Genomic DNA, 226,682 nt, shown 5'->3' on the forward strand with positions numbered 1-226,682 from the left:
CGCACTGTCGAACAGCAGCCCCACGACCTCGCTGCGTGCGGCTCTTTTCACCGTGTCGCGGTAGCTGGGGTAGGCAATGCCCGCCAGAATGCCGACCACGGCGACGACAATCAACAGTTCGATCAGGCTCAGGCCCTGATGAGTTCGCGGCATGTTGTGCGCCCCTAGTGGATCTGCCGCCACAAGATACGTTGCGCCGGCCATTCAGCCGACACCACTGGCTGCGCCAGCACGCTCTCCAGAACCACCCGCGCCTGCTGCTGACGCCCCACGGCAGTCACCCGAAGCAGCTGCACCTCAAGGCCGTCCGGCAGCCGCGCGGGGCGCGAGCTGCGGCCCAGGTTCTGTACCAGGAAGAAGCCAGGCCCTTGCGCCTGCCAGCCCAGCCCGGAGCTTGGCCCCGCCCCGCCCTGCACACCGGCGGCGCGTACCCTGGGTGCCTCCGGCGGCGGCAGGCAGTACACGCACGGGCCCGGTGGCTCAAGCCCCGCCAGCACACGGGCCTCGGCGAGCCGCAACGTGGCTTCCGCCGCTTCGAACGCCTGCAATGCCATCACCAGGTTGCCGGCCATGCGTGCCTGCAAGGCGGCACTGTGCAGCACCGAAACACCCAGCAGGCCGCACAGCAGCATCAGCACCAGGCACACCAGCAGCGCCATGCCCCGTTGCAGCTTCATGGCAGGCGGTTACGCACGGCGGCGACCATCTGATAGGTTTGCGCGCGCACCCGTTCAGCGGGGTGGTCCAGGGTCAGGCGCAGGCGGATGCTGCGAATGCGCGAAGGGTCGGGCACCGCCGTCATCCAGGCCAGCTCACCGCCCTCGCCCGCCACGCCCAGGTCAACCTGCAGCCGGCTGACATGTTCGATCAGCACCGCGTGGCTGCCCCCACTGGCGAGCAGCAGTTGCCCGTCCACCAGGCGGTACACCTGCTGACGAACCGGCAAGGCGAACTGGTGTGGCCCGGGCAACCGCTCGCCTGCCTGCACCTGGGCGGTGCTCAGGCAGTCGGTGAGCAGCGTCCAGTTGGGCGGGCCACCGGCCTCCCCACCCTGCACGCCAACCAGGCTCAGGCTGCGCAGGGTGCCGTCAGGCTCGAGGCTGACACTGATCGGCAGGGCAAATGTCGCGGCAATGGCAGGGTCAGCAAAGCTGATTGCCTCGCGCCGCAGGCAGCCGAATGCGCCGGCCATGCGGATGTCACGGGCCATGCGCTGCAGCGCAAAGCGCGCATCCTCCTGCAACTGCGCAAGTGCGCCCTGCGCCTGCCAACCCTGCAGCACACCGATGAACAGACGGCTGCCGGCCAGCACCAGCAGCACGCCCAGGCTCAACGCCAGCAGCGCCTCGACCAGGCCGAAACCGGTGTCGCGCCTCATGGTCCCACCTGCCCCTGCACAGCAAGGCCACCGCCCTGCCAGTGCAGGTCGAGTGCGAGCCCATTGCCCGCCTGGCGCACCTGTGCCTGCGCGGACGCGCCGGCCACCTTCATCAGCTCGCGCTGCAAGGCGCTGGCCTCCCCGGCCGTCAGCCCGCCCGCAGCGCGCGCGCCTTCGAGCAGGGCCTGGGCCAGGTACAGCGCCTGGGTGGTACGCAGCGCGCCGTCGGTGCCGTGCAACGCCCGCCCTTGCAGCGCAGCCGCCGCCATTCCCCCCAGTGACAGCACCAGCAGCGCCACCATCACTTCGATCAGGGTCATGCCCTGCTGCAGCCTCCTGGCCATGTTCGCCTCCTGCGAAATTTCCCCATGTGATTGCCTACCCGGCCGACTGTACGCCCAACCGAGCGGCACTGAATCTACAGAGAAGCACTTCCAGGGAGGGATGCACGATGGGGCAACAGGGCGTAACACTGATACAAATGATGTATGCGCTGGGGCTGATCGCGGCGCTGACGCAGTTAGGGCTGCCGGCCTACAGCGCCATGAGCGTGAGCCTACAGCGCGAGGCCAGCGCGCAGAACCTTGCCCAGGCCTTGCGCAGCGCCCGCAGCGAAGCCCTGCTGCGCAATCAGCGAGTCAGCCTGACGGCCTTTGAGGGCGACTGGAGCAAGGGATGGCGAATGAGCGCCGACGATGAAGGCTTGCTGCACGAGTACCGTGCCAGCGGGAAGGTTCGTGTGGTGGGCAATCAGCCGCTGGCGCGGCAGGTGCATTTCAGCGGGCTGGGGGTACCGCTGCAGGCGGGCGGTGCGTTCCAGGCCGGGACCCTGCACGTGTGCGAAAGTCCCGGAACCCGGAGCCTGCATCAGGTGGTGCTGTCACGCACCGGGCGGGTCAGCCTGCGCCACCTCGCCACCGATCAGCCGCTGTGCGCGGCCGCCGGGTCAGATCAGTGAACGCACCCTCAGCTCCTTGGGCATCGAGAACGTTACATTCTCTTCGCGACCATCGAGCTCGTCGGCACCTGTGGCGCCCCACTCCTGCAACTGCGCGATCACGCCACGCACCAGCACTTCGGGGGCGGAGGCGCCGGCGGTGATGCCGATACGCTCGACACCGTCGAACCAGCTGCGCTGCATGTCTTCTGCACCGTCGATCAGGTAGGCCGGGGTGGCCATGCGCTCGGCCAGCTCACGCAGGCGGTTGGAGTTGGAGCTGTTCGGGCTGCCCACCACCAGTACCACGTCGCACTCGTCAGCCAGTTGCTTGACCGCATCCTGGCGGTTCTGGGTGGCGTAGCAGATGTCGTCCTTGCGCGGCCCGCCAATGCTGGGGAAGCGCGTGCGCAGCGCATCGATGACACGGCTGGTGTCGTCCATCGACAGGGTGGTCTGGGTCACGAAGGCCAGGCGTTCGGGGTCACGAACCTGCAGGTTGGCGACATCTTCTTCGTCTTCGACCAGGTAGATCGAACCGCCATTGCTGGCGTCGTACTGGCCCATGGTGCCTTCGACCTCGGGGTGCCCTTCGTGGCCGATCAGGATGCATTCCTTGCCATCGCGACTGTACTTGGCCACCTCGATGTGCACCTTGGTCACCAGCGGGCAGGTCGCGTCGAAGACCTTGAGGCCGCGCCCCGCCGCTTCCTGGCGCACGGCCTGGGAAACGCCGTGGGCACTGAAGATGACGATGACGTCATTGGGCACCTGGTCGAGCTCTTCGACGAAGATCGCCCCGCGCGCGCGCAGGTCTTCGACCACGAACTTGTTGTGCACCACTTCGTGACGCACATAGATCGGCGGGCCGAACACCTCGAGGGCGCGATTGACGATTTCGATCGCCCGGTCCACGCCGGCGCAGAAGCCGCGTGGGTTGGCGAGTTTGATCTGCATGGCTGACTCCTGGCTCAAAGGGCCTTGACTGCGAGGATTTCCACCTCGAAGTTCAGGGTCTTGCCGGCCAGCGGGTGGTTGAAGTCGATGGTCACTTGCGCGTCATCGAACGCCTTCACCACGCCGGGCAACTCGGCGTTGGCCGCGTCGTTGAAAATCACCAGCAGGCCCTCGGACAACTCCATGTCCTGGAACTGCGAGCGGGGAATGATCTGCACGTTCTGCGGGTTCGGCTGACCGAAGGCATTCTCCGGTGCCACGCTGACGGTGCGCTTGTCGCCGGCCTTGAAGCCGAAGATAGCGGCTTCGAAGCCCGGCAGCAGGTTGCCGTCGCCGACCTTGAACACCGCCGGAGCTTTCTCGAAGGTGCTGTCGACAGTATCACCGTTTTCCAGGTGCAGCGCGAAGTGCAGGGTGACTTCGGTGTTCTGGCCGATACGGGTATCAGTCATGGACGGGTTCTCCGGACTTTTTGCTCTTGAACATATCCAGCGCCAGCATCACGGCGCCCACGCTGATGGCGCTGTCGGCCAGGTTGAAGGCCGGGAAGTACCAGCGGTTCTGCCAATGCACGAGGATGAAGTCGACCACGTGGCCGAGCACGATGCGGTCGTACAGGTTGCCCAGCGCACCGCCCAGCACCAGGGCCAATGCAACGGCCAGCCAGGTGTCGTCGCGGCCCAGGCGCTTGAGCCACACCACCAGCACCGCACTGACCACCAGGGCGATCAGGGCGAACAGCCAGCGCTGCCAGCCGGAGCTGTCGGCCAGGAAGCTGAAGGCCGCACCGGTGTTGTAGGCCAAGGTCCAGCTGAAGTAGTCGGGGATGACCACGATCTGCTGGTACAGGCTCAGCGCGCCTTCGAAGTAGTGCTTGCTGGCCTGGTCCAGGACCAGTACCAGCAGGCTCAGCCACAGCCAGGCGAGGCGCCCGAAGCGCCCCACGTTGGGGTTAGGCATAGTGACGCACCTCACCTTTGCCGCTGATGTTGTCGACGCAACGACCGCAGATTTCCGGATGCTCCGGGTTCACGCCCACGTCGGCGCGGAAGTGCCAGCAACGGCCGCACTTGGCGTGACCCGACTTGACCACCTTGAGCTTGAGGCCGGCCACTTCGGTAACCACGGCATCGGCCGGGGCTTCGACGAATGGCGCCACGCTGGCTGCCGAGGTGATCAGCACGAACCGCAGTTCGTTGCCCAGCTTGTTCAGGTCGGTGCTCAGGGCCTCATCGGCGAACAGGGTGACTTCGGCTTGCAGGTTGCCGCCGATGGCCTTGGCCGCACGCTGGTTCTCCAGCTCCTTGTTGACCGCAGCCTTGACGGCCATCACGCGGTCCCAGTAGGTGCGGTCCAGCTCGATGCCTTCCGGCAGCTCGGTCAGGCCCTGGTACCAGGTGTTGAGCATGACCGACTCGTTGCGCTCGCCCGGCAGGTACTGCCACAGCTCGTCGGCGGTGAACGCCAGGATCGGTGCGATCCAGCGCACCAGCGCTTCGCTGATGTGGTACAGCGCGGTCTGGCACGAGCGGCGCGCGACACTGTTGGCGCCGGTGGTGTACTGGCGGTCCTTGATGATGTCGAGGTAGAAGCCGCCCAGCTCCTGCACGCAGAAGTTGTGGATCTTGGAGTAGACGTTCCAGAAACGGTACTCGCCGTAGTGCTCTTCCAGTTCGCGCTGCAGCAGCAGGGTACGGTCGACCGCCCAGCGGTCCAGCGCCAGCATGTCGTCGGCCGGCAGCAGGTCGCGGGCCGGGTCGAAGCCGGACAGGTTGGAGAGCAGGAAGCGCGCGGTGTTGCGGATGCGCCGGTAGGCATCGGCGCTGCGCTGCAGGATCTGGTCGGAAACCGCCATCTCGCCGGAGTAGTCGGTGGCCGATACCCACAGGCGCATGATGTCGGCACCCAGGGTGTCGTTGACCTTCTGCGGCTCGATGGTGTTACCCAGCGACTTGGACATCTTGCGGCCGTTCTCGTCCACGGTGAAGCCGTGGGTCAGCAGCTCGCGGTACGGCGCATGGCCGTCGATGGCGCAGCCGGTGAGCAGCGAGGAGTGGAACCAGCCGCGGTGCTGGTCGGAACCTTCCAGGTACAGGTCGGCGCGCGGGCCGCTTTCGTGGCCGATGTTGTGCGAGCCACGCAGCACGTGCCAGTGGGTGGTACCGGAGTCGAACCACACGTCCAGGGTGTCGGCGATCTTGTCGTACTGGCCGGCTTCGTCACCGAGCAGTTCGGCGGCGTCCATCTTGAACCAGGCTTCGATGCCCTCGAGCTCGACGCGCTGGGCCACCTGCTCCATCAGTTCGACGGTGCGCGGGTGCAGTTCGCCGGTCTGCTTGTGCAGGAAGAACGGGATCGGCACACCCCAGTTGCGCTGACGCGAGATGCACCAGTCCGGGCGGTTGGCGATCATCGAATGCAGGCGCGCCTGGCCCCAGGCCGGCACGAACTTGGTTTCTTCGATGGCGTTGAGGGCGCGCTTGCGCAGGGTTTCGCCGCTGTCAGGCTGCTTGTCCATGCCCACGAACCACTGCGCGGTGGCGCGGTAGATCAGCGGGGTCTTGTGGCGCCAGCAGTGCATGTAGCTGTGGCTGATGGTGTCGGTGAACATCAGCGCGCCGACTTCGGCGAGCTTGTCGACGATGTGCGGGTTGGCCTTCCAGATGAACTGGCCACCGAAGAATTCCAGCGAGTCGACGTACACGCCGTTGCTCTGCACCGGGGTGAGGATGTCGTCGTTGACCATGCCGTAGCGCTTGCAGGTCACGAAGTCGTCTTCACCGTAGGCCGGGGCCGAGTGGACCACGCCGGTACCGGCGCCCAGCTCGACGTACTCGGCCAGGTAGACCGGCGACAGGCGATCGTACAGAGGGTGACGGAAGTTGATCAGCTCCAGTGCAGAGCCCGGCGCGGTGGCGATCACCGAACCTTCCAGCGAGTAGCGCTTGAGGCAGGCTTCGACCAGCTCTTCGGCCAGCACCAGCAGCTTGTCGCCGACGTCCACCAGGGCATAGCTGAACTCGGGGTGCACGTTCAGCGCCTGGTTGGCGGGGATGGTCCACGGGGTGGTGGTCCAGATCACGATGGCGGCGGGCTTGGCCAGCGACGACAGGCCGAAGGCCTGGGCCAGCCGCGCTTCGTCGGCCACGTTGAAGGCCACGTCGATGGTCTGGGACTTCTTGTCGGCGTATTCGACCTCGGCTTCGGCCAGGGCCGAACCGCAATCGAAGCACCAGTTCACGGGCTTGAGGCCCTTGAACACGAAACCGTGCTTGACCATTTCGGCCAGGGCGCGGATTTCGCCGGCTTCGTTGGCGAAGTCCATGGTCTTGTAGGGGTTGTCCCAGTCACCCAGCACGCCCAGGCGGATGAATTCCTTCTTCTGCCCTTCGATCTGCTCGGCCGCGTAGGCACGGCACAGCTCGCGGGTCTTGTCCGCGGTGAGGTGCTTGCCGTGGGTCACTTCAACCTTGTGCTCGATCGGCAGGCCATGGCAGTCCCAACCCGGCACGTACGGCGCATCGTAGCCGGCCAGGGTCTTGGACCGCGAGATCATGTCCTTGAGAATCTTGTTGAGCGCGTGACCGATGTGGATCTTGCCGTTGGCGTAGGGCGGGCCGTCGTGCAGCACGAACTTCGGACGATCCTTGCCAATTTCGCGCAGCTTCTGGTACAGGCCAATGCTGTCCCAGCGCTGCAGGATCTGCGGTTCGCGCTGTGGCAGGCCGGCCTTCATCGGGAAGGCGGTGTCCGGAAGGTTTAGCGTGGCTTTATAGTCGGTCATTTCAGGCTCTTCGTTAGCGGTTGACCGTGCCAATGGGCACGTGCGGCGGCGATATCCGCATCGATCGCCGACTTCAGCGCCTCCAGGGAGGCGAATCGCTGCTCATCGCGCAGCTTGTGGTGGAATTCCACCGTGAGACGCCGGCCATACAGATCGCCGGCAAAATCCAGGAGATGCACTTCCAGGTGGGCGCGGCCATCACCTGCAACGCTGGGGCGCACGCCGATGTTGGCGACACCCGGCCACGCCTGGCCATCGAGTTCAACGCTGACCAGGTACACCCCGGTGAGCGGTACGCGATGACGCTTGAGTTGTATGTTGGCCGTGGGCCAACCCAGCTGGCGCGCCAGCTTCTGCCCATGCAGCACCCGGCCGCGGATGCGGAACGGGCGGCCCAGCAGACGCTCGGCCACGGCAAAGTCGGCACGCGCCAGTGCTTCGCGCACCTGCGTGCTGCTGACCCGCAGGCCCTCGAGCTCCACGGTTTGCGCCGCTTCCACGGTGAAGCCGTGGCGCAGGCCGGCCTGCTGCAGGAACGTGAAGTCACCCACCCGGTCGCAGCCGAACCGGAAGTCGTCACCGACCTCCAGGTGCTGCACGCCCAGGCCGTCGACCAGGATGGTGTCGACGAATTCGGCTGCGCTGAGCTTGCACAGGCGCTGGTTGAACGCCAGGCACAGCACCCGGTCGATGCCTTCGGCGGCCAACAGGGCGACCTTGTCGTGCAGGCGGGCCAGGCGCGCAGGCGCGGTGTCCGGTGCAAAGTACTCACGCGGCTGTGGCTCGAAAATCACCACGCAGCTGGGTACGCCCAGCGCTACCGCGCGCTCACGCAAACGCGCCAGGATAGCCTGGTGACCGCGGTGAACACCGTCGAAGTTGCCGATAGTGGCAACACAGCCCCGATGCTCGGGGCGAAGGTTGTGAAGGCCTCGAACCAGCTGCATAACGCGCTTCTTGCTCATAAAGTGGTCGATTATAACCACACCCGGGCGCCGACGACAGGCAGCAGCGCGATGCCAGGGCGTCTAAAACACAAAACCGACGCCTGACCCGCGCCGGCCATCAGTGCAGCGCCTTGCGGGCGAAGTCCCGTGGACGAAAACCAAACAGGTACAGGCAACCGAAATAGGTCACCACGCCTGCGCCAATCAGTACGCCCAGCCGCAGGAACCGCTCGAGCATGTGCCCCTGCTCCCAGGCAGGCATGTACCACATGCCGGCCACCAGCACACCGGCCATCAGCAGTACGGCCACCAGCAACTTGAGCAGGTAGGCGGTCCAGCCCGGCTGCGGCTCGAACAGGTTCTGCTGGCGCAGCTTCCAGTACAGCAGGCCGGCATTGAGGCAGGCGCCGACACTGATCGCCAGGGCCAGCCCGGCATGCTGCAGGTAGCCGATGAACACCAGGTTGAGCAGTTGCGTGGCCACCAGGGTGAAGATGGCGATCTTTACCGGTGTACGGATGTTCTGCTGGGCATAGAAGCCAGGGGCGAGCACCTTGACCAGAATGATGCCGAGCAGGCCGACCGAGTAGGCGATCAGCGCGCGCTGGGTCATGGCGGCATCGAAGGCGGTGAACTTGCCGTACTGGAACAGGGCCACCGTCAGTGGCTCGGACAAAATTGCCAGGGCAAAGGTGCAAGGCAACACCAGCAAGAAGCACAGGCGCAGGCCCCAGTCGAGGATGCGCGAATACTCGTGGCGATCCTTGCTGGCGTAGGTCTTGGCCAGGGTCGGCAGCAGGATGGTGCCCAGCGCCACGCCCAGCACCCCGGAGGGCAGCTCCATCAGGCGGTCGGCGTAGTACATCCACGACACCGAGCCGGCCACCAGAAACGAGGCGAAGATGGTGTTGATGATCAGCGAGATCTGGCTTACCGACACCCCGAGGATGGCTGGCAGCATCTGCTTGAGCACGCGCCATACCCCGGTATCGCGCAGGTTCAGGCGGGGCAGCACGAGCATGCCGATCTTTTTGAGGTGCGGCAGCTGGTACAGCAGCTGCAACAGGCCGCCGGCCAGTACCGCCCAGCCCAGGGCCATCACCGGCGGATCGAAGTACGGGGTGAGGAACAGCGCGAAGAAGATCATCGCGACGTTGAGCAGGGTCGGCACGAAGGCCGGTACCGAGAAACGGTTCCAGGTGTTGAGGATGGCGCCCGCCAGGGACGACAGCGAGATCAGCAATATATAAGGAAAGGTCACGCGCAGCAGGTCGGTGGTCAGCTCGAACTTCTCGGCGCTGTCGACGAAGCCCGGCGCGGTGACCCACACCACCCAGGGTGCGGCCAGGATCCCCAGCGCCGTGACCACCGCCAGCACCAGGGTCAGCAGGCCGGCGACATAGGCCACGAAGGTGCGGGTCGCCTCCTCGCCCTGCTGGCTTTTGTATTCGGCCAGGATCGGCACGAACGCCTGGGAAAACGCCCCCTCGGCAAAGATTCGCCGCAGCAGGTTGGGCAGCTTGAAGGCAATGAAAAAGGCGTCGGTGGCAACACCGGCGCCGAAGATGCGCGCCAGGATGGTATCGCGGACAAAGCCCAGCACGCGCGACACCATGGTGATGGAACTGACTGCAGCCAGGGACTTGAGGAGATTCATCGAAAGATTTTCATGCCATATGGATGAAGGAGAGGCCTAAACGGCATCCAAGTATGCGATACTCCGCCGCGCAAAGCAGACAGAGCAAAACTCCCGAGTTTACAGGTCATGCGCCAGAAGGGAATCATCCCCTCCAGCGAATCGACCGCTCAGCGGAACCTAACAAGCGCCCTTGACAACCGATCAACTCATCGGCATGATTCGCGGCCTATTTTGTTTGCTATTTACCAAGTCTTTCGAGGAGCTCGACGGTGGCCAACTCACCTTCCGCCAAAAAACGTGCAAAACAGGCTGAGAAGCGTCGCAGCCACAACGCCAGCCTGCGTTCCATGGTTCGCACCTACATCAAGAATGTAGTCAAGGCCATCGACGCAAAAGACGCCGAAAAAGCGCAAGCTGCTTACATCCTGGCTGTTCCAGTTATCGACCGCATGGCCGATAAAGGCATCATCCACAAGAACAAGGCTGCTCGCCATAAAGGCCGTCTGAATGGCCACATCAAGGCACTGAAGATTGCTGCAGCTGCCTAAGCGACGCTTGTTAAAAAACCGACCCTAGGGTCGGTTTTTTATTGCCTGCGATTTGATGATGCCGGGAAGACAGGGCCGCTCCCTTCGCCGACCAGGCTGACTCCTGCAGGAGACGGCCTGGTCGGCGAAGGGCTATGCCTTGCCTACTTGCCGAGCGGGATCTTCGGCGCCCATTGCAGCCATTCGTCCTCGGCCTTGTCGAACAGGGCAAAGGTCTGCTGCGGCAACGCTGCGTTGCCCATCTTGTCGCCGTCTGGCGTGGCGAAGGCAATGCCACCCTCGATCAGGGTCTCCAGCGACTCGGTACGCACCGTAGCGCCCTTGAACAGGCCGATATCGAAGCCGAAGCCACTGCTGTTCCAGAAACGGCTGCCACCGCGCACAAGCGAGGCGTAGCGTGGCTCGATCAGGATATGGATCAGCACGCGATCCGCTGTCTGCCCCAGTTCGTACCCCGTGACCTTGCCCACCGGCACTTCACGGTAGGTGACCGGCACACCGACCTTGATCGACCCGCGTCGAGCAGCGCTGAGCACCACCGGCAGGCCAGCCTCGCGAGCGGTCAGGTCCGGTGGCTCGGGCAAGGCCACGAAGTTGCGCTGCGAGCCCTGATTCTTCGCCGCCGGTTGCACTTCAAGGTACTGACCGGTGACCAGCGTCTCCAGGTTGGCCGTCTTGACGATACCCAGCGCCGGCTTGACTACCCAGAACTGCGTGCCCACACGCGCAATACGCTCGGGCACCTCGGTGATCTGCGCCTTGAGCGTCACCGATTGCAGGTCCTCCGCCAGGTCCACCGCTTCGACCTTGCCGACATCCAGCCCCTTGAAGCGTATGGGGGTGCCGACCTTGAGGCCGTCCGCACGGTCCACCTTGATGGTGATGCTGGTGCCCTTGCGATCCGCCGCTTCCTGGTTGGCCAGCAGGCGGAAGGTGGGGATACGACGCTTGAGCGGTACATTCTGTTTCGGCGTATCGAAGGCGATGCCACCGGCCATCAGGCTCTGCAGCGACTCGCTCTTGATCTGGATGCCCGACAGGCCGCCAGTCAGGGTAATGCCGCTGGCGTTCCAGAAACGCGTCGAACCATTGACCAGGTTGGCGTACTCGGGCTCGATGTGCACGCCAATCAGCAGGCGTTGCTGCTTCCTGGAGAACTGGTAGCTTTGCACGCTACCCACCTTTACCTGCCGATACAGGATCGGGCTGCCAACCTCGAGCGAGCCCAGGTTGTCGCTGAACAGCACAAGGTGCAGGCCGGGCGCCTTCAGATCGAGGGGCGGGGCCTTGGCCCGGGCTTCGAATTCACGCTGAGGCGAGGCGCCCTTGTCGCCGGGACGGATAGCAATGTAGTTGCCCTTTACCAACGCCTCCAGGCCGGTGATACCCGCCAGGGAGATCGACGGCTTGACCACCCAGAACTGGGTGCCTTCGACCAGGTAGTCCTCGGCCAGCGGGTCCAGGGTCAGCTCGGCCATGGCGCTGGAGAGGTCGGCATCGACCTTCAGGGCTTTCAGCGAACCTACCTGTATACCTTTGTACATGACCGGCGTACGGCCCGCCTGCAGGCCCTCGAAGTCGCTCAGCTTGACCTTGACCCGGATACCCGCCTGGGCGGCGTCGAAGTCTTCGAAAAGACGGAACGGCAGGTTCGGGTCGGTGGGCGGGCTGTCCTTGCGGTGCTCGGGGGTAGCGAATGCGATACCGCCGGCAACGATGCTGGCCAGGGACTCGCTGCGCACCTTCACGCCCGACAGGTTGGCATCGATGCTCACGCCGCTGGCGTTCCAGAAACGCGTGTGCTTGCGCACCAGGTCGGCATAGCCCGGCTCGATGAACACCTTGATCTCGACCGTACCCTGGTCGTCGGAGAGCTTGTAGCTCTTCACCCGGCCAACCTGGATCTGCTTGTAGAACACGGGGCTGTCACGGTTGAGCGACCCCAGACGATCGGCCTTGAGGGTCAGATGCAGGCCGGGCACGCTGTCGGACATCGGCGGTGCTTCGCTCAACGCATTGAAACGCTTGCTCGGCTCGCCATCGCCCGGGCTCACGGCAATGTAGTTGCCTGATACCAGCGTCTCCAGCCCGGTGATCCCGGCCAGGCTCACGTTTGGCTTGACCAGCCAGAAGCGAGTGTTCTTGCGCAGGTGCTCCTCGGCCACCTGGTTCATCTCGATGGTGGCGATGACACCTTTGTTGCGGCCTTTGTCATCGAGCACCAGGCTCTTGACCTTACCCACCGACATGCCCTTGTAGACCACCTCGGTCTTGTTGGCGACGATACCCTCGCCGCTCTCGAAGCGAACCTCGATGTTCACCCCCGCTTCACGGTAGGCCTGCCAGCCGAGCCACCCACCGATCACCAATGCGATCAGGGGCAGAATCCAGATGGCCGACCAGTTCGAAGCTGGGCGGGTTTTAGCCGTAGGCAAATCACTCATGGTCGTCATCCGACTCCGTGTTATCCCAAATCAGTCGGGGATCGAAAGTTACTGCAGCAAGCATTGTCAGAATCACCACACTGGCAAAGGCGACCGCCCCCAGGTTGGCTTCGACACTGGCAATCCGGCCGAAATTCACCACCGCCACCAGGATCGCGATGACGAAGATATCCAGCATCGACCAGCGGCCGATGAATTCGATGAAGCGATACATCACGATGCGCTGGCGTGCCGACAGCGGCTGGTGGCGCTGCACCGAGTACAACAGCAGGGCGATGCCCACCAGCTTGAAGGTAGGTACCAGAATACTGGCGATGAACACCACGGCCGCGATCGGCAGCATGCCGTGCTGCATCAGGGTGATGACGCCGGACATGATGGTGTCGGGGCTGCCCTGCCCCAGGGTGCTGACCGTCATGATCGGCAGCACGTTGGCCGGTATGTACAGAATGGCCGCGGTAATCAGCAGCGCCCAGGTACGGGCCAGGCTGTTGGGCCGGCGTGCATGCACCAGCGCCCCGCAGCGTGTGCAGGTCTGGCTGCTGGCGCCCGCCTCCTGGCGGTTGAGCTCATGACACTCGGTACAGATCAGTATTCCTGCGTCAATCGCCCGCATGCACATCTTCTCCCGACAAGGCTACCCAGATCTGGTGGGGGGACATCACCACTTCCAGCCAGACCTGAACCAGCAACAAACTGACAAAACACAGCAAGCCAAGCCCTAGGCTGAGTTCGGCCATATCCACCAGCTTGACGATGGCGACCAGTACGCCCATGAGGTAGACCTCAAGCATGCCCCAGTCGCGCATGTGGTGATAAAAACGGTAAAGAAGCAGGCCGTAGCTGCGGCCCCTGTTCAAGCGGATGGTCAGCAACACGACCAGCTGACACAGCAGCTTGAGCAGTGGAATGGCCATGCTGCACAGGAACACCACCACCGCCACGCCACCCATGCCACTGTTGTACAGGCCGATCACACCGCTCCACACCGTGTCATCGGAGTTCTGGCCCAACAGATGGAGTTGCATGATCGGCAGAAAGTTCGCCGGCACGTAGAGCAGCAAGGCCGCCAGTACCAAGGCCAGGCTGCGCTCGACCACATTGTGCCGATGGGCGTACAACTCATAGCCGCAGCGCGGGCATTGCGCTTTTTCATCCGTCTTGAGCTCGGGCTTGCGCAGTAGCAGGTCGCATTCGTGGCACGCCACCAATTGATCCAGCGGCAAGCCTGCGAGTGAATCGCGATCGTCAGGGTCGGGCATAGAAGGGTTCTGAGAAAAAAAACGTCGGGGCCTATTCTAGTGTCGTTGCCCCAATTGTGGGAGCACAACCGCGCAGGAGCCAGCCTTGGCGCAGAACAGGCCACAAAGACAAAACCCCTACCTGCAGATGCAGATAGGGGTTTCGGAATTTAATCTTGACGATGACCTACTCTCACATGGGGAAACCCCACACTACCATCGGCGATGCATCGTTTCACTACTGAGTTCGGGATGGGATCAGGTGGTTCCAATGCTCTATGGTCGTCAAGAAATTCTGTTGCCAGAAGGTCTTGTTCAGACACTCCAGCGAATCGGGTATGTGATGTTTGTGAGTTACAAATCTTCGGCTTACTGTGTCTTCACAACACCGCAATCTGGTCGTTCGACGCAAATTGCTTGGGTGTTATATGGTCAAGCCTCACGGGCAATTAGTATTGGTTAGCTCAACGCCTCACAGCGCTTACACACCCAACCTATCAACGTCGTAGTCTTCGACGGCCCTTCAGGGAGCTCAAGGCTCCAGTGAGATCTCATCTTGAGGCAAGTTTCCCGCTTAGATGCTTTCAGCGGTTATCTCTTCCGAACATAGCTACCCGGCAATGCCACTGGCGTGACAACCGGAACACCAGAGGTTCGTCCACTCCGGTCCTCTCGTACTAGGAGCAGCCCCTCTCAAATCTCAAACGTCCACGGCAGATAGGGACCGAACTGTCTCACGACGTTCTAAACCCAGCTCGCGTACCACTTTAAATGGCGAACAGCCATACCCTTGGGACCGGCTTCAGCCCCAGGATGTGATGAGCCGACATCGAGGTGCCAAACACCGCCGTCGATATGAACTCTTGGGCGGTATCAGCCTGTTATCCCCGGAGTACCTTTTATCCGTTGAGCGATGGCCCTTCCATACAGAACCACCGGATCACTAAGACCTACTTTCGTACCTGCTCGACGTGTCTGTCTCGCAGTCAAGCGCGCTTTTGCCTTTATACTCTACGACCGATTTCCGACCGGTCTGAGCGCACCTTCGTACTCCTCCGTTACTCTTTAGGAGGAGACCGCCCCAGTCAAACTACCCACCATACACTGTCCTCGATCCGGATAACGGACCTGAGTTAGAACCTCAAAGTTGCCAGGGTGGTATTTCAAGGATGGCTCCACGCAGACTGGCGTCCACGCTTCAAAGCCTCCCACCTATCCTACACAAGCAAATTCAAAGTCCAGTGCAAAGCTATAGTAAAGGTTCACGGGGTCTTTCCGTCTAGCCGCGGATACACTGCATCTTCACAGCGATTTCAATTTCACTGAGTCTCGGGTGGAGACAGCGCCGCCATCGTTACGCCATTCGTGCAGGTCGGAACTTACCCGACAAGGAATTTCGCTACCTTAGGACCGTTATAGTTACGGCCGCCGTTTACCGGGGCTTCGATCAAGAGCTTCGCGTTAGCTAACCCCATCAATTAACCTTCCGGCACCGGGCAGGCGTCACACCCTATACGTCCACTTTCGTGTTTGCAGAGTGCTGTGTTTTTAATAAACAGTCGCAGCGGCCTGGTATCTTCGACCGGCATGAGCTTACGGAGCAAGTCCTTCACCCTCACCGGCGCACCTTCTCCCGAAGTTACGGTGCCATTTTGCCTAGTTCCTTCACCCGAGTTCTCTCAAGCGCCTTGGTATTCTCTACCCAACCACCTGTGTCGGTTTGGGGTACGGTTCCTGGTTACCTGAAGCTTAGAAGCTTTTCTTGGAAGCATGGCATCAACCACTTCGTCGCCTAATGGCAACTCGTCATCAGCTCTCGGCCTTAAGATCCCGGATTTACCTAAGATCTCAGCCTACCACCTTAAACTTGGACAACCAACGCCAAGCTGGCCTAGCCTTCTCCGTCCCTCCATCGCAATAACCAGAAGTACAGGAATATTAACCTGTTTTCCATCGACTACGCTTTTCAGCCTCGCCTTAGGGACCGACTAACCCTGCGTCGATTAACGTTGCGCAGGAAACCTTGGTCTTTCGGCGTGGGAGTTTTTCACTCCCATTGTCGTTACTCATGTCAGCATTCGCACTTCTGATACCTCCAGCAAGCTTCTCAACTCACCTTCACAGGCTTACAGAACGCTCCTCTACCGCATCACCTAAGTGATACCCGTAGCTTCGGTGTATGGTTTGAGCCCCGTTACATCTTCCGCGCAGGCCGACTCGACTAGTGAGCTATTACGCTTTCTTTAAAGGGTGGCTGCTTCTAAGCCAACCTCCTAGCTGTCTAAGCCTTCCCACATCGTTTCCCACTTAACCATAACTTTGGGACCTTAGCTGACGGTCTGGGTTGTTTCCCTTTTCACGACGGACGTTAGCACCCGCCGTGTGTCTCCCATGCTCGGCACTTGTAGGTATTCGGAGTTTGCATCGGTTTGGTAAGTCGGGATGACCCCCTAGCCGAAACAGTGCTCTACCCCCTACAGTGATACATGAGGCGCTACCTAAATAGCTTTCGAGGAGAACCAGCTATCTCCGAGCTTGATTAGCCTTTCACTCCGATCCACAGGTCATCCGCTAACTTTTCAACGGTAGTCGGTTCGGTCCTCCAGTCAGTGTTACCTAACCTTCAACCTGCCCATGGATAGATCGCCCGGTTTCGGGTCTATACCCAGCGACTAAACGCCCTATTAAGACTCGCTTTCGCTACGCCTCCCCTATTCGGTTAAGCTCGCCACTGAATATAAGTCGCTGACCCATTATACAAAAGGTACGCAGTCACCTAACAAAGTAGGCTCCCACTGCTTGTACGCATACGGTTTCAGGATCTATTTCACTCCCCTCTCCGGGGTTCTTTTCGCCTTTCCCTCACGGTACTGGTTCACTATCGGTCAGTCAGTAGTATTTAGCCTTGGAGGATGGTCCCCCCATATTCAGACAAAGTTTCTCGTGCTCCGTCCTACTCGATTTCATGACTAAGAGATTTTCGCGTACAGGGCTATCACCCACTATGGCCGCACTTTCCAGAGCGTTCCGCTAATCTCAAAGCCACTTAAGGGCTAGTCCCCGTTCGCTCGCCACTACTAAGGGAATCTCGGTTGATTTCTTTTCCTCAGGGTACTTAGATGTTTCAGTTCCCCTGGTTCGCCTCTTGCACCTATGTATTCAGTACAAGATACCTGACTTATGCCAGGTGGGTTCCCCCATTCAGAGATCTCCGGATCAAAGTCTGTTTGCCGACTCCCCGAAGCTTATCGCAGGCTACCACGTCTTTCATCGCCTCTGACTGCCAAGGCATCCACCGTATGCGCTTCTTCACTTGACCATATAACCCCAAGCAATCTGGTTATACTGTGAAGACAACATTCGCCGAAAACTTGTAATTACTCACAAATTTTACCTTAGCCTGAACACACACCAGTGAAAGTGCTGTCCAGTCTATCTTTCTATCACATACCCAAATTTTTAAAGAACGATTCTGATAAAGTTCAGAAATCAATATTCGACGCGAATATTCATTTCTAAGCTTTGACAAACTGGCAAGCGGGGTGGTGGAGCCAAGCGGGATCGAACCGCTGACCTCCTGCGTGCAAGGCAGGCGCTCTCCCAGCTGAGCTATGGCCCCAGCAAATTGGTGGGTCTGGGCAGATTCGAACTGCCGACCTCACCCTTATCAGGGGTGCGCTCTAACCAACTGAGCTACAGACCCAATCGAAGGTTGCTAACCTAATCGTCTTCTTCAATGAATCAAGCAATTCGTGTGGGAGCTTATGAGACAGCTGATGTCGTCGATTAAGGAGGTGATCCAGCCGCAGGTTCCCCTACGGCTACCTTGTTACGACTTCACCCCAGTCATGAATCACACCGTGGTAACCGTCCTCCCGAAGGTTAGACTAGCTACTTCTGGTGCAACCCACTCCCATGGTGTGACGGGCGGTGTGTACAAGGCCCGGGAACGTATTCACCGCGACATTCTGATTCGCGATTACTAGCGATTCCGACTTCACGCAGTCGAGTTGCAGACTGCGATCCGGACTACGATCGGTTTTGTGAGATTAGCTCCACCTCGCGGCTTGGCGACCCTCTGTACCGACCATTGTAGCACGTGTGTAGCCCAGGCCGTAAGGGCCATGATGACTTGACGTCATCCCCACCTTCCTCCGGTTTGTCACCGGCAGTCTCCTTAGAGTGCCCACCATAACGTGCTGGTAACTAAGGACAAGGGTTGCGCTCGTTACGGGACTTAACCCAACATCTCACGACACGAGCTGACGACAGCCATGCAGCACCTGTCTCAATGTTCCCGAAGGCACCAATCCATCTCTGGAAAGTTCATTGGATGTCAAGGCCTGGTAAGGTTCTTCGCGTTGCTTCGAATTAAACCACATGCTCCACCGCTTGTGCGGGCCCCCGTCAATTCATTTGAGTTTTAACCTTGCGGCCGTACTCCCCAGGCGGTCAACTTAATGCGTTAGCTGCGCCACTAAAATCTCAAGGATTCCAACGGCTAGTTGACATCGTTTACGGCGTGGACTACCAGGGTATCTAATCCTGTTTGCTCCCCACGCTTTCGCACCTCAGTGTCAGTATGAGCCCAGGTGGTCGCCTTCGCCACTGGTGTTCCTTCCTATATCTACGCATTTCACCGCTACACAGGAAATTCCACCACCCTCTGCCCTACTCTAGCTCGCCAGTTTTGGATGCAGTTCCCAGGTTGAGCCCGGGGATTTCACATCCAACTTAACGAACCACCTACGCGCGCTTTACGCCCAGTAATTCCGATTAACGCTTGCACCCTCTGTATTACCGCGGCTGCTGGCACAGAGTTAGCCGGTGCTTATTCTGTCGGTAACGTCAAAACAGCAAGGTATTCGCTTACTGCCCTTCCTCCCAACTTAAAGTGCTTTACAATCCGAAGACCTTCTTCACACACGCGGCATGGCTGGATCAGGCTTTCGCCCATTGTCCAATATTCCCCACTGCTGCCTCCCGTAGGAGTCTGGACCGTGTCTCAGTTCCAGTGTGACTGATCATCCTCTCAGACCAGTTACGGATCGTAGCCTTGGTGAGCCATTACCTCACCAACTAGCTAATCCGACCTAGGCTCATCTGATAGCGCAAGGCCCGAAGGTCCCCTGCTTTCTCCCGTAGGACGTATGCGGTATTAGCGTTCCTTTCGAAACGTTGTCCCCCACTACCAGGCAGATTCCTAGGTATTACTCACCCGTCCGCCGCTGAATCGAAGAGCAAGCTCTTCTCATCCGCTCGACTTGCATGTGTTAGGCCTGCCGCCAGCGTTCAATCTGAGCCATGATCAAACTCTTCAGTTCAATACTGCTTGGGTTTTGAGAAAACCCTAAACTTGGCTCAGCATTCTCAAATGACTTACTTTCAAATCTTTCGATTTTCGTGCAGTCACTTGTGATGCTGATAATCTTTCTGACTATCAGTCTGAGCTCACAAGCACCCACACGAATTGCTTGATTCAGTTGTTAAAGAGCGGTTGGTCAAGAACTTTTCGTCTCAACCGAGGCGAGCATTCTACGCTTTCCTCAGAGTCTGTCAAGCGTTTATTTTGAAGTTTTTCGTTTCACTTCAAACACTTGACTCGCTTCGATCTCTCGTAGCGGGAGGCGAATTCTACAGCGTTACAACCTGCTGTCAACCACCTTTTTCACCGCTGCCGATCTTTCGATCGAAGCACCTCCAGCCTGACCTGAAACGTCCAACTCGTTGATATTCAAGGAGTTTTTCGTTTCGACTGCGCCGGAAGTGGGGCGAATTATAGAGAGATTAAATCGTGCGTCAAGGGCTAATTTGAAACTTTCGTCACCGATACACGCTTGCGCCCTCCCAGACGGGGAATGCGCCTCTCTATAGAAGGCACTCTCAGCAGCATCAACAACCCACCGATGACCGCGTACACCGTCCATTCCTTGAGGTCTGCCCGCACTATCCACAGAAAATGCAGCAGCCCCAGACCCAGGATCACGTAAACAAGCCGGTGCAGCTTCTTCCACCGCGCGCCCAAGCAGCGCTGGCTGTAGCGGTTGGAGGTCACCGCCAGTGCCAGCAGCCCGACAAGCGCCAAACTCCCAACAATGATGTAAGGGCGCTTGCGCAACTCGACGCCCAACTGCCCCCAGTCCAACCCGAGGATAAAGAACAGGTAGGCACACAAGTGCATCAGCACATAGGCAAAGCACCACAGGCCGAGCTGCCGGCGCACCACGATCCAGCCAGACCAGCCTGTCAGCTTCTGCAACGGCGTCATGCAAAGCGTTACCAGCAGCATGACCAGAGCACCCTGCCCCATCCTGTCCACCAGCACCTTGCCCGGATCGGGGCCCAGCGCATCGAGCACAGCCTGGGCCAGCCAGTACAGCGGCCAGACACAAGCCAACAGAAAGGCCGCGAAACGAAACAGTGGATAGCGCATCAGTAGTTCTTCCGCAGGTCCAGGCCGCTATATAAAGAAGCCACTTCGTCCGCATAGCCGTTGAACATCTGCGTATCGCGAACGTTGGGGCTGAACAGGCCGCTGGGCAGCCTGCGCTCACGGGCCTGGGTCCAGCGTGGGTGGTCCACCGTGGGGTTCACGTTGGCATAGAACCCGTACTCTTCAGGCGCGATGTTCTGCCAGGTGGTGCGCGGCTGCTGCTCGACCAGGCTGATACGCACGATGGACTTGATGCTCTTGAACCCATACTTCCACGGCACCACCAGGCGCAGCGGCGCACCGTTCTGGTTGGGCAGTTCGCGGCCATACATGCCCACCGCCAGGATGGCCAGCGGGTTCATCGCCTCATCCAGTCGCAGCCCTTCCACATAGGGCCAGTCGATCAGGGCGAAGCCCGAACGCTGCCCGGGCATGTGCTTTGGATCCTGCAGGGTTTCGAAGCGGATGTACCGGGCCTTGGAGGTCGGTTCCACCTGCTTGAGCAATGCCGAAATCGGAAACCCCAACCAGGGGATCACCATCGACCAGGCCTCCACACAACGCAGCCGGTAGATGCGCTCTTGCAACTGATAAGGCTTCATGAAGTCTTCGAGCGCATAGCGGCCCGGCTTACCGACCTCGCCATCCACCACCACCGTCCATGGCGAAGTCGGCAGCGCACCCGCGTTGGCAGCAGGGTCGCCCTTGTCGGTACCGAACTCGTAGAAGTTGTTGTAGTGCGTCGCATCCTTGAACGGCGTGATCGCTTCACCCTTGACCGTTACCGCCTGCCATTGGGTGCCCGGCAGTTTTTCGGCAAACCAGCTGGGGGCAGCACCGGCGTCGACGTCCGCATACTGCGAAACCTCGGCGGCAGCGGCCCAGCGCGGCAAGCTGCCGACCGCCAATGCAGCCGCAGTGCCACCCAGCAGAGCGCGTCGGGAGAGATAGAGGGACTCAGGCGTGATATCCGATTCTTTGCAGTCGGAAGGCCGGGACAGCTTGATAAGCATAAAGACTCCGTAGAACCGGTGAGCTGATGCACCAGTAGACTACGGAGCCTTGGGGAAATTACATCACTGCTCGGTGGTTTTCTTGCGACGCGAACGCAACAGGTACTGGATAGGACCCGACGCGGCATACGCGAGGAAAATCAGCAGCAGAATGCGTGGCGGATCGCTGAACACCACCGCGAACACCAGCACCACCACAAGGATCGCCACAAACGGCACCCGCCCCTTGAGGTCCAGCTCCTTGAAGCTGTTGTACTTGATGTTGCTGACCATCAGCATGCCGGCAGCCGCCACCAGCAGCGCCACCAGGAACGAGAGCTTGGAACCCTGGATGCCATAGTCGCTGAACGCCCAGACCGTACCCGCAACCACGCCGGCTGCCGCCGGGCTGGCCAGGCCGATGAAGTAGCGCTTGTCGGCCTTGCCGACCTGGGTATTGAAGCGTGCCAGGCGCAATGCCGCACCCGCCACATAGATGAAGGCAACCATCCAGCCGACCTTGCCCATGTCACCCAGCGCCCAGCCGAAGGCCAGCAACGCCGGGGCCACGCCAAAGGCGACCATGTCGGACAACGAGTCGTACTCGGCGCCGAAGGCGCTCTGGGTGTTGGTCATGCGGGCAACACGCCCGTCCAGACCATCGAGCACCATGGCGACGAAGATCGCGATGGCAGCGAAAGCGAAGTACTTGCTCGCTTCGCGCGGATCACCGGCACTCAGGGCGCTCTGCGCACTCATGGAGTTGATGATCGAATAGAAACCGGCGAACAGGTTCGCAGTGGTGAACAGGTTGGGCAGCAGATAGATGCCGCGATGCCGTACCTTGCGTCCTTCGGCGTCATGCCCTTCTTCAACATGCTCATCGATCGGTAGCAGGCTTTCGGCGTCAGAGGCCTTGTTCGGCTCTTCGGGACGTTCGCTCATGGACATTACCTTGCAACGGTTTGGAAAGTTTCGACAGACGTCTGCGACGAGGGTTCGCCGGCAAACGATGAAGCTTTATACCAGAAGCTGACTGCCTAAACGAAAAAACGCGGCCGAAGCCGCGTTTTCATCGCATCAGATCAAGATCAGTTCTTGGCCTTGTCGACGATTTTGTTCGCTGCGATCCAAGGCATCATCGAGCGCAGTTGCTCGCCGATGACTTCGATACCGTGGGCAGCGTTGTTGCGACGCTTGGCGGTCATCGAAGGATAGCCGGTAGCGCCTTCGCTGATGAACATCTTGGCGTATTCGCCGTCCTGAATGCGTTTCAGGGCATTGCGCATGGCCTGACGGGATTCGGCGTTGATGACTTCAGGGCCGGTCACGTACTCGCCGTATTCGGCGTTGTTGGAGATCGAGTAGTTCATGTTGGCGATACCGCCTTCGTACATGAGGTCAACGATCAGCTTCAGTTCGTGCAGGCACTCGAAGTAGGCCATTTCTGGCGCGTAGCCCGCTTCAACCAGGGTTTCGAAGCCGGCCTTGACCAGCTCGACGGTACCGCCGCACAGAACGGCCTGCTCGCCGAACAGGTCGGTTTCGGTCTCGTCCTTGAAGGTGGTTTCGATGATGCCGGTACGGCCGCCACCAACGCCTGCGGCGTAGGACAGGGCAACGTTCTTGGCATTGCCGGAAGCGTCCTGGTAGATAGCGATCAGGTCAGGGATACCGCCGCCTTTCACGAACTCGGAACGCACGGTGTGACCAGGCGCTTTTGGCGCGATCATGATCACGTCCAGGTCAGCACGTGGAACGACCTGGTTGTAGTGGATAGCGAAACCGTGGGAGAAGGCCAGGGTGGCGCCCTTCTTGATGTTCGGCTCGACTTCGTTCTTGTACAGCTGCGACTGGAACTCGTCCGGGGTCAGGATCATGACCAGGTCGGCACCGGCAACAGCGCTTGCCACGTCAGCCACTTTCAGGCCGTGGGCTTCGGCTTTGGCAACGGTGGCCGAACCTTTACGCAGACCAACAGTGACATCCACACCGGAGTCTTTCAGGTTGCACGCTTGAGCGTGGCCCTGGGAACCGTAACCGATGATGGCAACTTTCTTGCCCTGGATGATCGAAAGGTCGCAGTCTTTGTCGTAGAAAACTTTCATGAAAATACCCCTGGTTATCTCGGCCCTTTCAGGCCATTCGCTAATTTTTTGAGTTAGATGCTGAGCACTTTGTCGCCACGGGCAATGCCGGTGACACCACTGCGTACTGTTTCGAGAATGGACGCGGTACCAATCGACTGGATGAAGCTGTCCAGCTTGTCGCTGGTGCCCGACAGCTGCACGGTATAGACCGTGCTGCTGACGTCGACGATCTGCCCACGATAGATATCGGTGGTGCGCTTGATCTCGGCACGCTGCGCACCCGTGGCCTTGATCTTGACCAGCATCAGTTCACGCTCGATGTGCGCGCTTTCCGACAGGTCGACCAGCTTGACCACTTCAACCAGCTTGTTCAGGTTCTTGGTGATCTGCTCGATCACCTCGTCATGACCAACCGTGGTCAACGTCAGGCGCGACAGGGTCGGGTCTTCGGTCGGGGCGACGGTCAGGCTTTCGATGTTGTAGTTGCGCTGCGAGAACAGGCCGACCACACGGGACAAGGCACCTGGTTCGTTTTCCAACAGCAGGGAAATAATGTGCCGCATGATTAGGTCCGCTCCGTCTTGCTCAGCCACATATCGCGCATCGAGCCGTCTTTGATCTGCATCGGGTAGACGTGCTCGCTGTTGTCGACCTGGATATCGATGAACACCAACCGGTCTTTCATGGCGAAGGCTTCCTCGAGCTTGGGCTTGAGGTCCTTCAGGTCGGTGATGCGGATACCCACGTGACCATAGGCTTCGGCCAGCTTGACGAAGTCAGGCAGCGATTCCATGTAGGAGTGCGAGTGACGGCTGTTGTAGGCCATGTCCTGCCATTGGCGAACCATGCCCAACACGCCATTGTTCAGGTTGACGATCTTTACCGGCAGGTCGTACTGCAGGCAGGTAGAGAGCTCCTGAATGTTCATCTGGATGCTGCCCTCGCCGGTGACACAGGCAACGTCCTGGTCCGGGAAGTTCAGCTTGACGCCCATGGCCGCCGGGAAACCGAAGCCCATGGTGCCCAGGCCACCGGAGTTGATCCAGCGGTTCGGCTTGTTGAAGCGGTAGTACTGCGCCGCGAACATCTGGTGCTGACCCACGTCGGAGGTGACGAACGCATCCCCCTTGGTGACTTCGCACAGGGTTTCGATCACGGTCTGCGGCTTGATGACGCTGCCATCGCCCTTGTTGTACGGGAACATGATGCCGTCGCCACGCCATTCGGCAATCTGCTTCCACCAGGCATCCATAGCCGCCTGATCAGGCTTCTCGCCGATTTCGCGCAAGGTGGCGAGCATTTCGCTCAACACGCTCTCGACCGGGCCGACGATAGGCACATCGGCCTTGATGGTCTTGGAGATCGATGCCGGGTCGATGTCGATGTGGATGACCTTGGCATTCGGGCAGAACCGCGCCGGGCCGTTGACCACACGGTCGTCGAAACGCGCACCGACGGCAAGGATCACGTCGGCATGGTGCATCGCCAGGTTGGCCGTGTAGCTGCCGTGCATGCCGAGCATGCCCAGGAACTGACGGTCGGTGCCCGGATAGCCACCCAGCCCCATGAGGGTATTGGTGACCGGCAGGTTGAGCAGTTGCGCGACCTCGGTCAACGCAGCCGAGCCACCACCGAGGATCACGCCACCGCCGGAGTAGACGATCGGACGCTTGGCGGCCAGCAGCATCTCGGCGGCCTTGCGGATCTGACCCGAGTGCCCGCGAACGGCCGGGCTGTAGGAGCGCAGCTTGACCTTTTTCGGGTAGACGTACTCGAACTTCTCGGCCGGGTTGGTCATGTCTTTCGGAATATCGACGACAACCGGGCCAGGACGACCGGATTCAGCCAGGTAGAAGGCTTTTTTCAGGATTTCAGGAATTTCCGAGGCATGTTTGATCATGAAGCTGTGCTTCACGATCGGCCGCGAGATACCGATCATGTCGGTTTCCTGGAAGGCATCGGTACCGACCATGGTGCTGGGCACCTGACCGGAGAGGATGACCATCGGGATGGAGTCCATGTACGCCGTGGCAATACCGGTGATGGCATTGGTGGCACCCGGACCGGAAGTCACCAGTACCACGCCGGCCTTGCCGGTGGCACGGGCATAGCCGTCGGCCATGTGGGTTGCCGCCTGCTCGTGGCGAACCAGGATGTGGCTTACTTCCGGTTCCTTGAACAGGGCATCGTATACATGCAGGAGAGCACCGCCAGGGTACCCGTAGATGTGCTTAACGCCTTCGTCACGCAAAAAGCGGACGACCATTTCAGCGCCAGATAAAAGCTCCACGTTGTTCACCTCTAAAACGCCAGAATACCGTCCAGGCAGGACGGGTCTTAATAGGTTTACTGCCAAGCAGAGCATGAGCGACGAAATCGCCGACTACGTCAGCACTGACTGAGCAAGTATTGGGAGCGCCCCAAAGTGTTGCGGGGTTTTCCCACCCAGCGCGAGGTAACGCGTTGCGGGTGTAACAGGTCGGCGCGGGTGTGCGCCTCATGATCTGCTTAGCGGGTCTGCTTCTGGCAGTCCCTCTACAGCGGAAACTGGATTCTTCTGATTCTGCGCCTGCAAGTCAAGAAAAATTATTGCCAATTTTTCCAAATGACGATCCGCAGCCACCACGAATTACAAAGACAGCAGCAGAAAAACAAACTTCAGAAACAAAAAGAGCCACAATCTGCGGCTCTTAGGGTGAAAATAGGGAAATTCAGGCAGAAGCACTGATCAATTGGTCAAACTCTGCTAATAGACGACGCAACTCGCGACTTTCTTGCGGCCGATCCACGTACACCGTTTCAGCCATCACCAGGATGCCCGAGGCACTGGGCAGCGGCGCACCGCTTTCGAGTATCTGTTTCATCTTCGGCAGAAAGATCCACTGCAGCCACTGATCGAAGTTCATGGCGTCGACGGCGAACGGCGTGGTGCTGGCCAGGGCTTGCGCACTGGGCGCCTCGGCGGACCACCAGCCCTGCCTGTGCAGCTCGTGCTCTATCAGCAGCAGGTGGTCTGCAATCGCCAGAATGCGCGCCTCCATTACAGGCTGACCTTGGCTTTCTGGCGAGCCAGCGCGGCGCCGGCGGCGTCACCCTGCTTGTCGCGCGCCTGGGCGATGATGTCCCACAGGCCGGCCTGCAGATCGGGGCGACCGTTGGCGTAGGTCAGGGCACGGCGCGCCAGCTGTTCGGACTGCGCCGCATCGCCCTGGGCCAGTCGCACCTGGGCCAGACGGTAGAGTACCTGCGGTTCACGCGGGGCAATGCGCTGGGCACGCTCAAGGCTGGACGAGGCGCCGTTGAGATCGCCGCCGGTCTGCTGCGTCTGCGCCGTGGTCAACAGCGCCAGCACCGGGCCATCGAGCTGTTCGTCAGCCGAGAGGCCGCCGCTGCCGGTGTTCGAACTGGGGATGCCGGTGGGTGCGCTCGGTGCGCTGTAGCCACCGCTGCTGGTGCTCGGGAACGGCGCCGAATTCTGCGGGCCTGGGGTAATCGGCCCGGTGTCGATCGACGCGGGCCCGGTAGGCGCCGCAAAGGTCTGGATCGGCTCGGAGCCGGCGCCCTGGGGCACCATCACCGTCACCCCGGAATCCTGCGGCATCGCCTGCGCCTGGCGAGTACCGGTGTTCACGGCAGCGCCGGCACGGTTGGCCGATACCCGCTCGCTGTTGGAAACCCGCGTCCCTGAATCCACTACGGGGATCGAGCCACGCTGCACGCTGGCGCAACCTGTAAGCAAAGCCAGTGCCGTCAAGGCAGGAAACAACCACTTGTTCACGTCACACCCTCTTTGCTGTGCTTTGGCTTAATTCATCCAGCCCTTGACCCAGTCCATCACGGACTCGGCAGGTGCCTGCTCGCCGCCACAGGCGGCGCCGGCCACTGGCTCACTGCCGCGAATATACGGCATCTGTACCGCGCCCGGGCAGCTGGCATCGGAACCTTGGCCGGTATGCGGATCGACCCAGGCCTGCACCACGTTGTCAGGCTGTGGCATGTCCAGCGGCAGCGGGTCGGCCTTGCGCATGAAGCTGGTCCAGACCTGCAACGCGCCGGTGGCGCCGGTGAACGGTGTCTTGCCGTTGTCATCGCGACCCAGCCACACCACTGCCAGCAGGTCCTGGCTGAACCCTGCGAACCAGCTGTCACGCGAATCGTTGCTGGTACCGGTCTTGCCGGCCAGGTTCAACGAACTGGGCAATACACTGTAAACCGAGCGCCCGGTACCTTCACGCATCACCCGCTGCATGGCGTTCTGCACCAGATAGATGGAGCCCGGGTCGAAGGTCTGCTGGATCTGGAACGGGTAGCGCTTGAGCGGCTCGCCCTCGGCGGTCAGCACGCTGCGGATGCCTCGCATCGGCGTGTTGAAGCCGCCATTGGCCAGGGTCTGGTACATGGTCGCAACCTGCACCGGCGACATGCCCCCGGCACCCAGCAGCATCGACGGGAAGGCCGGCCAGTCGACGTTGACACCCAGGCGGCCAATGGTCTTGAGCACGTTGGGCACGCCCACTTCCAGGCCAAGCTTGGCGGTCGACAGATTGTAGGAATTGGCCAGCCCCTGGTACAGGAAGATCGTGCCATGGGCGCGCCGGTCGTAGTTCTGCGGCTTCCACACCTGGCCGTCGGCGCCCTTCACCGAGAAGGGTTCATCCTGCACCCAGCTGGTGAGGGTGAACTGGCTCGGTTTTTCCAGCGCGGTCAGGTACACCGCCGGCTTGACCAGCGAGCCGATGGGACGCACGGCGTCGATGGCACGGTTGAATCCGGCAAACCCGGCCTGGCGGCTGCCGATCAGTGCCTGCACCTCCCCGGTTTCCGGGTTGGTCACCACCATCGCCGCCTCGACTTCGTCCGCCCCCTTGCGCCCGCTGAGGCGCTTGAAGGTTTCGTTCATCGCCGCTTCGGACTTCATCTGCAGGATCGGGTCGAAGCTGGTGAAGATACGCAGCCCCTCCTCGGTCAAGTCTTCGTCACGGTAGTCCTGGCGCAACTGGCGCTTGACCAGGTCGAGGAAGCCGGGGAACGAGCTGTCCGCCAGGCTGCCGCGCTTGGTCACACCCAGTGGCATTTTCTTCGCGGCCTCGACCGCTTCGGGGGTCGCCACGCCCTGCTCGGCCAGCAGGTCGAGCACCAGGTTGCGACGCGTCAGCGCGCGTTCCGGGGAACGACGCGGGTTGTAGTAGGACGGCCCCTTGACCATGCCCACCAGCAGCGCCACCTGGTGCAGCTTGAGCTCGGACAGCGGCTGGCTGAAGAAGAACTGGCTGGCCAGGCCGAAACCGTGCACCGCACGCTGGCCATCCTGGCCCACGAACACCTCGTTGAGGTACGCCTCGAGGATGTCGCGCTTGCTGTAGTGGGCTTCGAGCAGCAGCGCCATCATCGCTTCGTTGAGCTTGCGGCTGAGGCTGCGCTCGTTGGTCAGGTAGAAGTTCTTGACCAACTGCTGGGTCAGGGTACTGCCGCCCTGGCGCATGGCGCCGGACGAGGTGTTGACCCAGATGGCCCGCGCAATCGACTTGGGCGACACTCCGAAGTGGTGGTAGAAGTCACGGTCTTCCACCGCCACCAGGGTTTCGAGCAGATAGGGCGGCGCCTGATCGAGCTTGATCAGGATGCGGTCTTCGAGGTTCTTCGGGTAGATGCCGCCGATCAGCAGCGGCTCCAGGCGCACCACGTCGAGCTTCGAGCCATTGGTACCGCTCAGGCCGGCAACGTAGTCGCCCGAGAAGCGTACGCGCACGCCCTGGGCTTTTTCCATGCCTTCATAGAACTGGAAGCCGCGGGTATTGAGGTCGATGGTGTTGCCGTTGACCGAGGCCGCGCCCGGGCCGTTGGCCACGCTTTCGCGGCGATAGCCCAGGGCATCGAGCTCGATCAGGAAGTCGTTCTTGCTCAGCTTCTGCCCGACGAACAGCTCGAGCGGGCGCGCGTAGACCTTGGCCGGGATGGTCCAGCGTTTGCCGGAGAATTTCTCCTGGACCACGGCATCGAGATAAACCGCAAAGCCGGCCAGCACCACAAGGCCGACCAGGCTGAGCTTGAGGGCCCAGCCCAACCAGGCGCGCGCGCGGCCAGAAGGGCGTTTTTTAGAGGTACGGGAAGATCGGGTACGAGTCATGGCGGCGGATTATACGCACTTTATGGCTTGTCGACAGACGCCCTCCGGCGGTTTGCAGCGGCCCCGCTTGCCGCCATAATGGTCGATTCGAATCTCCCACGACCCAGAAGGATCGACCGTGAGCCAAGCCTTGATCGCCGCCCTGCAAAACCCGGCCCTGTTTGCGCACCCTGTAAAGGAATTCCAGGTCATCGAGACGCACATTTCCTGGGTGCTGCTCACGGGCGAATACGCCTACAAGATCAAGAAACCGATGAACTTCGGCTTCCTGGACTTCACCGAGCTGTCGGGTCGCGCGCATTTCTGCGCCGAAGAACTGCGCCTCAACCAGCGCCTGACCGACGACCTGTACCTGGAAGTACTGCCCATCACCGGCAGCGTCGAGGCCCCGCAGCTGGGAGGTGACGGCGCGCCGATCGAGTACGCGCTGAAAATGCGCCAGTTCCCCCAGAACCAGATGCTCAGCACGCTGCAGGCCAATGGCGAACTGACCGCTGCGCATATCGACCAGATGGCCCGCCAGATCGCCCAGTTCCACCTGGCCGCACCGAAAGTGGCTGTCGAACACCCGCTGGGCACGCCCGACAGCGTGATGGCTCCGGTTGAACAGAACTTCGAACAGATTCGCCCGTTCCTCAGCGACAAGGCCGACCTGGTGCAGCTCGATGCGTTGCAGGCCTGGGCGCGCAGCAGCTTCGATCGACTGCATGGCCTGTTCGAAACGCGCAAGGCCGAAGGTTTCATACGCGAGTGCCATGGCGATATCCACCTGGGCAACGCCACACTGATCGACGGCAAGGTGGTGATTTTCGACTGCATCGAATTCAACGAACCCTTCCGCCTGACCGATGTGTACGCCGATACGGCCTTCCTGGCCATGGACCTGGAAGACCGCGGCCTCAAGTCGCTGGCGCGGCGCTTCATCAGCCAGTACCTGGAAATCACCGGCGATTACGCCGGCCTCGAACTGCTGAACTTCTACAAGGCCTACCGTGCGCTGGTGCGGGCCAAGGTCGCGCTGTTCAGCATGCCGGCCGACGCCGATGGCGTACAACGGGCCACCACCCTGCGTCAGTACCGCAACTACGCCAACCTGGCCGAGAGCTACAGCGCCATCCCGTCGCGCCTGCTGGCCATCACCCACGGTGTGTCGGCCGTTGGCAAAAGCCATGTCGCCATGCGCATGGTCGAAGCACTGGGTGCCATTCGCCTGCGCTCGGACGTTGAACGCAAGCGCCTGTTCGGCGAGCAGGCCGAGCAGGCCGCCGGTCAGCTGCAACAAGGCATCTACGCCGATGACGCCAGCCAGAATACCTACCAGCACCTGCATCAGCTGGCCGGAACAATCCTGCGCGCGGGGTTCCCGGTGGTGATCGATGCCACCTACCTCAAGCAGGCACAGCGCCAGGCCGCCGCCGACGTTGCCAGCGAAACCGGCGTTCCCTTCCTGATCCTCGACTGCAATGCACCGGACGCCGTGATCGCCAGCTGGCTGGCACAGCGCCAGGCCGACCAGAACGACCCGTCCGACGCCACTCTGGAAGTGGTCGCCGCCCAGCAAGCCAGTCGCGACCCGCTGACAGGCGAAGAGCTGCTCAAGGCCAAGCGCGTGGAAACCAACGAAAGCGGCAGCCTGGATGAACTGGTCAAGCAGATTCGCCAGCGCCTGCCCGGCCTTTAAAACGGCGAGGGCGTGAAGCAGTCCACACTTCACGCCTCTATCTCGGGCGCCTCCGCACAGTGGCACTATAATGCCATCATCAGGCCACACAAGGAGGCGCCCTCATGAACCAGCCACGCCAGCTCGACAGCGCGCTATACGCTCTGGTGCACAAGGAACACATCGCGGAATTCAATCGTGAGAAGCCCAGGAACGCCATTGTCGACTTCAAGGACGGTGACTTTCGAGGACTGGACCTGCGCAAGCTGGACACCGAGGGCATCGATTTCAGTGGCGCCTACTTTCGCGCCTCCGACCTGCGTGGGCTGGACCTGCGCGAGAACTGCCTCGAAGGTGCCAGCCTGGCCCACGCGCAGATCTCCGGCACCTACTTCCCCGCAGAACTGAGTGCCGACGAGATTCTGATGTCGGTCAATTTCGGCACCCGCCTGCGTTACCGCACCCGCTGAAAGCATCTGCCGACAGCTACCGCCTGGCAACGCCGGCGGTGGCTGCAGGCCCCGCCGTGCACCGCCCATGGCAAAACGCCGCGTATTTTCCAACTGCCGCTACACTCCTTCTTGACCTGCCCACGAATCAATCTCCAGGACCCGTTCAGCCGTCGCAAGGAGGCTTGATGAACGATGAACTTCAGCATCTGAAAAATCTTGGCAAGACGTCGGCGCAGTGGCTGCATGCGGTGGGCATCCACAGTCTCTCGGACCTTCGTCGGCTGGGCGCGGTGAACGCCTACCACGCGGTACGCAGCCGCGGCTTTCGTGCCTCGAAGGTGCTGCTCTACGCGATAGAAGGCGCGCTGCTGGATGTGCACTGGAACGACATCCCCGTTGAACGCAAGGATGCGCTGAACAAACAGCTGGATGCCAAGGCGCCCTGCAAAAATAATTGAAATAAGCAGAATGAAAGGATTGACTTCGAAATGAGAATCGTTATGATTATCACAACTGGTCGCGAGACTGGTTGGATATTCTGAAAGACCTTGGTTCGGACTCTCAGATTATCTCCTCATCAGGCTAATCACGGTTATTGACCCGGCACTTTGCCGGGTCTTTTTTTGCCTGGGATTTGAGTTGCCTGTCATGGCCTATGCACTGGCAAGCCAGCGAAAAAGGGCCACCACACATTCACAGCCTGTATCACCCGCCCTTGCGCAGGCTCGCGCAGTAATCCTGCTCGGCCACGCCAGCGGTAAACCACACGTAATCGGCCATGCCTGCGTCCACCTTTTCCCCCACCTGCGCCAGCATCAGCACGCTGGTGCCCTGCTCTACCCCCAGGTCCAGCAGATGCAAGGGCACGCCCAGGTCGTTGCGCACGTGATAGGCCCCCGCCAACAGCAGGGCCGGCGTCGGCGCCTGCATCAGGCGCTGGGCGATTCGCCGGTCACGCTGCTGCTGTACCGCCAGCATGGCCGGCATCTGCGATTCAGGCAGCAGCCCGCAATGCCCTTCACGTACCTGGTCGAGCAAGGCCTGGGTAACCGCAGCGGTCGTAGCGTGCTGCCCCTCCAACTTCGGTACCTGGCGGTAGATATCCCGCACCTCGGCGCGATCAAGGTTCGCCGCCAGCAACGGATAGGGCTGCCCCAGCGCATGGCGCACGATCGGGCCATACAGGGCCCAATCCCAACCTGATTGCCAGTGCAGCGCCGACACCAGGTCGACCGGCAGCGTGGGCTGCTGCTTGAGTGCATCCACCCGCGCCTGCTGCGCCGGCTCCAGCATCTCCAACAGCAGGCTGCCCTGCGGCCGTTGCTGCTCCAGCGCGCGTAACAACCACAACTGCAAGGCATGGTGATCGGGGTTGTCGTGCTGCTCCCCCACCAGCACCCGCGGTGCCGCAGCCAGGCGCCGGACCAGTTGCTCCGGTGTCAGTAACCGGCCTGTGCTCAACTCGCGGATCTGCCCCAGCTCGGCATGCTCGCGCCCCTGCGGGCCTTGCCACTGCGGCAGTGGCGCCAACGCTGCGCCGGACTGGCAAGCGCTCAGTCCCAACGCCAGCAGCAACAGGGTGCCAAACAGCAACGTGCGAGGCATGGGCGAGCTCCTAGCGGGCGATGATGAGCGGGTGCCCCCGCTCGGGGTGAGGTTGAACCAGTACTTCAAGGCCGAACACGGCGCGCAGCGCTTCGGGCCGAAGCACCTGTTCAGGGGTATCCAGCGCATGCGGGCAGCCACGCTCGAGCAGCAGGATGCGGTCACAATAGCGCGCCGCCAGGTTCAGGTCATGCAGGATCACCAGTACCGCCGCACCACGGTCGGCAAAGGCTCTGACCGCCTGCAACGTGGTGTGCTGATGCAGGGGGTCGAGCATGGACGTCGGCTCGTCGAGCAACAGCGTGCAGCCGTCGCCCCCTGGCCAGAGCTGCGCCAGCACCCGCGCCAGGTGCACTCGCTGACGCTCGCCCCCCGACAGCGCCAGGTAACTGCGCCCCACCAGGTGCCCGGCATCCGCCGCCTCCAGCGCCTCGGCCACGATTGCCTGGTCGCGCACCTGACCAGTGCGGTGGGGCAGTCGCCCCATGGCCACCACCTCCTCGACACGAAACGCAAAGCCCAGGCTTGAAGTCTGCGGCAGTACCGCCAGGCGTTGTGCCCGCTCATGCCCGCTCCAGTCGCCCAACGCACGCTCATCCAGCAGCACACGGCCATGATGGGCAGGCAATTCGCCGCACAACGCTGCGAGCAAGGTGCTCTTGCCAGCACCATTGGGGCCCAGCACACCCAGCACCTGCCCCGGCTCGATGCCCAGGGTGATGCCATCGAGCACCCAGGTCTGCCCGCGCACCACCTGCAGGTTCTCCACCCGTAGCATCAGGCACGCCCCCGTAGCAGCAGAAAAAGGAAGAAGGGGGCACCGATAAATGCAGTGACGATGCCAATCGGCAGTTCTGCCGGCGCCAGTGCCAGCCGCGCGATCAGGTCGGCGAACAGCAGCAGCGACGCTCCGGCCAGCAGCGACGCCGGCAGCAACACGCGATGGTCGGGGCCGGACAACAGTCGCACCATGTGCGGCACCACCAGCCCGACAAAACCGATCAACCCCGCCGCCGCTACCGCCGCCCCCACGCCCAGCGCGGTGCAGAACACCAGTTCGCGCTTGAGTGTTTCAACCTCGATACCCAGGTGGCGCGCCTCCGACTCACCCAGCAGCAGGGCATTGAGCGCCTCGGCCCGGCGTGGCAGCCACCAGGTCACCACCACCGCCACCAGCAACAACGGCCACAGGCGCGTGTAGCTTGCGCCATTGAGACTGCCCAGGTTCCAGAACGTCAGCGTACGCAGCGTGGCGTCATCGGCAAGATAAGTAAACAGCCCCACCACCGAGGCGGCCAGGGCGGTCAGGGCGATGCCCGCCAGCAGCATGGTGGCGACACTGGTCTGACCGTCACGCCGGCCCAACCGGTAGACCAGCGCCGTCACGCCCAGCCCGCCGAGAAAGGCGAAGATCGACAACAGATAGGGCGCGAACACCTCGGGCACGCCCCCCAGCCAGTTGCCGCCCACAATCGCCACCGCCGCCCCGAGTGCAGCACCGCTGGACACCCCGACCAGGCCGGGGTCGGCCAGCGGGTTGCGAAACAGGCCCTGCATCGCCACCCCGGAAATCGCCAGCACCGCGCCGACCACCAGCCCGAGCAAGGTGCGCGGCAGACGAATCTGGCCCAGGATCAGTTCGGCCTGCTCCAGCCCCTGGGCCTGAATCGGCACGCCTATCAGGCGCAGCCCGGCTCGCAGGGTGTCGAGCAACGGCAGGCTGACCGGCCCCAGTGCCAATGACAGCCACACCGCCAACAGGCACAGCAGGCTCAGGCCGATGAACAGAGCACGCGGTGGTACCAGTCGATTCATGGGGCCAGTTGCGCCTTGGCCGCCGGGTAGAAGGCTTGCGCCAGCGCTTGCAGGCTGGCCGGCTGACGCGGCCCGAGGCCGCCCACCAGCAAGGTCGGGTCAAGTTCGACCAGACGCTTGTCCCGTGCTGCGCGAGAGGCCGCCAGCGCCGGGTTTTCCTTGAGCAGGGCCTGCAGCGCCGCCTCGCCCGACAGGCTGCGATCGGCAAACACCAGCACCTGGGGGTTCAGCGCCGCCAGCGCCTCGACCGAGAAGTTCTTGTAGCCGTCATTGTCGGCTAGGTTGCGCCCGCCGGCCTGGCGAATCATCCAGTCGCCTGCGGTCCCCTTGCCCGCGATCATCGGCTTGGCACCGCCATGGCCCACCAGCAGAATCACGCCAGGGGCCGCCTGACTGCCCTGCACTGCCTTGATTCGTGCCGCCAGCCCGTCAAGCTGCTGCCGGTACTCGCCGAACATGCGCTCTGCCTGCGCCTCGTCGCCCATCAAGCGGCCCAATTGCCGGAGGTTGCCATGCACGGCCTGCAGCTCGGGCGTGCTCGAAAACAACTCCACCTTCACCCCGGCCCCCCGGAGCTGCTTGAGCACCTCTGGCGGGCCCATTTCCTCGGTGCCCACCAGCAGGTCCGGGCGCAAGCTGAGCACCCCTTCGGCCGACAGCTGACGCTGATAGCCGATGCTGGGCAGCGCCTTGAGGCTCGCCGGGTGCTGGCTGGTGGTGTCGACGCCCACCAGCCGCGACTCGCCGCCCAGCGCCACCACCCACTCGCTCAGCGCACCGCCGGCACTGACCCAGCGGGCGGCCAGGGGTTCGGCCTGGGCCGCCGAGTTGAAAACAAGCCCGATACACAGGGCGATCAGGCTGGCACGTCGGCGCATAGCAAGGCTTCCTTAGATGAAGGCGGACCGTTGTCCAGGTGGATAACGGTTGGGCAGTGCCCGTACTCGCGGTATAAAGACGCCGGGCACGGCTATTGCGGGCAATTTGATAATTATTTGCATTTGGACGTCAAGCCGACTCTCGTTTCTTCAAGTGAACCTACCCATGCACCTTCTTTGCCGCCCGTCCGAGCTGGGCGAGGGCCAGAGCCGCGGCTTCAAGGCCGCAGGCATCGACCTGTTCGGCGTACGTCGCCAGGGCCGCGTCTACCTGTACCGCAACCGCTGCCCGCATCGTGGCATCGGCCTGAACTGGGAGGCAGACCAATTCCTGGACCCCAGCGCCCAACTGATCGCCTGCGTTCATCACGGCGCACTGTTCGTGCCGGAGTCCGGTGAATGCGTGGCCGGCCCCTGTACCGGGGATGCATTGCAGGCCCTGGACTGCCGGGAAGACAGCCAGGGCATCTGGCTCATTACGTGAGCATCACCGGCAATGCGCGGTCGATGCTGATCTGCTCGCCGTCCAGGTGCACGCCGTAGGCCAGCACCTCGACACCTTCGGCTGCCGCTGCACGCAAGGCCGCGGCATAGGCGCTGTCGATTTCCTCGGCCGGGCGCACCGCATCGATGCCGCTCAGGTTCACGCAATACAGTTGCACCGCCCGCACACCCTGGCGCACCAGTGCCGACAGTTCGCGCAGGTGCTTGGCGCCACGTTGGGTCACCGCGTCGGGAAACGCCGCCACCCGCGAGCCGTCGAAGCCCAGGGTCACGCTCTTGACCTCGACATAGGCCGGCCCTGTGGGGTACTCCAGGCGAAAATCGATGCGGCTGCGTTCCTCGCCATAGGCCACCTCCCGCCGGAGCGCCGTGAAGCCGGCCAGCTCGGTGATGCGCCCGGCGTGCAGCGCCTCTTCGACGATGGCATTGGCCCGCCCGGTGTTCACACAGGCCAGCCGGCCTTGCGGGGTCTCGGCGATTTCCCAGGTGCCCGGCAATTTCCGCTTGGGGTCGCTGGACCGACTGAACCAGACCTTGCCGCCCTCCAGCATGCAGTTGAGCATCGACCCGGTGTTGGGGCAGTGGATGGTCATCTGTTCTCCGTTGGCCAGTTCGATGTCGGCCAGAAAACGTTTGTAGCGACGCAGCAGGCGCGCCTGCTCAAGTTCGGGGAAAAAACGCATCAGCCTTGCCAACTCCGCAAACCGCGGGCGATCCGCTCGACCGCCTGCTGCAGGCGCGGCAGGCTCTGGGTGTAGGCAAACCGCACATGGTGCCCGGCCTGGTGACGACCGAAGTCCAGGCCCGGGGTGAAGGCTACGTGCTCGGTTTCGAGGAAGTGTTGGCAGAACGCGAAGGCATCACCGCCGAACGCGCTGATATCGGCGTACAGGTAGAACGCCCCTTGCGGTTCCACCGCGATACCGAAGCCCAGCTCGCGCAGGGCCGGCAACAAGAAGTCGCGACGCCGCGCGAACTCGGCGCGACGCTCCTCGAAAATCGCCAGCGTGCGGGGTTCGAAACAGGCCAGCGCAGCATGTTGGGCCATGCTCGGCGCACTGATGTAGAGGTTTTGCGCCAGCTTCTCCAGGTCGGCGACCGCTGCAGGCGGCGCTACCAGCCAACCGAGGCGCCAGCCGGTCATGCCGAAATATTTTGAGAAACTATTCAGCACGAAGGCTTCGTCATCGACCTCCAGCACGCTGGGGGCGTCGATGCCGTAGGTCAGGCCGTGGTAGATCTCGTCGACCACCAGGTGGCCATTGTGCGCACGGGTGGCCTGCGACAGGCTGGCCAGTTGCTCGCGGTCGAGCACCGTGCCGGTGGGGTTGGCGGGCGAGGCCACCAGTGCACCGACGGTCTCGTTGTCCCAGTAACGCTCGACCAGGTCGGCATTGAGCTGGTAGTTGGCCTCGGGGCCGACCGGCACCAGTTGCGCACCGCCCTCGACCAGGCGCAGAAAGTGCCGGTTGCACGGGTAGCCCGGGTCGGCCAGCAGCCAGTGCTTGCCTGGGTCGACCAGCAGGCTGGCCGCCAGCAGCAATGCGCCCGAACCGCCCGGGGTGATCAGGATGCGTTGCGGGTCGATGTTCACCCCGTAACGCTGGGCATAGAACCCGGCAATCGCCTCGCGCAGCGCAGGCAGGCCGCGTGCCGCGGTGTAGCGCGTGTGGCCTGCGGCCAGGGCAGCCTGGCCGGCTTCGACGATGGGCGCGGCAGTGGTGAAGTCCGGCTCGCCGATCTCCAGGTGGATCACGTCATGCCCGGCTGCCTGCAGTTCGTTGGCCCGCGCCAGCAGCGCCATGACATGAAAGGGTTCGATGGCGCGACTGCGCGCACTGTAGGGCTGGGCCATGGCCTTCTCTCAAATGGGTCTAAAATGATGATTCTACCCATGCATGGGAACGAACGTGTGGGTAAAGCCGTGGTCAACCGGGGAGACAACCGGGAGTAGCGCGCCCCGATTCGATCTGGTAAGTTCGGCGGCTCGCAGTCGCAGGGCCGGCGGGCGCCGGAGATGGAGAAGCCTGCGCAATGGATTAGAAGAGTGAGAGGCGGTCTATTCATGTCCACCCAAGAAAAGAAACAAACCGTTCAAGCCGTTGGCGACTTCACCCCCTATGAAGCTGGTAAGGGTGAGGAGTACATGAGCGATGACATGCGGGCCCACTTTGTCTCCATCCTGAACAAGTGGAAGCAGGACCTGATGAAGGAAGTGGATCGGACTGTAGACCACATGAAGGAAGAGGCAGCCAACTTTGCCGACCCGGCAGACCGTGCCAGCCAGGAAGAAGAATTTGCGCTGGAACTGCGCAATCGTGACCGCGAGCGCAAGTTGATCAAGAAGATCGACAAGACGCTGCAACTGATCCAGGACAAGGACTACGGCTGGTGCGAAGACTGCGGTGTTGAAATCGGTGTGCGCCGCCTGGAGGCCCGCCCTACCGCCGACAAGTGCTTCGACTGCAAGAACCTTGCGGAAATCAAGGAAAAACAGGTCGGCAAGGCCTGACCTGAACAGAACGGGGCGCTCAAGGCGCCCCGTTTCATTTATGGCTGTCGGATCTACCCGCCTGTGATGAACACCCCGCGCTACATCGGGCGCTTCGCCCCCACCCCCAGTGGTTTTCTGCATTTCGGCTCGCTGGTTGCCGCCCTCGCCTCGTGGCTGGACGCACGCGCGGTGGGCGGGCAATGGCTGCTGCGCATGGAAGACATCGACCCGCCGCGCGAAGCCCCCGGCGCCCAGGCCGCCATCCTGCACACTCTGGAAAACTACGGCCTGCACTGGGACGACGCAGTGGTGTACCAGAGCCAGCGTCACGACGCCTATGCCGCCGTGGTGCAGCGCCTGTTCCAGCAGGGCCTGGCGTACGCCTGTACCTGTTCGCGCAAGCAGCTGGAAGGGTACAACGGTATCTATCCGGGCCTGTGCCGCAACCTGGGCCACGCCCAGGAGGACGCGGCCATTCGCCTGCGCGTGCCCGAGCTGAGCTATCACTTCACCGACCGTCTGCAGGGCCGCTTCGAGCAGCACCTGGGACGCGAGGTGGGCGACTTCGTGATCCGGCGCCGCGATGGCCTGTACGCTTACCAGCTGGCAGTGGTGCTGGACGATGCCTGGCAAGGCGTGACCGATATCGTGCGCGGCGCCGACCTGCTCGACAACACCCCGCGCCAGCTGTACCTGCAGGAGCTGCTGGGCCTGTCGCAGCCGCGCTACCTGCATGTGCCGCTGATCACCCAGCCCGACGGGCACAAGCTGGGCAAGTCGTATCGCTCGGCACCGTTGCCGGCGGACCAGGCCACACCCTTGCTGTTGCGGGCCTTGCGTGCGCTCGGCCAACCGGTCGAGGCGGGCATGGCGCTGGGTACGCCGAGCGAGGTACTCGCGCACGCCGCCCAGCACTGGAATACCGACGCCCTGCCCCGGCGCCTGAACGTGCCGGAAGCCGACCTTCATTGATCGCTGCCCACTGCTGATACAGGCGCTGAGCCCTTCGCTGGCAGGCCAGCGCCCATCGGTGCACCGTTGCCCTCCAGGCCAGTACAGAACCTGGACAGCGAAGAGGCCGGAACAGCTTGCACAAAGCCCAACAAATTCAATTCGTTGGGCATTCTGGCGAAGGTCGTTTGCAGGCACCGGCCCTTCCGTTACCATCGACGCCGATTTGCGCCAATAATAAGCCCAGGCACGCAGCGTCCACAGCCAACGAGGCCCGCATGTACATCTATCGCTTGGTCCTGCTTCTGGTAGTGGGGATCTACCTGTTCTCCCCGGCCATCATGGACTGGTGGATCGAACCCACCGGCGCCTGGTATCGCCCCTACCTGCTGTGGCTGATCCTGATCGTCGTGACCTTTATCCTGCAGAGCCAACGTGATGCCGATGAGCTTTAGCCTGACCCAGATGATCCTGATCAGCGCCGCCTACCTGCTGGTGCTGTTCGGCGTGGCCTGGATCAGCGAGCGCGGCATGATCCCGCGCTCGATCATTCGCCACCCACTGACCTATACCCTGTCGCTGGGCGTGTACGCCAGTGCCTGGGCCTTCTACGGCACAGTCGGCCTGGCCTACCAGTACGGCTACGGTTTCCTGGCCTGCTACCTGGGAGTGTCCGGTGCATTCCTGCTCGCCCCGGTGCTGCTCTATCCGATCCTGAAGATCACCCGCACCTACCAGCTCTCGTCGCTGGCCGACCTCATCGCGTTCCGCTTTCGCAGTACCTGGGCCGGCGCCCTCACCACGATCTTCATGCTGATCGGCGTGCTGCCGCTGCTGGCCCTGCAGATCCAGGCGGTGGCCGACTCCATCAGCATCCTCACCGGCGAGCCGGTCAAGAGTCGCGTGGCCCTGGCCTTCTGCGCCATGATCACACTGTTCACTATCTTCTTTGGCTCACGCCATATTGCCACCCGCGAGAAACACGAGGGGCTGGTGTTCGCCATCGCCTTCGAGTCGGTGGTCAAGCTGCTGGCGTTGGGCGGCATCGGCCTGTATGCGCTGTACGGGGTGTTCGGCGGCCCGCACGAGCTGGAGGTGTGGCTGCTGCAGAACCAGACCGCCCTCGCCGCGCTGCACACACCCTTGCAGGAAGGCCCGTGGCGCACCCTGCTGCTGGTGTTCTTCGCCTCGGCCATCGTGATGCCGCACATGTACCACATGGCCTTTACCGAGAACCTCAACCCGCGCTCGCTGGTCAGCGCCAGCTGGGGCCTGCCGCTGTTCCTGCTGCTGATGAGCCTGGCGGTACCGCTTATCCTGTGGGCCGGGCTCAAGCTGGGCGCCAGCACCAGCCCGGAATACTTCACCCTGGGCCTGGGCATCGCCGCCAACAATCAGGCTCTGGCGCTACTGGCCTACATCGGCGGGCTATCCGCTGCCAGCGGGCTGATCATCGTCACCACCCTGGCGCTGTCGGGCATGGCGCTGAACCACCTGGTGCTGCCGCTGTACCAGCCGCCGGCCGAAGGCAACATCTATCGCTGGCTGAAATGGACGCGCCGCGCGCTGATCGTGGCGATCATCGCCGCCGGTTTCGGCTTCTATCTGCTGCTCGGCGCCCAGCAGGACCTGGCCAACCTGGGCATCGTCGCCTTCGTTGCCACCCTGCAGTTCCTGCCAGGCGTGCTGTCGGTGCTGTACTGGCCCACCGCCAACCGGCGCGGCTTCATCGCCGGCCTGCTGGCGGGGATCCTGGTGTGGATGGTGACCATGCTGCTGCCGCTGGTGGGCAACCTGCAGGGCTTCTACATTCCGCTGCTGAACATGATCTATGTGCTCGACGACACCAGCTGGCACATGGCGGCGATCGCCTCGCTGGCGGCCAACGTGCTGCTGTTCACCCTGATCTCGCTGTTCAGCAACGCCAGCGCCGAGGAAGTCGCCGCCGCCGAGGCCTGCGCCGTGGATAACGTGCGCCGTCCGCAACGGCGCGAACTGCACGCCGCCTCGCCGCAGGAATTCGCCACCCAGCTGGCCAAGCCGCTGGGCGCCAAGGCCGCGCAGAAAGAAGTCGAGCAAGCCCTGCGCGACCTGTACCTGCCCTTCGACGAACGCCGCCCGTACGCCCTGCGACGTCTGCGCGACCGCATCGAGGCCAACCTGTCGGGCCTGATGGGCCCCAGCGTGGCACAGGACATGGTCGAGACCTTCCTGCCGTACAAGTCGGGCAGCGAAAACTACGTGACCGAAGACATCCATTTCATCGAGAGCCGCCTGGAAGACTATCACTCGCGCCTCACCGGCCTGGCCGCCGAGCTCGATGCCCTGCGCCGCTACCACCGCCAGACCCTGCAGGAGCTGCCCATGGGCGTCTGCTCGCTGGCCAAGGATCAGGAGATCCTGATGTGGAACAGGGCCATGGAAGAGCTGACCGGCATCCCCGCCAAGCGTGTGGTCGGCTCGCGCCTGACCACCATCGGCGAACCCTGGCGCGGCCTGTTGCTGGGGTTCATCAACGTGCCCGACGAGCACCTGCACAAGCAGCGCCTGGGCCTGGACGGGCAGACCCGCTGGCTCAACCTGCACAAGGCGGCCATCGACGAGCCCCTGGCACCGGGCAACAGCGGCCTGGTGCTGTTGGTGGAAGACCTCACCGAAACCCAGATGCTCGAAGACAAGCTGGTGCACTCCGAGCGCCTGGCCAGCATCGGCCGCCTGGCCGCCGGGGTCGCCCACGAAATCGGCAACCCGGTCACCGGCATCGCCTGCCTGGCGCAGAACCTGCGTGAAGAGCGCGAGGACGACGGCGAGATCACCGAGCTGAGCAGCCAGATCCTGGAGCAGACCAAACGCATCTCGCGCATTGTCCAGTCGCTGATGAGCTTCGCCCACGCCGGCAGCCACCAGCACAGTGACGAACCGGTGTGCCTGGCCGAAGTGGCGCAGGATGCCATCGGTCTGCTGGCCTTGAACCGGCGCAATTTCGAAGTACAGTTCTTCAACCTGTGCGACCCCGAGCACTGGGTCGACGGCGATCCGCAGCGCCTGGCGCAGGTACTCATCAACCTGCTGTCCAACGCCCGCGATGCATCGCCGGCCGGCACGGCGGTACGGGTCAAGAGCGAAGCCAGCGAGCACACCGTCGACCTGATCGTCGAGGACGAAGGCAGCGGCATTCCGAAGAGCATCATGGACCGGCTGTTCGAACCCTTCTTCACCACCAAGGATCCGGGCGAAGGCACCGGGCTGGGGCTCGCTCTGGTCTATTCCATCGTGGAAGAGCATTATGGACAAATCACCATCGACAGCCCGGCCGATACTCAAAGCCAGCGTGGCACCCGGATCCGTGTGACCCTGCCGCGTCATGTCGTAGCGACGTCCGCTGTGAACTGAGACCGTCGAGAGAATTGAATCAATGCCGCATATTCTGATCGTCGAAGACGAAACCATCATCCGCTCGGCCTTGCGTCGCCTGCTCGAACGCAACCAGTACCAGGTCAGCGAAGCCGGCTCGGTACAGGAGGCCCAGGAACGCTTCAGCATTCCGAGCTTCGACCTGATTGTCAGCGACCTGCGCCTGCCCGGCGCACCGGGTACCGAGCTGATCAAGCTGGGCGAAGGCAAGCCGGTGCTGATCATGACCAGCTACGCCAGCCTGCGCTCGGCCGTCGACTCGATGAAGATGGGCGCAGTGGACTACATCGCCAAGCCCTTCGATCACGACGAGATGCTCCAGGCCGTCGCCCGCATCCTGCGCGACCGCCAGAACGCCCCCGCCGCCCCTGCCGAGCGCAGCAGCGCCGGCGCCAAGGCGGCCCCGGCGGACAAGCCGGGCAATGCCAATGGCGAAATCGGCATCATCGGCTCGTGCCCGCCGATGCAGGACCTGTACGGCAAGATCCGCAAGGTCGCGCCCACCGACTCCAATGTACTGATCCAGGGTGAATCGGGTACCGGCAAGGAGCTGGTGGCGCGCGCGCTGCACAACCTGTCACGCCGGGCCAAGGCGCCGATGATTTCGGTCAACTGCGCGGCGATTCCCGAAAGCCTGATCGAGTCCGAGCTGTTCGGTCACGAAAAGGGCGCGTTCACCGGCGCCAGCGCCGGCCGTGCCGGCCTGGTCGAAGCGGCCGACGGGGGCACGCTGTTTCTCGACGAGATCGGCGAACTGCCGCTCGAAGCCCAGGCCCGCCTGCTGCGCGTACTGCAGGAAGGCGAGATCCGACGGGTGGGCTCGGTGCAATCGCAAAAGGTCGATGTGCGCCTGATTGCCGCCACCCACCGCGACCTGAAGAACCTGGCCAAGGTCGGCCAGTTCCGCGAAGACCTTTACTATCGCCTGCACGTGATCGCCCTCAAGCTGCCCGCCCTGCGCGAGCGTGGCGCCGACGTCAACGAGATCGCCAATGCGTTCCTCGCCCGCCAGAGCGCACGCATCGGGCGCAACGACCTGAAGTTTGCCCATGACGCCGAACAGGCCATTCGTCATTACTCCTGGCCGGGCAACGTGCGAGAGCTGGAAAACGCTGTGGAGCGCGCGGTGATCCTGTGCGAAAGCCCGGAAATCTCTGCCGACCTGCTGGGCATCGACATCGAGCTGGCCGACCTGGAAGACGATGACGTGTTCGCCGGCCTGCCGTCTGCCGGCGGCGCCGCCAGCAACACCAGCCACGAACCGACCGAAGACCTGTCACTGGAAGACTACTTCCAGCACTTTGTACTCGAACACCAGGACCACATGACCGAGACCGAGCTGGCCCGCAAGCTCGGTGTCAGCCGCAAATGCCTGTGGGAACGTCGTCAGCGCCTGGGTATCCCGCGGCGCAAGAGCGGGGCCACCAGCGAAAGCTGAGCCAGCACGCGCACCGGTGTTACCGGCAGGTAACACCAGGGCGTGTGAAAAAAATGTTACCTCACGCTGATCACGTAACAGAAACCGGGGCATACGGTAACGAATCCCCGGTTTTTTTATGCCCGCCAGACGCCCCCAAAACCGCCTAACCCCTTGTTTTACTGGGGTTTGCAAAAGTTGGCACGGCACCTGCTATATGTTCGGTACAAGAACAATAACAAGCACTGCAAAAGACAATAAAAATAAGACGAATCGGCTCACGCACAATAAGAACAAGACGGCGGAGGCGCAGCTAACTGATTCTTTTGGAGAGGAGTTGTATTTGGGGCTTGCCCCACAACCAGGCAGAGAACAACAAAAACTGCACTCAAGCAGGGCCTGAACTGGTTGGATCGCATGATCACTGCAACCTCAGCGACCAAAGCAATCCGTTTGCTCTTGACTCCCGGTTAGGGAGAACACCCACAAGCCTTGCGGTTTTGTGGGTAGGGCACTCAACAAAAACAAGAAGCCCGGCAAAAGAACAATAAGAGCATGCAACTACTTCTTGGGGAGCTTCGGCTCCCCTTGTAGTTTCCGGCTTTCAGCCCGCCCGATGCACCCGCCTACACCATCCTTCGAGTAAATGCTAGAATCCCCGCCCATCATGCGGCCATTCTTCGTTTTTGGCCGAACATTCCTTCAAACAGTGCATCCCATGCTGAAGAAGTTGTTCCAGTCATTCCGTCCTACCGTGCGTGGCCAGCACCACATTCGCACCACGCCCGAAGTGATCAATAGCGGCCAGCATTCACTGCAACGTGGCCAGTTCAGCCGCCACGCGGTGAACATCGTCGAGCGCCTGCAGAACGCAGGCTACCAGGCCTACCTGGTCGGCGGTTGCGTTCGCGATCAACTCCTGGGCATTACCCCCAAGGACTTCGACGTCGCCACCAGTGCCACCCCCGAACAGGTCCGTGCAGAGTTTCGCAACGCCCGGATCATCGGCCGGCGGTTCAAGCTGGTGCATATCCATTTCGGTCGCGAAATCATCGAAGTCGCCACCTTCCGCGCCAACCATCCCGAGGTCGAGGAAGAGAACAGCCACACCTCTTCACGCAACGAGAGCGGGCGCATCCTGCGTGACAATGTATACGGCACCCTGGAAGAAGACGCGCAGCGCCGCGACTTCACCATCAATGCCCTGTACTACGATCCGGTCAGCGAGCGCATTCTCGATTACGCCAACGGCGTGCACGATATCCGCAACCGTCTGATCCGCCTGATCGGCGACCCTGTGCAGCGCTACCAGGAAGACCCGGTACGCATGCTGCGGGCGGTGCGCTTCGCGGCCAAGCTCAACTTCGGTATCGAAAAGCACACCGTGCAGCCGATCCGCGAGCTGGCCCCGATGCTGCGCGAAATCCCTGCCGCACGCCTGTTCGAAGAAACCCTGAAGCTGTTCCTGTCCGGCTATGCGGCCGACACCTTCGAGATGCTGGTCGACCTGCAACTGTTCGACCCGCTGTTCCCGGCCAGTGCCCAGGCGCTGGAAGACCAGCCGACCTACACCCACACCCTGATCAGTCAGGCGCTGATCAACACCGACCTGCGCATCAAGCAAGGCAAGCCGGTCACCCCGGCCTTCCTGTTCGCCGCCATGCTCTGGCCGGCGCTGCCAGGGCGTGCCCTGCGCCTGCAGAGCCGCGGCATGCCGCCGATCCCGGCCCTGCAGGAAGCCGCCCACGAGCTGATCGCCGAACAGTGCCAGCGCATTGCGATCCCCAAGCGCTTCACGATGCCGATCCGCGAGATCTGGGACATGCAGGAGCGCCTGCCACGGCGCAGCGGCAAACGTGCCGACCTGCTGCTGGACAACCCGCGCTTTCGCGCCGGCTACGACTTCCTGCTGCTGCGCGAGAGCGCGGGCGAGGAAACCGACGGCCTGGGCCAATGGTGGACCGACTACCAGGACTGCAACGACAGCGAGCGCCGCGACATGATCCGTGACCTGGGCAGCCGCGACGACGGCGCAGGCGCGGGCCCGCGCAAACGCAAGCGCAGCCCGAGCAAGCGCAAGCGCGCCGACGGCGCAGGCGAGTAACGCCGCATGGTGCGTACCTACATCGGCCTGGGCAGCAACCTGGCCGACCCGCAACAGCAACTGCGCAGCGCCCTCGAGGCGCTGGGCCGGTTGCCGGGTTCGCAACTGGCCGGTGTGTCGTCGTTCTACGCCAGCGACTCGCTGTCGCCTGGCCAGCCGCGCTACACCAACGCGGTTGCGGCGCTCGATACCTCGCTGGCGCCGCTGGCGCTGCTCGATGCCCTGCAGGCCATCGAGGCCGACCAGGGCCGCGAACGCAAGGAACGCTGGGGCCCACGCACCCTGGACCTGGATATCCTGCTGTATGCCGATCAGGTGCTCGACGAGCCGCGCCTGAAGGTTCCCCACTATCACATGCACGCACGCCCGTTCGTGCTGTACCCCCTGGCAGAGCTGGTGCCCGGCGACTTCTGCCTGCCCGACCAGCGCCCCCTCGCGCGATTGCTGGCAGAATGCCCGTTCGTTGGCCTCGAGCGCCTGTAACCGGGCGCTCCCCCACGCGGTAACGCCCGTAACAGCGCCTTCGTAACAATGCGGTAACAGGGTAATTGACTTCAGTCTTCGTGCTCACGACTATAGGCGTCCCGCAGCGCCCCGGCGCCGCATAAGGCGTATATAGGCCTGGAACAGGGTTGTACTCCAAACACCACAATCGATGATGTGCTGTTCCAGTAGATGAATACACGCGTTGTACGCAGTCGTTTTTCACAGCGCCTGAACGAGGATTCCTTTCATGCCAGAAGTAACCCTGACCACCCTGCAAGGCCTCAAGGCCAAGGGCGAGAAAATAACCATGCTGACCTGCTATGACGCGACCTTTGCCAAGGTGGCGAGTCAGGCCGGCGTGGAAATATTGCTGGTGGGTGACTCCCTGGGCATGGTCCTGCAGGGCCATGACAGCACCTTGCCGGTGACCAACGCCGAAATGGCCTACCACACCGCCTGCGTCAAGCGCGGCAACCAGGGTGCGCTGATTCTGGCCGACCTGCCCTTCATGGCCTGCGCCACCACCGAGCAGGCCTTCGCCAATGCCGGCGCACTGATGCAGGCCGGCGCGCACATGGTCAAGGTCGAGGGCGCCGCCTGGCTGGCCGAGACCATTCGCCTGCTGGCCGAACGCGGCGTGCCGGTGTGTGCGCACATGGGCCTCACGCCGCAGACCGTGAACATCCTGGGCGGCTACAAGGTCCAGGGCCGCCAGGAGAACCAGGCACGGCAGATGCGCGCCGACGCCATCGCCCTGGAGCAGGCCGGCGCAGCCATGCTGCTGCTCGAATGTGTGCCCAGCGAGCTGGCGGCGGAAATCACCCAGGCCGTGACCATTCCGGTCATCGGCATCGGTGCCGGCAGCGCCACCGATGGCCAGGTACTGGTGATGCACGACATGCTCGGCCTGTCGCTCAGCGGCCGCGTGCCCAAGTTCGTGAAGAACTTCATGCTCGGCCAGCCCGACATTGCCGGTGCTTTCGGTGCCTACGTGCAAGCCGTCAAGGGCGTGACCTTCCCCGGCACCGAACATGGGTTCAGCGCATGAATACCGTCAAGACCATCCTTGAACTGCGCGCTGCGGTCGCCCGCGCACGCAGCGAGGGCAAGCGCATCGGCTTCGTGCCCACCATGGGCAACCTGCACAGCGGGCATGCCGCGCTGGTGACCAAGGCCGCGCAGCGGGCCGATTTCGTGGTGGCGAGCATCTTCGTCAACCCGCTGCAGTTCGGCGCCAACGAAGACCTCGACAAGTACCCGCGCACCCTCGCCGCCGACCAGGAAAAACTCCTGCAGGCCGGCTGCCACCTGCTGTTCACCCCCAACGTCGAAGAAATGTACCCCGACGGCATGGCGGCCCAGACCCTGGTCAGCGTGCCGCACCTGTCCGAAGGGCTGTGTGGCGCCAGCCGTCCCGGGCACTTCGAGGGTGTTGCCACGGTGGTCAGCAAGCTGTTCAACATGGTCCAGCCCGACCTGGCCGTGTTCGGCCAGAAGGACTTCCAGCAACTGGCGGTGATCCGCGCGCTGGTGCGCGACCTCAACCTGCCCATCCAGATCATCGGCGAGCCGACCGTGCGCGCCGAGGACGGCCTGGCCCTGTCGTCGCGCAACGGTTACCTGACCGACGCACAACGTGCCACTGCGCCCACGATCTACCGCACCCTGAGCCGGATCGCCCAGGCAATCGGCCAGGGCCGCCGTGACTTCGAGGTGCTGATCGCCGAAGGTCGGCAACAACTGGTGGAGGCCGGCTTCAAGCCCGACTACCTGGAAATCCGTCAGGCGCTGAACCTGCGCCCGGCAGGGGCGAACGACCGCGACCTGGTGATTCTGGTGGCAGCGGTACTGGGCGCCACGCGCCTGATCGACAACCTGCACCTGAACCTCGACGAACAGTGACAACGCACCCGGCCGGGCTGCCGGGCAATTAACCTGCCACACTGGAAACGGGCCCGTCTTTCCAGTGTCAAAGGCAGTTCACGTACCAAGGAAACCTGCAGCGATGGCGTACTACCGCACCCCCCACGATGTCACTACGCTGCCCGCCTGGCAGGCGCTCCAGCAACACCGCAGCGCCATGCAGGGCTTCAGCATGCGCGAAGCGTTCAACGCCAACCCGCAGCGCTTCGAGCAGTTCAGCCTGAGCAGCTGCGGGCTGTTTCTGGACTATTCGAAGAACCTCATCGACCGCCAGACCCGCGACCTGCTGGTGGGGCTGGCCAACGAAGTGGGCCTGCAGGACGCGATCAAGTCGCTGTTCGCCGGCGAAATCGTCAACGCCTCCGAAGGCCGCCCGGCCCTGCATACCGCGCTGCGGCGCCCGGTGGGCGACAAACTGAGCGTCAATGGCGTGAACATCATGCCCGACGTGCACAAGGTGCTGAATCAGGTCACCGAGCTGGTGGGGCGCATCCACGACGGCCTGTGGCGCGGCTACAGCGAAAAGCCGATCACCGACGTGGTCAACATCGGCATCGGCGGCTCGTTCCTCGGCCCGGAGCTGGTCTCCGAGGCCCTGCTGCCCTACGCCCAGCGCGGCGTGCGCTGCCACTACCTGGCCAATATCGACGGCAGCGAATTCCACGAGCTGTCGGCCAAGCTGCGTGCCGAGACCACGCTGTTCATCGTGTCGTCCAAATCCTTCAATACCCTGGAAACCCTGAAGAACGCCCAGGCGGCTCGGGTCTGGTACCTGGCCCAGGGTGGTTCGGAAGCCGAGCTGTACAAGCACTTCATCGCCGTATCGAGCAACAAGGCCGCTGCGGTGGCCTTCGGTATCCGTGAAGAGAACATCTTCCCGATGTGGGACTGGGTAGGCGGACGCTATTCGCTGTGGTCGGCCATCGGCCTGCCGATCGCCCTGGCCATCGGCACCGCCAACTTCAAGGAGCTGCTGTCGGGTGCCTACACCATGGACCAGCACTTCCAGACCGCACCGTTCGAGCAGAACATGCCGGTGCTGCTGGCCTTGCTGGGCGTGTGGTATGGCAACTTCTGGGGCGCCCAGAGCCACGCGATCCTGCCGTACGACCATTACCTGCGCAACATCACCAAGCACCTGCAGCAACTGGACATGGAGTCCAACGGCAAGAGCGTGCGCCAGGACGGCACTCCGGTCGACCACGACACCGGGCCGGTGATCTGGGGCGGCGTGGGCTGCAACGGCCAGCATGCCTATCACCAGTTGCTGCACCAGGGCACCCAGCTGATCCCGGCCGACTTCATCGTGCCGGTGGTGAGCTTCAACCCGGTGGCCGACCACCACCAGTGGCTGTACGCCAACTGCCTGTCCCAGAGCCAGGCGTTGATGCTCGGCAAGACCCGCGCCGAGGCCGAGGCCGAGCTGCGCGACAAGGGCATGGCCGAAGCCGAGGTACAGCGCCTGGCGCCGCACAAGGTGATCCCGGGCAACCGTCCGAGCAACACCTTGGTGGTGGAGCGCATCAGCCCGCGGCGCCTGGGCGCGCTGGTGGCGATGTACGAGCACAAGGTGTTCGTGCAGAGCGTGGTGTGGGGCATCAATGCCTTCGACCAGTGGGGAGTGGAGCTTGGCAAGGAACTGGGCAAGGGCGTGTACCAGCGCCTGACCGGCGGTATCGAAGAGCCGGCCGAAGATGCCTCGACCCAGGGCCTGATCAACTACTTCCGCGGGCGTCACCGGGGCTAAGGGCTACACTGTCGGGATGTTGTTATCCCCATCGCGGGCCAAGCCCGCTCCCACAGGTACGATGCACACCGCGTGGGAGCGGGCTTGGCCCGCGATGGGAGCGACACCTATCCAACAGGAAAGGGCCCCCCAATGTTCGATATCAGCGACTACCCCGAAGCCGATGCCGTCAGCAAGGCGGCACAACTCTCCCAGGCCGACTACCAGCGCCTGTATCGCCAGTCCGTAGACGATCCCGACACCTTCTGGGCCGAACAAGCCAGGCGCCTGGACTGGATCAGCCCCTGGTCGGCTGTTCAGCAGAGCGATCTGCGCACGGGCCAGGCAACCTGGTTCAAGGATGCCAAGCTCAACGTCAGCTACAACTGCCTGGACCGCTACGTGGCTCAGCGCGGCGACCAGCCGGCGATCATCTGGGAAGGCGACGACCCGCAGCAGTCCACCACCCTCACCTACCGCCAGGTTCATCAGCAGGTGTGCCGCCTGGCCAACGTGCTCAAGCAGCGCGGGGTGAAAAAGGGCGACCGGGTGTGCATCTACATGCCGATGATTCCCGAAGCTGCCTTCGCCATGCTGGCCTGTACCCGCATCGGCGCGATTCACTCGGTGGTGTTCGGCGGCTTTTCCCCCGACGCCCTGCGCGATCGCATCCTCGACGCCGACTGCCGCACGGTGATTACCGCCGACGAAGGCGTGCGCGGCGCCAGGAGCATTGGCCTGAAGAACAACGTCGACAAGGCCCTGCAAAGCTGCCCGGACGTCAGCAGCGTGGTGGTGGTACGCCGCACCGGCGGCCCGGTGGACTGGAACGAAGGCCGCGACCTCTGGTATCACGAGGCAATCAGCCAGGTGGGCGACGACTGCCCGCCCGAGCCGATGGATGCGGAAGACCCGCTGTTCATCCTCTACACCTCCGGCAGCACCGGCAAGCCCAAGGGCGTGCTGCACACCACCGCCGGCTACCTGCTGCAGGCCGCCCTGACCTTCAAGGTGGTGTTCGACTACCGCGACGGCGAGGTGTTCTGGTGCACCGCCGATGTCGGCTGGGTAACCGGCCACAGCTACATCGTCTACGGCCCGCTCGCCAACGGCGCCACCACCCTGATGTTCGAAGGCGTGCCCAACTACCCCGATGCCTCGCGCTTCTGGCAGGTGGTCGACAAGCACCAGGTGAACATCTTCTATACCGCCCCCACCGCTCTGCGGGCACTGATGCGCGAAGGTTCGGCGCCGCTCGACGGTACCTCGCGCAAGAGCCTGCGCCTGCTGGGCAGCGTGGGCGAGCCGATCAACCCGGAAGCCTGGGAATGGTACTTCGAGAAGGTCGGTGAGAAGCGCTGCCCGATCGTCGACACCTGGTGGCAGACCGAGACCGGCGGCATCATGCTCAGCCCGCTGGTCAGCGCCCGCCACATCAAGCCCGGTTGCGCCACCCGTCCGCTGTTCGGCGTGCAGCCAGTGCTGCTGGACGACAAGGGCGCGCTGATCGAGGGCCCCGGCAGTGGGCTGCTGGCGATCAAGGCCAGTTGGCCGGGGCAGATCCGCAGCGTATACGGCGATCATCAGCGCATGATCGACACCTACTTCAAACCCCTGCCGGGTTACTACTTCACCGGCGACGGCGCGCGCCGCGATGCCGATGGCGACCTGTGGATAACCGGGCGCATCGACGACGTGATCAACGTGTCCGGGCACCGCATCGGCACTGCCGAGGTGGAAAGTGCCCTGGTGCTGCACGACAGCATCGCCGAAGCCGCCGTGGTCGGGTACCCTCACGACCTGAAGGGCCAGGGCATCTATGCCTTCGTCACGCCCATGAACGGCGTGACCCCGGACGACCACCTCAAGCAGGCACTGCTGGCGCTGGTCAGCAAGGAGATCGGCAGCTTTGCCAAACCCGAGCTGATCCAGTGGGCGCCAGCACTGCCCAAGACCCGCTCGGGCAAGATCATGCGCCGCATCCTGCGCAAGATCGCCTGCAACGAGCTGGACAACCTGGGCGACACCTCGACCCTGGCCGACCCGAGCGTGGTCCAAGGCCTGATCGACAAACGCCTGAACCAATGAACGGTACCGCGGCGACGGTGCCTCAAGGTATCCATGGAAGCGCTACGCCGCCGTATCGAAACACAGTTGCTGAGCCTCACGGGCCTGGCCCTGGGCCAACTCGACCTCGAACAGCCCAAGGGCGACCCCGGGCTGTTCGGTCCGCGCAGCATCAGCTGGCAGGTGCACGGGGATTTCCCCAGCATGCTCATCGGCGGTATCAGCGCCTTGCTGCTGCAGGTGCTGCACCCGCTGGCCCTGGCCGGGGTGTGGGACCACTCCAGCTTTCGCCAGGACATCATCGGCCGCCTGCGCCGCACCAGCCAGTTCATCTCCGGCACCACCTTCGGCTCCACCCGCGACGCCGAATGGCTGATCGACAAGGTACGCACCATTCACCTGCAGGTGGTGGGGACCGCGGCCGATGGCCGCCCGTATGCCGCCAGTGACCCGGACCTGCTGACCTGGGTGCACGTGGCCGAAGTCAGCAGCTTCATGGCCGCGCACCTGCGCTACCGCAACCCGCACCTCTCGCTGGCCGACCAGGACGCCTACTACGCCGAGATCGCCCTGGTGGCCGAACGCCTGGGGGCTCGCAACGTGCCTCGTTCGCGCCAGGCGGTGGCGCACTACCTGCAAGCCATGCGTCCGCAACTGGTATGCGACGAGCGCAGCCGCGAAGTGGTGCGTGTGTTGCTGGAGGCCCCGGCGCCGAGCCGCCTGGCCAAACCGGTGGCCAACCTGATGATGCAGGCGGGGATCAACCTGCTGCCCGATTGGGCCGGCGAACTGCTCGAGCGCACGCCGCACCCGCTCAAGCGGCGGCTGGTAGGCCTGGGCATCGACAGCACGGCGCCGGTACTGCGCTGGGCCATGCGCGACAGTTCGCTGCACCGGGCCAGGCGGCGAGTGGGCTGCGCCTGAACAGGTGCAAGGCACCCGCCTGCTGTTAAACTGCACGCCCGCAAACCAAGGCTACGTGCATGTCCTCCTTGAATCAGGCGCTGCGCGCCGCCCTCGACGCCCGCCAGCAGCTTCTAAGTGAGCTGCACGCCCAGGGCACCGACTGTTACCGGCTGTTCCACGGCAGCCAGGAAGGCGCGGGCGGACTGACCGTCGACCGCTATGGCCCGCAGTTGCTGGTACAGAGCTTTCACCACACCCTCGAGCGCGATGCCCTGCTGGACCTGCATGGGCACATCGAGCGCGAACTGGGCCTGCCACTGCTGCTGGTGTACAACGACCGCTCCCAGGGCAACAGCCGCATCGACCGGCGCGACCCGGTCTACCAGCCCAGCGAGGCCGCGCTGGCCGACCTGGTCGGTCACGAGTGGGGCCTGAACTACCGCGTGCGCGGTCGCCATGCCGGCCAGGACCCGCTGTTGTTTCTGGACCTGCGCAATGCCCGTGGCTGGGTCAAGCAACACAGTGCCGGCAAACGCGTTCTCAACCTGTTCGCCTATACCTGCGGGGTAGGCCTGAGCGCTGCCGCCGGAGGTGCCAGCGCGGTGTGCAACCTGGATTTCGCCGAAGGCAACCTGGCCGTTGGCCGCGAGAACGGCGCACTCAACCCGCAACTGGCGCCCATGGAGTTCATCCAGTCCGACTACTTTCCGGCCATTCGCCAGCTGGCAGGCCTGCCGGTCAGCCAGCGTCGCGGGCACAAGCTGCCGGCCTACCCGCGCCTGGAGCCGCGCGAGTTCGACCTGGTACTGCTCGACCCGCCTGCCTGGGCCAAGAGCGCGTTCGGCACCGTCGACCTGCTGCGTGATTACCAGAGCCTGCTCAAGCCCGCCCTGCTGAGCACGGCCGAAGGCGGCGTGCTGATCTGCTGCAACAACCTGGCCAAGGTCGGCCTCGACGACTGGCGCGAGCAGGTGCTGCGTTGCGCACAGAAGATCGGCCGCCCGGTGCGGGAATGGCAGGTGCTCAAGCCGGCAGACGACTTCCCGTCACTGGACGGACAGCCGCCCCTGAAGTGCTTGATCCTGCAGCTGTAAGTGGAAAAAACCGCAGGTAGTCCGGTATTTCGGACTACCTTCGGAACCGAATTAACGTGCCATACTCCAAGCACTCCCGCTCTAGACAGACGACGCCGCACATGCCCAAAGGATTGAAACGCGCCCTCGGCGCCTTGTTGGCCGGCCTGGCCCTGTACAGCCTCCTCGGTTTCCTGATCCTGCCTGGCGTAGCCTTGCGCATCGCCAATCAGCAGTTGGCCAGTTACGCCACCGTGCCGGCGCACATCCAGCGTATCGAGCTCAATCCGTTCAGCCTCGAGCTGACGCTATGGGGCTTGCAGATCGGCGAGACCGGCAAGGAGCAGGTCGGCTTCGAACGCCTCTACGCCAACCTGCAGCTCGACAGCCTGTGGTCCGGTGCCCTGCACCTGGCAGCCGTCGAGCTGGACAAGCCGCGCACCGAGCTGCTGTTCGCCAAGGACGGCAGCCTGAACCTGACCCAGCTGTTCAAGCTGCCGCCCAGCGAGCCCAAGCCCGAGACGCCGGCAAGCGAACCGTTCCCGCTGCGCATCGGCAGCATCAAGCTGAGCGAGGGCTACCTGCACTTCCAGGACATGCGCCCGAGCGAGCCGATCGAGTTCCTCTACGACTCGATGAACCTGGAGCTGAAGAACCTCAGCACCCTGCCCGACGACAATGCCGACATGACCCTGGTGGCCGCCGGGCCAGAGGGCGGGCGCATCGACTGGACCGGCACCATCAGCCTGGTACCGATCGCCTCCGAAGGCACCCTCAAGGTCACCGACGGCAAGATGAAGGTGTGGTGGCCGTACGTGCGCGACGCCCTGCCGCTGGTGCTTGAAGACGGCGTGCTCAACCTGGACACCCATTACAAGCTCAACCTGTCGAAGGAAACCGAGCTGCTGCTGGACAACGCCTCGCTCAGCATCGCCCCCTTCGCGATCAAGGCCCCGGACGGTCGCCCGTTGGCCCGCCTGGCCCGACTGGACGTGAGTGAAACCACGGTCGACCTGGCCAAACAGCTGGTCACGGTCGGCAAGATCCGCAGTGAAAAGCTGGAAACCTGGGCTGCCCTGGAAGCCGACGGCCAGCTCGACTGGCAAAAACTCTTCGCCAGCCAGCCTGCCAAGGCCACCCCCAAGGAAAAGGCCGAGCCGGCCACTGCCGGGGCCGCGCCGCAGGAAGCCAGCGCCAAGGCCGCGCCCGGCAAGCCGTGGCAGGTGCTGCTGCGCGACGTGCAACTGCGCAACTACCAGGTTCATCTGGCCGATCGCTCGCAGAAAGAAGCGGTGGCGCTGGATGTCGGCCCGCTCAACCTCGACCTGCAGAACTTCGACAGCCTCAACAAGAGCCCCTTCACCCTCAAGCTCGACAGCGGCGTCGGCCGCCAGGGCAAGCTGCAGGCATCGGGTGAGGTCAACCTGGCACCGGTCAGCGCCCGGCTCAAGGTCAGCACACAGGACATCGACCTGCGGGTAGCCCAGGCCTACATCAGCCCGTTCATTCGCCTGGAGCTGCGCAGCGGCATGCTCGGCAGCGACCTGAACGTGGACCTGAAGAACACCGCCCCGCTGGCGTTCAGCGTCACCGGCAAGGCGCAGGTCAATCAGTTGCATACCCTGGACACCATCAAGGGCCGTGACTTCGTCAAATGGCAGCAACTGAACGTGGACGGCCTGGACTATCGCCACGGCGATGCGCTGAGCATTGCCAAGGTGACCCTGCAGCAGCCCTATGCCCGCTTCATGATCAACGAAGACCGCACCACCAGCGTGGATGACCTGCTGATTCCGCAGCCGGCCAACGGCGCCGCCAAGCCCCAGGGCAAGCGCACGGCCAGCAATGAAAAGCCCCTGGGTATCCGTATCGGTGGCATCGACATCAACGATGGCTCGGCCAACTTCGCCGACTTCAGCCTGACGCCCAACTTCGCCACCGCCATCCAGCAGCTCAACGGCCAGATCGGCACCATCGACAACCGCCAGCCACACCCGGCCAAGGTCGATATCAAGGGCAAGGTGGACCGTTATGCGCCCGTCACCATCAAGGGCGCGCTCAACCCGTTCGACCCGATGGCCAGCCTGGACATCGCCACCAGCTTCAAGCGTGTCGAGCTGACGACCCTGACGCCGTACTCGGGCAAGTTCGCCGGCTACCGGATTCGCAAGGGCCGCCTGAACCTGGACCTGCATTACCTGATCACCAAGGGCCAGCTCAAGGCCGAGAACAAGGTGGTGGTCGAGCAGTTGCAACTGGGTGAGAAGGTCGACAGCCCCGACGCCGTCAACCTGCCGATTCGCCTGGCGATCGCGCTGCTCAAGGACACCGAGGGCAAGATCTCCATCGAGCTGCCGGTGTCGGGCGACCTCAACAACCCGCAGTTCAGCGTAATGCCGATCGTGTGGCAGACCCTGCGCAACCTGGTGCTGCGCGCCGCCCAGGCGCCGTTCAAGTTCATCGGCGGGCTGGTCAGTGGTGGCGGTTCCGAAGACCTGGGCACCGTGTCCTTCGCCCCCGGCTCAAGCGAGCTGAGCAGCGATGCCCAGGGCTCGCTGGACAAGCTGGCGGCAGCACTCAAGGAACGCCCTGCCCTGCGCCTGGAAATCGAAGGCACCAGCGCCCAGAGCAGCGACGGGCCACTGATTGCCGCACAGCGTCTGGATCGTGAGTACCAGAGCACCTACTACAAGATCCTTCAGCGTCGCGGCGACAAGGTGCCGGCACAGGCCTCGCAACTGCAGGTGCCCGATGGCGACAAGCCGGCCATGCTCGAGGGCATCTACCGTACCCGTCTCAAGCAGCAGCCACCGGCCGAGTGGGAGCAGCTGGACCGTGCACAGCGTACTGCCAAGCTGCAGGAAGCGGTGATCAAGTCATGGGCCGAGAGCACCGTGCTGCTGCGTCAGCTCGGTCAGGCACGCGCCAGCAGCATCAAGGACTACCTGGTCGACAAGGGTCAGTTGCAAGACGACCGGGTGTACTTCATCGACGCCACGCTGGGCCAGGCCGAAGCGGATGGCCGGGTGATCTCGCCCCTGCACCTGGACGCCGAGTAGGGCTGGCGGGGAGCACTGGCGCCAGGCCAGTGTTCCAGCGCACAAAGAAAAGCCCCGGCTGACTGCGCCGGGGCTTTAGGGTTGACCACCTCCGTGTGGCCTTTCGCATGAACCGTCAGGATCAGCGAGCGAAACGCTTACTCAGCTTTCAGGCCATCAGCCGAAACGGCTTTCACGCCCTTGATTTTCTTGGCGATGTTCACCGCAGTGGTTTTCTGCGCTTCGGTGATCGCGGTGGTCGAGGACAGGGAAACCACACCTTTGTTGGTTTCGACCTTGATGTCGGTACCCGGGATGCCTTTCTCGGTGACCAGGTCGGCTTTGACCTTGGTGGTGATCCAGGTATCGGAAGTTTCTTCTTTGGCCTTGGTCATTTCACCAGCAGCCAGCATCATCGGTGCTTGCGATGCAGGTTGGGCTGCAAAGGCGGCGTTAGCCATGGTCAGGGTCAGCGCGGTGGCAGTAGCAGCAGCAATAGCGAACTTCTTCATACGAGACACTCCTGTTTTTCGAAAGGTCTGCGCCGTCATTCCTGGCAGCAGGTAACAGGGATATTGCAGAAGCTGTGCCAACCCGAATAAAAAATAAAACCTTTAAAAATCAACAGGTTAAAAATCACCAAAAAATAGCCCATCGTGCACATTGCATGCTTTGCGATGGATGCGCGTGCAAGTTGCATGTTCACAAAATACCGCCGCACCCATGCCCGGGAATCCAACGGGCGTTGCAATATGTACCACTGCCTGCAACAGGGCACCCTCTAACGTGGCAGGCGTCGTGAGCCGGATGAACCGGGTCCCCCGCTGCAGGAAACGCCATGATCGTGATGCCCTACTTTGAGCCCGGCACCTTGAGCGCAGGCTTCATCACCGCGCTGGAGACCGCACAGCGCGACCTGAGCCTGAGCATCATCGAAGCGCGGTGGCTGCGTCGCCTGGCCGATCAAACGTCCCTGCCGGCGAGCATGCGGGTGGAGGTGACAGGCAACCTGCAGCCACTGTCTGCCAATTGCCTGGTCATTCATCAGCGCGACCCGCTGCTTGAGGCGACCTACCTGTACAGCCCATTGCATGGCGTACAGGGCTTCAACACGCTGCAACAGCTTGAAAGTGCCCTGCAGGCACAGCTGACTCACCTGGGCGTGCCGAGCGAACCGCTGCAGTTCGTGAACCTGAGCGATGCCGTGTTCACCCGGTGGTCACACCACCTGATGCAACAGCAAATCGATCTGCTGCGGGGGCAATCCAGCGGGCTGGCCAAACTGCCCACCCTGACCGGTGTTCTCGACAGTTGCTTGAGCACAGCCTTCTCGACGCTGCTGGAGGGCGTCGACGACATCGCGCAACAACGGGTCCAGGTCATTGCCAGTAACGCCAGCGTGGTGCGCACGCAGGCCCTGGCCGATGTTGCACTGGACGCGTTCAGCGGCCAGCCGCTGGGCATCGACCTGAAGCGCCGCTTCGTACGCGATGGCACCGCAACGCACGACACGCCCGACCCGCTCGCCTGCGAGCAGGCCCTTGCCAGCACTGCCAAGGCCGTTCCGGGGGCCTTTGCACAGGCCCTGCGAAGCTATTGGAGCAGTGTCGACAACGACGTGGGCAGCGATAACCGCGAAGCCCTGGCTCTTGGCCTTGCCGACAACTACTGTCGTACGCTGTTGCGAGCGGCCAATGAACAACGCATCGACACCCCTCAGCTGCAATGGCTGCGTGAAGCGCTGATCCCCGACCTGGGCGCCTTGCGGGTGTGTAGCCTGGCGTTGGTGCCAGCGGCTCAGGACATGGGTAGGACGGTGCTGCTGGCCGACAGCCTGGCCCTGCAGCAACCGACCGATACCAGCAAGGGGGTGTTCCTGTTCAGCACACGAACCGGGTTCCAATACTTCGCCGATCAGGCCGCCCTTGAACGGCATTGCCAGGCCCTGCTCACACAACCTGCTTGCCCCGCCTCGATCAGCCGCGATGACTGGGAGCAGTTGCAAGCCAGCGCGACGCCTGTGGTCAGGCTGGTCGAGGTCGGTCAACCGATGTTCCTCGCACTTGCTGATGCGCTGATCGCACTGGTCAACCGGCGTCTTGCCCACGCACTACGCTTCCCCGGTGCCCAGAGCAGCACGGCCATGGCCGGGGTCGAAGATGCACTGGACATGCGCGCGCTGGTGGACAGGCGCCTGACCCACCTGGGGGTCAACGGTCGATGGCTGCCCGATGCACAGCCAGCAGTCGCCATGAGGCTGCCCGTGCCACCCAGCCAGAGCGTTACGCTGGTGGAGCGCCTCACCCGTGCCAGGGCACTGCATCAGCTGTTTCAATCCCTGGCCACCGCCCAGCCGAAGGTGCAGTCCTGTGTTCTGGACATGCTTGCCCCCAGCCTCGACGCCATCAGCGACGGCCAGTTGCACCCCTTGGACATCCAGCTCAAATGGGCAGAAAAGACTGGCACGGTGGTCGACAGGTTTCTCGAACAGCTGGGCGAAACAGGCAACCAGCACGCGCCGCAGGATCAGGTGCAGGACCGGCAAGGCTTGCCACTGTCGTGGCCGTCGGCACCCGTGATCCGGCAACAGATCGACACCCTTAAAGCGGGCTTTGCCTCGACCTACCTTGAACAACTCGAGGCGTTCGACACGGGTCGGTTGCGCCTGAAGGACAGTGTGGTGTCCCCGCTCACGAGCATGCGCAGCTTGTACGAAGCGCTGCTGCGCATCGAACTGGAGCAAGCCCGCGAGAACGGCGTGATCGATGACGCGCTGCTCGACCTGCTGCAGCAAGCATTGGACCGGCCGGGGCACAGTGCCATTCGCCTGCACAGCCTGAGCTTGTCGGTACCCGGCAAGGCCGGGCTGCTGCCACTGGCCGATGCATTCGTGCTGCAGCGGGCAACGGCCGACAATGACAGCCTGTTGCTCTGGTCACCGCTGGAGCCACTGAGTCAATTCAGCAGCGAAGCAGCCTTGCGCTCTGAAATGACCGGCGCATTCGACGACCCGGAGAAGCTTCATCAGTGGCTGAGCCTGGTGAACGCCGAAGACCTGCGCAACTGGCACACCCTGGCGCAGCTTCCAGGTGCCAGTCAGCCCAGCGTACGCCTCATCGAACAAAGCGAGCTGTTCGCGTTTGTTGAACACAGTGCGGCACGCTTTCGTGCTGCAACCCGGCGTTACTACCTGGGCTATGCCCTGCGCAGCAGGCTCGGCACCTCATTGCTGCAACGCTTCATCGATAACCAGGCCGCCAGGCACCCGTTCGAAGGGGCCTTGCAGCGGGTACGCGACAGCCTCGAGGTTCAGTATTTGCGCACCCTTCTACCGGCATGGCTATGCAACGCGACACCGCAGCAAATGAAAAACTACGCGCAACTGGTGCAGGCCTGCGCCCGTGTCAGCAACCCCAAGTTCAACTACCTGTTCTCGATCCCAACGCTCAACGACTTCGCCAACCAGCAGCTCAAGGCAGGGCTCGCCCAGGATTACCCGAGCGCACCGGACGATCCCGACCTGATTACCGTCACCTTCACGCACTTCACCCCCAACCCGGTAATGCCCGGCCAGACGCCCTCGCCGATTTCCTCGGACCTGGCCACCACCACCAAGACACTGAGCGAGTACGCCCTGACCCACAGCCGGTTGACCGGCACAGCGACAAGCATGAAGGTCAGCGTCACGCGACCAGGCATGGCACCTGAAGCGCTGGAAGCAGCCACCATCCGCAACATGATCGACCGCCTCGACGTGGCCAGTGCATACCGTGCCCTGCTCGAGAAGAAGTTAACCCCGCAGGATCCCGACTACCTCGAACGCCGTCATCGCTACACGCTGGTATCCACCGCCTACCTGATGGAAGAGGGGTATCAGCATTTTCTGGACAACAAACTATCGGCCAAGGCGCTTTACTACTTTTCCCATGTGCTGGCCAAGCCGGATGCCCTCGCCCGCGACCTGGTCGAGGGCAGGAAGATCACCCTGTGCCAATTGCAGCTACGGGCCGAGCAAGGGTTCGCCCCCGATACCGTGAGGGGCATGTATGTGATCGGCCCGCAGGGCGAACAGGACGGGCCCCTGGTGTTGTACTGCGCCTACCGGCCACACAAGATGTTGCTCGAGTTCAAGGACCAGGGCGCACTGCGCAGTGCCATCCTCTCGGACCCAGAGCTGCAACGAGATATTCTGAACCGGCTTCCCGACACGGTGCAGTCGCGATACGACCACAACGGCTTTCTTCACCCCCATTTGTTCTGGTCCTCATCGGACCTGTTCGATTTCTCGCCCACCCCCGGTGCGGTTCAACTGGTGCGCAGCGAGATCGAAGGCAATGCCCTTGACTACCTGTTCACCGAGAACGTGGCATTCCTGCGGGCACTGACCAAGGCACGCACGGTAACTACCGCCGAGGAATACTGGAATGTGCTGCGCTATGTAATGGGCCTTGCCATCGAGCAGAGTTCGTTTTTCCTGCCTGGAAAGCTGGCAGCCATGCTCAGCTCGCTACAAAGTGTCCAGTGGTTGCAGGCATCCGGTAACGCCGCTTTGCAGCACAACTGGGGCGAATCGCTTGCGGAGTTCGTCACCGCCCTGAGTGGCCTGGTCATGATGCGCCCAGGTGGCTCGAGCATAAGCAGGAAGACACCTAACGAGCCTTCACCCGTCACGCCTGCACTGGAACTGGACCCTGCCTGGAACGAGGTACTGCTCAACCCCCTGGTACCCAACCGGCTGAGTGACCTGCAGGCGCAGAACGTGCAACTCAAGGACATGGTCCGCAACACCACCCTGGGGCTTTATTTCGCCCCGGGTACCGAGCGTTTCTATTGCGTGATCGCGGGCCACGTCTATGAAGTGGCCAAGCCAGCACAGCAGTGGCAGATCATCAAGCAGGGCCGACTCGGGCCCACGCTGCAAAGAACGGGAAATCAGTGGCAGGTTGATCTGCAGGAAGGCTTGCGTGGCGGCGGTGCGGCCTACAGCAGTTTCGAAACGGCCCTGGCCGACGAAGACATATCCCTGCGCTACACCACGCTGGCTTCGGGGATGAAGAACATTGCCGCGCTCCAGCCGACCAAGTACCAGATGCTACTGCGTGCCCATGCCTTGAGCCGCCACTATCTGGACACCTGCCTGAAGAACCTCAACCTGTCTTCGCCCCAGGCGCCCCTGCCGCCCGAAACACTGAGCATCTTGCAAAACGTGTTCGACCACCCTCCCTCAGACCAGACAGTACGCCTGCTGCGTGACTATACCCAGCGGATACTGGACGAGCTGTTGTCGGCCTCGATGGACACGGTCACCTCCAAACGCCTCGTGGTGGGCATGAACATGCCCGATCAGCGCGATACCTACGGTTTCACCTACCACAACGACCCCGGCAAGCGGATCTTTCTCACCGAGCGCGTGTTCACCCTGCCATGGGACGTTTCGATTTACGCAACGCCACCGGCCATCGAGCTGCTCGCCCACCAGCAAGCAACGACGCTGATACACGAGCTGTCACACCAGGTACTTCGAACCGTGGATATCGCCTACGTGGAAGCCGCGGCCCCCTTCCCGGACCAGATCAGCCAGCACACGCGGGGCGGGCGTATCGCCTATCAGACGATCCTTGGCTACAAACAGAACGGGCTCTCGATCAACACCCCCGCCCAGGCGCTGTTCAGAACCTTCGACACCTCGAGCCAGACCTGGAGAGATATCAGGAAAAAGGATGGACGAGCCCTGCCCGCGATCTTTCGGCTAAGCAAGACAAACACCCTGGCAGCTGCACGCACTGCGTTCTACAGCGATCCGCAGGTACGCACCGACTTGATCCTGGCCAACGCCGACTCGCTGAGCCTGATCATCACCAACCTGGGGCGCAGGCGCTTTGCCGGCGCTGCCGGCTGAAAGCAAAAAAAATGCCCCGTATCCTGCGATACGGGGCATTGGCACTTCCGGGCAGTTACCTGCCCTGCTGCATCATCAGACGCCCGACGCCTTGGCGGCGGCAACGTCCTTGATCGACAGCTTGATACGGCCGCGGTTGTCCACGTCCAGTACCAGTACTTCGACTTCCTGGCCTTCTTTCAGGATGTCGGTCACTTTCTCGACGCGAGCATCGCTCAGCATGGAGATGTGAACCAGACCGTCCTTGCCCGGCAGGATGTTGACGAATGCACCGAAGTCGACGATGCGCTCGACCTTGCCGACGTAGATCTTGCCGATCTCGGCTTCGGCAGTGATGCTCAGAACGCGCTGGCGCGCAGCTTCTGCAGCATCCTTGGTTTCGCCGAAGATCTTGATCGAACCGTCGTCTTCGATATCGATCGACGCCTTGGTTTCTTCGCAGATGGCACGGATGGTTGCGCCGCCCTTGCCGATGACGTCGCGAATCTTGTCGGTGTCGATCTTCATCGCGATCATGGTCGGTGCGTTTTCCGACAGCTCGGTACGCGACTGGCCAATGATCTGGTTCATCTGGCCGAGGATGTTCAGGCGCGCTTCCAGGGCCTGGCCCAGGGCGATTTCCATGATCTCTTCGGTGATGCCGTTGATCTTGATGTCCATCTGCAGCGCGGTCACACCCTTGGCGGTACCGGCTACCTTGAAGTCCATGTCGCCCAGGTGGTCTTCATCACCCAGGATGTCGGTCAGGATGGCGAACTTCTCGCCCTCTTTGACCAGACCCATGGCGATACCGGCTACCGGCGCCTTCATCGGTACACCAGCGTCCATCAGGGCCAGGGAAGCGCCACAGACCGAAGCCATCGAGCTCGAACCGTTGGATTCGGTGATCTCCGACACCACGCGGATGGTGTACGGGAACACGTCGGCGGCCGGCAGCATGGCCTGGACCGAACGACGGGCCAGACGGCCGTGACCGATTTCGCGACGACCAGCACCGCCCATGCGGCCACACTCGCCCACCGAGAACGGCGGGAAGTTGTAGTGCAGCATGAAGGGGTCTTTGCGCTCGCCTTCCAGGGTGTCCAGCAGCTGTGCGTCACGTGCAGTACCCAGGGTCGCAACGACCAGGGCCTGGGTTTCGCCACGGGTGAACAGGGCCGAACCGTGGGTTTTCGGCAGCACGCCGACTTCGATGTTCAGCGGGCGCACGGTCTTGGTGTCGCGACCATCGATACGTGGCTTGCCGTTGACGATGTTTTCGCGAACGGTGCGGTATTCGATTTCACCGAAGATCTCTTTGACTTCAGCGGCAGTCGGCTGGCCTTCTTCGCCGGAGAACTTGGCGATGACCTGCTCGCGCAGCTCGCCCAGGCGAGCGTAACGGTCGGCCTTGACGGTGATGGTGTAGGCATCGGACACCGCGGCACCGAATTCGCCACGAATGGCGCTCAGCAGCGGGGTATTCTCGGCCTTGGCAGTCCAGTCCCAGGTAGGCTTGGCGGCTTCGGCAGCCAGTTCCTTGACGGCCTGGATCACGGCCTGGAATTCATCGTGGGCGAACAGCACGGCGCCCAGCATCTGGTCTTCGGTCAGCTCCTTGGCTTCCGATTCGACCATCAGCACGGCGTCGGAGGTACCGGCAACGACCATGTCCAGGCTCGAGGCAGCCAGTTGCTCGTAGGTCGGGTTCAGCAGGTAGCCGGTGCTTTCGTGGAAAGCGACACGGGCGGCGCCGATAGGGCCTTCGAACGGAATGCCGGAGATGGCCAGCGCAGCCGAGGTACCGATCATGGCAGCGATGTCCGGATCGGTTTTCTTGCTGGTGGAAACGACGGTGCAGACAACCTGCACTTCGTTCATGAAGCCTTCAGGGAACAGCGGACGGATCGGACGGTCGATCAGACGCGAGGTCAGGGTCTCTTTCTCGGAAGGACGGCCTTCACGCTTGAAGAAACCACCAGGGATCTTGCCGGCGGCGTAGGTCTTTTCCTGATAGTGAACGGACAGGGGGAAGAAGCCTTTGCCTGGATCGGCCTGTTTGGCACCGACCACGGTCACCAGCACGGTGACATCGTTGTCGACGGTGACCAATACGGCGCCGGACGCTTGACGAGCAATACGGCCCGTCTCGAGGGTAACGGTCGATTGACCGAACTGGAATTTCTTGATTACCGGGTTCACGGTTTCCTACCTTCTTCAGTGGCTCTGGGGGAACTGGTTCTTGCGAATTCTTGGGCAGCACAGGGAATCGGCCCTGTTGGCAGTCCAGATAAAACTAGAGGTTGGGAGCCTGCCCTGCCCTTGCGGTAAACCGCGCGGGCGAGGCAGACAGCCAACCTCATAGATACGCGCGGCGTGCTCACCCGCGCGGGGGCCGAAGCCCTCGGCGGATGACAGCAGCACGCCGTGCACACCACTGACCAGGCCGCTATTAGCGACGCAGGCCCAGACGACCGATCAGGGCGCTGTAACGAGTGGTGTCTTTACCTTTCAGGTAGTCCAGCAGCTTGCGACGCTGGTTTACCATGCGGATCAGACCACGACGGGAGTGGTGGTCTTTACCGTTGGCCTTGAAGTGGCCTTGCAGCTTGTTGATGTTGGCGGTCAGCAGGGCAACCTGCACTTCCGGGCTACCGGTGTCACCGGCTGCTTGCTGGTATTCGCCAACGATCTTTGCTTTTTCTTCAACGCTGAGTGCCATCTGGCTTCTCCAATATCAAGGGAAACCGTACACACGGTTTCCAATAGGCCAGGGACAGATCCCTGTATTTAAAAGTGAGGCGTGACCGTGCCTATTGACAGCCATCCTCTTGCCCGCCAGTGCCGGGCCTGAACCCGACACTGAAGGTTTCGATCATTCCGACCGAATCAGTCGACGTGGCGCAATGCGCCCGTCTTCGCTCACTTCACCGATACCGATGAAACGACCGTTGTGATCCTGCACGCGGACCATGCCGAACTTCGGCGCATCCGGTGCACGCACCGGCTGACCATGCAGCCAGTAGAACGCGCTGTGCTCGGAGAAGTGCAGCAACGGCCAGTCCTGCAACCCGCTGTCCGATGGCATCAGGAAGCGGTCGACCGCTTCGTTGCCACCTTCGGCGTGCACCTGCTCGAGCTCTTCGAGGGTGACGGTCTGGGCCAGCTCGAAGGGGCCGGCATGCGTACGGCGCAGTTCTGCAACATAGGCGCCGCAGCCCAGCTGCTCACCGATGTCCTCTACCAGCGTACGGATGTAGGTGCCCTTGCTGCAGCCTACCGAGAGGCGTACCCGGGTGCCTTCGCACTCGAGCAGCTCCAAGCGGTTAATAGTAACAGAACGCGCTTCACGCTCCACTACTTCGCCTGCACGTGCCAGCTTGTACAGCGGCTGGCCATCGCGCTTGAGCGCCGAGTACATCGGCGGTATCTGGCTGATTGGACCACGAAACTGTGGCAGTACGGCTTCAACGTCGCTGCGACCAACGGTCACTTCGCGGGTTTGCAGAATTTCGCCTTCGGCGTCGCCCGTGTTGGTGGTCTGCCCCAGTTGCATCACCGTCTCGTAGCCCTTGTCGGACTCGAGCAGGTATTGCGAGAACTTGGTCGCCTCGCCGAAGCACAGCGGCAGCACGCCACTGGCCAGCGGGTCGAGGCTGCCGGTATGTCCGGCCTTCTCGGCGTTGAGCAGCCAGCGCACCTTCTGCAGGGCAGCATTGGAGGTGAACCCCAACGGCTTGTCGAGCAGGATGATGCCGCTGACGTTACGACGGATACGCTTGACCTGAGCCACCGCTTACTCCTTGGTGTCCAGGGGGGTATCGTCGGACTTGTGCTGGCTGTCCTCGGCGACCGCGCGCTCGATCAGTGCCGACAGATGGGCACCGCGGGTCACGCTCTCGTCGTAGTGGAAGTGCAGTTGCGGCACGCTGCGCAGCTTCATTTCCTTGCCCAGTTGCATGCGCAGGAAACCGGCGGCGCTGTTGAGCACCTTGAGGCTTTGCTTGATGTCTTCTGCGCTGTCCTCGCCCATCACGGTGATGAACACCTTGGCGTGGCCGACATCGCGGCTGACGTCGACGGCGGTGATGGTCACCAGGCCGACGCGCGGATCTTTGACTTCGCGACGGATCAGTTGCGCCAGTTCGCGCTGCATCTGATCGCCGATACGTTGGGTACGGCTGTATTCTTTTGCCATGTTTTGCTACCTGTAACTAAAGCGGCAAACGCCCGGCCAGGCTTGGGCCTGACCGGGCGTTGCGTTCAGAGCCGCCGACCTGCGCCTTGCGGCGGGCGATCTGCGGCTCCCAAGCTCGCGGCTTAGAGCGTGCGAGCCACTTGGACTTTCTCGAAGACTTCGATCTTGTCGCCGACCTTGACGTCGTTGTAGCTCTTGACGCCAATACCGCACTCCATGCCGGCACGCACTTCGGACGCATCGTCCTTGAAGCGACGCAGCGACTCCAGTTCGCCTTCGAAGATCACCACGTCGTCGCGCAGTACGCGAATCGGACGGTTGCGGTAAACCACACCCTCGGTGACCATGCAGCCGGCGATGGCGCCGAACTTCGGCGAACGGAACACGTCACGCACTTCGGCGATACCCAGGATGTTCTCGCGAACATCGCTGCCGAGCATGCCGGTCAGGGCTTTCTTGACGTCTTCAATGATGTCGTAGATCACGTTGTAGTAACGCATATCCAGACCTTCCTGCTCGACGATCTTGCGCGCGCCGGCATCGGCACGCACGTTGAAGCCGAACAGTACTGCATTGGAAGCCAGGGCCAGGTTGGCGTCGCTCTCGGTGATACCACCGACACCGCCGCCGATCACGCGAACCTGTACTTCGTCGTTGCCAAGACCGCTGAGGGAGCCCTGCAGGGCCTCCAGAGAACCACGCACATCGGACTTGAGTACGATGTTGAGGGTCTTCTTCTCTTCCTGGCCCATGTTCTCGAAGATGTTCTCGAGCTTGCCAGCGTGGGCACGTGCCAGTTTGACTTCGCGGAACTTGCCTTGACGGAACAGAGCCACTTCACGGGCTTTCTTCTCGTCGGCAACCACGCTCAGTTCGTCACCGGCATCCGGGGTGCCATCCAGGCCGAGAATCTCGACCGGGATCGACGGGCCGGCTTCCTTAACAGGCTTGCCGTTCTCGTCGAGCATGGCCCGTACACGGCCGTAGTTCGAACCGCACAGCACCATGTCGCCCTGACGCAGGGTACCGTCCTGAACCAGCACGGTAGCCACCGGGCCACGGCCCTTGTCCAGGCGCGACTCGACCACGACACCACGGCCAGGGGCCGATGGGGTGGCCTTGAGCTCGAGGATCTCGGCTTGCAGCAGAACGGCTTCGAGCAGTTCGTCGACGCCGGTACCCATCTTGGCCGAAACCTTGACGAATGGCGTGTCGCCACCCCAGTCCTCGGAGGTCACGCCTTCGACGGCCAGTTCGTTGCGGATGCGGTCCAGGTCTGCACCTGGCTTGTCGATCTTGTTCACTGCAACGACCAGTGGAACACCTGCCGCCTTGGCGTGCTGTACCGCTTCACGGGTTTGCGGCATCACGCCGTCGTCCGCCGCGACCACCAGGATCACGATGTCGGTCGCCTTGGCACCACGGGCACGCATTGCGGTAAACGCGGCGTGACCCGGGGTGTCGAGGAAGGTGACCATGCCACGGTCGGTTTCCACGTGGTACGCACCGATGTGCTGGGTGATACCACCGGCTTCGCCGGCAGCTACCTTGGCACGACGGATGTAGTCGAGCAGGGAAGTCTTACCGTGGTCAACGTGGCCCATTACGGTCACGACCGGCGCACGGGAGAACGACTCGCCTTCGAACTTCAGGGACTCGGCCAGGGAATCTTCCAGCGCGTTGTCGCTGACCAGCGTGACCTTGTGGCCCAGCTCTTCGGCGATCAGCTGAGCAGTTTCCTGATCGAGCACCTGGTTGATGGTGACCGGAGTACCCATCTTGAACATGAACTTGACGACTTCAGCGGCCTTGACCGACATCTGCTGTGCCAGCTCGGAAACGGTGATGGTCTCGCCAATGGCCACGTCGCGGATAACCGGACCGGTCGGGCTCTGGAAGCCGTGGGCATTGCGCTTCTTCATCTTGCCCTTGCCACGGCCACCACGGCGGAAGCTGTCGCTTTCCTCTTCGGTGGTACGTGGGGCGGCACGTGGAGCTGGCGCCTTTTCCTTTTCCTTGACCTTGACCGATACGCGCGGGGCCTCGTTGCGGCGCTCGCCACCACGGCGGTCGTCGTCACGCGACTTGTCGTTGCGACGGGCGTCTTCGGCTTTCTTGCGCTCGACACCCGGGGCCGGAGCTGCAACCGGTTCGGCAGCTGCAGGCGCAGCTGTCACGGCCGGTGCTGCAGCGGCTGGCGCAGGGGCGCTGGCCGGCTGACGGCTGGCGGATTCTTCGGCACGTTTACGCGCTTCAGCTTCAGACTTTTCGCGTGCTGCGTTTTCAGCGGCACGACGTTCTTCCAGCTCGCGATTCTGCTCAGCCTGGATTTCTTCGGGGCTGCGCTGTACGAAAACTTTCTTCTTGCGTACTTCTACGCTGATGCTCTTGCTACCAGCAACACGCAGGGTGCTGGTGGTCTTGCGCTGCAAGGTAATCTTGCGCGGCTCTTCCACCTTCGCCTTGTGGCTGCTTTTCAAGTGGGTCAGCAGAGCCTGCTTCTCACTGTCGGTCACTACCTGACCGGCGTCGGTGTGCGGCAGACCTGCCTCACGCATCTGCTGCAGCAGGCGCTCTACCGGTGCAGCGACCTCTTGGGCCAATTCTTTCACCGTGACTTGCGTCATGCACTTCTCTCCTCAGGCCAGCCTACTTACTCGAACCAGTGGGCTCGGGCGGCCATGATCAACTTGCCGGCACGTTCTTCGTCGATGCCGTCGATGTCGAGCAGGTCATCAATCGACTGCTCGGCCAGGTCTTCGCGGGTAACCACGCCGCGCACCGCCAGTTCCGCCGCCAGATCCTTGTCCATACCCTCAAGCGAGAGCAGGTCTTCGGCCGGATGGGCGTCTGCCAGTTTTTCCTCAGTAGCGATGGCTTTGGTCAACAGGCGGTCCTTGGCACGCGCGCGGAGTTCGTTGACGATCTCCTCGTCGAAGCCATCGATGTTGAGCATTTCTTCCAGCGGTACGTAGGCAATTTCTTCCAGGCTGGTGAAACCTTCGTCAACGAGAACCTGCGCCAGCTCTTCGTCGACTTCCAGCTCTTCGATGAAGTTACGCAGAATGTCGCCGGTTTCAGCTTGTTGCTTGGCCTGGATGTCCGACTCGGTCATCACGTTCAGGGTCCAGCCGGTCAACTGGCTGGCCAGACGTACGTTCTGACCACCACGGCCAATGGCTTGCGCCAGGTTGTCCGCGGCTACAGCGATGTCCATCGCGTGGGCATCTTCATCAACGATGATCGCCGCGACTTCTGCCGGCGACATGGCGTTGATGACAAACTGGGCCGGGTTGTCGTCCCACAGGACGATATCCACTCGCTCGCCGCCCAACTCGCCAGACACTGCCTGTACGCGCGAACCGCGCATACCGATGCAGGCGCCTTGCGGGTCGATGCGCTTGTCCTTGGAGCGGACAGCGATCTTGGCGCGAGAACCCGGGTCACGGGAAGCCGCCATGACCTCGATAAGGCCCTCGGCGATTTCCGGCACTTCGATGCGGAACAGTTCGATCAGCATCTGGGGCGCGGTACGCGACAGGATCAGCTGCGGGCCGCGGTTTTCGGTGCGGATTTCCTTGAGCAGCGCACGTACACGCACACCGACACGGAAAGTCTCGCGGGAGATGATGTCTTCACGGGCCAGCAGCGCTTCGGCGTTGTTGCCCAGGTCGACGATCACGTTGTCACGGGTAACCTTCTTGACGGTACCCGAGATGATTTCGCCCAGACGCTCGCGATAGGCATCGACCACCTGTGCGCGCTCGGCTTCGCGGACCTTCTGCACGATGACCTGCTTGGCGGTCTGTGCAGCGATGCGGCCGAACTCGATGGACTCGATCTTCTCTTCGATGACGTCGCCAACCTTGGCTTCAGGATGGGTTTCCTGAATCTTGCTTGGCCAGGTTTCGATCGCAGGATCGTCAAGATCCTCTTCCTCGACCACCGTCCAGCGACGGAAGGTCTCGTAGTTACCGGTGTGGCGGTTGATCTCCACACGCAGGTCGACTTCATCTTCGAAGCGCTTCTTGGTAGCAGTGGCCAGGGCCACTTCCAATGCTTCGAAAATCACGTCTGCCGGTACACCCTTTTCATTGGATACCGACTCAACAACCAGCAGTACTTCTTTGCTCATCGTACGCCTCGCCTTTCGCAAGCCATTGGGTCCGCACGAACTATCGGACCCGGCATGTCTCAGTCAAAACTGGGAATAATGTTGGCCTTGTCGATCATGTCGATCGGCAGAAGGAATTCGTGGTCATCTACCTGCACCACGACATCCTGCTCTTCCACACCGCGCAGAAGGCCCTGAAAATTACGTCGACCTTCGAAAGGCGAGCGCAGTTTAATCTTCACCTGCTCACCGACATACTTTGCAAACTGTTCAAGTGTGAACAGCGGGCGTTCCATGCCAGGAGAGGAAACTTCAAGGGTGTATTCAACGGAAATGGGATCTTCGACATCCAGAATGCCGCTGATCTGACGGCTGACGATGGCGCAGTCATCCACCAGCACACCGCCTTCTTTGTCGATATAAACGCGCAACATTGAGTGGCGGCCTTGAGCCGAAAACTCGATACCCCAGCATTCATAGCCTAGGGCCACGACCACCGGGGCCAACAAGGCCTGCAACTCTTCTAGCTTGCTCGACACCTGAACCCCCTTGTGCATGCTATGCAAATAAAAAATGGGCGAAGCGCCCATCCCTGATACGCCGGGTGAATACCGGCGCTGAGAACTGATCAGCTAACAAAAAGCCCCTGAAAAGGGGCTCTGCTGAAACTGGTTGCGGGGGCTGGATTTGAACCAACGACCTTCGGGTTATGAGCCCGACGAGCTACCAGACTGCTCCACCCCGCGTCAAAGCTGGGGCGAAAGTATACGACCGAACCCCGCGAGGGGTCAATCTAACCTCCACCTACAAGAAAGCCCGCTGTAGCGGGCTGTCTTGTTTCAATTGGTACCGAGAAGGGGACTCGAACCCCTACACCCTATGGGCACAACCACCTCAAGGTTGCGTGTCTACCAATTCCACCACCTCGGCAATACTACTTTGAAACCCGTTACTTCTGCTCTTGAGCTGGAGGTACATCGCCGGTGTTGCTGGCGGGTGCCTGTTGCTCCTGGAGCACCGGTACATCATCTGTTGCCGGCTTTTGCTGCTTCACTTCAAGTACCGCTGGATCTGGAAGCCCTACCTGAGTCAGCTGATGAGCTTTCTCTTTAGCAAAGTAACCTAACCCTAGGGCGGTTATGAAGAAACTGGCGGCAAGTATAGCAGTAAACTTACTAAGAAAGGTAGCAGAACCTTGGCTTCCGAACACAGTATTTGAAGCCCCTGCGCCGAAAGATGCACCTGCTTCCGCACCTTTACCCTGTTGCAGCAACACCAGCACTACCAAACCCAGTGCGCCCAACAGATGAAAAACTACTACGACTGTTTCCAGCATTTTTCAGTTTCCTGCGGCGCGACAAATTGCACCGAATTCGTCTGCGTTCAGGGAAGCTCCACCTATGAGCCCCCCATCGATATCCGGCATGCCGAACAGCTCAGCCGCATTGGCCGCCTTCACGCTGCCGCCGTATAGAAGCCGCACATTCATCGCGACCTCTGAATTCTTTGCCGCCAGTTGCTCGCGAATGGCCTTGTGCACATCCTGAGCCTGTTGCGGGCTGGCCGTGAGGCCGGTGCCGATGGCCCATACAGGCTCATAGGCAATGATTGCACTGGCGAAGGCCTCAACACCGAATGCTTCGATGATGCTGCTCAACTGACGCCCTACAACCTCAAGCGTCTTGCCAGCTTCGCGCTCCTCCAGGGTTTCCCCCACACAGAGCACAGGCTTCAACCCGCAAGCCTGAGCCGCAGCGAACTTGCGATTCAGTACTTCGTGGCTTTCGCCCAGTATCTGGCGACGCTCCGAGTGCCCGATCAGCACCAGCTCACATCCCGCATCGACCAGCTGACTTGGAGCAACCTCACCGGTCAGCGCGCCTTGCTGGGGCTCTACCGCAGAATCCTGAGCACCCACGGCTATCGACTTGCCCTGCAACCCTTCAATCGCTTGATTGATGTACAGGCAGGGCGGGAACACCGCGACTTCAACACCGCTCGGCAGGGCTAGATTGCTCAAGCCCTTGATCAGCTCAGCGACGCTGGCGCGGGTACCGTGCATCTTCCAGTTACCAGCTACCATAGGGCGACGCATGCTGTACCTCGTCGGTCAAAGTGGGCGCAGATGTTACCCAACCCGATCACCACTGGCAAGCGCTAATCAGGCGCAAACTTCAGTTACCAGCTTTGCCAGTTCCTCGGCATAGCCGCGCACCTGACTTTCGTCATCACCTTCGACCATCACACGCACCAGTGGCTCTGTGCCGGACTTGCGCAGCAGCACGCGACCACGACCCGCCATGGCCTCGGTGACCCGCTCGCAGGCCTGTTTGACCGCCGGGTGCTCAACAGGGTCTACCTTGCTCTCGCCAAAGCGAACATTGATCAGCACCTGCGGGCATTTGCGCAGCGCCTGACGGGCCTGAGCCAGGGTTTCACCGCGACGCTTGAGCGCCATCAGCACCTGCAGGGCAGCGATGATCGCATCCCCTGTGGTGGTATGACTGAAGCACACCACGTGCCCGGAGTTCTCGCCGCCGATGTTCCAGTCGCGCTCCAGCAGTTCGGCCATCACATAGCGGTCACCCACCTTGGCACGCACAAACGGTATCGAGAGCTCCTGCAAGGCCAGTTCGAGGCCCAGGTTGCTCATCAGCGTACCCACAACGCCACCATTGAGCTTGCCACGCTCCTGGAGGTCACGGGCAATGATGAACAGCAATTCGTCACCATCGACGATCGCGCCGGTATGGTCGACCATCAGCACCCGGTCACCGTCACCGTCGAACGCGATCCCCAGGTCGGCATGCCCTACCAGCACCGCCGCCTGAAGCGACTCGATATGGGTCGAACCGCAGTTCTCGTTGATGTTGAGGCCATCCGGCTGCGCTGCCAGCACCGTGACATCGGCGCCGAGCTCGCGAAACACGCTGGGGGCCACCTTGTACGTGGCGCCGTGGGCGCAGTCGACCACCAGCTTGAGGCCGGCGAAATCGGTACTGGTCGGCACGCTGCTTTTGCAGAATTCGATGTAGCGGCCGGCCGCGTCGTTGATGCGCGACACCTTGCCCAGCTTGCTCGACTCGACCACGGTCATGGGCTTGTCGAGCAACTCCTCGATCATCTGCTCTACATCGTCGGGCAGCTTGGTGCCCTGACCGGAGAAGAACTTGATGCCGTTGTCGTCATGCGGATTGTGCGACGCACTGATGACGATCCCGGCTTCGGCATGAAAGGTGCGGGTCAGGTAGGCGATGGCCGGCGTCGGCATCGGGCCGAGCAGCAGCACATCTGCGCCCGCCGCAGACAGACCGGCCTCAAGGGCCGACTCGAACATGTAGCCGGAGATACGCGTGTCCTTGCCTACGAGCACCCGGCAGGCGCCGAGCTTGCGAAAGGCCATGCCTGCGGCCCAACCGAGCTTGAGCATGAAATCCGGCGTGATCGGGTATTCGCCGACACGGCCACGAATGCCGTCGGTACCAAAATATTTTCTGCTCATAGTGAAATGCTCCGTCACTCTTATTCGGCGGCTTCAACCGCTGCAATCATCCGTACCACGTCGACGGTCTCGGCAACATCGTGAACCCGCAGGATGCTCGCACCCCGAGTCATCGCCAGCGCAGCAAGCGCCAGGCTGCCATAAAGCCGCTCACCGACCGGACGCTCCAGCGCCAGGCCGATCATGCTCTTGCGCGAAACGCCCACCAGGAGGGGGCGGCCCAGGCGATAAAGATCCTGCATATGCTTGAACAGGCTGAGGTTGTGCGCAAGCGTCTTGGCAAAACCAAAGCCCGGATCGAGCACAATCTTTTCGGCGCCGATACCCACCGAAGCACAGGCTGCCATGCGCTGCTCGAGAAACATCGCCACCTCGACGGTCACATCGTCGTAGTGCGGGTTGTTCTGCATGTCGCCGGGCTCGCCGCGCATGTGCATAAGGCAGACCGGCAAACCGGTGGCTGCAGCGGCATCCAGCGCGCCATCGCGGGTAAGCGAGCGCACATCGTTGATCAGCCCCGCGCCCAGGCGGGCAGTCTCGCGGATCACCGCCGGCGTCGAGGTATCGACCGAGATGATGACATCCAGCTCGCGACTGATCGCTTCGACAATGGGTGCAACCCGCTCGAGCTCTTCGAGAGCAGTGACCACGCGTGCACCTGGCCGGGTGGACTCCCCACCGACATCGACAAGCGTAGCACCGGCCGCCACCATCGCTTCGGCATGGCGCAAGGCCGCATCACGCTGGGTGAAGCGACCGCCGTCCGAGAAGGAATCAGGGGTTATGTTGAGGATACCCATCACATGGGTACGGGAAAGGTCGAGAACCCGGTTGCCGCAAGGCAACCGGGTTGGGTACTGCTGTGAAGTCATGTCAACCCTTAGAGCTGCGCCGCCGGACCACCGATCGGGGACTCGGGGCGATCACCTTGCGTTGCAGAGGTGCCCGAAGTGCCCGAACCACCTTCCCAGTCACGGGGCTCACGCGGCTCGCGACCGGCCATGATGTCGTCGATCTGGTCGGCATCGATGGTCTCGTACTTCATCAGCGCATCGGCCATGGCATCGAGCTTGTCACGGTTTTCGGTGAGGATCTGCTTGGCAGTGGCATAGCACTGGTCGATGATGCTGCGCACCTCGGAGTCGATCAACTTGGCCGTCTCGCCCGAAACGCTGGCGTGCTGGGAACCGGCACTGCGGCCCAGGAACACCTCGCCTTCTTCTTCGGCGTACATCAGCGGACCGAGTTTTTCCGACAAGCCCCACTTGGTGACCATGTTGCGAGCGATCTGGCTGGCTCGCATGATGTCGTTGGAGGCACCCGTGGTAACGCCATCGAAGCCAAGGGTCATTTCCTCAGCGATACGACCACCGTACAACGAGCAGATCTGACTGATCAGCGCACGCTTGGACAGGCTGTAGCGGTCCTCTTCCGGCAGGAACATCGTGACGCCCAGGGCGCGACCGCGCGGAATGATCGAGACCTTGTACACCGGGTCGTGCTCGGGCACCACGCGACCCACGATGGCGTGACCCGCCTCGTGGTAAGCGGTGTTCTGCTTCTCTTTCTCGGACATGACCATCGACTTGCGCTCGGCGCCCATCATGATCTTGTCCTTGGCCAGCTCGAACTCCTTCATCTCGACCACACGCTTGCCGCCGCGCGCAGCGAACAGCGACGCCTCGTTGACCAGGTTGGCCAGGTCGGCACCGGAGAAGCCGGGCGTACCACGGGCGATCACGGCAGGGTTCACGTTGTCGCCGATCGGCGTCTTGCGCATGTGCACCTTGAGAATCTGCTCGCGACCACGGATGTCGGGCAGGCCCACGACCACTTGGCGGTCGAAACGGCCTGGACGCAGCAACGCAGGGTCAAGCACGTCCGGACGGTTGGTAGCGGCGATCACGATGATGCCGTCGTTCATTTCGAAGCCGTCCATCTCCACCAGCAACTGGTTGAGGGTCTGCTCGCGCTCGTCATGACCACCGCCCATGCCGGCGCCACGGTGGCGACCGACGGCGTCGATTTCGTCGATGAAGATGATGCACGGTGCGTGCTTCTTGGCCTGCTCGAACATGTCACGTACACGGCTGGCACCGACACCCACGAACATTTCAACGAAGTCGGAACCGGAAATGGTGAAGAACGGCACCTTGGCCTCACCCGCAATGGCCTTGGCCAGCAGGGTCTTACCGGTACCGGGCGGGCCGACCATCAGCACGCCGCGCGGAATACGACCACCCAGGCGCTGGAACTTGCCTGGATCACGCAGGAACTCGACCAGCTCGCCAACCTCTTCCTTGGCTTCGTCGCAACCTGCGACGTCGGCCAGGGTGGTCTTGACCTGGTCTTCGGAGAGCAGGCGCGCCTTGCTCTTGCCGAAACTCATCGGCCCACCCTTGCCACCGGCACCGCCCTGCATCTGGCGCATGAAGAACATGAACACGGCGATGATGACCAGGATCGGGAAGCTGGCGACCAGCAACTGGGTCCAGATGCTTTGTTGTTCAGGCTGCTTGCCTTCGACCACGACGTGGTTGTCGACCAGGTCGCCGATCAGGCCGTTGTCGGCGATCGCGGGACGCACGGTCTTGAAGCTGTCGCCGTCGGTACGTTTACCAATGATGACTGCACCGTCGACCGTCACACGCTCGACCTTGCCATCCTTGACCTGCTGAATGAAGTCGGAATAGTTGAGGGTCTGCGGCTCGTTCGGGCTGGAGAAGTTGTTCATCACGGTCACCAGGACCGCGGCGATGATCAACCACAGGATCAGATTCTTTGCCATGTCGTTCAATTAGCTACCCTCTGAGGCAGGCCTTAGGCGCAGCCGTGCCTCGCATGATAATCACCGGCTTAACTTACTACATTACCTACATGTCTGCAGGCGCCGTCTGTAACCCTTTGTGAAACCTAGACTACACGATGTTCATCCAGGTCAGGCAGGACATCCGATTGGAAATAGCTATCGGATACCCTGGAAGCTGCCGGCCTGAAGCCCTACTCGCCCTTGTAGCCACGCCCCAGCATGTACTGCTCGCGGGAGCGATCGCGTGAAGAATCGGGCTTGAGCATCTGCACCTTGTCGAATTTCTTGCGGGCGTCCTTGAGGTAGACGTCAAACCCCTCGCCCTGAAAGATCTTGATCAGAAAATCGCCACCCGGCTTGAGTACCCGGGTCGCCAGATCAAGGGCCAGCTCGCACAGGAACATGGCCTTGGGCATATCCACAGCGGGCGTACCACTCATATTGGGGGCCATATCGGAAATCACAAGGTCTACGTGCGAATTACCGACCGCCTCGAGAATCTGCGCGAGCACTTCATCCTGGGTAAAGTCGCCCTGGATGAAGGTAACGTCGGGAATACTGTCCATTTCGAGGATGTCGGAGGCGATCAGACGCCCCTGACCGCCAATCAGACGACTGGTCACCTGCGACCAGCCACCGGGCGCCGCGCCCAGATCGATCACACTCATGCCCGGACGGATCAAACGGTACTTTTCCTGGATTTCGAGCAATTTGTAGCTCGCGCGCGAGCGATATCCGTCCTTTTGCGCCTTTTTGACGTAAGGATCGTTGAAGTGTTCTTTCAGCCAGCCAAGGCTTGTCTTGGAACGCGCCACTGGGCACCTCGATGATAAGGGTCGTGATTAACTGGGCGGATCCACGGGCCCTCGGGTAAAATGGCCGCCATTTTTACAGAATCTAGACAAAGGGTCAGATTATGCCGCTCAATAACGAGCAGAAGAAACAGTACAAATCCATTGGCCACGATCTGAAACCAGTTCTGATTGTGGCAGGCAACGGCCTGACTGAAGGGGTTATCGCCGAACTCGAGCGCGCCCTGGCCGATCACGAACTGATCAAGGTAGAGATCCGCTCGGAAGACCGCGAAGAACGTGCCGCCGCCATTGCCGCACTGTGCAAGGCCGGTCGCGCCGAACTGGTGCAGACCATCGGCAAGAAGGCACTGATCTATCGCCGCAACCCGCAGCCCAACAAGCAACTGTCGAACATCCACCGCTACAAGTGATGTTCGCGCCGTTCAGTGGCGCGCCTTGCGCGCCCTGCCCGGCGGCGGCTGCAGCACCAGCAGCAAACCGCTGAGGCCCAGCACCAGGTAGCAGAACAGCTGCCAACGCAACTGCCCCGCCCCGCCAACCCGCAAGACGAAATACATCACGCACGCCGCCACTGCCATCAGCAGCAGTTGCCCACGCATGTCTCGCCACAGGCTGGTCATCCCTTCGGCCTGAATCAGTACCAGCACCTGCACGCCGCAGCCCGCCGCCGCAAAGGCGACCAGCAGCGACGCGGCCAGCACGCCAAAATCTTCGATCAACAGCGGCGCCACGCCAATCTGGCCCAGCACCGGCAGTACCGCAAAATGCAGCATCCACACGCCGCCGACCCAGAGCACCTGGGCCAGCTGCCAGATCACTGCCGACGCGGCAAAGCCGCGCGGGCGATCAAATGTGACGGACTTCGACAATCTCGTACTCGACTGTGCCGCTCGGCGTCTTGATCACCACAGTGTCACCCTCTTCCTTGCCGATGATGGCGCGGGCGATCGGAGCACCGACCGAGAGCTTGCCGTTCTTGACGTCCGCCTCGTCCTCACCAACGATCTGGTAGGTCACCTGATCGCCGGTTTCGGTGTTTTCAAGGTTCACGGTGGTACCGAAGATCACCTTGCCCGTGTGGGCAATGGTGGTAACGTCGATCACTACCGCATTCTGCAGGCGGCCTTCGATATCGCGGATACGCGCCTCGACCATGCCCTGTTCTTCACGGGCAGCGTGGTACTCGGCGTTTTCCTTGAGATCGCCCAGCTCACGGGCTTCGCCAATCGCCTGGCTCAGGCGCGGGCGTTCAGTCTTGCTCAGGAAGAGATGCTCTTCCTCCAGGGCGCGAGCGCCCTGAACGGTCATCGGGTATTTGGTAATACTCATGCTTTGAGTCCTGCATGTAGATCCTGCAAGCGACGTACGGTTTTTTCCGGACCGAACTTCAGCGCTTCGCAGATGGCTTCACCGGCCGCAATGGTCGTGGTGCAGTAGATCTTGTGCTGCAACGCATTGCGACGAATCGAGTAGGAGTCGGCAATCGACTGGCGACCTTCGGTGGTGTTGATGATCAGCGACACTTCGTCGTTCTTGATCATGTCGACCACGTGCGGACGACCTTCGGTCACCTTGTTCACGCGACGCACTTTCAGGCCTGCCGCCTCGATGATCTTGGCGGTACCGGCCGTGGCAACCACTTCGAAGCCCAGGTTGATCAGGTCGCGGGCAACGCCAGCCACCTGCGGCTTGTCGTCGTCACGCACGCTGATGAACGCGGTGCCGCCGGTCGGCAGCACTTCGCTGGCGCCCATCTGGGCCTTGGCGAAGGCTTCGCCGAAGGTGTCGCCGACACCCATGACTTCACCGGTGGACTTCATTTCAGGGCCGAGGATCGGATCGACGCCCGGGAACTTCGCGAACGGGAACACCGCTTCCTTCACGCTGTAGAAGTTCGGAATGATTTCCTGGGTGAAACCGATCTCTTTCAGGGTCTTGCCGGCCATGACGCGAGCCGCAATCATCGCCAGCGAGGTGCCGATGCACTTGGACACGAACGGTACGGTACGCGAAGCACGCGGGTTGACCTCGATCACGTAGATCTTGTCGCCCTGCAGCGCCAGCTGCACGTTCATCAGGCCGACAACGCCCAGCTCCAGTGCCATCTTCTTGACCTGGTCGCGCACTTCGTCCTGCACGTGGGCAGGCAGCGAGTACGGCGGCAGCGAGCATGCCGAGTCACCGGAGTGAACACCGGCCTGCTCGATGTGCTGCATGATCGCGCCGATCACCACGTCGGTGCCGTCGCAGACCGCATCCACGTCCATCTCGATGGCGCAGTTGAGGAAGTGGTCCAGCAGCACAGGGCTGTCGTTGGACACCTGCACCGCTTCACGCAGGTAGCGCTTGAGTTCGTCCAGTTCGTAGACAATCTCCATCGCACGGCCGCCCAGTACGTAGGACGGGCGCACCACCAGCGGGTAACCGATGACGCCGGCAGCACGAATCGCTTCGTCTTCGCTGCGCACGGTGGCGTTTGGCGGCTGCAGCAGGTTCAGGCGCTGAACCATCTGCTGGAAGCGCTCACGGTCTTCGGCGCGGTCGATGGAGTCCGGGCTGGTACCGATGATCGGTACGCCGGCTTCTTCCAGGGCACGGGCCAGTTTCAGCGGAGTCTGGCCGCCGTAGTGCACGATGACACCCTTCGGCTTCTCGACACGCACCACTTCCAGCACGTCTTCCAGGGTCAGCGGCTCGAAGTACAGGCGGTCGGAGGTATCGTAGTCGGTGGAGACGGTCTCCGGGTTGCAGTTGACCATGATGGTCTCGTAGCCGTCTTCACGCAGGGCCAGTGCCGCATGGACGCAGCAGTAGTCGAACTCGATGCCCTGGCCGATACGGTTGGGGCCGCCACCCAGGATCATGATCTTGTCGCGGGTCGACGGGTTGGCCTCGCACTCTTCCTCGTAGGTGGAGTACAGATAGGCGGTGTCGGTGGCGAACTCGGCAGCGCAGGTATCGACGCGCTTGTAGACCGGGAAGATCTCGAGCTTGTGGCGGTGACGACGCAGGTTCTTGTCGGTGATGCCCAGCAGCTTGGCCAGGCGCTGGTCAGAGAAGCCCTTGCGCTTGAGGCGCAGCATCAGTGCCTTGTCGATATCGGCCAGGCCCAGGGTCTTGACCTTCTCTTCTTCCTTGATCAGGTCTTCCATCTGCACCAGGAACCAGCGGTCGATCATGGTCAGGGCGAAGATTTCATCCACGCTCATGCCCGAACGCATGGCGTCGGCCACATACCAGATACGCTCGGCGCCCGGCACGGTCAGCTCGCGCTTGAGGATGCTGACAGCTTCTGGGCTGGCCAGGTCGACTTTCGGGTCCAGCCCGCATACGCCGACTTCCAGGCCGCGCAGGGCCTTCTGCAGCGACTCCTGGAAGGTGCGGCCGATGGCCATGACTTCACCCACGGATTTCATCTGGGTGGTCAGGCGGGCATCGGCTTTCGGGAATTTTTCGAAGGCAAAGCGTGGCAGCTTGGTGACGACGTAGTCGATCGAAGGTTCGAACGAGGCCGGCGTGCGACCACCAGTGATGTCGTTCTGCAGTTCGTCGAGGGTGTAGCCAACAGCCAGCTTGGCGGCGATCTTGGCGATCGGGAAGCCGGTGGCTTTCGAGGCCAGGGCCGAGGAACGCGAAACCCGCGGGTTCATCTCGATCACGACCATGCGGCCAGTGTCCGGGCAGATACCGAACTGCACGTTGGAGCCGCCGGTTTCGACACCGATTTCACGCAGCACCGCCAGCGAGGCGTTGCGCATGATCTGGTATTCCTTGTCGGTCAGGGTCTGTGCCGGTGCGACGGTGATCGAGTCACCGGTGTGCACGCCCATCGGGTCGAAGTTCTCGATGGAGCAGACGATGATGCAGTTGTCCTTTTTGTCGCGGACCACTTCCATCTCGTACTCTTTCCAGCCGATCAGCGATTCGTCGATCAGCAGTTCCTTGGTTGGCGACAGGTCCAGACCACGGGCGCAGATTTCTTCGAATTCTTCACGGTTGTAGGCGATGCCGCCACCGGTGCCGCCCATGGTGAAGGACGGGCGGATAATGCACGGGAAGCCCAGCTTCTCGAGCACCGCATTGGCCTCTTCCATGCTGTGGGCGATACCCGAGCGCGGGCATTCCAGGCCGATGGCCTTCATGGCCTTGTCGAAACGCGAGCGGTCTTCGGCCTTGTCGATGGTGTCGGCGTTGGCACCGATCATTTCCACGCCGAATTTTTCCAGGACGCCTTCGCGCTCCAGGTCCAGTGCGCAGTTCAGCGCGGTCTGGCCGCCCATGGTCGGCAGCAGCGCGTCAGGGCGCTCCTTCTCGATGATCTTGGCCACCGACTGCCACTTGATCGGCTCGATGTAGGTGGCGTCGGCCATGGCCGGGTCGGTCATGATGGTGGCCGGGTTGGAGTTCACCAGGATGACGCGAAAACCCTCCTCGCGCAGGGCCTTGCAGGCCTGGGCGCCGGAGTAGTCGAATTCGCAGGCCTGGCCGATCACGATCGGGCCGGCGCCGAGAATCAGGATGCTTTTGATGTCTGTACGTTTTGGCATGGGTTGTCACTCAAATCCGCGGGTCAGTGGGCAAGCTGTGTCGAACAATCCACTCGAGGAGCGCCTGAACGCGGCCTGTGCCGGTTCAGGGCTGCCTCCGGGGGGTGCTCAGCGGCGCTTGGCCATGGCATCGATGAAACGATCAAACAGTGGCGCGACGTCGGTCGGGCCCGGGCTCGCCTCAGGGTGACCCTGGAAGCTGAAGGCGCTCTTGTCGGTGCGCTCGATGCCCTGCAGGGTACCGTCGAACAGCGACTTGTGGATGGCGCGCACGTTGCCAGGCAGGGTCGCTTCATCTACCGCGAAACCGTGGTTCTGGCTGGTGATCATCACCACGCCGGTGTCCAGGTCCTGGACCGGGTGGTTGGCACCGTGGTGACCATGACCCATCTTGACGGTCTTGGCACCGGAGGCCAGGGCCAGCAGCTGGTGGCCCAGGCAGATACCGAACACCGGCACTTCGGTTTCGAGGATTTCGCGGATCGCCTGGATCGCGTAGTCGCAAGGCTCGGGGTCGCCCGGGCCATTGGACAGGAACACGCCATCGGGGTTGAGCGCGAGCACTTCGCTGGCCGGGGTTTGCGCTGGCACCACGGTGACGCGGCAGCCGCGCTCGACCAGCATGCGCAGGATGTTCAGCTTGACGCCATAGTCGTAGGCCACGACGTGGTACGGCAGCTCGGCGGCGTCGATGGTCGGGTGGCTGTCGGTCTTCAGGTTCCACACGCTGGAGCGCCACTCGTAGCGGCTCTTGGTGCTGACGACCTTGGCCAGGTCCATGCCCTTCAGGCCCGGGAAGCCGCGCGCGGCTGCGATGGCCGCCTCTTCAGAAATGTTGTCGCCAGCCAGGATGCAGCCGTTCTGCGCGCCCTTCTCACGCAGGATGCGGGTCAGGCGACGGGTGTCGATACCGGCAATGGCCACCACATTGTTGGCCTTGAGGTAATCGGACAGCGACATCGTGTTGCGCCAGTTGCTGGCGATCAGCGGCAGGTCACGGATGACCAGGCCGGCCGACCAGACCCGATCGGACTCGGCGTCTTCCGGCGTGGTGCCGGTGTTGCCGATGTGAGGGTAGGTCAGGGTAACGATCTGCTGCGAGTAAGAAGGGTCAGTCAGGATTTCCTGATAGCCGGTCATTGCGGTGTTGAACACCACCTCACCAACGGTCTGACCGTCGGCTCCAATGGCCTCACCGCGAAAAATGCTGCCATCGGCAAGGGCGAGTATGGCTGGCTTAGTCAAGAAGACCTCCCAAAAATAAAGCCTGAAGGGGCGATCGCAGGTTGCAAAAAAGCGGAATGACGTATAGACACGTCACCCCGCTTTCTTCGTCGAATTATCTGCGCGCTTTTAGTGGACACACTAAAGCTGTAGCTTACAGAAAAAGGCTTTTTCGGTCTACCACTGATGTGCCTGAAAGGCATGGGAATGCGACAGAAAGTCGCTTGTTTCAAACGCTCGGCCAGGGAGGCCGGCGAAGGGGCCGCATGGCAGCCCCTGGTGCAGCGATCAACGCAGGTCGAGCACGTCCTGCATGTCGTACAGGCCCGGCGCACGCCCATCCAGCCACAGCGCGGCACGTACCGCACCCTTGGCGAAGGTCATGCGGCTGGAGGCCTTGTGGGTGATCTCCAGGCGCTCGCCGTCAGCGGCGAACAGCACGGTGTGGTCACCCACCACGTCACCGGCACGCACGGTGGCAAAGCCGATGGTCTTGCGGTCCCGCGCACCGGTCTGGCCTTCCCGGCCATACACGGCCACTTCCTGCAGGTCACGGCCGAGTGCATTGGCCACCACCTCGCCCATGCGCAGCGCGGTACCCGACGGCGCATCCACCTTGTGACGGTGATGGGCCTCGATGATCTCGATGTCCACATCGTCGCCCAGCACGCGCGCCGCCATATCCAGCAGCTTCAGGCTGAGGTTGACGCCAACGCTGAAGTTGGCGGCAAACACGATGGGGATGTCCTTGCCCGCCTCGGCCAGCAGTTGCTTCTCTTCAACACTGAAACCGGTGGTGCCGATGACCATCGCCTTGCCCGCCTTGCGGCAGAACGCCAGGTTCTTCAAGGTCACCGAAGGATGGGTGAAGTCGATCAGCACATCGAACTCGTCGACCACCCGATCCAGATCACCCGACAGCGGCACACCAATACGCCCCAGCGCCGCCAGCTCGCCGGCGTCAGCCCCGACCAGCGTACTGTCCGGACGATCCACGGCGGCGGTCAGGCCCGCCCCCGGCGTCTGCTGCACTGCCTCGATCAGGGTCTTGCCCATCCGCCCTGCCGCGCCCATTACCGCTATACGTCGCATGCCCTGTTCCTTCTTACAGATCGCCGAAGAAGCGCTTCACGCCTTCGAACCAGCCATTGGCCTTGGGAGAATGGCAGCTGTCGCCATCCAGCGAAACACGCAACTCTTCGAGCAGCTCACGCTGACGACGACTCAGGTTGACCGGCGTTTCTACCGCCACCCGGCACATCAGGTCGCCCGCACCACCGCCACGCACCGGCGCAACGCCCTTGCCGCGCAGACGGAACTGCTTGCCGGTCTGGGTCCCCTCGGGGATCTTCAGCTTGACCCGGCCATCGAGGGTCGGCACTTCCAGCTCGCCACCCAGCGCCGCATCGGTGTAGCTGATCGGCACTTCGCAGTACAGGTGCTTGCCGTCGCGCTGGAAGATCGGGTGCTCGCGCACATTGATCACCACGTACAGGTCGCCGGTCGGGCCACCCTGGGAACCTGCCTCGCCTTCGCCCGACAAGCGAATGCGGTCACCGGTATCGACGCCGGCCGGCACTTTGACCGAGAGGGTCTTGTACTCTTCGACACGACCTTCGCCATGGCACGAATCGCACGGGTCGGTGATGATCTTGCCCTGGCCGTGACAGCGCGGGCAGGTCTGCTGCACCGAGAAGAAGCCCTGCTGCATGCGCACCTGGCCAATACCGCCGCAGGTCGGGCAGGTCGAAGGCGACGAGCCTTTCTTGGCACCCGAGCCATCGCACGGCGCACAGTTGACCAGCGTCGGCACACGGATATTGACCGTGGTGCCGCGCACGGCCTCTTCCAGGTTCAGCTCGAGGGTGTAGCGCAGGTCGCTGCCACGCTGAGCGCCACCGCGGCCACCGCCCCGGCCACCGCCGAAGAAGTCGCTGAACACATCACCGAAGATGTCGGAGAAGTTGGCGCCACCGAAACCGGCACCGCCGCCACCCATGCTCGGGTCGACACCGGCATGGCCATACTGATCATACGCAGCACGCTTGCTGGCATCGGAGAGCACTTCGTAAGCCTCGTTGGCTTCCTTGAACAGCTCTTCCGAGGCCTTGTCATCAGGATTACGGTCCGGGTGGTGCTTCATCGCCAGGCGACGATAGGCCTTCTTCAGGTCGGCCTCGCTCGAGCCGCGCTCGACTCCCAGAACCTCGTAATAGTCACGCTTTGCCATAATTCTTTGCACTCTTGAGGACGTTCGGCATACCTCGGCGCATACCGCGCTGTGCCGCCAGCATTCAAGCGCGCTCGAATGCTGTAAAAATTCGGGTATTCCAGACACGCCAACGCGGGAGCAAGCCCCCGCGCGGCGACATCCTACCAGTCACTGCCGAACAGCAGTCAACCGGGCGACAACCTGTAGCTATTACTTGTTGTCTTTTACTTCTTCGAACTCAGCGTCGACCACGTCGTCGTGCTTGGGCTCTTCAGCTTCTGGCTGAGCACCGCCCTGAGGCTGTTCGGCCTGCTCGGCGTACATCTTCTGAGCCACTGGCGCGGAGACCTTCGACAGCTCTTCGACCTTGGCTTCGATGGCAGCCTTGTCGTCGCCTTTTACAGCGGCTTCCAGGGCGACAACGGCAGCTTCGATAGCAGCCTTCTCGTCCGCGGTTACCTTGTCACCAGCGTCGGCGACCATCTTGCGGGTCGAGTGAACCAGCGCGTCCCCCTGGTTGCGGGCAGCGGCCAGCTCTTCGAACTTGCGGTCTTCCTCGGCGTTGACTTCAGCGTCACGCACCATCTGCTGAATTTCTTCCTCGGACAGACCCGAGTTGGCCTTGATCACGATCGACTGCTGCTTGCCGGTCGCCTTGTCCTTGGCACCTACGTGCAGGATGCCGTTGGCGTCGATATCGAAGGTCACTTCGATTTGCGGTACGCCACGTGGTGCTGGCGGAATCTCGGCCAGGTCGAATTTACCCAGCGACTTGTTCTGCGCAGCTTGCTTGCGCTCGCCCTGCAGCACGTGAATGGTTACGGCGCCCTGGTTGTCGTCGGCCGTCGAGAACACCTGCGACTTCTTGGTCGGGATGGTGGTGTTCTTCTCGATCAGCGCAGTCATCACGCCACCCATGGTTTCGATACCCAGGGTCAGCGGGCTGACGTCCAGCAGCAGCACGTCTTTCACGTCACCAGCCAGTACGGCGCCCTGAATGGCAGCACCCATGGCGACAGCTTCGTCAGGGTTCACGTCCTTACGTGCTTCCTTGCCGAAGAAGTCGGTCACCAGCTTCTGCACCAGTGGCATACGGGTCTGACCGCCGACCAGGATCACGTCGTTGATCTTGCTCACGTCGATACCGGCGTCTTTCAGCGCGATGCGGCATGGCTCGATGGTGCGCTGAACCAGGTCTTCGACCAGCGATTCCAGCTTGGCGCGGGAAATCTTCACGTTCAGGTGCTTAGGACCGGTGGCGTCTGCAGTGATGTACGGCAGGTTCACGTCGGTCTGCTGGCTCGAGGACAGCTCGATCTTGGCTTTTTCGGCAGCTTCTTTCAGGCGCTGCATGGCCAGCGGGTCACCCTTGAGGTTCATGCCGCTTTCTTTCTTGAATTCGTCGACGAGGTAGTCGATCAGACGAATGTCGAAGTCTTCACCACCCAGGAAGGTGTCGCCGTTGGTAGCCAGTACTTCGAACTGGTGCTCGCCGTCGACTTCAGCGATCTCGATCACCGACACGTCGAAGGTACCGCCACCCAGGTCGTAGACGATCACGGTGTGATCACCCTTGGCCTTGTCCATACCGTAGGCCAGTGCGGCTGCGGTCGGTTCGTTGATGATGCGCTTGACGTCCAGACCGGCAATGCGACCGGCGTCCTTGGTAGCCTGACGCTGGCTGTCGTTGAAGTAGGCAGGTACGGTGATGACCGCTTCGGTCACTGCCTCGCCGAGATAGTCTTCGGCGGTTTTCTTCATCTTTTTCAGAATTTCAGCCGAGATCTGAGGCGGAGCCATCTTCTGGCCGTTCACTTCCACCCAGGCGTCGTTGTTGTCAGCCTTGACGATCTTGTAAGGGACCATCTGGATGTCTTTCTGAACGACTTCTTCGTCAAAACGACGGCCGATCAGACGCTTTACCGCGTACAGGGTGTTGTGCGGGTTGGTCACCGCCTGACGCTTGGCCGACTGGCCGACCAGGATCTCGCCGTCATTGGCGTAGGCAATGATCGAAGGGGTGGTACGAGCGCCTTCGGCGTTCTCGATGACCTTGACGTTGCCGTTTTCCAGAATGGAGACACAGGAGTTGGTGGTCCCCAGGTCGATACCGATAATTTTGCCCATGTTAACTCTCCCGAAACTTTGGATTTGGTTGCCGCAGCGGTGGTTGCCAACTGCGGTAGCACTTAAACGCTTGACACTTAAATGGGGGCCGCCAGGCTAATTTCAAGCCTTCTCGTCAATCGAGGGCGAAACCGGAGCCGGAGCCTTGCTGACCACGACCATGGCCGGGCGCAGCAGACGCCCATTGAGCTGGTAGCCCTTCTGGAACACCTTGAGCACGCTGTTGGGCTCGACGTCCGCACTCTCCTGCATGGCCATGGCCTGGTGCAGTTCGGCGTTGAACGGTTCGCCGTGCGGGTCGATCGCCTCGAGGTTGTAGCGCTTGAGGGTGTCGTGGAACATCTTCAGGGTCAGCTCGATGCCTTCACGCATCGGGCGGATGCTCTCGTCTTCGGCGCTGGACAGCTCCAGGCCGCGCTCAAGGCTGTCGATCACCGGCAACAGGTCACCAGCGAATTTCTCAAGGGCGAACTTATGCGCCTTCTCGACATCCTGCTCGGCGCGACGGCGCACGTTCTGAAGGTCTGCGGCGGTGCGCAGGGATTGATCCTGGGCCGCCGCCAGTTGCTCTTCGAGCACCTGCACGCGCGTGCTCAGCTCATCGCCGGCCGCCTCGGCGTTCAGATTCTGTTCATCCAGCGTCTGTTCGTCAGCCATAAAATCTCTCCTTTGCAATTTCGTCAGCGAACTTACTCGCACGTCTGCCGGCTATATGGGGTCTGAAAATGCAGCTTCAAGGGCTGATGAACAGTCAGCAGCATTACCCTCATAACCCCTTGCGATCAAAACCCTTACCGAGCAACCGAATCAAACTAAGCACAAGCATTGTCAGGCGATTTCAAAACACTGTATAAATAACCAGACCTTACGCCTGGGAGCCGCCCCAATGCTGGTGCATCTTTCCGTACACAACTACGCCATCGTCGAACACCTGGACCTCGAACTCGCCCGCGGGATGAGCGTCATCACCGGTGAAACCGGGGCCGGCAAATCGATCATGCTCGATGCCCTCGGCCTCACCCTGGGTGATCGCGCCGACAGCGGCGTGGTGCGCCCCGGGGCAGACAAGGCCGACATCCTGGCCACCTTCGACCTGGGCGAAATTCCCGAGGCCCGCGCCTGGCTGGCCGAGCGCGACCTGGACACCGACGGCCCGTGCATACTACGCCGGGTGATCACCGCCGAAGGCCGCAGCCGCGGCTATATAAACGGCACGCCTTGCCCGCTGGGCGACCTCAAGGCCCTGGGCGAGCTGCTGATCGACATCCACAGCCAGCACGAACACCAGTCGCTGCTGAAGACCGACACCCATCGTCGCCTGCTCGACGAATACGCCGGCGCCACCGACCTTGCACGCCAGGTGCAGCTGGCGGCGCAGCGCTGGCGGCAGACCCGCCAGGAGCTCGAGCGGCTGAGCAACTCCGGGGACGAACAGCGCGCGCAGCACCAGTTGCTCAGCTATCAACTCGAAGAGCTGGAAAACCTCAACCTGGGCGAAAACGAACTTGAGCTGCTGGAACAGGAACACAAGAACCTGACCAATGCAGAGGCCCTGTTCGGTATCTGCCGCCAGGTCATCGACCATTGCAGCGAGAGCGACTCGGGCAATGTGCTCAGTGCGCTGACCGTCAGCCTCAATCGCCTGACCGCCGTACAGAATGCCCCCAAGGCGCTGGCCGAGGCGGCCAACATGATCGCCAGTGCGCAGATTCAGGTGGAAGAAGCAGTGGGCGAGCTCAACCGCTTTCTCGACCATTTCGACGCCGACCCCGCGCGGCTGCAGCAGCTGGAAGAACGTCTCGACGCCCTGTACACCCTGGCGCGCAAACACCGCGTGCACCCCAGCGAGCTGGCCGACCTGCAGCAACGACTGATGGAGGAGCTCGAAGGCCTCAACGCCAACGACGAGTCCATTGCCCGACTGGGTGACGAACTTGCCGCCTATGCCCGCCACTACCAGGAAAAGGCCTCGGAGCTGAGCCGCCTGCGCCAGCAGGCCGCGACCCAGCTGGCTGGCGCGGTGGAGCTTGAGATTCAGCGCCTGGGCATGCCTGGCGGACGCTTCAGCATCGAACTTCGCCCCAACAGTGGCGAAGACTTGTTGCCCCAGGGCCTGGAGCAGGTCGAACTGCTGGTCAGCGCCAACCCCGGCCAGCCGCTCAAGGCACTGGCCAAGGTGGCTTCCGGGGGTGAATTGTCACGGATCAGCCTGGCAATCCAGGTCATTACCGCTCAGACCTCGCGCATTCCGACCCTGGTGTTCGACGAAGTCGACGTGGGTATCGGCGGCCCGACTGCGGAAATCGTGGGGCAGCTGTTGCGTCGCCTGGGCGAGCGTGGGCAGGTATTGACGGTCACCCACCTGCCGCAGGTAGCCGCGCAGGGCCACCATCACCTGTTCGTGCACAAGGTGCGCAACAGCGATGCGACCCATACGGCGGTGGCGAGCCTGGGCAAACGTGAGCGGGTCGAAGAAGTGGCGCGCATGCTGGGCGGCATCGACCTGACCAAGGAATCGCTGGCGCATGCCAGAAAGATGGTCGTCACCAGCAAAGCCTGAGTGCCCCCGCAGGAGCCGGCCTTGCCGGCGTACAACATTACAGCCCCCACAAAGCACGAAGGCGACCCCAGGGTCGCCTTCAATGCCGTGCAATTCAAAGCAAAGTGCTTACTTTTTCTTGCGCACGTACAGCACGAGATTGTGATCTACCAACTCGTAGCCGTGCTCCAGCACGATTTCCTTCTGGCGCTTTTCAATTTCGGCATCGAAGAACTCGATGACTTCGCCAGACTCCACGTTGACCATATGGTCGTGGTGGCCGCCGTCGGCCAGTTCAAACACTGCATGACCGCCGTCGAAGTTGTGACGAACGACAAGACCTGCCGCCTCGAACTGGGTCAGAACACGGTAAACCGTGGCCAGACCGACGTCCTCGCCTGCCTCCATCAACGCCTTGTAGACGTCTTCAGCACTCATGTGGCGCTGCTCGGTGGAGTCGAGCATCTGTAGAATCTTGACTCGAGGCAGGGTCACCTTGAGACCGGCTTTGCGTAATTCGCTATTTTCAACCATGGTCAGCTTTCTCGCCGATGCTGCTTCGCAGCTTCTCTGAATACGGGTATGATCGGGGTTTACGTTGTCCAGCCAAGATAGTGGAAGTCGCCCACCGATGCAAAACACCAAGCTCTTGCTAACCAGCCTCACCTTTGTGGGACTGCTCGCACTCGCCGGTTGCTCGTTCCCCGGGGTTTACAAAATCGACATCCAGCAGGGCAATGTCGTCACGCAGGACATGATAGACCAATTGCGGCCGGGAATGACCCGCCGGCAAGTACGGTTTATCATGGGCAACCCTCTGATCCAGGACACCTTCCACACCAACCGTTGGGACTACCTGTACAGTCTGCAACCAGGTGGGGGCGAGCGCCAGCAGGAACGGATGAGCGTGTTCTTCAACGAGAACGACCAGCTCGCCAGCCTGTCGGGTGACTTCATGCCGGGTGTGAGCCGCGATCAGGAAATCCTTGGCGGCGCAGCGGGCACCACTGTCAGCCCTGCCGAAGGCGAGACACCTGCCAAGCAGGAAGCCCCCGCCAAGCCTGGCTCGCTGGAAGACACGATCCAGCGCGACGTCGATACCATCGAAGTCATCCCGGTTCCAGTGCCGGAACCGCTGGACACCTCGCCGCAGTAAGCAAGGCGCAGGCAATAAAAAGCCCGGATCATTCCGGGCTTTTTCATGCGCGGCGTTTCACCGCTTGGCCTTCTTGAACACCCTGGCTACCTTGGCCGCGCGCTGTTTGCGCACCTCCTTGGGGTCGATCAGCAGCGGCCGATAGAGCTCGATCCGATCACCCGCCTCGACCGGATGCTGCGACGCAACCACCTTGCCAAAGATACCCATCGGGCAATCCCCGATCGACACGCCCGGCAACTGCCCGGCGATGCCCGACAAGCGAACCGCCTCGCTCACCGACGTACCCGCTGGCACCTCCAGCGCCAGCAACAGCTGCTGCTCGGCGGTGGCGTAGACCACTTCGATGGGCAGCATCGGCTCAGCCATTGAGTTGCTTGGCCCGCTGGCAGAACGCATCCACCAGGGTGTTGGCCGCCTGGTTGAAGATCGGCCCCAGGGTGGCGCGCACCAGCGGCCCGGCGTAATCGAACGACAGGTCCAGGCTGATCTTGCAGGCCTTGTCGCCGAGTGCCTTGAACGTCCACAGCCCGTGCAGCTGATTGAACGGCCCCTCCTCAAGGTTCATCTCGATGGACTGCCCTGGCACCAACTCATTTCGCGTTACAAAACTCTGGCTCATGCCGCCCTTGGCCGCCTCGACTCGCGCTCGCATCAGGGTCTCGCTCTGCTCCAGCACCGTGCTGGAGGAGCACCACGGCAGAAACTCCGAATAGCGGGCGACGTCATTCACCAGGTCATACAGCGCCTGAGCGGGGTACGGCAACAGTGCCGAACGTTGAATATGGGTAGTCATCCAGGCGTCACTTCCAAAGCTGAGCGGTAAACACGATGCGAATGCCGAGGGGCGCCACATAGCGCATCAAGAGGAAAAACAGCGCGTATTGTCCGGGATTCACTCCAACGGCTCAAGCGTACCGCTACCCCGTAGCCGACAGCGCGACGACTGCCTATAATGCCGCCCCTATGGCTAAACAAAAGAAGCATCCGACAGGGACCATCGCGCAGAATAAAAAAGCGCGTCACGATTACTTCATCGAGCACAAGTTCGAGGCCGGATTGGTCCTGTCCGGTTGGGAAGTAAAAAGTCTGCGTGCCGGCAAGGCGCATCTTGTGGACAGCTACGTGCTGCTCAAGGACGGTGAAGCATGGCTGATGGGTTGCCATATCACCCCCCTGACCGCAGCCAGCACCCACGTGATCGCCGACCCGACCCGTACCCGTAAACTGCTGCTCAATCGCCGCGAGCTGGAGCGCCTGTTCGTGGGTGTACAGCAGAAGGGCTATACCTGCGTGGCCTTGTCGATGTACTGGAGCAAGCACTTGATCAAGTGCGAGATTGCCCTGGGCAAGGGCAAGAAGGAATACGACAAGCGCGATACCCAGCGCGAGCGTGATTCCGATCGCGAGTTGCAGCGCGCCGTGCGCAGCAAGGGCCGCGACGAGTAGGCACGCCTGCTCTAGCCACTTTGCCGGCAAGGCCGGCTCCTACAGGCCAAGCGAAACCCTGTAGGAGCCGGCCTTGCCGGCGAAAGCCGCAACGCTTGTCTAGCGCCCGTTGCGCCGCTCTGCCCGCGCGACCCGCTGCACTTCCTGACGCACCTCTTCGAGCACCTCCTGCACATACAGAATGTGCTGGCTCGACACCTCCCGTGCATCCTGCGCACGCCCTTCGACAATCGCCAGGTACAGGTCCCGGTGCTGCACAATCAGCATGTCGCGGGTCTCGCTGCGTTGCTTGTACATACCGCCGATGTTGGTCACCACGTTGCGCTTGAGCAGGTCGAACAACCCGCGAATGGTATGCAGCAGCACCGCGTTATGGCTGGCCTCGGCAATCGCCAGGTGGAACGACGCATCCGCCGCCCCTTCCTCGGCGCGGCTCACCTCATCGGCACGCGCATAACAGTCCTGCAGCGCATCGAACGCCACCTTCAACCGCTCGCGATCCACCGCGGTTGCACGCAATGCGGCGTAATAGGCACACGACGCCTCCAGCGTATGACGAAACTCCAGCAGGTCGCGTTCGACCTCCGGATTGTTCTCCAGCAATTGCAACAAGGGGTCGCTGAACGTCGAACCCATCGACTGGGCAACATAATTGCCGCCACCCTGTCGGCTCACCAGCATGCCCTTGGCTACCAGCTTCTGGATCGCCTCGCGCAACGACGGGCGTGACACCCCGAACTGCTCGGCCAGTTGCCGCTCGGCCGGCAACCGCTCGCCGGCGGTCAAGGTGCCTTCAAGAATCATCCCCTCAAGCCGCTCGACGATATCGTCGGACAAACGGCGTTGGCGGACCTGGTTGAAAACCATCACATGCTCTCCACAATCCCGAGTTCGTTCGGGGCCGCCTATTTTGGCCTATCGGTGCCCACGCCACACCCACCAGTTGGCGAATTTCGAAGCCGCTCAGCCGACCTTTTTTCAACCGTCCGACGAAAGTTTTAGCGGGGCAAATTGACACACCCACCACAGGGCTCTTAACCTAGCGGCTCGACATTGTAAATTGGTATGACCAATTAGCCAATGCCACTGCATGACCAACAACAATTAGGGGCCACCCCATATGCAAACCTGGCAACAACTCTATAGTCCGCTTGGTAGTCTCGGCCTGTCCGCCCTGGCGGCAGTCATCCCTATCGTGTTCTTCTTCCTGGCGCTGGCCGTGTTCCGCCTCAAGGGTCATGTGGCAGGCAGCATCACGCTGGCGCTGTCGATCCTGGTCGCCATCTTCGCCTTCCAGATGCCCGCCGACATGGCACTGGCTGCTGCCGGGTACGGTTTTGCCTATGGCCTGTGGCCCATCGCCTGGATCATCGTCGCGGCGGTGTTCCTGTACAAACTGACGGTCAAGAGCGGCCAGTTCGAAGTGATCCGCAGCTCGGTGCTGTCGATCACCGACGACCAGCGTCTGCAGGTTCTGCTGATCGGCTTCTGCTTCGGCGCCTTCCTGGAAGGCGCGGCAGGCTTCGGCGCACCCGTGGCCATTACCGCTGCACTGCTGGTGGGCCTGGGTTTCAACCCGCTGTACGCCGCCGGCCTGTGCCTGATCGCCAACACTGCCCCGGTGGCCTTCGGCGCCCTGGGTATCCCGATCATCGTGGCCGGCCAGGTCACCGGTATCGACGCCTTCAAGATCGGCGCCATGACCGGTCGTCAATTGCCGTTGCTGTCGCTGTTCGTGCCGTTCTGGCTGGTGTTCATGATGGACGGCCTGCGCGGCGTCAAGGAGACCTGGCCTGCAGCCCTGGTGGCCGGCCTGAGCTTCGCCGTCACCCAGTACTTCACCTCCAACTTCATCGGCCCGGAACTGCCGGACATCACCTCGGCACTGGCCAGCCTGATCTCCCTGACCCTGTTCCTCAAGGTCTGGCAGCCCAAGCGCTCGATGACCACCGCCACCGGCAGCGTCGGTGCAGCCGTGGTCAACGGTGGCGGCAGCCAGCCTTCGCCTTACAGCTTTGGCGAGATCTTCAAGGCCTGGTCGCCGTTCCTGATCCTCACCGTGCTGGTCACCATCTGGACCCTCAAGCCATTCAAGGCGGCCTTTGCCGCCGGTGGTTCGATGTACAGCTGGGTGTTCAACTTCGCTATCCCGCACCTTGACCAGCTGGTGATCAAGACCGCGCCGATCGTCGCCGCCCCGACCGCCATGCCGGCGGTGTTCAAGCTCGACCCGATCTCGGCCACCGGTACCGCGATCTTCTTCTCCGCGCTGCTGTCGATGCTGGTGCTGAAGATCAACTTCAAGACCGGCCTGACCACGCTGAAGGAAACCTTCTTCGAACTGCGCTGGCCGATCCTGTCGATCGGCATGGTGCTGGCCTTTGCCTTCGTCACCAACTACTCGGGCATGTCGTCGACCATGGCCCTGGTACTGGCCGGCACCGGCGCAGCGTTCCCGTTCTTCTCGCCGTTCCTTGGCTGGCTGGGCGTGTTCCTGACCGGTTCGGACACTTCGTCCAACGCGCTGTTCAGTTCGCTGCAGGCCACCACCGCGCACCAGATCGGGGTCAACGACACCCTGCTGGTGGCCGCCAACACCAGCGGCGGCGTTACCGGCAAGATGATCTCGCCACAGTCCATCGCCGTGGCATGCGCGGCCACCGGGCTGGTCGGCAAGGAGTCGGACCTGTTCCGCTTCACCCTCAAGCACAGCTTGTTCTTCGCCACCATCGTCGGCCTGATCACCTTGATCCAGGCGTACTGGCTGACCGGCATGCTGGTTCACTAAAGTGAAAGAGGCCGGGCGCCCCAAGGGCGCCCGGCAGCTGCCCCTTTCAACCGACGCTGCGAGACACCATGATCATTTCAGCCTCTACCGACTACCGCGCCGCAGCCCAACGCAAGCTGCCGCCCTTCCTGTTCCACTACGCCGACGGCGGCGCCTACGCCGAGTACACCCTGCGCCACAACGTCGAAGACCTGGCCAGCATCGCCCTGCGCCAGCGCGTTCTGAAGAACATGTCCGAGCTCAGCCTCGAGACCCGCCTGTTCGATGAAACCCTGAGCATGCCCGTGGCCCTGGCACCGGTCGGCCTGACCGGCATGTACGCCCGGCGTGGCGAAGTGCAGGCGGCACGTGCCGCGGCGGCCAAGGGCATCCCCTTCACCCTGTCGACCGTGTCCGTGTGCCCGATCGAGGAAGTGGCCCCGGCCATCGACCGGCCCATGTGGTTCCAGCTCTATGTGCTCAAGGACCGCGGCTTCATGCGCAATGCCCTGGAGCGTGCCAAGGCCGCCGGCGTGACCACCCTGGTGTTCACCGTGGACATGCCCGTACCCGGCGCACGCTACCGTGACGCCCACTCCGGCATGAGCGGCCCTAACGCACCGCTGCGGCGCATGTGGCAGGCCATGACCCACCCCCAGTGGGCGCTGGATGTAGGCCTGCTGGGCAAGCCCCACGACCTGGGCAACATCTCCAAATACCGCGGCAGCCCCACCGGCCTGGCCGACTACATCGGCTGGCTGGGCGCCAACTTCGATCCGTCGATTTCCTGGAAGGACCTGGAATGGATCCGCGAGTTCTGGGATGGCCCGATGGTGATCAAGGGTATTCTCGACCCGGACGACGCGCGCGACGCCGTGAAGTTCGGTGCCGACGGCATCGTGGTGTCCAACCACGGCGGTCGCCAGCTCGACGGCGTGCTGTCCAGCGCCCGTGCCCTGCCGGCCATCGCCGATGCGGTCAAGGGCGACCTGAAGATCCTCGCCGATTCCGGTATCCGCAGCGGCCTGGACGTGGTGCGCATGATCGCCCTGGGCGCAGACACCGTACTGATCGGCCGTGCCTTCCTCTATGCCCTCGCCACCGCAGGCGAAGCCGGCGTGAAGAACCTGCTCGACCTGTTCGAAAAGGAAATGCGCGTGGCCATGGTGCTGACCGGCGCCAAGTCCATCAGCGAGATCACTCGCGATTCGCTGGTACGCGAATTCGGCGCCTGACCGCCTGCCCCATCACCGCCTGATTGTCCGGGGCACGCGGCGCGATAGACGCCGTGGCCCCGCGAGGAGTTTGCATGAGCCTGCCCACCGCGTTTCTCGACTCGGTTGAACGCCTGATCCCCCGTGAGCGCCGCTTCGACGACCCCACGTCTACCCTGGCCTTCGGTACCGACGCCAGCTTCTACCGGCTGATCCCCAAGCTGGTGGTGCGCGTGGAAAGCGAAGACGAAGTGGTGGGCCTGCTCCAGCTGGCCCAGCGCGACCGCGTGCCGGTGACCTTCCGCGCCGCCGGCACCAGCCTGTCGGGCCAGGCCATCAGCGACTCGGTGCTGATCGTGCTGGGCGACAACTGGAACGGTCGCGAGATTCGCGAGCAAGGCCGGCAGATCCGCCTGCAACCTGGCGTGATCGGCGCCCAGGCCAACGCCTGGCTGGCGCCGTTCGGACGCAAGATCGGCCCCGACCCGGCGTCCATCAACGCCTGCAAGATCGGCGGCATCGTTGCCAACAACGCCAGTGGCATGTGCTGCGGCACCGCCCAGAACACCTACCACACCCTGGCCGGCCTGCGCCTGGTGCTGGCCGACGGTACCCGCCTGGACAGCGAAGACCCGGCCAGCGTCGCGGCCTTCCAGAGCAGCCATGCCGACCTGCTCGAATCGCTCGCGCGCCTGGGCCGCGAGACCCGCGCCAACACCGAACTGGCTGCGAAAATCCGCCACAAGTACCGGCTCAAAAACACCACCGGCCTGTCGCTCAACGCCCTGGTCGACTACGACCAGCCACTGGACATCCTCAACCACCTGCTGGTGGGCTCCGAGGGCACCCTGGGCTTCATCAGCGCGGTTACCTACGACACCGTGATCGATCACCCGCACAAGGCGTCGGCGCTGATCGTGTTCCCGGACGTGGAAACCTGTTGCACCGCCGTCACCGTGCTGAAAAGCCAGCCGGTATCGGCCGTGGAACTGCTCGACCGGCGCAGCCTGCGCTCGGTGCAGGACAAGCCCGGCATGCCGGCCTTCGTGCAGCAGCTGTCCGAGGGTGCGTGCGCCCTGCTGATCGAGTCCCGCGCTGCCACCCAGACACTGCTGCACGAGCAGCTGGGCCTGATCATGGCCTCGCTGGCGCAATTTCCGGTCGAGAAACAGGTCGACTTCACCGAAGACGCCAAGGAAAACGCCAAGCTCTGGGCCATCCGCAAGGACACCTTCCCGGCCGTCGGCGCCGTACGCAAGACCGGCACCACGGTCATCATCGAAGACGTGACCTTCCCGGTCGAGCAACTGGCCATCGGCGTCAACCGCCTGATCGAGCTGTTCGAGCGGCACCACTATGACGAAGCCATCCTGTTCGGCCATGCGCTGGAGGGCAACCTGCACTTCGTGTTCACCCAGGGTTTCAACAGTGCCGAAGAGGTCGCCCGTTACCAGGCGTTCATGGACGACGTGGCGCACCTGGTGGCGGTTGAATTCGGCGGTTCACTCAAGGCCGAACATGGCACCGGGCGCAACATGGCGCCGTTCGTCGAACTGGAATGGGGCCACGATGCCTACCAGCTGATGTGGACGCTCAAGCGCCTGCTCGACCCCAACGGTATCCTCAACCCGGATGTGGTGCTCAGCGACGACCCGCAGATCCACCTTAAAAACCTCAAGCCGTTGCCCGCCGCCGACGAGATCGTCGACAAGTGCATCGAGTGCGGCTTCTGCGAACCGGTGTGCCCGTCCAAGGGGCTGACCCTGAGCCCGCGCCAGCGCATCGTGATGTGGCGCGACATCCAGGCCAAGAAGCGCGCCGGGGTCGATACCACCGCGCTTGAACGCGACTACCAGTACCAGGGCATCGACACCTGCGCCGCCACCGGCTTGTGCGCCCAGCGCTGCCCGGTAGGCATCAACACCGGCGAACTGGTGAAGAAACTGCGCGCCCAGGCTGCCAGCCACGTGAAGACAGCCGACTGGCTGGCGGAGCATTTCCACACCGCGCTAAGCGGCGCCCGCCTCACCCTGCGCGCAGCCAACGGTGCCCGCCGCCTGTTGGGCGCGCCACGGCTGGCCCGCATCAGCCAGTCGTTGAGCAAAGCCAGCAACGGCCGCCTGCCGCTCTGGACGCCGGCCATGCCGCAGCCCCTGCAGCCCATCCAGTTCAGCCCCGCGAGCAACGATGCGCGGCCCCGCGTGGTGTACCTGGCGGCCTGCGTATCGCGCGTCATGGGCCCGGCCGCTGGCGATCGCGAACAGACCTCGCTGCTGGACAAGACCCGCGGCCTGCTGGAGAAGGCCGGCTACCAGGTGGTGTTCCCCGAGAACCAGGACAGCCTGTGCTGCGGTCAGCCGTTCGCCTCCAAGGGCTATGCCGAACAGGCCGAGCACAAGCGCCAGGAACTGATTGGCGCGCTGCTGCATGCCAGCCGCGGCGGGCTCGACCCGATCTACTGCGACACCAGCCCGTGCACCCTGCGCCTGGTGCAAGACCTCAAGGACTCGCGCCTGGACCTGTATGACCCGGTGCGCTTCATCCGCACCCACCTGGTGGACAAGCTGGAGTTCACCCCGCAGGACGCACCCATTGCCGTGCACGTGACCTGCAGCACCCAGCACCTGGGCGAGAGCCAGGCGCTGATCGACCTGGCACGGCGTTGCAGCAAAGAGGTGGTGATACCCGAGGGCATCCACTGCTGTGGGTTCGCCGGCGACAAGGGCTTCACCACCCCCGAACTGAACGCACATTCACTGCGCAGCCTAAAGGACGCCGTGCAGTACTGCAGCGAAGGCATCTCCACCAGCCGCACCTGTGAAATCGGCTTGAGCGAGCATGGCGGCATCGACTATCACGGCCTGGTGTACCTGGTGGACCGGGTGACCAGAGCCAGGGCGCTGTGAGCCAAGGCGGCTCCTGCACACCGGCAGGAGCTGGCCTTGCCGGCGAACAGGCCATCTGCCACAACATCCGTCTGAACCCCTGGCATTGGCCGCAGTCCATGCAAATAGGCCCCTTATCCTGAGGCCTTCCCAGCCAAGGAGATTCACATGAAGCGTACTGCGATTACCGGACTGTTCCTCAGCGCCGCACTGCTAGCCTCGCCTGTGTTCGCGGCGGATAAAGACCTGTGTACCAGCAACCTGCAGAAGATCGACGACCAGATGGCAACCATGGGCGCGACCTCCGAAGGGCTGGACGATGCGCTGAAGCAGCATGTGGCTGACGCCAAGGCCGCGCAGGCGGCGGGCAACGACAAGGATTGCATCACCATCAGCGCCAAGGTGCTGTCGCGCCTCGAGAAGACCGACAAGGGCGGCAACGGTCAGTAACCTCGGTGGGCGACCGGACCGGTAGTCGACGTCGCCCGACCGATGGCGTATACTCCGTCACATGCACCCGAAACGGTGCTAGCGCTAGAGCAGTAAAAAATGGGGCCGATTAGGATTCGACGCCGGTGATGAAACTCTAGGTGCATGCCGAGTTGGTAACAGAACTCGTAAATCCACTGTTGCAACTTTCTATAGTTGCCAATGACGAAAACTACGAGGGTTACGCTCTCGCTGCGTAAGCAGCCGAGCCCGCTCTCCTGGTAGCTTCGGCTCCAGCAATCACTAGGGGATGCCTGTAAACCCGAAGTGATTGTCATACAGAACAGGATCGTCGTGTAGCACGTTGGGGGCAAAGCGACTAAAACTTACCCAACTCGTCCAAAGCACCCTGCCCGTCGGGCGGCTGCGGATTAACTCAATAGACACGGCTAAGCATGTAGTACCGACAGCGGAGTACTGGCGGACGGGGGTTCAAATCCCCCCGGCTCCACCAAACGATCAAAAAAAGACGTCCACGGACGTCTTTTTTTGTGCCTGCGATCTAATAAATACGCGGCTTCCAGCGCTTTTGCGGTCTTTTCAGAGTTTTTGAGTTCCAGTCATTCGGGTATTCCAGACGGTATTCCACCTCACCCGGCGCTAATCTTTGGAATACCGAATCAGTGCTTGAGGACAATCTCATGCCTGCTCAAAACCACCGCCTCTCCGATCGACAGCTCAAGGGAGTCAAACCCGCGCCCAAGGATTACGTCCTCACAGACGGTGACGGTTTGCAGCTCCGAGTACGCAGCAACGGCTCGTTGCTGTGGAATTTCAACTACCGCGAACCGGTGACCAAGAAGCGTATCAACATCGGCTTCGGGACCTACCCCGAACTGTCACTGGCGAATGCACGAAAGAAGGCAGTCGAAGCGCGCGAGCTGCTCGCTCAGGGCATCGATCCAAAGGTGCAGCGCAATACGTTGAATGAAGCCAAACGCGCAGAAACGGAACACACCTTCGAGAACGTGGCCACCGCCTGGTTCGAGCTCTAGAAAGACTCGGTGACCCCGGCCTACGCCGAGGATATTTGGCGGTCACTCACGCTGCATGTGTTCCCCGATTTGAGGACGACACCACTGACGAAAATCACCGCGCCGATGGTGATCGGATTGCTTCGTCCAATCGAAGCGAAAGGTAGCTTGGAGACAGTGAAGCGCCTTAGCCAGCGGCTAAACGAGATCATGACCTACGGCGTGAACTCAGGCCTGATCTTCGCCAACCCTCTTAGCGGCATCAGGGCAGTATTCAAGAAACCCAAGAAAGAGAACATGGCTGCGCTCCCACCTGAGGAGCTCCCCGAGCTCATGCTGGAGATTGCGAACGCCAGTATCAAACGCACGACCCGCTGCTTGATCGAATGGCAGTTACACACGATGACTCGCCCCGCCGAGGCAGCGACTACTCGCTGGGCAGACATCGACTTTGAAAGGCGTGTCTGGACTATCCCGGCGGAGCGGATGAAGAAGCGGGGCCCACATAGCATCCCGTTGAGTGATCACGCTGTCGCACTGTTGGAGTCACTGAAAGCTCACAGCGGCCACCGCGAATACGTCTTCCCGGCAGACAGGAATCCACGCACTCATGCCAATAGCCAAACGGCCAACATGGCGTTGAAACGCATGGGCTTTCAGGACCGCTTGGTCAGCCACGGCATGCGCTCTATGGCCAGCACCATCTTGAATGAACATGGGTGGGACCCGGAGCTCATCGAAGTGGCACTGGCGCACGTCGACAAGGATGAGGTGAGGAGCGCCTACAACCGAGCCGACTACATCGAGCGCCGGCGCCCGATGATGGCGTGGTGGAGTGAGACATATTCGGCGGAGGTCACTACAGCACGGTCAAGGCGCACTGTGCCGTGTAGCCCCAAACAAATCTGCTCCCGAATCTTTCTTCAGCAGCTCGTACACCACCGTCAGGAACACCTCACGCGTCGATTCATCGCTGAGCAGCTTGGTCGCCATACTAGTGTGGCTGCTCATGGCGGCAGCGATGGCAGAGATGGCTTTTGAAGGCAGGTCCGCCTTCATGGTCTGTTCCATCGTGTTGTTCTGCACTTGGGCCATTACCACGCTGTCAGCGCGCAGCTTCTCGGATACGTGCACCGCGAAGGCCACCTGGTCAGTGTCGGTAATGTCCTTGCCGAAGGAGTTGTTGAGCTTCTCAATAAGCTCGGCGAGGTATTTTTTCTCGCGGTCGCGGGCGTCGCGCAGGCCGTTATCGGTCATACCATAGAGGCCAGGTGTTTCACCCAGGACGGCGACGCCACTGAGGTTACTGCCTTTTTTGATCTTGTAGTGGCTGAGTTTGAGGTCTCCCAGATCCACCTGCTCGGCAGTGATGCCCTTGAGCCGTTTACGCAGCAGGCGCGCATAGCTGGCAAAAGCTTCCAGGCTTGGGTCGCCGAAATCGATCAACTGGGCGATGTACTCGTAGCTGCGCACGAACTTGGTCAGGCTCTCACTGAAGATCATCAGTTCGTCGCGGGCCTTGCAATACTCCGAACGCCGCACATCGGCGTATTCCATGTCTTTGCCGCTACCCTCGTCATGGGCCTTCTCCCAGGCTTTTTCCCACTGGTCGATGGCATCGTTGAGCGTCTTCAACTTTCCGTTGAAGCGGTCGGTGGCTGACTGAGTAAGCGAGAACAGCTTCTGGTGCGTCACCTTCGGATCGACGATGGCATCACCGAAAGCCTCCACCTCAGCCTGCTCATAGATGAACATGCCATCCAAGCGCTGCTTGATGTCATAGACGATGTTCGGATCCTGGATGTCCGCCACCTGGGCATCACGATAGAAGGTCTTGAATGACGCCAGTATCTCGTCGGCCTTGTTAGCGAAGTCGATGACAAACGTCTTGTCCTTCCCGGGGAAGGTACGGTTCAGACGCGAGAGGGTCTGCACGGCCTCCACACCGGATATTTTTTTGTCCAGGTACATGGCCACCAGCTTGGGCTGGTCGAAGCCGGTCTGGTACTTGTTGGCGACGATCATCACCCGGTAGTCCGGAGTGTCGAACACCTTGCGCATATCGCGGCCATGCAGACCGGGGTTCAGGTTGGTTTCACTAAATTGGTGATCCTTGGGCAGGCTGGCCGCTTCCACATCCGTATTAGGCACCTCACCTGAGAAGGCCACCATCGCCAGCACGTTGTCATAGCCCTTGCGCTTGCAGTAGTCCTCCAGCGCCAGGTGGTACTTCACCGCTGCAGCACGCGAGCTGGTCACCACCATGGCCTTGGCGTGGCCACCGAGCAGGTGCGCGACGCTCTTGCGGAAGTGCTCGACGATCAGCTCGACCTTCTGTCCCACATTCACCGGGTTGAGCGACAGCCACTTGGCCAGTTTGCGCCCGGCGCTCTTCTCGTCCACGCGCTTGTCATCGACCATCTCGCTGCCAATTTTGAACGCCACTTCATAGCTGGTGTAGTTCTTCAGCACATCGAGGATGAAGCCTTCGTCGATCGCCTGCTGCATGGTGTAGAGGTGGAACGGTGCCGGCGGGTTGTCGGTGCTGACGGGCTGCGCCGGATTGCGCGGGCGACCGAACAGGCTCAGCGTCGAATGCTTGGGCGTGGCGGTGAAGGCGAAGTAGCTGGCATTGCCTGGGCGCGAGCGCGAGCTCTGCCACACGGACAACCGCTCCGCCTTGGAGAGTTTCTCCCACTCCGCCTCGCTCTGCCCGGTCAGTACATAGCGCAGGTCATCCGCCGTGCTGCCCCCGGTGGAGCTGTGCGCTTCGTCGATGATGATGGCGAAACGGCGATTGCGCAGGCTCTGCTCGCCGAGGATGGCCTTCTGCGCATAGGGGAACGTCTGTAGGGTACAGACGATAATCGGCACACCATCGAGCATGGCCTTGGCCAACTGCTGACTCTTGGGCAGGCTCGACTGTTGGCGGTCGATAGCGCACACCACGCCGGCCTGGTGCTCGATCTGCTGGATGGCATCCTGCAACTGCTGGTCCAGCACCTGGCGGTCGGTCACCACTATCACGCTGTGGAAATACGGCTCACCGTCCGGACGGCGCACACGAATCAGCGAATGCGCGGTCCAGGCGATGGTATTGGTCTTGCCCGAGCCGGCGCTGTGCTGGATCAGATACGGTTGCCCTGCCCCTTCTACCCGCACCGCGTCGATCATCCTCGTCACACCTTCCCACTGATGGAAGCGCGGGAAGATCAGGCCCTCTTTGAAGTAGGTTTTACCGTTGACGTCCTGGGCTTCCTTACGCTCCTGCAGCACGAAGCGGTGGAAGATGTGCAGCCAGTTGTCCTTTTGCAGCACCCGCTCCCAAAAGTAGCTCACCGGATAGCTACCGTTGTCACCCGGTGGGTTGCCGGCGGCGCCATCGTTGCCCCGATTGAATGGCAGGAAGAAGGTTGAGTCGCCGGCCAGCTTGGTGGTCATGCGTATGTCGCTATCGCTCATGGCGAAATGCACCACCGCGCCACGCTTGAAGGTGAGCAGCGGCTCCAGGCCACCGCTCTTGCGCTCAGGGCGACGGTCTATGCAGTACTGCTGCATGGCGGCCTGGACTGACTGGGTGAAGTCGGTCTTCAACTCCACCGTGGCAACCGGAATGCCGTTGATGAAGAAGGCCAGATCGATCTCGTCGGCTTTGTCCAACGAGTAACGCAGCTGCGGCACTACACGCAGACGGTTAGCCGCATAGCGGGCAGTCACCGTGTCGTTGCGCTCATCTTCAGGCAGCGCCTGGCTCATGGCTAAGGTTCCGCCGCCGGCCACGGAAAAGCCGTAACGCAGCACATTTACGGTGCCGCCTTCGACCTTGTTCTCCAGTTGCCTGACCAGTCGGTCCAGCACCAAATCGCGCGTGCCTACACCATTCATTGCTAGGATCTTAGCCATAGCCTGCGGCTGACTGTCCTCCAGCCAACCCAGCACATCGTCAGGGACTAGCGCCCGCCCTTGGTCATAGTCTGCAGACTTACCCACCAGCCAGCCGGCAGTTTCAAGCTGCTCGACGATATGGCGTTCCAATTCACACTCGTGGTGGATATGACTCATCGTTTCGTCCTTCAACGTCGCGGCCATCCTTGGGAACGGCCCATCAAATAATGTCTATCGGGCGTATTTACTGATACAGCTGGGGCACATCCACTCACCGTCGTTGTAGATGCCGCCAGCCACGTCCGTAAGTTGGTGGAACCAGCAAGATCAACCGCTGCGGCTGCTTGATCTTATTAATCGAGCGACTCGGTTTCTGGCTTCACACCAATACCGTTCAGTTGGCTGTCCTGCCAGGCGGCATAAGTTTCGGCACTACCCTCGACCAGCCAAGCGGTTCGACCACTGGCTGCACGCCCACACACAACCGCTGCTGCGGCACTCGGACTACTGAAGGCATAGTCGTCCTTGAACACCAGGTACTCACTTCCGTCACTGACAATCACACCATCACTCACCAACTGCTGGTACAGATTCCGGTAGTTGTGATCCGCAGTTCCTACCCACTGAGCGCGAGCCCGTGCCCCCTTCAGGACGAAGAACTCACCATCGACCTCTTGCGCCAGCGCGCGGTCCTTGCTCTTTGGAAGCTGTAATATAAAACGAGGCGACTGGCTAACCGGTTGCTCGACGGGTGCCATAACGAGCTTGGAGGGTTTGATCAGCTCGCGTAGGAAGTCGAAGCCCAGCACAGGTAGCACGATGCGAATCTGATCGAGGAAAAACGCCATGTCAGCGCGGTCTGACTCAGGCAGGTTGGTGTAGCTATGCGCTGTGCCATTGCCAACTACACAGCGACCGGTTTGACTGGCGATCTGGATAAGCTGGCTCTCTAGATACTTGGCATGGGCCTTGGTCAGGTTCTGGTCCTTGCTGGTAATAAGGCACACACGCTCCCAGAAATCCTTGCCACCCTGTTCTTGTGGCCGGTTATGTTGCTTCAACCGCTGGGCCACATCATCAGACTCGCCGATATACACCCGGGTACGCAGGCTGTCGTCCGGGTCGGGGCCGACAAGAAAGTACACGCCAGTACGCGCGCATTCAGGGCGCTGCACAAGTTCAGCCAGCTTAGAACGCGGGCCGGTCAGCACATGGCCGGTCCAATTCATGATCTCGGCGGTGAGCAGGCCATTAGGCGTGCCGTCCACCAGAAACAGACGAAGACTACGACCTTGGCTCATAGCGCGCTCCTTAGATCGACTTGCCCAGTAACCGCGGCGGAAATCAGGGCGGAGCGGCGTTCTTTTAAGAGGGCAATGCTGTACTCCGTTTTTTGCTTCAGCGCATCTATGCGGATGGTCTCCCGCTCAAGTCGAGCTACGATCGCACATTGCTCTCTGGGCACAGGCAGCGGAACCGGAAAATTTCGCGTGAACTCGTCAGGCACCCGTTTCAAGCCGCCAGCACCAGTCATTGCACCGGTACCGAAGGCTCGAAAACTGGAGCTTTGTACTACATAGCTGAGGTAATTTGCATCAGCAGCAGAATTGGGACGAAGCACAGTAAGTTCAGTCGTTCCAAACCCCGCCGCTCTCTTTAACCCTCGCATCAGGGCGCCCTTCCCATTTTCAAAACATGGCGTGACCTTGGCAAAGACCACGTCACCATCTTCAAAATAGGAATAGCCATTTCTCACATCGGCTACAGGGCGCACTTGCTCAAGACTCAGAGATCCATCTTCACCAATAGCCTCCATTGGTAAGAACGAAACATGTTGCTCGGGATCTTTCAACAAATCGTGGCGGACAGATGGATTCAAGGTAACGGCATAGCGCATACGGACAACTTGCCAATGCTGTGGCACTTCCCCCAGCCACTCCAGACCGGAGTCTTTCATCTTTACGTTCGAGTCAAAACCTTTGTTGACAGCATGCGTAATAAGCGCCTGCCGCTTTTCGCGCAACAGTTCAATAAAGCGGGTTTTCTTTTCAATCAGCGCATCCATGCGGGAAGTTTCGCGGTCAAGGTGGGCGGCAATGACTCTCTGCTCATCTAGCTCAGGAAGCGACACCGGAAAATTGCGCGTGAACTCATCTGGTACTCGCTTCAAGCCTCCCGCTCCGGTCATTGCGCCGACACCGAAGCATCGAAAGCTGGAGCTTTGAACTATGTAGTTGAGGTAGCGGGCATCTGCAGCCGCAGGATTCGGGCGAAGCACTGTAAGCTCGGTAGTGCCAAATCCAGCAGCGCTCTGCAGTCCTCGCATAAGGGCACCCTTCCCGTTCTCAAAACATGGCGTGACCTTAGCAAAGGCCACGTCGCCGTCCTCAAAATAGGAATATCCATTTCTCACCTCAGTTACCGCGCGTGCCTGTTCTAGGTTTAGCGAACCCTCTTCTCCGATAGCCTCCATAGGTAGGAAGGAAACCTTTTGATCAGGATTTTCCAACAAGTCTCTACGAACAGGTGGGTTCAGGGTAGCGGCATAGCGCATACGCACGACTCGCCAATGCTCCGGCACCCGCCCCAACCACTCCACCCCGGAGTCTTTATAGGTCGGATACGGTTTGTGCTGACTCACGCCGTCACCTCGCCCAACAAAGCAGCTATTTCGGACTCAACAGCCTTGAGGTCGGAATCAATCTCACTCAACCGGCGCGGCGGCTGGTAGACGTAGAAGTAACGGTTGAAGTTGATCTCGTAACCAACGATGCCGACCTGGCCGTCCTTCGCGTCCCTCTTGCCGCTGTCGATCCAGGCATCCTGCACATGAGGGAGCACTTCGTGAGCGAAGTAGTCGTCGATATTCTGATTGAGCGGCACACTCTCGAACTCGCGCAGGTCGGAATCGGCCTGCTGATTACCCTTGTCGTCCAGCACCGGCTGGGCGTTGGCATCACGCTCGCCAAAGCAGGCCAGTGCGGCCTTCAGCGCGCCCTTGCCGAGCTTATTGATGCCGGCAGCCTTGAGGAAGGCCGGCAGGTTGTCGAACTTACCCTGCACGCCGTCAAAGGCCTCTGCCTGGTCTGCACCCTTGGTATTCTGGTAGGCACCGAGTTTATCCGGCGTAACCGAGAAGCACAGGCGAAGCGGGCGCTCGACGGTGATGCGGCGGTAGCCAAAGTCGGTGGTGGCGAAGATCTTCGAATTCGGGCCCTCCTCAAACGCGTCGTGAAGCTTGGCGATTTCAGCGATCTGCTTGTCCGAGAGGTATTTGCGCTTGCTGCCCAGGCTCTTGCGCATCGGCGCGTGCATGGCAGTGGCGTCGATCAACTGCACCTTGCCCTTGCGAAGGGCGTCCTTGTGGTTGGACAACACCCAGATATATGTGCCAATACCGGTGTTGTAGAACAGATCTGTGGGAAGGGCGATGATCGCCTCCAGCCAATCGTTCTCAAGAATCCAGCGGCGAATCTCCGATTCGCCCGAACCAGCACCACCGTTGAAGAGCGGCGAGCCGGAGAGCACGATACCGATGCGGCTGCCACCCAGCTCAAGCGGTTTGCGCTTGGACAGCAGGTGCATGAGGAACAGCAGCGAACCATCGCCCACGCGCGGCAGGCCGGCGCCGAAGCGCCCGGCGAAGCCTTGCTGGCTGTGTTCGGCCTGCACCTGCTTCTGGACGTTCTCCCACTTCACGCCGAACGGCGGGTTGGCCAGGCAGTAGTCGAACTGCTCATGGGGCAGGTGATCGTCGGACAAGGTGTTGCCGAGCTTGATGTTACGTGTGTCGTAGCCCTGGATCAGCTTGTCTGCCACGGAGATGGCGTAGGTTTCCGGATTCAGCTCCTGAGCGTAGGGTACCAGGCGGGCATTGGAGTTCCACTCGTAGACCTGCTCGATCGCCGAAGACAAAAAGCCGCCCGTGCCGGCGGCGCAGTCGTACACGGTGCGCACCACACCATCGCCGTTGAGTGCCTGATGATCCGGCGCAAACACCAGGGTGGTGGCCAGGCGCACCACATCGCGCGGGGTAAAGTACTGCCCGGCATCATCGTTGGATGACTCGGCAAACTTGCGGATCAGGTGCTCGAAGACGAGCCCCATTTCGTGATTGCTGATCTTGTCCGGGTGCAAATCGACTGCTGCAAACTTCTGCGTGATCAGGTACAGCAGGTTGGCTTTCTCCAGCTTCTCCAGCCACCGGTCAAAGGCAAAGTGCTCGAACACCTGGCGGGCGTTGGCGGAGAACTTGGCGATGTAGTCTTCCAGGTTGGCTCGAGTGCTGGTGGAGCCCACGCTGTCAAGGGAAAACTGCGAGACGTTGTAGAAGGTTGCACCGGCCGTGGTCGGCAAGATCAGGTCCATGTCCACGCCACTGGCTTTCATCGCCTCATACTGGCTGCGTACCTTGCCGCGGGTGGGTTCCAGCACACATTCCAGACGACGCAGCACGGTGAACGGCAGGATGATGCGGCCGTACTCGGAGGGCTTGAAGGCTCCCAGAAGCAGATCTGCGATATTCCAGATGAAGGGGGCCAGGGTCTGCTGGTTCACGCGCACGTTCCTTACACAGAAGCAGGGAGGGCGTGCTCGCCGCATCCCTGAGAGGTATATGTGATCAATGCCACACCTTAACCCGTTGGATAGCTTCGAGCCAGTATCGGCAAACAGCTAAGGTGCTGATTTCATTCGCCTCGGCCATGAAACGCTCATGGTAGGTTTGCTTGCGCTTACAGGCGTACTCCAAATCGGAAAGCTCATCCGACTCACCGGGTGGCGCCTACTAAGGGTTGATGGAGAGCAACTCCGCACAGGTCATCTAACCAGTGCTAAATTGTTCAGAAGTGCCCTAGGTGGGTGCAACAGGAGGGATGCAACTCGGCGCCTACCGTCTTCTCTACGTCGTCAATCCGATACTTGCGTATTTCCAAACGGTATTCCAAATACATCCTCAAAAAAAAATAACCTTTAAAATCAACTTATTGGTCAAGCGGTTCAGATCACCCCGGCCCACCAAATAAAGAAAAGACGTCCTCGGACGTCTTTTTTTTTGCCTGAAATTCCGCAATACGGAATCTCAGGGCCGCTGGGGCTTTCTGAGTTTTGAGCTCCCACACAGGCTGGGAAGATGGGGAGACCAAAGTCAATCAGCACCACCCACTCTGATGGAACTGTGTCCAATCCGCCGATGATGGCACAAAAACATCACGCCCCCTGTAGAATCCGCCACGGCTCGGCCCGGAGGGGGCCGAGCGCGATTGGTACCAAAGGAATCCAGGATGTTCGCTCTTCGCAATTTGACGGCAGCCATGCTCATAGTATTGAGCACAGGCTGCGCAACCGGCCTCAATTCGGTCCAACAATCGGAACTCGCAAGTTACAAGGCAAGTAACCTCGCGGTTCAGGAGAAGAGCCCTGGCGTGGGAGCCGCACTTGGCCTCCTGCCTGGCGGGGGTTCCTTTTATGGACGCTCCTACGGCTTTGGCGTGGTCAACCTTTTGCTCTGGCCTATCTCGATCTTATGGGACCCTGTCAGCGGGTATGAAGCTGCAGAGTCGATCAACTATCAAGCCACTAAAGCGCACGTGTCCAACTTGAAGAGAAGCGAGATGGACAATCTCGACTCAAGGCTGGCCACGGATGAAATCGACCTGAAGCAGTACACGCTTGAAAGACGCAAGGTTGATGAGAAGTACGCACACAGCCTCTGACACGATCCCAGAAAGCCCGCCAAGCGCGGGCTTTTTCATGCCTGTATGACATCGCATGGCAAAAATCGACAGCGCCTCCGGGAGTGTCCATTGAACCCCCTCATCCATTCATAGTTTAGTAAACCCCAATCCAAGAATCGAAAAAGTCAGCTTTTACCCTCCTTACCCCCATGAAACCTTAGGGCACCACAAAATCACCTTAGGAGAACACTGCGCTGCGTGGCGAGCCTTGCTGTTGGCTGTGCGGTTTGCCCTGCAGCGCTGGAACGAGAACCGGATGTCTCTCGTCTGGGAGGACCGATTGATCCCGGTGTCTCGAGTGATGTGCAATCACCCTTGAACAGTAGGAGATAACAATAATGATCAAAGCTCTGAAATTCGCAGCACTCGCAACGGGGATAGTCACTGCCAGTCACGGCCTCGCGGCCGACCTCACCATCGTCTCCTTCGGTGGCGCCAACAAGGAGGCCCAGGTAAAGGCCTTCTACAAGCCCTGGCAACAAGCCCGGGGCAGCAAGATCATTTCCGGCGAGTACAACGGCGAAATGGCCAAGGTCAAGGCCATGGTCGATACCCGCAGCGTGTCCTGGGATGCCGTGGAGGTGGAGTCCGCCGAGCTCGCCCGGGGCTGTGAAGAGGGTATGTTCGAGACGCTGGACCCAGCTCAGATCGGCCTCGATACCAAGCATTTCGTTCCCGGCGCCATCCAGCCCTGCGGCATAGGGTTCCTGGTGTACTCGACGGTGCTGGCCTACAACACCAGCAAGCTGAAGCAAGCCCCCACCGGCTGGAAGGATTTCTGGGATGTGGAGAAATTCCCGGGCAAGCGCGGCCTGCGCAAGCTGGCCAAATCGACTCTGGAGTTCGCCCTGATCGCCGACGGGGTAGCGCACGCTGACGTCTACACGTTGCTGGCCACCAAGGCAGGCCAGGACCGCGCCTTCGCCAAGCTGGATGAGATCAAGCCGCATATCCAGTGGTGGGAAGCCGGTGCCCAGCCACCTCAGTATCTCGCCGCGGGGGATGTGGTGATGAGCTCGGTGTACAACGGCCGTCTCTCGGCCAAGCAGAAGAAAAAGTACGACCTGGACATCGTCTGGTCCGGCGGCCTCTACGAGTTCGATTCCTGGGCTATCCCGCGGGGCGCTTCGCGCCAGGAGAAAACCCGCGAGTTCATTGCCTTCACGCTCGACCCCGCGCAACAGAAAAGCTTCGCCGAACATATCGACTACGGCGCCGCCAACCTGCAGGCCATGCAACTGCTCGACAAGGACCGCATCGCCGAACTGCCCACCGCGCCAGCGAACCTTTCCCAGCAGGTGCCGGTAGACCCCCTGTTCTGGGCCGACCATGGCGAACAACTGGAGCAACGCTTCAACGCCTGGGCGTCGCGCTAACCCCCTGAACGGCCAGCCATGGGGCACTCCCCCCATGGCTTTCGGAATCTGCCGAGCACAAGGTCAGACCTCCGTCATCACCACCATCACCTCGGCGTCACTCCCCGCCTCGCCCTCAGCCAGGTAGATGTGCCCGATCGCGCTGTTGAAATACACCGTCTCCCGGCAACCAACGCTGACGGATTCACCCGTTTCGAACTGAATGCGCACACGGCCCGAAAGCACCACGGCAAATTCCTGCCCGGGGTGGCGAATGTAGTCTTCGAACTGGCTCATCTCACGCGCGCAGATGCGGGCATACATCGGCGTCATGTTGCGCCCGGGAAAATCCCCCGCCATCGGGTGGTACTCGTAGTTGCCCGTGCTGTAACCCGCGGCCGTATCGATGGCCGTGCTCACCACCGTGGGCTGTACCGCCCCCACGCTCACCTTGGCCGGGCTGAACAGCTGGGCGATGTCCACACCCAATGCCCGCGCTGCCGCCGCCAGCTTCTCGTAACTCACCGATACCTGCGCCAGCTCCATCTTCGACAGGGTCGACAACGCCACGCCTGAACGCTCGGACAATTGCTTGAGCGTGAGCTTCTGGTTCTTGCGTATGACACGAAGACGGGCACCCACCTGGGCGCGATCTATCAAGGGGTGGGCCGGGGAACGCGAGACTGGATCGGAGCTCATGCAAACTTCTCTGCCATACGGAAACGATGCCTGGGCCAAGCCGGGCAAGGGCCAAAAATAATACCTCAAGGTAATAGGTTGACTGGAAAATTCTCATATCTTACATTTCTCGTATCTGAGAATTACAAGAACAGCGGCGAAGACATTGCTTCTCCCACTCGGAACAGGAGGCACCTCGGTATGCACGACAGCGAATGTTTCGATTTCGCCATCATTGGCGGCGGTATAGCGGGGGCCTCTCTGGCCTATCGCCTGGCTGGGCAAGCCAGGGTCGTGGTGCTCGAGCGCGAGAGCCAGCCGGGCTATCACGCCACCGGCCGCTCCGCAGCCATGTTCATGGAAAGTTACGGAACACCGCAGATCCAGGCCTTGACCCGCGCCAGCCGCACTTTCTATGAGCAACCGCCCGCTGATTTCACCGAGCATGCGCTGCTGGAGCCTCGCGGTTGCCTGTATGTCGCAGGCCAGGGGCAACAGGCTCTGCTGGAACAGACCTTCGCTGTCGGTGCAGCACAGGCTGGCAATGTGTCGTTGATCGATACCGAGCATGCGCTCGCGTTGGTGCCGTGCCTGAACCCGGAAGCAATGGTTGGCGCGATGCTCGAAACCGACGCCCGCGATCTGGACGTGCATGCACTGCACCAGGGCTTCTTGCGCGCCATGCGCCGTGCCGGTGGTGTGCTGCAATGCGATGCGCAACTGAGCGTCGCCACGCGCGAAGGCGGTCACTGGCACCTGACCCTGGCCGACGGTCGCCAGTTGCGCGCGCGCACGCTGGTGAATGCCGCAGGCGCCTGGGCTGATGAGGTTGCGCAGCAGTGTGGCGTGAAGCCCATCGGCTTGCAGCCGTGCCGACGCACAGCCTTTACCTTCGACGGCCCCCAGGGCATGGATTTCTCGCGCTGGCCCACGGTGATCGGCATCGACGAAAGCTTCTACTTCAAGCCCGATGCCGGCCAGTTGCTGGGCTCCCCGGCCAACGCCGACCCCGCGCCGCCCCATGACGTGATGCCCGAAGAGCTGGACATCGCCACCGGCATCTACCACATCGAGGCCGCCACCTCCCTGACCATCCGCCGCCCGCGTCACAGTTGGGCCGGCCTGCGCTCGTTCGTCGCCGATGGCGACCTGGTGGTCGGCTGGGACAATCACCGCGAAGGCTTCTTCTGGCTCGCGGCACAGGGCGGCTATGGCATCCAGTCTGCGGCCGGCGTGTCGCAACTGGCCTGCGCCCAGTTGCTCGATCAGCCGCTGCCCCAAACACTGCTTCATCAAGGTGTCGAGCCACAGCGCCTGGCACCTGCCCGCTTGCGTTAATCATTCATCACCCACGAGGTTCAATGCCATGTCCGAACAACTGCAGCGTTACCCCAGCCATCTGCCCTACCCGTTCTCCAAGGCCATCCGTGTCGGCGATTTCCTGTTTCTCTCGGGGCAGGTACCAATGGACCCACAGGGCAACGTGGTGCTCGGGGATATCCGCGAGCAAACCGAGGCGGTCATGAGCCGTATCGGCGAAACCCTGACCGAGTGCGGTGTGGGGTTCGATCAGGTGGTCAAGGCCACGGTCTGGCTGACCGACATGCAACATTTCGCCGGTTTCAACGAGGTGTACAAGCGCTACTTCGACAATGGTTTTCCGGTGCGCTCCACGGTCGGCGGCAGCCAGCTGGCACTGGGGGTCGACGTAGAGATCGAAGTCCAGGCCTGGGTCGGCGCCCGCTAGCACACCCTTGCCGCCTGCCACTGCGATGCCCCGGCATGGCCACGGAAAGTGGCCCGCCCCATAAGCCCTAACAACAATAATTCGAGGGAAATCGTCATGAAAGAGAGCCTGAAAATAGCCGGCGCGTTCGTCGGTGTGATTGTCGGCGCCGGGTTCGCTTCCGGTCGGGAACTGCTGCTGATGTTCGTCGATTTCGGCGTATGGGGATTGCTCGGGGCAGTGGTCAGCGCCTCACTGTTCATCTTTCTCGGCATGGCATTGGCAGGCATGGGCAGCCGCCTGCGGGCCAGCTCCCATAAAGACGTCGTGAACGCCCTGTGCGGGCGCTACCTGGGCGCCTTCGTCGACCTGATGATCACCTTTTTCATGTTTGCGGTGACCGTGGTCATGCTGGCCGGTGGCGGTGCCCTGCTGGAGCAGCAGTTCGGCATCCCTGCCCTGTTCGGCAGCCTGGCGGTGACCGTGATCGTGGTCGCCATCGTGTGCCTGGATGTGCAGAAGGTGATTGGCATGATCGGCGCCGCCACCCCGCTGTTGATTCTCACGGCAGTAGCGGTGGCCCTGTATGGCGTGGCCACCCGAGGCCTGAGTTTCGGCGAGCTCGATCAACTGGCCAGCCAGCAGGACGCCGGCGCCAGCCATTGGCTGCTGGGGGCACTGTTGTACGTGTCCTACAACATCGTGGCCGGGGTGCCCTTTCTGTCGATCATGGGCGGCACCGCAAAGACCGAGAAGCACGCCATCTGGGGTGGCATCTTCGGCGGCGCGTTGCTGGGGGTGCTGATGCTGGTGATGAGCCTGGGGCTGTTGTCGCGCCTGGACAGCGTGGCCGACCTGCCCATGCCCATGCTGTCCATCGCCACCGAGATTTCACCGGTGCTTGGCCTGGTGATGGCCGTGGTCATTTTCCTGATGATCCTCAACACCGCCGTTGGCACCCTGTACTCCTTTTCGGCGCGATTGCTGCCAGCGGGCACCCGCACGTTCCGCATCGGCTCGGCGGCCGCTGGCGCCCTTGCGTTCGTTGGCAGCCTGGTCGGGTTCGTCAGCCTGGTGGGGCAGGTCTACCCGCTGTTCGGCTACCTGGGCTTCCTGCTGATTGGCGCGGTCGTGCTTGGCTGGCTACGCGTCGGCCGCCTGGCCCAGGCTTGAGCAATCGACAGTGACGCGCTGATCGGGCGCGTCACAAATTGCATCGAACCGGCCCTCTCGAAATCGATTGCCAGGCCGATATGCTTGGCAACCGAACTAGCAGCAGAGCAGGTCACCGATGAAAGTCTGCACAACCTACCGTGAAACCTTCTATCACGTACTCAACGCGGTGTTTACCGCCTATGGCAAGCAGCCGGTGGTAGCGGAACTGGGAGTGCTGCGCGGCGAAAACGCGATGAAGCTCTACCAGGCCCTGACCCCGGAAAAGATGGTGCTGATCGACAGCTGGAGCCCTGCCTCCAATGACGACTACAGCCCATTCGACCAGTTGCCGCCATGGGTCGAGCCGCCAGAGAAATACGCCTACTACTACGGCGGCCCGATGCATGAGCAGGCCACCTTCGACAACCTCTACCAGCAATGCCTGGACCGCTTCGCCGACAAGGACAACGTCACCGTCATCCGCGCCGACACCATCCGCGCCATCGACGCGATCCAGCCGCGTACCGGCATCGAGACCTTCGACGTGGTGTACATCGATGCCAGCCACCAGTACGAATTCATCCTGCGCGACCTGATGTACTACCAGGAACTGGTCGGCCCGGATGGCTTCATCCTGCTCAACGACTGCTGCCACAGCCCCAATGGCACCAAGCAGAACCTGGGCGTGCTCGAAGCCTTGAGCAGCTTCATGAAGCGCTCCGACTTCATCCCGCTGGCCATGACCAACACCGACTGGTCGGACGTGATCCTGGTGCGCAAGAACTCGATCATGGTGCAACTGGTGGACATCGCCCTGACCAACTCCGACATTCCGTTCGTGGAGATCCCGCACCAGCTGATCTCTGCCGCCAAAGTCGTTTACGGCCAGCAGCGCATCAACATCAGCTTCGCCTGATTGCGGTTGCAAGACGTCCTGGCCTTCGCCAGGACGACACCGGTCGACCCCACACGACCCATTAAATTCCCGCCAATCTGCCTGTTTTCCCTACAGATGCAGGCTGATTCACATTTTTCCGTGAAAAGCAGCCTACCCGGCTTTTGCTGCCGAATTGTCCTACAACCATCCTGTACAGTACCCAGCGCTTGATTCAGCACTCACTGACAAGCCGGCAGGGATGGCCGATACAGACGCAGCATGCGCTGGTTGTCCCGCGTCGGTTTCCGACCCTGGAAGGGACACCCTCTTGAATACTGCATCGCTGCGCCGCTCACTGCTGGCGCTTTCCATTGCCGCTGCTACAGCCACGGCCAATGCCTCTCCCGCTATCGACTTGAACCACGACCTCAGCTCCGGTGGCTACAGCAATACCGGCGATACCTTCAGCAGCGCTACCTTCAGCGGCACATCGCAGAACGCCGGCGTCGAGCTGATCGATGTCACTGTGCTGGGCAACCTGACCAACAGCGGCGCGATCAACCTCAGCGCGGCGAGTGCCACCGATATTCCCTCGGCCATTTCCCTCACCCTCGATTCCAGCATCGGCGGCAACCTGGTCAACCAGGGCAGCATCAACGTGACCGGCGAAGGCGCCATGGGCCTGGACCTGTACCTGGCCAATATTGCCGGTGATATGATCAACAGCGGCAGCATTGCCGTGACGGGCCAGAACGCCAACGGCATGATGATCACCTCCACCCAGTCGAGCATCATCAACAGCGGCACCATCACCGCGCGTGGCGCCGACTCGGCCGGTATCGAAGTCGAGAATGCCGTCTTCAGCGGGTCCATCACCCCGCCCTACAAAAGCAACATCAACAACAGCGGCACCATTTCGGCAGATGGCATCGGCATCCATCTGGTCAACCTGAGCGGCAGCAATCTGTTTTCGATCACCCAGACCGCCGGCCTGCTCGAAGGCGGCACTGCGGCGATTCTGGCCGAAGACAGCAACGCGCAGTCGTACTTCTACTGGTCCGGCGGCCAGGTAAAAGGCGATCTGCTGGGGCTGAGTGGCGTGCTGGTCAAAGGCGACGTGGCTTTCGGCGGTTCGACCATCCGTGCCGGCTACGTGGACATCGACGGTGGCACCCTGACCCTGCTGGCGCCGCACACCACGCTGGACGGCGATCTCGACCTCGACAGCGACACCGCCCGCCTGCGTCTGCTGCTGGATAACACGACGCTGCCCGATTCACCGATCCTCAAGGTGACCGGCAACACCTACTTCTCCGCAGGTAGCCAGATCGAGCTGCAAGCCCGCTCCGACGACTTCCGCACCCCGGCCCAGGGCACCCGCTACACCCTGCTGAACTCCGGCACCTGGGAAGAAGCGCAGAACCTGTCGGTGGTCTCGTCCTCGGCGCTGCTCGAAGTGAAAAACTTCGGCATCGAGGGCCAGGATGTGAAGGCGCTGGTCGCAACCCGCAGCGATGAAGCGATCGAGCAGACCCTGCTCGGCGCCCGTGCTTCGCGCAATGCGGTCAATGCCATACAACCGTTCAAGAACACCGTGATGGGCCGGCTCAGCGAAAGCGATCCGGTATTCCAGGCCTTCGCCAACGCCAGCAGCGATGCGCAGCTGGCCAGTCTCGCCGAAACCCTGACCCCGGATGTCAGCCGCGGCGTGATCAATGCCGCCACCAGCAGCCAGACCCTGGTAGGCAACGCCGTCACCCGCCGCTCCAGCAATGCCCGCAACGGCCTGTCGTCCGGTGAAGGCCTGTCGGGCACTGGCGTATGGGTACAGGCACTGTCCAGCGATGCCGATCAGGATCGTCGCCACGGTATCGACGGTTACGATGCCAACACCAACGGCATCGCCGTGGGCGCCGACGGCAAGCTCGACCCCGATACCACCGTGGGCCTGGCGTACAGCTACCTGACAAGCGACGTCAAATCCGACCGGGGCAACAAGACCGATGTCAGCGGCCATGCCCTGACCCTGTACGGCAACTGGACCCTCGACAACTACTTCGTCGACGCTTCGGTGATGTACGGCTGGAACGACAACGAGTCCAAACGCTACATCGCCGGCAGCCGCGCCAAGGCCGACTACGACAGCGAGATCTTCGGCGTCAACGCGCTGGCCGGCTACACCTTCCAGCTCGACCGCCAGGTAGTGCTCGAGCCGCAGATCGGCGCGCGCTACGCCAATGTCTCGATCGACTCGTACCGTGAAAAAGGCAGCTCGGCGGCGCTCAACGTCGGCAGCCAGCGTTACGAAATCGGCGAGATGGGCCTGGGCGCACGCCTGGCAGCCGCCTTCAACCTGGGCGTGGGCAGCCTGGAGCCGGAAGCCAAGCTGATGGCCTGGCATGACTTCATCGGCGACAAGGCCGGCACCACCTCCACCTTCGTGCTGGGTGGCACGCCATTCACCACCCGCGGCGCCACCCCGGCCCGCGACAGCTACGAGCTGGGCCTGGGCGCAACCTACCGCGTCGGTGCCTGGAGCGTGGGCGGGTCGTACAACTACCTGACCAGCAGCGGCTTCGATGCCGACACCTTCACCGCCAACGTGCGCTACGACTTCTGACCTCAACCGCCAGACACGACAAAGCCCGCCAGAAGCGGGCTTTGTCGTGGCGCTTATTCAGGCGCGCTGCAAGCGTATCGTACTACTCATGGTGACTCAGGTAGGCGGTCAATGCCCGGCGCGTCAGGTCGTTGAGCGAAATACTCTGCCGGTTGGCAACCACGCTGGCGGCCAAATGCAGGTCATGGCCAACCCTCACATTGAATGAGCCTTTACATGGGGTTTCGGGAGCCTGATGCAAGGTTGCACATGTGTGTAGATAGTCATCCACGGCCTCGCGAAATGCCGCGTCCAACTGTGCCACAGTCTCTCCTTCATAGCTCACCAGAGCCCGGATGAACTGCACCTTGCCGTATAGACAGTTGTCCTCTGGGCTGGCTTCAATGGAGCCGTGATACCCCCTGTAATGCAACAGTGTGCCCATCAAATCAACCCTCCGGCTTTCAAGTGTTCAATAACCTGGCATCTGATGTAAGCCTTCAGCTCGTTGCCGGGATGTGGCTTATGCAAGTTGATCATCGCCAGCGGATTCCCGTTATCGAACTTCACTCGGCTTCCGTTACCGTTGATCTGTCGATATCCAAAGCCGCTCAAAAGCGCGGTCAGCTCACCCCAGGTGAATACGGAATGCTTGTTGCTCAATTTGGCCAGAAGCTTTTCGTGGCGGGACATTGAACCTCCGACTGCGACTGATTTTAGTCGCAAGATTCCGCCAAGACAATTCATGCCTTTTCGCTCACCTGCAGACTCAGGCGCGCCAGGAAACCCCAGATGAACCGCTGTGAACAGCAGCCCCACAGTGGTCAAGACACCTCTCATCCCAATTGAGGAAACTGCCTACCCGCCTTACCTGATTTCCTCGTATCAGACACGACAAAGCCCGCCAGAAGCGGGCTTTGTCGTGTCGGGGCGTGCCTCAGATATCCAGCACGATCTTGCCGAAATGCTGGTTGGTTTCCTGATAGCGGAACGCATCGGCGATCTGCTCCAGGCCAAAGTGCTTGTCGATCACCGGGCGAAGGCCGTTGGCGTCGATGGCGCGCACCATGGCCTGCTGCTGGGCACGGCTACCCACCAGTACCCCCTGCAGGCGCAACTGGCGCACCAGCGCCTGCACCAGCGGCAACTGCCCCGCTACGCCGGTGAGGATACCGATCAACGAGATGTGCCCGCCAATGCGCGCGGCAATCATCGATTGCTCCAGCGTGGCCGGGCCGCCCACTTCGATCACATGGTCCACACCACGATTGTGGGTCAGGCTGCGCACCTGCTCGCCCCAGGCCGGGGTGGTGCGGTAGTTGATCAGGTGGTCGGCGCCCAGGGCCTTGAGGCGTTCGAGCTTGGCGTCGCTGGACGAGGTGGCGATCACCGTGGCACCCGCCAGCTTGGCGAACTGCAAGGCGAAGATCGACACCCCGCCGGTGCCCTGCACCAGCACCGTGTCACCTGGCTTGAGTGCATCGTCGGCCATCAGTGCACGCCAGGCGGTCAAGCCCGCAGTGGTCAGCGTGGCCGCTTCGGCGTGGCTCCAACCTTTGGGCGCATGGGTAAACGAAGTGGCACGGGCCGTCACCTGCTCGCGGGCATAGCCGTCGATGCCATCGCCCGGCACCGTGGCAAAGCCTTCGATCAGCGGCGCGCCATCCAGCCAGTCGGGGAAGAAGGTGCTGACCACCGCATCACCGACAGCGAACTCGCTCACCCCGGCGCCCACGGCCACCACTTCACCGGCACCATCGGCCATCGGAATGCGCGGCTCGGCAGGCCCCCACATGCCGCTGACCACGGCAAAGTCGTGGTAGTTGAGCGAGTTGGCACGCAGGCGCACGGTGATCTCGCCCGCCTGCGGCGCCAGCGCTTCGCACGTGCCCACCTGCACCTTGTCATATCCGCCGCCGGGTTGAACGTAAATGGCCTTGTGGCTCATGGGAAGCGCCTCGCTCGTGTCTGTAAAGGGTCAACCAGTCTTCGCCCGTGCCTGACGCAGGTCAAGCACCAGCACTTGCACAATCCGCCGGCAAACCACAATAATGCGACTAATTATCAATTACTCAGTATCCTCCGCGCCATGCCCGCACCCGATCACGCTGCCCTGCACGCGCTCTACAGCGAACACAACGGTTGGTTGAAAAGCTGGCTGCGCGCGCGCCTGGGCAACGCCAGCGATGCCGCAGACCTTGCCCAGGACACCTTCATCCGGGTGCTGACCGCACGCAATGCCCAGACCATTCGTGAACCGCGCAGCTACCTGGGCGCCATCGCCCATGCGCTGATGGTCGACAAGTTTCGCCGCAAGGCCCTGGAACAGGCCTACCTCGCCGAACTGGCCACCCGCCCGGAGCGCGTCGTCGAGTCGCCCGAAACGCGCCTGCTGATTCTCGAAACCCTGGTGGCCGTCGATACCCTGCTCGACGGCATGGGCGAACGCACCCGGCAGATCTTCCTGGCGGTGCAGCTCGAGGGCCTGAGCTACGTGGCCACCGCCGAGCGCATGGGCGTGTCGGTGACCACGGTGAAAAAACACATGATCCGCGCCATGACCCACTGCCTGCTGCTGACGGACGACTGACATGGCCCAGCCCCTGGACTATTCAACCCTGGAGGCGGCGGCCAGCTGGTACGTCAAGCTCAATGCCGCGCCGCCCAGCGAGGCCCAGGTGCAGGCCTGGCGGGACTGGCTGGGCAAGAGCCAGGCCCATGCCCAGGCCTGGGCGCGGGTGGAAAAACTGCAGCGCCAGCTTGGCCGCCTGCCCGCCGACGTGGCCCTGCCGACCCTGGCCGGTGTACGCGCACGACGCCGCGCCGTGCTCAAGACCCTGGCCCTGCTGATGGGCGTGGGCATCACCGGCTGGGCCGTGCGCGAAAGCGACACGGGCCGCGAGCTGATGGCCGGGCTGCGTACCGGCAAGGGCCAGCGCCGCCACGTGACACTGGCCGATGGCAGTCAACTGGAACTCAACACCGACACCGCGCTGGATATCGAATTCGACGGCCAGCAGCGCCTGCTGCGCCTGTACAGCGGCGAAATCATGGTGCAAACCGCCGCCGACGCCGCTGGCCGGCCCTTCCTGGTGCAAACTCCGGAAGGCAGCATCCGCGCCCTGGGCACCCGTTTCAGCGTGCACAGCGAGGGCGGCCTGAGCCGGGTCAGCGTACTGGAGCACGCCGTGGAGATCCGCCCCGCCGATCAGCCCGGGCAAGTGCTGCGCCTGGACAGCGGGCAAAGCGTGAGCTTCGACGCGCATCAGCTCGGAGCGGTCGGTAGCGCTGCCCCCGGCACCGGTGCCTGGACCGACGGCATGCTGACCGTGATCGAGTGGCGCCTGGCCGACTTCATCAGCGAGCTGCGCCGCTACCGTCCCGGCCTGCTGCGCTGCGATGAGCGTATTGCCGACCTGCGCCTGTCCGGCGCCTTTCGCATTGACGATACCGACACCGTCCTGCAGAACCTGGGCACCTCGCTGCCGGTCAAGGTGCGCTACCTCACGCGGTACTGGGTGAGCGTCGAGCCGGTCTGAAAAAACATCGAAAACCGGGTTGCCGATTTTCATTCTCATTCGGCTACGCAGTTAAAGCGGAAAAAAAAGCCGCGCCCCTGCCCAGCCAATCGAAGGAAAACCTGCATGTCCGCCCCTTGCCCGCGAGCGCCTCGCCCTCTGCTACGCGCCGTCCACCTGGCCCTGTTCAGCCTGCCGCTGGCACCGTTGCCGTTGCTGGCGGTGCTGCCGTCAAACGCCCTGGCACAAAGCGCAAGCACCCACTTCCAGATCGCCGCAGGCCCGCTGGGCACCGCGCTGAGCCTGTTCGCCACCCGCGCCAGCATCACCCTGTCGTTCGATGCGCGGCAAACCCAGGGCCTGCAATCGGCGGGCCTGCAGGGCAGCTACAGCATCGATGAAGGCCTGGCGCGACTGCTGGCGGGCAGCGGCCTGCAGGCCCAGCGCCAGTCCAATGGCGGCTACGTGCTGGTGCCAGCCGGCAACGACGGCGCCGTCGAGCTGGGGGCCACCAGCATCGAAAGCAATACCCTTGGCGAGACCACCGAAAACACCGGCGCCTACACCACCGCCGCCACCCGCACCGCCACCAAGCTGCCGCTGTCGATCCGCGAAACCCCGCAATCGGTCACCGTGGTCACCCGCCAGCAGATGGATGACCAGGGCGCGCAGAGCATCACCGACGTGCTGCGCAACACCCCCGGCGTCTCCGCCCAGGCCTACGACAGCGACCGTACCGAATTCTCCAGCCGTGGCCTGGCCATCACCAACTTCCAGTACGACGGCGTCAACACCATCTACGACGGCGTGTACGATGAAGGCACCGCGCATGTCGACATGGCGATCTACGACCACGTCGAAGTGCTCAAGGGGGCCACCGGCCTGATGACCGGCTCCGGCGACCCTTCGGCCACCGTCAACCTGATCCGCAAGAAACCCACCGCGCAGTTCCAGGCCTCGCTGTCGGGCAGCGCCGGCAGCTGGGACGACTACCGTGGCGAAGGCGATGTTTCCGGCCCGTTGAACGACAGCGGCAGCGTGCGCGGGCGCTTCGTCGGCGCGCAGCAGGACAGGAAGGGCTACCAGGACCACTACCAGCAGAAGAAAGAGGTGTACTACGGCATCCTCGAAGTCGACGTCACCCCCGACACCCTGCTGACCGTGGGTATCGACCAGCAGACCACCACCCCGCGCGGCACCTCCTGGACCGGCAACCCGGTGTACTTCGCCGATGGCGGACGCACCGACTTTTCGCGCCGGTTCAACCCGGGGGCCGACTGGAGCCGTCGCGACTTCCAGAACCGCACCTACTTCGCCTCGCTGGAGCAGGCGCTGGCCAACGACTGGAGCCTGAAGCTCAGCGTCAACCAGCTGCAGAGCGACCACGACACGCGCCTGGCCTCGGCCAGCGGCGGCAATCCCGACCGTGCCACGGGCGAAGGCATGTTCATGTTCTGGGGCCGCTGGGAAGGTCACCGGGTGCAGAACACCGCCGACATCAACCTGTCCGGCCCCTTCACCCTGCTGGGCCGCCAGCACGACCTGGTAATGGGTTTCAACGCGGCCAACTCGCGCCAGACCGGCGCCACCTGGGACACCAGCCTGGGCGGCACACCGGGCAACATCTACGAATGGAACGGCAAGATCGGCGTGCCGGACTTCCCGAAAAACGGCAAGTACGAGCAGACCAAGCGCCAGAACGGCGCGTACATCGCCACCCGCCTGCGCCCCACCGACGACCTGTCGCTGATCCTCGGCACCCGCGTCAGCACCTTCAAGTACAACGACAACTACGATTACGACGGCCTCAACCCGGTGTACTTCAGCGACAACCAGGCCGGCTACAAGCAGCATGGCGTGGTGACCCCGTATGCCGGCGTGGTGTATGACCTGGACGACACCTACTCGGTGTATGCCAGCTACACCTCGATCTACCAGCCACAGACCTACAAGGACGCAAACCGCACCCCGCTGGATCCGGTGGAGGGCGACAGCTACGAGACAGGGCTGAAGGCGGCCTACTTCGAGGGGCGGCTCAATGCCAGCCTGGCGCTGTTCCGTATCGAGCAGGACAACGTGGCGGTGAAGACCGGCACCACCAACACCAACGAGGGGATCTACAAGGCTACCCGCGGCGCAACCACCGAGGGCGTGGAGCTGGAGATTGCCGGCGAACTGCAGGAGGGCTGGAACCTGTCGGCCGGCTATACCTATGCGCGTTCTCGCGACAAGGACCACCAGCGCATCTTCGGCTCGCCGATGAGCACTACCAAGCCTGAGCAACTGCTGCGGCTGTTCACCACCTACCGCCTGCCGGGGGCGCTGGACAAGGTCACGGTGGGTGGCGGGGTGAACTGGCAGAGCGCGTTCTACGGCCAGATCTACAGCCCTACGGTGAAGGATTACACCTTCATCAAGCAGGGTGGCTACACCCTGGTCGACCTGATGGGCCGCTACCAGTACAACGACCACCTGAGCTTCACGCTCAACGCCAACAACGTGTTCGACAAACGCTACCTGGCCGGGCTGGGCAACTTCGACACCACCTACTATGGCGAAGCGCGCAACCTGATGCTGACTACGCGCTGGGCGTTCTGATCGAAGCCTGGGTCGATGATCCGGGCCTCTTCGCCGGCAAGGCCGGCGAAGAGGCCCGCACGGACCTACTCCAGCATCCCGTGCAACACCCCACAATCAGCCGCATGCCAATCCACCAGCTGCGGCCACGGGTTCTGCGGCACATTCACCAGCACCGTACGCGCACCTGCCGCACGCCCGCAGTCCAGATCGAAGCGATAGTCACCGACCATCACCATCTGCGCCGGTGCCACGTCCCATGCCTGGGCCAGTTGCAGCAGCCCGCCCGGGTGCGGCTTGGGCGGGGCCTCGTCGCGGCCGATGATGTCCTGCACCGGGAAGCAGTCGGCCAGGCCGATCGCCTCCAGCGTCACATGCGCCAGCTGGCGCGCATTACGCGTCAGGATCCCCAGCCGGCAGCCCCGCGCCGCCAGCTCGCGCACAAGCGCCACCGCCCCCGGCGCCGCCTGCGAGGCCACTGCCAGTTCGCGCTCGTGCTCCAGCAGCCAGGCATGCTTGGCCGCCGCCTCTGCCGCAGGCAGGGCCGCCAGATGGGTAAGAATGTCGTCCTGCGCCGGGATGTCCAGCGCCACGCGAATGGCCGCAAAGTCATGCACGGCAACGGTCAGGGTGCCGTCCATGTCGAACACCCAGTGGCGAATCGAGCGCAGGCTCATGCCCAGTCCTTGCGATGGCGAATCAGGCCTTCCTGGCACGACGAGGCCACCAGTTGCCCGGCGCGATTGAAGATGCTGCCACGGGCAAAGCCGCGCGCATTGCCCGCCCACGGGCTGTCCATGGCGTACAGCAGCCAGTCATCGGCGCGCAGGTTGCCGTGAAACCACAGCGCATGGTCGAGGCTGGCCAGCTGCATGTCGCGGTGCCACACCGACTTGCCATGGGGCATCAGCGAAGTGGTCAGCAGGCCGAAGTCCGAGGCGTATGCCAGCATGTACTTGTGCAGCGCCTGGGAGTCGGGCAGGTTGCCGTCGGCACGAAACCACGCGTACTTCACCGGGTCGCCAGGCTTGGGGTTGAAGGGGTCCTTCTCGGTCACCGGGCGCACTTCGATGGGCTTGGCGCACAGCAGCTTGTCGCGAATATGCTCGGGCAACTGATCGGCCATGCGCTCGGCCAGTTCCACTTCCGACGGCAGGTTCTCGGGGCCGACCACCTGGGGCATCTGGCCCTGGTGCTCGAAGCCTTCCTCGTCGTACTGGAACGAGGCGCTGCAGGTGAAGATCGGCTGGCCCTTCTGGATCGCCGTCACCCGGCGGGTGCTGAAGCTGCCGCCGTCACGCACGCGGTCCACCGAATACACCACCGGCATCGACGCATCGCCCGGACGCAGAAAATAGCCGTGCAACGAATGCACGTGGCGCGCCTCTTCGACCGTCTGGCTGGCCGCCGACAGCGACTGGCCCAGTACCTGGCCCCCGTACAGCTGACGAAAGCCCAGGTCCTGGCTGCGTCCGCGGAAAAGGTTTTCCTCGATCGCCTCCAGACTCAACAGGTCGACCAGATCGTCCAACACGTGGCTCATTCGAGATTCTCCAAAGCAAGGCCCAGGGCGCAAATAATACAGGGTTTGTCATTGGCGGCCTGTATGTTCTGCGATTCAGCCATGCAAGGTGGCCTGCCACTGGGCGCGGTTGATCCGGTACAGCACGTGGGGGCGCAAGGGGTGGCCGGGCTCGAGGCGCGGGTGCTCGAAGTCGCCCAGCGGATCGGGCTGCATGCCGATGGCCTGCATCACCTTCTGCGACGGCAGATTGCCCTGGGTAGTGAACGACACCACTTCGTCCAGGCCCAGCTGGGCGAACGCACAGCGCAGGCAGGTCCAGGCCGCCTCGCTGGCGAAGCCCTGGCCCCAGTGGCGCCGCGCCAGGCGCCAGCCGATCTCCACCGCCGGGGTGAACGGCGCATCGAAGCTCACATTGAGCAAGCCGGTCATGCCGATGAACGCCCCGCTGTCCTGGCGCTCCAGGGCCCACAGGCCGAACCCGTACTCGGCGAAATGGCCGCGGATGCGGCCAATCAGTGCGGCGCTTTCGACCCGGCTCAGCGGCGCCGGGAAGTACTGCATCACCAGTGGGTCGGCACACAGGGCGGCGAACTCGGCGAGGTCGTCGTCCTGCCACTGGCGCAGCCGCAGCCGCGCGCTCTCCAGTTCAAGTATCGGGGTCATTGCCTGCTCCGTGATCACTGCCTTGCAGTGTACAGCGTAGGCAGGCCCATGTAGTTGGCGCCAGCCCCGACTGCCCCTGCGTGCATCGATGTCGTAGGAGGTCCACAGGCTGAAGCTGTTGGGCGCGATGGACGTGGGCTGGTGCCGTCGTTGACGCCGTTGCCACCGGCCTTCACCACTTCGGCATCCAGGTAGGTGTAGCCGACCCACACCGCCCAGGCATCGGTGATGCACCCGGTGGCGCCCAGCTCCAGGCCGGTGACACGCTGATCGCAGTCCAGTGCCACCAGGCCCGAGATTGGGCTTGTTACTTCATGGAGTTGAAACTGCAACGTGCTGTTGCCCCTTGCCCCACAAGGCTTTCACATCGCCTTCACCGATTCACCACAGGCCGTTGCTTACCGTGCAGACATTCTCGCGGTAGCCGGAGCGGCCCCATGTTGCACGATGCAGTACTCGACCAGACCTTGATCCCAGCCCGTCCGGGGCGACGACGACGCCTGCCTTCGGCGACGTTCCTGCTGGGCCTGTGCACCTTGCTCGCACTGGCCGTTTCAAGCCTGTGGCTGGTCAGAGGGTTGGCGATCGTGGACCTGGGTAGCGAAAGACAGATGCGCAACAGCGGTGTGTATGCCGACTGGGCCAAAGGTGAAGTCATCGTGCTGGTGCGGCATGCCGAGCGTTGCGACCGCTCGCGCAACCCGTGCCTGGATGATCCACAAGGTATCACCCAGGCGGGCAGCCAGGCTGCGGCGCAGGTGGGCGAAGGGCTGCAGCGCCTGGGCCTGGAGCATGCCGACATACTGGCCAGCCCCCTGACCCGCACCCAGCAAACCGCACACTTCATGTTCGGCAAGCTGGCGGCCAGTGAGGACTGGCTGCAGCAATGCAACAAGGGGTTCGCCGACAACGCCCTGGCGCGCAAGGCCGCCGAGCGCAACCTGGTGCTGGTGACCCACAGCGGCTGCATCGACCAGCTCGAACGCCAGTTGAACGTGCCCGGTGGCGAACGCTCCAGCGCCTACGCCGAAGCCGTATTCGTCTCGGTGGGCGCCAGCGGCAAACCGAGAATCCTCGGCCGCATGAACGCCCCCGAATGGCGCAAGCTGCTGGCCAGGGCGGAGCAATGAGCATGTCGCCACGCCAGTCGTTCTACCTCACCCACCTGGGCCTGCCCCTGCTGCTGGCACTGGTCGTGTTCGTGGCCTTCGACCTCACCGGCCTCGACCGCTGGTTCAGCCAGTTGTTCATCGACCCGGCCAGCGGCCAGTTCACCCTGCTGCACGACGCCTGGTTCGAGAAAGTGACCCACAAGTGGCCCCGCACCCTGCCCAACTGGACAGGCGAAGCCGCACTGATCGGCGCCCTGCTGTCCTTCGTGTGGCCGCTTTTCGCCCGCCATCCGCAGGCCGCCGCCACCCGGCTGCTGCAACGCAGCCGCATTGCCGGCGTACTGCGCTTCACCACCCGGCACCGGCGCGACCTGCTGTTCGTGGTGGTGGCATTCGCACTGTGCACCGCCATCATTCACTACCTCAAGAGCCACACCGGGGTGTACTGCCCGGTAGAGACCACATTCTACGGCGGTACCCATCCGCGCCTGGAGTGGTACCAACAGTTCGACCTGCTGCACAAGGCCGGTGACGGGCGCTGCTGGCCCGGCGGGCATGCCTCCAGCGGCTTCACCCTGATGGCGCTGTACTTCGTGGCCCGCCGCTGGCGCTGGGCGCACGCACGCAAGCTGCTGGGGTTCATCGTGCTGCTGGGCATGGTGTACGGCACCACCCGCGTGATGCAGGGCTGGCACTACATGTCGCACACCTTCTGGGCGGGGATCTTCGTCTGGCTGACCTGCCTGCCGACCGCGCTGTGCTTCTATGGCCGCACCGCGCTGCAGGCATCGCTGAAGGCACCGCTGGAGTTACCGGCAACACCTCTGCGCGCTAACGCCATGCCAGCATCACTACGCCCAGAGTGATCAGGCTGATGCCGCCCCACTGGCGCAGGTCGAGCCGCTCGCCCAGCAGGGTAACGCCGAGCACCGCCACCAGCACCACGCTGAGTTTGTCCACAGGCGCTACCTGCGAGGCTTGCCCCAGCTGCAGGGCGCGGAAGTAGCAGATCCACGAGGCGCCGGTGGCCAGCCCCGACAGCAGCAGGAACAGGTAGCTGCGCGGCGAGATCGACCCCAGTGACTGGTACTGGCCGGTGGCGAACAGAATCAGCGCCAGGCTCACCAGCACCACCACCGTGCGCAGCAGGGTGGCGAAGTCCGAATTGATGCCGGTCACGCCAACCTTGGCAAATATGGCGGTCAAGGCGGCGAATATCGCCGACAGAATCGCCCAGAACGTCCAGGAAGCCAGCATGGGTGCACCCCTGTCGAGAACCTGCGCGCAGTGTAGATCGCTGGCGCTGGCTGTACAGCAACTGGCAAGATCGAGGCCTGCCCCGGTTAGAAGCTGCCATGCCCCTGCCCCTGATCTACCACGACGACTACAGCCCGGAGTTTCCTGCCGGGCACCGCTTCCCGATGGACAAGTTCCGCCTGTTGCGCGACCACCTGGTCGACAGCGGCCTGACCACCGATGCGGCCTTGCTGCGCCCCGAGCTCTGCCCCAGCGACATCCTCGCCCTGGCCCACGAGCGGGGCTACATCGAGCGCTACATGAATGGCGACCTGAGCCGCGAAGACCAGCGTCGCCTGGGCCTGCCCTGGAGCGAAGCGCTGGCACGGCGCACCGTGCGCGCGGTCGGCGGCTCGCTGCTGGCCGCCGAACAGGCCCTGCAGCATGGCATCGCCTGCCACCTGGCCGGCGGCACGCACCACGCCCACTACGATCACCCGGCCGGCTTCTGCATCTTCAACGACCTGGCGGTGATCAGCCGCTACCTGCTCGAAGCCGGGCGCGTGCACCGGGTGCTGATCTTCGACTGCGACGTGCACCAGGGCGATGGCACCGCGCGCATCCTGCACGACACCCCGGACGCGATCACCGTGTCGCTGCACTGCGAACAGAACTTTCCGGCACGCAAGGCCCAGAGCGACTGGGACATCCCGTTGCCGCGCGGCATGGGCGACGCCGACTACCTGAAGGTGGTGCACGACGCGCTGAACTACTTGTTGCCGCTGTACCAACCCGACCTGGTGCTGTACGACGCCGGCGTGGACGTGCACAAGGACGATGCGCTGGGCTACCTGCAACTGACCGACGCAGGCGTCGCTGCCCGCGACGAAGCCGTGCTGCGCCACTGCCTGGGGCGCGATATCCCGGTGGTCGGCCTGATCGGCGGCGGCTACAGCAAGGACCGCCACGCCCTGGCCCGACGCCACGGCATACTGCACCACAGCGCCCAACGGGTACTCGATTACCCACAATGACTGTGGAGCTGCCTGTGGATAACCTGAGCGCAAGCCCATCCGGCCCTTGTGGCACGGGGCCTGCACCGTACTGATCGTTTTTTGTACAGTGCCTGGGCGGGGCCGTGTCGGGTAGAATGCCCGCTCTTTTATCCCCAGCCTGCAGCCGCCCATGACCGATACTCCCCCAACCACCGCCCCCCACGTTGCCATTATCGGAGGCGGGCCGGCCGGGCTGATGGCCGCCGAGGTCCTCAGCCAGGCTGGTGTGCGGGTAGACCTGTACGACGCCATGCCCTCGGTGGGGCGCAAATTCCTGCTGGCGGGCGTGGGCGGCATGAACATCACCCATTCCGAAGCCTACCCCGCGTTCATCTCGCGCTATGCAGAACGCGAACACGACATCGCGCGCCTGCTCGACGGCTTCGATGCAGACGCGCTGCGCGCATGGATCCACGGCCTGGGCATCGACACCTTCGTGGGGACATCCGGCCGGGTGTTTCCGCGCGACATGAAGGCCGCCCCGCTGCTGCGCGCCTGGCTCAAGCGCCTGCGCGATGCCGGGGTAGTTATCCACACCCGGCATCGCTGGCACGGCTGGGATGCCGACGGCGCCCTGCGGATCACTTGTCCACAGGGCGAGGTGAGCGTGCAGGCCGATGCCGTGGTGCTGGCGCTGGGCGGCGGCAGCTGGGCGCGGCTGGGCTCGGACGCTGCCTGGCTGCCCTGGCTGCAGGCGCGGGGTGTGGATATCTCGCCGCTGCAGGCAGCCAACAGCGGCTTCGAGGTAACGGGTTGGAGCGACGTGCTCAAGGGCAGGTTCGCCGGTGCACCGCTGAAGAACATCGCCCTGAGCCTGGCCGGCCAGGCGCCGCGCCTGGGCGAGTTCGTGCTGACCGAGGGCGGCGTCGAGGGCAGCCTGGTGTATGCCTGGTCGGCGCAGATTCGTGAAGCGATCAACCGCGAAGGTAGCGCGACGGTGCTGCTCGACCTGCTGCCGAACCGGCCTGTGGACAAGATCGAGGCGGCGCTGCGCAAACCCCGTGGTTCGCGCTCGATGGCCAGGCACCTGCACGGTCAGCTGGGCCTGGACGGGGTGAAGGCGGCGCTGCTGCGCGAGCTGACCGGGCCCGAGGTGTTTGCCGACCCGGCGCGCCTGGCGGCAGCGCTCAAGGCGTTGCCGATCACGCTGGTACGACCGCGCCCGCTGGACGAGGCGATCAGCAGCGCCGGCGGCGTGAAGTTCGAGGCGATGGATCGGCACCTGATGCTGACCCGGTTGCCGGGGGTGTTCTGTGCGGGCGAGATGCTCGACTGGGAGGCACCGACCGGCGGCTACCTGCTGACGGCGTGCTTTGCCAGTGGGCGAAGGGCGGGGTTGGGGGTGCTGGAGTGGCTGCGCCGGTGAGGCCGGCGCCTATAGGGTAAGCACAGCCCTTGTAGGAGCCGGCCTTGCCGGCGAAAGGGCTGCAGCGCAGCCCGTGCCCAATCAAGGCTTGCGCTTGCGCGGCCCGGTATTGAACGTCGGCACCTTGCGCACCGGCTTGACCTGCGGCGCGGCTGCGGGGGTATCCCCGCTGTCGGTCCAGCGCCCCAGGCTGCCCTTGCCGCTGCCCTGCTTGGGCTTCTTCGGTTTCTTCGGCTTCTTCACCACCTGCCCGCTGGCGTCGGTTTCCGGCACCCGGTGCTCCGGCACGAAATCCGGCTCTTCATGGCGCGGCAAGGTCTTGCGCGTGAGCATCTCGATGGCCGACAGCATGTTCACCTCGTCGGCACACACCAGCGAAATGGCTTCGCCGGTATTGCCCGCACGCCCGGTACGCCCGATACGGTGAATGTAGTCCTCGGCCACGATCGGCAAATCGAAGTTGACCACCAGCGGCAAGTCGTCGATATCCAGCCCGCGCGCCGCCACATCGGTGGCCACCAGGATCTGGATCTCGCGCGCCTTGAAGCTGTCCAGCGCACGCTGGCGCGTGGCCTGCGGGCGATCGCCATGGATGCCGTCGGCGTTCACGCCCTGCGCCTGCAGGCGCTCCACCAGCGCATCCACACCGTTGCGGGTCTTGGCGAACACCAGCACCTGCTTCCAGCGCTGCTTGCGCAGCAGGTGCATGAACAGCTCGGGCTTGCGCTTCTTGTCCACAGGCACGACCCACTGCTTGACGCTGCTGGCCGCCACGTTGCGCGGGCTGACCTCGACGCTGAGCGGGTCGTCGAGCATCTGCCCGGCCATCAGGCGGATCTCGTCGGAGAAGGTCGCGGAAAACAGCAGCGTCTGGCGCTTGACCGGCAACGCCGCGTAGATCGAGCGCAGCTCTTCGGCAAAGCCCAGGTCGAGCATGCGGTCGGCTTCATCGAGCACCAGCGCCTGCAACTGGTTGAACTTGACCGCGTTCTGGCGGAACAGGTCGAGCAGGCGCCCGGGCGTGGCCACCAGCAGGTCAATGCCCTTGCGCAGTTTCATCATCTGCGGGTTGATGCTCACCCCGCCGTACACCGCGTAGGTGCGCAGCGGCAGGTGTTCGGCGTACTCGACGATATTGGCGTGCACCTGTTCGGCCAGCTCGCGGGTCGGCACCAGCACCAGCGCACGTACCGAGTTGCTGGCGACCTTCTCGCCTTCCATCACCAGGCGCTGCAGCAGTGGCAAGGCGAAGCCGGCAGTCTTGCCGGTGCCGGTCTGCGCCGCCGCCATCAGGTCGCGGCCGGCCAGCACGGCCGGGATGGCCGCCGCCTGCACCGGTGTCGGAGTGGTGTACTTGAGGTGCTCGAGCGCGCGCAGCAAGGGTTCAATCAGGCCAAGTTTGGCGAATGTCATGGCAATACCGTCTGGGGAATTCAGCAATGGCGCAAGTTTACCCTGTTCGCGCGGGTTCACCGAGCTTCAATCCACAGGCGGCAGGTACACGTACGTCAGGCGATCCAGGCCATTGCCGACAAACAGCGACAGCGGCCTGCCCAGCTGGCTGGCGCGCGAACGGCACAGGCCGTAGATCTCGTTCAGGCTCGAATCGCGCGCCGACATCGGCGTCCAGCTGTGCATGCCCAGCGACCCCAGTTCGAAGATCATGTGGTCGCGGTCCTTCTCGCGGCTGAAGCTGACGGCTACCTGGCCGCGCGCTACCTGACTACGCAACCCGCCATCAGCGAATTCCAGGCGAACCGGCGTGCGCCTGAGCTTCTGGTCCGGGGTGCGCAGCGTCATCACGCCCTGACTGTAGTCGAGCACCTCGAAGGGCAGGTTGGCCCTGAGCCTCACCGGGACCCGGCAATCGACCTCGCCGCGCGCCGTGTTCTCGATCAGCGAGCGCATCGCTTCGCTGAGCGTAGGATAGCTCTTGATCGCGACATCGTTGGGGAAGGCCAACCGCAACGCGATCGGCTGGTCAGGTTGATCCGCGAGGGTCAGGGTGACGTTGCCGGTGACTGCCTGGCGCGCAGCCAGCACGGCGTCGACCGTTGCCTGCAGAGCCTCACGCCGCGCCGGGGTCAATACGTCGCCTGGCATGCGCAGGTTCACCACCCAAGGGGTCTCGTCATCGGCCCACATTTCCACTCGGGCCAGGTCGATCTGCTGTTCGGCCAGCAGGTTACGGACCGCTTCGGCGTAATACCGGTCTGCGTGGCCGTGGGCGTAATTGTCGATAACCGATACCTGAAACTCCAGGCCGACTTCCTGTTCATCACAACCGGACAGCATCCCAACCAACAAGCCTGCCATGGCAATACGACGCTTCACTTGGACAACTCACCCCTCAAGGCGTCAGCCGGGGTGGCCACGCTGGCCGGCACCTTGCGCCATTGCGGAACGCCGATCAACACCACCGCGCCGATGATCACTGCCATCGCCACGCACTCCTCCACGCCGATCTGCTCGCCAGCGAACAGGATGCCCAGCAGCACCGCCACCGCCGGGTTGACGTAGGCATAGCTGGTGGCCGCCGCCGGGCGCACATGCTTGAGCAGGTACATGTAGGCACTGAAGGCCAGGATCGAACCGAAGAACACCAGGTAAAGCAACGCCCCCCAGCCGGCAGCGGTCGGCATCTGGGTCATGCGTTCACCGCTGAGCGCGCTGCCCAGCAGCAGCGCAGCGCCGCCCACCAGCATTTCGGCGGCACTGGCCATCGGCCCGGCCGGCAGCGGCAGGCTCTTGCTCCACACTGAACCGAAGGCCCAGGACGCTGCAGCAAACAGGATCAGCGCAGCGCCCAGCGGGCTGGCCTGCAGGTTGGAGCCCAGGTTGAGCAGGCCGATGCCGGCCAGGCCAAGGCCGATACCGGCCCATTCCAGACGCGTGTTGCGGTGCCCGAAAAATCGCCCGAACACCAGGGTGAACAGCGGCACGGTCGCCACCGCCAGGGCTGCGACCCCGGACGCCACGCCCGCATGTTCGGCCAGGGTCACGCCGCCGTTGCCGCAGCTGAGCAGCAATATGCCGATGGCCCCGGCGGCCTTCCATTGCGCCCAGCTGGGCGCCGGCACCCCTCGCCAGCGCAGAAAGCCATACAGCAGGCTGCCGGCAATCAGAAAGCGCACCCCGGCCATCAGCAGCGGTGGCCACGACTCGATACCGATGCGGATCACCAGATAGGTCGACCCCCACACCAGGTACAAGGCCAGGAAGGCACCGATCAGCACCAGCGGAAAGCGACGGGAGGCAGGCATGGGAGGCTCGAAATCAGGGTTTTGGAGCTGTAGTTTAGAAAGCCAAACGGGTAATTTTAAGTTACAAACCCTGTTTATACGGCCACCAGACTTTCGAAAAAACGGATGTTTGCCCGTTTCGCCATCGTTTCAACACCTGGTACCCACGCCCCATGGACAAGTACGATCGCATGCTCCTCGCCGCCTTGCTCGACAACGGCCGCGCCTCCTTCGCCGAACTGGCGCGCAAGGTCAACCTGTCGGCCCCGGCGGTGGCCGAGCGGGTGGCCAAGCTCGAGGCCAGCGGGGTCATCACCGGCTACCAGGCCAAGGTCGACATGAGCCGGATCGGCTTGCCGATCCAGTGCGTGATCGAGCTGCGCCTGGCCAGCCACGGCAACCAGCAGACCTATGAGGACCTGGCGCGTATCCCGCAGATCACCGAGTGCCACCGGGTCACCGGCGATCCGTGCGTGATCATGCAGGCGGCGGTCGGCTCGATGCCGGAACTCGAAGAGCTGATCAACCACGTGGCGCAGTTCGGGTTCAGCAAGACCTCGATCATCCTGTCCAGCGCGGTAGAGCGACGGGTACCGCTCGGCCAGCTCGACAGCAACGGCAAGAAAGCCTAGCGGTAGCGCTTGAGGGTTTCGGCAACCTTGGCTGCCGGGACCTTCTGCAGGCTGCAGAACAGCGGGTGCGACACCTCGCTGATACCGTGGCGCTGGCGCAGTTCGCCGGCCAGGTGCTGGGCCAGGTTGGCGGCCATCTCGGCATCGGCCATGGCCCGGTGAGCGGTGCCGGTATCGGGCAGCCCGGCCCAGCGCGTCAGGGTGCCGAGCTTGTGGTTCGGTGCAGCCGGCAGCAGGCGCCGCGAGAGCAGCATCGAGCAGGCGAACGACTGCACCCGCGAACGTCCGATCAGGCTCAGTTCGTAGTCCCAGAACTTCTGGTCGAACGAGGCGTTGTGCGCCAGCAAGGGCGTGCTGCCGACGAACTCGGCCACCTCGTTCATCACCTGCGCATTGGCCGGCGCACTGCGCAGCATGGCGGTAGTGATGCCGGTCAGCCCGGCGACAAAGGCCGGTACCGGCACGCCGGCATTCATCAGGCTCTGGTAGCGATCGACGATGCGCCCGCGTTCGAGCATCACCACCGCCACTTCGGTGGCGCGGCAGTAGGCACCCGGCGAGATGCCGGTGGTTTCAAAGTCGATGACCGCAATACGTTCCACAAAAACCTCGGGTAGCTCTCAGTGCTTGAGCAGGAGTGCGCCTTCGATGGGCACATAGCGGGTGGCGGCGCGAATCAGCGAGTTGGCGGTGAGCCCCGGTACGCCATAGGCCACCGCTTCGGCGCCATGACGGTTGATCACCCGTTCCAGCAGCAGGTCGAAATCGCCATCGCCGGAGGCCAGCACCACTTCGTCGACCCGCGAGGCGGCGTCGATCACGTCCAGGGTGATGCCCACGTCCCAGTCGCCCTTGGCCGAGCCGTCGCTGCGCTGGATATAGGGTTTGAGTTTGACCGTGAAACCGAGGTTGCGCAGGATCTGCTGAAACTGCTGCTGCTTGCTGTCGCCGCGGTCGATGGCATAGGCCACCGCCTCGACGATCTCGCCGTCCTGGCTGACGTGCGCCCAGAAGGCGGCGTAGTTGAAATGACAACCATAGGCCTGGCGCACGGTGTAGTAGAGGTTCTGGACATCGGCGAACACCGCAATCTTCTTCACCGCACTTCCTCGTCACGCCAGGGGCCGGCCCCGCATACCGGGGCCGTTTCGGCGCCCAGTATGCCAGCCTGACGGCAGTACGGGTATGTGCGCGGCTCAGACGAAGGAATCGTCGTCCGAAAAAAAGCCGCCGCCATCGTCACCGTAGTCGGTGTCCATGAAGCCGCCCTGATCATTGCCGTAGCCACCGTTGTCGGCGGTCAGGCGCTGCTCGTCGTTGCCGCCCCAGCCGCTGTCGCTGGCCGGTGCCGGGGCTTCGTTGATGATCTCGGTGACTTCCTGGGGCTGCGACGAATGATGGCCGAACAGGCTGCTGATGCCCTGCGCCAGCATCACCCCGCCTGCCACGCCGGCGGCGGTCTGCAGTGCACCGCCAAGAAAGCTGCTGGCGCCGCCGCGGGCCGGTGCGGCCTGGGGCGCGGCGTTGAAACCCTGCTGCTGAGGGGCCACGCCGGGCCCGCCAAAGCCGCTGGCCGGTTCACGCCAGCCGCCACCACTGGTGGCAGGTGCCGGGGCCGGCTGGGCCGCGCGCTGCGGCTGCGGCTCGGGTTGCCGTGCCCCCCCGCCGAAGATGCTCGACAGGAAGCCGCCGCTGCTCGGCGCAGTGGCCGCCACCTGTGCGCGGGCCTGGTTCAGATCGGCCTGCAATTGCCTGTTCTGTTCATCGAGGCGCTTGAGCGCGGCCTCCTGCACCAGAATCGCCTGGGCCATGTAGTAAGGGGCCGACGGCTGTTGCTGCAGGTGCTCGGCAATGCGCGCCTGGGCCTGGGCATCACGCGGTGCGCCTTCGCTCTCGGCTTGCTTGAGGCGGCCGAACAGGCCGTCGATCAAGGTTTGTTCTTCGTGGTTCATGGGGCGACCTCACTGGATAGCCGGGGGATTACAGGTGAGCACTAGATGGGGTTCCAGCATGGGCGATTCAATCGGCCCGCGGCATGAAACTTTGTTCAGGTTCGACCGCTGGGCTAAAGTAGCGGCCTGCTCTGTCACTGCGATATCGACTGATGAATCCGCTTAGCGTTCTGCAAGACTCCTTGTATTTCTTCCGCCGCCACCTGCTGAGCATCGCCAAGCTGTGCCTGCCGCTGATCGTCATCGAAACGCTGCTGGCCCAGGCGATCTATGCACAGTTCGGCAGCCAGACCCGTACCCTGGCCTACGGCATGCTGCTGGGCCTGGTGTTCTACCCGCTCTACAGCGGCGCACTGATCCTCTACCTGGACGCCCGCAGCCAGGGTGAAGAGCCGCGCAAGCGCGACCTGCTGGCCATGTCGCTGCGCCTGTGGCCCTCGTTCGCGCTGCTGATGATCGTCTGCCTGCTGCTGATCGTGGCCGGCTGCGCGCTGTTCATCCTTCCGGGCATCTGGGTGATGGTCAACCTGGTGTTCGCCGAGTACCTGCTTGTGCTGCGCGGCCTGCAACCGCTGCCGGCCATGCGTCAGAGCTTCGAGCTGTGCAAGGGCCACTTCTGGCAGATCCTGGTGTGCATGATCGTGGCCATGATCCCGTTATGGCTGATCGATGCGCTGACCCGCAGCCTGATCGGCGAAGAGCCCGAGCTGTGGCTGGAACTGCTGGTGGGCAGCTTCAACGGCTTCCTCACCCTGTTCAGCACCCTGGTGAGCTTTCGCATGTTCATGCTGGTCACCGAGCCGCCGCTGGCCCGCGACCCGAGCTGAACCAAGCAGGCGACGAACGGCTCGGGTATGCTGCGGGTTCACCTGCGACGCCAAGCCGAGCCGATGATCCGACTACTGCGCAATGCCCTGCTGACCCTGCTGCTGATACTTGCCCTGCTGTGGCTGCTGGCCAGTCACCTGAGCTGGCAACCCGAGCCGCGCGAGGCCCTGCCGGTGGCCTGCCGTGGCACGGCCACGCCGCTGGTGCCGGGCCAGATGCTCAAGGTCATGAGCTGGAACATCCAGTACCTGGCCGGCAAGGGCTACGTGTTCTGGTATGACGAAGGCCGGGGCAGTGACACCCTCCCTACCGAACAGGACCTGGCGTTCAACCTCGACGAGGTGGCGCGGGTGATCCGCGCCGACAACCCCGACATCGTGCTGTTGCAGGAACTGGACACCAACGCCAAGGCCAGCGCCTACCAGGACCAGCTGGCCCTGCTGCGCGAGCGCCTGGCCGACCTCTACCCCTGTGCGGTGCAGGCCTACGACTGGAAGGCGGACTTCGTGCCCGACCGGCATGTGTTCGGCAGCGTCGGCCGCGGCCTGGCGACCCTGAGCCGCTACCCCATCCAGCAGGCCGAACGCCTGGCCCTGCCCTCGGCCCCCGACAACGCCCTGAGCCGCCTGCTGCAGCCGCAACAGGCGGTGCTGGCCAGCTACCTGCCGCTGCGTGATGGCGGCTCGCTGGCGGTGCTCAACACGCACCTGGCGCCCTTCGTTCCCGGCAGCGATATCCAGCGCCAGCAGGTGCGCCAGCTCGGCGCGCTGCTCGACAAGCTGGAAAGCCAGGGCACGCCGTGGCTTATCGGTGGCGACTTCAACCTGCTGCCGCTGGGCCAGTACCGCCGGCTCACCCCCGAGCAGCGCCAGCACTATGGCGCCGACAGCGACCTGCACTTGCTGTGGGACAAGTATCCGATGATCCCCAGCAACGCCGAAGCCGGTGGTGCCGAGCGCAGCGCCTGGCTGACCCACTACCCCAACGACCCGCGCCTGAACGGCCCGGACCGCACCCTGGACTACCTGTTCCACAGCCCCAAGCTGCAGCGCCTGAGCGCCCGGGTGCTGCAGCAGGACACCCTGCAGATTTCCGATCACCTGCCGCTGAGCGCGCGCCTGCTGTTGCCGACGCCGCCCTAGCGGCTACTTGCGCGGTTTGGCCCGCGCGGTGGCTTCGGCCACCAGCGGGTCGTCCGGCCAGTAGTGCTTGGGGTAGCGGCCCTTGAGGTCCTTCTTCACTTCGGCGTAGGTGCTGCGCCAGAAATTGGCCAGGTCCTGGGTCACCTGCACCGGGCGCCGTGCCGGTGACAGCAGGTGCAGCAACACCTGCTGGCGGCCCTGGGCGATGCGCGGGGTTTCGGCCAGGCCGAACAGTTCCTGCAAGCGCACCGCCAGAATCGGCGGCGTCTCGCTGTAGTCCAGGCGGATGTTGGAACCCGAGGGCACGCCGATGTGCACCGGCGCCCATTCGTCCAGGCGCTGCGGCAGCGGCCAGGGCAGCAGGTTGCGCAGGATGGACGACAGGTCGAGCTGGGCAAAATGACTGAGCCGGGTGACCTTGCCCAGGTAGGGTTGCAGCCAGTGCTCAAGGCTGGCCAGCAAGGCCGCGTCGCTCAGGTCAGGCCATTCGCTCTGGCCTGCCGCCGCAACATCCAGCCCGCGCAACAGTGCCACCCGCGCCTGCCACTGGCGCAGTTCCGGGGTCCAGGGCAACAGCTCCAGGCCCTTGCGCCGCACCAGGTCAAGCAGCGCCCGCGCACGCGCATCCTTGCCCAGCCCGGTCAGCGGCTCGCGGCTGAGCACCAGTTCGCCGACCCTGCGCTGGCGCTCGGCACGCAGCACGTTCTCACGCTCGTCCCAATCCAGTTGATCCACGTGGCGCACCTGCTCGGCGAGCACGTCGTCGAACAGCGCCGGGTCGAATTCGGCCGCCAGGTAGATGCGCTCTTCGCGCTGCCCCTGGCGGCTGCCGAGGTCGGCGATCACCAGCCAGGGTTGCTTCATCAGCGCGTCGGCCTCACCGAACAGCGCCGCACGCCCGTTGGCCAGCCGGTACTCGGCGCCGCCGGCACGGCGCTGCTGGGCGACCCGGTCGGGATAGGCCAGCGCCAGCAGGGCACCGAGCCAGCGGGAATGTTCGGGGTCGGCCACGGCCGCGCCGGCCTTGCCGCGCAGGTAGCTGCGGTACTGGCGGGACAGTTGTCGCGCCCGCTGCACCCCGCCTTGCCCACCTCGGGCTGCACGGGTTTCGCCACTGAGCAGGGCCAGCCGGCTGTGCAGGTCGGCGCCCGCCCCGCGCAGAATGTCGCGCTCGCCCAGCAGTGCCGCCACATCGCAGGCCATCTGTGCCAGGCCAAGGTCCTGGCCCCGCAAAAGCAGGTGTGCGATGCGCGGGTGTGCCGGCAACTCGGCCATGGCCTGACCATGCTCGGTCAGCGCCAGCAACTGCCCCGGCCTGAGCGCCCCCAGGCGCACCAGCAGGTCCTGAGCCTGGGCATAGGCCGCCGCCGGTGGCAGGTCGAGCCAGCACAGCTGCGCCGGGGCCACGCCCCAGCGGGTCAATTGCAAGGCCAGTCCGGCAAGGTCGGCCTGCAGGATCTCGGCGCTGCCGTAGGCAGCCAGTTGGTCATGCTGGGCCTCGGACCACAGCCGATAGCACACGCCCGGTTCCAGGCGTCCGGCGCGCCCGGCCCGCTGGGTGGCGCTGGCGCGCGAGATGCGCTGGGTATCGAGGCGGGTCATGCCGCTGCCGGGGTCAAAACGCGGCACCCGCGCCAGCCCGGCGTCGATCACCACCCGCACGCCGTCGATGGTCAGGCTGGTTTCGGCGATGTTGGTCGCCAGCACCACCTTGCGCAGGCCCGCGGCCGGCGCCTCGATGGCGGCGCGCTGGGCCGCGAGATCGAGTTCACCGTGCAGCGGGCACAGCAGGATCTCGCGCCGCTCACCCAGGGCCTCCTGCAAGGCCTGGTGCACACGGCGGATCTCGGCCTGGCCAGGCAGGAACACCAGCAGGCTGCCCGGCTCGTCGGCCAGCGCCTGCAACACCGTGTCGACCACCCGCGGCTCGACGAACTCGCCGGGCTGGAACGGCCGCCCCCAGCGCATCTGCACCGGATACATGCGCCCCTCGCTGCTGATTACCGGGGCGTCGTCGAGCAACGCAGACAGGCGCTGCCCTTCCAGCGTGGCGGACATCAGCAGGATCTTCAGCGGCGGCTCGTCACGCAGCAGCTCGCGGCCGTTGAGGCTCAGGGCCAGGGCCAGGTCGGCATCCAGGCTGCGCTCGTGAAATTCGTCGAAGATCAACAGGCCCACCCCGTCCAGCGCCGGGTCGTCCTGCAGGCGCCGGGTGAGGATGCCTTCGGTGACCACTTCGATGCGGGTAAGCGGGCCGACCTTGCTGTCCAGGCGCATGCGGTAACCGACGGTTTCGCCCACCGCCTCGCCCAGTTCGCTGGCCAGCCGCTCGGCTGCCGCGCGGGCAGCCAGCCGGCGCGGTTCGAGCATCAGGATGCGCTGGCCGGCCAGCCACGGCTCATCGAGCAGGGCCAGTGGCACGCGGGTGGTCTTTCCGGCGCCCGGCGGTGCCTCGAGCACGGCTTCGTGGCGCTGCTGCAAGGCGGTGCGCAAGGCCGGCAGCACGGCATCGATCGGTAATGAATTCATGGTAGCCCTCGAACAATCGGCCGAGTATAACGGCGAACCGAGCCTGCCTTATCATGGTCTTAGCTGCACCCTCCGGCATTTCGCCGGTAGCGGTGCGGCCTACTTTGCGGAGATTCACATGCGTATTCCTTCACGCCTTATCGGCGGTGCCGTGGTTGCTGCCCTGCTGACCCAGCTGACGGCTTGCGGCACCCTGTTCTTCCCCGACCGTCGCGGCCAGATCGAAGGCAAGGTCGATCCGGTGATCGTGGCGCTGGATGCCATCGGTATCCTGTTCTACGTGATCCCCGGGCTGATCGCCTTCGGCGTCGACTTTGCCACCGGTGCCATCTACCTGCCCGGCGGCAAGACCGCCCAGGTCGACCCGCACACGCTGAACAAGGCCATCGCTGCCGATGGCAAGGTCGACAAGGTGCGCCTGCAGGCCATCCTGGAGAGCGAGCTGGGCCAGCGCCTGCCGCTGAACGACCCGCGCCTGATCCAGCACAAGGGCAGCGTTGAACAACTGGCGATGTACGGCCTCAAGCCCTCCGCCTGACCGCCCGCACAAGGACGACCGATGAACACCAGCGCCGAACACGCCCGCCTGCTGCGCCTGGCGACCAATGCCTCGCTCGGGGTCGCCAGCATCCTGATCGTGAGCAAGGCGGTGGCCTGGTGGCTCAGCGGCTCGGTCAGCCTGCTGGCCGGCCTGACCGACTCGATGCTCGACGGCGTGGCCTCGTTCCTCAACCTGCTCGCGGTGCGCTATGCCCTGCGCCCGGCCGATGACGATCATCGCTACGGGCACGGCAAGGCCGAGGCACTGGCCGGCATGGCCCAGGCGCTGTTCATCGGGGTGAGTGCGGTACTGATCGGCGTACAGGCGGTCGAACGCCTGAAAAACCCCACGCCGCTGGGTGATGCCACGGTGGGCATTGTCGTGATGCTGCTGTCGCTGGGGCTGACCGTCGCCTTGCTGATGGTGCAGGCCAGGGTGGTGCGCCTCACCGGCTCGACCGCCGTGCGCGCCGACTCGCTGCACTACCGCTCCGACCTGCTGCTCAATGCCAGCATCCTGGTCGCGCTGGTGCTGGCGCGGTTCGGCTGGCCACAGGTGGATGCGTACTTTGGGCTGGGCATCGCGCTGTACATTCTATGGAGTGCCTTGCAGATCGCCCGTGAAAGCTCGGCCATCCTGATGGACAAGGAGCTGCCCGGCGAGGTGAGCGAGCAGATGATGACACTGGTGTGCGCGGTGCCTGGCGTGCAGGGCGCGCATGACCTGCGCACCCGGGTGTCGGGCAACCGCTGGTTCGTGCAGGTGGACCTGGAGCTGCCAGGCACCTTGACGCTGACCGAGGCCCACGTGCTGTGCGATGCGGCAGCGGCGGCGATCCGCCGGGAGTACCCCAAAGCCGAAGTGCTGGTGCATGCCGACCCAGTGGAGTGAAACAGCAGCCCCCTTCGCCGGCAAGGCCGGCGCCTACAGGATTCACGCTGTATGTGTAGGAGCCGGCCTTGCCGGCGAAGCTGTTGCGCTTCAGTTGACGCTGTAACCGCGCCCGCTCAAACACGCCCCCAGCGCCCGTCGATAGGTGTCCGTCACCTGCGCCGCAGGCGCGTAGGTCGCCGATGCCGGGTCGAACCCGGTCTGCTGCACCGCCCAGCGGTGACACTGGTAGCGGTCCTGATCGACCTGCTGTGGCGACTGCCCGTTGGCCGGGTAGGCAATCACGTCATAGCCATTGCCCGGTTGCGCCGGCGCCGCAGCCACCGGCGGGCTTACCACCACATAGTCGCGGCTGTCGTCCAGGTACTGGTAATAGGTGCCTGCAGCCAGAAAGAACAGCGCACTGCCCACCCACACCTGCCGCGCATAGTCGGGCAGGTAGTTCACCCGTACCCCGTAAGGCGGCGCCACCACCACGTAATGCGGCCCCTGCGGGCGATACCAGTAACCACCGGAATAGTAATAGTCACTGCCACGATACGGCACGCGCCGGTACGGTTCCGGGAAGCGGTCTATGGTGTGCCCCGGCCGATACTGAGGCCCGGGGCCCCAGCCATTGCCGTGCCCTTCGCCAGGGCGCTGCCCCGGCCCGCCGGCCTGCCAGTGCTGATTGGCGTCATTGCGCCGCGGCACGTCCTGATAGTACCCCTGGCGTGGCGGCTGGGTCTGGCGGACCTCGTCCGGGCGCGCGTTGAGCGGCGAGGACGCAGGCGGGCGCTCGCCGCCATTGGGGTCCTGCTGTGGTCCGCGACGCTCGTCCTGGGCCTGTACGCCCAGGCTCAGGCAAAGCAGACCAACACCTGCCAACTGCCAGATGCGCGACTTCATGCTGTTTCTCTCCCGCTGGCATTCATGGCCTACTCTATCAGGCCGCCTGCCACGCGCCAGCAGGCGCCAGATGAAATTGCGGACATTAAAAAAGGGTGACCCTGAGGCCACCCTTCGAGATTTTCGTCCGTGCTCGGCGCTTGTGACGCCGGCTCACCTCACGCTGTCTTGTGAACAGTGTGCAGCCCGGGGGCCGAGCACAACCCGGTGGGGTTGCTGGCCGCAGCGCCCCTGATTGGGGCCGCCGCTGTGGACATGTGTCCGGGCAGTGATTCTGTTGACCATCATAGGCAAGCGCTGCGACAGAGGATTGCGAAAATTGCTCAACAAAACATTACTTGCGCAATTTTTAACTAAGGATTGATAATCCGCAGCAATCGAAACAGAAAAGGCTTCATTCATGAGCAAGCTCGACCGATACGACCTGAGCATTCTTGCCGAACTGCAGCGCGATGCGCGCATCTCCAACCAGGAACTGGCCGAACGGATCGGCCTGTCGCCCTCGCCCTGCTCGCGGCGGGTCAAGCAACTGGAGGACGATGGCTACATCTCGCGCCAGGTCGCCCTGCTCGACCGCAAGAAGCTGGGCCTGAGCCTCACCGCCTACGTGCTGATCGGCATGGACCGACACACCCCCGAGCGCTTCGAAACCTTCGAGGCCGCCATCCGCAGCCTGCCCCAGGTGCTGGAGTGCAGCCTGGTCACCGGCATGGATGCCGACTACCAGCTCAAGGTAGTGGTGCCAGACATGGACCACTACCAGAAGCTGCTGCTCGGCCACCTGACCCGCATCGAAGGCGTCACCAGCGTGCGTTCGAGCTTCGTGCTCAACCAGGTGCTGGCCAGCACCGAGCTGCCCCTTACGCACCTGCGTTAGTCAGCGCTGCGGGCCGGGCGTATAATCGCGCGCTTCAACCTGGCGGAGAAGATCGATGGATCCTGCGTTGTTCGAAGAATGGATGATGACCATCCTGGTCACCATCCTGATTGGTTTCATGGGTTTCATCGTCTGGGACCTGGCGAAAAAATCCAAGGCTGGCAAGTTCGGCACCTTCATCCTGTTTTTCGTGCTGGGCCTGGGCATTCTCGCCTTCGTCATCAAGAGCGTGGTCATCGGCTTCATCGAAGGCGTCTAGCGCCGCGCCGGCACCTCGCGCCAGCAGCCCTGGTCCAGCCCATCCAGGCTCCAGTCGCCGATCCGCACGCGCACCAGGCGCAGGGTCGGCAAGCCTACCGCCGCGGTCATGCGTCGCACCTGGCGGTTGCGCCCTTCCTTGATCACCAACTCCAGCCAGGCGGTCGGCACGCTCTTGCGAAAGCGTACCGGCGGGTTGCGCGGCCACAGTTGCGGCTCTTCCAGATGACGCGCCTGGGCCGGCAAGGTCATGCCGTCATTCAGTTGCACACCCTCGCGCAAGCGCTGCAGCTGCTCCTCGGTCGGCTCGCCCTCCACCTGTACCCAGTACGTCTTGGGCAACTTGTGCCTGGGGTCGGCAATGCGCGCCTGCAACTGGCCGTCATTGGTCAGCAGCAACAACCCTTCGCTGTCGCGATCCAGACGCCCGGCCGGGTATACGCCCGGTACATCGATGAAGTCCTTGAGGGTGGCGCGGCCCTCGCCGTCGCTGAACTGGGTCAGCACGTCGAAGGGCTTGTTGAACAGGAGCAGGCGCGGCGCGGCCGGCGGCGCCTTGGCCTGGCGACGCGGGCCGGCGGGTTTGGCCGCGGCGGGCCGCGGCTTGGAACGGGGGGGTAACGGCATGGGGCCTCAGCGGAACGGCGGCTCGTCGAAACTGCGCAGTTTACGCGAGTGCAGCGAGTTCAGTTCGGTGCGCAGCAGGTCGAGCGCCGCAATACCTATCTTCAGGTGCTGGCTGACCGCCCGGTTGTAGAAGGCGTTGGCCGCCCCCGGCAGCTTGATCTCGCTGTGCAGCGGCTTGTCGGACACGCACAGCAACGTGCCGTAGGGCACTCGCAGGCGGTAGCCCTGGGCGGCGATGGTGCCGCTTTCCATGTCCACTGCCACAGCCCGCGACAGGTTGATCAATGGGCGCTCCTGGGCCCAGCGCAGCTCCCAGTTGCGGTCGTCGTAGGTCAGCACGGTGCCGGTGCGCAGGCGCTTTTTCAGTTCGTCGCCACGTTCGCCGGTCACCTGCGCCGCCGCTTCCTGCAACGCCAGCTGCACCTCGGCCAGGGCCGGGATCGGGATATTGGGCGGCAGCACGCGGTCAAGGATGCCGTCGCGGCGCATGTAGGCGTGGGCCAGCACGTAGTCGCCGATGGTCTGGGATTGGCGCAGGCCGCCGCAGTGGCCGATCATCAGCCAGCAGTGCGGGCGCAGCACCGCCAGATGGTCGGTGATGTTCTTGGCGTTGGACGGGCCCACGCCGATATTGACCAGGGTGATGCCATGGCCGTCGGCAGCAATCAGGTGATACGCCGGCATCTGGTAGCGGTGCCACACCACCCCGGCCACCAGCGCCTGTGCCTCGCCATTGTCCATGGCCTTTTCGATCACCACGTTGCCCGGCAGCACCATGCGCACGAAGCGCGGGTCTTGGCGCAGTTGCTCCAGGCCGTGGGTGATGAACTGGTCGACATAGCGGTGGTAGTTGGTGAGCAGGATCCATGGCTGCACATGCCGCCAGTCGCTGCCGGTGTAATGCACCAGCCGGCGCAGCGAGAAATCGACCCGCGCCGCGTCGAACAGCGCCAGCGGCAGCGGGTCGACGTTGGCCCAGTCATACAGCCCGTCGGCGATGCCGTCGGTGGCCGCCGACAGGTCGGTGCTGGGGAACACCCGCGCCAGCGCCGCAGCGGTGATGCCGGTGCCGGCCAGTTCATCGCCCTGCTCGACCACATAGGGGTAGGGAATGTTCTGCTCGCTCAGGCCCACTTCGACCGTCACGGTAAAGTCGCGCATCAAGGGCCCGAGCTGCTCCAGCAGGTAGCCGCGAAACGCGGCCGGCTGGGTCACGGTGATGCTGTAGGTGCCCGGCAACTGAACCTTGGCGTAGGCCCGGGTGATCACCGGTACGTCACCCTGATACTGGTAGGTCAGGCGCAGTTCGGGGTAACGAAACTGTGCGCGCTCGGCCGCATTGGGCTCGGTGCGGTCCTTGAGGTAGCGCTTGAGCGCCTGGCTCAGTGCGGCGGTGGCGGATTCGTGCAAGGCGGCCAACTGGTCGACGGCTTGCTCGGCGGTTTCCACGACAACGAAGGTTTCATCGGTACGGCTCACAATGTACTTCCTGTCTGTCTGACATGCATGGGCCCATCTTGCCTATATCCGCCGGCAAAGGCACGCACGTTAGAGCGGCCAGTTCGGTGTGGCCCGCTGCACCAGCGCCGCCACGTCCGCCCCGCGCGGCAACGTGCCGTAGACCCGGCCGCTGCCGGACAGCCGGCTGCCGATGAAGGCGTCACTGACCGCCGCATTGCCGGCCTCCAGCAACAGCTTGGCCTGCACCGCCAGGGCGATGTCCTCGGTGAGCTGGCGGGCGCGGTACTGGATGTCGCCGGTATCGGCGAAGGCCGCCTTGAGGTTGCCGATGTGTGCGGCCAGACGCGGGTCGCCATGGCCATCGCCCAGCTCCGCAAACAGCGTGTCCAGTACACCGGGCTCCTTGGACAGGGCACGCAACACGTCCAGGCACTGCACGTTGCCCGAGCCTTCCCAGGTCGAGTTGACCGGGGCCTCGCGGTACAGCCGGGGCAGGATGCTCTCTTCCACGTAACCGGCGCCGCCCATGCATTCGGCGGCCTCGTTGATCATGGCCGGCGCGCGCTTGCAGATCCAGTACTTGCCCACCGCCGTCATCAGCCGCGCAAAGCGCGCCTGGTGCGGGTCGTCGGGCTGGTCCAGCGCATGCCCCATGCGCAGGCTCAGGGCCAGCGCCGCCTCGCTTTCCAGGGCCAGGTCGGCGAGCACGTTCTGCATCAATGGCTGCTCGGCCAGCACCCGGCCCCCGACCGTGCGGTGGGCGCAGTGGTGCGCGGCCTGGGTCAGGGCCTGGCGCATCAGCGCGCTGGAGCCGACCATGCAGTCGAAACGGGTCATGGCCACCATCTCGATGATGGTCGGCACGCCACGGCCTTCCTCGCCGATCATCCAGGCCAGGGCGCCGCGAAACTCCACCTCGCTGGACGCGTTCGAACAGTTGCCCAGCTTGTTCTTCAGGCGCTGGATATAGAACTGGTTGCGCGTGTCGTCCGGGCGATGGCGCGGCAGCAAAAAGCAGCTCAGGCCCTTGTCGGTCTGTGCCAGGGTCAGGAACGCGTCGCACATCGGTGCCGAACAGAACCACTTGTGGCCCACCAGCTCGTAGGCCTGGCCCGGCCCCGGCGCGCCCACCGGGTAGGCCCGGGTGGTATTGGCACGCACATCGGTACCGCCCTGCTTCTCGGTCATGGCCATGCCCAGCGTAACCCCCACCTTGTGCCGGTCGCCGACATTGCGCGGGTCGTAGGCGGTGGCCAGCACCTTGGGTACCCAGTACTCGGCCAGGTCCGGTTGCAGCCTGAGCGCCGGCACCGCGGCAAAGGTCATGGTCAGCGGGCAGCCGCTACCGGCTTCGGCCTGGCTGTGTAGGTAGGTCATCGAGGCACGGGCCACATGCGCGCCGGCACGCGGCTCGGCCCAAGGCAGCGAGGGCAGGCCATGCTCGATGGCAGTCCGCATCAGCTCATGGTAGGCCGGGTGAAACTCCACCAGATCGATCCGATGCCCATAACGGTCATGGCTGCTGAAATGCGGCTTGTTCTGGTTGGCCAGAAAGCCTGCGGCCATCAGCGGCCCACCGGCCAGCGCGCCGTAGGCATCGATACGTGCCTCGGCCCAGCCTGCGCCGTAATGGCGCGACCATTGCTGCAGCGGCAGGTCGAGGCGATACAGATTGGCGCCGTCGAGGCTGGGCGGCTGGTTGGTGACTTCGTGGGTTTCGGCGTACTGGTGCAGGTTCATCGGGGGCTCCTGGCAGATCCGGACGTGACCCCAGTGAATCACGCCCCGCCCCCGGCTCAAAGTGACAAAAACGCCTAATCAGCCGCGATTTGCCCCGATCTGGGCGCCCCGGAAAACCCGCTGGGCACCCGGGCCGTCAAGGTCAGTTCGAAGCAACTGCCCTCGCCCGGGCTCGACTGATGGCTCAGCTGTGCGTCGATCAACAGCGCCAACTTGCGACAGATCGACAGGCCAATGCCCAGGCCGCCGTACTCGCGGGTCATCGACCCATCGACCTGGAAGAAACGCTGGTAGGGCGCTGCCTCGTCCAGGCAGTGAAAGCCGATACCGCTGTCGCGCACACTGAAGGTCAGGCTCGCCTGATCGACGCCCATGGGCGTGGCCCGCACCTTGAGCAGCACGCCGCCGCGATGGGTGAACTTGAGCCCGTTGTCGAGCAGGTAGCTCAGGCACATGGCCAGCTTGCGCCGGTCGCCGTGGATCACGTCCGGCAGATCCATGCTCGGGTCCAGGTTGAAGAACAGGCCCTTTTCCTGGGCCTTGGGCAGAAATCGCACGCGCAGTTCGTGAAGCAATCCATGCACGCTGAACAGCTCGGTCTGCACCTGCAGGCGACCGGCCTTGAGCTCGGTGAGAATCAGGATGTCGTCGACCATGCGCATCATGTTCTGCGCGGCAGCGTTGGCGGTGTGCTGGTAGGGGGTACGCTCCTGCTCGCTGGTGGCCATCTGCATCAGTTCCAGCGAGCCGATCACACCGTTCATGGGGGTGCGCAGCTCATGGGTAACGGTGGCCAGGAACTCGTCCTTGAGGCGATTGCTGCGCGCCAGCTGCAGGTTGGCCTGCTCCAGGGTCAGCCCGGCCTCACGCAGCGTGCGCGCCTGTTCTTCGCGCATGCTGTTGATGCGGTCGGCCAGGGCCAGCGACAGCAGCCCCACCTCCAGCGCCGAACCGATCTGGCTGGCATACATGGTCAGGAACACATTGGGCAGGTAGCCCAGCACCATCAGGGTGTTGACCAGCCCGCCGAGCAAAAAGGCCGACCAGGCGATGATGAAGTAGCGTGCCACGCGCATGCCGCGCCACCAGGCAAACAGCCCGGCGGCGAAGATGCTCACCGTGAACAGCAGCGCCAGCGCGGTAGCCAGGCGAAGGGCGATCCCGTAGTCCTGCGCCAGCGACATCACCATCACCAGCACCGAACAGGCCATCAGCCCCTGCAGGAAGCGGTCGAAGGCGCGGCTGTGGCTGGCCATCTGCAGGAAACTGCGCGCGAACTGGCAACCGAACAGGCCCGCGGCGCCGATGAACAACGGGGTGGCGGCGTTGGCCCACCACGGGTGGTCCGGCCAGAAGTACGCCACCCCGGCGCCATTGACCGAGACCTGGTACAGGCCGAACGAGGCGATGTAAAGGATGTAGTAGAGGTAGCTCCTGTCGCGCACACTGATGAAGATGAACAGGTTGTACACCAGCATCCCCAGCAGCACGCCGTAGATCAGCCCCAGCACATACAGCCGCGTGGGCTGCGCCTCCAGGTACGCATCGCTCGACCACAACGTCAGCGGCGCCTGTACCGAACCCTCGCTGTGCAGGCGCAGGTACAAAGTGGTCGCCTGGCCGGGGGCGAACGGCAGATTGAACAGGTAGTTGTTCTGGCGGATCTGGCGGCTGGCGTAGGGCAAGGCATCCCCGGTGCGCTGCGCCAGGTAGTAGTGCCCGGCGGCATCGGGCAGGTAGAGCTCCAGGTAATCGAGTGGCGGGTAGGCCAGTTCCAGCAGCCAGTGACGTGGCGCCGCCTGGGCCGTGGCGGTGTAGCGCAGGTCGAGCCTGATCCAGAAGACCGAGGTCGAATAGCCGGCGTTGAGCACGTCGGCCTGGTGCGGCTCGAAGCAGCTGGCGAAGTCCGGCGAGCTCACCTGGGCGATGCTGGCGCTGCCATCGGGGTCTTCATACACCTGCATCAGGCGGCCCAGCGGCAACTGCCGGGTGGTGTCGTCGAAATCGGCAGCGCTGGCCAACAGTGGCAAACAGCACAGCAAGAAAGTCAGCAAATTACGCATACAGCCCCGGCGTGGCATGTGCAGTCGCGTCGCGTTGGCCTCCTGTCCGTTTGAGGCGACGAAATCCGACAGTACCTGTTATCGATTGGCGAGCACTCTAGCATAGGTTCCCGGCGCTTCCAGCGGTGTTGTTTCAATTCAATTCAGAGGCTCTATCTCGCGGCTTTCAGCCTATATCAGAGAAGCAATCTGACCTGTCGATCAAAAACACCGCCTGCCTGGAAGACCCGCCAAAAGCGTTTGGTGGTAAGCTCGCGCACCATGAATACCTACAGCTCCCGCCCCGTTGTCCTCTGTCTCTCCGGCCACGACCCCAGTGGCGGCGCCGGCTTGCAGGCAGATATCGAAGCCCTGATCGCTCAAGGTTGTCACGCCGCCCCGGCCGTCACCGCCCTGACCGTGCAGAATACCGTCAATGTCAGTGACTTCTGCGTGCTCGACCGCGAGTGGGTGCTGGCCCAGGCCAATGCCGTGCTGACCGACTCGACCGTCGCAGCGGTGAAGCTTGGCATGCTTGGCTCGCTGGCCATGGTCGACACCATCGTCGAACTGCTCAGCGCCCACCCGCACCTGCCGCTGGTGTGCGACCCGGTGCTGCGCGCCGGTGGCGGTGGTCGCCTGGGCAAGGACGAGGTCGGCTACGCCATGCGCGAACGCCTGCTGCCGCTGGCCACCATTGCCACGCCCAACCTGCCCGAGGCCCGCATCCTGGCCGAGCTGCCCGAAGGCAGTGCCGATGAATGCGCCGAAAAACTGCTGCCATTCGTCAAGCACCTGCTGATCACCGGCGGCCACGGCGACGAACACGAAATTCACAACCGCCTGTACAGCCGCGACGGCGAACACCACACCTGGACCTGCCAGCGCCTGCCGGGCGACTACCATGGCTCGGGCTGCACCCTGGCCAGCGCCCTGGCCGGACGCCTGGCCCTGGGCGAGCAGTTGCACAGCGCGGTACGCTCGGCGCTGGACTACACCTGGCGCACCCTGCGTGACGCCGAAAAACTCGGCCAGGGCCAGTACGTGCCACGCCGCCTGCCCCTGGATTTCTGTTCCTGACTGACCGCCCCGAGGCCTGCACGATGAAGTTACGTGGTTTGTATGCCATCACCGACAGCCAACTGTTGGCTGGCCGCTTTCTTGCCTACGTCGAAGCGGCCCTCGAAGGTGGCGTGACCCTGCTGCAATACCGCGACAAGAGCCAGGACCACGCACGTCGCCTGGGCGAGGCCGAAGCGCTCAAGGCCCTGTGCGAGCGCTACAACACCCGCCTGATCATCAATGACGATGCCGAGCTGGCCGCGCGCCTGGACGTCGGCGTGCACCTGGGCCAGACCGACGGCCCGCTGACCCCGGCGCGCACCCTGCTGGGGCGCAGCGCGATCATCGGCGCCACCTGTCACGCCCAGCTCGACCTGGCCGAGCAGGCGGCCCGCGAAGGCGCCGACTATGTCGCCTTCGGCCGCTTCTTCAACTCGGTCACCAAACCCGGCGCCCCGGCCTGCAACGTGCAACTGCTGGAGGACGCCCGTGGCCGCATCAAATTGCCGATTGCCGTGATCGGCGGCATCACCCTGGACAACGCCGCACCGCTGGTCGCCCATGGCGCCGACCTGCTGGCGGTGATTCACGGCCTGTTCGGCGCCGACAGCACGGCCGAGGTCACTCGCCGCGCCCGCGCCTTCAACGCCCTGTTCGCATCTGCCTGAGAGAGCCCGACATGTCTCGTTCCGAAACCCTGTTTGCCAATGCCCAGAAGCACATCCCCGGTGGCGTGAACTCGCCCGTGCGTGCGTTCAAGAGCGTGGGCGGCACGCCGCTGTTCTTCAAGCACGCCGAAGGCGCCTATGTCACTGACGAAGACGACAAGCGCTATGTCGACTACGTCGGCTCGTGGGGCCCGATGATCCTCGGCCACAGCCACCCGGACGTGCTGGAGTCGGTGCGCAAGCAACTGGCCCACGGCCTGTCCTATGGCGCCCCGACCGCGATGGAAACCGAGATGGCCGACCTGGTCTGCTCGATCGTGCCGTCGATGGAAATGGTGCGCATGGTCAGCTCCGGCACCGAAGCGACCATGAGCGCGATCCGCCTGGCCCGTGGCTTCACCGGTCGCGACAGCATCATCAAGTTCGAAGGCTGCTACCACGGCCACTCCGACAGCCTGCTGGTCAAGGCCGGCTCCGGCCTGCTGACCCAGGGCGTGCCAAGCTCGGCCGGCGTGCCGGCGGCGTTCGCCAAGCACACCCTGACCCTGCCGTTCAACGATATCGACGCGGTAGCGAAGATGCTCGGTGAAGTCGGCCAGGACGTGGCGTGCATCATCGTCGAGCCGGTGGCCGGCAACATGAACTGCGTGCCACCGGCACCGGGCTTCCTCGAAGGCCTGCGCAGCCTGTGCGACCAGCACGGCGTGGTGCTGATCTTCGACGAAGTGATGACCGGTTTCCGCGTGGCCCTGGGCGGCGCCCAGGCGCACTACGGCGTAACCCCGGACCTGTCGACCTTCGGCAAGATCGTCGGTGGCGGCATGCCGGTGGGCTGCTTCGGCGGCAAGCGCCACATCATGGAGCAGATCGCGCCGCTGGGCCCGGTGTACCAGGCCGGCACCCTGTCGGGCAACCCGCTGGCCATGGCCGCGGGCCTGACCACCCTCAAGCTGATCAGCCGTCCGGGCTTCCATGACGAGCTGAGCGCCTTCACCAGCCGCCTGCTCGATGGCCTGCAGCAGCGCGCCGATGCGGCCAGCGTGCCGTTCGTCACCACCCAGGCCGGTGGCATGTTCGGCCTGTACTTCAGCGGCGCCGACGACATCGTCACCTTCGACGACGTGATGGCCAGCGATGCCGAGCGCTTCAAGCGCTTCTTCCACCTGATGCTCGAAGGCGGCGTGTACCTGGCGCCGAGCGCATTCGAAGCCGGCTTCACCTCCATCGCCCACGGCGAGACCGAGCTGAAGATCACCCTGGATGCTGCCGAGCGGGCCTTCGCCAAGCTGTGAAACCGCTTCGCCGGCCAGGCCGCCCCCTGCAGGTTGCATGCAATCTCATGCAATCTGCAGGGGGCGGCCTGGCCGGCGAAGACGCCAGAACAGCCACCGCAAGCCTCCCCGCCTTCCTCCCTCGGCAGAAAATCGAGTAAAGACTTTGTAAGGTGGGCGCTGCTTATCCCATAATGTGCCACCAGACACATTGGCCGCAGCTTTGCAGAGGTAAGTCGATCACCATGAACCGCGCCGGCCGCGCCCTCGCACTGGGCTGCCTGTTGCTACTTCAGCCCCTGCTGGCCACCGCAGGCGGTAACTCGTTGCTGATCCCGGCAGCAGGCCGCTGCACCCTCAATACGCCTGCCGAAGAACTGCAACAGGCCCTGGCCAGCTGCCAGCAGGCCGCGCAGTCCGGCGACGCACAGGCGCAGTACGAGCTGGGCGAGTTCTATTACGACGGCAAGAACGCCCCGCAAGACCTGAACAAGGCACTCAACTATTTCGAGCAGGCCTCGCTGCAAGGCCACGCCGAAGCGCAATATCGCCTGGGCAGCATGTTCTTTCGCGGCGAAGGCGTCGCTGCCAACAACGTGCAGGCCTATATCGTGCTGAAGATGGCCGCGGTGAACGGCGCTGAAGACGCGCTGGACATGGCCGACGAAGTGTCGGCAAAAATGCAGCGCGACGAACTGGAAATGGCCACCCAGGTACTCGGCCAGATCTTTCGCAAGTACCTGCTGGAGCTGCAGACCGTCGACGGTCGCACCCCCTTCGCACCCCTTCCGTAACGCAGCCGTTACTTCTCGGGCATCGGCATCGGGAACGGCATCACGTTGCTGACGCCACGGGCTTCACTGACCTTCGGCGTGCCCAGGCGCTCGACCTCGTCGATGCGCACGATCGAATGCATGGGCACGAAGCTGCGCACCACACCCTCGAACTGAGCCTTGAGCTTCTCCTCGCTCGGGTCGACCACGACCTGAGTGCGCTCGCCGAACACGAATTCCTCGATCTCCAGAAAACCCCACAGGTCACTCTGGTAGATCTGTTTGGCGTACATCTCGAACACCTGGCCCTGGTTGAGAAAGATGACTTTGTAGATGGGAGCTTCGCGTTTGGTCATTGGGGGCTGGAACAGTCACAGGGGGAAATAAGCCGCAAACTATAACATAGCCGCCCGAACGACAGCGCTAGGAACCCTCGACCACGCGCCCTATAATACGCGGTTCTTTGAATCACCTGATGATCACGCATGGCCAAGAAGCTCTATATCGAAACCCATGGCTGCCAGATGAACGAGTATGACAGCTCGCGCATGGTCGACCTGCTGGGTGAACATCAAGCGCTGGAGGTGACCGAGCGGGCCGAAGACGCCGACGTCATCCTGCTCAACACCTGCTCGATCCGCGAACGGGCCCAGGACCGCGTCTACTCCCAGCTCGGCCGCTGGCGCGAGCTCAAGGACGCCAAGCCCGACATGGTGATCGCCGTGGGCGGTTGCGTGGCCAGCCAGGAAGGTGATTCGATCCGCAAGCGCGCGCCCTATGTCGACGTGGTGTTCGGCCCGCAGACCCTGCACCGCCTGCCCGAGATGATCGACGCGGCGCGCACCACGCGCCTGCCGCAAGTCGACGTGTCGTTCCCCGAGATCGAGAAGTTCGACCACCTGCCCGAACCGCGTATCGACGGCCCCACCGCCTACGTGTCGGTGATGGAAGGCTGCAGCAAGTACTGCACCTTCTGCGTGGTGCCCTATACCCGCGGCGAAGAGGTCAGCCGCCCGTTCGACGACGTGCTGGCCGAGATCATCCACCTGGCCGAGAACGGCGTGCGCGAAGTCACCCTGCTGGGCCAGAACGTCAACGGCTACCGGGGCCAGACCCACGACGGTCGCGTGGCCGATCTCGCCGAGCTGATCCGGGTGGTGGCGGCCGTCGACGGCATCGACCGCATCCGCTACACCACCTCGCACCCGCTGGAGTTCTCCGACAGCCTGATCCAGGCACACGCCGAGGTGCCGGAGTTGGTCAAGCACCTGCACCTGCCGGTGCAGTCAGGCTCGGACCGCGTGCTGGCGGCGATGAAGCGCGGGCACACGGTACTGGAGTACAAGTCCAAGCTGCGCAAGCTCAAGGCGGCGGTACCGGGCATCTGCATCAGTTCCGACTTCATCATCGGCTTCCCCGGCGAAACCGAGAAAGACTTCGAGAACACCATGAAGCTGGTGGCCGAGGTCGGCTTCGACTTCTCCTACTCGTTCATCTACAGCCCGCGTCCGGGCACCCCGGCCTCCGACCTGCCGGACGACACCCCCGAGGCGCTGAAGAAGGAACGCCTGGCTGCACTGCAGCACCGCCTGGACCACCAGGGCTTCGAGATCAGCCGACAGATGGTCGGCACCCTGCAGCGCATCCTGGTAACCGACTATTCGCGACGCGACCCGGGGCAGTTGCAGGGGCGCACGGAGAATAACCGTATCGTCAACTTCCGCTGCGACAATCCCACGCTGATCGGCCAGTTCGTCGACATCCACATCGACGATGCACGGCCACATTCGCTGTTCGGTTCGCTGGTGCAATAAGGGCCTGCGCCGGGCCCGACGAGCGGCCCGGCGACCCTTGATCGTTTCAGCGCTTTCACCGTAGCGCGGGTGGGGTTATCCTTGAATTCATCCAAATTGCCGTAGGGCGGCTAAAAACGACCTTGAACGCACCCATAGAACCTCATCGCTTCATCCTCGAGCCCTTCGAGGCTCATCGCTTCGCCAACCTGTGCGGGCAGTTCGACGAGCACCTGCGCCTGATCGAACAGCGCCTGGCCATCGAGATCCGCAACCGCGGTAATCAGTTCGAACTGATCGGCGAACCCAAACTGACCTCCTCTGCCGAGCAGCTGCTGCGCCGTCTCTACCGCGAGACCAAGGCCACCGAGCTGTCCCCGGAAATGGTCCACCTGTTCCTGCAGGAATCGGCCGTTGAAGCGCTGGAGAACCCGGCAGTCAACGAAGTCAGCGTTTCGCTGCGCACGCGCAAGGGCATGATTCGCCCACGCGGGCTCAACCAGCAGCGCTACGTGAAGGAAATCCTCGGCAACGACATCAACTTCGGTATCGGCCCTGCCGGTACCGGCAAGACCTACCTGGCCGTGGCCTGCGCGGTCGACGCGCTGGAACGTGAGCAGGTGCGTCGCATCCTGCTGGTACGCCCGGCAGTCGAGGCCGGCGAGAAGCTCGGCTTCCTGCCCGGCGACCTGGCCCAGAAGATCGACCCGTACCTGCGCCCGCTGTACGACGCCCTGTACGAGATGCTCGGCTTCGAACACGTGGCCAAACTGATCGAACGCCAGGTGATCGAGATCGCCCCGCTGGCCTACATGCGCGGCCGCACCCTGAACAACAGCTTCATCATCCTCGACGAGAGCCAGAACACCACCGTCGAGCAGATGAAGATGTTCCTCACCCGTATCGGCTTCGGTTCCACTGCCGTGATCACCGGTGACATCACCCAGGTCGACCTGCCGCGCGGCACCAAGTCGGGCCTGGCCCACGTCATCAGCGTGCTCAAGGACGTGCCGGGCATCAGCTTCACCCATTTCCAGCCCAAGGACGTTGTGCGCCACCCGTTGGTCCAGCGCATCGTCGAAGCCTACGAGCGCTTCGAGAATGCACAGGCGGGCCCGACCGAAGGCAAACCGCACGATGCTTGAGCTCGATCTGCAACTGGCCACCCAGGCAAGCGCCCCGAGTGAAGAACAGTTCCGCCAATGGTGCGCCCTGGCCCTGCGCCAGCGCAGTGCCGATTCGGAACTGACCATCCGCCTGGTCGACGAAGCCGAAGGCCGCGAGCTGAACCACACCTGGCGGCACAAGGACTACGCCACCAACGTGCTGTCCTTCCCGGCCGATGTGCCCGACGACCTGCTCGACATCCCGCTGCTGGGCGACCTGGTGATCTGCGTGGCGGTGGTGGAGCGCGAGGCCGCCGAACAGGGCAAGGCCCTCGAAGCCCACTGGGCCCACCTGGTCATCCACGGTTGCCTGCACCTGCTGGGCTACGACCACATCGACGACGATGAGGCCGAGGAAATGGAAGCACTGGAACGAACGTTGCTTGCCGAACTGGGTCACCCCGACCCGTACGCCGACGACGAACACGACGCACCCCACACTGATATCTGCAAGGATCACGAGTAACCGCCATGAGCGAAGATCGATCGAGCAACGGGCAAAAGTCCTGGCTGGGCAAACTGACCCAGGCTTTTGCCCATGAGCCGAAAAACCGCCAGGAGCTCCTCGAGCTGCTGCGCGAAGCGCACCAGAACAAGCTGCTCGACAGCGAGGCCCTGACCATCGTCGAAGGTGCGATCCAGGTCGCCGACCTGCAGGTGCGCGACATCATGGTGCCGCGCTCGCAGATGATCAGCATCAAGGCGTCGCAGACCCCGCGCGAGTTCCTGCCGGCAGTGATCGACGCCGCGCATTCGCGCTACCCGGTTGTCGGCGAGAGCCACGACGACGTGCTTGGCGTATTGCTGGCCAAGGACCTGTTGCCGCTGATCCTCAAGGAGAACGGCGACAGCTTCAACATCAAGGACCTGCTGCGCCCGGCCACCTTCGTGCCCGAGTCCAAGCGCCTGAACGTGCTGCTGCGCGAGTTTCGCGCCAACCACAACCACATGGCCATCGTCATCGACGAATACGGCGGCGTGGCGGGCCTGGTGACCATCGAGGACGTGCTGGAGCAGATCGTCGGCGACATCGAGGACGAGCATGACGTCGAGGAAGACAGCTACATCAAGCCGCTGCCCAGCGGCGACTTCCTGATCAAGGCCCTGACGCCGATCGAGAACTTCAATGCGTTCTTCGACAGCGAGTTCTCCGACGACGAGTTCGACACCGTCGGCGGCCTGGTCATGAGCGCCTTCGGCCACCTGCCCAAGCGCAACGAAACCACCGAGATCGGCCCGTACCGCTTTCGCATCCTCAATGCCGACAGCCGCCGGATTCACCTGCTGCGCCTGACCCCCATCACCCGTTAAGGACAACCATGCGCTGGATCACCCGCCCCGGCTGGCCCGGTAACCTGCTGGCCGTGGCGGCCGGCGCCCTCACTCCGCTGAGCCTGGCCCCGTTCGACATCTGGTCGCTATCGCTGCTGTCGCTGGCGCTGTTCTACCTCGGCCTGCGCGAGCTGAGCCCGCGCCAGGCGCTGTGGCGCGGCTGGTGCTACGGCTTCGGCCTGTTCGGTGCCGGCACCTGGTGGATCTACGTCAGTATCCACGACTACGGCGGCGCCTCGGCGCTGCTGGCCGGCGGCCTGATGCTGCTGTTCTTCGCCGCCATCGCGTGGTTTTTCGCCTTGCCGGCCTGGCTGTGGGCGCGCTGGCTGCGCCGCCCTGAAGCACCGCTGGCCGACGCCCTGTGCTTTGCCGCCCTGTGGGTGGGCCAGGAGGCGTTCCGCGGCTGGTTTCTCACCGGTTTCCCGTGGCTCTATGCCGGCTACAGTCAGCTGGACGGTCCGCTGGCGGGCCTGGCCCCGCTGGGCGGCATGTGGCTGGTGTCCTTCACCCTGGCCCTGACCGCCGCCCTGCTGTGCAACCTGCATCGCCTGCGCGAGCGCAAGGGCTTCATGGCCCTCGGCGCGCTGCTGCTGTTCGCCCCGTGGATCATCGGCCTGGCGCTCAAGGGCCATGCCTGGACCGTGCCTTCGGGCGAGCCGCTGCAGGTCGCGGCAATCCAGGGCAACATCGAGCAGGAACTGAAGTGGGACCCCGAGCAGCTCAACCGGCAACTGGCGCTGTACCGCGACATGAGCTTCAGTTCCCGACCCGTGGACCTGATCGTGTGGCCCGAAACCGCAGTGCCGGTGCTCAAGGAGCAGGCCCAGGGCTACCTGGACATGATGGGCAGCTTCGCCACTGACCGGCATTCGGCGCTGATCACGGGTGTGCCGGTACGTGAGGTGGTGCACCAGCAGCGGCGCTACTACAACGGCATCACCGTGGTCGGCGAGGGTGACGGCACCTACCTCAAGCAGAAGCTGGTGCCCTTTGGCGAGTACGTGCCCCTGCAGGACATGCTGCGTGGCCTGATCGCCTTCTTCGACCTGCCGATGTCGGACTTCGCCCGCGGCCCCGAAGACCAGGCCATGCTGCAGGCCAAGGGTTACCACCTGGCGCCGATGATCTGCTACGAAGTGGTCTACCCGGAACTGGCCGCCAGCCTTGCCGCCAAGAGCGACATCCTGCTGACCATCAGCAACGACACCTGGTTCGGCAAGTCGATCGGCCCCATCCAGCACCTGCAGATGGCGCAGATGCGCGCCCTGGAAGCCGGGCGCTGGATGATCCGCGCCACCAACAACGGTGTCACCGGCCTGATCGACCCGTTCGGCAAGATCACCGCGCAGATTCCTCAGTTCGAACGCGGCATCCTCTACGGTGAAGTGGTGCCGATGCAGAAACTCACGCCCTACCTGCACTGGCGCTCCTGGCCGCTGACCCTCCTGTGCCTGGGCCTGTTCGGCTGGGCCCTGCTGGCCAGCCGCATTGCCAAGACGGTCTAGTAGAACAGGCGATAACCCAGCAGGCCGACTGCTTCGTTGAGCAGTTGGCCGCTCTGCCACATGGCGCGGCTCTCGGGCATCCAGCCGCCGAACGGGCGTGCATAGGCATGCCCCAGATAGCCAACCGGCGCCGCCACCACGTCGAACCCCGCCTGTTCGAAACTCCACACTGAGCGCGGCATGTGCCAGGCCTGGGTGACCACCACCACACGCTTCACGCCCTGCGGCAACAGCAGCGCGGCGCTCATCTGGGCGTTCTCCCAGGTGGTACGGCTCTGCTCTTCGAGCCAGCGTACCGGCACATCGAAATCGCGCTGCAACGAATCGGCCATCAATCGCGCCTCGCTCGGCGGCGTACCGTAGTGCAGCCCACCGCTGGTCAACAGCGGCAGGCCGCTGGCCTTGGCCAGTTGCGCCGCGTAGCGCATGCGCTCCAGTGCCACGCCGGTGGGCTGGTCGGCCCCACCCCAGGCCGGGTCACCGCGCTCGCGCCCGGCGCCCAGCACCACGATCGCGTCGGCCTGGCCGGCCAGCGCCTGCCACTGCTGCGGCGCAATCGGCGGCACACGCTCCAGCTGGCGCGCCGTGAACTCCACCACCACCGGCAGGCTCATCAGCCACAGCCCGCCCAGGCCGGCGATGAAACACAACAGCGAGGTACGCGGCCAGGACCGGCGCAGCCACCACGCTGCCAGCAGCAGCAACAGCAGCACGCCGGGCGGCAGAATCAGTTGTTTGATGAAATAGCGAAATGGCATCAGGCACCTCCATGGATGCCCAAGGCTACAGACAAACGGCGCCTGGCAACAATGCCGCCAGGCGCCGATCAATGGGAATCATGGTGCCAGTGGCGCACTCCGCCTGCGCCTGATTGTGCCCGGCAACTGCCTATCTATTTGCAGTGCAGCTTTCCGGGCTTTGCCGTGTGGGTGGAACGCGCCGCCTGCTTGAGCCAGACGACCTTGGCCCTGGACGGCGGCTGCGCTTGCTGCATCGCTTCGGCACGACCCGGCGCACCCTCCGGCAACGACGCCAGATAGGCCCTGATCACGTCGAATTCGGCGCGGCTCAGGCCACGCAGTTCCAGTTCGGCAGGCATTTCATCACGCAATCGAGCGGCCGTACGGGCGACATCCAGGGCAAGCCCCAGGCGATCGAGCAACCGCTCGTAAATCTCCGGCTTCAGTGGTTCCAGCTGCGACTCTCCCATCCGTTCACCTCATTGAAGATAAGATTCATCTCCCCCCACACGTCAGCTTAGCGGCACTCCCAAAACCAGCCCGTTGCCGCGACCAACGGAACGCCGGCCGATCCGGTGCAATCAGGGTTTCCCACGATGGACGGGGGTCATGTATGCTACGGCGTTCACTCTTGACACCGGATTGCCGGGCACAACGGTTTTGAACCAGCCTGGATAAGGTCTCCCATTTCTCAGCGCAAAGTAGCCATGCACGAACTCTATCAGCCCCGCGAAATCGAAGCCGCCGCCCAGTCTTACTGGAACGAGCACCACTCTTTTGACGTCAGTGAACAGCCAGGCAAGGACACCTACTACTGCCTGTCGATGTTCCCTTACCCAAGCGGCAAGCTACACATGGGGCACGTGCGCAACTACACCATCGGCGACGTGATCGCGCGCTACCAGCGCATGCTCGGCAAGAACGTCCTGCAGCCAATGGGCTGGGACGCCTTCGGCATGCCGGCGGAAAACGCCGCGATGAAGAACAACGTGGCACCGGCCAAGTGGACCTACGAAAACATCGATTACATGAAGACCCAGCTCAAGAGCCTGGGCCTGGCGATCGACTGGACCCGCGAGATCACCACCTGCAAGCCGGACTACTACCGCTGGGAGCAGTGGCTGTTCACCCGCCTGTTCGAAAAGGGCGTGATCTACCGCAAGAACGGCACCGTGAACTGGGACCCGGCCGACCAGACCGTACTGGCCAACGAGCAGGTCATCGACGGCCGTGGCTGGCGTTCGGGCGCGCTGATCGAAAAGCGCGAAATCCCGATGTACTACTTCAAGATCACCGCCTACGCCGACGAGCTGCTGGAAAGCCTCGACGAGCTGCCGGGCTGGCCTGAACAGGTCAAGACCATGCAGCGCAACTGGATCGGCAAGTCGCGCGGCATGGAAGTGCAGTTCCCCTACGACCAGGCCAGCATCGGCGAAGCGGGCACGCTGAAAGTCTTCACCACCCGCCCCGACACCCTGATGGGCGCCACCTACGTGGCAGTGGCCGCAGAGCACCCGCTGGCGACCCTCGCAGCCAAGGGCAACCCTGAGCTGCAGGCGTTCATCGACGAGTGCAAGAGCGGCAGCGTTGCCGAAGCCGACGTCGCCACCCAGGAGAAGAAGGGCCTGGCCACTTCGCTGCTGGTCGAGCACCCGCTGACCGGCGAGAAGCTCCCGGTGTGGGTCGCCAACTACGTGCTGATGCACTACGGCGACGGCGCAGTCATGGCCGTACCGGCCCACGACGAACGCGACTTCGAGTTCGCCACCAAGTACAAGCTGCCGATCAAGACCGTGGTGCGCACCAGTGCCGGCGATCAAGTGGGCAGCGAATGGCAGGCCGCCTACAACGAGCACGGCCAGCTGATCAACTCCGGCGCGTTCGACGGCCTGGACTTCCCCGGCGCCTTCGATGCCATCGAAGCCGCCCTGATCACCAAGGGCCTGGGCCAATCTCGCACCCAGTTCCGCCTGCGCGACTGGGGCATCAGCCGCCAGCGCTACTGGGGCTGCCCGATCCCGATCATCCATTGCGACGCCTGTGGCGACGTACCGGTGCCGGAAGACCAACTGCCGGTCATCCTGCCGGAGAACGTGGTTCCGGACGGCGCCGGCTCGCCGCTGGCGCGCCTGCCTGAATTCTACGAATGCAGCTGCCCGAAATGCGGCCAGCCGGCCAAGCGCGAAACCGACACCATGGACACCTTCGTCGAGTCGTCCTGGTACTTCGCCCGTTATGCCTCGCCCAACTACGACCAGGGCCTGGTCGACCCTAAAGCGGCCAACCACTGGCTGCCGGTCGATCAATACATCGGCGGTATCGAGCACGCGATCCTGCACCTGCTGTACGCACGCTTCTTCCACAAGCTGATGCGCGACGAAGGGCTGGTCACCTCCAACGAGCCGTTCAAGAACCTGCTGACCCAGGGCATGGTCGTGGCCGACACCTACTACCGTGTCGCCAGCAACGGCGGCCAGGACTGGTTCAACCCGGCCGACGTCGAAGTCGAGCTGGATGCCAAGGGCAAGGCCATCAGTGCGCGCCTGAAGACCGACGGCCTGCCGGTGATCATCGGCGGCACCGAGAAGATGTCCAAGTCCAAGAACAACGGCGTCGACCCACAATCGATGATCGAAGCCTACGGTGCCGACACCTGCCGCCTGTTCATGATGTTCGCTTCGCCGCCCGACATGAGCCTGGAATGGTCCGACTCCGGCGTCGAGGGTGCCAACCGCTTCCTGCGCCGCGTCTGGCGCCTGGCCCAGGCCCACGTCGGCCAGGGCCTGCCGGGCAAGCTGGAGCTGGGCAACCTGAACGACGCACAGAAGCTGGTACGCCGTGCCACCCATTCGGCGATCCGCCAGGCCAGCATCGACGTGGGCCAGCACAACAAGTTCAACACCGCCATCGCCCAGGTGATGACCCTGATGAACGTGCTGGAAAAGGCCTCGCAAGCCACCGACCTGGACCGTGCACTGATCCAGGAAGGCCTGGAGACCGTGGCCCTGATACTGGCGCCGATCACCCCGCACATCAGCCACGAGCTGTGGCAGCGTCTGGGCCACACCCAGGCCATCATCGATGCCGGCTGGCCGGCGGTCGACGAAAGCGCGCTGGTGCAGGACACCCTCGAACTGGTCATCCAGGTCAACGGCAAGCTGCGCGGGCACATCGAAATGCCGGCCGGTGCCAGCCGTGAAGAAATCGAGGCCGCCGCGCGCAGCAACGAGAACGTGCTGCGTTTCACCGAAGGCCTGAGCATCCGCAAGGTCATCGTGGTACCTGGCAAGCTGGTCAATATCGTCGCCAACTGAGAGCAACGGGCGCCTTGATGGCGCCCGCACCGCCTACAAGGTTCAAGGGAGCAACAAGATGATCAAACGCAATCTGCTGGTGATGGGCCTGGCGGTCCTGCTCAGCGCCTGCGGTTTCCAGCTGCGCGGCACCGGTGTCACCGAGCTGAGCCTCAAGGAACTCGACCTGAGCGCGCGCAACGCCTATGGCGAAACCGTGACCCAGCTGCGCCAGGTACTGCAAACCAGCGGCGTCAACGTGCACACAGGTGCGCCGTACAAGCTGATCCTGACCAACGAACAGGAAAACCAGCGCGCGGCCAGCTATGCCGGCGCTGGCCGTTCGGTGGAGTACGAGCTGACCACCGAGCTTAGCTACGAAATCAAGGGCCTGGACAACCTGAGCCTGCTGAACGACAAGATCGAAGTGCAGAAGGTCTACGTGCACGACAGCAACAACCTGACCGGTTCCGATCAGGAAGCGGGCCAGATCCGTGACGAGATTCGTCGCGAGCTGGTACAGCGCATGGTGCTGCGCCTGCAGCAACTGACCCCCGAGCAGCTCGAAAGCCTGCAACAGCAGGCCGATGAGCGGGCCAAGGCCGAAGCCCAGGCGCTTGAAGCTGCACGCCGTGCCCAAGATGCAACCCCCCAGCAATCGCCGCTGGAACTGCCGGCCAACTGAGCCTGAACGGGGCGCTTCGGCGCCCCGTCTATCTGTCCTATGAAGCTCACACCTGCCCAACTGCCCAAACACCTGCAAGGCAACCTCGCACCGGTCTACGTGATCAGTGGCGACGACCCGTTGCTGTGCCAGGAAGCCGCCGATGCGGTGCGCCTGGCGGCTCGCCAGCAAGGGTTCGACGAACGCCAGGTGTTCAGCGCCGACGCCAACTTCGACTGGGGCACCCTGCTGCAGGCCGGTGCCAGCCTGTCGCTGTTCGCGCAAAAGCGTGTGCTGGAGCTGCGCCTGCCATCGGGCAAGCCCGGCGACAAGGGCGCGGCGGCACTGATCGAATACTGTGCGCGCCCGGCCGACGACACCCTGCTGCTGGTCAGCCTGCCCAAGCTTGATGGCAGCGCGCAGAAGACCAAGTGGGGCAAGGCCCTGATCGAAGGCCAGCAGGTGCAGTTCGTGCAGATCTGGCCGGTCGACACCCAACAGCTGCCGCAATGGATCAACCAGCGCCTGGCCCAGGCCGGGCTCTCGGCCCAGCGTGATGCGGTGGAGCTGATCGCCGCACGGGTCGAAGGCAACCTGCTGGCCGCAGCGCAGGAGATCGAAAAGCTCAAGCTGCTGGCCGACGGCAACACGATCACCGTGGAAACCGTGCAGGCAGCAGTGGCCGACAGTGCACGTTTCGACGTGTTTGGCCTGGTCGATGCGATCCTCAACGGCGAGGCCGCGCATGCACTGCGCATGCTCGAGGGGCTGCGCGGCGAAGGGGTCGAGCCACCGGTGATCCTCTGGGCACTGGCGCGCGAGCTGCGTGTACTGGCCGGCCTGGCCCAGCAGTTCGCCCAGGGCGTGCCGCTGGACAAGGCGTTCAGCCAGGCTCGCCCGCCAGTGTGGGACAAGCGCAAGCCGTTGATGAGCAAGGCCCTGCAGCGTTACTCGGCGCAACGCTGGGCGCAGCTGCTGCAGGATGCCCAGCGCATCGATGCGCAGATAAAGGGCCAGGCCCAGGGCTCGCCCTGGGTGAGCCTGTCGCGGCTGTCGCTGTTGATGGCGGGGCAGCGGCTGGCATTGCCTGCCGAGTAACCCCCAACTGACGGTCAGCACCGCCGAAGCTTCTGGGGGGCCGCTGCGCAGCCCATCGCCGGCAATGCCGGCTCTGCCCTTGCCTGCGAGGGGTTCAGCGCCTATATTGCGCCCACACCCATCTGAGCAGGACCTCTGCCATGAGCAAAAAGCCCGCAAAGCACCGGCCCAACAAGGCCAAATCGATCATCGCCCAGCCCTTGTTCCGCAGCCGTCAGGAACCCGCCGGCAAAGGCAAAGGCAGCTACCGCCGCGAAGCCTTCCAATCGAGAGATTGGGAGGCTTCTCACTTTTTGGCCGCATGAAAGCAAGAAACCCACAGGCATGATATGGTCGTCACCTGACCTGAAATACCTGGACCCATGCATGCCCTTATGCCCCTCCCGTCGCCGGCAACTTCGCCAGCTGACCGCAGCTTCCAGCCTTATCCTGCTCGTCGCCTGTGCCGAGCAACCTACCGTCGCCGACACCCTGCCCCTGGCTCCCGCGCAACCTGCCCCGGTGGTCACCCTGCCCACCCCGAACACCGACGCCAGCCCAGAAATCCAGCCCCTGCAGACCTTTGCCCAATGGCAAGCCGGCTTTCGTCAGCAGGCCCTGCAGGCCGGCATCACCCCGGCCACCTTCGACCGCGCGTTCATCGGCATCACCCCCGACATGGACGTGATCAAGGCCGACCGCAGCCAACCCGAATTCACCCGGCCGGTGTGGGAATACCTCGAGGGCGCGCTGTCGCCCCTGCGCGTTCGCAACGGCAAGAAGCTGCTCGACCAGCATGCCGTTCTGCTCAGCCAGCTGGAGCAACGCTATGGCGTGGACCGCAGCGTACTGGTGTCGGTATGGGGCATGGAGAGCAACTTCGGCCAGTTCCAGGGCAGCAAGTCGGTGATCCGCTCCCTGGCCACCCTGGCCTATGAAGGACGCCGCCCGGCATTTGCCCAGGCGCAGCTGATCGCGGCCCTGCAGATCCTGCAGAACGGCGATATCCAGCCCGAGGCCATGCTGGGTTCGTGGGCCGGCGCAATGGGCCAGACCCAGTTCATCCCGACCACCTACAACACCCACGCCGTGGACTTCGACGGCGACGGTCGCCGCGACATCTGGAAGAGCTCGGCCGATGCGCTGGCCTCCACCGCGCACTACCTGCAAAGCTCCGGCTGGAAACGTGGCGAGCCCTGGGGCTTCGAAGTCCAGGTGCCAGGCAGCTTCGACTACTGGCTGGCCGATGGCAGCCTGCGCAAGAGCGTGGCGGAGTGGCAGCAACTGGGTGTGACCCTGCCAGCCGGTGCCCGTGCCCCGGCTGGTACCGAACAGCTGTCGGCCGCCCTGCTGCTGCCGGCGGGCGCCCGTGGCCCGGCATTCCTGGTGCTGGACAACTTCCGCGCGATCCTCAAGTACAACAACTCGTCGTCCTATGCGCTGGCCGTAAGCCTGCTGGCGGAACGCTTCGACAACTCGGGCTTCATTCGCGGGTCGTGGCCAAAGGATGACCTGCCGCTGAGCCGCAGCGAGCGGATCGAGCTGCAGCAACTGCTCAGCGCCAACAATTATGACGCGGGCACCGCAGACGGGATCATCGGCGCCAACACGCGCAAGGCCATCCGCAGTGCGCAGCAGGCGCAGGGCTGGCCGGCCGATGGCTACCCGACGCACAAGTTGCTGGAAAGCCTGCGCAAGCGCTGACAGCGCGACGGCAGGGCCGGCTCCCACAGCCTGTAGGAGCCGGCCTTGCCGGCGAAGAAGCTAGTGAAGCCATCAACAAAAAGGCCCCCGTACCATCGCTGGTACGGGGGCCTTTTTTCAGCCAGTCACACGCCGGTCACAGCTTGATCTTGGCCTCGTGCGCCTGTTGGTCGGCATGGTACGACGAACGCACCAGCGGGCCCGAGGCGACGTTCTTGAAGCCCATCTTGTAGCCTTCCTCGGCGAACCAGGCGAAGGTGTCCGGGTGCACGAAACGCTGCACCGGCAAGTGGCTGCGCGATGGCTGCAGGTACTGGCCCAGGGTCAGCATGTCGATGTTGTGCTCGCGCATGCGATGCATCACCTCGATCACTTCCTCGTCGGTCTCGCCCAGGCCCAGCATCAGGCCGGACTTGGTCGGTACGTGCGGCACCAGCTCCTTGAACTTCTGCAGCAGGGTCAGCGACCACTGGTAGTCCGAACCCGGACGCGCGGCCTTGTACAGGCGCGGCACGGTTTCCAGGTTGTGGTTGAACACATCCGGCGGCTCTTGGGCAGTGATCGCCAGTGCCACGTCCATGCGTCCGCGGTAGTCCGGCACCAGGGTTTCCAGCTGCACGCCCGGCGACAGCTTGCGGATCTCGCGCAGGCAGTCGGCAAAGTGCTGGGCACCGCCGTCACGCAGGTCGTCGCGGTCCACCGAGGTGATCACCACGTACTTCAGGCGCAGGTCGGCGATGGCCACGGCCAGGTTCATCGGCTCGTCGACATCCAGCGCTTTGGGCCGGCCGTGGCCGACGTCGCAGAACGGGCAGCGACGGGTGCAGATGTCACCCATGATCATGAAGGTGGCGGTGCCACCCGAGAAGCACTCGCCCAGGTTCGGGCAGGAAGCCTCTTCGCACACGCTGTGCAGCTTGTGCTTGCGCAGCAGCTGCTTGATGCGGTCGACTTCCGGCGACACCGGGATGCGCACGCGGATCCAGTCAGGTTTTTTCGGCAGTTCCTCGGTCGGGATGATCTTGACCGGGATACGTGCAACCTTTTCGGCGCCACGCAGCTTGACGCCAGCTTCGACCTTGGGCCGTGGGGCCGGGCGCGCGCTGACGTCCTGAGTGGGAATAAGGGTTTGCTGCGGTTCTTGCACAACAGTATTCATATTCAGTCGATTCCGCCCGCAAGGGTCGTCTGCTCAGCATAGTCGAGGTGCTTGACCAGCTGCCCGCGCAGCCTTGCCCTTACCTCGGTGAGTTCGATCGGGCCTGCCTGATCGCGCAGCTGGGTCATGGCCAGCCCCGCATACCCGCAGGGGTTAATCCGGCGGAATGGCGCAAGGTCCATGTCCACGTTCAAGGCAAGGCCATGGAAAGAACAGCCATTGCGAATGCGCAAGCCGAGGGAGGCGATCTTCGCCCCGTCGACGTAGACGCCAGGCGCGTCGAGCTTGGCCGCCGCCTCGACGCCATAACTGCCCAGCAGCTCGATCAGGCAGCGCTCCATGCGGCTGACCAGGTCACGCACGCCAAAGCCCAGGCGGCGTACATCGAGCAACAGGTAGGCCACCAGCTGACCCGGCCCATGGTAGGTCACCTGGCCACCGCGGTCGGTCTGCACCACCGGAATATCTCCCGGCAGCAGCAAGTGCTCGGCCTTGCCGGCCTGGCCCTGGGTGAACACCGGCGGGTGTTCAACCAGCCACACTTCATCGGCCGTGCCCGGGCCACGCTGGTCGGTGAACCGACGCATGGCCTCGAGCACGGCCGTGTAAGGCAGCAGGCCGAGGTCGCGAAAGCCGAGGCTGGCCGACATCAGAGCACCATTTTCACGATTCCGGTCGCGCGCAGGGCACTGTTGATGTTCTGCAACTGGTCTTCACTGGTGGCAATGATGTGCAGCTGCACCGTGGTGTACTTGCCTTCCTTGCTCTGGCGCTCGGCCAGGGTCTTGAGGTCGACCTCGGCGTATTTCTTGAGAATCTCGATCACCGTGTCCCTGAAATGGACCACGGTGTCGCCGATTATCTTGATCGGGTAATCGGCGCAGGGGAATTCGATCTTGTGCGACTTGACGTCTGGTTCGGTCATGGCAGTAACGGCCTCGTAAGCCGTGGCAACAACAATGCCCCCGCGTGAGTGTGCGGGGGCATGGCAGGTCACGATATCAGTTGAACAGCCCGTAGAAGAATAGCCGAATGCTATCCCACGCACGACGCAGGAAACCACCTTCCTCCACGTCGTCCAGCGCGATCAGGTCGGCGCTGTGTACCACATTGTCATCCAGTTTGACTTCCACTTTACCGATCACGTCACCTTTGGCGATGGGCGCGGTCAGCTGCGGGTTCATGGTCATGCTTGCAGCCAGCTTCTTCAATTGGCCTTTAGGCAAAGTCATGCTCAGGTCTTCGGCAAGACCTGCCTTGACCTGGGCTGTCTTGCCCTTCCACACCGGCGCCTGGGCCAGTTCGGTGCCCTTCTGGTAGAAGGTCTGGGTCTCGAAGAAGCGGAAACCGTAGGTCAGCAGCTTCTGGGTTTCGGCAGCGCGCGATTGCTCGCTGTTGGTACCGAACACCACGGCGATCAGGCGCATGCCGTCACGTACTGCCGAGGACACCATGCAGTAGCCCGCCTCGTCGGTGTGGCCGGTCTTCAGGCCGTCGACGGTCTTGTCGCGCCACAGCAGCAGGTTGCGGTTGGGCTGCTTGATGTTGTTCCAGAAGAATTCCTTCTGCGAGTAGATCGCGTAGTGCGCCGGATCCTCGTGGATGATCGCCCGTGCCAGCACCGCCATGTCGTGCGCCGAGGAGTAGTGCTCGGGGTTCGGCAGGCCGGTGGGGTTCATGAAGTGGCTGTTGCTCATGCCCAGGTCGGTGGCAGTCTTGTTCATCATGTCGGCGAAGGCGTCTTCACTGCCGGCAATGTGCTCGGCCAGGGCGACGCTGGCGTCGTTGCCCGACTGGATGATGATGCCGTGCAGCAGGTCGCTGACGCTGACCTGGGTGCCGACCTTGATGAACATGCGCGAACCGCCGGTACGCCAGGCGTTTTCGCTGACGGTGACCGGATCGTTCTCGCCGATCTGCCCGCGACGGATGTCCAGGGTGGCGATGTAAGCGGTCATCAGCTTGGTCAGGCTCGCCGGAGGCAGGCGCTGGTCGCCATTGTTCTCGACCAGGATGTTGCCGCTGGAGGCTTCCATGAGCACGTAGGACTTGGCTGCCAGTTGCGGCGGCGACGGCATCATCTGCTCTGCCGCGAAAGCGGCAGGAGCGATCATCAGCGGTACAAGCAGGCAAAGGCGTTTGGCAAAGCTGGTTATGTTCATCCGTCTCTCGAAATGGCTATTGGGCTCATGCCCTCGCGGGCAAAACGTATTCCAGGCGCTGGGCCTGGCGAGCAAAACGGCCATTGTACATGGCTGCTCTGCCCGACTGCATGACAAACCGATCAGTCCCCCCGATCAGTCTGCCGTGACGACTTTGGGTTGCCCCAGGTTGGCCAGGCGTACGCTGTCCTGCATCTGCTGGGCCTCGCCCTGGCTGTTGATCGGCCCCAGGCGCACGCGGTGCAGGGTCTGCTGGTTGCGCACGATGGAACTGATGAACACCGGCGCGCTGACCATGCCGCTGAGCTTGGAGCGCAGCAGTTCGGCCGCATCCGGGTTGGCGAACGCGCCGACCTGCAAGTAAAGACCATTGCTCGCCGGCCCGCTGCCGTTGTTGGCAACCTGCACCGGCACCACGGCCGCCGCGTGCTGCTGCGGCGGCGGGGTCCATTGCTCGACGGTGCCGGTACTGGCCGGCAGCGGCTGGGTCTGGGCCACCTGGGGCTGGTTGAGCACCATCGGCGCCTGCTGACCACGCTGGGCCCACCATTGCTGCGGGTCGATGCCCTCGACGCGCACCCGGGCGGTACCGGTTTCGGCGTAGCCGAGCTTCTTGGCCGCGGCGTAGGACAGGTCGATGATGCGGTCCGAATAGAACGGACCACGGTCGTTGACCCGCAGGATCACGCTGCGCTGGTTGTCCAGGTTGGTCACCTTGACGTAGGCCGGCAGTGGCAGGGTCTTGTGCGCCGCACTCATGCCGTACAGGTCGTACACCTCGCCATTGGCGGTGTTCTGCCCGTGGAACTTGGTGCCGTACCACGACGCCGTGCCCTCGGCGCGGTAGTTGCGCGAGTCCTGGATCGGGAAGTAGGTCTTGCCCAGCACCGTGTAGGGGTTGGCCTTGTAGTTGCCGGTGTGCACCGTTGGGGTGGCGTCGGGGATCTTCGAGACATCCACGTCCCACCACGGCGCGCCGTCCTTGTGGGCCCGGTTGATGTCCAGGCCCGGCTTGGCGCGAACCACGTTGCTGCCACCTTGCGGCGTCGGGCGGCTGGAGGAGCAGCTGACCAGCAACAGGCCCAGGGCCGCGCAACCGATCAGTTTGAGAGATGTGTCAGTAAACAGTACGCGCATTACCTGGCGCCCCTTGCCTGGACCAGCTGATCCGAGAGTTGATGTACCGCCATGGCGTACATCACGCTGCGGTTGTAGCGAGTGATCGCGTAGAAATTCTTCAGGCCCAGCCAGTATTCCGGGCCGTTGTCGCCTTCGAGCCGGAAGGCGGTGACCGGCAGATCATCGCGCAGCGCATCATGACTCGACCAGCCCAGTGCCCGCAACTGCGCGACGGTCTTGACCGCCTCGATACCCGGGCTCAGGCCCTCGTCGACACGTTCGCCACGCACCTGGGCGCGGCTGACCACGCCCTCGCCGGCCACCCAGCCATGGCGTTTGAAGTAGCTGGCCACGCTGCCGATGGCATCGTCCGGGTTGGTCCAGATATTGATGTGGCCGTCGCCGTCGAAGTCCACGGCATAGGCGCGAAAGCTGCTGGGCATGAACTGCGGCAGGCCCATGGCGCCTGCGTACGAGCCCTTGAGGGTCAGCGGGTCGACCTGTTCTTCGCGGGCCAGCAGCAGGAACTCGCGCAGCTCCTTGCGGAAGAACTCGGCCCGCGGCGGGTAATCGAAGCCCAGGGTCGACAGCGCGTCGATCACCCGGTAATTGCCGGTGTTGCGGCCAAAGAAGGTCTCCACGCCGATGATCGCCACGATCACCTGGGCAGGCACGCCGTATTCCTTTTCGGCGCGCGCCAGGGTGGCCTCGTGCTGGCGCCAGAAGTCCACACCGCGGGCGATACGCGCGTCGGTGATGAACATCGGCCGGTATTCCTTCCACGGCTTGACCCGCTCGGCCGGGCGCGAGATCGCATCCAGGATCGACTGCTTGCGCTGCGCCTCGCGAAACACCGCCATCAGTTGCTCGCCGGCAAAGCCGTAGTCGCGGGTCATCTCGCCGACGAACTCGGCCACCTGGGGCGAGCCGTCATAATCGGCGGCACTCGCCTGCTGACCTGGGGCCAGCAGCCCCAACAGCCCGACCCAGGGGGCACAGCGAGCCACCCAGCCACGCATTGCTTGCATTGAATTGTTCACCTTATTCAAACCTGCGCGATCCATTTGCGGTGCGTGTGGATCGACATCAAAACCCCAAACGCTGACAGCAGCGTCACGAGCGAAGTTCCGCCATAGCTGATGAAGGGCAGCGGCACACCCACCACGGGCAACAGGCCGCTCACCATACCGATATTGACGAACACGTATACGAAGAAGGTCATGGTCAGGCTGCCGGCCAGCAGCTTGCCGTACAGCGTCTGCGCCTGGGCCGTGATCACCAGGCCGCGACCGATCAGCAGCAGGTAGATCAGCAGCAGCGCGCAGATGCCCACCAGGCCGAATTCCTCGCCGAGCACGGCGATGATGAAGTCGGTGTGGCTCTCGGGCAGAAAGTCCAGGTGCGACTGGGTGCCGAGCAGCCAACCCTTGCCGAATACCCCACCCGAGCCGATCGCCGCCTTGGACTGGATGATGTTCCAGCCGGTGCCCAACGGGTCGCTTTCCGGGTCGAGGAAGGTCAGCACGCGCTGCTTCTGGTAGTCGTGCATGACGAAGAACCACATCGCCACCGCCACCGGCACTGCCGCCGCCAGCACGCTGAGGATCCAGCGCCAGCGCAGCCCGCCCATGAACAGCACGAACGCGCCCGAGGCCAGGATCAGCAACGCGGTGCCCAGGTCGGGCTGGCGCACGATGAGAATGAACGGCACACCGATCAGGATCAGGCTGATCATCACGTGCTTGAGGTGCGGCGGCAGGGTGCGCTTGGCCAGGTACCAGGCGATGGTCGCCGGCATGATGATCTTCATGAACTCCGACGGCTGGAAGCGGATCACCCCGGGGATGTTGATCCAGCGCGTGGCGCCCATGGCGTTGTGGCCCATCACGTCCACCACCACCAGCAGGATCACCCCGCCGACGTACGCCAGTGGCACCCAGCGCGCCATGAAGCGTGGCTCCAGCTGGGCGATGACGAACATCGACACCAGGCCCAGGCCGAACGAGGACGCCTGCTTGAGCAGCATGTCCCAGTTCTTGCCGCTGGCCGAATACAGCACGAACAGGCTGCCGGCGGCCAGGGTCAGCAGCAGCACCAGCAGCGGGCCGTCGACGTGGATGCGCTGCAGGAAGCTGGCGCGGCGGCGCATCACGTCCTCGCTGGAGAGCATGCGATCGAAATTACTCTTCACGGGCCGTTTCCTGCGCGGTTGTAGGGTTGGCTGGCGGGGAGGCCGGGGTGGTCACCGACACATTGGTCGGGGCGCCCGCGGGGTTGGCGTATTCAGGCTTGAGGCGACCGTTCTGGTCGAGCAGCCAGGCGTCCATCACCTGGCGCACCACGGGGGCGGCCACGCCGGAGCCGGACTCACCGTTCTCGACCATCACCGACACCACGATCTTCGGGTTTTCGGCCGGGGCGAAGGACACGAACAGGGCGTGGTCGCGGTGACGCTCCTGCACCTTGTTGCGGTCATACTTCTCGCCCTGCTTGATCGCGACCACCTGCGCAGTACCACTCTTGCCGGCGATGCGGTACTGCGCGCCGATGGCGGCCTTGCGCGCGGTACCACGGGCACCGTGCATCACCATCTCCATGCCGTGGGTGACCCTGTTCCAGTCGGCCTTGTCACGCAGCACGATGTCTTCCATCGGGTTCTCGTCCACCGGGCGCACGCCCTCGACGGTCTTGGCCAGGTGCGGGCGGTTCCACTTGCCCTTGCTGGCGATCAGCGCGGTGGCCTGGGCCAGTTGCAGCGGCGTGGCCTGCATGTAGCCCTGGCCGATGCCGAGGATCAGTGTCTCGCCGGGGAACCAGGCCTGGCGCCGGGTCGCGCGCTTCCAGTCACGCGACGGCATCAGCCCGGAGGATTCCTCGAACATGTCCAGCGCGACCTTCTGGCCGATGCCGAAGCGGTTCATGTAGGCCGAAAGCCGGTCGATGCCGACCTTGTGCGCCAGGTCGTAGAAATAGGTGTCGTTGGAACGCATGATCGCCGTGTCGAGGTCGACCCAGCCATCACCGGTGCGGTTCCAGTTGCGGTACTTGTGGTCATAGTTGGGCAGTTGGTAGTAGCCCGGGTCGAACACCCGCGAGGTGGCCGTGACCGCGCCGGTGTCCAGGCCGACGATGGCCACTGCCGGCTTGATCGTCGACCCCGGCGGGTACAGGCCGCGCAGTACGCGGTTGAACAGCGGGCGGTCGATCGAGTCGCGCAGCTCGGCATAGGCCTTGAAGCTGATGCCGGTGACGAAGGGGTTGGGGTCGAAGCTCGGCTGACTGACCATCGCCAGCACTTCACCTGTGTTCGGGTCGAGCGCCACGATCGCGCCACGACGACCGCCCAGCGCCGCTTCGGCGGCTTCCTGCAGCTTGATGTCCAGGCTCAGGACGATGTCCTTGCCGGGGATCGGATCGGTACGCTTGAGCACCCGCAGCACCCGGCCACGGGCGTTGGTCTCGACCTCTTCGTAGCCGACCTGGCCATGCAGCTCGGCTTCGTAGAAGCGCTCGATACCGGTCTTGCCGATATGGTGGGTGCCACTGTAGTTGACCGGGTCGAGGGACTTGAGCTCTTTTTCGTTGATGCGCCCCACATAGCCGACCGAATGCGCAAAGTGCGCACCCTGCGGGTAATGGCGTACCAGCTGCGCCGCCACCTCCACACCCGGCAGGCGGAACTGGTTCACCGCTATCCGGGCGATCTGCTCTTCGGTCAGCTCGAACAGGATCGGTACCGGCTCGAAGGGCCGACGCCCCTGGCGCATGCGTTTTTCGAACAGTGCCCGGTCGTCCTCGGTCAGCTCCAGCACCTCGACGATGGAATCGAGCACCTGCTGCCAGTCACCGGAACGCTCGCGGGTCATGGTCAGGCTGAAGCTTGGCCGGTTGTCGGCGACGATCACCCCGTTGCGGTCGAAGATCAGCCCGCGTGTCGGCGGGATCGGCTGCACATGCACCCGGTTGTTCTCCGACAGCGTGGAGTGGTAGTCGTACTGAATGACCTGCAGGTAGTACAGCCGGGCGATCAGCACGCAAATCAGCAGCACGATCGCGACTGCGCCGACCACGACGCGGCTACGCACCAGGCGGGCGTCTTTCTCGTGGTCCTTGAGGCGAATCGGCTGCGACATTGAAAAGGCTTACGACTATTTGTGGTAAGGGTGCCCGGACAACACGGTCCAGGCGCGGTACAGCTGTTCGCCGATCAGTATCCTTACCAACGGGTGCGGCAAGGTCAGCGGCGACAGCGACCAGCGCTGCTCGGCCCGCGCACAGACTTCCGGCGCCAGCCCTTCGGGGCCGCCGACCATGAAGTTGACGGTACGCGAGTCGAGGCGCCAGCGGTCCAGTTCGACCGCCAGCTGTTCGGTGCTCCACGGCTTGCCGTGCACCTCGAGGGTGACGATACGCTCGCCCGGCTGGACCTTGGCCAGCATGGCCTCGCCCTCCTGACGGATCAGGCGGGCAACGTCGGCATTCTTGCCGCGCGTGTTGAGCGGTATCTCCACCAGCTCCAGGGACAGCTCCGACGGCAGGCGCTTGGCATATTCATGCCAGCCGTCCTCGACCCATTTGGGCATGCGCGAGCCGACCGCGATCAGACGCAGACGCACGGGGCTACCTTATTCCTGGTCTTTGTTGAGCTTGGCGAAGTGCTCGTGGGTGTGCTCCGGGCTGTGGTGCTTGCCATCGGCGGCACGGCTCTGCTCGGCACCTTTCCACAGGCGCTCCAGGTCGTAGAACTGACGGGCCGAGGCGGTCATCATGTGCACGATGACGTCGTCCAGGTCCAGCAGCACCCAGTCGCTGTCGCCCTTGCCTTCTTCGCCCAGCGGACGAACGCCCTTCTCCTTGACCATCTGGCGGACCTTGTCCAGCATCGCGCTGATCTGGCGGTTGGAGGTACCGGTGGCGATGATCATGTAGTCGGTGATGCTCTGCTTGTCGCGAACGTCGATGACCAGGACGTCCTGGGCCTTGACGTCTTCAAGGGCAGCTACCGCGACCTTGACCAGCTCTTCGCCTTTAATCATTTCTTGCTTGCTCATATAAAACTCATTCAACTCGTAGGTATGAGGCGCCGTTGGCGCACTCAGTTCGGCACACGGTACAGGCCGTGCGCATCGATATAGGCCAGTACTGCGTCCGGCACCAGAAACCGCACCGACTTGCCGCTGGCCAGCAGCTGTCGGATCTGCGTGGCCGACACCGACAAGGGTGTCTGCCAGACGAATGCTATGTGCCCGGCCGGCCCCTGCAGGGCTTGCGGGTCACTCACCGAACGTGCGGCCAGCAGGTTGCGCAGGGCATCCGGCGACTCGACGTCGGCATCCGGGCGCTGAAGCACCAGGATATGACAGTGTTGCAACAACTCTTCCCAGCGATGCCAGCTCGGCAGGCCGCAGAATGCGTCCCAGCCCAGCAGCAGGAACAACTGGTCGTCAGCGGCCATTTCGGCGCGCATCAGCTCCAGCGTATCGATGGTGTAGGACGGCTTGTCCCGGGCCAGCTCACGCGCATCGACGCTCAGCAGGGGCACGCCCTCGACCGCTCGTTCGACCATGGCCAGGCGATCCTGCGCCGACACCTGCGGCATGTCGCGGTGCGGCGGGCGCGCATTGGGCATCAGGCGCAGTTCGTCCAGCGTCAGCACTTCGGCCACCTCCAGCGCACTGCGCAGGTGACCGATGTGCACCGGATCGAACGTGCCGCCGAGCACGCCGATGCGCCGGGCGGGCGACGGCGTGGCAGCAACGGCGAGCGGGCTGTGCTCGGCCAAGGTCAGAACGACTCCTGACCGCGCAGCTGGCCGTCACCGATCACCACGTACTTCTCGCAGGTCAGCCCTTCCAGGCCGACCGGGCCGCGTGCGTGCAGCTTGTCGGTGGAAATGCCGATCTCGGCCCCCAGGCCGTACTCGAAGCCGTCGGCAAAGCACGTCGGGGTGTTGATCATCACGGACGAGGAGTCGACCTCGGCGGTAAAGCGCCGGGCCTGACCCTGGTGTTCGGTGACGATCGAATCGGTATGGTGCGAACCATAGTGGTTGATGTGCTCGATGGCCGCATCCAGGCCATCGACCACGCGAATCGACAGAATCGCCGCCAGGTACTCGGTGCTCCAGTCGTCTTCGCTGGCCGGCAGTGCCTCGATGATCTGCCGGGTGCGCTCGCAGCCTCGCAGCTCCACGCCCTTGTCGCGAAACTGGCTGGCCATCGCCGGCAGGAACGCCGCGGCGACCGACTGGTCGACCAGCAGGGTTTCCATGGCGCCGCAGATGCCGTAGCGATAGGTCTTGGCGTTGAAGGCGATGCGTTGGGCCTTGTCCAGCTCGGCGTGCTCGGCCACGTACACGTGGCAGATGCCGTCCAGGTGCTTGATCACCGGCACCCGTGCGTCGCGGCTGACCCGTTCGATCAGGCCCTTGCCGCCACGGGGCACGATCACGTCGACGTACTCGGGCATGCTGATCAGCGCGCCCACCGCCTCGCGGTCGGTGACCTCGACCACCTGCACCACCGCCGCGGGCAGGTCGGCCTCGGCCAGGCCGCGCTGGATGCAGGCGGCAATGGCACGGTTGGAATGAATGGCTTCGGAGCCGCCACGCAGGATGGTGGCGTTGCCCGACTTCAGGCACAGGCTGGCAGCGTCGATGGTCACGTTGGGGCGCGACTCGTAGATGATGCCGATGACGCCCAGCGGTACGCGCATCTTGCCGACCTGGATGCCGGAGGGGCGATAGCTCATGTCGCGGATGGCACCGACCGGGTCCGGCAGGCTGGCCACCTGGCGCAGGCCGACGATCATGCCGTCGATGCGGGCCGGGGTCAGCGCCAGGCGCTCGAGCATGGCCGGCTCCAGACCATTGGCGCGGCCGGCAGCCAGGTCCAGTTCGTTGGCGGCGCCCAGCTCGGCGCGGGCGGCGTCCAGGGCATTGGCGGCAGCGTGCAGGGCGCGGTTCTTCTGCGCGGTGCTGGCGCGGGCAATCACGCGCGCGGCCTCACGGGCGGCGCGACCCAGGCGGGTCATGTAGTCAAGAACGGACTCAGTCATGGGCTCAGTGTCTTGGCGGAGGGGAAAATCGGCTGATTATAACTGTCATGCAGGTATACGCCCAGCGGTGTCAGGCGGATGGTCGAAAACAGTGTATGAAGATGTACCGTAGCGCGTCCCTTCGCCGGCAAGGCCGGCTCCAGCAAAGCCCCGCCGCCGACCCGGACCATAAATTGCTATTATCGCGCCCATGACCGAATTCGCCCCCTGCCCGCCCCGGGCCCTCCCCGACAGTTTCTTCGACCGCGACGCCCAGACCCTGGCCAAGGCCCTGCTCGGCAAGGTAATCCGCCATCGTCAGGGCGAGCTGTGGCTGTCGGCGCGCATCATCGAAACCGAAGCCTATTACGTCACCGACAAGGGCAGCCACGCCTCGCTGGGCTACACCGAAAAACGCAAGGCCCTGTTCCTCGATGGCGGCCACATCTACATGTACTACGCCCGTGGCGGCGATTCGCTCAACTTCAGCGCCCACGGCCCCGGCAACGCGGTGCTGATCAAGTCGGCCTACCCCTGGGTGGATGCCGTCAGCGACCACAACAGCCTGGCGCAGATGCAGCTGAACAACCCCGATGCCAGCGGCCAGCCGCGCGCCGACCAGCGCCTGTGTGCCGGCCAGACCCTGCTGTGCAAGGCCCTGGGGCTGAAAGTCCCGCACTGGGACGCCCAGCGCTTCGACCCCGAGCGGCTGTTCGTCGAAGACTGCGGCATAACCGTGAAACACATTATTCAGACCACACGCTTGGGCATTCCCCAAGGGCGCGACGAACATCTGCCCTACCGTTTCGTCGACGCCGACTTCGCCGCGCACTGCACCCGGAACCCGCTGCGCCGTGGGCAAGTCGAAGGCCGCGACTATTTCTTACTGACACAAGGAAACTGACACCATGGGCCCATGGCTCGACAGCCTGACCGGCTGGCTGACCGCGAACCCGCAATGGCTCGGCCTGGCAATCTTCATCGTGGCCTGCGTCGAATGCCTGGCCATCGCCGGGCTCATCGTGCCCGGCACCATCCTGCTGTTCGCCGTGGCGGTTCTCGCCGGCAGCGGCGCACTGGGCCTGAGCGAAACCCTGCTGCTGGGCTTTCTGGGCGGGCTGCTGGGCGATGCGATTTCCTACACCCTGGGCCGGCGCTTCCACCAGAACATCCGGCGCCTACCGCTGCTGCGCCACCACCCCGAATGGATCGGCAGCGCCGAGAGCTACTTCCAGCGCTATGGCATCGCCAGCCTGCTGGTGGGGCGCTTCATCGGCCCGCTGCGGCCGATGCTGCCGATGGTGGCGGGCATGTTCGACATGCCCTTGCCACGCTTCATCGCCGTCAGCCTGTTGGCAGGTGCCGGCTGGGCGGTGGCCTACCTGCTGCCCGGCTGGGCCACCGGCGCGGCCATGCGCCTGCCGCTGCCCGAAGGGTTCTGGACCGAAGCAGGCATCATCGCCGCCGGCCTCGCACTATTGATCGGCCTGAGCATCAGCACCAGCCTGCGCAGCAAGCGCTACGGCACACGGCTGATCGCCGGCCTGAGCCTGGTAATGCTGGCTGCGGTGTTCATCGGCTGGCCGTACCTGAACGATTTCGACCAGGGCCTGATGACCCTGGTGCAGGAACACCGCCGCGCCACGCTGGACGGCACCATCGTACTGATCACCCGCCTGGGCGACTTCCGCACGCAGTTCGTGGTGGGCGGTGTGCTCACCGGCCTGCTGCTGCTGAGCCGGCAGTGGCGCCCGGCGATCTTCGCCGCCTGCACGCTGATGGGCACGGCGCTGGCCAACGGCACACTCAAGTGGCTGTTCGCCCGCGCGCGCCCCGAAGTGCTCAGCGACCCGCTGACCTCCTACAGCATGCCCAGTGGCCACAGTTCGGCGTCATTCGCGTTCTTTCTGACGCTGGCGGTGCTGGCCGGTCGTGGCCAGCCGCCACGCATGCGCCTGACCTGGATTCTGCTGGGGTGCCTGCCGGCGATGTCGATTGCCCTGTCCAGGGTCTACCTGGGTGCACACTGGCCCACCGACATCCTCGCCGGCTCGCTGCTGGCCTGCTGCGTGTGCGCCGCCAGCCTGAGCCTGGTGCAGCACCGCGAACCGCTCGGCGCCATGCCGCTCAAGGTGTGGTGGCTGATCCTGCCGGCCTGCGCCGGCACCCTGGCGTTCTTCGCCCTGCATGCCTTGCCCCATGCCCTGCTGCGCTACCAGTACTGAGACCTAGGCGAACAACTCGCCCTGCAGCCGCTCGAGCAGCGCCTGGATCGCGTCCAGGCGCTGGCGGGGCGAATCGATGGCCAGCAGGTCGAGCTTGTCTTCATCCTCGAAGGGCAGCAGGTAGGCCAGCTGGTTGGCCAGTGCCTGCTGGCCGATGACTTCGACCGGCATGTCCAGTGCCGCCACCATCGGGTGCTCGCCCAGCGCGCCGAGCAATGCCAGCAGGTCGTGATCGTCCTCCTCCAGGGGGGCGTCGGGCTGTTCGCTGCGCCAGTTCACGTCGGCCAGCAGCAGTTGGTCCTTCTGCACCTCGTAGGGGCCGACATCGAAGCGCCGCACACCCTCGACGCGAATGCCCAGCAGGCCGTTGTCCTGCTGCTGGAAGTCGCGTATCAACGCCTCGCAGCCGATTGTCGCGAACCCCGACGGGGCATTGCCCACCTGCTCGCCTTCGAGGATGCACACCACGCCGAACCCGCCGCCCTGCTTCATGCAGCGGCCGATCATGTCCAGGTAACGCGCCTCGAAGATCTGCAGGTCGAGCTTGCAGCCGGGGAACAGCACGGTATTGAGTGGAAACAGGGGCAATGTCATCGAATATCCTCAGGCAACCAAGCTGACCGCCAACGGCAGGAACACCGCCGTGACCACTCCCATCAGGCTCATGCCCAGGGCCGCGAAGGCCCCGGTTTCCTCGCTTTCTTCCAACGCCACCGCCGTGCCCACCGCGTGCGCACTGATGCCCAGTGCCATGCCGCGGGCTTCCGGGCTGCTCACCCCGCAGACCGACAGCAGGGCCGGGCCGAAGATCGCCCCGATCACCCCGGTGATCAGCACGAACACTGCCGCCAGCGCCGCCACCCCGCCGATCTGCTCGGCCACCAGCATCGCAATCGGCGAAGTCACCGACTTGGGCGCCATGGTCATCAGGATCATGTGTTCGGCACCGAACCACCAGCCCAGCAACAGGCAGGCACAGGTCGCGACCAGGCCGCCGATTACCAGCGTAGTCAAGGTCGGCCACAACAGCTGGCGAATACGCCGCAGGTTCAGGTAGAGCGGGACCGCCAGGGCCACGGTGGCCGGGCCCAGCAGGATGTTCATGATTTCGGTGCTCTTGCGGTACTCGGCATAGGACACGCCGCACGTCACCAGTACACCGATCACCACCAGCATCGATACCAGTACCGGCTGCAGGAAGATCCAGCGGGTCTTGTCGTAGGCCGCCAGCACCAGCTGATAGGCCCCCAGGGTGATACCGATGCCGAACAGCGGGTGGTGGATGACCGCATCGAGGGCGCCGTGCCAGTCCAGGCTCATGGCTTTTCCTCACGACGGGCCTGACGGGCAATCATCTTCTGCATGAGCACGCCACAGAACGCCAGGGCGATCAGCACCGACAGCACCAGCGAACCGACGATGGCCCAGAAGTCGGCAGCAATGTCGGCGGCGTACACCATCACCCCCACCGCCGGCGGCACCAGCAGCAACGGCAGGTAGCGCAGCAGGCTGCTGGCCGCCTCGCTCAACGGCGCACTGACCTCGCCGCGCAGCATCAGGTACGCCAGCAACAGCACCAGCCCGATGATCGGCCCCGGCAGCATCGACAGAAACAGGTGATTGATCGCCGTCCCCAGCAACTGGAACAGCACGAGCCACGTCAAACCACGCAACAACATTGCACTTCTCCCTCAGGCCTGGCGGCCATTATAAGCACGCTAACGACTGGTCTATACCCCGATATTCGCTGAAACAACGGTGACTTGACCGCATCCGGTCGGCGTGCTGATCTTAAGCAGTCGAACCTGTAGCAGTCACAACAAAATCAAAGACAACCAGGAGAGTCGCAATGCCCTATGTACCCGTTGCAGAGCTGGCGCAGTACGTTGGAAAGGAACTGGGACGTTCCGAGTGGCTGACCATCGACCAGGAGCGCATCAACCTGTTCGCCGAGGCTACCGGCGACTTCCAGTTCATTCATGTGGACCCGGTGAAGGCGGCAAAAACGCCATTTGGCAGCACCATTGCCCACGGTTTTCTCACCCTTTCGCTGATTCCCAAGCTGATGGAAGACATCCTCGTGCTGCCCGAGGGGCTGAAGATGGTCGTCAACTATGGCCTGGACAGCGTGCGCTTCATCCAGCCGGTGAAGGTCGGTTCGCGGGTTCGTCTCAAGGTCGACCTGAGCGAGGCCATCGAGAAGAAACCGGGCCAGTGGCTGCTCAAGGCCACCACCACCCTGGAAATCGAAGGCCAGGACAAACCCGCCTATATCGCCGAGCCGCTGTCGCTCTGCTTCGTCTGACCCGCCCAAGGTGAAACAGCTGCCAGCGGCTGTTTCACCCGCGACAAACTGCGGCATACTCGGGGCCTGACTTGCCCGGACCCCGCCATGCGCCCATTCGTACCCCTTGCCCTGACCCTGCTGCTCGCCGCCTGTGGCGACGGTGAACCGCTGTCACCGCCCGACGCCCGCCTGCCCGATGGCGGCCGCTACCGTGGCGACGTGGTCAATGGCCTGCTGCAGGGCCCGGGGCGCATCGACTACCCCAACGGCAGCTGGTATGCCGGCAACTTCCAGCAGGGCCAGTGGCAGGGCCGCGGCGAATGGCACGGCAGCAATGGCGAGGTGTACCGCGGCGAGTTCCAGCAGGGTCTGTTTCACGGCCAGGGCGAGCTGACCACCCCGGGCAGCCACTACAGCGGCGGCTTCAAGCTTGGCCGGCGTGACGGCGAAGGCACCCTCAGGGAAGGCCAGGTACAGTATCGCGGGCAGTTCAAGGACGACCAGTACAACGGCGCCGGCGAACTGACCCTGGCCGACGGCAGCCAGTACCAGGGCCTGTTCGCCAAGGGCAAACCCCACGGCGAAGGCATCCGCAGCGATGCCAGTGGCAACCAGTTCAGCGGGCGCTTCGTCGACGGCCAGTTGCAGGGCAGCGGCACCTTCAACAGCGCCGAAGGCGACCAGTACATCGGCGAATTCAAGGACAACCACCTGCAAGGTCGCGGCCGTTACGAAAACGCCGATGGCGACGTTTGGATCGGCCAGTTCCGCGACGGCTCGCTGACCGGCAAGGGCGAGCTGTTCGGCAGCGACGCCAGCCACTACAAGGGCGAGTTTCGCGACTGGCGCTTCGCCGGCCAGGGCCGTCTGCAATTGCCCGACGGCAGCCTGTACGTCGGCGGTTTCGAAAACGACACCTACCAGGGCAAAGGCCGGCTGACGCAGGTCGACGGCAGCGTCGAAAGCGGCCACTGGGTCAACGGCCTGCGCGTGCGCGACGAACACGGGCGCCTGTTGCCCGACCCCCTGGAGCTGGCCCTGCTCAAGCAGGGCACCCTGCTCGACAAGGCGCTGGCCCAGGTACCGGCCTCCACCCCGGCAATCGAGCTGTACAGCCTGGCCCTGGCCGGCGATGGCAACCAGAGCGTGTTCATGCGCGAGGCCGACTACGTCAGCGACATGCTCAAGACCCGGTTCGGCGCCACTGGCCAGGTCGCCCTGGTCAACCACCGCGACCACATGGCCGACCGCCCCCTGGCCACCCGCGAGAACCTGGCGCGGGCCGCACGCACCCTGGCCGAGCGCAGCGGCCCCGAAGACCTGGTGTTCATCTACCTGACCAGCCACGGCAGCCACGAACATGAACTGGTGCTGGATCTGCCGCGCCTGCAACTGGCCGACCTGCCCGCCGATGAACTCTCGGCCGCGCTTGCCCCACTAAAGGAACGTGACAAGATAATCGTGATCTCTGCGTGCTACTCGGGGGGTTACATCGATTCACTCAAGGACGACAAGACCTTGATCATGACCGCATCGCGTGCCGACCGGGTGTCGTTCGGCTGCTCCGAAGAGGCCGACTTCACCTATTTCGGCGAAGCACTGTTCGCCCGGGCACTGAACCAGACCGACGACCTGCAGCAGGCCTTCGAACTGGCCAAGACCACGGTGCAGCAGCGCGAGCAGGCCGATGGCTTCGAGGCTTCCGAACCTCAGCTGTGGGCGCCGCAACGGGTGCTGCAGCACTGGCAGAAACTGCGCCAGCAACAGGCACGAAAAGCACTGCAAAGTGCCGATGCGGTACAAGCAGAAAATACAAGCAGCCACTAAGCTGACTGTATCAAGGGAGAGACATCATGTACCTGACGCCTCAGCACATCCTGATTGCCGGAGCCACCGGGCTGACTGGTGAGCATTTGCTGGATCGGCTGCTCAACGAGCCAACCGTGAGCCGTGTGCTGGCCCCCACGCGCCGGCCGCTGGCCGAACACCCGCACCTGGAGAACCCGGTCGGCGACCCGGCGGTGTTCCTGCCGCAGTTGAGCGGCCGCGTGGACATCGCCTTCTGCTGCCTGGGCACCACCATCAAACAGGCAGGTTCGGAAACGGCGTTTCGCGCCGTCGACCTGGACATGGTGGTGGCGTTCAGCAAGCGAGCGCGGGAAATGGGTGCACGGCACCTGCTGGTGGTCAGCGCGATTGGCGCCGACCCCAAGTCGTCGGTGTTCTACAACCGGGTCAAGGGCGAGATGGAACAGGCACTCATGGCGCAGGACTGGCCGCAATTGACCATCGCGCGGCCGTCGGTGCTGCTGGGCGAGCGTATCGAGCCTCGGCTCGGTGAACAGTTTGCCGGGCCGTTGTCGCGGCTGCTGCCGGGCAAGTACCGCGGCATCGAAGCCTGCCAACTGGCGCGGGCGCTGTGGCGCCTGGCGCTGGAAGAGCAGGACGGGGTCCGCATTGTCGAGTCGGATGAGCTGCGCAAACTGGGTAAATGATCCGAAGGCAGGCTCCTGCAAGGGTCGGTGTAGGAGCCGGCCTTGCCGGCGAAGAGGCCGGGGGCTACAACCCACCCGTTGCCTGAAACCCCACCCCCAGCACCGTCAGCACCGACAACGGCAGCAACACCGTATCGAGCAGTGCACTGCCCGGCAGGTCCAGCCCCGGGTACGCCGGTGCCGGCGCGCCAAAACGGTCTTCAGGGCAGCAACCGCCCTGCAGCGCATACAGATCCAGCCGCGTACCCGAATACACCACCGGTGCCCCCGGCTTGGCCGCATCCAGCGTGCGCACCGTGGCGCAGCCGCTGCTCAGTGCCAGCACCGCCAGGCCTGCCACCAGCAGCGCCTTCACTCCTCGCCGCCAACATGGTGCTCGCCCCAGCGCGGCAGCATGTCCTGCGGAACATCCAGCAGGTTGAGAATCCGCGCCACCACAAAGTCCACCAGGTCGTCGATGGTCTGCGGTTGGTGATAGAAGCCCGGCGAGGCCGGCAATATCACCGCGCCCATCTGCGACAGCTTGAGCATGTTCTCCAGGTGGATGGTCGAGAAAGGCGCCTCGCGCGGCACCAGAATCAACTGTCGACGCTCCTTCAGGGTCACGTCCGCGGCCCGCTCGATCAGGTTGTTGCAGGCCCCTGTGGCGATTGCCGACAGCGTGCCGGTGGAACAGGGCACCACCACCATCGCTGCCGGCGCCCCGGAGCCCGAGGCCACCGGCGACATCCAGTCCTCGCGCCCGTATACCCGGATCTGCCCGGCCGCAGCGCCGGTGTACTCGGTCAGAAACGCCTGGATCGACTGCGGCTTGGCCGGCAACACCACGTCGGTCTCGGTCGACATCACCAGTTGCGCAGCCTTGGAGATCAGAAAATGCACCTCGCGGTCTTCACGCACCAGGCAATCGAGCAGGCGCAACCCGTACTGCGCCCCGGAGGCACCGGTCATGGCCAGCGTGATGCGCTCCGGGCCGCTCATCGCAGTGCCTCGGCCAGCTTGCCGTGCAGCCCGCCAAAGCCGCCGTTGCTCATGATCACCACCTGGGTGCCCGGCGCGGCCTGGCTTTTGACCCGCTCGATGATCGCCTCGAGACTGTCGGCGACAACCGACGGCACCGTGCACTCGGCGGCGGTGGCGGCCAGGTCCCAGCCCAGATTGGGCGGTGCATACCAGATCACCTGGTCGGCATCGCACACGCTCTGGGGCAGGCCATCACGGTGGGCGCCCAGCTTCATGGAGTTGGAGCGCGGCTCGATCACCGCGATCAACGGGGCGTCGCCGATGCGCTTGCGCAGCCCGTCGAGGGTGGTGGCAATGGCGGTCGGATGGTGGGCAAAGTCATCATAGATGGTCACACCCTGGACTTCAGCGACCTTTTCCATGCGCCGCTTGACGCTCTTGAACGCGCTCAAGGCGGCAATCCCGATGGCCGGCACCACGCCCACATGGCGGGCAGCGGCCAGGGTGGCCAGGGCGTTGGCCACGTTGTGCTGGCCGGTCAGCTCCCACTCCACCACGCCCTGGGCTTGGCCTTCAAAACTGACTTCGAAGCGCGAACCGTCGGCGCTGAGCGGTTTCACCTGCCACTGGCCACCAGCGCCGGTGGTCTGCACCGGGGTCCAGCAGCCCATCTCGATCACCTTCTGCAGGGCCGGCTCGGTGGTGGGGTGAATGACCAGGCCTTCGCTCGGGATGGTGCGCACCAGATGGTGGAACTGGCGCTCGATGGCAGCCAGATCAGGGAAGATGTCTGCGTGATCGAACTCGAGGTTGTTCAAAATGGCGGTGCGCGGACGGTAGTGCACGAACTTGGAACGCTTGTCGAAGAACGCGCTGTCGTACTCGTCGGCCTCGACCACGAAGAACGGCGTGGCGCCCAGGCGCGCCGACACCGAGAAGTTCTGCGGCACACCGCCGATCAGAAAGCCCGGGCTCATCCCGGCATGCTCCAGCACCCAGGCCAGCATGCTGCTGGTGGTGGTCTTGCCGTGGGTGCCGGCCACGGCCAGTACCCAGCGGCCCTGCAGCACGTGGTCAGCCAGCCACTGCGGGCCCGACATGTAGGGCAGGCCCTTGTTCAGCACGTACTCCACCGCCGGGTTGCCCCGCGACAGTGCGTTGCCGATCACCACCAGGTCGGGGGCCGGCTCCAGCTGGGCGGCGTCATAGCCTTGATGCAGCTCGATGCCCTGGGCCTGGAGCTGGGTGCTCATGGGGGGATAGACGTTGGCGTCGGAGCCAGTGACGCGGTGGCCAAGCTCCTTGGCCAGCACCGCCAGCGAGCCCATGAAAGTACCGCAGATACCGAGAATATGAATGTGCATGGTCGACCTCACGAAACGTGGAGGCAGGGTAGCTTAGGGTGGGAAAAATCGCATCCTGAGTTTGCCTAGGCGCCCCGTGCAATCCCGTGCTTGCGCAGCTTGCGGTACAGCGTATTGCGGCTGACCCCCAGTTGCGCCGCCACCTGGGTCATGTGCCAGCGCTTGTGCTCCAGCGCCTGCAGCAGCGCGGCCCGCTCGGCGTCGTCCAGCGGGTGTTCGGCCTGCGGCCTGGCAACCGTGGGCTCGAGCGCTGCCGGGGGCTGGCGCACTACCGGCGGCAGGTCGTCGAATGCGATGCGGCCATCCTCGCACAGGGCCACCAGGGTACGCAGCACATTGCGCAACTGGCGCACGTTGCCGGGCCAGGCAAATTCCAGCAGCGCCCGGCGTGCCGACGGCTCTAGCTGCACAGGTTGGCCCGCGGCCTCCTCGGCCAGGACAAAGTCGAGCAACTGCGCCTTGTCGCTGCGCTCACGCAATGCCGGCAGGGCGACCTCCAGGCCATTGAGGCGGTAATACAGGTCTTCGCGAAAGCTGCCGGCCTCGACCCGGCCCAGCAGGTCACGGTGGGTGGCACTGATGATGCGCACATCCACCGCCTGCGGCTCGCCGCCGATCGGTACCACCTGGCGCTCCTCGAGCACCCGCAGCAGGCGCGTCTGCAGGGCCAGCGGCATGTCGCCGATCTCGTCCAGCAGCAAGGTGCCGCCGTCGGCCTGTTGCAGCTTGCCGCGCATGCCCTCCTTGCGCGCCCCGGTAAAGCTGCCGCCGCGATAGCCGAACAGCTCGCTCTCGATCAGGCTCTCCGGGATCGACGCACAGTTGAGCGCGACGAACGGTTTGCCCGCGCGCTGGCTGGCCTGGTGCACGGCCTTGGCGAAGGCCTCCTTGCCACACCCGGTTTCGCCGTTGAGCAGCAGCGGCACGTCGCGCTCGAACACCCGTAGCGCACGCCGAAAATCCTGTTGCAGTGCCGGGTCGACCAGGCAGATGCGTTGTGCCGGCATTGGCGTGCTGGTGGCCGACGGTGCAAGCGGTGGCGCCACCGCACGGGCCTGGCCGCGCAGGCTGGCGAACAGCACACGGCCATCGCGGGTACGCAGCGGCCAGCTGGTGCTGGCGGCCGCCATGGCACGCCCGAGCAGTTCATCCAGCGCGCAGTCGAAAAACGCCTCCACTGGCTGGCCGAGCAGCCCGCCGCGTGCCGTTGCCAGCAGGTTCAGCGCACTCTGGTTGACCGCACAGATACGCCCCTCGCCATCGAACGCCAGCAGCCCCTCGCTGAACAGCCCGACCGATTCGGCCTGCAGGTGAAAGCGCAACAGCCAGTGGTTTTCGAAATGGCGCAGGAAGTAGCAGCTCTCGATCATCTTGGCCGAGAGGTTGACCAGCGCCATGGTGTGGAACTGGCTCTGGCGCGACATGTCGGGGCGCGCCGACGACACGTCGAGCACTGCCAGCAGCTCGCCCTGCGGATCGAACACCGGGCTGGCTGAGCACGTCAGCCCGGTATGGCGCCCGCGAAAGTGTTCATCCTGGTGAATGGTCAGGGCCTGGCGCTCGACCAGACAGGTGCCAATACCGTTGGTGCCTTCGCAGGCCTCGCTCCAGTCGGCGCCCAGCCAGAGCCCGGCGCGCTCGAAGATGCGCCGCTCGGTGGGTGCGGTGACGCAGTTGAGGATCACCCCGCGTGCATCGGTCAGCAGAACCGCGTGCCCGGCGCCGCAGAGTTGCTGATGCAGGCTGTTCATCTCGTTGCCGGCGATCTGCAGCACCTGCTGCAGGCGCTCACGGCTCTCCAGCAGCCGCCCGTGCTCGAGCACGGTGGGCGCAACGCTCTGGGCCGGGTCGAGGTGGTAGTCCTCCAGGCAGCGCAGCCAGGAACGGGCGATCGACGGGTCGCTGCCCGGCCCCTGCAACAGCGCCTTGCCCTGGGTGACGGTGAGCACTTGCCGGGCGTGCCGGCTCAGATGATTGCTCTGCACTTTTTATTGTTCTCCGCACACGAGATGAACCCAGCATCCTCCTGCCGCCAGTGCATTGCAATGGTGGCGGGACCGTCGGGTCACGTTGTGTGCCACAACGGGTACAGAGTGTCACCCAGGCTGTGCCGGGGCTGGCACACAGCGCCTGCGGGGCGCCCTCCGCGCCGCGCCAAGCCCTTGATTTCACTAGGCCACCGGGCAGTGGCCCGTGCCTTGCACTACGCTTTACATCCTCCCTACAAGCACAATAGCCAGGAGACACACCATGCGTTACGCACATCCCGGTACCGACGGCGCGATCGTTTCCTTCAAGAGCCGCTACGGCAACTACATCAACGGCGAGTTCGTGCCACCGGTCAAAGGCGAGTACTTCACCAACACCTCGCCGGTCAACGGCCAGCCGATTGCCGAGTTCCCACGCTCCAGTGCCGAAGACATCGACAAGGCGCTGGACGCCGCCCATGCGGCCGCCGATGCCTGGGGCACCACCTCGGTGCAGGCACGCTCGCTGATCCTGCTGAAAATCGCCGACCGCATCGAGCAGAACCTCGAACTGCTGGCCATCACCGAAACCTGGGACAACGGCAAGGCGGTACGCGAAACCCTCAACGCCGACATCCCGCTGGCCGCCGATCACTTTCGCTACTTCGCCGGCTGCCTGCGCGCCCAGGAAGGCAGCGCCGCTGAAATCGACGGCAACACCGTGGCCTATCACATCCACGAACCGCTGGGCGTGGTCGGCCAGATCATCCCGTGGAACTTCCCGATCCTGATGGCCGCCTGGAAGCTAGCCCCGGCCCTGGCCGCCGGCAACTGCGTGGTGCTCAAGCCGGCCGAACAGACCCCGCTGGGCATCAGCGTGCTGCTCGAAGTGATCGGCGACCTGCTGCCACCGGGCGTGCTCAACGTGGTGCAGGGCTATGGCCGTGAAGCCGGCGAAGCGCTGGCCACCAGCAAGCGCATCGCCAAGATCGCCTTCACCGGCTCCACCCCGGTGGGTTCGCACATCATGAAATGCGCCGCCGAGAACATCATCCCCAGCACCGTGGAGCTGGGCGGCAAGTCGCCGAACATCTTCTTCGAAGACATCATGCAGGCCGAGCAGAGCTTCATCGAGAAGGCCGCCGAAGGCCTGGTGCTGGCGTTCTTCAACCAGGGCGAGGTGTGCACCTGCCCGTCGCGCGCACTGGTGCAGGAATCGATCTACCCGGCGTTCATGCAGGAGGTGATGAAGAAGATCAAGCAGATCAAGCGTGGCGACCCGCTGGACACCGACACCATGGTCGGCGCCCAGGCCTCCGAGCAGCAGTTCGACAAGATTCTTTCGTACCTGGAAATCGCCGAGAAGGAAGGCGCCGAACTGCTCACGGGCGGCAAGGTGGAAAAACTCGAGGGCAACCTGTCGACCGGTTACTACATCCAGCCGACCCTGCTCAAGGGCACCAACAAGATGCGCGTGTTCCAGGAAGAGATCTTCGGCCCGGTGGTCAGCATCACCACCTTCAAGGACGAAGCCGAGGCCCTGGCCATTGCCAACGACACCGAATTCGGCCTGGGCGCCGGTGTATGGACCCGCGACATCAACCGCGCCTATCGCATGGGCCGCGGCATCAAGGCTGGCCGCGTATGGACCAACTGCTACCACCTGTACCCGGCGCACGCCGCGTTCGGCGGGTACAAGAAGTCCGGCGTGGGTCGTGAAACCCACAAGATGATGCTCGACCACTACCAGCAGACCAAGAACCTGCTGGTGAGCTACGACATCAATCCGCTGGGCTTCTTCTAGGAAGCCCGGCTGCAAGCGGCAAGCTTCAAGCAGCAAGAAAAAGCAGACCCCATGCGATTTGCCTTCTCTTGCGGCTTGCAGCTTGAAGCTTGCAGCTGTTCTGGCCCCTTTCGTGCAAGACCATCACCACAGGCCGGCACCCGCCGGTGACTAAAAAAAGAACAGGTGAATCCCCATGCCAAGCGATCATTCCGGCAACGCGCCGGCTTCCGTCGATTTCGAAAAGGTCGGTTCCGAGTATTTCCAGCAACGTGAACTGAAAAAAGGTGCCGCAGGCTGGGTCCTGCTGGTGGGTCTGGGCGTCGCCTACGTGATCTCCGGCGACTACGCCGGGTGGAACTTCGGCCTGGCCCAGGGTGGCTGGGGCGGCATGTTCCTGGCCACGCTGCTGATGGCCACGATGTACCTGTGCATGTGCTTTTCGCTGGCCGAACTGTCCTCGATGATCCCCACCGCCGGCGGTGGCTACGGCTTCGCCCGCAGCGCCTTCGGGCCCTGGGGCGGGTTTCTGACCGGCACCGCGATCCTCATCGAATACGCCATCGCCCCCGCCGCCATCGCGGTGTTCATCGGCGCGTACTGCGAATCGCTGTTCGGCATCGGCGGCTGGGTGATCTACCTGGCGTTCTACATCATCTTCATCGGCATCCACATTTTCGGCGTGGGCGAAGCGCTCAAGCTGATGTTCATCATCACCGCCGTGGCCGCGATCGCCCTGGCGGTGTTCCTGATCGCGATGGTGCCGCACTTCGATTCGAACAACCTGTTCGACATCGCCAAGACCGACGCAGCCGGCGCCAGCAGCTTCCTGCCGTTCGGCTACGTCGGCGTGTGGGCGGCAATCCCCTATGCCATCTGGTTCTTCCTGGCGGTCGAAGGCGTGCCGCTGGCCGCCGAAGAAACCAAGAACCCCAAGCGCGACCTGCCCCGCGGCCTGATCGGTGCGATGCTGGTGCTGCTCAGCTTCGCGCTGCTGATCCTGGTGATCGGCCCGGGCGGCGCCGGCGCCGAAGCGCTGAAAAGCTCGGGCAACCCACTGGTGGAGGCGCTGGCCAAGGCCTACGGCGGCTCGACCTGGATGGGCGGCTTCGTCAACCTGGTGGGCCTGGCTGGCCTGATCGCCAGCTTCTTCTCGATCATCTACGCCTATTCGCGGCAGATCTTCGCCCTGTCGCGCGCCGGCTACCTGCCGCGCAAGCTGTCGCAGACCAACCGCAGCAAGGCTCCGGTACTGGCGCTGATCATCCCCGGCATCATCGGCTTTGCGCTGTCGCTGACCGGCCAGGGCGACCTGCTGATTCTGGTGGCGGTATTCGGCGCTACGCTGTCCTATGTACTGATGATGGCCGCGCACATCACCCTGCGCATAAAACGCCCCAAAATGGAGCGTCCGTACCGGACCCCGGGCGGCATCTTCACCTCGGGCGTGGCGCTGGTGCTGGCCTGCCTGGCGGTGGTCGCAGGTTTCCTGGTCGACCCACGGGTGGTGATTGGCGCTGCGATCATCTATGGCGTGCTGATTGCGTACTTTGCCTTCTATAGCCGACACCACCTGGTGGCCGGCACGCCGGAGGAAGAGTTTGCCGCGATCCAGAAGGCCGAAGAGGCCTTGCACTGACCGCCCCGCGCCGCAGGCCTGGCCTGCGGCGCCATGGAGATTGCGTATGAGCAGTTTTGTACACACGGTGGGCACCCAGACCTACCGCTTCGACAGCCTCAAGGACGTCATGGCCAAGGCCAGCCCGGCCCGCTCCGGCGACTTTCTCGCCGGGGTGGCGGCCGGCAACGACGCCGAACGGGTGGCCGCGCAGATGGCGCTGGCCGATATCCCGCTCAGTCACTTCCTCAGCGAGGCGCTGATCCCTTACGAAGACGACGAAGTCACCCGCCTGATCATCGACACCCACGACAAACAGGCCTTTGCCGCCGTCAGCCACCTGACCGTGGGCGGGCTGCGCGACTGGCTGCTGAGCGAGCAGGCCGACGAAGACAGCCTGCGCGTCCTGGCCCCGGGGCTGACCCCGGAAATGGCCGCTGCGGTCTCGAAGATCATGCGCGTGCAGGACCTGGTGCTGGTGGCGCAGAAGATCCGCGTGGTCACGCGCTTTCGCGGCACCCTGGGCCTGCGCGGGCGCCTGTCCACCCGCCTGCAGCCCAACCACCCCACGGATGAGCCGGCCGGCATCGCCGCGAGCATTCTCGACGGCCTGCTGTACGGCAACGGCGACGCCATGATCGGCATCAACCCGGCCACCGACAGTATCGCCTCGATCTGTGCTCTGCTGGAGATGCTCGACGCGATCATCCAGCGCTACGACATCCCCACCCAGGCCTGTGTGCTGACCCACGTCACCACCTCGATCGAGGCCGTCAACCGCGGCGTACCGCTGGACCTGGTGTTCCAGTCCATTGCCGGCACCGAGGCGGCCAATGCCAGTTTCGGCATCAACCTCAACCTGTTGCAGGAAGGCTACGACGCCGGCCTGAGCCTGAACCGCGGTACCCTCGGGCAGAACCTGATGTACTTCGAGACCGGCCAGGGCAGCGCGCTGTCGGCCAACGCGCACCATGGCGTCGACCAGCAGACCTGCGAAACCCGGGCCTATGCCGTGGCACGGCATTTCAAGCCGTTTCTGGTCAACACCGTGGTCGGCTTCATCGGCCCGGAGTACCTGTACAACGGCAAGCAGATCATCCGCGCCGGCCTGGAAGACCACTTCTGCGGCAAGCTGCTGGGCGTGCCGATGGGCTGCGATATCTGCTACACCAACCATGCCGAGGCCGACCAGGACGACATGGACACGCTGCTGACGCTGCTGGGGGTGGCCGGGATCAACTTCATCATGGGCATCCCCGGCTCCGACGACATCATGCTCAACTACCAGACCACCTCGTTCCACGACGCGCTGTACGCACGCCAGACCCTGGGCCTGAAACCGGCCCCGGAGTTCGAGGCGTGGCTGGCGCGCATGGGCATCTTCACCCAGGCCGATGGCCGGGTGCGGTTTGGCGACAACCTGCCACCGGCCTTCCGCCAGGCGCTGGCGCAACTGGGATAAGCGAGCCATGGACAAGCAACCCACGCAGCACGACAACAGCGACAACCCCTGGCTCGACCTGCGCCGCCTGACCCCGGCGCGCATCGCCCTGGGGCGCACCGGTACCAGCCTGCCGACCCGCGCACAGCTGGACTTCCAGTGCGCCCACGCCCAGGCCCGCGATGCCGTGCACCTGGCATTCGACCATGCGGGCCTGCGCGAACAGCTGAGCGAACGCGGGCGCGACAGCATCCTCTTGCACAGCGCCGCCAGCGACCGCCACAGCTACCTGCAACGCCCGGACCTGGGGCGGCGCCTGCATGAGGAATCGGCCCGGCAACTGCGCGAGCATGCCCAGGCCAACCCGGGCGGGGTCGACCTGGCGATCATCGTGGCCGACGGCCTCTCGGCCCTGGCGGTGCACCGGCACACGCTGCCGTTTCTCAACCGTCTGCAGGAGCACATCGATGCCGAGGGATGGTCCACCGCCCCGGTGGTGCTGGTGGAGCAGGGCCGGGTGGCGGTGGCCGATGAAGTCGGCGAACTGCTGGGCGCGAAAATGACCGTGATCCTGATCGGCGAACGTCCGGGCCTGAGCTCCCCCGACAGCCTGGGCCTGTATTTCACCTACAGCCCCAGGGTCGGCCTCACCGACGCCTACCGCAACTGCATTTCCAACGTACGCCTGGAGGGGCTGAGCTACGGCATGGCCGCCCACCGCCTGCTGTACCTGATGCGCGAGGCCTGCCGTCGGCAGCTCTCGGGGGTCAACCTGAAGGATGAAGCCCAGGTCCAGACCCTGGAATCAGACGCCGACACCCCTAAAAATGGAAACTTCTTACTCGGCAATGATTGAGAACTGACCACTTTTTAGCGGATTGCGCTTTTTTCGCGCTTTAGGCAGCATCTGGGGTGACGGCTGCCCGAGGTTCGCCGCCACTCCCCATGGACCCGAGGCCTGCTTATGCGAATTATCAAAGCAACTCTTGAGCATCTGGATCTGCTCGCCCCTCTGTTCGTCAAATACCGCGAGTTCTATGGGCAATTGCCCTATCCGGACTCTTCACGCTCGTTTCTGGAAAAACGCCTGGAGCGCGACGAGTCGATCATCTACCTGGCGCTGCCGGACGACGATGACAACAAGCTGATGGGTTTCTGCCAGCTGTACCCGAGCTTTTCGTCGCTGTCGCTCAAGCGCGTATGGATACTCAACGACATCTATGTGGCCGAAGACTCGCGGCGCATGCTGGTGGCCGACAACCTGATGCGCGAGGCGAAGAAACTAGCCAAGGACACCAACGCCGTGCGCCTGCGTGCCTCGACCAGCAGCGACAACGAGGTGGCAATGAAGACCTACGAGTCGATGGGGTTCAAGGCAGATACCGAGTTCAAGAGCTATATCCTCCCGATCCATTCCGACTGACGGGCATCCTTCGTCAGCAAAGCCGGCTTCCACAGGTCTGCGCGCTGGCCATGTAGGCGCCAGCCTTGCTGGCGATGGGCTGCATAGCAGCCCCGCTGCGCTGGGGCCCAGAAATCCGCCGCTACAAACTGCTCCGCCATAATCACGCCATGCCCGTATAATGCGGCCTTTCAATTTGTGTGAAATTTTACCCTTACCCCGGGTAACGGCTACACACTTCGCACTGCCAGTCCTCGCATGCCCGTAGAGCCGGGTCTTGAACAAGGTGCCGTACATGGATTTCAACCCGCTGGACCTCATTCTGCATCTCGATACCTACCTCGATTTGCTGGTCAACAATTACGGTCCGTGGATCTACGCCATCCTGTTCCTGGTGATCTTCTGCGAGACCGGCCTGGTCGTCATGCCGTTCCTGCCGGGCGATTCGCTGCTGTTCATCGCCGGTGCCGTGGCCGCCGGCGGCGGCATGGACCCGGTACTGCTGTGCGGCCTGCTGATGGCGGCAGCCATCCTGGGCGACAGCACCAACTACGTGATCGGGCGAACGGCCGGGGAACGCCTGTTCCGCAACCCCGACTCGAAGATCTTCCGCCGCGACTACCTGCAGCAGACCCACGACTTCTACGAACGCCATGGCGGCAAGACCGTCACCCTGGCGCGCTTCCTGCCGATCCTGCGCACCTTCGCGCCTTTCGTCGCGGGCCTGGCAAAAATGGTCTATCCGCGTTTTCTGATGTTCAGCGTCGCCGGCACCATCCTGTGGGTGTGCGGCCTGGTGACGCTGGGCTACTTCTTCGGCAACGTGCCGTTCATCAAGTCCAACCTGTCGCTGATGATCGTGGCGATCATCCTGCTGTCGCTGGTGCCGATGATCATCGGCCTGGTGCGCAGCCGCATGGGCCGTGGCCAGGCCAAGGCCCAGTAACCCGCGCACATGTGGAGCCTGAGCGCCTGGCGGCGCCGTCGTACCCTGGCCCGCTACCCGATCGAGCCACAGCAGTGGCAGCGGGTACGCGAGGGCCTGCCGATGCTCGACGGCATCAGCGACGAAGAAGATCACTGGCTGCGTGAAGCCTGCATCCTGTTCCTGCAGCAAAAGCACCTCACCACCCTGCCCGGCGTCGACGCCGATGCCGAGCAGCGCCTGCACCTGGCGGCCCAGGCGCAACTGCCGCTGCTGCACCTGGGCGATCTGAACTGGTACCAGGGCTTCCATGAAATCGTGCTCTACCCCGATGACTTCGTCAGCCCCCAGCGCCACCGTGATGCCAGCGGTGTGGAGCATGAATGGGACGGCGAACACAGTGGCGAGGCCTGGCAGCAGGGCCCGGTGATCCTGGCCTGGCCCGGGGTGCTGGCCAGCGGTGGCTGGGAAGGCTACAACCTGGTGATTCACGAACTGGCGCACAAGCTCGACATGCTCAACGGCGATGCCAATGGCCTGCCGCCGCTGCATGACAGCATGCGCGTGGCGGACTGGGCGCAGGCCATGCAGCAGGCCTACGACGATCTCAACCGCCAGCTTGACCGCAACCCCGATGCCGAAACGGCCATCGACCCCTACGCCGCGGAAAACCCGGCCGAATTCTTCGCCGTGACCAGTGAATACTTCTTCAGTGCCCCGGACCTGCTGATGCAGGCCTACCCCGCGGTTTACGCGCAACTGAGCGCGTTCTACCGCCAGGATCCGCTGGCCCGCCTGCAACAGCTGCAACGTAGCCATCCGCACTACCAGCACACGACTAATTGACCAGGCCGGGCATCTGGCCGGGCGTGGCAAGCGTTACGGAATGTGCCTATAATCGCGACCAATTTTTGGCCAAACATGGGGGCAATGCCCAATGAGCTACAGCAAGATTCCGGCTGGCAAAGACCTGCCGAACGACATCTACGTCGCCATCGAGATTCCAGCCAACCACGCACCGATCAAGTACGAGATCGACAAGGACAGCGATTGCCTGTTCGTGGACCGCTTCATGGCCACCCCGATGTTCTACCCGGCCAACTACGGCTTCATCCCCAACACCCTGGCTGACGACGGTGATCCGCTGGACGTGCTGGTGGTGACCCCGTACCCGGTAGCCCCAGGTTCGGTGATCCGTGCTCGCCCGGTCGGCATCCTGCACATGACCGACGACGGCGGCGGCGACGCCAAGGTCATCGCCGTACCGCACGACAAGCTGTCGCAGCTGTACGTCGACGTCAAAGAGTACACCGACCTGCCGGCACTGCTGCTGGAGCAGATCAAGCACTTCTTCGAGAACTACAAGGATCTGGAGAAAGGCAAGTGGGTCAAGATCGACGGCTGGGGTGACGCAGAAGCGGCCCGTGCCGAGATCACCAAGTCGGTGGCAGCCTACAAGGGCTAAGCACTGCGCTTGAGGAAAAGCCCCGCGATTGCGGGGCTTTTTTGCATCTGCGGCTCGCTGCTTGAACCAACAGCGTCCGATTATTCCTACAACACCAACAGAACCCCCTGTAATACCCCCGCTTTTGCCCGCGAAACACTTCAACCCAATGTTTATATAAACCCTTCTTTTCCCTCACTAAACTCAATCACCATGAATACATCTGGTGATCGTTTGAAAGCGCTCCTGCGCGAGTGCAACCTGACCGCTTCCGACTTTGCCGCCCAGCGCGGGGTGACGCCGCAGCATGTGAACAACTGGTTCCAGCGCGGCGTGCCCATGGCGCGTCTGGACGAGATTGCCGAGCTGCTGTGCGTACGCCCTCGCTGGCTGCGCACCGGCGAGGGCCCCAAGCACCACAACCCGCTGCCGCGGGTCAGCCGCAACCGTGGCGAGCAGGAGCAGCAGGCCCCGGACCACAGCCTGTTCGCCGCGCATGGCGAGCAGGACGTGCTGCTGCCCTTCTACCATGCGCAGCCCCGGCAGTTTGCCGAAATCCCTGGCCGCCACCTGCGTTTGCCGCGCTGTGCGCTGGACAACCTCGGGGTCGATGCTGCGCAGGCGCTTTGCGTGAGCATGCCCGACTACAACATGAACCCCTTGCTGCAGTACGGCGCGACCTTGGCGATAGACCGCAGCCTGACCCGCGTGATCGAGGGCGAGATATACGCGCTGCTGCACAACGGGCGCTTGCGCGTGCACACCTTGAGCGAACGGGCCAATGGCGCGTTGCGTCTGCACAGCCATGACGGTGACGAATTTCCGAGCGAAACCTACAGCCTGTCGCAAATCCGCAACCAGGGTCTGGAGGTGCTGGGGTGGGTGTTCTGGTGGGCTCACCTGCGGGATGATCGCCCGCGCTAAAGCGGTTGCAGCGGTTTTTTTGCTGGGCATTGCGATCCATTCCCAGTATGCTGTGCCGCACTCAAGCCCCGGTTGCAGCCTTGCATCCTGAGGGCGTGGCGCGGCACACACTGCCCCCGCCACCCCCGGCCCCAGCGCCGGATCACGATTTGAAGGCGGTTGCGGCTTACCAAAAGTCAGCCAAGACTGTCCCCGAGAAGCCGGCCACAAGCCGGCTTTTTAATGCCCAGAAAAACCCGTCCCAACCCCTGAAGCCATTCCCAAACCTTGCATGGGGGACGGTTAAAGGCCGCCTGGGCATGGCACGCCACCGGGCTTCCCCGAAAAGCCACGCCCAGGCCTTGCATCAGTATTGGTAGCGCAGCGTCACCGCAAAATTGCGCGGATCACCGTAGTACAGGCCGCCGAAGTTGTTGGAAGTGGGCAAGGACTGGTAGTAGACCTTGTCCAGAACGTTGTTGAGGTTGTACTGCACGCTGAACTGTTGGTTGATCTGATAGTGCGCATGCAGGTTGAGCAAGGTGTAGCCACCCTGCTTGATGTCGTACCCGGTCACGTCGGCGGCAGTGCGGCTCTGTGCATAGACATCGCCGCCCACACGCCATTGGTCGAGGACACCGGGCAAGCGGTAGTCGGTTGCCACCTTGAGCAGGCGGCGCGGGATCTTGCGGTAGTAGTCCGAACCCTTGCTGGCGCCCGCCACATATTCGGGATCGCTATAGGTATAGCCAGCGCTGACATTCCAGTTCTCCAACGGCTCGCCGGACACCTCCAGTTCGAAGCCACGGTTACGCACTTTTGCGCCTGTTTCATAGCACTTGCTCGTCCCCGTCACACCACAGGTGGGCGACACCGGCAACGCCTCGGGCATGTTCTCCAAGCTGGTCTGGAAGATTGCCAGCGAGGTGTTCAGCCGACCATCGAAGTATTCACCCTTAATGCCGGTTTCGTAATTCTCGCCTTCGATCGGGTCAAGCAAGGTATTGCCGACACCGTAGTAACTCTGTGTCTTGTAGATCTCGGTGTAGCTGGCATACCAGGTGTGGTGCTTGTCCAGGTCCAGCACCAGCCCGGCATAGGGCACCAGCCGGCCATTCTCCCGGTATTGGTCATTGGTATAGGGGCTGGCCACCTTGTAGTCCGACCAGCTCACCCGCGTACCGACGATCAGGCTCAGGTCATCGGTCAGGCTGAAGCGCGAGGCACCATACAGGCCGCGCTCCTTGCGGGTGTAGTTGTAGTCTGCGCCTATAGCATTGAGGATCGGGCTGGGCAGGGCACTGTAGTCGAAGTCGGTGATGTCGATCGTCGGGTTGTTGGTGGCGCTCTTGATCACCGCGTCGAACTCGTCCTTGCGCGTGTTGGCCCCGAGCATCAACTGATGCTTGCGCCCGAACAGCTCGAAGGGCCCGGTAGCATAGAGGTCCAGGGCGAACTGGGTGTCTTCGTAATCGGCCTGGGAGACGGTCATGCGATAGTTGTCGCCCGCTACCCGGTTCGGGTACGCGGAGAGAAAGTCGGCGTTCGACCAGATCGCATTCATGGCCAGGGTCAACTTCCACTCGTTGTCGAAGGTGTGCGTGAGGTCGCTGAACAGCGTGTAGTTGTTGCGATCCAGATGGGCCCACTTGCCGTTGAGGTTGGTGGAACGCGAAAGCGGATAGAAGGAGCCGTCACGACGAGTGTTCAAGCCGCCCCAGTCATAGCCGTTCTGGTTGTCTTTCTGGAGAGTGGCGCCCACCGTCAGTACGGTGGAATCGTTCAGATCCGCCTCCCCCACCAGGTACAGCAACTGGTTGTCACGCTCGGAGCCGTCGCGGTAGCTGTTGGCGTTGTTGTAGTAGGCCACTGCACGGCCGCGAACATTGCCCGTAGGGGTCAGTGGCCCGGAAACATCCACCTGGCCACGGTAGTTGTCCCAGGAGCCTGCCCCCAGCTCCGCGCCCAGACGAAAGTCCTGGGTCGGCCGTTTGCGTACCAGGTTGATCGCCGCCGACGGGTTGCCCGTGCCCTGCATCAGGCCGTTGGCACCGCGTACGACCTCGACGCGGTCATAGATGGCCATGTTCGAGGTGGACATGACGTCCATGGAGTAGTTTTCCGAGATGTTGGTCGGAATGCCGTCATATTGCAGGTCGCTGATCTCGAAGCCGCGCGAGTAATAGGTGGAGCGATCAGTGCCGATCTTGGTGAGGGTGATACCGGTCGCCGTGCGCGCGATGTCGTCCAGGCTCTGGATGTTCTGGTCGTCCATCCTCTTGCGGGTGATCACCGTCACCGACTGCGGTGTTTCCCGCAGGCTCAGGGCGAGCTTGGTCGCCGTGTTGGTCGAACCCGTGGTGTACGAACCGGTGCCCTCGGTCGTGGCGCCCAGGCCCTGCCCGTTGACGGTGGTGGCGCCAAGCACGACCGCGTCCGAGGAACCGTCCTGGACCAGCAGATACCCACCATTGGCCTGGCGCTGAGCGCGCAAGCCGCTATTGGACAGCAGCAGCGCCAGCCCCTCATCGACCCCATAGGCACCATCAAGGCCCGGGGTGGTCAGCGCGTGGATCTGCCGTGGATCGAAGGAAATCGTCACACCCGCCTGCACGCCGAACTGGGTCAGCGCGCTACCCAGCGGGCCTGCGCCGATGTGGTAGGCGATACGGCTCTGGGCGTGAGCCGCAGCAGGCATCAGCACCACCCCCGGCACACTCGCCATCGTCAGGCCGAACATCGCCAGGCGCACTGCGCGGGGCAATGAGATCGAGGGGGAGAAGCAAAGCTGGGGCATGAAATGATCCTTCTGTTGTCTTGGCAGAAATCCGCTGTCATCGCGGCTCCTGTCATTGACGGATGAGAATCATAATCAGCAAGGTGCTCCGCGTATTTTCTGTCAGTGACGGTTCAGACGGCCTCGACACTGACCCAGTAGCGGGTCAGGTAACGCAGCTTCACCGGCAAGGTCCGGGTCAGGTTTTCCAGGACCGCATCTGTATCGTCGATACGGAACGCTCCGGAAATGCTCAGGTCGCGAACCGCCCCGGCGCAGCGCAGCACGCCCGGGCGATAGCGCCCCAGCTCGTCGATGAACTCCCCGAGGCGCCACTCGTTGACACTCAGCATGCCCTGCACCCACGCGGTCGAACCCTGGGCCAAGACACCGGCAGGATCGGCGCGATCAGGATCGAACGCCGCCTGCTGACCGGCCTCCAGACGCACTGCCCGCTCCGGGTGACGGCGAGGACGGAGCTCGACCGCCGACTGCAGCACCCCCACGCGGGTCCGGTCGGTCATCTGGCGCACGCTGAAGCGCGTCCCGAGCGCGTGGATGCGCCCGTCCTGGGTCTCGACGATAAACGGCCGCTGCCCAGGATCCTTGGCGGTTTGCACGAGGATCTCCCCGCGGTAAAGACGGATAAGCCGAAGTTGCCCGTCGAAGCTCGCATCCAGCGCGGTGTTGGCATTGAGTTCCAGCTGCGACCCGTCGTCCAGCCGCAGCGAGCGACGCTCGCGCGCGCCCGTGCTCTGCTGAGCGAACAGGCCATGGTTCGCCAGCGGTTTGCCGATCATCCAGCTGCTGCCCCCGACGGCCAGCAACACGCCGAGGATCTTCAATACCTCGCGGCGTTGCGCCTGGGCCGCATCCAGCCCAGACCGGGCGGCATGTGCGGGTACCGTTGCCCATTGCCGCTGGAACGCCTCGACCCGCGCCCATGCCTCGGCGTGCGAAGGATCTGCCCCCAACCATTGCTGCCAGGCCCGGGTGCAGGCCTCGTCCACCCCTGCATCGTTGAGCTGCACGTACCAGGTCGCAGCAGCTTCGAGGGTCCGACGATCGAGCGCCGCGCTCATCAGTTGTCCGCCAGCAGCAGGCACTCGGTCATGGCTCGCACCAGATGGTTCTTCACCGTGGTGACCGAGACCCCGAGGCGTTCGGCCACCGCCACATAGGTCTGCCCCTCCAGCTGCACCGACAGAAAGATCTCCCGGGTACGCTTGCCCAGCCCGTCCAGCAGGCTGTCGACCGCCACCAGCATCTCGAGAATGGACAAGCGCACCTCAGGTGATACCTCGACCGGTTCAGGCTTCTGCGCCAGGGCCACCAGATACGCCTGTTCGATCGCCCGTCGCCTCGACTTGTCGATCAACAGCGAGCGCGCAATTGCAGTCAGGTAGCCCCGCGGCTCTCGGATCGGCGCGGCGTTGCGTGCCGTCATGACCCGCACGAAGGTGTCCTGAGCCAGATCCGCCGCATCGGCCGAATTGCCCAGGCGCATGCGCAACCAGCCTTTCAGCCAACCGTTGTGTTCGGAATAAAGCTGGTGAAGTGCCAAAGGCTCGAGTGCGGACATAAGGGGGCCATTAAATATGCAAATGGTAATTGATCGCATTATTTAGGGCGAGCGCAGTTCGTGCAAGGGGCAATCCGCCCGCCAGGTGTGCATCTGGCCTGATGATGCCCGGGGCAAACTACGCACCTGCCCCCTCCCCCTGCCCGCGAAAACCCAACCTCCAGCACTTTCCCTGATGACACCCCACCCATTAAGTTGCACTCTGCACCAAACTGATTCAGCCGGAACCGATTTTGATGGAAAGCACACCCCCGACCGTTGCCGCCGAGCGCCTGCTGGAAAGCGCGCGACGGCTGTTCTGCCGTGAAGGCATTCATGCAACGGGCGTTTCGCGCCTGCTCAGCGATGCCAAGGTCGCGCGGCGCACGCTGTACGAGACCTATGGCTCCAAGGAGAACCTGCTGCGTGCCGTGTTCGATCGCGAGGCAGCGATGTGGTTTGGCTGGTTTGACCAGGCACTGCCTCAGCGTACCGACGACCCGGAGCAACGCCTGATCTTTCTGTTCGACCTGCTCGAGGAATGGTTCGCCAGCGGGCGCTTCTTCGGCTGCCTGTTCACCAACGCCGTCGCCGAACACGACAAGTCTTCCAGCTGGGTACGTGACCTGGCCCAGGCGCACTTCGATCGGGTGCATGACCGCATCGAGCAACTGGCCGCGGCCTGCGGGCTGCCGGAACCGGCCTGGGTCGCGCAGCAGATCTCGCTGCTGATCGACGGTGCCATCGCCACCGCGATGGTCTCGCGCAACGCCAGAAGCGCACAGGTTGCACGCTCGATCCTGCTGACCCTGCTGCGCGAAGCGAAAGCCGCCTAGCCCGCCCCCTGCACCGCTGCCGGTGCAGGCCTCGGCGCCTATATGCTAATGAGGCATAAGCTAAGCTTAAAATATTAGTTCTGCTTATATCGCAGATCTCACATACTTCACGCGCCTGCCGAGAACGATCGGTCTACCTGTTTTGGGATGCGTGTGATGAGAGATTTTTTCCAGCGATTGTTCTCCACCAGTGGCGCGCAAGCGACGCCCGCACTCCAGTCCAACCTGAGCCGCCGCTCGTTCATGTGCGCCTGTGGCTGCGGCATGCTGGCGCTGAGCGCCGCCGGTACCGCGCTGCTGGCAGCGGCCAGCAAGGTCGAAGCTGCCACCGGCGGGCCGCTGCTGCGTGTGGGGCACATGCCCGCCGGCTGCGTGTCGCACCTGCTGCTGGCAAAGCTGCGCGGTGATTTTGCGGCGGCGGGCCTGCAGGTGGAGCTGACGCAATTCAACAGCCCAAGCGATGCCCTGCAGGCCCTGTTGGCAGGTCGCCTGGAACTGATGCACGGGCCCTGGACCATGACCGCAGCCGCCTACGCCAAGGGCACCCAGGAGCTGCGCATCATCGGTGGCTCGGGGCAAGGCGGCATCGAACTGGTGGCGCGCAACGGCTCGGTGGCCAGCCTGGATGAATTCATCGCCGCCGCAGGCAGCGGCCTGCGCGTCGGCACCCTGCGCCTGGATACCCTGGAACTGGTGGGCTATGGCTCGATGGCGCGCCACGGCAAATCCTACAACGACTATCAGATGACCTTCTTCCCGAGCATGGCCGGAATGGGCGAAGCCATCGCCAACGGCCGCCTCGACGTGTGCACCCTGGCACAGCCCTATGCCCAGAACGTGGTCAGCACCACCGGCGCACGCTACCTGAGCGACTCCAACGCGGTGTGGGGCCCGGAGGCCGCCGACTGCGTGATCACCACGCAGGTGCGCACCAGCCAGGAACAGGGGCCGCTGCTCAAACGCTACCTGGAACTGCTGCAGGCATCGGCCACTGCGATGAAAGCCGACTTCGACAACGCCATCCAGCAATTGCAGCCGATCTACGGGGTATCCAACGAGGTGCTCAAGGTGGCCCTGGCACGCCAGGCGCCCAACCCGGTCATCAGCCCGGTAGGCGTGGCCGGCCTCAAGCGCGGCGCCGGCTACCTGGTCGAACTGGGCTACTTCACCGACAACCCGATCGATGCGGTTCTGGACCTGCGTCATCAACCTGCTGCCCAGGTGACGGGATGAACCAGGCCGTTCTGACCCTGAGCCGGCAGCCCGACGTGCGCCGTGCCCCGCGTTATCTGGACGCGCTGCGCGACACGCTGTGGTTCCTGCTGGCGTGGGCATTGCTGATCGGCGCATGGGAGCTGGCGGTGCAGTCTGGCTGGCTGGATGGCCGCGTGCTCCCGCCTCCCAGCGTGACCCTGCCGTATGCGTTTTCCGGTGAAGCGGTGGTGGGTTTCGGGCAGCAGCGCAGCGGCTTGCTGGAGGCCCTGCTGGTGACCCTGCTGCGGGTCAGCGGCGGGTTGCTGGCTGGCAGCCTGGTGGCGCTGCTGCTGGCGGTGATCACCACCGAGGTGAAGCTGCTGCGCCGCCTGATCCTGCCGCTGGTGCAGACCCTGGCGCCGATCTCACCGGTGGCCTGGGTCCCCTTCACCATCGCGGTGATCGGCATCGGCGGACAGGCCGCAGTGTTCGTGGTGTTCCTGGCCGTGCTGGGCACCATGACGCTGTCGCTGGTCGCCGCGCTGGATGCCATCGACCCGCAGTACCTGAACATCGCCCGCAACCTGAGGTGCACGCGCCAACAGATCTGGCTGCGCGTGCGACTGCCGGCAATCGCCCCCAGCGCGATGACCAGCCTGCGCATGGCGTTCTTCGGCGCATGGATGGCGGTGCTGGCCGGGGAGATGGCGGGAATCAATTCCGGGTTGGGCTACATGATCATCATGGCCCAGCAGATGTACAACATGCCGTTGGTGATGGTGGGTGTGATGACCATTGGTGTCGTGGGTTTCGTGGTGGATCGCCTGATGCTGGTGCTCGGACGCCGCCTTACCGGGTGGGCGTCATGAGCCGGGGCGCCACGCTGAGTTTTCGTGGCCTGAGCAAGCAGTTCGAAGGCGGCACACGGGTAGAGGTGGGTGACCTGGATATCAAGGCCGCCAGTTTCACCGTGCTGCTGGGGCGCAGCGGGTGCGGCAAGAGCACCCTGCTCAACATCGCTGCGGGCCTGCAGCAACCCAGCACCGGGCACCTGCTGTACGACGGCCAGGCAGTGAGCGGCAACCAGCCCGACAGTGCGCTGATCTTCCAGCAGAACAACCTGTTCCCGTGGATGAGTGCGGTGGAAAACATTGCCATCGCCCTGCTCAACCGCGGGCTGGACCGTGAAGCGGCCACCCGGCGCGCCGAGCAGTTGCTTGCCGACGTGGGCCTGGCCGAATTCGCCCGGCACCGGCCGGCGGCATTGTCCGGCGGCATGTGCCAGCGCATCGCCCTGGCCAGGGCACTGGCCCTGGAGCCACGCCTGCTGCTGCTCGACGAGCCGTTTTCGGCACTGGACGCACAGACCCGGCGCCTGATGCAGGACCAGTTGCTGCGCGCCTGGAACACCAGCGGCGCCACGGTGCTGATGGTGACCCACGACCTGCAGGAGGCGCTGCTGCTGGCCGACCGTATCGTGCTGATGGCCAGCACGCCCCACGGCCGCATCGCCCAGATCCTGGAAATCGACCTGCCGCGCCCGCGCCAGGTGCGCTCGGCGCAACTGCTTGACCTGCAAGAACGGCTGGACGCGTTTCTGACCCACGAAACCCGGCTGGCCGAGCATTTCTAGTCGACACGGGACCTCCCGATTAACTGATTGGCACACGGTCATTCGGCCGCCATGCCGCCCCTTGAAGAGCACAGACCATGAGTGAAACCACCCACCGCGTCACCATCAACGGCCTCCAGGCCAACGCCGGCCGAGCAGTTCGCGAACGCATCCGGGCCGATGGCGAGGGTGACATCGCACGCCCGCTCTACCACACCAGTGTGCGTTGGACCGAGGGCTACCAGACCCTCACCAAGGTCAAGTCCGGTGCCGTGCTGCACGGCGACGAGCCCTGCGCCTACGGTGGCGCCGGCCTGGGCGCCACGCCCCAGGAACTGTTGCTGGCGGGTATCGGCAACTGCCTGGCGGCCACCTACATCGGCGGCCTGTCGGCATCCGGGGTCAAGGTCAACAGCCTGGTGCTGGACGTGAGCGGCCGCGTGGATTTTCGCGCGGCATTTGGCGTGACCAGCGGCAACCCGGGCTTTGAAAGCATCCAGGTGCAGGTGTCGATCGATACCGAAGAATCACCCGAGCGCGTGGACGCATTGCTGGCCAAGCTGCTGCCGACCGCGCCGATCCCCGACACCATCATGCGTCCCGTGCCCCTGACGGTGGAGGTGCAACACACCGGCGGCGCCACCCATGGCTGACAACGCGCACAGGGTGCTGGTGGTGGGTGGCGGGCCGGCGGGGCTGTCCTGCGCCTACGAGCTGGTACGCGCCGGCCTGCGCCCGCTGGTGCTGGAGCGCACGCAGGCCGTGGGCGACGTGTGGCGCAACCACTATGACGGCCTGCGCCTGAACACCGGGCGCTGGTTTTCCGGGTTGCCGGGCGGGCGCTTTCCATGGGCGGCAGGCCGCTGGCCGAGCCGCGATGACCTGGCCCGGGTGCTGGCGTCACTGCCGGCCCGGGGCGGCTTCGAGGTGCTGACCGGGTGCGACGTGGAATCGGTCGGCTACCTTCAGGCGCAATCGATGTGGCAGGTGCGCTGCCGTGATGGCCGCGAGTGGCGCGCACCGGCGCTGGTGGTCGCCACCGGTACCTCGTGCGTACCGTCGATCCCGCAGTGGCCGGGGGCACAGCGCTTTGCCGGGCAGATCGTGCATGCCGCGCACTTCGGCAATGCACGTGCCTACGCCGGCAAGCACGTGGTGGTGGTCGGCAGCGGCAATTCGTCCTGCGAGATAGCCAGCCGCCTGGTGCCCCATGCCGCGTCGGTCACGCTGTCGGTGCGGCGCGCGCCGCACTTTCTGCCCAAGAGCCTGTTCGGCGTGCCGCTGGCGGCACTGGGTACGCTGATCCGTCGGCTGCCACCCCGCGCGAGCGACGCGGTGCTGAGCTGGTTGTCGCGGCGCTGGGTCGGCGACCTGTCGGCCTACGGCCTGCCACCACCGGCACAGGGCGTGTCCGGGCTGGGCAGTGTCACGCCGACGCTGTTCATGCCGGTGATCGACGACCTGAAACAGCGCCGCATCAAGGTGGTCGGCCCGCTGCTGGAACTGAACGAGCAAGGCGCCGTGGCCCACACCGGCATCGACCGCACCGAGCGCTGCACGCTGCGCATGGACGTGATCGTTGCGGGCACCGGCTACACCACCGGCCTGGAGGCGCTGATCCAGTACCCCGAGGCGCTCACGGCAGACGGCAAGCCGACCGTGGATGACGACGGCCAGTCGAGCGTTGCGCGGGGCCTGTTCTTCATCGGTTACCGCAACCCCTTGAGCGGGCAACTGCGCGAAATCGGCCTGCAGGCGCCTGGCGTGGCAAGGGCGGTCAAGGGCTATCTCGACGCCACGCAACTGGCGCCTTGCACCGGCTCGGCGAAGGTTTCCCTGTAGGCGTAAAGCCCCGGGGTGCCACCGGTCATGATGAACAGCACGTTTTCGCCGCGGCGATAGCGGCCCTGTCGCAGGTCGGCCAGCAGCCCGGCGAAGGCCTTGCCCGAGTACACCGGGTCCACCAGCACACCTTCGCAGCGCGCCATCAGGCGCACCGCTTCGAGCATGGCCTGGGTCGGCAGCCCGTAGCCTTCGCCCAACTGGCTGCCATCGATGTTGATCGCACTCGCATCGAGGCTTGCAGCATGGCCCAGCAAGGCCAGCGCCTGGCGAGTCAACTGCAGGGTCGTGGCCGCCGCGGTCTGCTGGTCGGCCAGCACCGACCAGGACCTGACGCTCGCCGCACCCCGCCCCACTACCTCGAACCCCGCCGCAAGCCCGGCATGGGTGCCGGCGCTGCCATTGGGAACCACGACCTCGTCGAATCGCACGCCCATCGCGGTTTCCTGCTGCACGATCTCTTCGGCGCAACGGGCGTAGCCCAGGCTGCCAAGCGGCGTGGAACCGCCGGTGGGAATGACCAGCACCTTGCGACCTGCCGCACGCAACTGCTGCGCGCGCGCCTCGGCCGCTGCCAGTGCATCGGCGCCCCTGTCCAGCACCTGCACCCTGGCCCCGAACAGCTGGTCGAGCAGCACATTGCCATTGAGCTCGTAATCGCGATCGGCCCTGGGCACCGCACGGCTGAGGATCAGTTCGCATTCAAGCCCCAGCCGGGCGCACACGGCGGCCGTCAACCGGGCGTGGTTGGACTGGATGCCGCCCACGGTGATCAGGGTGTCGACGCCGTTCTTCAGCGCCTCGCCCAGGTGGAACTCCAGTTTGCGCAGCTTGTTGCCGCCACCGCCGACAAGCATGTGGTCATCGCGCTTGAGGTACAGGCCGACACCCATGGCCGGCAGGCCCAGATGGTGCTCGATACGCTCGGCGCGTTGTATGCCGGTGGCGCCCTGCAGCAGATCGGTGCGCGCGAATGCGCCCAGCGCCTGGCTCAGTACATGTCGCATGGGATGACACCTCGTGCTCTGGTTCAATGCCACGGACTATAGGGATAAACTAAAGCGCAATAAACGCACGCCAGGTTAGCAATTGGCTCACTCAACGTTAGTAATCATCACCTCTCGGATCACTCGATGAGCAAGCTCAGGCAGATGGAAGTATTTGTTGCCGTGGTCGAAGCCGGCAGCTTTGCCGGGGCGGCTGCCGCGCTGGGGATGTCGGCGGTGATGGTGGGGCGGCATGTCCAGAGCCTTGAGAAAACCCTGAACACCCGGCTGGTTCAACGCACCACACGCCGGCAGACCATAACCGGCGAAGGCCGTATCTTCTATGCCGAGGCCAGGACCGCCCTGGAGCAGGTCGCCTACGCCTACAACCGGGTAGAATCCTCCAGCGACGCGCCCAGTGGCCTGCTGCGGGTGACCGCGCCGATGACACTGGGGGTATCGCTGGTCGGCCCGCTGGTGACCGAGTTCATGCAGCGCTACCCGCAGGTTCAGGTCGAGCTGATCCTGAGCAACGAGGTGGTGGACCTCTACGAGAGTGCCTTCGACCTGGGCTTCAGGATCGCCGAGCTGGTTGACGCCAACCTGGTCTCGCAGCCCCTGCCGCCCTATCAGATGGTGATCTGCGCCGCCCCGAAATACCTCGAGAAGGCCGGCGAGCCGACAACACCGGAGGCGCTCCACGCCCACCGAATCCTCACCCACACCTCCTGGAACAACCGCTTTGCCTGGCCACTCAAGCAGGCTGGCAAAGAGGTGTTCTGGCCCGAGCAGGCGGTGCTTCGCAGCAACGATGGCCAGGTACTGCTGCAGGCCGCCATTGCCGGCAGCGGGATCCTGATGCAGCCGGACTTTCTGGTGGCCGCCGCGCTGGCGAACAAGGAGCTGGTGAGCATTCTGGGGGCGTATGTGCCGGCCCACAAACCGGTGCAGATGGTGTATCCACGCTCGAAGAAGTCACTGCCCAAGCTCACTGCCTTCGTCGCGTTCATCCAGGCGCGGCTCGGCTTGCCGAGCCAGCCCTGATCGCAGGGCCGGCGGGCCGTCAGGCCTGCGCCGCGTCGCGCACCTGCATCAGCGCGAAGCCCAGCAGGTTCAGGCCGCGCCAGCGGTCCGGCCGGTGGGCGTTCTGGTCATCCTGCGCCAGGCCGATCCCCCACACCCGGTCCACCGGGCTGGCCTCCACGATCACCCGCGTGCCGGTGCCCTGCAGGAAGGCCCCCAGTTCCGCGTTCTGGGAAAACTTGGCCTGGTTGGCCCGCACCACGATCGCGAAGCGCTCCTGTGCCCACCGCGCCTCGTCGAACCCGCGCACCTGGCGTCCGAGTGCCTTGGCCGCATTGGGATCGGTCGCCTCGATGATCCGTGCCCGCGTCTGTTCATCACCAAACAGCGCCGCCTTCTCGGCCATCATGTAGTGCTCGGCCGACTGGTACGACTGCCCGTCCACCTCGAACGGCGCCACGTACCACTGGCTGAAACACGAGGCGGTGACACCCTTGCGGCTCACCTGATGGCCCCAGAAGAATACGAACTCGGGCCTTTCGCCGGCCAGGTAGCGGGACACCAGGTCCTCGAGCATCTGTGAATCGTTCACGCTGATTGCCTCTCCAATAACACCATTGCAACGGTCATCCGGCCGCAGCACCGAACGGTGCCTGCCGGCCAGGACGGTGATACTACCGCGTAATGCAGCACCCGCTCACAGCGCCTCCAGAAATGCCTTCAACGCCTTCAACTCCACCCGGTCCAGCCCCAGCGCCTCGAACTGTGCGGAGGTGACAGGAAACAGCGGATCGCCCTGCTGCCCAGGCTTCGGCACCGGCCGCGGCATGCCCACGTTGTAGAACGCCAGCACCTGATCGAGGCTGCTGGCGAAACCGTTGTGGAACCACGGGCCGGTGCGGCTCACCAGGCGCAGCGAAGGGGTGCGAAAACGCCCCACGTCCGCGGCCAGGCCGGTGACTTCATGGCGACCAAGGTCCTCGCGGCTGCGCCCGTAGAACGTCAGGCCGGCATTGTGAAAACGCTGGTCGCTCATTCCCGGCCCGAAGTGGCAGTTCATGCAGCGCGCCTTGGTGCGAAACAGGTGCAGCCCGTGTAGCTGCTGGTCACTCAGCGCAGCAGTGCGACCGCGCAGGAAGCGCTCGAACGGCGTGCGCTGCGCGACCCGCAACAGATCGCGCTGGTACGTCGCCAGGGCTGCGGCAATCTGCTCGGCACCCAGCGCCTGCCCGGGAAACGCCACGGCAAACAGTGCCGGGTAATCGGCGCTGGCACGCAACCGGGCCACCAGTTCGTCGACGCTGAAGGCCATTTCCGCCGGATCGACGACCGGCATCAGCGCCTGGGTTTCCAGGCTGTCGGCGCGGCCATCCCAGAACAGCTGTGGGGCCAGGCCACTGGTGACCACGCTCGGCGCATTGCGCCGGCCTGGCGCACGCCCATGCCCGAACGACACCCGGCGCCCATCGGCGAACGCCAGGTCCGGCTCGTGGCACGAGGCACAGGCGATCTGCCCCGACCGCGACAGGCGCGGGTCGAAGAACAGCGTGCGCCCCAGCGCTGCCTTCTGTTCGGTGTAGGGGTTGTGCGCAGGCGAGGGTGCACGCTCGGGCAGTGGCCCCAGCTCCTGCCAGGCCACGCCGGCGTCCACCTGCGGCGCCGGCCAGTGTGCCGGCGGGCGGCTGTAGGCCTCGCGCAGGCAGGCCGCATCAGCCGATGCACACAGGGGTGCGTGGTGCTGCGCCCACAGGGCCGGGCTGGCCAGCATGAGTGCGATGCCAATCAGGAACAGGCGCATCTCAGAAGGTGTACCCCACTTCCAGCCAGTACTGGCGACCCACTTCATAGGTCGACACCGAATTGCTGTTGACCGTGGCGTTGGCATTGACCGACTTCTTGTCGAGCACGTTGAACACGTCGACGTTGACGAAGATGGCCTGGTCCCGTGCGGTGGGGATACGCCAGCCCAGCCGCGTGTCCCAGGTCAGCGCCGCGTCGAATTTCTGCTCTTCCCACACATCCACCGAGGTGCCCCTGTAATCGACGTTGCGCCCGGTGTCGCCGATGCGCTTGTAGCCGGCCCGGTAGCGCCAGAAGTTGCTCCACTGCAGGTTGGCCTGGGGGATGTCGGTGATGGTGGTCAGGCGCGCCGTCCACGGTCGGTTGTAGTTGGTCGCCGGGCGGTCCTGGTAGTTGATGAAGCTGCCCTGGTACTGGATCACGTCGTTCTGGTAGTAGGTGTCGTCGGCCTGCACGTAGCTGGGCGAGGAAGCCTTGCTGTCGGTCCAGTTCAGTGCCAGCTGGCCGCCGGTCTGCGTGCCCAGCAGCGTCCAGCGCTGCATCGGCGTCACGGTCAGGGTGTAGGTGTCGGTCTCGCTCTTGCCGTCGTTGGTGTAGGTGGTGTAGTTGCTGGCCAGGTCAGGGTCGGTGGACGGCTGCCCCAGGGTGCGCCCGGACACCTGTACCACCTGGTCACGGCCCTTGCGGTTGACGTACTTGAGGCCGTACTCGATGCCGGCCCACTGCTGCACCACGCCCAGCATCAGCTCGTCGTCATAGGGGATGTCGAGCTGATTGAACAGCGTCTGGTTGCTGCCGTTGGACTTGGTCACCCAGGGTTTGTCGAGGCTCGCGCGGGTTTCGTTGAAGCGCAGGCGGTTGCGCCCGTCCTGCAACTGCCAGCTGGTGACGCTGCGGCCGTAGTAGCGGTTGGCACCGGCACTGAGCAAGGTGGTGCGGTCACCGAACACGTCGTACTCCAGGGAGAAGCGCGGTGCCCAGGTGGTCTTGTCCATGTAGTCGTCACTGTCCACGCGCACGCCGGGGCGCAGGGTCAGCTTGCCCAGGGTGATCTCGTCCTGCACCCAACTGCCCCAGGTGGTGGTGGTGAAATCGAATTCGCCGGGGGCATAGCGGGTGCGGCTCTTCATGTACTGGCCGGCCCAGCCACTGACGGTCTCGCCCATGTTGCAGGCAACGGAATCGGTCACCCCCGCGCTGTTGGTACAGCTGTTGGTGGCGGCCGGGGCCACGTAGGTACTGCTGTCGGTGAGGCGCTCGTAGCGCACGTACTGGCGGGAGAACTCCAGGCCGGTCTGCGGGCGGTGAATGGCGCCCAGCCAGTCGAAGCTGCGCCAGTCGGCATTGAGCTTGTACTGCCAGGTGCGCTGCTGCTGTTCGATATCGCCCCAGCCCCCCTCCAGGGTGTTGGCGGTGGTCTTGCTGCCGATGCCCCAGTCCTTGGTGGTCGACTTGCGCCAGGTCCAGTAGTCGGCCGAGTCCGAGGTGCGGCTCTGTTCCTGGCGGCTCCAGGCCAGGGTCTGTTCGACGCGTGCCAGGTCGCCGTCCCACACGGTGCGCAGGTTCAACTGGGTACCGCCGACCTTGTTGTCATAGCCGGAGTTGGCGACGTTGGCCCGGAAGTAATGGCTCTCCTCGGGCGCGTGGGTCACGCTGGTCTCGACGGTGAGCCGGTCGCTGGCCTGCCACACCGACTTGAGGAAGTAGTTGTCGATGCGCCGCTCCTGCTTCTCCTTGTGATAGCCCATCTCTTCGACGTTGTTGTAGGAGTAGAGGCTCAGCGGAATGGTCGAGCGCTTCTGGCTGAAGTTGCCGATCAGGCCGAAGGTGTCGGTCAGGTGGCCTTGCAAGGTACCGCGCACGATGACCTTGTCGAACTCGGGCTGCTCGTCGGGCGAGCCGGAGTTCTCCATGCGCTGCTCTTCCGTCTCGTCGATGTGGTATTTGGTCCAGGCCGAGCGCGTGGTCTGTACCGAGAACTTGCCGTGCAGGGCCTTGGTCGGGGCGCGGGTCTGGGCGTCGATCACCCCACCGTTGAAGCCGCCATAGGCGGCCGGCACGTTGCTGTCCAGAACCGTGATGTTCTCCAGCAGGTCGGTGTCCAGCGCCAGGCCCTGGCTGCGCCCCGGCACCCTGTCCAGCAACTGCACACGGTCTTCGGCCGGGTCGATGTCGTTGTTCATGTTGATGCCGTCGACCAGGAAGGCGTTCTGGTAGAACGCCGCGCCGTTGATGCTGATGTTGGCCGGGGCGATTTCTCCGGGTGTCTTGCTGCTGAGCTGGTTGTCGTCGAACTGAACGTTGGGATGGCTGCGCAGCAGGCTGGTGATGTCGCCGTTGCCGGCCGGCATTGCCTCGATAAGCTCGCGATCGATATGGGTTTCACCCTGTGGCAGCAGCGCCCGTTCGCGGACCTTGGTGTTTTCCAGCTGGATCTGGTCGGCACGCGGACGCACCACCCGTTGCAGCAGCAGCGCGTCGTCGCCGAGATGCACCCATTCCAGGTCGCTGCCCTTGAGCAGGATCGCCAGCGCCTGATCGGCGCTCAGCTCGCCACGCACCGGCGGGGCACTGAGGTTGCCCAGCAACTGGCTTTCGACACTGATCTGAAGGCCGGTCTGCTGCCCCAGCGCCATCAGCGCAGAGCCCAGCGGCTGGCGCGCGATATCGATGCTGTGGCGCGTCGGCTCGTCATCGGCCAGCACCGGCAACGACACTGCCAGCCCCACTGACAGCAACAGCAGGCGCGCACTGCGCCGACGACCCTGCAACGACTCTTGGGTGCGAATGGACATGCTCTGGTGAACTCCCCGTGCGGCGCGAACGATACGCGCCTGTAAATGAGAATCTGTACGTTTAACTCAGCGGGGCAATAAACGAACGGCGATGGGGAATTTCCAGAACTTCGTGAATTTATTTTTTCCCAGGCGGCGAAGCGCGCTCACGGATGACCGTGATGTACGGCCCCCATTGCGTCAGCTGCCCGCCCAGCGGGGCGATGGCCAGTTGCAGCGCGCTACCTGGCGACCGCAGGTTCAGCGACGCGGTGATGCGCCGCTGGCCCAGGGCACGGTCCTGCAGCAGCAACACGCCGGGGTAATAGGCACGCAGTTGCTCGATGACTTCGGCCAATGGACGGTCGTTGACCAGCAACTGCCATTGGCGCCATGCCGCAACCTGCTCCAGCTGCACCCGGCTGCGCTGCGCCGGGCCCTGGTTCAGCCCCACGCGCAGGCTGTCGCCCGCACCCAGCGCCGGCACTGCCAGTTCGCCGCGCCTGTCACGCACCTGCACCGAGCCGCTCTGCACTGCTACCGACACCGCGCTGCGGCTCAGGTCCACATCGAACGCCGTGCCGGTGACGGTCACCTTCACGTCTTCGGCCTGCACCGTGAAGGGCCGCGCGGCGTCATGGCTGACCTCGAAGAATGCCTGGCCCTTGAGCAGCGTGACCGCACGCGCACCCGGCTCGAACGCCACGCGGATGGCGCTGTCGCTGCCCAGTTCGATGTGGCTGCCGTCGCTCAGGCGCACCTGCCGGTGCTCGCCCGCCGTGCTGCTGTAGTCGGCCGGCGGTGCACGCCCCACCAGCAACAGCACGCAGGCCGCCAGCGCGCTCGCCGCCAGCGCCCGGCGTGGCCAACTGCGCCGGCGGGCTGCCATGCGCGGTGCGGCGGGCACCTGGTGCGACGTTGGTGGCTCCAGCGGGTCGATGCCGGCGCTCAGCATCCAGACCTTTTGCACCTTGCGCCAGGCCGCCGCATGGCGTTCGTCAGCGGCCAGCCAGCGCGCATGGGCCTGGTGCAGCAGCACGTTGTCCGGTTCGGCATTGCATTGCAGCAGCCAGTCCATGGCGGCCTGCCACACCGGGTCGTCCTTCAGCGAGCCGGGCGTTCGGCAAGACGGGGTGGTATCAGTCATCGGCCAGATGCTCCGCACAGTGGGTCAGTGCGTCACGCACCAGTTGGTGCGCCAGACTAGTCGAAATATTCAAGCGGGCGGCAATTTCCTGAAAAGTCATGTGCTGCAAGCGGTGCATGTGAAAGGCCTGCCGCGCCCGCTCCGGCAGCAGCGCCAGGGCGTCCTGCAGCACACGCAACTGATCGCGGTGCAGGGCCTGATGCTCCGGCGACGGTGCGCTCGACGGCAGCTCATCGAGCCGTTCGCCGCCATCGGGCTGGCGGTTTTCCAGGGTCGTGCGGCGCAGCAGGTCGAACGACAGGTTGCGCACGATGCGGTACAGGTACCCCACCGGGTTGCCCAACTGCGCACCGGCGTCGGCCTGCCCGCAGAAACGCAGCCAGGCCTCCTGCACCACGTCCTCGGCCTGCGCACGGCAGCCGACGATGGGTGCCGAATAGTCGACCAGCGCAGCACGGTGGGAAAGGTACAACTGGAGTTTATCGCTGGGGCAGGACACGGCGACGACCATTGAAGGCAGGAGCGGGTTGGGAGGGCCGCTATTCTGCATTCAGTTGCGAATGATTATCAACTGAAATATCAGGCCTGCTCCTGCGCCTTAAGGTGAGCTAGCCCGCCACCACCGCGGGTTCATGCACCGTCACCCGGTTGCGCCCGCCGTGCTTGGACAGGTACAGCGCATGGTCGGCCCAGGCAATCAGTTCGGCGTGGCTGCTGGAGGGATGGCTCAGATCGGCTACGCCCAGGCTGATGGTGAAACGGATGTCCTGCCCCTCATGGCTGACGCTCAGGCGTTCGACCGCCTTGCGCAGGCGCTCGGCAAAGATCAGCGCGCCGGCCTTGTCGGTGTCCGTCAGCACCACGCCGAACTCTTCGCCACCGTAACGGCCGGCCACGTCGCTGTCGCGGATCTGCTCGCGAACCACCCTGGCCACCTGGCGAATGACGGCATCGCCCGCCGGGTGGCCATAGGTGTCGTTGACCCGCTTGAAATGGTCGATGTCGAACATCACCAGGCTGGTGGCGTTGCCATAGCGCTGATTGCGCGCATGCGCCAGTTGCAGGCACTCCTCCCAATGCCCGCGGTTGTACAGCCCGGTCAGGCAATCGGTGCTGGACAGCTTCTGCAACTGCGCGTTGGCGGCCTGCAACTGGTGGCGGTTGGTGGCCACATCGGTCACGTCGTAGATCACCAGGCAGATCTGGCGGATCTCGCTGTCGGTGGAGCGCAACGGCAGCAGCGTGGTGTTCTGGTACATGAAATCCACCTGGCCGGTGATCGGCTGGTAGTTCTTGAACCGCACCAGATACGGGCGCTGCTCCCAGATGGTGAAAGCCGGGGTGCCCAGGGTCGCGACGCTGTCCACCTTGTGGCTGAACCATTGCCGGTCGACCTCGGGGAACAGGCTGAAGAAGCACTGGTTGTAGGCATCCCTGGGCTGCACCCCCGAGCGGTTTTCCATGAAGGTGTTCCACACCTGCACCCGATGTTCGCGGTCGAGCACCACCACGCCCACATCGATGCTCTGCACGATGCTCAGCAGCCAGTGAAATTCCTTCAGGTCGATAGGATCGCGCATGGGCTCAGTTCATCAGGTAGGCAAGTTTATGGGTCAAGCGCTCGATGGAGTCTTCGGTGAACAGCAACAGCAGGTCGAAACGGATATCGTGCCCTTCCAGGCTGTAGCTGATCTCGACCGCCAGGGTTTTCTGCCAGCGTTGGCCGTTGACCTGGATAAGCTCGTCGATGGTGCCGTGCTGCCCGAGGATCTGCGGGTGGCCCTGGGAGAACACCACGTCGATCTGCTCGGCAATGCTGCTCAGGCACGCACCGATCAATACGCTGGAGAAGTCCAGCAACAGCTCCATGTCGGAATACTCGATGCTCTGGTGGCGCATCAGCTTGGCCATGTCGGCGATTTCCGAATCGTGGAACATCAGCAGGGCCTCGCCGGCGATGCCGCTGCCGATGAAGCCCTGGCAGATTGCCGTGAGCCGCTGGCTGCTGCCCGCGTCGGCCAGCGCCATGTGCAACTCGCCCACCTCGAAGAGGTTGACGCTGGGCACCGGCAACTGCACGAACACGCCCAGCACCTTGGCGATCAGGGCTGCGGCGCGGCCGATGGCGACGTTGACCGTTTCGCTGAACACCTCGCGAAAGCCGATGACGGCAGTCGCCGCGCCGGCCAGCGGTGTCGCCGAGCGCTCACCCAACAGCCCCAGCTGGGCCAGCAGGCGGCGCAGCTCGTCCTGGTCGAAGGGTTTTTTCAGAAACGCCAGCGCGCCCAGGTCCAGCACCCGGCGCACGGCCTCTTCCTGCACATCGCCCGAGATCACGATGACCTTGGGGCTCAGGCCTTCGTCACGCAGCGCAGCCAGCACCTGGTAGCCATCCATGGTGGGCATGGTCAGGTCCAGCAGCACCACCTGGCCCAGGCCGCGGCGTATGGCGTCCATGGCCTGGCGCCCGTCGCTGGCCTCGGTAACCGTTACCGGCCAGTTGGCGGGCAGCGCGCGCAGGACCTGCTTGCGGGCCACCATGGAGTCATCGCACACCAGCAAGGACATCGTTGACACAGACGGGGCGCTCATCGAGTGAATATCAATATAAAAAGTAATGGCATCATGCCATGATCCGACGCCAGGTTCTACGTACCCGCGGCGTCAGCGGTGCTGAGCGAATCCACTTGCACATTCCCTGCCAGGCCATCGCGCAGCATCTGCACGAATGCCTCCCGCGCCGGATGTCGCCCCGCCCCCTCGTGCCAGTAGAACAGGTTGTTGACCGCCTTCAGGTCGGCGAACTCGTGCCCGATCCACCCTGCGCCCTGGCGGTACTGCTCGTAGATGCCGCGCGGCACCAGTGACACCCCGGTGCCGGCGCTGACGCAGCTGACAATCGCACCGTAGCTGCCGATGCCCACGATGGGCAGCTTGTGCCCCTGGGCCTGCAGCCAGTGCTCCAGTGCAGCCCGATACGGACAGCCTTCAGGCCACATGAATACGGCCTTGCCCACCAGGTCCGCGGCGCTGCGCAGCGGCCCCAGTGACGGTGCGCCGATCAGCAGCAGGTCTTCCTGGTACATCAGGGTGCGGCGCAGGTGCGGGCGCTCGACATCCACCGCCACGATCGCACCATCGAGACGGTGGTTGAGCACATCGTCGAGCATCTGCGACCAGGTGCCGGTGCTCAGCTCCAGCGTCACCTCGGGATAGCGCGCATGGTACTGCGCCAGAAACCGCGGCAGGCGCCCGCTGGCCGAGGACTCGATGGCTCCGATGCGCAAGCGTCCGGATGGTTTGGCGGACGGCGCCAGCGCCTGCCTGGAGGCCTCGGCCAGGGCCAGCATCTGCGTGGCATAGGGCAAGAAGGTTTCTCCCGCCGGACTGATCACCAGCCCGCGCCCGCGGCGATGGAACAACGGCACGCCCAGCTCGGCCTCCAGCGCCTTGATCCGCGCCGTGATGTTGGACGGCACGTAGTGCAGCACCTCGGCCGCACGGGCAATGCTGCCGGTGTCGTGGACGGTCTTGAACATGCGGATCTGCATCAGCTCCATACATCACCCAAAGTGAACGATTGGCTCAGTATAAGTCGATTGTAGTGAGCAGTAGGCGTTCCGATACTGAGCGCACCCGCCCTTCGGAAGCCCACCCCATGACCCGCCCCAGCTCACTGAAAATTGCCTGCGCCGTACTCTTCGTGCTGCTGTGCTGGGCCTACTCGCCCACCGGCATCCGCCTGGGCTTGCAGGGCTATGCGCCCACGCATCTGGCGCTGGCGCGCTTTATCGTGGCGTCGCTGTTCATGGCGGTCATCGCGCTGCTGCGCGGCATCGCCCTGCCCCGGCTCAGGGACGCGCCCACCCTGCTGTTGCTTGGCCTGTTCGCGGTCAGCCTGCACCATGTGGCCATCAACTACGGCCAGCGTGGGGTCAGCGCCGGGGCGGCCAGTGTGCTGGCGCAGTCCACGCCGCTGTTCAGCCTGCTGATCGCGCACTGGGTGTTCAAGCAGGTGGCCGGGGCCTGGCATTGGGGCTGCCTGCTGCTGGGCATGGCCGGCGCGGTGATCGTGGTGGCCGGCGATCGCGGGCTCGGTCAGTTCGACCCGCACGGGTTGCTGATTCTGGTGGCGGCATTGTCGTGGAGCATCTATTTCGCCCTGCAGAAACACCACGGCCACCGCTACGACGCGCTGACCATCACCTGCTACACCGTATGGTCGGGCACTGCATTGCTGATGGTGTACCTGCCGGGGCTGCTCGACGACCTGGGCCACGCGCCGTCCCAGGCCAACACTGCGGTGCTGGTGCTGGGGGTATTCCCCAGCGCGCTGGCCTACCTGGCCTGGGCCTGGGTACTGCGCCACTGCGAGGTCACCCGGGTGACCCTGGCGCTGTACCTGATACCCGCCTTCGCCATGCTGATCGCCGCAGCGCTGCTGGGCGAGCGGCCCTCGGCTTCGGTGATGCTGGGCGGGCCGTTGGTGCTGATCAGCGTGCTGGCGCTGAACCTGAGGCCGCCTCGGCTGCCGGTTCAGCCGGGTCGCCAAACTTCACATTGAAGTAGTCGAGCAGGGTCTGGCCACGACGCAAGGTACTGCGCACCTCTTCGCTCTGCGCCAGCAGTTCGGCGCTGGGCCTGGCATGCTGTTCAGCCGGCAGCGGCGTAGACCACGCCTTCACTTCAGGAGGTATGCCCGCCTTGGGCCGGTTGTTGACCCAGTGCGAGATATGGCACGGCAAGGTCCAGCCGCCGAAGGCCTGCACAAACAGAAAGCCAAACCAGTGCTGCCACCACGGGAAGTTGTCGCGATAGCCCTGGCGGGCCATGTGGAAGAACGCCACGGTGCCCTCCTCGAACTCTTCATCGGGCGCTGGCGGCAGGCTCGCCGGGCCCTCTTCCATGTACACCCGGATCGCTTCCCATTCGGCAATCGCCGCGCCCAGGTGGCCGCTGGGCACGTTGATCCACAGCACATTGCCGGTGTCGGCCTGACGCAGGCAGAACATCAGGTTGAAGGCGGGCAGCACGGCGTACTCGGTGACGGTGTGCCCCGCGCTGACGCAGGCGATCACCGACTCCCACGGCACGAAGATCGGCGCCGCGCCCCGGGTGGGCACGAACGCCACCTCCCGGCGCTGGCGGTTGAAGCGTATCGGCGGGTGAATCGTCACCTCGCGCATCACCCGCCAGAACATCCCCGCATACAGCAACGACAGGCAGGCGATGAAGCCCCAGATGAACCCGTTGGCCATGAAGTCGGAGAAGGTGCTCCAGAACGGCTCCACATGGCGGCGTGCCCAGGAGCCGAGCAAGGCAGTGAGCATGAAGCAGGTAACCACGCCCATCACCGAGGCGATGCCGCAGCGCGCCATGAACTCGAAGTTGCCCTGGCCGATGGCAAAGTCCAGGTACACCTCGTTGGATTCGCGGTGCAGGTTGCGGCTGCTGTAGGCCGGCATGCCGGTGGGGATCGGCAGGGGCGAGAGGTAGACGATCTCGGTGCCGGCCACCCGCTCGAAGTCACCGGCGTGGGGCAGGCGTTCGTATTTGCTGTCGGTCATCGAGCTATTCCTCTTCCAGCGTCAATGGCCGCGCCATGTCTTTGATCCAGTGCCACAGGATGTAGAAGATGGGGCTTGCGCAGCAGACGCCGATCAACAGCAGCCCGACAGCATTGTTGAGCAACTGGCGCGGGTTGCACTCCAGGGGGCCGCTGTTGCCCTTGCCCATGCGCACACAGCCATGCTCCGGATAGGCCATGACATAGGCGCCCCAGGCAAACAGCGCGGCCAGCAGGGCGAACAGCAGCATCAGGCCCACCTCGGTATCGCGATTGCCCAGGCGCTCCCAGCGTTGCGCCAGCCGCAGGTTCAGCATGCGTCGACATCCTTGTTCATACAGGCTCCTATGAAAAACGGCGCACAGTATCACGCAAATAGTCGTCGAGCAGTTTTACATCGCCGTGGGGCCTGGGCAGTGCCGGGGCGGCTCCCCCTCGTGCCAGCTCGCTCTCGATGAACTGGTGCAGCAGTACGCGGCGAGGCCCGTAATCGGCTTCGCTGGCGATGCGTTTGACGCGAAGCAGCTCGTCCAGGTCGGCCAGCAGCAGCGGGTCGTGCAGGGTCGCCTCCACCAGTTGGGCGA

Annotated in this window: 202 protein-coding genes, 4 tRNA genes, 3 rRNA genes, 1 other RNA gene and 1 pseudogene (2 of these 211 only partly in view); 88 read left to right on the top strand and 123 right to left on the bottom strand. The window is 63.5% G+C overall.

The window, feature by feature from the left end; translation table 11 throughout:
* The 4 genes in view from N0B28_RS22180 to N0B28_RS22195 are tightly spaced (at most 11 nt apart) and all read right to left on the bottom strand, a layout consistent with a single transcriptional unit that may run on beyond the window.
* Nucleotides 1-153 carry the 5' end (the start) of a type IV pilin protein gene (locus tag N0B28_RS22180; protein ID WP_043860314.1) on the bottom strand. 258 nt of this gene lie to the left of the window's left edge, so only the first 153 of its 411 coding nucleotides appear in the window; the start codon lies at nucleotides 151-153; its stop codon lies off the left edge, out of view.
* Nucleotides 154-164: 11 nt separating this feature from the next.
* Complete coding sequence (locus N0B28_RS22185; RefSeq protein WP_043860313.1) at nucleotides 165-677, bottom strand: PilX N-terminal domain-containing pilus assembly protein; 513 nt, start codon at nucleotides 675-677, stop codon at nucleotides 165-167.
* A complete protein-coding gene (locus N0B28_RS22190) occupies nucleotides 674-1,378 on the bottom strand; it encodes a hypothetical protein (protein ID WP_275728797.1) in 705 nt (234 codons plus the stop codon). Before N0B28_RS22190 ends, N0B28_RS22185 begins: the two co-directional genes overlap by 4 nt.
* Nucleotides 1,375-1,722, bottom strand: coding sequence for a prepilin-type N-terminal cleavage/methylation domain-containing protein (locus tag N0B28_RS22195; protein ID WP_275728800.1), 348 nt, complete (start codon nucleotides 1,720-1,722; stop codon nucleotides 1,375-1,377). The genes N0B28_RS22190 and N0B28_RS22195 overlap by 4 nt, the downstream gene beginning before the upstream one ends.
* A gap of 107 nt (nucleotides 1,723-1,829) precedes the next feature.
* Between N0B28_RS22195 and N0B28_RS22200 the strand changes: the two genes are divergently transcribed.
* Nucleotides 1,830-2,336 carry a GspH/FimT family pseudopilin gene (locus N0B28_RS22200; RefSeq protein ID WP_275728802.1) on the top strand — a complete coding sequence of 169 codons (507 nt, stop codon included), beginning with the start codon at nucleotides 1,830-1,832 and terminating at the stop codon, nucleotides 2,334-2,336.
* Here N0B28_RS22200 and ispH read toward each other — a convergent pair.
* The 6 genes from ispH to murJ all read right to left on the bottom strand — a co-directional run bounded on the left by ispH (nucleotide 2,325) and on the right by murJ (nucleotide 9,660).
* Nucleotides 2,325-3,272, bottom strand: a complete 948-nt coding sequence (gene ispH, locus N0B28_RS22205; RefSeq protein WP_043860310.1) for a 4-hydroxy-3-methylbut-2-enyl diphosphate reductase — start codon at nucleotides 3,270-3,272, stop codon at nucleotides 2,325-2,327. The two genes, N0B28_RS22200 and ispH, sit on opposite strands and share 12 nt — an antisense overlap.
* Before the next feature lie 14 nt (nucleotides 3,273-3,286).
* The gene (gene fkpB / locus N0B28_RS22210) at nucleotides 3,287-3,724 is read right to left on the bottom strand and encodes an FKBP-type peptidyl-prolyl cis-trans isomerase (RefSeq protein ID WP_054914918.1); all 438 of its coding nucleotides are present in this window, start codon (nucleotides 3,722-3,724) and stop codon (nucleotides 3,287-3,289) included.
* Nucleotides 3,717-4,232: a signal peptidase II gene (gene lspA, locus N0B28_RS22215; RefSeq protein ID WP_043860308.1), complete on the bottom strand. Its 516-nt coding sequence runs from the start codon at nucleotides 4,230-4,232 to the stop codon at nucleotides 3,717-3,719. Before lspA ends, fkpB begins: the two co-directional genes overlap by 8 nt.
* Nucleotides 4,225-7,056, bottom strand: coding sequence for an isoleucine--tRNA ligase (ileS, locus tag N0B28_RS22220; RefSeq protein WP_275728808.1), 2,832 nt, complete (start codon nucleotides 7,054-7,056; stop codon nucleotides 4,225-4,227). Before ileS ends, lspA begins: the two co-directional genes overlap by 8 nt.
* Nucleotides 7,053-8,003: a bifunctional riboflavin kinase/FAD synthetase gene (gene ribF, locus N0B28_RS22225; RefSeq protein WP_054914919.1), complete on the bottom strand. Its 951-nt coding sequence runs from the start codon at nucleotides 8,001-8,003 to the stop codon at nucleotides 7,053-7,055. The genes ileS and ribF overlap by 4 nt, the downstream gene beginning before the upstream one ends.
* Before the next feature lie 118 nt (nucleotides 8,004-8,121).
* On the bottom strand, nucleotides 8,122-9,660 hold the full coding sequence (gene murJ / locus N0B28_RS22230; protein WP_043860305.1) for a murein biosynthesis integral membrane protein MurJ: 1,539 nt from the start codon (nucleotides 9,658-9,660) through the stop codon (nucleotides 8,122-8,124).
* A gap of 251 nt (nucleotides 9,661-9,911) precedes the next feature.
* On the opposite strand from murJ, the gene rpsT reads away from it, so the two are divergent.
* A complete protein-coding gene (gene rpsT / locus N0B28_RS22235; RefSeq protein ID WP_043860304.1) occupies nucleotides 9,912-10,190 on the top strand; it encodes a 30S ribosomal protein S20 in 279 nt (92 codons plus the stop codon).
* 143 nt (nucleotides 10,191-10,333) lie between these two features.
* Here the strand turns inward: rpsT and N0B28_RS22240 are convergent, their stop codons facing one another.
* The 17 genes from N0B28_RS22240 to mrcB form a co-directional block, all read right to left on the bottom strand.
* Nucleotides 10,334-12,634 carry an MlaD family protein gene (locus N0B28_RS22240; protein ID WP_275728814.1) on the bottom strand — a complete coding sequence of 767 codons (2,301 nt, stop codon included), beginning with the start codon at nucleotides 12,632-12,634 and terminating at the stop codon, nucleotides 10,334-10,336.
* Nucleotides 12,627-13,250: a paraquat-inducible protein A gene (locus N0B28_RS22245; RefSeq protein ID WP_104572943.1), complete on the bottom strand. Its 624-nt coding sequence runs from the start codon at nucleotides 13,248-13,250 to the stop codon at nucleotides 12,627-12,629. Before N0B28_RS22245 ends, N0B28_RS22240 begins: the two co-directional genes overlap by 8 nt.
* Nucleotides 13,237-13,896 (bottom strand): paraquat-inducible protein A, encoded by a 660-nt coding sequence (locus N0B28_RS22250; RefSeq protein ID WP_043860301.1) that lies wholly within the window; start codon nucleotides 13,894-13,896, stop codon nucleotides 13,237-13,239. Before N0B28_RS22250 ends, N0B28_RS22245 begins: the two co-directional genes overlap by 14 nt.
* 153 nt (nucleotides 13,897-14,049) lie before the next feature.
* Nucleotides 14,050-14,165 (bottom strand): 5S ribosomal RNA (gene rrf, locus N0B28_RS22255).
* Nucleotides 14,166-14,303: 138 nt separating this feature from the next.
* Nucleotides 14,304-17,194 (bottom strand): 23S ribosomal RNA (locus N0B28_RS22260).
* Nucleotides 17,195-17,418: 224 nt separating this feature from the next.
* Nucleotides 17,419-17,494 (bottom strand) — tRNA-Ala (locus N0B28_RS22265).
* A 7-nt stretch (nucleotides 17,495-17,501) separates the two neighbouring features.
* Nucleotides 17,502-17,578: transfer RNA gene (locus tag N0B28_RS22270), tRNA-Ile, on the bottom strand.
* 84 nt (nucleotides 17,579-17,662) lie between these two features.
* Nucleotides 17,663-19,199, bottom strand: a 16S ribosomal RNA gene (locus N0B28_RS22275).
* The 16S, 23S and 5S rRNA genes sit together here with 2 tRNA genes alongside, the layout of an rRNA operon.
* A gap of 482 nt (nucleotides 19,200-19,681) precedes the next feature.
* Entirely contained in the window at nucleotides 19,682-20,308 is a 627-nt protein-coding gene (gene msrQ / locus N0B28_RS22280) for a protein-methionine-sulfoxide reductase heme-binding subunit MsrQ (RefSeq protein WP_275728820.1), read from the bottom strand.
* Nucleotides 20,308-21,321, bottom strand: a complete 1,014-nt coding sequence (gene msrP, locus N0B28_RS22285) for a protein-methionine-sulfoxide reductase catalytic subunit MsrP (RefSeq protein WP_275728823.1) — start codon at nucleotides 21,319-21,321, stop codon at nucleotides 20,308-20,310. The genes msrQ and msrP overlap by 1 nt, the downstream gene beginning before the upstream one ends.
* 63 nt (nucleotides 21,322-21,384) lie before the next feature.
* A complete protein-coding gene (gene pssA / locus N0B28_RS22290) occupies nucleotides 21,385-22,245 on the bottom strand; it encodes a CDP-diacylglycerol--serine O-phosphatidyltransferase (protein WP_043863786.1) in 861 nt (286 codons plus the stop codon).
* 146 nt (nucleotides 22,246-22,391) lie between these two features.
* On the bottom strand, nucleotides 22,392-23,408 hold the full coding sequence (ilvC, locus tag N0B28_RS22295; RefSeq protein WP_043863787.1) for a ketol-acid reductoisomerase: 1,017 nt from the start codon (nucleotides 23,406-23,408) through the stop codon (nucleotides 22,392-22,394).
* 53 nt (nucleotides 23,409-23,461) lie between these two features.
* Nucleotides 23,462-23,953, bottom strand: coding sequence for an acetolactate synthase small subunit (gene ilvN / locus N0B28_RS22300; protein WP_043863788.1), 492 nt, complete (start codon nucleotides 23,951-23,953; stop codon nucleotides 23,462-23,464).
* 2 nt (nucleotides 23,954-23,955) lie between these two features.
* Nucleotides 23,956-25,680, bottom strand: a complete 1,725-nt coding sequence (locus N0B28_RS22305) for an acetolactate synthase 3 large subunit (protein ID WP_043863936.1) — start codon at nucleotides 25,678-25,680, stop codon at nucleotides 23,956-23,958.
* A 421-nt stretch (nucleotides 25,681-26,101) separates the two neighbouring features.
* Nucleotides 26,102-26,431 carry a YqcC family protein gene (locus N0B28_RS22310; protein ID WP_054916523.1) on the bottom strand — a complete coding sequence of 110 codons (330 nt, stop codon included), beginning with the start codon at nucleotides 26,429-26,431 and terminating at the stop codon, nucleotides 26,102-26,104.
* Nucleotides 26,431-27,168 (bottom strand): hypothetical protein, encoded by a 738-nt coding sequence (locus tag N0B28_RS22315; protein WP_054916524.1) that lies wholly within the window; start codon nucleotides 27,166-27,168, stop codon nucleotides 26,431-26,433. Before N0B28_RS22315 ends, N0B28_RS22310 begins: the two co-directional genes overlap by 1 nt.
* A gap of 27 nt (nucleotides 27,169-27,195) precedes the next feature.
* Nucleotides 27,196-29,517: a penicillin-binding protein 1B gene (gene mrcB / locus N0B28_RS22320; RefSeq protein WP_054916525.1), complete on the bottom strand. Its 2,322-nt coding sequence runs from the start codon at nucleotides 29,515-29,517 to the stop codon at nucleotides 27,196-27,198.
* A gap of 118 nt (nucleotides 29,518-29,635) precedes the next feature.
* Here mrcB and N0B28_RS22325 point away from each other — a divergent pair, with 118 nt between their 5' ends.
* The 3 genes from N0B28_RS22325 (at nucleotide 29,636) to N0B28_RS22335 (ending at nucleotide 32,087) form a co-directional block, all read left to right on the top strand.
* Nucleotides 29,636-31,198, top strand: coding sequence for a bifunctional aminoglycoside phosphotransferase/ATP-binding protein (locus tag N0B28_RS22325; protein ID WP_275728835.1), 1,563 nt, complete (start codon nucleotides 29,636-29,638; stop codon nucleotides 31,196-31,198).
* 104 nt (nucleotides 31,199-31,302) lie between these two features.
* Complete coding sequence (locus N0B28_RS22330) at nucleotides 31,303-31,647, top strand: pentapeptide repeat-containing protein (protein WP_043863793.1); 345 nt, start codon at nucleotides 31,303-31,305, stop codon at nucleotides 31,645-31,647.
* A gap of 167 nt (nucleotides 31,648-31,814) precedes the next feature.
* Nucleotides 31,815-32,087 (top strand): TfoX/Sxy family protein, encoded by a 273-nt coding sequence (locus N0B28_RS22335; RefSeq protein ID WP_043863794.1) that lies wholly within the window; start codon nucleotides 31,815-31,817, stop codon nucleotides 32,085-32,087.
* A 247-nt stretch (nucleotides 32,088-32,334) separates the two neighbouring features.
* Here the strand turns inward: N0B28_RS22335 and N0B28_RS22340 are convergent, their stop codons facing one another.
* From N0B28_RS22340 to N0B28_RS22355, 4 genes are read right to left on the bottom strand one after another with little or no spacing between them, the layout of a single operon-like run.
* Entirely contained in the window at nucleotides 32,335-33,234 is a 900-nt protein-coding gene (locus N0B28_RS22340) for a ChaN family lipoprotein (RefSeq protein WP_088514008.1), read from the bottom strand.
* Between the two features lie 10 nt (nucleotides 33,235-33,244).
* Complete coding sequence (locus tag N0B28_RS22345; protein WP_275728839.1) at nucleotides 33,245-34,012, bottom strand: heme ABC transporter ATP-binding protein; 768 nt, start codon at nucleotides 34,010-34,012, stop codon at nucleotides 33,245-33,247.
* On the bottom strand, nucleotides 34,012-34,995 hold the full coding sequence (locus N0B28_RS22350; protein WP_178075056.1) for an iron ABC transporter permease: 984 nt from the start codon (nucleotides 34,993-34,995) through the stop codon (nucleotides 34,012-34,014). Before N0B28_RS22350 ends, N0B28_RS22345 begins: the two co-directional genes overlap by 1 nt.
* A gap of 50 nt (nucleotides 34,996-35,045) precedes the next feature.
* Nucleotides 35,046-35,927 (bottom strand): ABC transporter substrate-binding protein, encoded by an 882-nt coding sequence (locus N0B28_RS22355; protein WP_275728842.1) that lies wholly within the window; start codon nucleotides 35,925-35,927, stop codon nucleotides 35,046-35,048.
* Between the two features lie 166 nt (nucleotides 35,928-36,093).
* On the opposite strand from N0B28_RS22355, the gene N0B28_RS22360 reads away from it, so the two are divergent.
* Nucleotides 36,094-36,411, top strand: a complete 318-nt coding sequence (locus N0B28_RS22360; RefSeq protein ID WP_043863799.1) for a Rieske (2Fe-2S) protein — start codon at nucleotides 36,094-36,096, stop codon at nucleotides 36,409-36,411.
* Here N0B28_RS22360 and sfsA read toward each other — a convergent pair.
* Together sfsA and N0B28_RS22370 are read right to left on the bottom strand one after the other, a co-directional pair.
* Nucleotides 36,404-37,114 (bottom strand): DNA/RNA nuclease SfsA, encoded by a 711-nt coding sequence (gene sfsA / locus N0B28_RS22365; protein WP_229590463.1) that lies wholly within the window; start codon nucleotides 37,112-37,114, stop codon nucleotides 36,404-36,406. The genes N0B28_RS22360 and sfsA overlap by 8 nt on opposite strands.
* A complete protein-coding gene (locus tag N0B28_RS22370) occupies nucleotides 37,114-38,286 on the bottom strand; it encodes a pyridoxal phosphate-dependent aminotransferase (protein ID WP_078481321.1) in 1,173 nt (390 codons plus the stop codon). The genes sfsA and N0B28_RS22370 overlap by 1 nt, the downstream gene beginning before the upstream one ends.
* Before the next feature lie 210 nt (nucleotides 38,287-38,496).
* Between N0B28_RS22370 and dksA the strand changes: the two genes are divergently transcribed.
* The 14 genes from dksA to N0B28_RS22440 all read left to right on the top strand — a co-directional run bounded on the left by dksA (nucleotide 38,497) and on the right by N0B28_RS22440 (nucleotide 58,051).
* A complete protein-coding gene (dksA, locus tag N0B28_RS22375) occupies nucleotides 38,497-38,943 on the top strand; it encodes an RNA polymerase-binding protein DksA (RefSeq protein ID WP_043863802.1) in 447 nt (148 codons plus the stop codon).
* A 66-nt stretch (nucleotides 38,944-39,009) separates the two neighbouring features.
* Entirely contained in the window at nucleotides 39,010-39,897 is an 888-nt protein-coding gene (gluQRS, locus tag N0B28_RS22380) for a tRNA glutamyl-Q(34) synthetase GluQRS (protein WP_275728851.1), read from the top strand.
* A gap of 257 nt (nucleotides 39,898-40,154) precedes the next feature.
* A complete protein-coding gene (locus N0B28_RS22385) occupies nucleotides 40,155-40,331 on the top strand; it encodes a hypothetical protein (RefSeq protein ID WP_003250005.1) in 177 nt (58 codons plus the stop codon).
* Entirely contained in the window at nucleotides 40,315-43,269 is a 2,955-nt protein-coding gene (locus N0B28_RS22390; protein WP_162484883.1) for a sensor histidine kinase, read from the top strand. The genes N0B28_RS22385 and N0B28_RS22390 overlap by 17 nt, the downstream gene beginning before the upstream one ends.
* Nucleotides 43,270-43,291: 22 nt before the next feature.
* On the top strand, nucleotides 43,292-44,728 hold the full coding sequence (locus tag N0B28_RS22395; protein WP_043863805.1) for a sigma-54 dependent transcriptional regulator: 1,437 nt from the start codon (nucleotides 43,292-43,294) through the stop codon (nucleotides 44,726-44,728).
* A 697-nt stretch (nucleotides 44,729-45,425) separates the two neighbouring features.
* Nucleotides 45,426-46,811, top strand: a complete 1,386-nt coding sequence (locus tag N0B28_RS22400) for a polynucleotide adenylyltransferase PcnB (protein ID WP_043863806.1) — start codon at nucleotides 45,426-45,428, stop codon at nucleotides 46,809-46,811.
* Nucleotides 46,812-46,817: 6 nt separating this feature from the next.
* Complete coding sequence (gene folK, locus N0B28_RS22405) at nucleotides 46,818-47,294, top strand: 2-amino-4-hydroxy-6-hydroxymethyldihydropteridine diphosphokinase (protein ID WP_275728858.1); 477 nt, start codon at nucleotides 46,818-46,820, stop codon at nucleotides 47,292-47,294.
* A 250-nt stretch (nucleotides 47,295-47,544) separates the two neighbouring features.
* A complete protein-coding gene (panB, locus tag N0B28_RS22410; protein WP_043863808.1) occupies nucleotides 47,545-48,345 on the top strand; it encodes a 3-methyl-2-oxobutanoate hydroxymethyltransferase in 801 nt (266 codons plus the stop codon).
* Nucleotides 48,342-49,199 (top strand): pantoate--beta-alanine ligase, encoded by an 858-nt coding sequence (gene panC, locus N0B28_RS22415; protein WP_210014089.1) that lies wholly within the window; start codon nucleotides 48,342-48,344, stop codon nucleotides 49,197-49,199. The genes panB and panC overlap by 4 nt, the downstream gene beginning before the upstream one ends.
* 103 nt (nucleotides 49,200-49,302) lie before the next feature.
* Complete coding sequence (pgi, locus tag N0B28_RS22420) at nucleotides 49,303-50,967, top strand: glucose-6-phosphate isomerase (RefSeq protein WP_078481326.1); 1,665 nt, start codon at nucleotides 49,303-49,305, stop codon at nucleotides 50,965-50,967.
* Between the two features lie 132 nt (nucleotides 50,968-51,099).
* The gene (gene acs, locus N0B28_RS22425; protein WP_275728864.1) at nucleotides 51,100-53,034 is read left to right on the top strand and encodes an acetate--CoA ligase; all 1,935 of its coding nucleotides are present in this window, start codon (nucleotides 51,100-51,102) and stop codon (nucleotides 53,032-53,034) included.
* Nucleotides 53,035-53,067: 33 nt separating this feature from the next.
* Nucleotides 53,068-53,937: an oxygenase MpaB family protein gene (locus tag N0B28_RS22430; RefSeq protein ID WP_058540550.1), complete on the top strand. Its 870-nt coding sequence runs from the start codon at nucleotides 53,068-53,070 to the stop codon at nucleotides 53,935-53,937.
* 59 nt (nucleotides 53,938-53,996) lie between these two features.
* Nucleotides 53,997-55,013 (top strand): class I SAM-dependent methyltransferase, encoded by a 1,017-nt coding sequence (locus N0B28_RS22435; protein ID WP_043863813.1) that lies wholly within the window; start codon nucleotides 53,997-53,999, stop codon nucleotides 55,011-55,013.
* Nucleotides 55,014-55,114: 101 nt separating this feature from the next.
* Nucleotides 55,115-58,051, top strand: a complete 2,937-nt coding sequence (locus N0B28_RS22440) for a DUF748 domain-containing protein (protein WP_275728869.1) — start codon at nucleotides 55,115-55,117, stop codon at nucleotides 58,049-58,051.
* Nucleotides 58,052-58,188: 137 nt separating this feature from the next.
* Here N0B28_RS22440 and N0B28_RS22445 read toward each other — a convergent pair whose 3' ends face one another.
* On the bottom strand, nucleotides 58,189-58,542 hold the full coding sequence (locus N0B28_RS22445; protein WP_043863815.1) for a BON domain-containing protein: 354 nt from the start codon (nucleotides 58,540-58,542) through the stop codon (nucleotides 58,189-58,191).
* 326 nt (nucleotides 58,543-58,868) lie between these two features.
* Here N0B28_RS22445 and N0B28_RS22450 point away from each other — a divergent pair, with 326 nt between their 5' ends.
* On the top strand, nucleotides 58,869-63,929 hold the full coding sequence (locus N0B28_RS22450) for a hypothetical protein (protein ID WP_275728873.1): 5,061 nt from the start codon (nucleotides 58,869-58,871) through the stop codon (nucleotides 63,927-63,929).
* Nucleotides 63,930-64,004: 75 nt separating this feature from the next.
* Here the strand turns inward: N0B28_RS22450 and pnp are convergent, their stop codons facing one another.
* From pnp to rlmE, 15 genes are all read right to left on the bottom strand, one after another.
* Nucleotides 64,005-66,110 carry a polyribonucleotide nucleotidyltransferase gene (pnp, locus tag N0B28_RS22455; protein ID WP_043863817.1) on the bottom strand — a complete coding sequence of 702 codons (2,106 nt, stop codon included), beginning with the start codon at nucleotides 66,108-66,110 and terminating at the stop codon, nucleotides 64,005-64,007.
* 250 nt (nucleotides 66,111-66,360) lie between these two features.
* Nucleotides 66,361-66,630, bottom strand: a complete 270-nt coding sequence (gene rpsO, locus N0B28_RS22460; RefSeq protein WP_010222985.1) for a 30S ribosomal protein S15 — start codon at nucleotides 66,628-66,630, stop codon at nucleotides 66,361-66,363.
* 153 nt (nucleotides 66,631-66,783) lie between these two features.
* Entirely contained in the window at nucleotides 66,784-67,701 is a 918-nt protein-coding gene (gene truB / locus N0B28_RS22465; RefSeq protein ID WP_043863818.1) for a tRNA pseudouridine(55) synthase TruB, read from the bottom strand.
* 3 nt (nucleotides 67,702-67,704) lie between these two features.
* Nucleotides 67,705-68,106: a 30S ribosome-binding factor RbfA gene (gene rbfA, locus N0B28_RS22470; RefSeq protein WP_043863819.1), complete on the bottom strand. Its 402-nt coding sequence runs from the start codon at nucleotides 68,104-68,106 to the stop codon at nucleotides 67,705-67,707.
* Between the two features lie 122 nt (nucleotides 68,107-68,228).
* Complete coding sequence (infB, locus tag N0B28_RS22475) at nucleotides 68,229-70,733, bottom strand: translation initiation factor IF-2 (protein WP_054916541.1); 2,505 nt, start codon at nucleotides 70,731-70,733, stop codon at nucleotides 68,229-68,231.
* 26 nt (nucleotides 70,734-70,759) lie between these two features.
* Complete coding sequence (nusA, locus tag N0B28_RS22480) at nucleotides 70,760-72,241, bottom strand: transcription termination factor NusA (protein WP_043863821.1); 1,482 nt, start codon at nucleotides 72,239-72,241, stop codon at nucleotides 70,760-70,762.
* A 59-nt stretch (nucleotides 72,242-72,300) separates the two neighbouring features.
* Nucleotides 72,301-72,759: a ribosome maturation factor RimP gene (gene rimP, locus N0B28_RS22485; protein WP_043863937.1), complete on the bottom strand. Its 459-nt coding sequence runs from the start codon at nucleotides 72,757-72,759 to the stop codon at nucleotides 72,301-72,303.
* A gap of 130 nt (nucleotides 72,760-72,889) precedes the next feature.
* Nucleotides 72,890-72,966 (bottom strand) — tRNA-Met (locus N0B28_RS22490).
* Nucleotides 72,967-73,064: 98 nt separating this feature from the next.
* Nucleotides 73,065-73,150 (bottom strand) — tRNA-Leu (locus N0B28_RS22495).
* Nucleotides 73,151-73,169: 19 nt separating this feature from the next.
* Entirely contained in the window at nucleotides 73,170-73,556 is a 387-nt protein-coding gene (secG, locus tag N0B28_RS22500; RefSeq protein ID WP_078481335.1) for a preprotein translocase subunit SecG, read from the bottom strand.
* A 3-nt stretch (nucleotides 73,557-73,559) separates the two neighbouring features.
* The gene (gene tpiA, locus N0B28_RS22505; RefSeq protein WP_275728882.1) at nucleotides 73,560-74,315 is read right to left on the bottom strand and encodes a triose-phosphate isomerase; all 756 of its coding nucleotides are present in this window, start codon (nucleotides 74,313-74,315) and stop codon (nucleotides 73,560-73,562) included.
* A 66-nt stretch (nucleotides 74,316-74,381) separates the two neighbouring features.
* Nucleotides 74,382-75,722 (bottom strand): phosphoglucosamine mutase, encoded by a 1,341-nt coding sequence (gene glmM, locus N0B28_RS22510; RefSeq protein ID WP_054916542.1) that lies wholly within the window; start codon nucleotides 75,720-75,722, stop codon nucleotides 74,382-74,384.
* Nucleotides 75,723-75,742: 20 nt separating this feature from the next.
* On the bottom strand, nucleotides 75,743-76,594 hold the full coding sequence (gene folP, locus N0B28_RS22515) for a dihydropteroate synthase (RefSeq protein WP_043863824.1): 852 nt from the start codon (nucleotides 76,592-76,594) through the stop codon (nucleotides 75,743-75,745).
* A gap of 8 nt (nucleotides 76,595-76,602) precedes the next feature.
* Nucleotides 76,603-78,510, bottom strand: coding sequence for an ATP-dependent zinc metalloprotease FtsH (gene ftsH, locus N0B28_RS22520; protein ID WP_043863825.1), 1,908 nt, complete (start codon nucleotides 78,508-78,510; stop codon nucleotides 76,603-76,605).
* 212 nt (nucleotides 78,511-78,722) lie between these two features.
* Nucleotides 78,723-79,346 carry a 23S rRNA (uridine(2552)-2'-O)-methyltransferase RlmE gene (rlmE, locus tag N0B28_RS22525; RefSeq protein ID WP_043863826.1) on the bottom strand — a complete coding sequence of 208 codons (624 nt, stop codon included), beginning with the start codon at nucleotides 79,344-79,346 and terminating at the stop codon, nucleotides 78,723-78,725.
* Nucleotides 79,347-79,447: 101 nt separating this feature from the next.
* On the opposite strand from rlmE, the gene yhbY reads away from it, so the two are divergent.
* Nucleotides 79,448-79,756: a ribosome assembly RNA-binding protein YhbY gene (gene yhbY, locus N0B28_RS22530; RefSeq protein WP_038606752.1), complete on the top strand. Its 309-nt coding sequence runs from the start codon at nucleotides 79,448-79,450 to the stop codon at nucleotides 79,754-79,756.
* A gap of 12 nt (nucleotides 79,757-79,768) precedes the next feature.
* Here yhbY and N0B28_RS22535 read toward each other — a convergent pair whose 3' ends face one another.
* The 8 genes from N0B28_RS22535 to grpE form a co-directional block, all read right to left on the bottom strand.
* On the bottom strand, nucleotides 79,769-80,164 hold the full coding sequence (locus N0B28_RS22535) for an MFS transporter (protein WP_275732100.1): 396 nt from the start codon (nucleotides 80,162-80,164) through the stop codon (nucleotides 79,769-79,771).
* 28 nt (nucleotides 80,165-80,192) lie between these two features.
* Entirely contained in the window at nucleotides 80,193-80,675 is a 483-nt protein-coding gene (gene greA / locus N0B28_RS22540) for a transcription elongation factor GreA (protein ID WP_078481340.1), read from the bottom strand.
* Nucleotides 80,672-83,893 (bottom strand): carbamoyl-phosphate synthase large subunit, encoded by a 3,222-nt coding sequence (carB, locus tag N0B28_RS22545; RefSeq protein ID WP_210014085.1) that lies wholly within the window; start codon nucleotides 83,891-83,893, stop codon nucleotides 80,672-80,674. Before carB ends, greA begins: the two co-directional genes overlap by 4 nt.
* Nucleotides 83,894-84,001: 108 nt before the next feature.
* On the bottom strand, nucleotides 84,002-85,138 hold the full coding sequence (gene carA, locus N0B28_RS22550) for a glutamine-hydrolyzing carbamoyl-phosphate synthase small subunit (RefSeq protein WP_043863829.1): 1,137 nt from the start codon (nucleotides 85,136-85,138) through the stop codon (nucleotides 84,002-84,004).
* A gap of 267 nt (nucleotides 85,139-85,405) precedes the next feature.
* Nucleotides 85,406-86,209, bottom strand: coding sequence for a 4-hydroxy-tetrahydrodipicolinate reductase (gene dapB, locus N0B28_RS22555; protein ID WP_043863830.1), 804 nt, complete (start codon nucleotides 86,207-86,209; stop codon nucleotides 85,406-85,408).
* Between the two features lie 13 nt (nucleotides 86,210-86,222).
* Nucleotides 86,223-87,347 carry a molecular chaperone DnaJ gene (gene dnaJ / locus N0B28_RS22560; RefSeq protein ID WP_043863831.1) on the bottom strand — a complete coding sequence of 375 codons (1,125 nt, stop codon included), beginning with the start codon at nucleotides 87,345-87,347 and terminating at the stop codon, nucleotides 86,223-86,225.
* A gap of 192 nt (nucleotides 87,348-87,539) precedes the next feature.
* Nucleotides 87,540-89,456 carry a molecular chaperone DnaK gene (gene dnaK / locus N0B28_RS22565; RefSeq protein WP_043863832.1) on the bottom strand — a complete coding sequence of 639 codons (1,917 nt, stop codon included), beginning with the start codon at nucleotides 89,454-89,456 and terminating at the stop codon, nucleotides 87,540-87,542.
* Between the two features lie 102 nt (nucleotides 89,457-89,558).
* Nucleotides 89,559-90,113 carry a nucleotide exchange factor GrpE gene (gene grpE, locus N0B28_RS22570; RefSeq protein ID WP_043863833.1) on the bottom strand — a complete coding sequence of 185 codons (555 nt, stop codon included), beginning with the start codon at nucleotides 90,111-90,113 and terminating at the stop codon, nucleotides 89,559-89,561.
* Between the two features lie 229 nt (nucleotides 90,114-90,342).
* Here grpE and recN point away from each other — a divergent pair, with 229 nt between their 5' ends.
* A complete protein-coding gene (gene recN, locus N0B28_RS22575; RefSeq protein WP_275728898.1) occupies nucleotides 90,343-92,016 on the top strand; it encodes a DNA repair protein RecN in 1,674 nt (557 codons plus the stop codon).
* A 108-nt stretch (nucleotides 92,017-92,124) separates the two neighbouring features.
* Here the strand turns inward: recN and fur are convergent, their stop codons facing one another.
* Nucleotides 92,125-92,529: a ferric iron uptake transcriptional regulator gene (gene fur, locus N0B28_RS22580; RefSeq protein ID WP_043863835.1), complete on the bottom strand. Its 405-nt coding sequence runs from the start codon at nucleotides 92,527-92,529 to the stop codon at nucleotides 92,125-92,127.
* A gap of 97 nt (nucleotides 92,530-92,626) precedes the next feature.
* Between fur and N0B28_RS22585 the strand changes: the two genes are divergently transcribed.
* Nucleotides 92,627-93,151, top strand: coding sequence for an outer membrane protein assembly factor BamE (locus N0B28_RS22585; protein ID WP_043863836.1), 525 nt, complete (start codon nucleotides 92,627-92,629; stop codon nucleotides 93,149-93,151).
* Between the two features lie 57 nt (nucleotides 93,152-93,208).
* Here N0B28_RS22585 and N0B28_RS22590 read toward each other — a convergent pair whose 3' ends face one another.
* Nucleotides 93,209-93,520, bottom strand: coding sequence for an RnfH family protein (locus N0B28_RS22590; protein ID WP_078481341.1), 312 nt, complete (start codon nucleotides 93,518-93,520; stop codon nucleotides 93,209-93,211).
* Nucleotides 93,513-93,947 carry a type II toxin-antitoxin system RatA family toxin gene (locus tag N0B28_RS22595; RefSeq protein WP_043863838.1) on the bottom strand — a complete coding sequence of 145 codons (435 nt, stop codon included), beginning with the start codon at nucleotides 93,945-93,947 and terminating at the stop codon, nucleotides 93,513-93,515. The genes N0B28_RS22590 and N0B28_RS22595 overlap by 8 nt, the downstream gene beginning before the upstream one ends.
* 170 nt (nucleotides 93,948-94,117) lie before the next feature.
* On the opposite strand from N0B28_RS22595, the gene smpB reads away from it, so the two are divergent.
* Nucleotides 94,118-94,600, top strand: a complete 483-nt coding sequence (gene smpB / locus N0B28_RS22600; protein WP_043863839.1) for an SsrA-binding protein SmpB — start codon at nucleotides 94,118-94,120, stop codon at nucleotides 94,598-94,600.
* Between the two features lie 99 nt (nucleotides 94,601-94,699).
* Here the strand turns inward: smpB and N0B28_RS22605 are convergent, their stop codons facing one another.
* Nucleotides 94,700-95,467 carry a GntR family transcriptional regulator gene (locus tag N0B28_RS22605; RefSeq protein ID WP_275728906.1) on the bottom strand — a complete coding sequence of 256 codons (768 nt, stop codon included), beginning with the start codon at nucleotides 95,465-95,467 and terminating at the stop codon, nucleotides 94,700-94,702.
* Between the two features lie 253 nt (nucleotides 95,468-95,720).
* Between N0B28_RS22605 and N0B28_RS22610 the strand changes: the two genes are divergently transcribed.
* The 6 genes and pseudogenes from N0B28_RS22610 to N0B28_RS22635 all read left to right on the top strand — a co-directional run.
* Nucleotides 95,721-97,388 (top strand): lactate permease LctP family transporter, encoded by a 1,668-nt coding sequence (locus tag N0B28_RS22610; protein ID WP_043863841.1) that lies wholly within the window; start codon nucleotides 95,721-95,723, stop codon nucleotides 97,386-97,388.
* Nucleotides 97,389-97,456: 68 nt separating this feature from the next.
* Entirely contained in the window at nucleotides 97,457-98,602 is a 1,146-nt protein-coding gene (lldD, locus tag N0B28_RS22615; RefSeq protein ID WP_043863842.1) for an FMN-dependent L-lactate dehydrogenase LldD, read from the top strand.
* Between the two features lie 74 nt (nucleotides 98,603-98,676).
* Nucleotides 98,677-101,487 (top strand): FAD-binding and (Fe-S)-binding domain-containing protein, encoded by a 2,811-nt coding sequence (locus N0B28_RS22620; RefSeq protein ID WP_054916544.1) that lies wholly within the window; start codon nucleotides 98,677-98,679, stop codon nucleotides 101,485-101,487.
* A 147-nt stretch (nucleotides 101,488-101,634) separates the two neighbouring features.
* Nucleotides 101,635-101,916, top strand: a complete 282-nt coding sequence (locus N0B28_RS22625) for a hypothetical protein (protein ID WP_043863844.1) — start codon at nucleotides 101,635-101,637, stop codon at nucleotides 101,914-101,916.
* Nucleotides 101,917-102,017: 101 nt separating this feature from the next.
* Nucleotides 102,018-102,409, top strand: a transfer-messenger RNA (tmRNA) gene (gene ssrA, locus N0B28_RS22630).
* A gap of 187 nt (nucleotides 102,410-102,596) precedes the next feature.
* Nucleotides 102,597-103,769: pseudogene (locus N0B28_RS22635) on the top strand (integrase domain-containing protein); the annotation flags it as partial.
* 30 nt (nucleotides 103,770-103,799) lie between these two features.
* Here N0B28_RS22635 and N0B28_RS22640 read toward each other — a convergent pair.
* The 4 genes from N0B28_RS22640 to N0B28_RS22655 all read right to left on the bottom strand — a co-directional run bounded on the left by N0B28_RS22640 (nucleotide 103,800) and on the right by N0B28_RS22655 (nucleotide 111,371).
* A complete protein-coding gene (locus N0B28_RS22640) occupies nucleotides 103,800-106,991 on the bottom strand; it encodes a DEAD/DEAH box helicase family protein (protein ID WP_275728913.1) in 3,192 nt (1,063 codons plus the stop codon).
* A gap of 176 nt (nucleotides 106,992-107,167) precedes the next feature.
* Nucleotides 107,168-108,115: a GIY-YIG nuclease family protein gene (locus N0B28_RS22645; protein WP_275728915.1), complete on the bottom strand. Its 948-nt coding sequence runs from the start codon at nucleotides 108,113-108,115 to the stop codon at nucleotides 107,168-107,170.
* The gene (locus N0B28_RS22650) at nucleotides 108,112-109,455 is read right to left on the bottom strand and encodes a restriction endonuclease subunit S (RefSeq protein WP_275728917.1); all 1,344 of its coding nucleotides are present in this window, start codon (nucleotides 109,453-109,455) and stop codon (nucleotides 108,112-108,114) included. Before N0B28_RS22650 ends, N0B28_RS22645 begins: the two co-directional genes overlap by 4 nt.
* The gene (locus tag N0B28_RS22655) at nucleotides 109,452-111,371 is read right to left on the bottom strand and encodes a class I SAM-dependent DNA methyltransferase (RefSeq protein WP_275728920.1); all 1,920 of its coding nucleotides are present in this window, start codon (nucleotides 111,369-111,371) and stop codon (nucleotides 109,452-109,454) included. The genes N0B28_RS22650 and N0B28_RS22655 overlap by 4 nt, the downstream gene beginning before the upstream one ends.
* Nucleotides 111,372-112,096: 725 nt before the next feature.
* On the opposite strand from N0B28_RS22655, the gene N0B28_RS22660 reads away from it, so the two are divergent.
* Together N0B28_RS22660 and N0B28_RS22665 are read left to right on the top strand one after the other, a co-directional pair.
* Nucleotides 112,097-112,528, top strand: coding sequence for a hypothetical protein (locus N0B28_RS22660; RefSeq protein ID WP_275728923.1), 432 nt, complete (start codon nucleotides 112,097-112,099; stop codon nucleotides 112,526-112,528).
* A gap of 359 nt (nucleotides 112,529-112,887) precedes the next feature.
* Entirely contained in the window at nucleotides 112,888-113,925 is a 1,038-nt protein-coding gene (locus N0B28_RS22665; RefSeq protein ID WP_043863846.1) for an ABC transporter substrate-binding protein, read from the top strand.
* A gap of 63 nt (nucleotides 113,926-113,988) precedes the next feature.
* On the opposite strand, the gene N0B28_RS22670 is transcribed toward N0B28_RS22665, so the two are convergent.
* Nucleotides 113,989-114,603, bottom strand: coding sequence for an XRE family transcriptional regulator (locus tag N0B28_RS22670; RefSeq protein ID WP_054916367.1), 615 nt, complete (start codon nucleotides 114,601-114,603; stop codon nucleotides 113,989-113,991).
* Nucleotides 114,604-114,783: 180 nt separating this feature from the next.
* Here N0B28_RS22670 and N0B28_RS22675 point away from each other — a divergent pair, with 180 nt between their 5' ends.
* From N0B28_RS22675 to N0B28_RS22695, 5 genes are all read left to right on the top strand, one after another.
* Nucleotides 114,784-115,920 (top strand): FAD-dependent oxidoreductase, encoded by a 1,137-nt coding sequence (locus tag N0B28_RS22675; RefSeq protein WP_275728928.1) that lies wholly within the window; start codon nucleotides 114,784-114,786, stop codon nucleotides 115,918-115,920.
* A gap of 28 nt (nucleotides 115,921-115,948) precedes the next feature.
* Nucleotides 115,949-116,329: a RidA family protein gene (locus N0B28_RS22680; RefSeq protein WP_058540570.1), complete on the top strand. Its 381-nt coding sequence runs from the start codon at nucleotides 115,949-115,951 to the stop codon at nucleotides 116,327-116,329.
* A gap of 96 nt (nucleotides 116,330-116,425) precedes the next feature.
* Nucleotides 116,426-117,481: a membrane protein gene (locus N0B28_RS22685; RefSeq protein ID WP_043863850.1), complete on the top strand. Its 1,056-nt coding sequence runs from the start codon at nucleotides 116,426-116,428 to the stop codon at nucleotides 117,479-117,481.
* 118 nt (nucleotides 117,482-117,599) lie between these two features.
* Nucleotides 117,600-118,379 (top strand): class I SAM-dependent methyltransferase, encoded by a 780-nt coding sequence (locus N0B28_RS22690; protein ID WP_100634089.1) that lies wholly within the window; start codon nucleotides 117,600-117,602, stop codon nucleotides 118,377-118,379.
* Nucleotides 118,380-118,668: 289 nt separating this feature from the next.
* The gene (locus N0B28_RS22695) at nucleotides 118,669-120,960 is read left to right on the top strand and encodes an autotransporter domain-containing protein (protein ID WP_275728934.1); all 2,292 of its coding nucleotides are present in this window, start codon (nucleotides 118,669-118,671) and stop codon (nucleotides 120,958-120,960) included.
* Between the two features lie 82 nt (nucleotides 120,961-121,042).
* Here N0B28_RS22695 and N0B28_RS22700 read toward each other — a convergent pair whose 3' ends face one another.
* The 3 genes from N0B28_RS22700 to N0B28_RS22710 form a co-directional block, all read right to left on the bottom strand.
* Entirely contained in the window at nucleotides 121,043-121,384 is a 342-nt protein-coding gene (locus N0B28_RS22700) for a type II toxin-antitoxin system HicB family antitoxin (protein ID WP_043863853.1), read from the bottom strand.
* The gene (locus N0B28_RS22705; RefSeq protein ID WP_078481358.1) at nucleotides 121,384-121,632 is read right to left on the bottom strand and encodes a type II toxin-antitoxin system HicA family toxin; all 249 of its coding nucleotides are present in this window, start codon (nucleotides 121,630-121,632) and stop codon (nucleotides 121,384-121,386) included. Before N0B28_RS22705 ends, N0B28_RS22700 begins: the two co-directional genes overlap by 1 nt.
* A 244-nt stretch (nucleotides 121,633-121,876) precedes the next feature.
* Complete coding sequence (locus tag N0B28_RS22710; protein ID WP_275728940.1) at nucleotides 121,877-122,887, bottom strand: NAD(P)-dependent alcohol dehydrogenase; 1,011 nt, start codon at nucleotides 122,885-122,887, stop codon at nucleotides 121,877-121,879.
* A gap of 141 nt (nucleotides 122,888-123,028) precedes the next feature.
* Between N0B28_RS22710 and N0B28_RS22715 the strand changes: the two genes are divergently transcribed.
* From N0B28_RS22715 to N0B28_RS22725, 3 genes are all read left to right on the top strand, one after another.
* Complete coding sequence (locus N0B28_RS22715) at nucleotides 123,029-123,529, top strand: sigma-70 family RNA polymerase sigma factor (protein ID WP_043863856.1); 501 nt, start codon at nucleotides 123,029-123,031, stop codon at nucleotides 123,527-123,529.
* A gap of 1 nt (nucleotide 123,530) precedes the next feature.
* Nucleotides 123,531-124,478, top strand: coding sequence for a FecR domain-containing protein (locus N0B28_RS22720; protein ID WP_275728944.1), 948 nt, complete (start codon nucleotides 123,531-123,533; stop codon nucleotides 124,476-124,478).
* Between the two features lie 105 nt (nucleotides 124,479-124,583).
* Nucleotides 124,584-127,055: a TonB-dependent receptor gene (locus N0B28_RS22725; RefSeq protein WP_275728947.1), complete on the top strand. Its 2,472-nt coding sequence runs from the start codon at nucleotides 124,584-124,586 to the stop codon at nucleotides 127,053-127,055.
* A gap of 65 nt (nucleotides 127,056-127,120) precedes the next feature.
* Here the strand turns inward: N0B28_RS22725 and N0B28_RS22730 are convergent, their stop codons facing one another.
* The 4 genes from N0B28_RS22730 to N0B28_RS22745 form a co-directional block, all read right to left on the bottom strand.
* A complete protein-coding gene (locus N0B28_RS22730) occupies nucleotides 127,121-127,711 on the bottom strand; it encodes an HAD family hydrolase (RefSeq protein WP_275728950.1) in 591 nt (196 codons plus the stop codon).
* Entirely contained in the window at nucleotides 127,708-128,577 is an 870-nt protein-coding gene (tesB, locus tag N0B28_RS22735; protein WP_043863859.1) for an acyl-CoA thioesterase II, read from the bottom strand. Before tesB ends, N0B28_RS22730 begins: the two co-directional genes overlap by 4 nt.
* 75 nt (nucleotides 128,578-128,652) lie before the next feature.
* Nucleotides 128,653-129,222, bottom strand: a complete 570-nt coding sequence (locus N0B28_RS22740; protein WP_043863860.1) for a GNAT family N-acetyltransferase — start codon at nucleotides 129,220-129,222, stop codon at nucleotides 128,653-128,655.
* Nucleotides 129,223-129,236: 14 nt separating this feature from the next.
* Nucleotides 129,237-129,554 (bottom strand): hypothetical protein, encoded by a 318-nt coding sequence (locus tag N0B28_RS22745; RefSeq protein ID WP_275728954.1) that lies wholly within the window; start codon nucleotides 129,552-129,554, stop codon nucleotides 129,237-129,239.
* Nucleotides 129,555-129,659: 105 nt separating this feature from the next.
* On the opposite strand from N0B28_RS22745, the gene N0B28_RS22750 reads away from it, so the two are divergent.
* The gene (locus tag N0B28_RS22750) at nucleotides 129,660-130,352 is read left to right on the top strand and encodes a histidine phosphatase family protein (protein WP_081315119.1); all 693 of its coding nucleotides are present in this window, start codon (nucleotides 129,660-129,662) and stop codon (nucleotides 130,350-130,352) included.
* 2 nt (nucleotides 130,353-130,354) lie between these two features.
* Nucleotides 130,355-131,200, top strand: coding sequence for a phosphatase PAP2 family protein (locus tag N0B28_RS22755; protein ID WP_275728958.1), 846 nt, complete (start codon nucleotides 130,355-130,357; stop codon nucleotides 131,198-131,200).
* Here the strand turns inward: N0B28_RS22755 and N0B28_RS22760 are convergent.
* A complete protein-coding gene (locus N0B28_RS22760; RefSeq protein WP_043863863.1) occupies nucleotides 131,166-131,591 on the bottom strand; it encodes an EamA family transporter in 426 nt (141 codons plus the stop codon). The genes N0B28_RS22755 and N0B28_RS22760 overlap by 35 nt on opposite strands.
* A 98-nt stretch (nucleotides 131,592-131,689) precedes the next feature.
* On the opposite strand from N0B28_RS22760, the gene N0B28_RS22765 reads away from it, so the two are divergent.
* Both N0B28_RS22765 and N0B28_RS22770 read left to right on the top strand, forming a co-directional pair.
* Nucleotides 131,690-132,604 carry a histone deacetylase gene (locus N0B28_RS22765; RefSeq protein ID WP_054916358.1) on the top strand — a complete coding sequence of 305 codons (915 nt, stop codon included), beginning with the start codon at nucleotides 131,690-131,692 and terminating at the stop codon, nucleotides 132,602-132,604.
* A gap of 151 nt (nucleotides 132,605-132,755) precedes the next feature.
* Nucleotides 132,756-133,991 carry a TIGR03862 family flavoprotein gene (locus N0B28_RS22770; protein WP_054916357.1) on the top strand — a complete coding sequence of 412 codons (1,236 nt, stop codon included), beginning with the start codon at nucleotides 132,756-132,758 and terminating at the stop codon, nucleotides 133,989-133,991.
* 81 nt (nucleotides 133,992-134,072) lie between these two features.
* On the opposite strand, the gene N0B28_RS22775 is transcribed toward N0B28_RS22770, so the two are convergent.
* The 3 genes from N0B28_RS22775 to yedA form a co-directional block, all read right to left on the bottom strand.
* Nucleotides 134,073-135,404, bottom strand: coding sequence for a DEAD/DEAH box helicase (locus N0B28_RS22775; RefSeq protein WP_054916356.1), 1,332 nt, complete (start codon nucleotides 135,402-135,404; stop codon nucleotides 134,073-134,075).
* 66 nt (nucleotides 135,405-135,470) lie between these two features.
* On the bottom strand, nucleotides 135,471-136,325 hold the full coding sequence (locus tag N0B28_RS22780; RefSeq protein ID WP_157811445.1) for a hypothetical protein: 855 nt from the start codon (nucleotides 136,323-136,325) through the stop codon (nucleotides 135,471-135,473).
* On the bottom strand, nucleotides 136,322-137,254 hold the full coding sequence (gene yedA / locus N0B28_RS22785) for a drug/metabolite exporter YedA (RefSeq protein WP_058540581.1): 933 nt from the start codon (nucleotides 137,252-137,254) through the stop codon (nucleotides 136,322-136,324). The genes N0B28_RS22780 and yedA overlap by 4 nt, the downstream gene beginning before the upstream one ends.
* A 152-nt stretch (nucleotides 137,255-137,406) precedes the next feature.
* On the opposite strand from yedA, the gene N0B28_RS22790 reads away from it, so the two are divergent.
* Complete coding sequence (locus N0B28_RS22790) at nucleotides 137,407-137,865, top strand: Lrp/AsnC family transcriptional regulator (RefSeq protein ID WP_043863869.1); 459 nt, start codon at nucleotides 137,407-137,409, stop codon at nucleotides 137,863-137,865.
* On the opposite strand, the gene N0B28_RS22795 is transcribed toward N0B28_RS22790, so the two are convergent.
* The 3 genes from N0B28_RS22795 to N0B28_RS22805 form a co-directional block, all read right to left on the bottom strand.
* A complete protein-coding gene (locus tag N0B28_RS22795) occupies nucleotides 137,862-138,467 on the bottom strand; it encodes a 3'-5' exonuclease (RefSeq protein ID WP_043863870.1) in 606 nt (201 codons plus the stop codon). The genes N0B28_RS22790 and N0B28_RS22795 overlap by 4 nt on opposite strands.
* An 18-nt stretch (nucleotides 138,468-138,485) precedes the next feature.
* On the bottom strand, nucleotides 138,486-138,965 hold the full coding sequence (locus tag N0B28_RS22800) for an NYN domain-containing protein (protein ID WP_043863871.1): 480 nt from the start codon (nucleotides 138,963-138,965) through the stop codon (nucleotides 138,486-138,488).
* A 96-nt stretch (nucleotides 138,966-139,061) separates the two neighbouring features.
* Nucleotides 139,062-139,817, bottom strand: a complete 756-nt coding sequence (locus tag N0B28_RS22805) for a DUF2076 domain-containing protein (protein ID WP_054916353.1) — start codon at nucleotides 139,815-139,817, stop codon at nucleotides 139,062-139,064.
* Nucleotides 139,818-139,969: 152 nt separating this feature from the next.
* Here N0B28_RS22805 and N0B28_RS22810 point away from each other — a divergent pair, with 152 nt between their 5' ends.
* Nucleotides 139,970-140,644, top strand: a complete 675-nt coding sequence (locus N0B28_RS22810; RefSeq protein ID WP_043863873.1) for a hypothetical protein — start codon at nucleotides 139,970-139,972, stop codon at nucleotides 140,642-140,644.
* Nucleotides 140,645-140,707: 63 nt separating this feature from the next.
* Nucleotides 140,708-141,787 (top strand): endonuclease/exonuclease/phosphatase family protein, encoded by a 1,080-nt coding sequence (locus N0B28_RS22815; RefSeq protein ID WP_258660148.1) that lies wholly within the window; start codon nucleotides 140,708-140,710, stop codon nucleotides 141,785-141,787.
* A gap of 3 nt (nucleotides 141,788-141,790) precedes the next feature.
* Here the strand turns inward: N0B28_RS22815 and hrpB are convergent, their stop codons facing one another.
* Complete coding sequence (hrpB, locus tag N0B28_RS22820; RefSeq protein WP_275728967.1) at nucleotides 141,791-144,316, bottom strand: ATP-dependent helicase HrpB; 2,526 nt, start codon at nucleotides 144,314-144,316, stop codon at nucleotides 141,791-141,793.
* A gap of 118 nt (nucleotides 144,317-144,434) precedes the next feature.
* Here hrpB and N0B28_RS22825 point away from each other — a divergent pair, with 118 nt between their 5' ends.
* A complete protein-coding gene (locus N0B28_RS22825) occupies nucleotides 144,435-144,854 on the top strand; it encodes a polyribonucleotide nucleotidyltransferase (protein WP_255001750.1) in 420 nt (139 codons plus the stop codon).
* A gap of 21 nt (nucleotides 144,855-144,875) precedes the next feature.
* On the top strand, nucleotides 144,876-145,748 hold the full coding sequence (locus N0B28_RS22830) for a cation diffusion facilitator family transporter (protein WP_054916351.1): 873 nt from the start codon (nucleotides 144,876-144,878) through the stop codon (nucleotides 145,746-145,748).
* Between the two features lie 90 nt (nucleotides 145,749-145,838).
* Here the strand turns inward: N0B28_RS22830 and N0B28_RS22835 are convergent, their stop codons facing one another.
* Nucleotides 145,839-146,636 carry a DUF6515 family protein gene (locus N0B28_RS22835; RefSeq protein WP_078481375.1) on the bottom strand — a complete coding sequence of 266 codons (798 nt, stop codon included), beginning with the start codon at nucleotides 146,634-146,636 and terminating at the stop codon, nucleotides 145,839-145,841.
* Between the two features lie 400 nt (nucleotides 146,637-147,036).
* Between N0B28_RS22835 and N0B28_RS22840 the strand changes: the two genes are divergently transcribed.
* Both N0B28_RS22840 and N0B28_RS22845 read left to right on the top strand, forming a co-directional pair.
* Nucleotides 147,037-147,513, top strand: a complete 477-nt coding sequence (locus N0B28_RS22840) for an Lrp/AsnC family transcriptional regulator (RefSeq protein ID WP_043863878.1) — start codon at nucleotides 147,037-147,039, stop codon at nucleotides 147,511-147,513.
* A 55-nt stretch (nucleotides 147,514-147,568) separates the two neighbouring features.
* Entirely contained in the window at nucleotides 147,569-147,772 is a 204-nt protein-coding gene (locus N0B28_RS22845) for a DUF2788 domain-containing protein (RefSeq protein WP_043863879.1), read from the top strand.
* On the opposite strand, the gene N0B28_RS22850 is transcribed toward N0B28_RS22845, so the two are convergent.
* From N0B28_RS22850 to N0B28_RS22865, 4 genes are all read right to left on the bottom strand, one after another.
* Complete coding sequence (locus tag N0B28_RS22850; RefSeq protein WP_043863880.1) at nucleotides 147,769-148,398, bottom strand: pseudouridine synthase; 630 nt, start codon at nucleotides 148,396-148,398, stop codon at nucleotides 147,769-147,771. The genes N0B28_RS22845 and N0B28_RS22850 overlap by 4 nt on opposite strands.
* A gap of 6 nt (nucleotides 148,399-148,404) precedes the next feature.
* Nucleotides 148,405-149,877, bottom strand: coding sequence for an AMP nucleosidase (gene amn / locus N0B28_RS22855; RefSeq protein WP_043863881.1), 1,473 nt, complete (start codon nucleotides 149,875-149,877; stop codon nucleotides 148,405-148,407).
* Between the two features lie 69 nt (nucleotides 149,878-149,946).
* Entirely contained in the window at nucleotides 149,947-151,599 is a 1,653-nt protein-coding gene (locus N0B28_RS22860) for an acyl-CoA dehydrogenase family protein (RefSeq protein WP_100634116.1), read from the bottom strand.
* Nucleotides 151,600-151,673: 74 nt separating this feature from the next.
* Entirely contained in the window at nucleotides 151,674-153,662 is a 1,989-nt protein-coding gene (locus N0B28_RS22865; RefSeq protein WP_100634118.1) for a sensor histidine kinase, read from the bottom strand.
* Between the two features lie 261 nt (nucleotides 153,663-153,923).
* Between N0B28_RS22865 and N0B28_RS22870 the strand changes: the two genes are divergently transcribed.
* The 4 genes from N0B28_RS22870 (at nucleotide 153,924) to N0B28_RS22885 (ending at nucleotide 157,436) form a co-directional block, all read left to right on the top strand.
* Nucleotides 153,924-154,721 carry a hydroxymethylpyrimidine/phosphomethylpyrimidine kinase gene (locus N0B28_RS22870; protein ID WP_275728974.1) on the top strand — a complete coding sequence of 266 codons (798 nt, stop codon included), beginning with the start codon at nucleotides 153,924-153,926 and terminating at the stop codon, nucleotides 154,719-154,721.
* A gap of 23 nt (nucleotides 154,722-154,744) precedes the next feature.
* Nucleotides 154,745-155,371, top strand: a complete 627-nt coding sequence (gene thiE, locus N0B28_RS22875; RefSeq protein ID WP_043863883.1) for a thiamine phosphate synthase — start codon at nucleotides 154,745-154,747, stop codon at nucleotides 155,369-155,371.
* 11 nt (nucleotides 155,372-155,382) lie between these two features.
* Entirely contained in the window at nucleotides 155,383-156,663 is a 1,281-nt protein-coding gene (gene hemL / locus N0B28_RS22880; protein WP_054916347.1) for a glutamate-1-semialdehyde 2,1-aminomutase, read from the top strand.
* Between the two features lie 224 nt (nucleotides 156,664-156,887).
* Nucleotides 156,888-157,436 (top strand): tetratricopeptide repeat protein, encoded by a 549-nt coding sequence (locus tag N0B28_RS22885; RefSeq protein WP_058540589.1) that lies wholly within the window; start codon nucleotides 156,888-156,890, stop codon nucleotides 157,434-157,436.
* Between the two features lie 8 nt (nucleotides 157,437-157,444).
* On the opposite strand, the gene N0B28_RS22890 is transcribed toward N0B28_RS22885, so the two are convergent.
* Nucleotides 157,445-157,771 (bottom strand): DUF1820 family protein, encoded by a 327-nt coding sequence (locus N0B28_RS22890; RefSeq protein ID WP_043863886.1) that lies wholly within the window; start codon nucleotides 157,769-157,771, stop codon nucleotides 157,445-157,447.
* A gap of 129 nt (nucleotides 157,772-157,900) precedes the next feature.
* Here N0B28_RS22890 and miaB point away from each other — a divergent pair, with 129 nt between their 5' ends.
* From miaB to lnt, 5 genes are all read left to right on the top strand, one after another.
* Nucleotides 157,901-159,229, top strand: a complete 1,329-nt coding sequence (gene miaB, locus N0B28_RS22895; protein ID WP_043863887.1) for a tRNA (N6-isopentenyl adenosine(37)-C2)-methylthiotransferase MiaB — start codon at nucleotides 157,901-157,903, stop codon at nucleotides 159,227-159,229.
* Nucleotides 159,230-159,351: 122 nt separating this feature from the next.
* Nucleotides 159,352-160,353, top strand: coding sequence for a PhoH family protein (locus N0B28_RS22900; RefSeq protein ID WP_043863888.1), 1,002 nt, complete (start codon nucleotides 159,352-159,354; stop codon nucleotides 160,351-160,353).
* The gene (gene ybeY, locus N0B28_RS22905; protein WP_043863889.1) at nucleotides 160,346-160,840 is read left to right on the top strand and encodes an rRNA maturation RNase YbeY; all 495 of its coding nucleotides are present in this window, start codon (nucleotides 160,346-160,348) and stop codon (nucleotides 160,838-160,840) included. The genes N0B28_RS22900 and ybeY overlap by 8 nt, the downstream gene beginning before the upstream one ends.
* A gap of 5 nt (nucleotides 160,841-160,845) precedes the next feature.
* Entirely contained in the window at nucleotides 160,846-161,685 is an 840-nt protein-coding gene (locus N0B28_RS22910) for an HlyC/CorC family transporter (RefSeq protein ID WP_043863890.1), read from the top strand.
* Between the two features lie 8 nt (nucleotides 161,686-161,693).
* Nucleotides 161,694-163,211: an apolipoprotein N-acyltransferase gene (gene lnt, locus N0B28_RS22915; protein ID WP_275728980.1), complete on the top strand. Its 1,518-nt coding sequence runs from the start codon at nucleotides 161,694-161,696 to the stop codon at nucleotides 163,209-163,211.
* Here lnt and N0B28_RS22920 read toward each other — a convergent pair.
* Nucleotides 163,208-163,969: a YdcF family protein gene (locus N0B28_RS22920; RefSeq protein WP_275728983.1), complete on the bottom strand. Its 762-nt coding sequence runs from the start codon at nucleotides 163,967-163,969 to the stop codon at nucleotides 163,208-163,210. The two genes, lnt and N0B28_RS22920, sit on opposite strands and share 4 nt — an antisense overlap.
* 134 nt (nucleotides 163,970-164,103) lie before the next feature.
* Nucleotides 164,104-164,421, bottom strand: a complete 318-nt coding sequence (locus N0B28_RS22925; RefSeq protein ID WP_043863893.1) for a hypothetical protein — start codon at nucleotides 164,419-164,421, stop codon at nucleotides 164,104-164,106.
* A gap of 237 nt (nucleotides 164,422-164,658) precedes the next feature.
* Here N0B28_RS22925 and leuS point away from each other — a divergent pair, with 237 nt between their 5' ends.
* The 5 genes from leuS to N0B28_RS22950 all read left to right on the top strand — a co-directional run bounded on the left by leuS (nucleotide 164,659) and on the right by N0B28_RS22950 (nucleotide 170,689).
* Nucleotides 164,659-167,265 (top strand): leucine--tRNA ligase, encoded by a 2,607-nt coding sequence (gene leuS, locus N0B28_RS22930; protein ID WP_054916346.1) that lies wholly within the window; start codon nucleotides 164,659-164,661, stop codon nucleotides 167,263-167,265.
* Nucleotides 167,266-167,323: 58 nt separating this feature from the next.
* On the top strand, nucleotides 167,324-167,929 hold the full coding sequence (gene lptE, locus N0B28_RS22935; protein ID WP_236177045.1) for an LPS assembly lipoprotein LptE: 606 nt from the start codon (nucleotides 167,324-167,326) through the stop codon (nucleotides 167,927-167,929).
* Between the two features lie 39 nt (nucleotides 167,930-167,968).
* A complete protein-coding gene (holA, locus tag N0B28_RS22940; RefSeq protein ID WP_058540594.1) occupies nucleotides 167,969-169,006 on the top strand; it encodes a DNA polymerase III subunit delta in 1,038 nt (345 codons plus the stop codon).
* A gap of 140 nt (nucleotides 169,007-169,146) precedes the next feature.
* On the top strand, nucleotides 169,147-169,311 hold the full coding sequence (gene arfA, locus N0B28_RS22945) for an alternative ribosome rescue factor ArfA (RefSeq protein WP_054916343.1): 165 nt from the start codon (nucleotides 169,147-169,149) through the stop codon (nucleotides 169,309-169,311).
* A gap of 61 nt (nucleotides 169,312-169,372) precedes the next feature.
* Entirely contained in the window at nucleotides 169,373-170,689 is a 1,317-nt protein-coding gene (locus N0B28_RS22950) for a lytic murein transglycosylase (protein ID WP_043863897.1), read from the top strand.
* 136 nt (nucleotides 170,690-170,825) lie between these two features.
* Here N0B28_RS22950 and lipA read toward each other — a convergent pair whose 3' ends face one another.
* From lipA to N0B28_RS23010, 12 genes are all read right to left on the bottom strand, one after another.
* Complete coding sequence (lipA, locus tag N0B28_RS22955; protein ID WP_043863898.1) at nucleotides 170,826-171,848, bottom strand: lipoyl synthase; 1,023 nt, start codon at nucleotides 171,846-171,848, stop codon at nucleotides 170,826-170,828.
* A gap of 2 nt (nucleotides 171,849-171,850) precedes the next feature.
* Nucleotides 171,851-172,498 (bottom strand): lipoyl(octanoyl) transferase LipB, encoded by a 648-nt coding sequence (lipB, locus tag N0B28_RS22960; protein ID WP_274097027.1) that lies wholly within the window; start codon nucleotides 172,496-172,498, stop codon nucleotides 171,851-171,853.
* A complete protein-coding gene (locus N0B28_RS22965; protein ID WP_043863900.1) occupies nucleotides 172,498-172,773 on the bottom strand; it encodes a DUF493 domain-containing protein in 276 nt (91 codons plus the stop codon). The genes lipB and N0B28_RS22965 overlap by 1 nt, the downstream gene beginning before the upstream one ends.
* A gap of 76 nt (nucleotides 172,774-172,849) precedes the next feature.
* On the bottom strand, nucleotides 172,850-174,010 hold the full coding sequence (locus N0B28_RS22970) for a D-alanyl-D-alanine carboxypeptidase family protein (protein WP_043863901.1): 1,161 nt from the start codon (nucleotides 174,008-174,010) through the stop codon (nucleotides 172,850-172,852).
* A 135-nt stretch (nucleotides 174,011-174,145) separates the two neighbouring features.
* Nucleotides 174,146-175,147, bottom strand: coding sequence for a septal ring lytic transglycosylase RlpA family protein (locus tag N0B28_RS22975; RefSeq protein ID WP_043863902.1), 1,002 nt, complete (start codon nucleotides 175,145-175,147; stop codon nucleotides 174,146-174,148).
* A complete protein-coding gene (mltB, locus tag N0B28_RS22980; RefSeq protein WP_043863903.1) occupies nucleotides 175,147-176,157 on the bottom strand; it encodes a lytic murein transglycosylase B in 1,011 nt (336 codons plus the stop codon). Before mltB ends, N0B28_RS22975 begins: the two co-directional genes overlap by 1 nt.
* Before the next feature lie 17 nt (nucleotides 176,158-176,174).
* Nucleotides 176,175-177,278 (bottom strand): rod shape-determining protein RodA, encoded by a 1,104-nt coding sequence (gene rodA, locus N0B28_RS22985; RefSeq protein WP_043863944.1) that lies wholly within the window; start codon nucleotides 177,276-177,278, stop codon nucleotides 176,175-176,177.
* A 31-nt stretch (nucleotides 177,279-177,309) separates the two neighbouring features.
* Nucleotides 177,310-179,262 carry a penicillin-binding protein 2 gene (mrdA, locus tag N0B28_RS22990; protein ID WP_231390681.1) on the bottom strand — a complete coding sequence of 651 codons (1,953 nt, stop codon included), beginning with the start codon at nucleotides 179,260-179,262 and terminating at the stop codon, nucleotides 177,310-177,312.
* A gap of 15 nt (nucleotides 179,263-179,277) precedes the next feature.
* Nucleotides 179,278-179,745: a 23S rRNA (pseudouridine(1915)-N(3))-methyltransferase RlmH gene (gene rlmH / locus N0B28_RS22995; RefSeq protein WP_010222895.1), complete on the bottom strand. Its 468-nt coding sequence runs from the start codon at nucleotides 179,743-179,745 to the stop codon at nucleotides 179,278-179,280.
* Between the two features lie 9 nt (nucleotides 179,746-179,754).
* Nucleotides 179,755-180,180, bottom strand: a complete 426-nt coding sequence (gene rsfS, locus N0B28_RS23000) for a ribosome silencing factor (protein ID WP_088514344.1) — start codon at nucleotides 180,178-180,180, stop codon at nucleotides 179,755-179,757.
* Between the two features lie 44 nt (nucleotides 180,181-180,224).
* Nucleotides 180,225-180,911, bottom strand: coding sequence for a nicotinate-nucleotide adenylyltransferase (gene nadD / locus N0B28_RS23005; protein ID WP_043863906.1), 687 nt, complete (start codon nucleotides 180,909-180,911; stop codon nucleotides 180,225-180,227).
* Between the two features lie 2 nt (nucleotides 180,912-180,913).
* Complete coding sequence (locus N0B28_RS23010; protein ID WP_043863907.1) at nucleotides 180,914-182,185, bottom strand: glutamate-5-semialdehyde dehydrogenase; 1,272 nt, start codon at nucleotides 182,183-182,185, stop codon at nucleotides 180,914-180,916.
* A 190-nt stretch (nucleotides 182,186-182,375) separates the two neighbouring features.
* Between N0B28_RS23010 and N0B28_RS23015 the strand changes: the two genes are divergently transcribed.
* Together N0B28_RS23015 and N0B28_RS23020 are read left to right on the top strand one after the other, a co-directional pair.
* Complete coding sequence (locus N0B28_RS23015) at nucleotides 182,376-183,068, top strand: DNA-3-methyladenine glycosylase (RefSeq protein WP_043863908.1); 693 nt, start codon at nucleotides 182,376-182,378, stop codon at nucleotides 183,066-183,068.
* A 4-nt stretch (nucleotides 183,069-183,072) separates the two neighbouring features.
* Nucleotides 183,073-184,389, top strand: coding sequence for a bifunctional DedA family/phosphatase PAP2 family protein (locus N0B28_RS23020; protein WP_054916340.1), 1,317 nt, complete (start codon nucleotides 183,073-183,075; stop codon nucleotides 184,387-184,389).
* Between the two features lie 3 nt (nucleotides 184,390-184,392).
* Here N0B28_RS23020 and N0B28_RS23025 read toward each other — a convergent pair whose 3' ends face one another.
* The 3 genes from N0B28_RS23025 to N0B28_RS23035 are packed head-to-tail and all read right to left on the bottom strand — an operon-like array spanning nucleotide 184,393 to nucleotide 186,068.
* A complete protein-coding gene (locus tag N0B28_RS23025) occupies nucleotides 184,393-184,983 on the bottom strand; it encodes an LON peptidase substrate-binding domain-containing protein (RefSeq protein ID WP_043863910.1) in 591 nt (196 codons plus the stop codon).
* Between the two features lie 9 nt (nucleotides 184,984-184,992).
* Complete coding sequence (locus tag N0B28_RS23030) at nucleotides 184,993-185,709, bottom strand: LrgB family protein (RefSeq protein ID WP_275729007.1); 717 nt, start codon at nucleotides 185,707-185,709, stop codon at nucleotides 184,993-184,995.
* Nucleotides 185,706-186,068, bottom strand: a complete 363-nt coding sequence (locus N0B28_RS23035) for a CidA/LrgA family protein (RefSeq protein ID WP_043863912.1) — start codon at nucleotides 186,066-186,068, stop codon at nucleotides 185,706-185,708. Before N0B28_RS23035 ends, N0B28_RS23030 begins: the two co-directional genes overlap by 4 nt.
* Before the next feature lie 170 nt (nucleotides 186,069-186,238).
* Between N0B28_RS23035 and N0B28_RS23040 the strand changes: the two genes are divergently transcribed.
* From N0B28_RS23040 to N0B28_RS23050, 3 genes are all read left to right on the top strand, one after another.
* Nucleotides 186,239-186,694, top strand: a complete 456-nt coding sequence (locus N0B28_RS23040) for a MaoC family dehydratase (RefSeq protein ID WP_043863913.1) — start codon at nucleotides 186,239-186,241, stop codon at nucleotides 186,692-186,694.
* 87 nt (nucleotides 186,695-186,781) lie between these two features.
* Nucleotides 186,782-188,503, top strand: coding sequence for a C13 family peptidase (locus N0B28_RS23045; RefSeq protein ID WP_236177044.1), 1,722 nt, complete (start codon nucleotides 186,782-186,784; stop codon nucleotides 188,501-188,503).
* Between the two features lie 26 nt (nucleotides 188,504-188,529).
* Nucleotides 188,530-189,171 (top strand): oxidoreductase, encoded by a 642-nt coding sequence (locus N0B28_RS23050; RefSeq protein WP_088514347.1) that lies wholly within the window; start codon nucleotides 188,530-188,532, stop codon nucleotides 189,169-189,171.
* Nucleotides 189,172-189,235: 64 nt separating this feature from the next.
* On the opposite strand, the gene N0B28_RS23055 is transcribed toward N0B28_RS23050, so the two are convergent.
* The 4 genes from N0B28_RS23055 to N0B28_RS23070 all read right to left on the bottom strand — a co-directional run bounded on the left by N0B28_RS23055 (nucleotide 189,236) and on the right by N0B28_RS23070 (nucleotide 193,483).
* Nucleotides 189,236-189,526, bottom strand: coding sequence for a YceK/YidQ family lipoprotein (locus N0B28_RS23055; RefSeq protein ID WP_043863916.1), 291 nt, complete (start codon nucleotides 189,524-189,526; stop codon nucleotides 189,236-189,238).
* Nucleotides 189,523-190,152: a flavin prenyltransferase UbiX gene (gene ubiX, locus N0B28_RS23060; RefSeq protein ID WP_043863917.1), complete on the bottom strand. Its 630-nt coding sequence runs from the start codon at nucleotides 190,150-190,152 to the stop codon at nucleotides 189,523-189,525. Before ubiX ends, N0B28_RS23055 begins: the two co-directional genes overlap by 4 nt.
* The gene (gene mpl, locus N0B28_RS23065; protein WP_275729015.1) at nucleotides 190,149-191,498 is read right to left on the bottom strand and encodes a UDP-N-acetylmuramate:L-alanyl-gamma-D-glutamyl-meso-diaminopimelate ligase; all 1,350 of its coding nucleotides are present in this window, start codon (nucleotides 191,496-191,498) and stop codon (nucleotides 190,149-190,151) included. Before mpl ends, ubiX begins: the two co-directional genes overlap by 4 nt.
* Nucleotides 191,499-191,563: 65 nt before the next feature.
* A complete protein-coding gene (locus tag N0B28_RS23070; RefSeq protein WP_275729019.1) occupies nucleotides 191,564-193,483 on the bottom strand; it encodes a sigma-54-dependent Fis family transcriptional regulator in 1,920 nt (639 codons plus the stop codon).
* Nucleotides 193,484-193,748: 265 nt separating this feature from the next.
* Between N0B28_RS23070 and N0B28_RS23075 the strand changes: the two genes are divergently transcribed.
* From N0B28_RS23075 to N0B28_RS23115, 9 genes are all read left to right on the top strand, one after another.
* On the top strand, nucleotides 193,749-195,269 hold the full coding sequence (locus tag N0B28_RS23075) for an aldehyde dehydrogenase family protein (RefSeq protein WP_043863920.1): 1,521 nt from the start codon (nucleotides 193,749-193,751) through the stop codon (nucleotides 195,267-195,269).
* 175 nt (nucleotides 195,270-195,444) lie between these two features.
* The gene (gene eat / locus N0B28_RS23080) at nucleotides 195,445-196,887 is read left to right on the top strand and encodes an ethanolamine permease (protein WP_043863921.1); all 1,443 of its coding nucleotides are present in this window, start codon (nucleotides 195,445-195,447) and stop codon (nucleotides 196,885-196,887) included.
* 46 nt (nucleotides 196,888-196,933) lie between these two features.
* A complete protein-coding gene (locus tag N0B28_RS23085; protein ID WP_275729023.1) occupies nucleotides 196,934-198,328 on the top strand; it encodes an ethanolamine ammonia-lyase subunit EutB in 1,395 nt (464 codons plus the stop codon).
* Between the two features lie 7 nt (nucleotides 198,329-198,335).
* Nucleotides 198,336-199,163 carry an ethanolamine ammonia-lyase subunit EutC gene (eutC, locus tag N0B28_RS23090; protein ID WP_054916334.1) on the top strand — a complete coding sequence of 276 codons (828 nt, stop codon included), beginning with the start codon at nucleotides 198,336-198,338 and terminating at the stop codon, nucleotides 199,161-199,163.
* A gap of 108 nt (nucleotides 199,164-199,271) precedes the next feature.
* Nucleotides 199,272-199,730, top strand: coding sequence for a GNAT family N-acetyltransferase (locus N0B28_RS23095; RefSeq protein WP_043863924.1), 459 nt, complete (start codon nucleotides 199,272-199,274; stop codon nucleotides 199,728-199,730).
* Nucleotides 199,731-200,004: 274 nt separating this feature from the next.
* Nucleotides 200,005-200,655 carry a DedA family protein gene (locus N0B28_RS23100; RefSeq protein WP_043863945.1) on the top strand — a complete coding sequence of 217 codons (651 nt, stop codon included), beginning with the start codon at nucleotides 200,005-200,007 and terminating at the stop codon, nucleotides 200,653-200,655.
* A 9-nt stretch (nucleotides 200,656-200,664) separates the two neighbouring features.
* Nucleotides 200,665-201,480, top strand: a complete 816-nt coding sequence (locus N0B28_RS23105; RefSeq protein ID WP_043863925.1) for a zinc-dependent peptidase — start codon at nucleotides 200,665-200,667, stop codon at nucleotides 201,478-201,480.
* Nucleotides 201,481-201,571: 91 nt separating this feature from the next.
* Nucleotides 201,572-202,099, top strand: coding sequence for an inorganic diphosphatase (gene ppa / locus N0B28_RS23110; RefSeq protein WP_043863926.1), 528 nt, complete (start codon nucleotides 201,572-201,574; stop codon nucleotides 202,097-202,099).
* A 192-nt stretch (nucleotides 202,100-202,291) separates the two neighbouring features.
* Entirely contained in the window at nucleotides 202,292-203,002 is a 711-nt protein-coding gene (locus N0B28_RS23115) for an XRE family transcriptional regulator (RefSeq protein WP_043863927.1), read from the top strand.
* 346 nt (nucleotides 203,003-203,348) lie between these two features.
* Here the strand turns inward: N0B28_RS23115 and N0B28_RS23120 are convergent, their stop codons facing one another.
* From N0B28_RS23120 to N0B28_RS23130, 3 genes are all read right to left on the bottom strand, one after another.
* Complete coding sequence (locus N0B28_RS23120; protein ID WP_043863928.1) at nucleotides 203,349-205,778, bottom strand: TonB-dependent receptor; 2,430 nt, start codon at nucleotides 205,776-205,778, stop codon at nucleotides 203,349-203,351.
* Between the two features lie 113 nt (nucleotides 205,779-205,891).
* On the bottom strand, nucleotides 205,892-206,839 hold the full coding sequence (locus tag N0B28_RS23125) for a FecR domain-containing protein (RefSeq protein WP_043863929.1): 948 nt from the start codon (nucleotides 206,837-206,839) through the stop codon (nucleotides 205,892-205,894).
* On the bottom strand, nucleotides 206,839-207,339 hold the full coding sequence (locus N0B28_RS23130) for a sigma-70 family RNA polymerase sigma factor (RefSeq protein WP_043863930.1): 501 nt from the start codon (nucleotides 207,337-207,339) through the stop codon (nucleotides 206,839-206,841). The genes N0B28_RS23125 and N0B28_RS23130 overlap by 1 nt, the downstream gene beginning before the upstream one ends.
* A gap of 236 nt (nucleotides 207,340-207,575) precedes the next feature.
* On the opposite strand from N0B28_RS23130, the gene N0B28_RS23135 reads away from it, so the two are divergent.
* The 6 genes from N0B28_RS23135 to N0B28_RS23160 all read left to right on the top strand — a co-directional run bounded on the left by N0B28_RS23135 (nucleotide 207,576) and on the right by N0B28_RS23160 (nucleotide 212,802).
* Entirely contained in the window at nucleotides 207,576-208,154 is a 579-nt protein-coding gene (locus N0B28_RS23135) for a TetR/AcrR family transcriptional regulator (protein ID WP_043863931.1), read from the top strand.
* 156 nt (nucleotides 208,155-208,310) lie between these two features.
* A complete protein-coding gene (locus tag N0B28_RS23140) occupies nucleotides 208,311-209,387 on the top strand; it encodes an ABC transporter substrate-binding protein (RefSeq protein ID WP_052504310.1) in 1,077 nt (358 codons plus the stop codon).
* A complete protein-coding gene (locus N0B28_RS23145) occupies nucleotides 209,384-210,217 on the top strand; it encodes an ABC transporter permease (RefSeq protein ID WP_275729037.1) in 834 nt (277 codons plus the stop codon). Before N0B28_RS23140 ends, N0B28_RS23145 begins: the two co-directional genes overlap by 4 nt.
* Nucleotides 210,214-210,981 (top strand): ABC transporter ATP-binding protein, encoded by a 768-nt coding sequence (locus tag N0B28_RS23150; protein ID WP_043863934.1) that lies wholly within the window; start codon nucleotides 210,214-210,216, stop codon nucleotides 210,979-210,981. The genes N0B28_RS23145 and N0B28_RS23150 overlap by 4 nt, the downstream gene beginning before the upstream one ends.
* A 77-nt stretch (nucleotides 210,982-211,058) precedes the next feature.
* The gene (locus N0B28_RS23155) at nucleotides 211,059-211,613 is read left to right on the top strand and encodes an OsmC family protein (RefSeq protein ID WP_078481405.1); all 555 of its coding nucleotides are present in this window, start codon (nucleotides 211,059-211,061) and stop codon (nucleotides 211,611-211,613) included.
* Nucleotides 211,606-212,802, top strand: coding sequence for an NAD(P)/FAD-dependent oxidoreductase (locus N0B28_RS23160; RefSeq protein WP_058541904.1), 1,197 nt, complete (start codon nucleotides 211,606-211,608; stop codon nucleotides 212,800-212,802). Before N0B28_RS23155 ends, N0B28_RS23160 begins: the two co-directional genes overlap by 8 nt.
* Here the strand turns inward: N0B28_RS23160 and N0B28_RS23165 are convergent.
* Nucleotides 212,745-213,809, bottom strand: coding sequence for a D-cysteine desulfhydrase family protein (locus tag N0B28_RS23165; RefSeq protein WP_275729044.1), 1,065 nt, complete (start codon nucleotides 213,807-213,809; stop codon nucleotides 212,745-212,747). The genes N0B28_RS23160 and N0B28_RS23165 overlap by 58 nt on opposite strands.
* 126 nt (nucleotides 213,810-213,935) lie before the next feature.
* Here N0B28_RS23165 and N0B28_RS23170 point away from each other — a divergent pair, with 126 nt between their 5' ends.
* Nucleotides 213,936-214,832 carry a LysR substrate-binding domain-containing protein gene (locus tag N0B28_RS23170; protein ID WP_275729046.1) on the top strand — a complete coding sequence of 299 codons (897 nt, stop codon included), beginning with the start codon at nucleotides 213,936-213,938 and terminating at the stop codon, nucleotides 214,830-214,832.
* A 19-nt stretch (nucleotides 214,833-214,851) separates the two neighbouring features.
* On the opposite strand, the gene N0B28_RS23175 is transcribed toward N0B28_RS23170, so the two are convergent.
* From N0B28_RS23175 to N0B28_RS23210, 8 genes are all read right to left on the bottom strand, one after another.
* A complete protein-coding gene (locus tag N0B28_RS23175) occupies nucleotides 214,852-215,403 on the bottom strand; it encodes an NADAR family protein (protein ID WP_054916411.1) in 552 nt (183 codons plus the stop codon).
* A 105-nt stretch (nucleotides 215,404-215,508) separates the two neighbouring features.
* Nucleotides 215,509-216,609, bottom strand: a complete 1,101-nt coding sequence (locus N0B28_RS23180; RefSeq protein ID WP_054916412.1) for a cytochrome c peroxidase — start codon at nucleotides 216,607-216,609, stop codon at nucleotides 215,509-215,511.
* A gap of 1 nt (nucleotide 216,610) precedes the next feature.
* A complete protein-coding gene (locus tag N0B28_RS23185) occupies nucleotides 216,611-219,406 on the bottom strand; it encodes a TonB-dependent receptor (protein WP_275729050.1) in 2,796 nt (931 codons plus the stop codon).
* A 118-nt stretch (nucleotides 219,407-219,524) separates the two neighbouring features.
* The gene (locus N0B28_RS23190; protein WP_275729053.1) at nucleotides 219,525-220,532 is read right to left on the bottom strand and encodes a FecR domain-containing protein; all 1,008 of its coding nucleotides are present in this window, start codon (nucleotides 220,530-220,532) and stop codon (nucleotides 219,525-219,527) included.
* Nucleotides 220,525-221,043, bottom strand: coding sequence for a sigma-70 family RNA polymerase sigma factor (locus N0B28_RS23195; RefSeq protein WP_043861871.1), 519 nt, complete (start codon nucleotides 221,041-221,043; stop codon nucleotides 220,525-220,527). The genes N0B28_RS23190 and N0B28_RS23195 overlap by 8 nt, the downstream gene beginning before the upstream one ends.
* Before the next feature lie 97 nt (nucleotides 221,044-221,140).
* Entirely contained in the window at nucleotides 221,141-222,112 is a 972-nt protein-coding gene (locus tag N0B28_RS23200; RefSeq protein ID WP_123753515.1) for a sensor domain-containing diguanylate cyclase, read from the bottom strand.
* A 4-nt stretch (nucleotides 222,113-222,116) separates the two neighbouring features.
* Nucleotides 222,117-223,124 (bottom strand): response regulator, encoded by a 1,008-nt coding sequence (locus tag N0B28_RS23205; RefSeq protein ID WP_043861873.1) that lies wholly within the window; start codon nucleotides 223,122-223,124, stop codon nucleotides 222,117-222,119.
* Nucleotides 223,125-223,180: 56 nt separating this feature from the next.
* The gene (locus N0B28_RS23210; RefSeq protein ID WP_275729061.1) at nucleotides 223,181-224,092 is read right to left on the bottom strand and encodes a LysR substrate-binding domain-containing protein; all 912 of its coding nucleotides are present in this window, start codon (nucleotides 224,090-224,092) and stop codon (nucleotides 223,181-223,183) included.
* Between the two features lie 98 nt (nucleotides 224,093-224,190).
* On the opposite strand from N0B28_RS23210, the gene N0B28_RS23215 reads away from it, so the two are divergent.
* A complete protein-coding gene (locus N0B28_RS23215; RefSeq protein ID WP_275729064.1) occupies nucleotides 224,191-225,096 on the top strand; it encodes a DMT family transporter in 906 nt (301 codons plus the stop codon).
* Here N0B28_RS23215 and N0B28_RS23220 read toward each other — a convergent pair.
* The 3 genes in view from N0B28_RS23220 to N0B28_RS23230 are tightly spaced (at most 28 nt apart) and all read right to left on the bottom strand, a layout consistent with a single transcriptional unit that may run on beyond the window.
* Nucleotides 225,026-226,099, bottom strand: coding sequence for a DUF6708 domain-containing protein (locus N0B28_RS23220; RefSeq protein WP_275729066.1), 1,074 nt, complete (start codon nucleotides 226,097-226,099; stop codon nucleotides 225,026-225,028). The genes N0B28_RS23215 and N0B28_RS23220 overlap by 71 nt on opposite strands.
* 4 nt (nucleotides 226,100-226,103) lie before the next feature.
* A complete protein-coding gene (locus N0B28_RS23225) occupies nucleotides 226,104-226,415 on the bottom strand; it encodes a hypothetical protein (protein ID WP_043861876.1) in 312 nt (103 codons plus the stop codon).
* Between the two features lie 28 nt (nucleotides 226,416-226,443).
* A protein-coding gene (locus tag N0B28_RS23230; protein WP_043861877.1) for a nucleotidyltransferase domain-containing protein crosses the window boundary here: on the bottom strand, nucleotides 226,444-226,682 show its end. Its footprint extends 559 nt past the window's final position; the window shows 239 of its 798 coding nt (coding positions 560-798); its start codon lies off the right edge, out of view — the gene reads right to left on this strand; it ends in the stop codon at nucleotides 226,444-226,446.

This window comes from Pseudomonas sp. SD17-1 (genome assembly GCF_029201585.1).
Classification (GTDB): Bacteria; Pseudomonadota; Gammaproteobacteria; order Pseudomonadales; family Pseudomonadaceae; genus Aquipseudomonas; species Aquipseudomonas palmensis.

What these genes read in the sequence shown, in the direction of transcription:
- N0B28_RS22185 (WP_043860313.1), bottom strand. Translation starts at nt 677, where the DNA reads ATGAAGCTGCAACGGGGCATGGCGCTGCTGGTGTGCCTGGTGCTGATG.
- N0B28_RS22190 (WP_275728797.1), bottom strand. Translation starts at nt 1,378, where the DNA reads ATGAGGCGCGACACCGGTTTCGGCCTGGTCGAGGCGCTGCTGGCGTTG.
- N0B28_RS22195 (WP_275728800.1), bottom strand. Translation starts at nt 1,722, where the DNA reads ATGGCCAGGAGGCTGCAGCAGGGCATGACCCTGATCGAAGTGATGGTG.
- N0B28_RS22200 (WP_275728802.1), top strand. Translation starts at nt 1,830, where the DNA reads ATGGGGCAACAGGGCGTAACACTGATACAAATGATGTATGCGCTGGGG.
- ispH (WP_043860310.1), bottom strand. Translation starts at nt 3,272, where the DNA reads ATGCAGATCAAACTCGCCAACCCACGCGGCTTCTGCGCCGGCGTGGAC.
- fkpB (WP_054914918.1), bottom strand. Translation starts at nt 3,724, where the DNA reads ATGACTGATACCCGTATCGGCCAGAACACCGAAGTCACCCTGCACTTC.
- lspA (WP_043860308.1), bottom strand. Translation starts at nt 4,232, where the DNA reads ATGCCTAACCCCAACGTGGGGCGCTTCGGGCGCCTCGCCTGGCTGTGG.
- ileS (WP_275728808.1), bottom strand. Translation starts at nt 7,056, where the DNA reads ATGACCGACTATAAAGCCACGCTAAACCTTCCGGACACCGCCTTCCCG.
- ribF (WP_054914919.1), bottom strand. Translation starts at nt 8,003, where the DNA reads ATGCAGCTGGTTCGAGGCCTTCACAACCTTCGCCCCGAGCATCGGGGC.
- murJ (WP_043860305.1), bottom strand. Translation starts at nt 9,660, where the DNA reads ATGAATCTCCTCAAGTCCCTGGCTGCAGTCAGTTCCATCACCATGGTG.
- N0B28_RS22240 (WP_275728814.1), bottom strand. Translation starts at nt 12,634, where the DNA reads ATGAGTGATTTGCCTACGGCTAAAACCCGCCCAGCTTCGAACTGGTCG.
- N0B28_RS22245 (WP_104572943.1), bottom strand. Translation starts at nt 13,250, where the DNA reads ATGCGGGCGATTGACGCAGGAATACTGATCTGTACCGAGTGTCATGAG.
- N0B28_RS22250 (WP_043860301.1), bottom strand. Translation starts at nt 13,896, where the DNA reads ATGCCCGACCCTGACGATCGCGATTCACTCGCAGGCTTGCCGCTGGAT.
- msrQ (WP_275728820.1), bottom strand. Translation starts at nt 20,308, where the DNA reads ATGCGCTATCCACTGTTTCGTTTCGCGGCCTTTCTGTTGGCTTGTGTC.
- msrP (WP_275728823.1), bottom strand. Translation starts at nt 21,321, where the DNA reads ATGCTTATCAAGCTGTCCCGGCCTTCCGACTGCAAAGAATCGGATATC.
- pssA (WP_043863786.1), bottom strand. Translation starts at nt 22,245, where the DNA reads ATGAGCGAACGTCCCGAAGAGCCGAACAAGGCCTCTGACGCCGAAAGC.
- ilvC (WP_043863787.1), bottom strand. Translation starts at nt 23,408, where the DNA reads ATGAAAGTTTTCTACGACAAAGACTGCGACCTTTCGATCATCCAGGGC.
- ilvN (WP_043863788.1), bottom strand. Translation starts at nt 23,953, where the DNA reads ATGCGGCACATTATTTCCCTGCTGTTGGAAAACGAACCAGGTGCCTTG.
- N0B28_RS22310 (WP_054916523.1), bottom strand. Translation starts at nt 26,431, where the DNA reads ATGGAGGCGCGCATTCTGGCGATTGCAGACCACCTGCTGCTGATAGAG.
- mrcB (WP_054916525.1), bottom strand. Translation starts at nt 29,517, where the DNA reads ATGACTCGTACCCGATCTTCCCGTACCTCTAAAAAACGCCCTTCTGGC.
- N0B28_RS22330 (WP_043863793.1), top strand. Translation starts at nt 31,303, where the DNA reads ATGAACCAGCCACGCCAGCTCGACAGCGCGCTATACGCTCTGGTGCAC.
- N0B28_RS22335 (WP_043863794.1), top strand. Translation starts at nt 31,815, where the DNA reads ATGAACGATGAACTTCAGCATCTGAAAAATCTTGGCAAGACGTCGGCG.
- N0B28_RS22340 (WP_088514008.1), bottom strand. Translation starts at nt 33,234, where the DNA reads ATGCCTCGCACGTTGCTGTTTGGCACCCTGTTGCTGCTGGCGTTGGGA.
- N0B28_RS22345 (WP_275728839.1), bottom strand. Translation starts at nt 34,012, where the DNA reads ATGCTACGGGTGGAGAACCTGCAGGTGGTGCGCGGGCAGACCTGGGTG.
- N0B28_RS22355 (WP_275728842.1), bottom strand. Translation starts at nt 35,927, where the DNA reads ATGCGCCGACGTGCCAGCCTGATCGCCCTGTGTATCGGGCTTGTTTTC.
- N0B28_RS22360 (WP_043863799.1), top strand. Translation starts at nt 36,094, where the DNA reads ATGCACCTTCTTTGCCGCCCGTCCGAGCTGGGCGAGGGCCAGAGCCGC.
- sfsA (WP_229590463.1), bottom strand. Translation starts at nt 37,114, where the DNA reads ATGCGTTTTTTCCCCGAACTTGAGCAGGCGCGCCTGCTGCGTCGCTAC.
- N0B28_RS22370 (WP_078481321.1), bottom strand. Translation starts at nt 38,286, where the DNA reads ATGGCCCAGCCCTACAGTGCGCGCAGTCGCGCCATCGAACCCTTTCAT.
- dksA (WP_043863802.1), top strand. Translation starts at nt 38,497, where the DNA reads ATGTCCACCCAAGAAAAGAAACAAACCGTTCAAGCCGTTGGCGACTTC.
- gluQRS (WP_275728851.1), top strand. Translation starts at nt 39,010, where the DNA reads ATGAACACCCCGCGCTACATCGGGCGCTTCGCCCCCACCCCCAGTGGT.
- N0B28_RS22385 (WP_003250005.1), top strand. Translation starts at nt 40,155, where the DNA reads ATGTACATCTATCGCTTGGTCCTGCTTCTGGTAGTGGGGATCTACCTG.
- N0B28_RS22390 (WP_162484883.1), top strand. Translation starts at nt 40,315, where the DNA reads ATGCCGATGAGCTTTAGCCTGACCCAGATGATCCTGATCAGCGCCGCC.
- N0B28_RS22395 (WP_043863805.1), top strand. Translation starts at nt 43,292, where the DNA reads ATGCCGCATATTCTGATCGTCGAAGACGAAACCATCATCCGCTCGGCC.
- N0B28_RS22400 (WP_043863806.1), top strand. Translation starts at nt 45,426, where the DNA reads ATGCTGAAGAAGTTGTTCCAGTCATTCCGTCCTACCGTGCGTGGCCAG.
- folK (WP_275728858.1), top strand. Translation starts at nt 46,818, where the DNA reads ATGGTGCGTACCTACATCGGCCTGGGCAGCAACCTGGCCGACCCGCAA.
- panB (WP_043863808.1), top strand. Translation starts at nt 47,545, where the DNA reads ATGCCAGAAGTAACCCTGACCACCCTGCAAGGCCTCAAGGCCAAGGGC.
- panC (WP_210014089.1), top strand. Translation starts at nt 48,342, where the DNA reads ATGAATACCGTCAAGACCATCCTTGAACTGCGCGCTGCGGTCGCCCGC.
- pgi (WP_078481326.1), top strand. Translation starts at nt 49,303, where the DNA reads ATGGCGTACTACCGCACCCCCCACGATGTCACTACGCTGCCCGCCTGG.
- acs (WP_275728864.1), top strand. Translation starts at nt 51,100, where the DNA reads ATGTTCGATATCAGCGACTACCCCGAAGCCGATGCCGTCAGCAAGGCG.
- N0B28_RS22430 (WP_058540550.1), top strand. Translation starts at nt 53,068, where the DNA reads ATGGAAGCGCTACGCCGCCGTATCGAAACACAGTTGCTGAGCCTCACG.
- N0B28_RS22435 (WP_043863813.1), top strand. Translation starts at nt 53,997, where the DNA reads ATGTCCTCCTTGAATCAGGCGCTGCGCGCCGCCCTCGACGCCCGCCAG.
- N0B28_RS22440 (WP_275728869.1), top strand. Translation starts at nt 55,115, where the DNA reads ATGCCCAAAGGATTGAAACGCGCCCTCGGCGCCTTGTTGGCCGGCCTG.
- N0B28_RS22445 (WP_043863815.1), bottom strand. Translation starts at nt 58,542, where the DNA reads ATGAAGAAGTTCGCTATTGCTGCTGCTACTGCCACCGCGCTGACCCTG.
- N0B28_RS22450 (WP_275728873.1), top strand. Translation starts at nt 58,869, where the DNA reads ATGATCGTGATGCCCTACTTTGAGCCCGGCACCTTGAGCGCAGGCTTC.
- rpsO (WP_010222985.1), bottom strand. Translation starts at nt 66,630, where the DNA reads ATGGCACTCAGCGTTGAAGAAAAAGCAAAGATCGTTGGCGAATACCAG.
- rbfA (WP_043863819.1), bottom strand. Translation starts at nt 68,106, where the DNA reads ATGGCAAAAGAATACAGCCGTACCCAACGTATCGGCGATCAGATGCAG.
- infB (WP_054916541.1), bottom strand. Translation starts at nt 70,733, where the DNA reads ATGACGCAAGTCACGGTGAAAGAATTGGCCCAAGAGGTCGCTGCACCG.
- nusA (WP_043863821.1), bottom strand. Translation starts at nt 72,241, where the DNA reads ATGAGCAAAGAAGTACTGCTGGTTGTTGAGTCGGTATCCAATGAAAAG.
- secG (WP_078481335.1), bottom strand. Translation starts at nt 73,556, where the DNA reads ATGCTGGAAACAGTCGTAGTAGTTTTTCATCTGTTGGGCGCACTGGGT.
- tpiA (WP_275728882.1), bottom strand. Translation starts at nt 74,315, where the DNA reads ATGCGTCGCCCTATGGTAGCTGGTAACTGGAAGATGCACGGTACCCGC.
- glmM (WP_054916542.1), bottom strand. Translation starts at nt 75,722, where the DNA reads ATGAGCAGAAAATATTTTGGTACCGACGGCATTCGTGGCCGTGTCGGC.
- folP (WP_043863824.1), bottom strand. Translation starts at nt 76,594, where the DNA reads ATGACTTCACAGCAGTACCCAACCCGGTTGCCTTGCGGCAACCGGGTT.
- ftsH (WP_043863825.1), bottom strand. Translation starts at nt 78,510, where the DNA reads ATGGCAAAGAATCTGATCCTGTGGTTGATCATCGCCGCGGTCCTGGTG.
- yhbY (WP_038606752.1), top strand. Translation starts at nt 79,448, where the DNA reads ATGCCGCTCAATAACGAGCAGAAGAAACAGTACAAATCCATTGGCCAC.
- greA (WP_078481340.1), bottom strand. Translation starts at nt 80,675, where the DNA reads ATGAGTATTACCAAATACCCGATGACCGTTCAGGGCGCTCGCGCCCTG.
- carB (WP_210014085.1), bottom strand. Translation starts at nt 83,893, where the DNA reads ATGCCAAAACGTACAGACATCAAAAGCATCCTGATTCTCGGCGCCGGC.
- dapB (WP_043863830.1), bottom strand. Translation starts at nt 86,209, where the DNA reads ATGCGACGTATAGCGGTAATGGGCGCGGCAGGGCGGATGGGCAAGACC.
- dnaJ (WP_043863831.1), bottom strand. Translation starts at nt 87,347, where the DNA reads ATGGCAAAGCGTGACTATTACGAGGTTCTGGGAGTCGAGCGCGGCTCG.
- dnaK (WP_043863832.1), bottom strand. Translation starts at nt 89,456, where the DNA reads ATGGGCAAAATTATCGGTATCGACCTGGGGACCACCAACTCCTGTGTC.
- grpE (WP_043863833.1), bottom strand. Translation starts at nt 90,113, where the DNA reads ATGGCTGACGAACAGACGCTGGATGAACAGAATCTGAACGCCGAGGCG.
- recN (WP_275728898.1), top strand. Translation starts at nt 90,343, where the DNA reads ATGCTGGTGCATCTTTCCGTACACAACTACGCCATCGTCGAACACCTG.
- fur (WP_043863835.1), bottom strand. Translation starts at nt 92,529, where the DNA reads ATGGTTGAAAATAGCGAATTACGCAAAGCCGGTCTCAAGGTGACCCTG.
- N0B28_RS22585 (WP_043863836.1), top strand. Translation starts at nt 92,627, where the DNA reads ATGCAAAACACCAAGCTCTTGCTAACCAGCCTCACCTTTGTGGGACTG.
- N0B28_RS22590 (WP_078481341.1), bottom strand. Translation starts at nt 93,520, where the DNA reads ATGGCTGAGCCGATGCTGCCCATCGAAGTGGTCTACGCCACCGCCGAG.
- N0B28_RS22595 (WP_043863838.1), bottom strand. Translation starts at nt 93,947, where the DNA reads ATGACTACCCATATTCAACGTTCGGCACTGTTGCCGTACCCCGCTCAG.
- smpB (WP_043863839.1), top strand. Translation starts at nt 94,118, where the DNA reads ATGGCTAAACAAAAGAAGCATCCGACAGGGACCATCGCGCAGAATAAA.
- N0B28_RS22605 (WP_275728906.1), bottom strand. Translation starts at nt 95,467, where the DNA reads ATGGTTTTCAACCAGGTCCGCCAACGCCGTTTGTCCGACGATATCGTC.
- N0B28_RS22610 (WP_043863841.1), top strand. Translation starts at nt 95,721, where the DNA reads ATGCAAACCTGGCAACAACTCTATAGTCCGCTTGGTAGTCTCGGCCTG.
- lldD (WP_043863842.1), top strand. Translation starts at nt 97,457, where the DNA reads ATGATCATTTCAGCCTCTACCGACTACCGCGCCGCAGCCCAACGCAAG.
- N0B28_RS22620 (WP_054916544.1), top strand. Translation starts at nt 98,677, where the DNA reads ATGAGCCTGCCCACCGCGTTTCTCGACTCGGTTGAACGCCTGATCCCC.
- N0B28_RS22625 (WP_043863844.1), top strand. Translation starts at nt 101,635, where the DNA reads ATGAAGCGTACTGCGATTACCGGACTGTTCCTCAGCGCCGCACTGCTA.
- N0B28_RS22640 (WP_275728913.1), bottom strand. Translation starts at nt 106,991, where the DNA reads ATGAGTCATATCCACCACGAGTGTGAATTGGAACGCCATATCGTCGAG.
- N0B28_RS22645 (WP_275728915.1), bottom strand. Translation starts at nt 108,115, where the DNA reads ATGAGCCAAGGTCGTAGTCTTCGTCTGTTTCTGGTGGACGGCACGCCT.
- N0B28_RS22660 (WP_275728923.1), top strand. Translation starts at nt 112,097, where the DNA reads ATGTTCGCTCTTCGCAATTTGACGGCAGCCATGCTCATAGTATTGAGC.
- N0B28_RS22665 (WP_043863846.1), top strand. Translation starts at nt 112,888, where the DNA reads ATGATCAAAGCTCTGAAATTCGCAGCACTCGCAACGGGGATAGTCACT.
- N0B28_RS22670 (WP_054916367.1), bottom strand. Translation starts at nt 114,603, where the DNA reads ATGAGCTCCGATCCAGTCTCGCGTTCCCCGGCCCACCCCTTGATAGAT.
- N0B28_RS22675 (WP_275728928.1), top strand. Translation starts at nt 114,784, where the DNA reads ATGCACGACAGCGAATGTTTCGATTTCGCCATCATTGGCGGCGGTATA.
- N0B28_RS22680 (WP_058540570.1), top strand. Translation starts at nt 115,949, where the DNA reads ATGTCCGAACAACTGCAGCGTTACCCCAGCCATCTGCCCTACCCGTTC.
- N0B28_RS22685 (WP_043863850.1), top strand. Translation starts at nt 116,426, where the DNA reads ATGAAAGAGAGCCTGAAAATAGCCGGCGCGTTCGTCGGTGTGATTGTC.
- N0B28_RS22690 (WP_100634089.1), top strand. Translation starts at nt 117,600, where the DNA reads ATGAAAGTCTGCACAACCTACCGTGAAACCTTCTATCACGTACTCAAC.
- N0B28_RS22700 (WP_043863853.1), bottom strand. Translation starts at nt 121,384, where the DNA reads ATGGGCACACTGTTGCATTACAGGGGGTATCACGGCTCCATTGAAGCC.
- N0B28_RS22705 (WP_078481358.1), bottom strand. Translation starts at nt 121,632, where the DNA reads ATGTCCCGCCACGAAAAGCTTCTGGCCAAATTGAGCAACAAGCATTCC.
- N0B28_RS22710 (WP_275728940.1), bottom strand. Translation starts at nt 122,887, where the DNA reads ATGAGCCACAAGGCCATTTACGTTCAACCCGGCGGCGGATATGACAAG.
- N0B28_RS22715 (WP_043863856.1), top strand. Translation starts at nt 123,029, where the DNA reads ATGCCCGCACCCGATCACGCTGCCCTGCACGCGCTCTACAGCGAACAC.
- N0B28_RS22720 (WP_275728944.1), top strand. Translation starts at nt 123,531, where the DNA reads ATGGCCCAGCCCCTGGACTATTCAACCCTGGAGGCGGCGGCCAGCTGG.
- N0B28_RS22725 (WP_275728947.1), top strand. Translation starts at nt 124,584, where the DNA reads ATGTCCGCCCCTTGCCCGCGAGCGCCTCGCCCTCTGCTACGCGCCGTC.
- N0B28_RS22730 (WP_275728950.1), bottom strand. Translation starts at nt 127,711, where the DNA reads ATGAGCCTGCGCTCGATTCGCCACTGGGTGTTCGACATGGACGGCACC.
- tesB (WP_043863859.1), bottom strand. Translation starts at nt 128,577, where the DNA reads ATGAGCCACGTGTTGGACGATCTGGTCGACCTGTTGAGTCTGGAGGCG.
- N0B28_RS22740 (WP_043863860.1), bottom strand. Translation starts at nt 129,222, where the DNA reads ATGACCCCGATACTTGAACTGGAGAGCGCGCGGCTGCGGCTGCGCCAG.
- N0B28_RS22750 (WP_081315119.1), top strand. Translation starts at nt 129,660, where the DNA reads ATGTTGCACGATGCAGTACTCGACCAGACCTTGATCCCAGCCCGTCCG.
- N0B28_RS22755 (WP_275728958.1), top strand. Translation starts at nt 130,355, where the DNA reads ATGTCGCCACGCCAGTCGTTCTACCTCACCCACCTGGGCCTGCCCCTG.
- N0B28_RS22760 (WP_043863863.1), bottom strand. Translation starts at nt 131,591, where the DNA reads ATGCTGGCTTCCTGGACGTTCTGGGCGATTCTGTCGGCGATATTCGCC.
- N0B28_RS22765 (WP_054916358.1), top strand. Translation starts at nt 131,690, where the DNA reads ATGCCCCTGCCCCTGATCTACCACGACGACTACAGCCCGGAGTTTCCT.
- N0B28_RS22770 (WP_054916357.1), top strand. Translation starts at nt 132,756, where the DNA reads ATGACCGATACTCCCCCAACCACCGCCCCCCACGTTGCCATTATCGGA.
- N0B28_RS22775 (WP_054916356.1), bottom strand. Translation starts at nt 135,404, where the DNA reads ATGACATTCGCCAAACTTGGCCTGATTGAACCCTTGCTGCGCGCGCTC.
- yedA (WP_058540581.1), bottom strand. Translation starts at nt 137,254, where the DNA reads ATGCCTGCCTCCCGTCGCTTTCCGCTGGTGCTGATCGGTGCCTTCCTG.
- N0B28_RS22790 (WP_043863869.1), top strand. Translation starts at nt 137,407, where the DNA reads ATGGACAAGTACGATCGCATGCTCCTCGCCGCCTTGCTCGACAACGGC.
- N0B28_RS22805 (WP_054916353.1), bottom strand. Translation starts at nt 139,817, where the DNA reads ATGAACCACGAAGAACAAACCTTGATCGACGGCCTGTTCGGCCGCCTC.
- N0B28_RS22810 (WP_043863873.1), top strand. Translation starts at nt 139,970, where the DNA reads ATGAATCCGCTTAGCGTTCTGCAAGACTCCTTGTATTTCTTCCGCCGC.
- N0B28_RS22815 (WP_258660148.1), top strand. Translation starts at nt 140,708, where the DNA reads ATGATCCGACTACTGCGCAATGCCCTGCTGACCCTGCTGCTGATACTT.
- hrpB (WP_275728967.1), bottom strand. Translation starts at nt 144,316, where the DNA reads ATGAATTCATTACCGATCGATGCCGTGCTGCCGGCCTTGCGCACCGCC.
- N0B28_RS22825 (WP_255001750.1), top strand. Translation starts at nt 144,435, where the DNA reads ATGCGTATTCCTTCACGCCTTATCGGCGGTGCCGTGGTTGCTGCCCTG.
- N0B28_RS22830 (WP_054916351.1), top strand. Translation starts at nt 144,876, where the DNA reads ATGAACACCAGCGCCGAACACGCCCGCCTGCTGCGCCTGGCGACCAAT.
- N0B28_RS22835 (WP_078481375.1), bottom strand. Translation starts at nt 146,636, where the DNA reads ATGAAGTCGCGCATCTGGCAGTTGGCAGGTGTTGGTCTGCTTTGCCTG.
- N0B28_RS22840 (WP_043863878.1), top strand. Translation starts at nt 147,037, where the DNA reads ATGAGCAAGCTCGACCGATACGACCTGAGCATTCTTGCCGAACTGCAG.
- N0B28_RS22845 (WP_043863879.1), top strand. Translation starts at nt 147,569, where the DNA reads ATGGATCCTGCGTTGTTCGAAGAATGGATGATGACCATCCTGGTCACC.
- N0B28_RS22850 (WP_043863880.1), bottom strand. Translation starts at nt 148,398, where the DNA reads ATGCCGTTACCCCCCCGTTCCAAGCCGCGGCCCGCCGCGGCCAAACCC.
- N0B28_RS22860 (WP_100634116.1), bottom strand. Translation starts at nt 151,599, where the DNA reads ATGAACCTGCACCAGTACGCCGAAACCCACGAAGTCACCAACCAGCCG.
- N0B28_RS22865 (WP_100634118.1), bottom strand. Translation starts at nt 153,662, where the DNA reads ATGCGTAATTTGCTGACTTTCTTGCTGTGCTGTTTGCCACTGTTGGCC.
- N0B28_RS22870 (WP_275728974.1), top strand. Translation starts at nt 153,924, where the DNA reads ATGAATACCTACAGCTCCCGCCCCGTTGTCCTCTGTCTCTCCGGCCAC.
- thiE (WP_043863883.1), top strand. Translation starts at nt 154,745, where the DNA reads ATGAAGTTACGTGGTTTGTATGCCATCACCGACAGCCAACTGTTGGCT.
- hemL (WP_054916347.1), top strand. Translation starts at nt 155,383, where the DNA reads ATGTCTCGTTCCGAAACCCTGTTTGCCAATGCCCAGAAGCACATCCCC.
- N0B28_RS22885 (WP_058540589.1), top strand. Translation starts at nt 156,888, where the DNA reads ATGAACCGCGCCGGCCGCGCCCTCGCACTGGGCTGCCTGTTGCTACTT.
- N0B28_RS22890 (WP_043863886.1), bottom strand. Translation starts at nt 157,771, where the DNA reads ATGACCAAACGCGAAGCTCCCATCTACAAAGTCATCTTTCTCAACCAG.
- miaB (WP_043863887.1), top strand. Translation starts at nt 157,901, where the DNA reads ATGGCCAAGAAGCTCTATATCGAAACCCATGGCTGCCAGATGAACGAG.
- ybeY (WP_043863889.1), top strand. Translation starts at nt 160,346, where the DNA reads ATGCTTGAGCTCGATCTGCAACTGGCCACCCAGGCAAGCGCCCCGAGT.
- N0B28_RS22910 (WP_043863890.1), top strand. Translation starts at nt 160,846, where the DNA reads ATGAGCGAAGATCGATCGAGCAACGGGCAAAAGTCCTGGCTGGGCAAA.
- lnt (WP_275728980.1), top strand. Translation starts at nt 161,694, where the DNA reads ATGCGCTGGATCACCCGCCCCGGCTGGCCCGGTAACCTGCTGGCCGTG.
- N0B28_RS22920 (WP_275728983.1), bottom strand. Translation starts at nt 163,969, where the DNA reads ATGCCATTTCGCTATTTCATCAAACAACTGATTCTGCCGCCCGGCGTG.
- N0B28_RS22925 (WP_043863893.1), bottom strand. Translation starts at nt 164,421, where the DNA reads ATGGGAGAGTCGCAGCTGGAACCACTGAAGCCGGAGATTTACGAGCGG.
- leuS (WP_054916346.1), top strand. Translation starts at nt 164,659, where the DNA reads ATGCACGAACTCTATCAGCCCCGCGAAATCGAAGCCGCCGCCCAGTCT.
- lptE (WP_236177045.1), top strand. Translation starts at nt 167,324, where the DNA reads ATGATCAAACGCAATCTGCTGGTGATGGGCCTGGCGGTCCTGCTCAGC.
- holA (WP_058540594.1), top strand. Translation starts at nt 167,969, where the DNA reads ATGAAGCTCACACCTGCCCAACTGCCCAAACACCTGCAAGGCAACCTC.
- arfA (WP_054916343.1), top strand. Translation starts at nt 169,147, where the DNA reads ATGAGCAAAAAGCCCGCAAAGCACCGGCCCAACAAGGCCAAATCGATC.
- N0B28_RS22950 (WP_043863897.1), top strand. Translation starts at nt 169,373, where the DNA reads ATGCCCTTATGCCCCTCCCGTCGCCGGCAACTTCGCCAGCTGACCGCA.
- lipA (WP_043863898.1), bottom strand. Translation starts at nt 171,848, where the DNA reads ATGAATACTGTTGTGCAAGAACCGCAGCAAACCCTTATTCCCACTCAG.
- lipB (WP_274097027.1), bottom strand. Translation starts at nt 172,498, where the DNA reads ATGTCGGCCAGCCTCGGCTTTCGCGACCTCGGCCTGCTGCCTTACACG.
- N0B28_RS22965 (WP_043863900.1), bottom strand. Translation starts at nt 172,773, where the DNA reads ATGACCGAACCAGACGTCAAGTCGCACAAGATCGAATTCCCCTGCGCC.
- N0B28_RS22970 (WP_043863901.1), bottom strand. Translation starts at nt 174,010, where the DNA reads ATGAACATAACCAGCTTTGCCAAACGCCTTTGCCTGCTTGTACCGCTG.
- N0B28_RS22975 (WP_043863902.1), bottom strand. Translation starts at nt 175,147, where the DNA reads ATGCGCGTACTGTTTACTGACACATCTCTCAAACTGATCGGTTGCGCG.
- mltB (WP_043863903.1), bottom strand. Translation starts at nt 176,157, where the DNA reads ATGCAAGCAATGCGTGGCTGGGTGGCTCGCTGTGCCCCCTGGGTCGGG.
- rodA (WP_043863944.1), bottom strand. Translation starts at nt 177,278, where the DNA reads ATGCGCCGCCGCGCCAGCTTCCTGCAGCGCATCCACGTCGACGGCCCG.
- mrdA (WP_231390681.1), bottom strand. Translation starts at nt 179,262, where the DNA reads ATGTCGCAGCCGATTCGCCTCAAGGACCACGAGAAAGACGCCCGCCTG.
- rsfS (WP_088514344.1), bottom strand. Translation starts at nt 180,180, where the DNA reads ATGAGCAAGCAAGAAATGATTAAAGGCGAAGAGCTGGTCAAGGTCGCG.
- N0B28_RS23010 (WP_043863907.1), bottom strand. Translation starts at nt 182,185, where the DNA reads ATGACTGAGTCCGTTCTTGACTACATGACCCGCCTGGGTCGCGCCGCC.
- N0B28_RS23015 (WP_043863908.1), top strand. Translation starts at nt 182,376, where the DNA reads ATGACCGAATTCGCCCCCTGCCCGCCCCGGGCCCTCCCCGACAGTTTC.
- N0B28_RS23020 (WP_054916340.1), top strand. Translation starts at nt 183,073, where the DNA reads ATGGGCCCATGGCTCGACAGCCTGACCGGCTGGCTGACCGCGAACCCG.
- N0B28_RS23025 (WP_043863910.1), bottom strand. Translation starts at nt 184,983, where the DNA reads ATGACATTGCCCCTGTTTCCACTCAATACCGTGCTGTTCCCCGGCTGC.
- N0B28_RS23030 (WP_275729007.1), bottom strand. Translation starts at nt 185,709, where the DNA reads ATGAGCCTGGACTGGCACGGCGCCCTCGATGCGGTCATCCACCACCCG.
- N0B28_RS23035 (WP_043863912.1), bottom strand. Translation starts at nt 186,068, where the DNA reads ATGTTGTTGCGTGGTTTGACGTGGCTCGTGCTGTTCCAGTTGCTGGGG.
- N0B28_RS23040 (WP_043863913.1), top strand. Translation starts at nt 186,239, where the DNA reads ATGCCCTATGTACCCGTTGCAGAGCTGGCGCAGTACGTTGGAAAGGAA.
- N0B28_RS23045 (WP_236177044.1), top strand. Translation starts at nt 186,782, where the DNA reads ATGCGCCCATTCGTACCCCTTGCCCTGACCCTGCTGCTCGCCGCCTGT.
- N0B28_RS23050 (WP_088514347.1), top strand. Translation starts at nt 188,530, where the DNA reads ATGTACCTGACGCCTCAGCACATCCTGATTGCCGGAGCCACCGGGCTG.
- ubiX (WP_043863917.1), bottom strand. Translation starts at nt 190,152, where the DNA reads ATGAGCGGCCCGGAGCGCATCACGCTGGCCATGACCGGTGCCTCCGGG.
- mpl (WP_275729015.1), bottom strand. Translation starts at nt 191,498, where the DNA reads ATGCACATTCATATTCTCGGTATCTGCGGTACTTTCATGGGCTCGCTG.
- N0B28_RS23075 (WP_043863920.1), top strand. Translation starts at nt 193,749, where the DNA reads ATGCGTTACGCACATCCCGGTACCGACGGCGCGATCGTTTCCTTCAAG.
- eat (WP_043863921.1), top strand. Translation starts at nt 195,445, where the DNA reads ATGCCAAGCGATCATTCCGGCAACGCGCCGGCTTCCGTCGATTTCGAA.
- N0B28_RS23085 (WP_275729023.1), top strand. Translation starts at nt 196,934, where the DNA reads ATGAGCAGTTTTGTACACACGGTGGGCACCCAGACCTACCGCTTCGAC.
- eutC (WP_054916334.1), top strand. Translation starts at nt 198,336, where the DNA reads ATGGACAAGCAACCCACGCAGCACGACAACAGCGACAACCCCTGGCTC.
- N0B28_RS23095 (WP_043863924.1), top strand. Translation starts at nt 199,272, where the DNA reads ATGCGAATTATCAAAGCAACTCTTGAGCATCTGGATCTGCTCGCCCCT.
- N0B28_RS23100 (WP_043863945.1), top strand. Translation starts at nt 200,005, where the DNA reads ATGGATTTCAACCCGCTGGACCTCATTCTGCATCTCGATACCTACCTC.
- N0B28_RS23105 (WP_043863925.1), top strand. Translation starts at nt 200,665, where the DNA reads ATGTGGAGCCTGAGCGCCTGGCGGCGCCGTCGTACCCTGGCCCGCTAC.
- ppa (WP_043863926.1), top strand. Translation starts at nt 201,572, where the DNA reads ATGAGCTACAGCAAGATTCCGGCTGGCAAAGACCTGCCGAACGACATC.
- N0B28_RS23115 (WP_043863927.1), top strand. Translation starts at nt 202,292, where the DNA reads ATGAATACATCTGGTGATCGTTTGAAAGCGCTCCTGCGCGAGTGCAAC.
- N0B28_RS23120 (WP_043863928.1), bottom strand. Translation starts at nt 205,778, where the DNA reads ATGCCCCAGCTTTGCTTCTCCCCCTCGATCTCATTGCCCCGCGCAGTG.
- N0B28_RS23125 (WP_043863929.1), bottom strand. Translation starts at nt 206,839, where the DNA reads ATGAGCGCGGCGCTCGATCGTCGGACCCTCGAAGCTGCTGCGACCTGG.
- N0B28_RS23130 (WP_043863930.1), bottom strand. Translation starts at nt 207,339, where the DNA reads ATGTCCGCACTCGAGCCTTTGGCACTTCACCAGCTTTATTCCGAACAC.
- N0B28_RS23135 (WP_043863931.1), top strand. Translation starts at nt 207,576, where the DNA reads ATGGAAAGCACACCCCCGACCGTTGCCGCCGAGCGCCTGCTGGAAAGC.
- N0B28_RS23140 (WP_052504310.1), top strand. Translation starts at nt 208,311, where the DNA reads ATGAGAGATTTTTTCCAGCGATTGTTCTCCACCAGTGGCGCGCAAGCG.
- N0B28_RS23145 (WP_275729037.1), top strand. Translation starts at nt 209,384, where the DNA reads ATGAACCAGGCCGTTCTGACCCTGAGCCGGCAGCCCGACGTGCGCCGT.
- N0B28_RS23150 (WP_043863934.1), top strand. Translation starts at nt 210,214, where the DNA reads ATGAGCCGGGGCGCCACGCTGAGTTTTCGTGGCCTGAGCAAGCAGTTC.
- N0B28_RS23155 (WP_078481405.1), top strand. Translation starts at nt 211,059, where the DNA reads ATGAGTGAAACCACCCACCGCGTCACCATCAACGGCCTCCAGGCCAAC.
- N0B28_RS23160 (WP_058541904.1), top strand. Translation starts at nt 211,606, where the DNA reads ATGGCTGACAACGCGCACAGGGTGCTGGTGGTGGGTGGCGGGCCGGCG.
- N0B28_RS23165 (WP_275729044.1), bottom strand. Translation starts at nt 213,809, where the DNA reads ATGCGACATGTACTGAGCCAGGCGCTGGGCGCATTCGCGCGCACCGAT.
- N0B28_RS23170 (WP_275729046.1), top strand. Translation starts at nt 213,936, where the DNA reads ATGAGCAAGCTCAGGCAGATGGAAGTATTTGTTGCCGTGGTCGAAGCC.
- N0B28_RS23180 (WP_054916412.1), bottom strand. Translation starts at nt 216,609, where the DNA reads ATGCGCCTGTTCCTGATTGGCATCGCACTCATGCTGGCCAGCCCGGCC.
- N0B28_RS23185 (WP_275729050.1), bottom strand. Translation starts at nt 219,406, where the DNA reads ATGTCCATTCGCACCCAAGAGTCGTTGCAGGGTCGTCGGCGCAGTGCG.
- N0B28_RS23190 (WP_275729053.1), bottom strand. Translation starts at nt 220,532, where the DNA reads ATGACTGATACCACCCCGTCTTGCCGAACGCCCGGCTCGCTGAAGGAC.
- N0B28_RS23195 (WP_043861871.1), bottom strand. Translation starts at nt 221,043, where the DNA reads ATGGTCGTCGCCGTGTCCTGCCCCAGCGATAAACTCCAGTTGTACCTT.
- N0B28_RS23200 (WP_123753515.1), bottom strand. Translation starts at nt 222,112, where the DNA reads ATGCGCGATCCTATCGACCTGAAGGAATTTCACTGGCTGCTGAGCATC.
- N0B28_RS23205 (WP_043861873.1), bottom strand. Translation starts at nt 223,124, where the DNA reads ATGAGCGCCCCGTCTGTGTCAACGATGTCCTTGCTGGTGTGCGATGAC.
- N0B28_RS23210 (WP_275729061.1), bottom strand. Translation starts at nt 224,092, where the DNA reads ATGGAGCTGATGCAGATCCGCATGTTCAAGACCGTCCACGACACCGGC.
- N0B28_RS23215 (WP_275729064.1), top strand. Translation starts at nt 224,191, where the DNA reads ATGACCCGCCCCAGCTCACTGAAAATTGCCTGCGCCGTACTCTTCGTG.
- N0B28_RS23220 (WP_275729066.1), bottom strand. Translation starts at nt 226,099, where the DNA reads ATGACCGACAGCAAATACGAACGCCTGCCCCACGCCGGTGACTTCGAG.
- N0B28_RS23225 (WP_043861876.1), bottom strand. Translation starts at nt 226,415, where the DNA reads ATGCTGAACCTGCGGCTGGCGCAACGCTGGGAGCGCCTGGGCAATCGC.